The sequence below is a fragment of the Myxococcus eversor genome (assembly GCF_010894455.1).
Classification (GTDB): Bacteria; Myxococcota; Myxococcia; order Myxococcales; family Myxococcaceae; genus Myxococcus; species Myxococcus eversor.
On sequence record NZ_JAAIXY010000015.1, the window covers coordinates 1 to 230,686 of the forward strand.

Below are 230,686 nucleotides of genomic sequence, written 5' to 3' on the forward strand. Positions count from 1 at the left end.
GGCGACGATGAGCTCGACGGAGCGGTCGACGGCGATGGCGACGCGGGAGTCGGTGGTGGCGCCGAGGGAGCGCAGGTGCCAGGCGAGCTGATTGGAGCGCTCGTCGAGCTGGCGGTAGGTGAGGGAGTCGTCACCGAAGAGGATGGCGACGGAGTCAGGAGCGCGAGCGACGACGTCGGCGAAGACGGCGGGAAGGGTGGAGTCGGGCGAGACGAGCGCGGGAGCGATGGCCCAGTCCGTGAGGACGCTTTGCCGCTCCTCGGCGGACAGCATGGAGTGGGACGTGAGCGTGGCATCGGGCCGAGTGACGACGGCTTCGACGAGCAGCTCGAAGTGCCGCGCCATGCGCTCGATGGAGGCACGCTCGAACAGGTCCGTGTTGTACGTCAGCGCGCCGAAGAGTCCGTCCGCTCCCCCGTCCGCGAAGTTCAGCTCCAGCTCGAACTTGATGACGGTGCCTTCCACCTCCACCGGGCTGAGTGACAGCTCCTGCTTCTGGGGAGCCGAATCGGGTGCGGTCTGGAGGGCCGAGCCGGGGGTGTTCTGGAGCGCGAAGAGGACCTGGAACAGCGGGCTGCGGCTCATGTCCCGGCGAATCTGGAGGTCTTCAACCAACCGCTCGAACGGGACGTCCTGGTGCGCATAGGCGCCCAGGGCGTTCTCCTTCACCTGTCGCAGGAGCTGCAGGAACGTCGCGCCCGTGTCGATGCGCGCCCGGAAGACGAGCGTGTTGACGAAGAAGCCGATGAGCCCTTCCAGCTCCGCGCGCTGGCGGCCGGCGATGGGCGAGCCGACGGCGATGTCGTCCTGTCCGGTGTGGCGGGACAGGAGCAACTGCCACGCGGCGAGCAGCGCCATGAAGGGCGTGGTTCCCTCGCGCTGGCACAGCGTCTTGAGCCGCTTGGACACCTCCGGCCTCAAGTTGATGGGCACCTGGGCGCCAGCGAAGGTCTGCGTCGCGGGCCGAGGTTTGTCGAGCGGCAGGTCCAGCGTGGCGACTCCGGACAGTCGGCCGCGCCACCAGGCGAGCTGCTGCTCCAGCACGTCGCCCTTCAGCCAGTCGCGCTGCCAGACGGCGTAGTCGGCGTACTGGAGGGACAGGGGCGGAAGCGGCGACGGTGCCCCCATCGCGAAGGCCGCGTAGAGGGTGGCGACCTCCTGGGTGAGCACCCCCATGGACCAACCGTCGGAGACGATGTGGTGCATGTTGAGCGCGAGCACGTGCTCGGTGGGGGACGTCTCCACCAGAACGGCGCGAACGAGCGGGCCGGTGGAGAGGTTGAACGGGCGCATGTACTCCTCGCCCAGCAGTCGCTCCACCTCCGCGCGAGTCGCCTCCGGCGTCTGTCCCTGGACCTTCACCAGCGTCACCGGCACCTCCGCGTGCGGGGCGATGACCTGGAAGGGCTCGTCGTTCTGCTGGAGGAACGTGGTGCGCAGGGCCTCGTGGCGGCGCACCAGCTCGTCGAAGGCCCGCTGGAGCGCGGACAGGTGGAGCTCCCCGTCCAGCCGGACGAAGGAGGGCATGTTGTACGTCGCCCCGCCGGGCTGGAGCTGGTCGAGGAACCAGAGGCGCTGCTGCGCGAAGGACAGCGGCAGCGGTCCCGTGCGAGGCACCGGAACCAGCGCGGGCGGCTGCCGGTTCCGCGACGTCATCAACGTGGTGTCGATGCTCGCCGCCAGGGCCGCCACCGTGGGCGAAGCGAAGACGGTGCGCAGCGGCAGCTCCACGCCGAGCGCGGACCTCACGCGCGACACGACCTGGGTGGCGAGCAGCGAATGCCCCCCGAGCGCGAAGAAGTTGTCGGTGACGCTCACGCGCGGCACGTGCAGGACGTCGGCGAAGAGCGCGGCGAGCTTCTCCTCCAGCGGAGTGCGGGGCGCGGCGAAGGCGGCGGCGCCACGCAGGCTCTGTGCGTCAGGCGCGGGAAGGCGCTTGCGCGCGAGCTTGCCGCTGGGCGTGAGGGGCAGCGCGGGCAGCGCCACGAACGCGGACGGCACCATGTACTCGGGCAGGCGCTGGAGCACGAAGGCGCGCAGGGCCTCGGCGTCGAGCGTGGCGTCGGGTGAGAGGACGACGTAGCCCACCAGGCGTTTGTCGCCCGGCACATCCTCGCGAACGATGGCGGCGGCGTCACTCAGCCCCGGGGCGGAGCGGAGCACGGACTCGACTTCACCCAGCTCCACCCGGAAACCGCGCAGCTTCACCTGGGAGTCCATCCGTCCCAGGAAGTCGAGCGTGCCGTCCGCGCGCCACCGCGCCGCGTCCCCGGTGCGATAGAGCCGCGCGCCCGGCACCGTCGAGAACGGGTCCGGAACGAACGCCTTCGCGGTGACGTCCGGCTGCGACAGGTAGCCGTGCGCCAGGTGGGTGCCGCCGATGAACAGCTCTCCCGAGACGCCGATGGGCACGGGATGGCCGAGCGCATCCAGGACATAGAGCCGCGTGTGGCCCACCGGCCCGCCGATGGACGGCAGCCGGGGCCAGGATGCGGGAGCCCCCTGGAGTCGGTGGGCGGAGACGACGTGCGCCTCGGAAGGGCCGTACTGGTTCTCCAGGACGCTGCCCGAGAGCTTCTCGAAGAACGCGGCGACCGTGTCGCTCACCTGGAGCTGCTCACCCGCGGTGATGACCTCGCGCAGGGAGCCGGGCAGCGTGGCGCCGTGGGAGACGGCGTCGGCGATGGCCTGGAGCGCGACGAAGGGCAGGAAGAGCCGCGCGACGCGCTGCTGCTGCATGAAGTCGAGCAGCGCCGGAATGTCCTGGCGCAGTCCCCCGGTGGGGAGCACGAGCGTGCCTCCGGCCCACCAGGTGGAGAAGAGCTCCTGGACGGAGACGTCGAAGCTGAGCGATGCGAACTGCAGCGTGGTGGCACGCGGCTGGGGCGAGCGCTGGAGCTGCCAGGTGAGCAGCGCGCTCAGCGCGCGGTGGGGCATGACGATGCCCTTGGGCACCCCCGTGCTCCCGGACGTGTAGATGACGTAGGCGGGGCTCTCCGCCGACACTTCGAGACCTGGCGCGCGCGGGGACAGGCCGGCCACGTGGGCCGCGTCGACGTCCACCAGGAGGAAGCGCGCCCCGTGCTCGGAGGGCAGTGACGCCGCGAGCTGGGAGTGGGTGAGGACCACGGGCGCGCGCGTGTCCGCGAGCATGAACGCCAGGCGCTCCGTGGGGTAGCTGGGGTCGAGCGCGACGTAGCTGGCTCCCGCCTTGAGCGTGGCGAGGACGGCGACGGCCATGTCGAGCGACTTGTCCAGGCAGATGCCGACGATGCACCCCGGTGTCACCCCGCGCGCGAGCAAGTGGTGCGCGAGCTGATTGGCCCGCGCCTCCAGCGCCGCGTACGTGAGGGCGTGGGTGCCATCGGTGACAGCCACGGCGTCGGGCGTGCGGAGCGCCTGGGCCTCCACGGGCGCGTGAAGCGTGGTGGGACCGAAGGGCTCGCGGGACGTGTCGTTCCAGTCGACGAGGACCTGGCGACGCTCGGGCTCCTCCAGCATCGGCAGGCGCCAGACGGGCTGGCTCGGGTCGCTGACGGCGGACTGCAGCAGCCGCACGAACTGGTCCGCCATCCGTTGGACTGTCGCGGTGTCGAAGAGGTCGGTGTTGTACTCGAACACCGCGTTGAACGCGGTGCCGTCATCGGACGCCAGCAGCGTGAGGTCGAACTTGGCGGTGCCGCTGATGGCGTCCAGCGGGCGGACCTTGAGCGGCGCGTCGGGGTCTTCGGCCCCCACGGACTTCGGCGTGTTGAGCAGGGCCAGCATCACCTGGAACAGGGGCGTGCGACTCTGGTCTCGCTCGGGGCGCAGCTCGTCCACCAGCTTCTCGAAGGGGACGTCCTGGTGCGCATAGGCCCCCAGCGTCGTCTCGCGCACCTGGGACAGCAGCTCGCGGAACGTCATCCCCGGATGGAACCGGGCCCGCAGCGCCAGCGTGTTGGCGAAGAAGCCGATGAGCCCTTCCAGGTCCGACCGCATCCGGTTGGCGATGGGCGAGCCGACGATGATGTCGTCCTGCCCGGAGTAGCGCGCGAGCAGCGTCTGGTAGCCGGCCAGCAGCACCATGAAGGGCGTGACGCCCTCCTGGCGGCACAGCTCGTAGACGCGGGTGGCGAGCGAGGCGGGAAGCTCCACGCGCAGCATGTCCCCGCGCTGCGACTGGATGGGAGGCCGGGGCCTGTCGGTGGGCAGCTCCAGCGCATGCGGCGCGTCGGCGAGCTGGGTCCTCCAGTACGCGAGCTGTGACTCCAGCACGTCGCCCGTCAGCCAGCCGCGCTGCCAGACGGCGAAGTCCGCGTACTGCACGGGCAGCTCGGGGAGCGGCGAGGGCCGGCCCATCGCGAAGGACTGATAGAGGGCGGGGACCTCCTGCGTGATGACGCCGATGGACCAGCCGTCGGAGATGACGTGGTGGATGACGATGAGCAGCACGTGCTCGTGCTCGTCGAGCTTCAGGAGCCGCGCGCGCAAGAGCGGCCCCGTGGCCAGGTCGAACGGCGTGCGCGCCTCCGCGTCGGCGATTCGCTGCGCCTCCGCGTCGCGGGCCTCCGCGGGCACGGCGCGCAGGTCCTCGACGGGAATGGTGAAGGGCGCGGGCGGGGAGATGGCCTGGACGGGGCCGTCCTGCAGCGAGCGGAAGCGGGTGCGCAGCGTCTGGTGGCGCCGCGCCAGCTCCGTGAAGGCGCGCTCCAGGAGCGAGTGTTCCAGTGGGCCGGTGAAGCGCAGGCCGTAGAACATGTTGTACGCGGGACTGCCGGGCTGGAGCTGGTCCAGGAACCAGAGCCGCTGCTGTGCGTACGACAGCGGAGCACCGTCGCCATGCCCCGTGAGGATGGGGCCGGTGAGGGACTGCGCGGACTCGAAGAGTCGCGTCGCCAGCTCCTTCGCGTGCGGCTCGCGCAACAGCGAATACCCGTCTCCGGGCACGTCCTCGACCTGGGCGCCTGCTTCCGCGAGCACCGCCCAGCCCTTGTCCTTCTCCACGTCGGCGGCGTCGATGACCTCGGCGGCGCGGACGATGCGCGCGGTGCCGGGAAACGCCTCGGGGACGTAGCGACGCGCGGCGCGCACGTGCGCGGAGAAGACCTTGAAGCGCGCGCGCAGCACCTCCAGCGTCATGGACTCGGGCAGCAGGCCCTGGCGCGTGCCCTCCGCGTGCAGGTGCAGCAGGAGGGGCTCGGGGTCCTTGCCCGTGGTGAGCGCGGCGGGCAGCTCCAGCGGGGACAGGCCCGCCCGCAGCGCCAGCTCCTTCGCGAAGAGCGCGGCGTGCGCGGCCAGGGCCGTGGCGGAGACGCTCCGGTCGGGCGACGGGGGCGGCGGCTCGAGCAGCGTGAGCTTCGCGACATGGCCATCGCGCTGGAGCAGGCGCGCCATCTCCCACGCGATGACCGCGCCCAGTGCCCAGCCCGCCAGGTGATACGGCCCCTCGGAGCGCTCGGCGCGGAGGGCCTCGACGTAGAAGACGGCCATCGCCTCCAGCGACTCCATGGGCGCGCGCCCGTCGTCCACGCCGCGCGCCTGGATTCCGAACACGGGCTGGGACGCGGGCGTCTGGCGGAGCAGCTCCGCGTAGCAGTCCAGGCGGCCATCCACCGGATGGACCAGGTAGAGCGGGCTCGTCGTGTCGTTCCCCTTGCGCAGGGGCAAGAGCGGCGAGGCGGACAGGCTCGCCTCGGATGGGGTGACGGGGCCGACGGACGTCGGGGAGTCGTTGCGCGTGCTCACGAGGTACTCCAGTCAGTTCATTGCGCGGGGCCGGGGCGCTGCGTGCTCAGGACGGAGAGTTTCCCGTCGCCGAGAGCGGACTCTCGGACACGGCGCCTGCCGGTGGCGGTTCAGAGGAAAGAGGAATGGCGAGCGGATGGGAGGGAATCACGTCCGGATGTTCTTCCTGGACGCGCCGCGCGCGAGGAGACAGCAGAAGCAGGCCGACGGCGCACAGCACCGTGAGCCCCAGGACGACGAAAAGAAAGGCGATGCCACGCCCGGTGCCCGTGCCCAGCACGCGGCCCACGCTGCCGGCGAATGCGCCGCCTGGCGCCATCCACGGCTCGAAGACCCGGTCCGCCAGCGGACCCGCCATCAGCGTGACGAGCAGCACCGCGGACTGCCCCACCGTCTTGCGCAGCGCGGACACCCGGCCCTGGATTTCCAGCGGCACCTTGAGCTGCCACAAGACTTGCGAGTTGGCCGTGGTGAGCGGCATGGAGAACAGGAACAGCGCCGCCGCCGTGGCGAGCAACGGCACGCTGGGCGGCAGCGCGGCCAACAGCAGCATGAGCGAGGCCACGGCCGGGAAGCCCGCGATGCCGAGGATGCGGTGCTTGGGGCCGCCCCACACGCTGGTGAGGATGCCGCCGGCCAGCATGCCCATGCCGGAGATGGAGCCGATGAGGCCCAGGTTCTTCAAGTCCGTGAAGGCCAGCACCAGCGGCGTGAAGAGCAGGAGCACCAGCGCGAGGCTCGCGTTGGTGAACGTGGTGAAGGCCAGGATGTACGACAGGCCCCGCCGCTCCCGGAGGAAGCGCCACCCCTCCGCCAGCTCCCGGCTCATGGAGCGCGGCCCCGTGCTCCGCGCGGAAGCCCCCGGCGTCGGCGGGAAGCGCACGGCCACCAGCACGCCCGCGGCGAACAGGAAGCTGAGCACGTCCAGGAAGAGCACACCGTGCAGGCCAATGCTCCCCACCAGCACGCCAGCGAAGACGGGCGACGCAATCTGACTCAGCGCCGCGCCCAGCTCCGCCATGCCGCTGGCCCGCCCCAGGTGCCGCTTGGGGATGAGCAGCGGCGTCGTGGCCGTCCACGCGGGCCAGCGGAACGCCGTGCAACAGCCGCCCAACAGGACGATGGGGTACAGGTACCAGGCCTTGAACTCCAGCCGCCCCGTGTCGTCCGCCACCAGCAGCAGCCAGATGAGCGCGGTGGTGACGCCGGAGCCCACGTCGCTCCACAACATCGCCTTCCTGCGGTCCCACCGGTCCACCAGCACCCCGGCGAACGGGGACAGCACCGCCAACGGCAGCGTGGCGCAGAAGGAGATGAGCACGAAGCGCGTGGTGGAGCCGGTGAGCTGGTAGACGTGCGCGCCCAACGCGAACGACGTCAGCCCCGAACCGAACAGGGAGATGAACTGCCCCAGCCACACGAGGCCGAAGGTGAAAAGCGGGCGCGACGGCGAAGCAGGCGACGGGGCGGTCATTCGGCGTGACGATGCGAGCTGGGTTGGCTGGCGAGCTTCCCACTGGCCAGGGGCACGGCACAGGAACTGGGGCACTCCTGGATCAGCTTCACAGCCCTGACGCATTCTTGCAAACAGACTACCCGGACAGTCGCGCTGATACCTGCTGAAACACGGACGGAGGGTGTGGCCCAGGGGAGGTGGCGGGGGAGGGGGCCCTCGTTGCGAGCGGGCGGGCACGCCGCACCTTCTTGCTCAGCAACCCGTTCACCACTTCCAGGAGGCCTTCATGGCGCAAACCGACAAGGACGTCGACACGCTCAATTCCTTCCTCCGGGGCGAGATTTCCGCGGTGGAGACCTACCGGCAGGCGATGGGGCACATCGAGGACGACGTGCGACGTCGCACGCTGGAGGAGTGCCGGCTGGACCACGAGGGGCGCGTGGAGAAGCTGCGCGAGCGAATCGAAAAGCTCCACGGCAAACCGGCGGAGGGCTCCGGTGTCTGGGGCGCCTTCGCGAAGGTCGTCCAGGGAGGCGCGGACGTGCTGGGGGAGAGCGCCGCCATCTCCGCGCTGGAGGAAGGCGAGGACCACGGCCTGCGCGACTACGAGCGAGACGCGGAGAAGGTCAACGGCGACTTGCGACGCTTCGTGCGCATGGAGCTGTTGCCCGCGCAGAAGAGCACCCACAAGAAGCTCAGTCACCTGAAGCACACCCTCCACTGAGGTGACGTGACAGGTGGGAAACGCCGGGGCCCGGGCCGCGTTCAGCGCGGCTTCGGGCCGCCCCTGGTGGCACTCTCAACTTCCAGGAATGCGCTCGGGCCAGGTGAATCGTCGGGCGTTGACCGCGTCACAGCCGGCACGCCTTTCTTCCGAAGATATAGAACGCCAGGGAGGGGTCGGACGTCGGGGGTTTCACGGCGGACGGATGGGGCCTGGAGGTTGAAGGTGCGGCGTGCGATAACCAGGGGTCCGCCGACGAGGCTGGAGGAGATGCATGTGGCTGGACGACAGCTCTTCGGAACGCGACGAGGTCTCCGGTGAAGCGCGGCGCGGAGACGAGCGGATCGTGGTGCCAGAGCCAGGAGAATCGGAGCACGAGCAGATGCCCGTGGCGTCCCCCGCGCTGAAGGAGAACAGCCATGCGGGCGCGCTGAGCGCGAGCTGCGAGGCGCTCTTCCGCTGCACCGAGCAGGCCCTGCCCTGGGCGTGGAAGCTGCTCCAACTGGCCAAGGGGCCCGGGGCGCTGTCCGCCGAGGCGCGCGGTGCCGCGCTGGAGTTCCTGGACCGCATTCCTCCCCACGTGCGCCGGGGCGTGAGCGAACTGCTCGCGTTCAGCAACCTGTGGCAGGCCGTCTGCACCCGGCTGGGGCGGCCGGTGGCGCGCTCCACGGAGGAGCTGCTGCGCGAGCTGAATGGGGACTTGCAACTGCTGCTGCGCGGCGCGCAGGCCCGGCTGGGGACGACGGCCGCGCTGGAGCACGGGCTGCTCCTGCACCTGGGGCGGTTGCGGGAGTCGCGAGGCATGGAGCCTGGCGCCGCGCTGGAGCTGCGGGCCGCGCTGGATGCCTTCACGCACTCGGTGACGCAGGTGATGGCCGCGGCGAGCGCGTACCGCCGCGCCTGGGAGGCCGCGCAGGCGGAGCTGTCCGAGTCCGCCGAGTGGCTGGGCGCGGGAGACCCCGGCTTCTGCGCGTGGCTGGCCGAGCACCTCTCCGCGTCCGTGCCCGCTTGGCGCGAGGCGCATGCCTCCAGCCGGCTGCTCCAGGAGCTGGGCGCGCTGTCGGGTCCTCCGTAGGAGGGGAAGAGGTCCTCAGGCCTCCACGAGGATGCGGTGCCGGTACAGCTCCACCAGGATGTCCTCGGACAGGTCCGCCTGCTTGTTCTCGCGCAGGTGGTGGCGCACGGCCTCCACGGGCTGCCGGCCGGTGAACTCCACCAGCAGGCCGTAGGCTTCACCGGGCAGGGCAATCGCGTCGAAGTCGCTGTACGCGCCCAGGGCCACGCTGCCGTCGGGCAGCCACTGCACGGTGGCGTCCGGGTTGAAGCGCAGCGTGCGCGGCAGCTGGGGTGAGATGGACGTCGAGAAGAGCTTCTCCACCGCCTTCAGCTCGATGACGCCGTCCAGGCCCAGCAGCTTGTCGAGCCCCTCCGCCGTCAGCCCGCGCACCAACTGGTAGCAGGCGCGGAAGTACTCCGCCTCGCGGCCCACGTGCTCCTTCCAGAGCTCAGCGTAGGCCTTCGCGGGAGGCGGCGCGTCGTCCAGGTCCTCCACGCCCAGCGGGACGGGGTTCAGCTCGGGGCGGTCCTTGCCGGACAGGACGTAGTCGGGCAGCAGTTGAAGCGACGTCCAGCGCGACAGCTGGATTTCCGTCAGCGTCAGGTACGTCTTGAGGGACATCCAGAACTTGCGGCCGTCGGCGCCCGCGACGTACTTGCAGAAGAAGGTGGAGCAGACGGCCTCGCGGTACGGCCAGATGGTGCAGCCGCCGCTCTCTTCGCCGTAGTAGGGGCAGCGCAGCGACGCGGCCCGGCCGAAGAACTGGTGCCCGTTCTTGTAGAGGAAGTGGAACTTCGCCGGGGGCTTCACCCACTGCGGCGTCACGCCGATGCGGCCGGCGATGCGCGCCTCCATGCGACGGCGGCCCTCGGCCAGCTCCGGGCGGTCATCCGACAGGAGCGCTCCGACCAGGTAGTTGGGCAGGCGCGGGAAGTAGGTGCAGCACTTGGTGTCGGGGCGGAAGAAGCGGCTGACGCCGTCCACGGAGTCGACGGCGCCCTCCGCGTTCTCCTTGCACATGGCGCACTTGGAGCACGTGGCCTTGGTCTCCTCGGGGACGTCCTGGCGGAAGAAGTCCGGCAGGAGGTCGCGGTAGAGCTCGGGGAGGCTGTCGAGGAGGCGAGTCATGGGTTTGGGGCTCGGGGGCTCTCTGAGGTGGGGTTTTCAGCGCGCGGAGGGGTCGTACCACTCGATGCGATAGGTACAGGACTCCGCGTCGTGACGGGTGCGGGAAATGGTGAGGCCCCGGACACCGATGCGGTGCAGGCCCTCCTCCAGCACGCCCTCCACGAACCCTTCCGTGACTTCCGGCTCGTTGAACCACAGCTCCGCGGTGGTGGGGTTCACCACGTTGACGCGCGTCTGGGTGAAGTTGTTGCCGCTGCGGAAGTTGTGCGTCATCCGGCCCAGCGAGCGCATGGGGCCGAGCACGCGCGCCAGCGTGAGCACCGCCGAGCCCATGACCGTCTGTGCGTAGCCTTCAATCATCCGCCGGGCGAGCCGCCTGCGGGCCTCTTCCAGGGGCTTCTCCGGGTAGAGGGCACGGCCCACCTCGTCCAGGCACCTCACCCACACGGTATGGGGGTAGGCGGCCTGGAGCGGGGCATCCAGGTCCATGCCCAGCTCCCGGAGCTGGTTGCGCAGCTCGTAGGGCAAGTCCCTGTCGAGCGTCTTCAGGTAGAGGCTGTCCACCGTGTTGCCGAAGATGACGCGCTCCTGGCTCATGCGCTCGTGCCCCCGAGTGTCGCCAGCCTGCCAGGCCGGCGGGCGCGCATTCTCCCCGGAGCCGACCTCCGGAGGCCAGTCCTGTCGACAAGTCGTGGGCCGGGTCAGGGGATGATGATGCCGGACCCCAAGGCGCTGGAGATGACCTCCTGGGCGTTGTGGATGAGGGTGAGGCCTGGAGGTGGGACGTTGGGATTCAGGGCGCTCCCGGTCCGGAGCTTGTTGATCATCTTCCACTGCCAGGAGCCGACGGTGAGCTGCGGGTAGGTCCCCGTGCTCCAGGGGCCCGCGCATTGGCTCGAGCTCGGGGTGCTGTTCTCCGCGCCGCCGGTGAACAACAGGATGTTCTTGATGGCCAAGGTGCTCGGTCGATACGAGACGAGACCGTCCACGGCCGCGCAGACGGCATGGGCGAGAGGCGTGCCTCCTTGGCCCACCTGCAGGGACGACAACGTCGCGATCGTGCTCGCGGCGCTGGAGGTGAAGGCCTGGTGCTGGATGTAGCTCGTGCCCTCGAATGACCAGACAGCGTAGTGCTGTGGCAGTGGGCCTCCTATCTCCACACGGTTCTGGGCTTGAATGATGGCCCGCTGGAATCGCGTCAATCCATCGGCGCCGACCACCGCCATGGAGCCACTTCGCTCGATGAGGATGATGATGTGCCGCTCGGTGAACTGCGCCCGCGCGGATTCGGAGTGCAGCACCAACGACAACCCAAGCATCAACAGCAGGCGTTGAAGCATCGTGTTCCTCGTCATGTGAGGTTCTCGGGGCGGCCAGCAGCCGCGTCAGGAGGGGTGGTTGCGCGCTTTCATGTCACGTCCGGTTTGTTTTCTGAAGAGCCCGGGGTTTCCGGAGGCCGTGACTGGATTGTGGCGGAGCAGGAATGTTGCCCTGGCTTGTATGTGTTTCCCGCTATTCTTCGTCTCGTAGTCCTGTGGCATAAGAATCGCGGACGCTTTTGTGTCTGATGTTCTGGGTGTCCCGCCCGGAAGCCGTCGACCTGGCGACCGCCGTTCAAACGACGTTTCAATTCCGTGAGGATGGACTCGTGAAAACATACACCTCGATGGTGCGTCTAGCCTTGTCCCTGGGAGTCTGCTTGATGGCTGTGCCGCGGGTGGCCAGCGCTCAGCCGGCGCCCCCGTATACCGAGGAGCACGTCATCATCCTCATCGACCGCAGTGGGTCGATGGTGGCCCCGCGGCTCAATGGAGAGACTCGTTTTCAGGCGGCTCTCAAGAGGGCCCGGGATTATGTGGAGACGGTGAGCACGCTGCCGCGGCATATCGCGGTGTGGAGTTTCGAGGGGACTTCGTACATCCGGCATCAGGCGTTCTCGACGTCGGCCACGACGACGCTCAATACCTTGAACTCCCTGGGTGTTGGCCAAGGTGTGACGCCCCTGGCCTTCTCCGCGTGCGCCGCCGTGGATGAGCTCAAGTCCTACCGCACGACGGTTCTTGGACGAAAGAAGCTCCGTCTGAGCTCTGACGGATTGGAGAACAGCTCGCCGGTCGGGACGCAGTGCCAAGGGGGAGAGAGCGTGGGGGGCTACCCCAACCTCGACCCCGGCTCGTGGCAGTGGAAGGTCCTCAACAAGCTCCGGACGGGAGATGCCACGAATCCCAATCCCGTCCCTACGTTCATCCAGGTCATCGCCGACATCGACTTCTTCACCACCTACATCACTGACTTCAATGGCTCGCACTCAGGTGCCTATGAATGGTCGGAGAAGGGCGAGCCGACGTGGTCGCCTGTCGCATTGCCTGTCGAGGGGCCCGCGGTGAGGTACCTGGGAGGGCTGTCGTCGGCCACGGGTGGGCGATTCTCGCTCGCGCTGGACAACGCCCCGGCGCCTGTGTTCGGCGACACCAATCAGGATGGTTGCGTCAACATCACGGACTACGACCTGGTCATGGCGAACTTCGGTCTGACGGTGCCGCCGGGAAATCGCCTGGCGGACGTCAACGGTGACGGCCTGGTCGACTACAGCGACTACACGGTGGTCGTCGCCAACTGGGGCCTGGGTGGGCGGTGTGCCCTGCCGCAGCCGGTCCGCGAGTAACGGCCGCATCCGTCGTCCCGCTCCGGCCCAGCGAGAGCACCCGCTGGGCCGGAGCGTGGAGGCCTACTCCCGGACTTCGTGGACGGGCACGAAGGGCTGAGGCCCGGTGTTGCAGCCCCGCCCCAGATTCCCCAGGACGATGCTGTAGTCCGTGAAGTTCACCGCCCGGTCGCCGTTGAGGTCCGCGGCGGGGGCGGCGGGCGGGACGGACAGGCCATAGTTGGCCAGGACGAGGTAGTAGTCGGTGGAGTTGACGCAGCCGTCCTGGTTGGTGTCGCCCGGCACTGGAATGGGCCGCGTGTCCTCGATGGGGGTGAAGGTGCCCCCGGAGGCCTGGCTCAGTCCCTTGAGCAGCGCGTGGAAGGCCGGCTCGGGCGGCGCGGCGGCGGCGGGCGCCAGCGTGAGGTGGTTGAAGAAGACATCCGCGTCGAAGACGAGCTGGAAGGGATTGGGGCTGTCGCGCAGCGGGTCACCCGTCTTGAGCATGTTGCGAATCTTCCACTCCCACGAGCCCTCCGTCAGGTTGGGGTAGCGAGTGATGCTCGGAGGGCCGTAGCAGAGCGTGTCCTCCGGCGTGCTGTTCTCCTCGCCGTCGGAGATGAGGTGGACGACCTTGCGCGCGTCGATGCCGGGGGCGAACTGGAGCAGCTCGTCGGCGGCATCACAGACGGCGAGCGCCAGGGGCGTGGCTCCCACCCCCGAGGTCAGCCGGCCGAGGGTCGCCACCGTCTTCGCGCCATCCTCGAACCCCTGCTCCCGGCGGTAGCTGGCGCCCTCGAAGCTCCAGATGGCGTACAGGCGGGGGAGGGCATTGGGCATCTGGACGAAGTCGCGACCGCGCACGAGCGCGTCCGCGAAGCGCGTCTGTCCGGAGGCGCGCGTCGTCATCATGGAGCCGCTGCGGTCAATCAGGATGATGACGTGCTCCTCGGTGAAGGCTTGCGCGGCGGTGCCGGACAGCGAGGCGAGCGCGAGGGCCGCGCCCGCGACAGCACGCGAGGCCCAACGATTCAGGGTACGGGGGAACATGGGTGTCTCCTTGTCGAGTTGCTTCAGAACAGCTCCACCTTCACGGGAATCATGCTGTCGTCGCGCGTGCCGTCGCCGAGCTGGCCTTCCGCGTTGGCGCCCCAGGCCCACGTCGTGCCGTCCGAGCGCAGGGCCATGGAGTGGTGGTCTCCGGCGATGACGGCCACGACGTTCGTCATGCCCGCGACCATCACCGGCACATGGCGGTTCTCCAGGAAGCCATCCCCAATCTGTCCGTCGAAGTTGAAGCCCCACGCGCGCACCGTGCCGTCCGAGCGCAGCGCCAGTGAGTGGTAGTCCCCGGCGGTGATGGAGACGATGCCGCTCAGGTTCGACACGAGCACCGGCGCGTTCACGCTCAACGTGGAGTTGTTGCCCAACTGCCCCGAGCCGTTGTAGCCCCAGGACCACACCGAGCCGTCCGCGCGCAGCGCCATGGAGTGGTAGCCGCCGGCGGTGATGGCCGTCATCGCCGACAGCCCCACCACCTGCACCGGCAGGATGTGCCAGGAGTTCGTCCCGCTGCCAATCTGGCCATCGAAGTTGTAGCCCCACGCCCACACGGTGCCGTCCGAGCGCAGCGCCAGCGAGTGGCTGTGTCCCGCGGCAATCGCCGTCACGCCCGCCAGGCCCGTCACCTGGATGGGGTGGTTGCTGTCCACCGTCGTCCCGTCACCCAGTTGCCCGTAGCGGTTGAAGCCCCAGGCCCACACCGTGCCGTCGCGGTGCAGCGCGAGCGAGTGGTAGGCCCCCGCGGAGATGGAGGTGATGCCCGACAGGCCCGACACCGACACCGGCTGCGAGCGGTTGGTGTTGGAGCCATCGCCCACCTCGCCCCGCACGTTGACGCCCCAGGACCACACGGTGGTGTCCCCCTTGAGGACCACGGTGTGGCGGTGTCCGGCGGCCACGGCCACGCTGGACGTCAGGCCCATGCGCGCGGGCACGAGCCGGTCCGCGCCCAGGCCGTTGCCCAGCTGGCCGTCCTCGTTGTCGCCCCAGCTCCAGAGGTTGCCCGACGAGTCGAGGTAGACGGAGTGCAACTGGCCGGACGTCACCCCGGGATTGCCCAGCGTGGTGTTTCCCACGCGCACCGGCGACATGCGCGGTTGGAAGGTGCCGTCCCCCAACTGGCCGAAGGCGTTGTCACCCCAGGACCACACGGTGCCGTCCGCGCGCAGCGTCAGCGAATGCTTGAAGCCCGCCACCAGGGTGATTCCGCCGCTGAGCCCCGCTTGGATGGGCAGGTTGCTGCTCGTCAGCGTGCCGTTGCCCAACTGGCGGTAGCGGTTGTCACCCCAGGCCCACACCGCGCCGTCCGAGCGCACCGCCAGCGAGTGGTAGTTGCCGGCGACCGCGGCCAGCACGTCCGTCAGCACCGCCTGCACCGGGTACGGCCGGTTGATCTTCGTCCCGTCGCCGAGCTGGCCCGTGGAGTTGAGCCCCCATGTCCACGCGGTGCCATTCGAGCGCAGCGCCACGCAGTGGGACGCGCCCGCGGAGATGGTCACCACGCCGGTCAGCGACTGCACCTGCGCGGGCGTGCCGCGCGTCGTCGTCGTGCCATCGCCGAGCTGGCCGCTGCGGTTGTCACCCCAGGCCCACACGGTGCCGTCCGCGCGCAGCGCCAGCGAGCTGTTGCCGCCCGCCGCCACGGCGATGACGTTGCTCAGGCCGGGCACCTGCACGGGCAGGGTGCTGGTGGTCGCCGCCAGCGTGCCGAGCTGCTTGGAGCGGTTGTCGCCCCAGGCCCACACGGTGCCGTCCGAGCGCAGCGCCACCGAGTGCGAGAAGCCCGAGCCGACCGCCAGCACGCCGAACAGGTTCTGCACGCGCACCGGCTCGCTGCTGGCCAGCACGGTGCCGTTGCCCAGCTGCCCCGAGTAGTTGTCGCCCCAGGACCAGACGGTGCCGTCCGAGCGCAGCGCCATGGAGTGGTAGTCACCCGAGGACACCGCCACCGCGTCCTCCAGGTTCCTCACCTTCACCGGCGTGGGGCTGTCGGTGAAGAGGCCGTTGCCCAACTGGCCCTGCCGGTTGTAGCCCCAGGCCCACACGGTGCCGTCCGAGTGGACGCCCACCGAGTGGTACTGGCCCAGCGACAGCCGGGTGGCGGAGGCGCGGCCCGCGAGCGCCTGGCGCCGTGCCATGTCCTGGGCGGAGGGGCTCTCGCCGCCGCAGCCCGTCCAAAGCCAGAGGCCGACGAAGAGCGCCCACGTCCAGCCAATCCTCGACGACAGGTGCGACACATTCAGGCTCATGGACATCTCCTCGGTATGCGCCGTCAGCGACGGCACCAGGCCTTGCCTTCGGCATCCTTGCAGCCGTCCACCACCCACCGGGCGATGAGCCGCCGCAGCTCCACGGGCAGCTCCAGGCCCGCCATGGGCATGCCGGGCTTCGCGGCGACCAGGCCGTGCTCGGCCTCCAGCGCGCGCGTCTCCAGCCGGCGCCAGTACTCCTCGCCCGACTTCTTCTGGAGGTACTTCTTCAGGCCCTCCGCGTCCGCGGTGAAGGCGCTGGCCGCGCGCGGGCTCGTCGCATGGCAGTGCACGCAGGTGGCGTCCCGGAAGAAGGGGCCCCAGAGGTAGGCGAGCATCGCCGGAGGCACCGCGCCGGGCAGGGCGGCGTCCTTCAGCGCGAGCTTCGTCACGCGCGCGTCCAGCTCGCGCTCCTTCTCCACGCGCAGCTCGTCGAACAGGCGGTGCAGGAGCTTCGCCTCGTCCAGCGACAGCGGCACCTCCGGCATCCGCCGGTCCGCGCGCGCGTAGGGCATCTGCTCGCGGCAGTACTCATACGTCCACTCGGGCGTGTAGAGCGAAAGCGAGACGCCGTCCCGTCCCGAGAGGGGTCTTGCACCCGCGTGGCAACTGGCGCAGCGCGCCTTCCAGAGGCCGTCGGCGTCCTTGCGCTCGGCGACCGACAGCTTCGCGGTGGGAGCCTCCCGCGCGGGGAGCCGCACCGACAGGAGCGCCGCGACGTCCCTCACGTCGCCCGACTGGAGGCTGGGATAGGCCATCATCCGCGGCGCGCGGCTGCCCTCCTTCTGGGAGAGGTTGCTGGGGCGCTTGAGGAAGGCGGCCAGCCCTCGCGCGGAGATGCGGGGAGTCTTCTGGCCCGGATGCTCCAGCACCTCCGGGGCATTCATGTAGGCCAGCGGCGTCTTGGCCAGGTGCGCCAGCTTGTCCTCGCGCACGGGGATGGCGAAGTAGCGCGGGTCCGGCTCTCGCTTCTGGCGCTTCACGGCGACGTCGTTGATTTCGGCGTGGCAGCCATAGCACTGGTTGTCGGTCCACCGGCCCAGGCCGTTGGCGAAGCGCGTCTGGGGCTCGGTGCGCTTGGACGTGTGGCAGCCCGTGCACTCCTGGGCCACGACGCCCTTGGCGGAGGCGAACCCTCCCAGCACGAGCACGAGGACGGCGAGCCACCTCACGGCGCGCTCCCTCCAGGCTGGGTGAGTCTCACGCGCGAGGGGTCCTCCTCGGGCTCGGCGAGGCCCTGGAGCACGTCGCGGAAGTCGCCGGACGTCGCGTCCTCCTGCTTCGCCTGACAGGCCCGGTAGGCGCTCACCAGGGCATACCCGGACACCGACCACGAGGCCTCGGCGGAGCCGGCCGGAGGTGGCACCCGGGTGACGATGCACTCCTGGACCTGCTTCTTGCGCTGCTCCGGTGTCTGGCCTTGCTCGTCCGGGTCACTCCCCGAGCATGAACAGGCCGTCCATCCCACGAGTCCCGCCAGGACCCAGACCCTTGGTTTCATCGTGAAAAACTCCCGAGCCGGGAGCGTCATGGCCGTCGCCACGGGCGCCCCCGGCTGCTGGTGTGAGGGTTCGGCTTCGTGCGGGTCCGGCTCAGCCGAAGGTGATGACCAGCGGCGTGGGCGTGCAGATGGGGGCTGAGTTGCTGGCCGCGGCGGGGGACATCGTCGCGGTCTGCGCCGTCAGGTTCAGCGTGAAGGACTTGATGTACGTCTCCCAGCCGACCTGCGGGTCGGACGTGACGAACAGGGAGGGGCTCAACTGGGCGAGCTTGGCGGACTCGAAGAGCACGTTCCAGCTGTTGCCCTCGACGCCCAGGTTGGGCGACGTCTGGAGCACGCCGTCCGTCACCAGCCGCTGGTTGATGGCGGGGACGTTCAGCAGCGGGCTGTTCGTCGCGCACAGCGGCACCGAGACGCGCAGGGTGATGACGGCGTTGGCGGCGATATAGGCGCGCACCGCCGCCTCTTCCGCGGGGAAGACGTAGATGCTCAGGCCGCAGACGAACGGATAGTTGCCGCCGACGACGGTCGGCCGGTAGTTGGTCGGCATGGTCCGCAGCAGGTCCGCGATTCCGGCCGAGGGCTGGCACGAGCCGGCCGAGGGAATCGGGAGCAGCCGCGCGTCGGTGATGCCGTTGCGGGAGATGAAGCCGTTGTACAAGTCGTTCTGGTGGGCCGTGGGGTACAGGTTGACGAAGAACCGCCTCATGCCAGCCACGGAGGCGGCGGAGTCGGTCGGGACCTGCATGTACTGGGTATAGAAGACGGGACCGCGATTCATCCCCATGTAGGGAACGAAGACCATCTCAGACTCGCGGAGGGTGCGCGCATGGTCGAGAGGCGGCGTGTCCGTCTGGGCCTGGGCGGGAAGAGCGGCGAGACACGACACGACGGCAAGGCAGAGCGAAAGCAATCGCATGGAGAAAGGGCCTGGTTCGAGAAAGGAAAGGAAGGGCGGAAGCCACCCGGAAGATGGCCTCCGCCCTGAAATCAAAGCGACGCGGAATTACGGCTGGCCGAGCAGCGCCCTGCAGCCCGCGTCATTCATGTTCCAGTTGACGCGGCCGAGCTCGAAGCCGTCCATGAGGCACGTGACGTTCAGGTTGGTCTTGACCTGGAAGTCCGTGGGGCCCGGGTTGTACTGGATGTAGGTGACCTCGTTGCGCTCCAGGATGAGCTTCTCGTAGTTGGCGCGCATGGTGAAGATGGAGTTGGTCTGGTTGGAGACCTGGCCGTTCACCGGCGTCGTGTAGCGGCGGACCTCGTTGAACAGCTCGTCCTGGAGGCGGGCCTGGACGGCGTTCACGACGTTGATGAAGTTGGAGTCATTGGGCGCGGTGGGGCCCCAGACGCCGTTGGCGCCGAGGTACTCGATGCGGATGCCGCAGGCGTTCTCGGAGGAACAGGTGACCAGGCGCTCGAAGAAGGCGCGAACTTCGATGTCCACGCAGGAGCTCAGGTGGAAGGCCGCGAAGGCGCTGGCCTGCTCGAACAGCGAGCGCCAGTTCACCGTGAAGCGCGCCTGACGGGTGAGGTTGTGGGTCTTGATGTCCCAGTCCACCTGCGCCGTCATGATGCTGTCCCACTGGGCGCCCGTGGCCATCAGGGCGCGAAGCTGGTTGCTCCACGTCGGCAGGGTGGTGGCCTGGAACGCGATGTCCTGCGCCACGACGCTGCCACCCAGGGTGGGCATCGTGTTGAACTTGTACATCACGTTCGTGTCGAGGCTGTACGGCGAGGTCGGGTCCAGGTGCGTGAAGCAGTTGGGGACCTTCACCTCGCGGCCGTTGACGACGAGGATTTCAAACTCGCAGTCGATCTCCACGCGGCCGTTGGTCGGCGCGAAACCGGAGAGCAGGAACTGGGTGGTGGACCGGGCGGCGGGCGCCGGGGCGATCTGGAAGCCCTTCGCGGCGGCCTCGGTGGACAGCCGGTTGAGCGCGCCCAGGTCGCTGGTGGTGGAGAACGAGCCACCCAGGTTCGCCAGCTCCAGGCCCGCGAACCATCCGTAGATGGGGACGAAGCCGGAGATCTGGAAGCGGGGGATGGGCTGGGCCGACTGGGGCGACTGGACGGCGATGCCGCCGCGGCGCGGGACGTAATAGACGAGGTTGTTGTTGTCCGTGTCACCGAGGAGCGTGAAGGCGTCCTGCACGGTGGGGGAGAAGTGCTGCGCCATGGGCTTGGCGGACGGGGACATCGGCGCGGCGAGGGCCTGCGTCGCGGTGAGCGACAGCGCGGCCGCGGCAGTGGCAGACAGGAACTTCTTCATGAGTTGCATTCCTTTGCGTGGCGTGAGGACTACCGGGGGCGCACCCTTCCCGTGCCCGCGAGCCTTTGGCTCACGAACCACGTACTGGCGTCGCGGAGACCCACTGGCTGCGCGTGGGTACCGTGGCCGTTCCGAGTGCTGTGTTGCTGGACTCCCCCCCATGTGTCCAAGGGCGATGATTGGACTTGGACGGTTGCATCCTACCGATTGCGGGCCGGACTGCCAGTGCGGGTCATGGCAAATCGACCTAGTCTTGAAAGGTTATTCTGTCGGTGAAATCAGGTTTGATTTGGTCTGTGGTTTCCCGAGGGGTCCGGCGGAGCCACCCATCGCTTCGTGTCGCGCGCGTATCAATGAAAGGGCGCTCGACGCGAGAAAAGACAGTCGCGTCACGGCGAGGTCTCCCGTGCTCATTGTCACATCGGCGCCACGGATCGGCGTTGTGTGGCGCGCATGTGAAAGGACTGAAGCCTTGTCACAGGATGAGCTGCGTGGAAACCGCACGTCTGCCCGCGTCGCGAAGCGCGCGCGAGTGTGAGGCCATTGATAAGGGGTGCGGTCCGCGAAGGGGTGGGGCCGCGTGGCGCGCCATGCCTCGTCGGCTGCTGACCCGGCACGCTCCAGGAGGTAGGGCCGTTGGGAGTGGAAGTCTGCTGTCCGGCCATCCGAGCCGAGGTGTGGTCCTGGCGAGACTCTCGCTCCCCGTGCGAGAGCCCGCGACGCGGGTGCGGTGATTCGCGACGCACTCCGTCGGAGCAGGAGGTGTGGGCGTGGGCGTGAGTCGTTCACCACCCGTATGAGTGCGTGGGGCCCGCCCGACGGAGGACACAACAGCGTCACCGCGACGGGGAAGTGTCCGCTACACTGCACGGCCAATGTTGTGGGTCACCTCACCGGTGGGCTTGCGCGGGACACGTGCCATGGACGGCTCTGGTTCCTTACCTTCCTTCGCTGTGCGTCGCGGCGAGGACGCGCTCTCTCGCGTGCGGGAGTCGATGGCGCACAAGTTTCCTCACTTCCTGCCGGTGGCGCGCCAGTCGCTGGCCGCGCTGGTGGGCTTCTGCGATGGCTGGCAGCGGACCTTCCCGGCGAGCCGGGTCTCGGGCGTGGTGCGGGAGCTGACGACCTGGGAGCGCTTCCTCTCCACCGAGCCCCGCTCGCGCCGCATCATGCTGACGGTGCAGCCCCTGGGCGTGGACACCACGACGGGGGCCTGGGCGGCCATCCTGCTCGCCCAGGTGGCGCGGTGGCACCGGGACACGCGGGGCCGCCGCTACAACCAGCCCACGGACGTCTGGTTGGCGGGGCTGGGTCGCGAGGGGCTGGATGCCCGGCAGCGTGTCTCCGATGACAGCGTGCTCACGGTGGCCATCACCGATGAGGGAGGGGGCTTGCGAATCTCGCGGCTGCCCCTGGAGGACTCGCACCTGAATCCGGAGGCGGTGGCGAGGCTGCTGGCCGCGTCCGCGCCGTGCACGCCCTCCGAAGCGCGCAGGGCCGGGCTTCACCCCCAGGTGGTGGTGGACGTGGCGGGGCGGGGGCGCAGCGCGTGGCGTTCGCATCTGTTGACGACGAGCACCTGGCTGGGGGCGCGGGTGGACCCGGGGACGGGCTCGCTGGAGCTGGCGTTCGACCATCTGGTGATGGATGGCACCGCGATGATGGAGGTGTCGCGCGCCATCGCCGCCGCCATGCCCCGCAAGCACCGCGCGTCCTCGGACGAGTGGCTCACGGGGGCCGAGGAGCCCACTCCGCTGTTGCGCGTGGAGCTTCCCGAGCGGCTGGACTTCCGCAACCTCGCGTGTGCCTCGCTGCTGGCGCTGGAGCGCTCCGGCGCGGGCCTGTTGCGCGGCGACAACCCCACCATGCTGGTGCCCGTGTTGCCGGATGCGCCCGCGTCCGTGGCGCGGCCCTGGCGGCGCATCCGCATCGCGGTGATTCCCGCGCGCACGAGCCAGGGGCCGGTGACGCCCGAGCTGGTCTCCACGCTGCTGGAGCACACGCGCCGGGAGGGTGGGGTGTTGGAGGACATCTTCTCCACCTTGTATTCGCCGGCGCTGCCCTGGTGGATGCCGTCGCTCACCACCCACGGCTTCGCCTTCACGCCGGGGTTGAGACAGGTCGCCACCGCGTTGTGTGGCAATGCGCTCCTGTCGAAAATCACCATCGAAGTGGAGGACGAGGCCGCCCTGGAGCGGTACCTCCCCATCTACTTCAACACCATGAGGCCGCTGCCGGCGGTGGGGGGCGGCGTGGCCCTCTGCGTCACGGAAGTGCTGTGTGCGACGCGCAAGGGCGTGCGCAAGCGCTTCTTCGGAGCTATCGCTGGGAGCGGCCCCTTCACCGCCCGTGAGCGACTCACGGCTTTTCGGATGGAGCTCGAGCGCGAGGTGTCGCGCCGGGCCCCAGCCCCCGCTTCCTGATTTCCCCCTGACCCGCCGTCCCCTCCGGCGAAATCGAGTCCCCCCCACTCATGGTCAATCCCGCCGACCCCGGCCGAATCATCCCGCGACCCCACCTGAAGTTTCACTTCGACGCCACGTTCCCCCGGATGTGGAATCACAACGGGCTGGGTTCCACGCACCTGTGGAACGGGCTCAACATGCTCTTCCCCCAGGGTGAGCGTTTCTTCGTCCGCAGCGTCAATCACTACCTTCATGACCTGGATGACGCGCCGGTGTTGCGCGCGCAGGTGAAGGCGTTCTTCGCCCAGGAAGGCCAACACGCGCGGGAGCACCAGGACTACATCGAGCTGCTGGAGTCCCAGGGGTATGTCATCACCGGCTTCATGCGCGCCTATCAGCGCCTCGTCTGGGGTTTCATCGACAAGTACTTCCCGCCGCCCCTGAAGCTGGCCATCACCGCCGCGTTGGAGCACTACACGGCCCTCATGGGGGAGAACACGCTGACCCTCGGTGTGTTCGCGGACGGCCACCCGGCGATGCGCGCGCTCATCGAGTGGCATGCCGCCGAGGAGATTGAGCACAAGGCCGTGGCCTTCGATGTGCTGCGCGAGGTGGCGCCTGGCTACCCGCTGCGCGTGACGGGGATGTTCGCGGGCATCATCGCGCTGTATGGCCTGTGGTTCGCGGCCACCGTGACGCTGCTGCGCCAGGAGCCCGGGCTGGGCTGGAGGGGGATGTGGCGGGAGCTGCGCCGGGCCCACCAGAAGGACCCGGTGCTGGTGCGGGTGCTGTGGCGGGGCCTCAAGGAGTACCTGCGGCCCTCCTTCCACCCGCTCGACAATGACAACCTGCACCTCGCCCGCGCCCACCTGGCGACGCTCGAGGACTCTCCCCGGGCGGAGGCCGCCTGAGACGTGATGTCGTCGTGTTCGCCGCGAGGACTCCTCGATGCAACGGACGTCCTCGCGCGCGGAGGCCGCTCGTGGTGCTGAAGTCGCCGCGCCTGGCGCTCGCCGCCGCATTGATGTCCGTGGCGGCTCCGTCGGGCGCGAGCGCCTTCTGGGTGGATGACCACCGCGCGTTGACCCATGCCGCGCTCGAGCGGGCCCTGGCGGCGGGCGCATCCCCCTCCCTGGCCGCGCACCGGGACGCGGTGCTGCACGGCGCCACCGCGGAGGACCTCAACCTCCACGTGAAGTGGACGGGGTGGCACCACTTCTACCGGCCGGAGGGCGCGCTGGACTCCTCCCTGCGCGCGGGCTCCGACGCGCGGGTGAGGATGCTGTGGGAAGAGGCCCTCGATGCCGCGCGCGGAGGAGACCTGGGCCGGGCGTGGGACAGGGCCGGGCACCTGGCGCACCACATCCAGGACGTGGCCTCGCCGCCGCATGTCGTGCCCGTGAATCACAGCTTCGCGGATGGCTTCGAGCGCTGGGGCCTGCGCGACGTGTTGAAGCGGCTGCCCTCGCGGCAGGTGGAGCCGCTGCCGGGGACCGAGGCGCAGCATGCGCTCGCACGCGAGACGCTGGAGGCGGTGCGCTCCCAGTTCCTGCGCGCGGAGGATGGCGTCGAGCTTCCGTGGAGCACCTTCTGGACGGAGCCGGATGCGCGGCGTCCTGGCTCCTTCGGTGTCTACGGCAGCGTGGGCAATGCGTTCGGCCAGACCGAGCCTCGCTGGAAGGACGGTGCGCACCGCGTGTCGCCCGAGGCGTATGACGCCTTCATGGCGGACCGGGCCGCCGGCGCGGTGGCGTATTCCCAGGCGTTCCTGACGTGGGCGGGCCAGCGCTTCGAGGAGGTCGCCGCACCCGACGCGGCCCCATTCACGGCGCGAGGTTTCATCCCGTCCCCGGAGTTGTCGCTCCAGGGGTTGGGAGGAATGGCTCGGGACTCGCGAGGCGCGACGCCCATCGCCGGGCTGCGTGCGGGGCTTCCGTTGCCCCATGCGCTGCGCCTGTCGGTGGAGTGGACGCGGGGCCTGGGGCTGGGGACGCGGCCGCTGCCCGCGGGTGGGTGGAGCCTGGCCGTGCTGTCTCCGCCGCTGTGGGCGTGGCGGCCGGCCTACGCGGTGGGCGTGGACGTGCGGGCCTCGCTGGGCGTGGGGTTGTTCTCGCAGGAGGGTGGGGCTCGGTTCGGCGTGCCGGTGGGACTGCGCGTGAGTGCGCTGCTCGGGGGCCCCTTCGTCGCGAGCACGGAGCTGCGCTACCAGGGCGTGCGCCCGTTCACCGAGGAGTGGACCCATGGGTTCGCGTGGACACTCGGCTTCGGTGTCGCGCTGGGTGACCGCTGACGGTTGAGTTGTCTCGGGAATGAAACGCCAGACGCCGGGTTTTCGCGCGCGTCCCCCCGAGTGCACCACGGCCCCTGGAGCCGTTGTCATGAAGACTTCGCGAAGGAAGTTCCTGCGGTACTCCGCTACCGGTGCGTCGCTGCTGGCGCTCGGACCCGAGGCATTGGCCGCGCCGAAGAAGGGCGCGAAGAAGCGCATCCTCATCCTGGGCGGCACGGGGTTCCTGGGCCCCGCGGTGGTGGAGGCCGCGCGAGCGCGGGGCCATTCCCTGACGCTCTTCAACCGGGGCAAGACGCGCCCCGAGCTGTTCCCCGACGTGGAGAAGCTGCGCGGCGATAGAGACCCGGACAAGGACGAGGGCCTCAAGGCGCTGAAGGGCAAGAAGTGGGACGCCGTCGTCGACACGTCCGGTTACTACCCGCGCATGGTCCGCGCCTCGGCCGCGCTGCTGGCGCCGAACGTGAAACAGTATGTCTTCATCTCCAGCGTGTCCGCGTACGCCAGCGACAAGACGCCGCGCGAGGACGAGAGCGGCCCCACGGCGACGCTTTCAGACCCCAACGTGGAGACGATGGGCAAGGACTTCGAGTTCTACGGAGGCCTCAAGCGCGCATGTGAGGAGGCCGCCGAGGCCGCGCTGCCGGGACGCGTGGCCAACATCCGTCCGGGTTACATCGTCGGGCCGGATGACCGCTCGGACCGCTTCACGTACTGGCCGGTGCGCTTCGACAAGGGCGGGGAGATGCTCGCGCCCGGGACGGCGAAGGACCCGCTGCAGATCATCGACGTGAGGGATCTGGCCGAGTGGCTGGTGTTGCTCATCGAGGGCCAGGTGAACGGTGTCTTCAACGCGGTGGGCCCCGCGGAGCCGTGGTCGATGGGCGCGATGCTGGACACGTGCCGGAAGGTGACGGGGCGGGACACGAAGGTGACGTGGGTGCCGGCGGAGTTCCTGGAGAAGCACGGCGAGACGGGCGACGTCCGCCTCCCCATCTACATGCCGCCCACCGGCACCAGCCTGGGCACGCACCTGCGCAGCAACGCGAAGGCGGTGAAGGCCGGGCTCAAGTTCCGCCCCGTGGACATCACCGTCCGCGACACGCTGGCGTACTTCAAGGGCCTGCCCGAGGAGCGCCGGAACAAGCCGCGCGCGGGTCTGCCCGCCGAGCGCGAGGTGGAGTTGCTGGCGCTGTGGCAGAAGGCCCAGGCCGAGCCCAAGGCCCCGGAAGAAAAGCCGGCCACGTCCCCGGCTCCAGCCGCCTCGGGGCAGGGCGGGTAGCGCCGTTCTTCGATGGCCCAGGCCTGGTGCCTGACACCAAGGCCGCCGTGCCTGGGCCATGACTCCCGCACCCGCCGCGCTGCCCGCGAGCGGGCCCGAGCCGTGGGCCTCGACCTCTTCATGGTTGCAGCGTTTCCCCACCTGTCACGAGCACCGCGCAAGCGCTGACGTGTGAGGGACTCCCACCGTGGCCCCTGTTCGCCCGGACAGCGAGCGGGCCGGGGCGAACTCTGTCCTCGCCCACGCGACGCACGGTGATAAGGACGCCCCGGCTGTTACCCAGGGCCACACCCAATCCCCATGTCCAGCATGCACTTCCTGCGCGGCGCTCCCGTCCTCTCTGAATTCCGGCTCGCCAAGCTGCTCGCGCAGTGCCGCGAGCAGGTGCCCGCCGTGTCGTCCGTCTACGCGGAGCACGTGCACTTCCTCGACGCCCCGGATGCCCTCTCCGAGGACGAGCAGGCGATGCTTGGCCGCCTCCTGGAGTACGGCCCCAAGGTGCCCTCGGGAGAGCGGGCGGGCAGTCTGCTCCTCGTGGTGCCCCGTCCCGGCACCATCTCCCCGTGGTCCTCGAAGGCGACGGACATCGTCCGGAACTGCGGCCTGGGTGCGAAAATCAGGCGCCTGGAGCGCGGCCTCGCGTACTACGTGGCGGGCCCCGAGGGCCGCGCGCTGGAGCCCGCGCAGTTGGAGCGCCTGTCGCCGGTGCTGCATGACCGGATGACGCAGGCGGTGCTCAAGCGCATGGAGGACGCCGCCGTCCTCTTCTCCGAGCACACGCCTCGTCCCCTCACCACCGTGGACATCCTGGGTGGTGGGCGCGCGGCGCTGGTGACGGCGAATCGCATGCTGGGCCTGGCGCTGGCGGAGGACGAAATCGACTACCTGGTGGCGCGCTTCCAGGAGTTGAAGCGCAACCCCACCGACGTCGAGTTGATGATGTTCGCGCAGGCCAACAGCGAGCACTGCCGGCATAAAATCTTCAACGCGAGCTGGACGCTGGACGGCAAGCCGCAGGAGCGCTCGCTCTTCCAGGCCATCAAGAACACCTACGCCCGGCACAAGGAGGGCGTGCTCTCCGCCTACAAGGACAACGCGGCGGTCATCGCGGGCTTCGAGGTGGACCGCTTCTTCCCGGACGCTGACACGGGCGAGTGGGGGACGGTGCGCGAGCCGTCTCACATCATGGTGAAGGTGGAGACGCACAATCACCCGACGGCGATTTCGCCGTACCCCGGCGCGGCCACCGGCGCGGGTGGAGAGATTCGCGACGAGGGCGCCACCGGACGTGGCGCGAAGCCCAAGGCGGGCCTGACGGGGTTCACCGTCAGCCACCTGCGCATCCCCGGCTACGAGCAGCCCTGGGAGCAGCCCTACGGCAAGCCGGACCGCATCGTCTCCGCGCTGGACATCATGATTGACGGTCCGCTGGGCGGAGCCGCGTTCAACAACGAGTTCGGCCGTCCCAACCTGTGCGGCTACTTCCGCAGCTACGAGTCGCAGGTCGCCACGCCCGAGGGCGTGGAGGTGCGCGGCTACCACAAGCCCATCATGATCGCCGGCGGGCTGGGCAACATCCGCGCGCCGCACGTGCAGAAGGGCAGGCTGCAACCGGGTGACAAGCTCATCGTCCTGGGCGGCCCGTCCATGCTCATCGGCCTGGGCGGCGGCGCGGCGTCCTCGATGACGCAGGGCGCGAGCGCGGCGGACCTCGACTTCGCCTCCGTGCAGCGCGACAACGCGGAGATGGAGCGGCGCTGCCAGCAGGTCATCGACCAGTGCTGCGCGCTGGGCGACAAGAACCCCATCCGCTCCATCCACGATGTGGGCGCGGGCGGCCTGTCCAACGCGCTGCCGGAGCTGGCGCACGACAACGAGCTGGGCGGCCGACTGGAGCTGCGCGCGGTGCCCAACGCGGAGCCGGGCATGTCCCCGCTGGAGATCTGGTGCAACGAGGCCCAGGAACGCTACGTGCTGGGCGTGGCCCCCGAGGACCTGGCGCGCTTCACCGCCTTCTGCGAGCGCGAGCGCGCGCCCTTCTCCGTGCTGGGCGAGGCGACCGAAGCGCAGGTGCTCAAGCTGTCTGATTCAACCCTGGGCACGCCGCCCATCGACCTGCCGATGGACGTGCTGTTCGGCAAGGCGCCGCGCATGCACCGCGACGCGACGACGCGCTCGCTGGTCCACGCGCCGCTGGTGCTGCCCGGTGACGTCAAGGCGCTGGCCGAGCGCGTGCTGAGCCACCCCACGGTGGCGGACAAGTCCTTCCTCATCACCATCGGCGACCGCTCGGTGTCGGGCCAGGTGGCCAGGGACCAGATGGTGGGCCCGTGGCAGGTGGCGGTGGCCGACTGCGCCGTGACGCTGTCCACGGTGACGAGCACCACGGGCGAGGCCATGTCCATGGGCGAGCGCACGCCGCTGGCGGTGGTGGACGCCGCGGCCTCCGCGCGGATGGCGGTGGGCGAGGCGCTCACCAACATCGCCTCGGCGCGCATCGACAAGCTCTCCGACGTGAAGCTGTCGGCGAACTGGATGGCGGCGGCCGGCAGCCCTGGCGAGGACGCGCAGCTCTACGCCGCCGTGCACGCGGTGGGCATGGAGCTTTGCCCGGCGCTGGGCCTCACCATTCCCGTGGGCAAGGACTCCATGTCCATGCGCACCGTCTGGGAGGAGGGTGGCGCGCGCAAGGCCGTGGCGTCGCCGGTGTCACTCATCATCTCCGCGTTCGCCCCGGTGCTGGACGTGCGCCAGTCGCTCACGCCGCAGCTCGTGGAGCTCACGCAGGACACGCGCCTGCTCTTCATCGACCTGGCGAAGGGCCAGCAGCGGCTGGGCGGCTCCATCGTCGCGCAGACGCACTCGCAGGTGGGCCCCGAGGTCCCCGACGTGGAGGACGCCGCGCTCTTGGGCGGCTTCTTCGCGGCGGTGCAGGCGCTCAACGCAGAGGGTCGGTTCCTGGCCTACCACGACCGCTCCGACGGCGGCCTGTGGGCCACGCTGTGCGAGATGGCTTTCGCGGGCCACTGCGGCGTGGACGTGGACGTGGCGGCCCTGGGCGGAGACCCGACGGCGGCCCTCTTCAACGAGGAGCTGGGCGCGGTGGTGCAGGTGCGCTCGGCGGACGTGGCCCGGGTGCGCGAGGTGCTGGAGAAGCATGGCCTGACGGCGTCCTGTCACGAGCTGGGCCGGCCGACGACCGCGCTGGACGTCCGCGTGCGCCACGGCGCCCAGGTGCTGCTGGCCGAGGGCACCATGGACCTGCGGCGCGTCTGGTCCCGCGTGAGCCACGAGCTGCAGAAGCGCCGCGACAACCCCGTGTGCGCGGAGCAGGAGTACGCGGCCAAGTGCGACGCGACGGACCCGGGCCTCTCGCCCAAGCTCACGTTCGACGTGGGGCTGGACGTCGCCGCGCCGTTCGTGGCCAAGGGCGCGCGTCCCCGCGTGGCGGTGCTGCGTGAGCAGGGCGTCAACAGCCAGCAGGAGATGGCGGCGGCCTTCACCCGCGCGGGCTTCCTGGCGGTGGACGTGCACATGAGCGACATCCTCGCCGGGCGCGTGTCGCTGAAGGACTTCCACGGCGTGCTGGCCTGCGGTGGGTTCTCCTACGGAGACGTGCTGGGCGCGGGCGGAGGCTGGGCGAAGTCCATCCTCTTCAACCCCCGCGCACGCGACGAGTTCGCGGGCTTCTTCGCGCGCTCCGACAGCTTCGGCCTGGGCATCTGCAACGGCTGCCAGATGATGTCCGGCTTGAAGGACATCATCCCGGGCGCGGAGCACTTCCCGCGCTTCGTGCGCAACGCGTCCGAGCAGTACGAGGCGCGCCTGGGGACGGTGGAGATTGCCCGCACGCCCTCGCTCTTCTACCAGGGCATGGAGGGCAGCCGGATGCTCATCGCCGTGGCGCACGGCGAGGGCCGCGCGGAGTTCTCCGACGCCGCCGAGGCCGCGCGCGTCAACGCGCAGGGCTTCATCACCACGCGCTGGGTGGACAACCGGGGTCAGGTGGCGGCGACGTACCCCGCCAACCCCAACGGCTCGCCCCACGGCATCGCCGGCGTGACGACTCGGGACGGTCGCTTCACCGTGACGATGCCGCATCCCGAGCGCGTCCACCGCACCGTGCAGCATTCGTGGCGGCCCCGCGAGTGGACCGGCGACGACGGCCCGTGGATGCGGATGTTCCGCAACGCCCGCGCCTGGCTGGGCTGAGCGACGCGGGAAGGGCCCCGACCTCGAAGCCGAGGCCGGGGCAACGACACGTGCCGTCTACGCGCGGACCAGCTCCAGCGGCTGGCCCTCTTCCACGTGCTTCATCGCGACGGAGTTCATGCAGTAGCGCTGCCCGGTGGGCGGCGGTCCATCCGGGAAGACGTGTCCCAGGTGTCCGTCACAGCGGGCGCAGCGCACCTCGGTGCGCACCATGCCGTACGAGCGGTCGCTGATCTCCGTCACCGAGTCCTCGCCGTGCAGCGGCTGGGTGAAGGAGGGCCAGCCCGTGCCGGACTCGAACTTCGTCCCCGCCTTGAAGAGGGGATTGCCACAGCCGGCGCACACGTAGGTGCCCGGCGTCTTGGTTCCCAGGAAACACCCCGTGCCCGCGCGCTCCGTGCCGTGCTTGCGCAGGACCTCGTACTCCTCCGGAGTCAGGCGCTCGCGCCACTGGGTATCGCTGAGGGTGAGCTTGTCGACCATGCCGTCACGCTCCTTTGCCCGGGTCCACGCCCGGGGTTTCTCTTGGATGCACATCCTGCCCAATCGTCGCGCCTGCTGGCCAACCTGGAATGACACCCCCTGTCCGCTCGCCCCCTCTTCCTCCGGGCCAGGGCCCCGGCGGGCACGAAGACGCCCCTGACGCCACGTTAGGGCGTAGCCCAGCAGACATCCCCCCATCAGCGGAGGCGCCATGAAGATTTTCGAGCTGATGACGAAGAATGTGGAGACCATCGAGGCCGACGAGTCGCTGCGCGTCGCGGCCCTGCGGATGCGCACGTGCAACATCGGCTCGCTTCCCGTCACCGAGAACGGGCAGCTCGTGGGCATGTTGACGGACCGGGACATCACCGTCCGCTCCACGGCCATGGGACAGGACCCCAATGAGACGCGGGTGCGCGAGGCCATGACGACCGCGCTCATCACCTGCGAGCCGGACGCGACGCTGAGCGCGGCCGAGCAGCTCATGGAGGACAAGATGGTGCGGCGGCTCGTCATCGTGGACGAGGCCCGAAGGCCCCTGGGCATCCTCAGCCTGGATGACCTGGCCACCGTGCCCGCGGAGGTGGTGCGTGCCGGCGCGGTGCTGGAGCACCTGATGCACGCGTAGACACTCCCGAGAGGCGGGATGCCGGGAAGTCCGGCCCCGCCCCTCGGGCTTTCATCAGGCGTCCGCCACCGGCCCGCACGCGGCCACCAGCTCCGCGAGCCCCGCGTCCCACGACACGTCCCGCTGCGCTCCGCCCCGCTGGCGCAGACTGACGGCGTTCGCCCGCACCTCACGCCCACCCACGACGACGAGCCACGGGACGCCCGCCTGGTGCGAGTCCAGCACCTTGCGCGACAGCGACTCGCCGCGCGAGTCCACCCGTGCCCGGCAGCCCGCGCGTCGCAGGCTGGCGGCGAAGCGCTCCGCGTACTCCACGGCCGCCTCGCCCACGGGCGCCACCACCACCTGCTCCGGCGCGAGCCACGCGGGCAGCGCGCCCCCGTGGTGCTCCAGCAACACCCCGATGAAGCGCTCCAGGCTGCCCAGCAGCGCGCGGTGAAGCATCACCGGGCGGACCCGCGCACCCGAGGCATCCTGGTAGCGCAGGTCGAAGCGCTCGGGCAGGACGAGGTCGAGCTGAATCGTCCCGCACTGCCACTCGCGCCCCAGCCTGTCCTTCAACACGAACTCCAGCTTGGGCCCGTAGAAGGCGCCCTGGCCCGGTTGGAGTTTGCAGTCGAGGCCCGCCTGTTTCGCGGCGGCGGCCAGCCAGGACTCGGCCTGGTCCCATACCTCGTCGCTTCCAGCCCGGGACGCGGGCCGGCCGGAGAAGGCCACCTGGACCTCGTCGAAGCCGAAGCTCGCGTAGAACTCCTTCAAGGAGCGCGCGAAGGCCACGACTTCGTCCACCACCTGCTCCGGGGCACAGAAGATGTGCCCGTCGTCCTGCGTGAACTGACGCAGCCGGAACAGGCCATGCAACGCGCCCCCCGGCTCACTGCGGTGCACCAGCCCGAACTCGCACAGCCGCAGGGGCAAGTCCCTGTAGCTGGGGGCCATGCGTTGCACGAGCTCGATGTGGCCCGGGCAGCTCACCGGCTTCACGGCGAGGTGGCGGTCGCCGTCCTCGAGCAGGAACATGTTCTCGCGGAAGTTCTCCCAGTGGCCGCTGCGCTCCCAGAGGGGCTGCGCGTAGATTTGCGGCGTACGGACCTCGAGGTAGCCCTCGCGTTTCATCCGCTGGCGGACGCGCTCCTCCAGCAGTTGGTACAGCTTCCAGCCGCGCGGGTGCCAGAAGACCATTCCCGGTGCCTCTTCCTGCAAATGGAAGAGGTCCAGGCGATGGCCCAGGGAGCGGTGGTCTTGTTCGTCGAGCATTGCAGTGACTCCAGAGACGGAAGGGTTGAATGCCTTGCCGGACGGAGCACTGAGTGAGTGCACGGCTGCCCCGGCCGAGAAGGCGGGGCGGAAAGCCGTGCGGTCGTCAGCCTACTTCGCGACGCGCACCGCTCCACACCCGCCGTAGCGAGTCGTGGTGCCGGTGGTCGTGGAGAAGATGACGAAGCTCACGGAAGATAAAATGCAGGCGGGTCCGATAAATGTCAACCGGACCCGCCGGACAGTCCCTGGCTTGGTGCCAGGGTGGCTCAGCAGGTCAGCCGGCCGTCGCGGCACAGGCAGGACGACACGACCGAGCCCCGACAGCAGGGCTCGTGCTGGGTGCAGCGCCAACCTTGGAGCGAGAAGCAGGCACGGTAGTCCCCGGGGCACACCGCCAAGGGACTGTCGAGCTCCTGGGACACGTCCTGGACCGCGTCGGACGACACCGCTTCATCGGTCGACGCAGCGAGGTCTTCCGCTCCGCCACAGCCCAGCAACGAGACACCGAGGACCGCGACCATCACCACGAATGCGCGCTTCATGGGAACCCCTGGAGTGCCCTGCGTGGACCGCCCACGAGCAGGGATTGCGCACCGGTTGTCCCATGAAGGCGGGGATACGTGTCGAGTCCTCCCACGCCCTTCTGTCCGCGAATGTCTACTCACGCCAGCAGGCTGGCCAATCCAATCAAGCCGGCGATGAGGAAGAAGAGGGACTCGCCCGCGATGAGGCCACCGCCCACCAGGGACATGGTGCTCATGTCCTCGGGGAGCGCCTCACCCTGTCCGGGACTGCCCGCGGCGGCGGGGGCGCGCTTCTGCGTCAGGGTGTTGAACACCGAGGCCACCACGCCACCCGCGCCGAACCACAGCGAGACGGGGAAGGACACGAAGCCGCCGAACGACGACGCGTAGGGACTGGCCAGCACCAGCGAGTCCATGGTCCAGCCCACCGCGAAGCCCGCGCGCGAGCTCTTGATGTAGCGCTGGTAGCCCTGGTGGCGCAGGAGCAGCTTGCGCAGCACCTGGATGCCGAAGCCGAGCGCCAGGCCGAAGTACATCGCCCGCACCTTCGCGTCCGACAGCGAGCCCAAATCCCGGATGGCGCCCACCAGCTTGTATGTCATGGCGGAGCCCCACTGGCCCACCGGGACATTGGGATTGTCGAGCTGGTTGACGGTCAGCGCCGGGTAGGCCGTCATGAAGACCTTCGCCAATCCCACACACAAGAGCGCGCCCATGATGACGCCCATCACCTGATAGCGGAACTGGATGATGCGATTGGTGCCCAGGCGCCAGCCGGTGGAGCGGTCCTGCTGCATGTCGCAGCCCACGGACGTGGAGATGAGCAGGATGGTCGCCGCCATCAACCCCACCAGCGGGTTCTTCAGGCCCATCAGCGACATCAACATGATGGAGATGACGAACGCGCTGGAGATGGGGTTCTGGTCGGTGATGCCGTAGGAGATGCCGTTGATGAGCACGAACAGGAGCGCCAGCGCGAGGCCGAACGCGAGCCACGTCAGGGGCTGCCCCAGCACGAGCGTACCCACCAACAGCGTCGCCGCGCCCCAGCCCACCACCCACGCCAGCAGCCGGGGCATGTTGACCTTCTTCCACGCCGGCTCCTCGCCCTGCTCGACGTCGGCCCGGGCGCGGATGCGCGCGGCGGCCTGGATTGCGAGCAGCGAGAGGTCCACCGCCGCCGCGCCGCAAATCATGGCCAGACCGATGAGGAAGCCCACCTTGCGGAACGGGTCCGCCGCGCCCAGCCAGCCGATTTCACGCAGGTAGGGCAGTTGCCACGCGCCGATGACGGCCATCAGCACCGCGGGCACGGTGATGCGACTGCCGACAATCATGCCCGCGCCCAGCGTGGCGGCGCTCGTTCCGATTGCGCCGACAATGGCTATCTTCTCCGTCATCCACGCGGCGATGGCGCCCAGCAGCGTGCCGCCACCCAGCTTGGAGATGGACGCCTTGAGCAGACGCTTGTCCGTCAGCGCGCGCAGGATGTTGGCCACCGCGAAGCCGGACGGGTAGTCGAGCTGGAGCCGGTCCACGAGCAGCGGCGTGTAGAGCATCCCCACGCCCACCGCGAACATGCCCACGCAGCCCACGAAGAGCATCAGGTGCCAGGCGGGAGGCAGCTCCATGCCCAACCACACCATGGCCTGGATGAGCACGGACATGGCGCACAGCGAGGCCACCGACGCGGCCATCGTCTGCATGTAGTTGGCGCCGTGCTTGCCCTCCGCGCCGTAGCCGTACGTGACGGCGCTGCCGAGGATGCCCGCCAGCACCTGCCCGCCGACGAAGAAACCCACGCTGAAGTTCATGTACGACGCGGCGATGCCACCCAGGGGCCCGAGGATGAAGAGGGCCACGGCGCTCAAGAGCAGGTGGTACTTCCACGTCCCCACCGGCGGCAGCCAGCCGAAGCGCTGCTGGACCTGCTCGGGGGCGTCGGACATCGAGGACGGGGTGGGCTCCGGAGAGGGGAGCGGCGGGGCGGAGGGGACCATGTGCCGCGAAGGGTACCGGCGTTCTCCACCGCTGTCACAACCCGCGACGTCGCCTCACGGGTCCTGGTAGCGCCGCGCTCGCACGGCGTCTCGGAGGCGGCTGCGTCCCCGGTAGAGATGCAGGCCGTGGAACACCGCCAGTGCCACCAGGCAGACCACGCCCAGCATCACATAGCGGCGGATGAGGTCGCCCTCCTGCCAGCCATGCTCCTCCACCAGGCGGCTCGGGTCGCTCAGGCCCACGCCCTCCATGCGGCCGAAGGGAATCTCCTCCGTGTTCGTCCTCGCGGCCCACCAGGTGGAGAAGCAGTCCCAGAAGGACAGCGCCCCAATGGGCACCAGGCCCCAGCGCAGTCCCCGCACGTGGAGGTAGCTGCCGGGCCTCACGTAGAAGCACCCCATCAGCACCGTGCCCAGCACCAGCATCCCCGCGTCGCCGCCGAAGATGATGAGCGCCGTCGTGCTCGCCATGGGCAGGAGCAGCGTGCAGAAGAGCTGCGCGGTGAGCAGCACCACGCCCCACGTCACCCACGCCGGGCGATGCAGCTTCCAGCCCACCCACGTGAGCGCCCCCAGTCCGCCCGCGAGCACCAGCGCCAGCGAATACCAGCGCTCCGAGCCCATGGAGGTCACCCAGAGCGACGGCACGGCGGGGATGCCGCACAGCCACGCGGTGATGGCGTGCCCCGCCTCGTGCACGAGCATGGTGAACAGCCGGACGATGAAGCGCAGCGAGCCGGTGGCCCCCAGGTAGCCCAGGAACAGCGCCACGGGGACGACGGTGAGGCGCAGCCGCAGCTCGTGCACGGCCTGCTCGTCGGCGGCGTCGAACGCGGCGGTCTCCAGCGGGTGCGCGTCCGAGCGCAGGTCCGGCGGCGGCACGAGCCAGGCGGGGTCCACCTCGAAGGGCGCGGGTTCCGGGGGCGCCGCCGCGGCCGCGCGTTCCTGCTCGGCCTTGCGCGCCGCACGGGCCTCCGCGCGGGCGTAGATGACGCCGCAGCGGGGACACTCCAGCCCCTCCACGCGGGGCGCCTGACAGCCGGGGCAGGTGAGGGCGGACGCGGGGCGCACGAGGGGAGCCTACCGGCCCGCGCGGGCTGGGGGAAACCGGGGGGAGGCTTGACGCGCGCGGCGGGCCTCGACGAAGTGGGAGCCATGTCCACGCTGGATGCGAAGACCCGGGGACGCACCGCGCCAGGGAGGCTGCGCGCGCTCGATGCCTGGCTGTGCCGCTTCGAGCGCGAGCTGCTGACGCGCGTGGACGGTGCCTGGGCCCGCGCCGTCTTCGTGGACGTGGGCTTCGGCGAGCACCCGTGGACGACGCTGGAGAGCGCGGAGGCGTTTCGAGCGCTCCAGCCGGAGCTCACCGTCATCGGCGTGGAGCTGGAGGAGGCGCGCGCCCTGGCGGCCCAGGCCCATGCGGGGCCCCGCACGCACTTCCGGCAGGGGGGCTTCGAGCTGCCCCTCTCGGAGGACGAGCCCGTCCGCCTCGTGCGGGCCATGAACCTGCTGCGTCAGGGACCCGTCGAACGCGTCTCCGAGGTGCACCGCGCCCTGGGTCGCTTCCTGCTCCCGTCGGGGCTGCTCGTGGAGGGGAGCTCGGACCCGGAGGGTTCGGTGCTCACCGCGCACCTGCTGCGTCGGACTTCAGCGGACCCGGAGGCTCCGCCCGCGCGCGAGGCGCTCCTGTTCCACACCGACTTTCGCAACGGCTTCGCGCCCCTGCTGTTTCGCGACTGGCTGCCCCGGGACTTGCGCCGACGCGTCCGTCCCGGCGAGGCCATGCACCACTTCTTCCAGGAGTGGACAGATGCCTGGAGACAATCGCGCGAGGCGGGACACACCTCGCCCGCCGACGCATTTCGCGAGTCCGTCACGCGCCTGGGGGCGCGCGTTGGCGGCGTGTCCAACGAGCCGTGGCTGCTCGACTCGGGCTACCTCGTGTGGCGGCCGGAGGGTGGCGTGAGCCCCTGACGCGCGGGGCCAGCTGCTCGTGCCATGGCCCGAGGAGGCTTCCCGGCCCCATGGGTCGCCGCGAGCCAACGGGTCGTCGCATCCGACCCGGACCGGGTTCCATGGCCCTCCAACCACATGAGGCGAAGTGGACAGGGGCAAATGGTGGGGGGGGCGGCTATGTTGAGTCCCCAAGGCATGAAACGACACATCCTCTCACTCCTCACCGCCGGGCTCGCCGCGGGTCTCTCGATTCCCGCTCCGACGCAGGCTTCAGGTGTCGGCGCGCAAGCCCAGGCAACAGCCCGCAGGACGCCCCCGCGTCCTCGCAGGCTGGAGGACGTGGAGAGACTGGAGACGGCTCAGGTGGAGGCAGAAGACGTAAAGGTGGAGCAGGCGGCGCGCCCGCGAGTGGAGGGGCGACCGTCCGCGTTGCTGTTCTCCGCGAGCTTCTACGGCACGCTCGCCGCCGCGCGCTGCTTCGGGCGCAATGGCATTGACGTCACGGTGGCGGACCCCGGCCGCCTGGGGCCCGCGAGCTGGTCCCGCTTCGTCGGGCGGCGCGTGCAGTGTCCCCCCGAGTCCCAGCCCGAGGCGTTCATGGAGTGGCTGCTGGACTTCGGCCGGAGGGAGCCGGGCCGGCACGTGCTGTACCCGACGAGCGACGAGCTGGCGTGGCTGGTGTCGGTCCACGCCAGCGAGCTGTCGAAGTACTTCCACCTCTATGACCCGGGCGTGGAGTCCGTGTACGGGCTGCTCAACAAGCGCAAGCTCTTCGAGGCGGGCCAGGCGGTGGGGCTGACGCTGCCGCGGACGTGGTTCCCCGAGTCCGAGGCGGACCTGGAGGCCATCTCCCGCGAGGCGCGCTTCCCGGTCCTCATCAAGCCGACGACGCAGATTCTCTACTCCACCCACGTCAAGGGCCTGCCGGTGGCGGAGCCGTCGCAGCTGGTGGCGGAGTACCGGGCCTTCGCGCGCGACGGGTACGCGGACATGCTGGTGAAGTTCGACCCGGCGGTGGCGCGGCCCATGGTGCAGGAGTTCCATCCGGAGGCGGCGGAGGGCATCTACAGCCTGTCGGGCTTCGTGGACGAGTCCGGCGAGCTGTTCGAGGTGCGGGGCGCCATGAAGGTGCTCCAGCGTCCGCGCCGGCTGGGCGTGGGCGTGTGCTTCGAGTCCGCGCCGGTGCGCCAGGACCTGGCGGACGGCCTCAAGCGGCTGTGCCAGCGGCTGGGCTACCACGGCGTCTTCGAGGTGGAGTTCATCCAGACGAAGGACGAGTTCCTGCTCATCGACTTCAACCCGCGCTACTACGGGCAGATGGGCTTCGACATCGCCCGGGGCCTGCCGCTGCCGCTGATGGCCTACCACGCGGCGCTGGGCGACACGCCCGCGCTGGAGCGCGTGGTTCAGGCGGCGCGCGAGTGGACGGGCAAGGGCGAGGTGTTCTGCAACCGGATTGCGTTGGAGATGTTGCTCAACCTCCAGCGCCTGTCGGGCGCGCTCCCCGTCGACGAGGCCCGTCAGTGGCGACGCTGGCTGGGCGAGCACCGGGACGTGGCGGTGGACCCGCTCATCGACTCGGATGACATGATGCCCACGGCGGTGGAGGTCGCCCAGATTCTCTACGGCTCCGCGCGCCACCCCCGCGCCTTCCTCCGGATGATGGTGCTCAACCGGTAGGCGCGGGAGGGGAGCGGGCTCAGGCGGCTTCGGGCTTGCCCGGAGTCGCCGTCACGGTGTCGAGGGCCAACTGGTCCTCGAACGTCTCCGCCCGGCGCAGGAGCCGCTCCTGCCCGTTGTCCAACGCGATGATGGCGGGCTGGGGATACGAGAAGGACGTGGCGAACGGCACGAAGTAGGCGCCCGCGTCCATGATGGCCAGTGTGTCGCCCGCGGCCAGCTCCGGCAGTCGCTTCGCGTGGTACAGCGTGTCGCCCGGCGTGCAGATGGGCCCCACCACCGTGTACACGCGCGACGCGGGCGCGTCCGGCCGGTCCACGTGGAAGAGCTGGTGGTACTCGTTGCGCACGCACTCGGCATGGTTCACGCCCGCGTCCAGCACCGCCCACGTCCGGTCATCGCCTTCCTTGAGCGTGTGCACGCGGCCCAGCAAAAGCTGCGTGTCGCCCGTCATGGCGCGGCCCGGCTCCAGGAAGATGCGCGGACGCTTGCGGCCCCGGCGCGTGTAGTGCGACTCCACCAGCTCCACCGCGAGCGCCACGTAGCGGGAGATGCCCAGCGCGCTTTCCGGGTCCGGCGCGGGCACGTCGCGGAAGAACGTGAGGTTGAGCCGCCAGTCGCGCTCGGCGATGTGCTCCACCGACGGGGTGCAGAGGCTGCCGCCCAAATCCAGCACCTCCAGGTCCAACCCCAGCTCCTGGTGCAGCGTGTCCGTGAAGGCGAGCACCGCCTCCACGAAGCCGGTGAACTCGCCCTCGGTGCGGATGGTGGCGCCCCGGTGCGCGTGCAGGCCCACCACGTCCAGATGGGACGACGCGCGCGCCTGCGCATACGCCCGCAGCGCCGCGCCCCCGGCGATGGGCGTGCCGAACTGCGCCGCCCAGCCACTGTCCGTCGTCACCCGCACCGCCACACGCGGGCGCTTGCCGACCTCCGCGGCGATGCGCGCGAAGGTGCCCAGCTCCTCCGCGTGATTCGCGGCCAGCAGTTGGATGCCCCGGGAGATGGCCTCGCGCACCGAGGCGTCCGACTTCACCGGGCCGTTGTAGACGATGCGCTCGGGCGCGACGCCCAGCTTCAGCGCGAGCCACAGCTCATAGGCGGAGATGATTTCGGCGCCCACGCCCAGCCCGTGCAGCACCTCCAGCACGCCGGGAATCGGGTTCGTCTTGTACGAGTAGAACACCTCGCAGCCGCCCGCCCGTCCCTGCGGCACGGCCAGGAAGCGCTCCACGTTGCGCCGCAGCGCCGCCAGGTGCACCACATGCAACGGCGAGCCCCATCGCTTCACCAGCTCCTTGAGCGGCACGCCCTCCAGACACAGGCCCTGGCTGGCGCGATGCTCCAGCCCCCAATACGACGCGGGAATCTCCGTGCGCGCGGGCGCCATGGCCCGCTGCAACACCGGCCGCAGCGTCTGCTTCACCTGGCGCTTGGCTGTCCCGACGAGGCGACTCTTCAGGCTCATGAGACCCGGCCCTGCTTCGGCAACCGCAGCGGCAGCCGCTTGGCGACATCAAAGGGCAGCGCCCGCATCAACAGCTGCAGCGCGCGGTACTCCAGCACGCCGTTCGTCTGGCGATACTTGCCGTGAATCATCTCGTTGGACTGCATCACCAGCGTGCCGTCCTTGCCCAGGTTGTGCATCAGCGAGGGCCGGCCGGTGCGGTAGTGCAGGATGGGCCGGTTGACGTAGACGTGGCCGAAGGCGCGGATGCCGCGCAGGTAGAAGTCCACGTCCTCGTAGACGGGAATGGACGCGTCGAAGCCGCCCAGCGCGGCGAAGTGCTCCCGGCGCACCATGCAGGCGGAGTTCACGTACAGCGTGCCGCGGAAGAGGATGTGCGCCACCGTCCACGCGCTGTTGGGCGTGGAGGCGCCCACCTTGGCGGCCCACTCGAAGTACTCGCTCTTGTCCTTGAGCCAGTCCGCGTCGTCGCCGAAGGGCACCACCCAGCCCACCGCCACGCCCGCGTCGGGGCGCGCGTCCAGCGCGCTCACCATGGCGTGCAGCGCGCCGTCCGCCAGCATGTCGTCGTCGTCCAGGAAGTGCAGGTAGCGACCGCGCGCCAGCGTCACGCCGTGGTTGCGCACCACCGCCGGACGGCCCTTGGAGGGCGGGTCGTTCACCACGTAGCGCACGCGCTCATCGCCCAACCCCTCCACCGTCGCCCGAGCCGTGCCCTCCGGCGTGTCATCCAACACGATGACCTCGACGTGGACCCCCTCCTGGCGGAGCACCGAACGGATGGCCTCCACCACTTCCTTCTCTCGTCGGTGGGTGGGCATCACCACCGAGACATCGATTGCGGACATGTCAGACTTATACGCGCTGGCGCCGGGGGCCGGGAAGACGCCTTGGCGTTCCATCCATCGCGCGCGGCTTGCGCGGCCGCCTGCCCGCCGCGCAAGGTGTGCGCGGGGAACGTGTTCTCAAAATGGATGAGGTTGAGAAGCTGTGTCTCCGGATGACGCCGCGTCGTCGGGACCTGACGCGTCCTTCAATAGCTCGCCACACCGGACTCGAAGTCGTCCGGCTCCCACCGGGGGTCCTCGACGACCTGCCAGGAAGGTCGTGAGGGCAGGACACGTCTGTCCGGGTTCGAGCGAAGCGCTTCCAGCATCCGGGCTCCCAGCCGCTGCTCGTCCCACGTCTCTCCCTCGAAGGAGGCGGGGCGCTCGAGTGCCTCGGCCTCCCATCGGGCATGGGCGAGCCGGTCCATCCAGGGATGCAGGCAGTCTCGGGCCATGTGCTTCCGCCTTTTGCGTGGGAGTCGGGGAAAAATGGTTGCAGTCGCCATGCCATGCCCTCGCGTCTGGAGACGCGTCAGGGGCTCGACATGAGACACTGAAGGAGCGTGGCTCCCTGGCCGCGGGGCATGCTGACACCCGCGGCCGACTTGACGCCGGGCGGGCCTCCGGAGAGGAACGTGGACGGACATGGCTCTCCTCCTGGCACATGAAGTCGAAGCCCCTCGCCAGTGCAGCTATCTGCCGGAGCGGCAGGCGTCACTGGAAAACCTGGTGATGCAGGAAGTGTCACCGGAGGAGTACGAACATCTGCTGGTGCGCGGGTGGCGCCGGTTCGGACCGCTGTATTTCCGGCCCGCGTGCGCCTCGTGTGGCGAGTGTGTCTCGCTGCGGCTGCCGGTGGAGTCCTTCCGCCCCAACCGCAGCCAGCGCCGCGCTCGGGCGGCCTGCGCGCACCTGCGCGTGGAGGTGGGCGTGCCCCGCGTGGACGACGAGCGGCTGGCGCTCTACCGGGCGTGGCACGCGGAGCGCGAGTCCTCGCGGGAGTGGGACCCCTCGCCGCTCACCCCGCGCGAGTACTCGCTCCAGTTCTCGTTCCCGCATCCGTCCGCGCGCGAAGTCGCGTACTACGACGACGGCGCGGAGGGGGGCCCCCGGCTGGTGGCGCTGGGCATCTGCGACGAGACGCCGCGAGCGTGGAGCGCGGTGTATTTCTTCTACGACCCGGCCTGTGCGGCCCTGTCCCCGGGCACGGCGAACGTGGTGTTCCAGGTGGAGCTGGCGCGGGCGCGGGGAATCCCCCACGTGTACCTGGGCTACCGCGTCCAGGCCTGCGCGTCGCTGCGCTACAAGGGCGGCTTCCGTCCGCACGAGCTGCTCGTGGGGCGGCCCGCGCTGAACGCGCTGCCCGCGTGGGAGCCTCCGGCGGCGCCCGAGACCGCCGAGCCGTCGGGAACCCCGTAGCTCCCGCGTGTCAGCCCGCGCTCAGGAGTGCCCGGTCGAAGTGCTCGCGCAGCCGGCGCGCGTACTCCTCGGGCGCGACGCGCGCGTACTCGCCATGGCCCGCGCCTTCCACGACCCACAGGGCCTTGGGCTCGCAGGCGGCGCGGAAGAGGCTGGCCTGGAGCTTGGCGGGCGCGTCCGGGTCCACGTCTCCGTTGACGAGCAGCAGGGGCCGGCCCTGGAGCTGGCACATGCCGTCGATGGGGCGCACCGCGTTCACGTCCACGCCCGCGTGCCGCAGCGTCCACAGCACCGGCTCCGCGCTGAGGGCCCCCCACCGGCCGTAGCCCGAGTACACGTCCGCCTCCAGCGCGGGGTACGCGCCCGCCGCGGCCACCGCCTTCACGCGGGCGTCCGTCTCCGCCACCAGCAGCGCGGTGGTGCCGCCCATGGAGAAGCCGAAGAGGCCCAGCCGCGCGGGGTCCACGTCGCGCCGCATGGAGACGAAGTCCAGCGCGGCCGTCACGTCGCGCCGCTCGCTGTCTCCCCACGTCACGCGGTCTCCACCGCTCTCGCCATGCGCGCGCAAATCGAACAGCAACACGCCGAAGCCGGCCCGGGCCAGGGCGCGCGCCTCGAAGAGCAACTGCGCGCGGTTGTCCGCGAAGCCATGCACCAGCACCACGGCCGCCCGGTTGCGCGACGGCACATACCAGCCGCGCAGCGTCAGCCCGTCCGCGCTGGAGAACGTCACGTCCTCCAGGCCCGTGAACTCCAGAGAGGCCTCCGGCCGCTCCACCGGCACATGTGGGGGGTGCAGCAGCCCCAGTCCGATGCGGTGGCCGCGCACCGCCAGCGCGCCGGCGACGGCGACGAGGACGAGCAGGGACAGCGGGAGGAGGACACGGCTCGGGCGGAGTGGGATTTTCACGGGGGGGTAGGAAGGCGTGGGCCGGAGCCAGTCTAGTCGAGCTCCCTGTCGGCCCGCGTCAGGCTGGTGGCTCGGCTCTCTAGAGAACAGGCCCGGCGTGCCTTCTGTTGGCGGGTATGGCTGCTTGGACTACGGTGCACCCGCCTTCTGGGAGTGGGGGCTGATGCTGCAACCGGTGCCACGAGACGCCTCGAAAGACCCCATCCGGAAGCGAGTGCTCTTCACGCTCGTGTTCCTGGGCGGGGGCGGTATCGAGCGCTCCGTGTGCAACATCCTGGAGGGGTTGGACCCGCGCCGCTTCGCCACCCGGCTGTTCTTCCACCACCGGCCCCCACCAGGGCGCGAGGACCGGCTGCCCAAGAACACCGAGGTCGTCTGGGCCACGGACTCCTACGACTACCATCGGCAGAGCCTGCCGGTGTACCTCTGGCACCTGCTGCGCCACGCGCGCGAGGCCGACGTCATCGTCGCGGGGCAGGAGGGCCGCGCCGCGCTGCTGGCCTGCCTGGCGGGCAAGCTGCTCGACAAGCCCGTGGTGGGGATGATCCACTTCGACTGGGGCGCGTTCCACCACGAGCAGCCGCGCCGGCAGCTCTGGGGGCTGCGCCTCTTGTACCCGCGGATGAATCGCATCGTCGCCTGCGGCCATGACACCGCGCGCTCCTTCCGGTCGCTGGTTCCCGTGCCGGAGGACCGGCTCCAGGTCATCCCCAACTTCGTGGACGGCGACACCGTGCGCGCCGCCGCGGAAGGGCCGCTGCCGGACTGGGCTCCGGCCGTCTTCGCGAAGCCCGTGGTCATCGCCGTGGGCCGGCTGGAGCCCCAGAAGGGCTTCGACGTGCTCATCCGGAGCCATGCCCTGGCGCGTCAGCGGGGCGTGGACCAGCACCTGCTCATCCTCGGGGTGGGCTCGCTGGAGGCCGAATTGAAGGCCCTGGCGCGCTCGCTGGGCGTGGAGTCCACCGTCTTCATGCCGGGGTTCGCCTCCAATCCGCACGCGCTGATGAAGCGGGCCACCGTGTTCGCCCTGTCCTCGCGCTTCGAGGGCCTGCCCATGGTGCTCCTGGAGGCGCTCGCCCTGGGGTGCCCGGTGGTCAGCACCGACTGCCCCTCCGGGCCGGGGGAGGTCCTCGAGCATGGCCGCCACGGCGTCCTGGTGCCCGTGGAGGACGCCCAGGCGCTGTCGGAGGCGCTGGAGCGCGTCGTCACCGACGAGGTGCACCGCAAGGATTTGTCCCGCAAGGCGCGGGCCCGGGCCGACGAGCTGTCCGCGTCCAGGGCCCTGGGGGCCTGGGAAGCGCTGCTGGCGTCCCTCTAGAGGGGCCTTCGGAGGCTCCCGGCCGCCCGTTGCTTCGGGGGCGGAAGGAGTCCCACGGCCCGGATGTTCTGGTTCGAGGCCCGCTGGGAACGGCGAGGGTGCAAGGAATCGCTTGCCGGCCCCGGGCGGCTTCACGAGGATTCGCCCCCATCATGACGACGACGAACGAAACGCAGGGCCTGAACTTCCTCCAGGAGATCATCGAGGAAGACCGGCGGGCGGGAAAGCACGCGGGTCGCGTGCACACCCGCTTCCCGCCCGAGCCCAATGGTTACCTCCACATCGGCCACGCCAAGTCCATCTGCCTGAACTTCGGGCTGGCGAAGCAATACGGCGGCGTGTGCAACCTGCGCTTCGACGACACCAACCCCGTCACCGAGGACACCGACTATGTCGAGTCCATCCAGCGTGACGTGAAGTGGCTGGGCTTCGACTGGGACGACCGCAAGTTCTTCGCGTCCGACTACTTCCCGAAGCTCTACGACTTCGCCGTGCAGCTCATCAAACAGGGCAAGGCGTATGTGTGCAGCCTGTCCGCGGACGAGATTCGCGAGTACCGCGGCGACTTCACCACGCCGGGCCGGGACAGCCCGTACCGCACCCGCTCCGTGGAGGAGAACCTGGACCTCTTCGAGCGCATGCGCGGCGGAGAGTTCCCCGACGGCAAGCACACGCTGCGCGCGAAAATCGACATGGCGTCCCCCAACCCCGTGTTGAGAGACCCGCCCATCTACCGCATCCGCCACGCGCACCATCACCGCACCGGCGAGGCGTGGCCCATCTACCCGCTCTACGACTTCGCGCACTGCCTGTCGGATGCGATTGAGGGCATCACCCACTCCGTCTGCACGCTGGAGTTCGAGAACCGCCGCGTGCTGTACGACTGGATTGTCGACAGCCTCATCCAGGGGGACCGGCCGTATCAGTACGAGTTCAACCGGCTGAACCTCAACTACACGGTGATGAGCAAGCGCAAGCTGCTCAAGCTGGTGATGGAGAAGTACGTCTCCGGCTGGGATGACCCCCGGATGATGACCCTCAGCGGCCTGCGCCGCCGGGGCTTCACGCCGGCCTCCATCCGCGACTTCGCCACGCGCGCGGGCATCAGCAAGACGCAGCAGCTCATCGACATGGGCGTGTTGGAGCTGTGCATCCGCGAGGACCTGAACGAGACGGCCCCTCGTGCCATGGCGGTGCTGCGCCCGCTGAAGGTGGTGGTGGAGAACTACCCCGAGGGGCAGGAGGAGCTCCTGGAGGTGCAGAACCACCCGCAGAAGCCGGAGATGGGCACGCGCAAGGTGCCGTTCATGCGCGAGCTGTTCATCGAGGCGGAGGACTTCATGGAGGTCCCCGCGAAGGGCTTCTTCCGACTGGCGCCGGGCAAGGAGGTGCGCCTGCGCTCTGCGTACTTCATCACCTGCAAGGAGGTCATCAAGGACGCGGCCGGCAACATCACGGAGCTGCGCTGTACCTATGACCCGGCCACGCGCGGCGGTGACTCGCCGGATGGCCGCAAGGTGAAGGGCACGCTGCACTGGGTGCCGGGCAACGCGCCCACCGCCGAGGTGCGGCTGTACGACAGGCTCTTCTCCGTGGAGAGCCCGGACTCGGATGACGCGAAGGACTTCACCACCTTCCTCAATCCGGCGAGCCTGGAGGTCCTCAGGAACGCGCGCATCGAGCCAGGGCTGGCCCAGGCGACGCCGGAGTCCCGCTTCCAGTTCGAGCGGCTGGGGTACTTCTTCGCGGACCCCAAGGACTCGCAGCCGGGCAAGCCCGTCTTCAACCGCACCGTCACCCTGAAGGACTCGTGGGTGAAGGAGCAGGGCAAGGGGAAGTAGTCCCCGCGTCGCTCAGGGTGTCGCCTTGCCTTTGGCGGGCGGCACCCTGCACGCGGCATGGCCCAGGATGACGTCTCCGTCGACGGTGCCGGTGGGCGTGGGCGTCCAGCCCGCGGCGAGCCGGGTGTCGAGCAGGTCATCAGCACTGGGGCGACGGTCCCACACGGAGACCGCGTTGACTCCGCCGAGTCAGGTGGTGTCGAAGACGAGGTAGCCGCCGTCCTTCCAGGGCAGCACCACGTCGTGGGTGAACTCGTCCTGCACCACCACCTCCGTCACGTCGCGCGGAGGCGTGCTGGCGAAGCCCCAGCGCACCACGTCCTGGAGCATCGTGAGGGGCGCGAGCTCCCGCTCCAGCGCCTCTCGCTGCTCGGGAGGCAGGGCGGCTCGGGTTCGGTCGGTCAACGGCACCATGCCCGGCAGTCTAGCAGGGTGTGTGCCTCACGGACGACCGTCAGCCCTCCGGCGCTGTCAGCGGCAACTCGGCGGTGAAGGTGGCGCCGCCGCCCTCCGTGGGCGTCAGGTGGATGCCTCCCTCGTGGCCCTCGGCGATGTGGAGCGCCATCCACAGGCCCAGTCCGAAGCCTCCGTGATTGCGCGTGGAGACGGCGCGCTCGAAGCGGCCGAAGATTCGCTCGCCGTCTTCGGAGGCGACGCCGGGGCCATGGTCCACCACGGCGATGCGGACGCTGTCCCCGGAGGCGGCCACGCTGACCTCGATGGGCCTGCCCGCGCCGAACTTGATGGCGTTGTCGACCAGGCTCTCCACGAGCTGACGAAGCCGCTCCGGGTCGAACCGGCCCACCACGGCGGGTGGGGTGGTCCACGTGAGGGAGGACTCCGCGCGCGCGGCCTTCTCCCGTGCCCCTTCGATGACGTCCTTCACGACGGCCGTCACATCCACGTCCTGGCGCACCAGCGCCAGGCGGCCGGTGACGAACTCGGACACGTCCAGCAGGTGCTCCACCAGCCGCGTCAGTCGCTGGAGCTGCTTCTGCGTCGTCTGCGCCCGGCTCCGCACCAGCTCCTCTGGAGAGAGCCGGGTGTCCTCGCGGTCCAGGTTGCGCAACAGGTTCTGGATGTTGAGCGTCAGCACGCTCACCGGGGTGCGCAGCTCGTGGCTGACCAGGCTGAGGAACTCGTCACGCAGGTGCACGGAGTCCAGCAGCGCCTCCTTCTCCAGCTCCTTGCGCGTCACCGCCCGCCGCACGCTGACCATCTCCAGCTGCGTGCGCACCCGGGCCATCAGCTCCCGCGCGGAGAAGGGCTTGACCAGGTAGTCGTCGGCTCCGCTCGACAGGCCCTCCACCGTGGACTCGTCGCCCGCGCGCGCGGAGAGCAGGATGATGGGGATGGCCCGCGTGCGCGGGTCCGCGCGCAGCTCGCGCACGAGGCCGAAGCCGTCCAGCACCGGCATCATCACGTCGGAGAGGATGAGGTCGGGCGGCTGGCGGCGCGCCCGCTCCAGGGCCTCACGGCCGTTCATCGCCGTCTCGACGTGGGTGAAGCGGCGGCCCAGCAACCCCGAGACGTAGCTGCGCAGGTCGGCGTTGTCGTCGACGAGGAGGATGCGCGAGGACGTCAGCGACTCGGGAATGTCCAACTGCGCGTCGTCCGCGCGCTCCACCGCCACGGGCTGGAGCAGGGGCGCGTCCGAAGCCGACCACCGCTGCGCCTCCTGGACGAAGGGCGCGGCCCAGGCCGCCGACGAGCGCGAGCGGGGCTTGTGGTCGATTCGCTCCTCGGGCAGGTGGGCCGAGCCGCCCGGCAACCGCACCGTGAAGGTGGTGCCCTCGCCCAGCCGGCTCGTCACGGAGACGGTGCCCCCGTGCAGCTTGACGAGCTCCTCCACCATGGCGAGGCCAATGCCCGTCCCTTCGTGACTCCGGCCCTGGGTGGCGCGCACGCGGTAGAACCGCTCGAAGACGCGCGGGAGGTCCTCCTCGGGAATCCCCACGCCGGTGTCCCGCACCGTGAGGACCGCGCCCCCGTCCCTCCAGTGCTGGCCCACATGAATCTCGCCCTGGTAGGTGTACTTCACCGCGTTGGAGAGCAGGTTGAGGACAACCTTCTCCCACATCTCCGGGTCCACGTAGACGGCCTCGGGTAGCGGGGGGCAGTCCACCCGCAGCCGCAGCCCGGCGCTGCCCACCGCGGACTCGAAGGTGCTCGCCAGGTTGCGCGTGAAGGTCGCCAGGTCCGTGGGGACGTAGGTGGCCTGCGTCCGTCCGGCCTCCATGCGCGAGAAGTCGAGCAGCGTGTTGACCATCTTGTAGAGCCGCTGCGCGCTGCGGCGCACCAGGTCCAACTGCTCTCCCTCCAGGACCCTGGGCTCCCGGTTCATGGCGTCTTCGATGGGCCCGAGAATCAGCGTGAGCGGCGTGCGGAACTCGTGGCTCACGTTGCTGAAGAAGGCCGTCTTGGCCTGGTCGAGCTGGGCGAGCTGCTCGGCGCGCTGCCGCTCCTGCTCGTAGGCGCGGGCGCTGGCGAAGCTGGCGGCGAGCTGCCGCGCGAGCAACTGCAGGAAGCTCCGGTACTCGTCATCCAGCGCGCGCAGCGGACTGATGCCGGCGACGAACACGCCCATCAGCTCCGCGTCCGCGCCCATGGGCACCGGAAGCAGCAGCGCGCGAGTCGTGGGCTCGGGCCAGGGGCCACCGGGGAGGGGACCGAACCTCGTCGCGAGGTCGTCGACCAGCACCTCCTGTCCCTCGTGGACGACGCTGGCGAGCGGCCACGCGCTCGTCTCATCCAGGTGCAGCTCGGTGGGCGCCGAGGCCGAGCCTCGGGGCAGGTTGGCGCAGGTGACGAGTTGCGCCTGTTCGCCCCGGACGACGTAGAGCAGGCCGAAGGGCAAATCGTGTCCGGCGGGTGTGAGGACCTCTTCCAATGCGACGAAGAGCGCCTCGACCTTGGCGCTGAGCGCCGCCCGGATGGACAGCTCCCGGAGGATGGCCAGGCGCCTGTCTCCGACGACCTGCCGCGTCGTCTCGCTCGCGATGGCGAAGAGGCCGGCGATCTCCCCCGACTCGCCAATGGTGGGGTTGTAGGACCAGGTGAAGTAGGCCTCTTCCCGAAGGCCCCCGGGCCGCCGCGCGAAGTTGACGTTGCCGTTCTCGATGAAGAGCGGCTCTCCCGTCGCGTGCACGCGCTGCATCAAGGGGCCCAGCAGCTTCCACTCCTCCGCCAGCGCCTCGGAGCCGCGCGCGCCCAGCGTCAGCGGATGCTTGGTCCCGAGGATGGGCCGGAAGGGGTCGTTGTAGAGCATGTTCAGCTCCGGACCCCAGAACAGGATGATGGGGTACGGAGAGCGCAGCATCGTGCTGACCGAGGTCCGTAGCGATTGGGGCCAGCGCTCCATCGGCCCCAGCGCAGTGGTCCGCCAGTCGAAGGCGCGCATCAGGGCGCCCATCTCGCCACCGCTCTGGATGAAGTGCTCTTGTGAGGCGTCGCGCGCGAGCACCGGGCGCGGAACCACCGAGCGCTCTCCGGAGGGAGGCTCGGTGGGGAGCCAGAAGGAGAACGTGCTGCCGGTGTCGGAGGTGGCCTCCAGGAGGAGCTGCCCGCCGTGGCTCTCCACGATGCCCTTGGTGATGGAGAGCCCCAGTCCATGGCTGTCGCGCCGCTTCTGGGCCGCGTGCCAGTGGCGGTCGAAGAGGTGCCGCTGCGCCTCGGGCGAAAGGCCCGGGCCGCTGTCTGTCACGCTGAAGCGGATGCCAGGCGTCCCAGGCGTGTGTCCGGCCCTCAGGTGGATGCGGCCTCCCGGCCCGGGCGGAGTGAACTTGATGGCATTGGAGACGAGGTTGCCGAACGCCTGGAGGAAGCGCTCCCTGTCACATCGCAGGACGAGCCCGGGCGTCACGTCGCTGTCGAGCGTCAGGCCCTTCTCCGCCGCCTGGGGCTCGAACTGCTCCTGGGCCTCGCGCACCAGGTCTTCCACGCGTTGCGGCCGCGCGTCGACGGAGAGCGTCCCGGTGTCGATGCTCGCCAGGTCGAGCAGGTCGTCGATGAGCCGGTTCATCCGGGTGGCGGCGCGGTGAATCGACTCCGCCTGCTTGTGCACGCGCGTGCCCGTGTCGCCCTCCCGGGGGAGTCGCTGCAGCAGCTCGGCGGCGGTGCGGATGGTGGTGAGGGGCGAGCGCAAGTCATGGCTGACCACCGCGAGCGTCTCTTCTCGCGAGCGGGTGGCGCGCTGGGCCTCCTCGAGCAGGCGTCGGGCCTCCTCCGCGTGGATGCGCTCGGCGAGGAGCGCCTCCTGCCGGAGCTGGGACACGGTGAGCAGGGCGTTGACGCGGGCCCGGAGCTCGTTGGCGGAGAAGGGCTTGACCAGGTACTCGTCCGCGCCGCTGCGCAGCCCCTCGATGGTGGCCTCTTCTCCGGCCCGCGCGGACAGCAGCAGGATGGGGATGAAGCGGGTGCGCTCGTCGGCGCGCAGGGCCCGCACCAGCTCCAGGCCGCCCACGCCCGGCATCATCACGTCGGAGAGGATGAGGTCGGGAGGGTTCTCCCGCGCGGAGGCGAGCGCCTGGGCGCCATGGCTCGCCATCTCCACGCGCCAGTGGGGTGACAGCAGGCGCAGCAGGTAGCCGCGCATGTCGACGTTGTCGTCCGCCACGAGGATGCGCGCCTCGGAGTGGGAGAGGGGAGGACCCGCGCTGGGGAGCCCCGGCTCGTTCCACTGGGAGACCTCGGCGAGGAACTCGCGGGCGCCAATCCCGGTGGAGGCCAGCGTCCGGGCCGCTCCGACCTTCTCCGGGTCCAGGTGCGCGAAGCCCGTGGGGAGGCGCACCGTGAAGGTGGTGCCCCGCTGGACGGCGCTCGTCACCGTCACGGTGCCACCGTGCAGTTTGACGAGCTCCCGCACCAGCGACAGCCCGATGCCCGTGCCTTCGTGGCTGCGCCCCCGCGCGCCTTCGACGCGGTGGAAGCGGTCGAAGATGCGCGGCAGCTCCTCCTCCGGCATGCCGATGCCCGTGTCCTTCACCGTCAGCTCCACGCTGTCGTCCAGCCATGTCAGCGCGATGTGGACATGGCCCTCGAAGGTGAACTTCAGGGCGTTGGAGAGCAGGTTGAGGACAACCTTCTCCCACATCTCCGGGTCCACATAGACGGAGTCGGGCAGCGGCGGGCAGGCGACGACCAGCTCCAGCCCCGCGGTGGTCATCGCCGAATCGAAGCTGCTGACCAGATCTCGAGTGAGGGCGGAGAGGTCCGTGGGGATGAACGAAGCCTGGACACGGCCCGCCTCCAGCCGGGCGAAGTCGAGCAGGGTGTTGACCAGCTTCTGCAGCCGCAACCCGTTGCGGCGCACCATCTCCTGGCGCTCCCGTTGCGGCGGAGGGAGGGGATGCTCGACATCCGTCAGGGAGTCCTCGACGGGGCCGAGCATCAAGGTGAGGGGCGTGCGGAACTCGTGGCTGACGTTGCTGAAGAAGGCGGTCTTCGAGCGGTCGAGCTCCGCGAGGGCCTCCGCCCGCCGCTTCTCCTCTTCGTAGGCGCGAGCGCTGCTGACGGCCGTGGCGAGGTGGTCCGCCACCAGCGCCAGGAACCCCCGGTAGTCCTCATCCAGGGCGCGCCGCGCGCTCACTCCCGCGACGAGGAAGCCATGAGGGCGCCTGGCCCCAGGGCGGGTGATGGGCAGCACCAGGACGGAGTGGGGAGAATCGGGCCAGGGGCCGCCCGGGAGCTCGCCGAAGCGGGTGTGCGCGTCGGAGATGAGGTGTCCTCCCCGGGCCTCCCACGCTTCGGAGAAGGACCAGGTGGCGCTGGCGGGAAGGTCGCCGAACCGCGAGGCGGCCTGGGCCTTTGTCTCCCAGCCCGTCGCCTCCATCAGGTCGGAGGACAGCTCGCCGCTGGGACCCAGGCGATGGAGCAGGGCGAAGGGAAGGTCGTAGGCATTGCCCGCCAGGGCTCGCGCGGCCTCACGCCAGGCGTCCTCCTCTCGCTTGACGGTCCCCGCGCGCGCCGCGAGGTCCCGGAGGGTTCGCAGCCGTCGTTCGCCGAGCACCCGGCCCGTGGTCTCCGTCAGGGTGACGAGGATTCCTCCGACGCCCCCGCTCTCGTCCCGGATGGGGCTGTAGGAGTACGTGAAGTAGCACTCCTCGAGGTAGCCGTTCCGGTCCAGCGGCAGCATCCAATCCACCGAGCCGACCGCCGCGCCCCGCCACACCCCGTCGAACAGCGGGCCGATGATGTGCCAGCTCTCGGCGAACGTCGTCTGGGCGCTGGTGCCCATGGCCGAGGGGTGCTTCGTGGAGCCGAGCACGGGCCTGTATCCGTCATTGTAGAACTGGACGAGCTGTCGTCCCCACGCGATGTACATGGGGAAGTGGGATTCGAGCACGATGCTGACCGCCGTGCGCAGCGACTGCGGCCAGGTCTCCGGCGGGCCCACGGGCGTCTTCGACCAGTCGGTGGCGCGCATGAGCGCGCCCATCTCGCCGCCGCCGGCGAGCACCGCCGCGGCCACGGGATGAAGGTCGGAACGAGATGTCCCAGGACGTTGGGTCGAGTGGCTCATCGAATTCGGTCATCGCCCCACACTTCGTTGCTTGCAGGACGTAGCAGGGAGGATGGGTGAGGCCTCAACGCCCAGGATGAAGGCCTGTATCGGCGACAATATTCTGGCGCAACCTTGGAAATGCACGGGGTTGGAGTGCAGCCGCGACACATCGAGACAGGAGACATGTGTCGCCTGCGGCACGGTGTGCACGCTCGCCCGGGTAGGCAAGAGGCGCTGCCTGGAAGGCTGGGAGGCGGGCTCGGGAACGAGCAACGGAGGACGCGTCCACCAGGGGCGACAGGGTCCACTCGTGCGAGGTGGCGGCGAGGGGCTGTTCCCGGGGCCCACGCTCCGCGCGCCCACCCGAGTGGAAGGGGGGCGCACGTGCGGCCTCACGGGGGCAGCGGGGACTGCGACGGCCCACCCGTCGAGGCGTCATGCCTCGGGTCGGGTGGGCCGCCTCACATCTTCACAGGTCAGCGATAGGTGACGACGAGCGACGCGTTCTGATAGCCGCCCTTCGCGCCGTAGAGCCACACGTAGTACTTGCCGCCCTCGACGTACTTGAGGTCGCAGCGCTCCACGTTGGTCTCCTTCATGCCGCGGCAGTCGTAGTCGCTGTGGGTGGGGAAGGCGCCGCGACGGACGTAGAGGTCCGCGTTGCCCGTTCCACCCTCGACCTTCACGGTGACGTTGCGGTAGCCGCCCTCCGGGGCCTCCGGAATCTGGACGAAGAAGCCGCTGGTGCCGTTCGTGGCGCCGGACAGGCCCCCCACCGGCACGTTGGGCTCGAGCGGGAAGAAGCCGCCCTGGAACGTAATCACCAGCGAAGCGTTGGCGTAGTCGGTGAAGCCATTGAGCATCACCCACCAGGTGCCGGGCGTGGGAGTGGCGAAGGCGCACGCCTCGTTGTTGCCGGAGGTGTAGGGGCGGCAGTCATAGAGGGAGGTCGTGGGGGGGGTGCCGAAGCGGACATACAGGTCCGCGTCGCCCGTTCCACCCGACAGGGCGAAGCGCAGGTTCGTCGCGCCCTCGGGCACCTCACCGCGGAAATACTTCTTCGCGCCACGGGTGCCGGAGGTGACCACGGGGGCGTTGCGCTCCAGGGGGGGGGCGTCCGGGGGAAGGATGACGACACCCACCTGTACGGCCTTCCAAGCGGCGGTGACGGAGGCGACGGTCGCCGCGTCATAGCCGAGCTGGATGGCGGCCTGCTCCGTGGCGACCTTCGCCGCCTCGAAGCTGGAGGAAGCAGTCAGGAGGTCCGCGTTCGCCTTGTAGACGATACGGGCGGCCTTCTCGATGCCGATGCCCGTCACCGCGGGACGCGTTGGGAAGCGTGGATGCGTTCCGCCCTGCGAGAGCAGATAGAAGGCGAGGTTGGCGATGCCCGAGCTGTAGTGGACGTCGACGCCCGAGCTGTAGTCGGCGTAGTCATCCAGCGAGCTGCCATCCAGTCGGGGGTTGTACAGGTAGCGAAGCGCGTCCCCGGGGATGTGTGGCGTCCAGACGTCCTCGCCCATCATGAACGTCCCCTCGTTGATGACCTTGCCCTCCGAGTGCCACTCGCACACGGCGCCGAAGATGTCGGAGATGGCTTCGTTCAGGCCGCCGGACTCACCGGAGTAGATGAGGTTCGACTCGTACTCCGTCACCGCGTGCGTCAGCTCGTGGGCCGTGATGTCGATGGCGTAGGGCAGGATGGAGGCGGTGGTTCCATCGCCGTCGCCGAACACCATCTGCGTGCCATCCCAGAACGCATTCACGTAGTTCACCCGGTGGTGAACGGTGGTGATGAGCGCGGCGCCCGCGTTGTCGTAGGAGTCGCGGTTGAACAGCTCCTTGTAGCAACGCCAGACGGCCCCCGTGTTGTCATAGGCCGCGTTGACGACGGGGTCGAGGACCGGAGGGTCTCCCTCCATGCGACTCATGGTGCCCGGAAGGCCAGGGCCCTGGTTGCCATCGTAGACCCGGCGGTTCAGCGCGTTGTGGATATGGGTGAAGCGCTCGAAGACGTCACCCGAGCGCGCGTTGACGAGCACGGTGTCGTCCACGGGCTCGCCCTTCTGGGACTCGCCCTTCATGCGGAGGCTGTAGGCGAGCAGGAGCTGTCCACCGTCGCGCCAGTAGACGAGCTCCGGCTTGCCCACGAGGGTGGCGTCGGCCGGCGAGGCCTTGTCCTTCAGGGCCTGCTCCACCGCGAGTTCCGAGGAGACGGTGGTGCCCTCGAGCGCGGGCAGGTCACCGCGCGCATCGCCGTTGGCCGCGAAGACCTGGCCATCACGCGCATGCAGCCGCAGCTCCGCGCCCATGACCTCCACGCCGTTGATTCGCACGCCGTAGCGGAAGTGCGCATCCCCGTCGAAGCCGACGTAGGCCTTCTTCAGGAAGAGCTGCTCGGGCTTCACCTTGAACAGCGGGGCCACCCGCGCCAGGACGGGTGCCAGCGTCGCCGGCTGGAGCCCTCGGAGGGCGGCCTCGGTGGTCGGCGCGGCGCCGAAGGGCCCGTTGACGAAGGTGGGCACGGAGTCCTTGTCGGCCGCGAGGACCTGGTGCGCACCCGTGAGTGCCTCCGAGGTCTTCGCGTTCACCGCTTCCTTGCTGTCTTTCGGAGGGCTCGCCTCGGTGCAGGCCCCCATGGTCAGGCATAGCAGCGTGGCACCGACGACTCCGCGTCCTCGTTTCAAGAGCATGCACTTCCCCCGGATGAATGATGAGGTCGCCATGGTGGAGCCAAACGCAGTTCAATGACAAGTCACCAGCCACGACTTCATTGCGTTTCATTCATCGGACAGGTCTGGAATCACCCGTGGGAAGTTCCCGGTGTTGTAAGTCTTTCGTTCTCGAGGGGCGGCGGCGCGGTGCGTGAGACATTCCAGGTCACGCAATGTCAGGAGTTGAGACAGGCGGCCAGGCCTCGCCGGAAATGCGACGGCCCACCCGCCGAGGCGTCATGCCTCGGGTCGGGTGGGCCGCTTCACATCTTCACAGGTCAGCGATAGGTGACGACGAGCGACGCGTTCTGGTAGCCGCCCTTCGCGCCGTAGAGCCACACGTAGTACTTGCCGCCCTCGACGTACTTGAGGTCGCAGCGCTCCGCGTTGGTCTCCTTCATGCCGCGGCAGTCGTAATCACTGTGGGTGGGGATGGCGCCGCGACGGACGTAGAGGTCCGCGTTGCCCGTTCCGCCTTCCACCTTCACGGTGACGTTGCGGTAGCCGCCCTCCGGGGCCTCCGGAATCTGGACGAAGAAGCCGCTCGAGTCGTTCGTGGCGCCAGACAGGCCCCCCACCGGCACGTTGGGCTCGAGCGGGAAGAAGCCGCCCTGGTACGTCATCACCAGCGACGCATTGGCGTAGTCGGTGAAGCCATTGACCATGAAGTACCACTTGCCGGGCGCCGGAGTGGCGAAGGTGCACGTCTCGTTGTTGCTGGAGGTGTAGGGGCGGCAGTCGTAGGAGGCGGTCGTCGGGTAGTTGCCGAAGCGGACATGCAGGTCCGCGTCGCCCGTTCCGCCCGACTGGGTGAAGCGCAGGTTCGTCGCGCCTTCGGGCACCTCACCGAAGCCATACTCCTTGGAGGCCCGGGCGCCGGAGAGGACGATGGGGACGTTGCGCTGCAGGGTGTGCGGGTTCGGGGGCTCGAAGACGACGCCCACCTGGACGGCCTTCCATGCGGCGGTGACGGAGGCGACGGTCGCCGCGTTGTAGCCCAACTGCACGGCGGCCTGCTCCGTCAGGGCCTTGGCCGCGTCGAAGCTGGTGCCGGGGAGGAAGTAGTCCCGGTTCGCCTTGTAGAAGATGCGGCCGGCCGTCTCGATGCCGATGCCCGTCACCGCGGGGCGCGCGGGGAACCGCGGATGCGCGCCACCCTGCGCGAGCAGATAGAAGGCGAGGTTGGCGATGCCCGAGCTGTAGTGGACGTCGACGCCCGAGGTGTAGTCGCCGTAGTCGTCCAGCGAGTCCCCATCCTGCGTGGGGTTGGGCATGTAGCGGAGGGCATCTCCCTCGATGCCAGGCGTCCAGATGTCCTCGCCCACCAGGTACGTCCCGGCGTTGAGGGTCTTGTTCTCCGCGTGCCATTCACACACGGCGCCGAAGATGTCGGACAGCGCCTCGTTCAGGCCGCCCGACTCGCCGGAGTAGATGAGGCCCGAGTCGATCTCCGTCACGGCGTGCGTCAGCTCGTGCGCCGTCACGTCCAGGCCGAGGGCCAGGTTGATGGAATTGACGCCGTCGCCGTCGCCGAACACCATCTGCTCGCCGTCCCAAAACGCGTTCACATAGTTCACCCGGTGGTGAACGGTGGCGATGAGCGGGGCGCCCGCGCCGTCGATGGAGTCGCGGCCGAAGAGCTCGTTGTAGCAATTGTAGACGGAGCCCAGGTTGTCATAGGAGGCGTTGACGATGGGGTCCGCGACGGGCGCGTCGCCTTCCTGGCGGCGCAGGGGGCCCGGCAGGGTGGTGCCGTTCAGTCCGTCATGGACCCGGCGGACCAGCGCCGAGTGGATGTTGGTGTAGCGCTCGAACAAATCTCCGTTGCGCGCGTTGACGAGCACGGTGTCGTCCACCGCGGTGCCGTCCGCCTGCACACCCGTCACCCGCATCCGGTAGGCCAGCAGGTACTGGTCGCTGTCGCGCCAGTAGACCAGCTCCGGCTTGCCGGCGATGACGGACTTGGGCGGGGTGGCGCGGTCCTTGTGGACAGACTCCATCGCCAGCTCGGCGGAGACGGCGGCGCCCACCGGCGCGGGCAGGTCGGTGCGTGCCATGGCGTTGGCGAGGCGGACCTGGCCATCGCGGCCGTGCAGCCGCAGCTCCGCGCCCATGACTTCCACGCCGTTGAGGCGCACGCCGTAGCGGAAGTGGGCCTCCCCGTCGGAGCTGACGTAGGCCTTCTTCAGGAAGAGCTGCTCGGGCTTCACCTTGAACAGCGGGGCCACTCGCTCGATGACGGGCGCCAGCGTCGCCGGCTGGAGCCCTCGGAGGGCGGCGGCGCTGGTGGGCGCGGCGCCAAACTGCCCGCTGACGAAGAGGGGAACCGAATCCTTGCCGTCCTTGGGTGTACTTGCCTCGGCGCTGGCCCCCAATGTCAGGCATAGCACCGTGGCGCCTACGACTCCGCGACCTCGCTTCAAGAGCATGCGCTTCCCCCAGACCAATGATGAGGTCGCCATGGTGAAGTCAAACGCAGCTCAGGAACAAGTCGACAGGAGCAACTTCATTGCATTTCCCGCAATGCGTGAGGGGTGTGACATTTTCTGTCACAGTGTTCCAGGTGGTGAGAGTTTCTTGGGTGTGGTCATCCTGGGACTACCCAGGGGCGCGGGGCGATGAAGACCCCTGTGTTAATGTGCGAGACATGACGACGGGTGGCAACAGGCTTCTTGCCCCGGCGAGCACCTGGCGGTGAGTTCCGCTCGGGAGATTCGCGCCGACTTCGACCGGGCGTCCCTGGTGGTGTACCAGGCCTACCCGGACGCCATCGCGGACGTGGCGGTGAGGCAGCAGAAGTTCGGTCCGCCGTTCTCCGTGGGGCGGATGACGTGGATCAAACCCAGCTTCCTGTGGCTCATGCATCGCTCCAACTGGGGCCGCAAGAGCGGGCAGGAGCGGACGCTGGCGGTGTGCATCCGGCGCAGCGGCTGGGAGGCGGCGCTCGGCGAGGCGGTGCTCACGGGCTACGAGCCCAGGGCCCACGGCTCCCCAGAGGTCTGGCGGCAGGCCTTCGAGCACGCATCCGTCCATGTCCAGTGGGACCCGGAGCGCACGGTGCGGGGTGCGGGCCTGCCCCATGACAGCATCCAGGTGGGCCTGGGACGAGGCATCATCCAGCGCTTCGTGGACGACTGGGTGGTCTCCATCACCGACCTGACGCCCCTGGTGCGGAAGCTGCGCAAGCACCTGGACGACGGTCGCGCGGACCAGGCCACGCGCCTGCTGCCCACGGAGGCTGTCTATCCGGTGCCGGCGGAGCTGGTGCGCCGGCTGGGCATGTGACGAAAGGGGCACGCCGCCGGAATCACTGGCGGCCCGCCCTCTTCGTCTCGATGGCCGCTCAAGCTCCCCCGCACCCAGACCGGTGCTCCGCGCCCGAAGCGGCGATACGCTGGTTCCCATCCCAGCGCGGGGCACTGGGACTGGCATCTCAACAGAAGCAGGGGGCTGATATGGGAATCACGATGTCGCCGCAGGAATACGCCACGGCTTTTCGTCTGCTGGCCGCCACCGCGCGCCACCCCGAGAACATCGCGCGCGTCGTCGAGGAGCGGATGCTCCCAGGGCTTCCGCTCCAGCGCGCGCTGCTGGACGTGGGCGCCGGGTCCGGCAAGGTGGCCGAGCGACTCGCGCGGCACTTCGGCTCACTCACGTTGCTCGAACCCAACCGTGAACAGATTTCAGGACTCAAGCTCGACAATGCCAAGGTCCTCGTCGAGCCCCTGGAGCGCTTCGACTCCGCCGAGCAGTACGAGCTCGTCCTGTGCTCACACGTCCTGTACCACGTGCCCCTCGCCGACTGGGGCGCCTTCATGGACAGACTGCTCTCGTTCGTCCGTCCCGGAGGCTACTGTCTGCTCATCATGGCCGCCGCGCGAGGGCCCACCTACGAGCTGTGCCGTGACTTCGCGGAGACGCTGAACTTCGGCGAACTCATGCTGGACACCGTGCGCGGCAAACATCTGCCGCACGAGGTGCTCCCGACGATGAGCGGCTTCGTCGCGCAGACCTTCGAGGAGATGTACACGCTCTGCCGCTTCTTCGTGCTCGAGGGCTGCTTCACCGCGGAGCAGCTCGCGGCCATGAGCCCTGAGCAGGCCCGCGAACTCGACCGGAAGCTGCGCCTTCATACCGAGCGCTGCCGGGGCGTGGATGGGGTGTATCGCCTGGAGCAGGACGAGGACGTGGTCCTCATCCCCAAGCTCTGACGCCCACCGCGGCGCGGGCGCACCCCACCAGCGGCAGCAGGCGTGGAGACCGCGAAGAACGTACCGACGAAGCTCTCGATGAAGGGCCGCACGCACGGGGCGAGGGTGGGCGTGTGGCGGGGCATCTTCATCTTCGACATCTGAGCGGAGGCGTCAGGGTTTCTTGGGGGCGTCGGGCGTGGAGGTCGCCTCGCGCGTCATCTCCACCATGGTGGGGCGCCACCCGAGGCGCGCGAACATCCGCTGGGCGGGCTCGTTCTTGGCGGCGGTGTGGAGGACGACGCGCGGCACGCCCAGGGCCGTCAGCCGGCGCATCAGCTCCTCTGCGAGCAGGGGGCCCACGCCCGCGCGGCGCGCCTTCGCGTCCACCCAGAGGTCGTGGAAGCCTCCGGAGCGGTCCAGCAGGGCGTTCCAGTCCACGTCCTCCACGCGGCCGTAGGCATAGCCGACGACTTCACCGTCCAACTCGGCGACGAGGACGACGGCGTCGGCCTTGCGGGCCTCGCGTCCCAGCCACCAGCGGTAGCCGGACTCCACGTCGTCCGGGAGCATGAATCGCTGAGGGTCGAACTCGTGGTGGAGCCGGGCGAGCGCCGCGCCCATGCGGCCCAGGGCGGGCTCGTCCGAGGGCTGGGCGGGGCGGAGGGTGACGGACATTCGGGGTCTCCTTCGAGAGGCAAGGAGCCTCACACAGGGGACTCGAGGCCGCACGGTGTTCCGCTCCGAGGTATGTGGAGTGCAGGACGTGGGTGGGCGGCGTCCAGGGTCGTCTCCCGTTCTCTGTGTCGTTGGCGAGCAGGGGCGAGAGGGGATGTGGCGGCTATTCGACAGGCCCCCGCGACCTACTCCGCGTCGAGAGCCCAGGTCCCTTCCTCCCAGCGTTTCAGCGCCTGCGCTGCCTTGAAGGGGACGAAGCCCTCCTCCTTGGTGGCTTCCGTCAAGACGGCTGTTGCTTCCTGAGTTCGATAACGCAGCAGGTATGCGGCGGCCATGACACGGACATCCATGCGCGGGTGCTTGAAGAGCGTCGTCAGTGCCTCGCGCCCTGTATCTCCATGCTCGCGAAGTGTGTCGACTGCGGAGATATACTTTCTCGCGTGCTTGTTGCCGGTCCTGGCATCGCCTCGCCAGATTGCGTCCGTTTGGGCGGCCACGTTGTCCGCGAACTGCTCTACAAGCTCGTCCACGCTCATCGCCAGATGCCCTTTCGAATGGTCTCAATCGCCAGCAGGCCGAAGTCGCGCCGGGCTTGAAAGGAGGGCGGCAGCCACCGCAGCCGCATCCAGCACCCCAGGTCCCAAGTTCCCGCCGCATCCTATTCACTCTCGTGCACGCGTGGCTCTGCTGCGAGCGAGCACCGGGCTGATTCGCGTGCCTCGCGGACGCGGGCGCGTGCGGTCCGGACGCGCTGGCGAGGCACCGGGCCGTGGAGGTCCTTGTCTTTACTGAGAGTTCCTCCCGGGTACACGGCTTGCTCTGAGGGGGCCCACCTGACTGGGAGACTTCATGCTGTGCAGCTTCTGCAAGCGCGAGGACATGGAAGTCCGCCTCGAGTGTGACAAGTGCGGCAAGAAGTTCTTCATCTGCTTGAGGTGCTGGAATGGCTGGCGCGGCAAGGTCACCCACTGCGGGAAGGCACTCGACGTCAAGCGCTACATCCAGAGCTCGGATGCGCATCCGCCGCTCGACGAGTTGCTCGGACGTGCCGCCGCCGACGGGAAGAAGTTCCAGTCGCGGCTCTCGCTCTCCACCATCGAGATGTTCGTGGGCGAGCCCTTCGCCACCTATGCGAGCTCCACGACGAGCGACCTCGAGGAGGTCGTCGAGAAGTTCGACCTGAAGGTCTCCGTGGCCTCCCTGCGTGCCATGACGCTCGCCCAATACGTGGAGTTCACCGCCAAGAACGGCCTGGAGTCGGGCTCCTGTGGCGCCACGTCCTCCTGGATGGATGACGTCACCACGACGGGGGGAAACGCGCCGGCCGTGACGGACATCGGCACCCTCGCGCTGCTGGCCCTGCTCACGAACACGCCCAGCCCCTACTACTGTCGCATCTCGCGCAAGCCTCACTCATTCATGGTCGAGCGTCTGGGTGACGAGGTGCGCGTGTATCAGAGCTACGCGGGCAAGTATTCGCTCGGCCATTGTCTGGAGGCGATGCGGTCCATGTCTCATGCGCAGTTCTGCGCGGACATCACCCTCTCGCTGAATGAAAACGGCACGCCCGACAATGTCCGCCAGGCCAAGAAGCGGCTGTTCCTCCTCGAGGCACACTGGAGCGAGACCCGCATCCAGCACCGGATGAACCCCAACCCCGCCCGGGGCTCCGTCGTGTTCCAGAACCTCAAGACGCGCATCCAGTCCCACCGGGACGAGTGGGCGGTCAGCCTGACCAAGACGATAGAAGAGCTGGCCCCCGACCCGGTGCCGCAGGTGTTCGCGACGGCTCCCTTGGGACCCCTGGAGTTGATCGACACTCGCGACAAGCTCCTCATCTTCTTCGACGAAGCCACGTTCCCAAATCCGCTCCAGCTTGGCCAGAACGTGGACGGTGACCTGGGCGGGTACACCGTCGTCGCCCAGAATGGCCCGGTCTTCACCTTGCGACGGCGCTGAAGGCTACCGCGCGAGCCGCTGTCCCTTGAGGCGGCGCTTCTCGCGCACGTCCGCGCGCGCCATGTCCACCATGCCCGCGCCCGCGATTCCGGCGACGGCGAGGCCTCCCAGCATCACCACGTAGCTGGACGTCCCCGCGCCGCCGCACTCCACGCACGCCACCGCCGGGTCGTCCGGCTCGTAGTGCACGGGCAGCTTCGTGCCGGAGGCATACCGGTGCGTCAGGCGCTGGGCATCCGGCAGCGCGCCCGTGTCATTGCCCCCGAAGGAAATGGTGTCCGCCGAGTAGGTGTGGCCGCCCACCGCGTACTCGTAGCGCACCTCCGGATGGAAGCGGGTGCTGCGCCGGTTGCGCACCGTCTCCACGCCCGATGCCACCACGGTGCCCTCCGTGGTGGGCCAGCGCTCGCTCGCATGGGCCCGGTACAGCATGCGTCCGCCCCCGAAGGCGAGCATCGCTCCAAACAGCATGATCAACCCCGCCAGCAGCGCTTTCATCATCTCGGCCTGTCCTCACGGTGTCTCGGGGGCCTGGGCGCGGGCCCGCTCCCCGAGCGCTCACGGTTCGCTTCGTGCAGTGCAGAAGCCGCGCCACCAACTTCCCTCGCGAGCACACCGAATCCCGTGGGGCAATTCGCCCCGCGTGGGGCGGTTCGCCCCAGGCTTGCCCGACGTTCGACTTCCCACCCAGGCCCCATTCGAGGGCAGACTGTCCGCCCATGCCATCACTCGACACCGAGCTCGACACCGCCCGCCGCGTCGCCCGTGAAGCGGGCGCCCTCTTGCTGGAGGTCTACGCCACCGCCTTCTCCGTCGAGGACAAGGCGGGCGGCCAGGGGCCCGTCACGGAGGCGGATACCCGGGCCAACGCCCTCATCGTGGACGCGCTGCGCCGGGCCTTCCCCGGTGACGGCGTGGTGGCCGAGGAGTCCGACAACAGCGCCGTCGCCGGCCGCTTCGAGCGCTGCTGGTTCGTGGACCCGCTCGACGGCACGCAGGAGTTCGTCAACCGCAACGGCGAGTTCGCCATCCACATCGGCCTGGCCATCGGCACCGAGGCCGTGCTGGGCGTGGTGTACCGGCCGGTGGGCGACACGCTCTACTCGGGCGTGGTGGGGCAGGGAGGCTTCGTGGAATCCGCGGGCACGCGCCGTGCCCTGCGCGTGTCGGACGAGGCGGAGCCCGCGTCGCTGCGGCTGGTGGTGTCGCGCTCGCATCGCTCCAAGCTGACGAACCAGGTGGTGGCGCGGCTGGGCATCACCCGGGAGCAGGAGTCCGGCTCGGTGGGCGTCAAGTGCGGCCTGCTCGCGGAGTCCAAGGCGGACCTCTATCTGCACGTCAGCGACAAGAGCTACCGCTGGGACAACTGCGCGCCGGAGGCGGTGCTGCGCTCGGCCGGGGGCATCCTCACGGACCTGGGCGGCACGCCTTACCGCTATGACGGCTCCGAGCTCCAGAACCTGCGCGGCCTGCTGGCCTGCAACGCCGCCGCGTTCCCCAAGGTGCAGCCCGTCGTCACCCGCTTCGCGCGCGAGGCGAAGCTCATCGTTTGACGTGGACGGGCATCAGCCCTCGTCGGAGGCCTTGCGCAGCTCCGCGTAGAGGCGGGCCAGGTCCTGGAGCTGGTAGTGGGCATTGAGTCCGCTGGGATTGGGCAGCACCCACACTCGCGTGGTGCCCATCGTCTCCGGTTGGAGCCCGAGCTGCGCCTTGGGCCTCGCGAAGGCGGTGCGCCAGGCGCCCATGCCCAGCACCGCGAGGAAGCGGGGGCGGTGGCGGCGCACCTTGGCCTCCAGCGAGACGGCGCCCGTGAGCAGCTCCGACTTGTCGAGCTGGTCCGCGGTCGCCGTGGCGCGGTCGACGACGTTGGTGATGCCCAGGCCGTGCTCGCGCAGCTCGGCCTGCTCCGAGGGACGCAGTTGCCGGGGCGTGAAGCCCGACAGGTGCAGCGTGGGCCAGAAGCGATTGCCGGGGCGCGCGAAGTGGTGGCCCATCACCACGGAGTAGAGGCTGGGGTTGATGCCGCAGAAGAGCACGCGCAGGTCGCGCGAGAGGATGTCCGGCATGGTGCGGCCGATGGCCGCGTCGAGCGCTTCCCGCGTGGGGCCTCGTGGCGAGGGCATGGGGCGCATCTCGCCTCAGCCGCGCGGGGATGGCAACGCCCGCGCTGGCGAGGACGTTCCGGGTGGGGCACTCTTCGCGCTTCCCGTTCCGAGAGGGACGTCCACTCCCCACCGCTGGAGACCTGGCACATGGCGCACATCGTGACGCTGACGCTCAACCCCGCCATCGACGTCGCGACGTCGGTGCCGGAGGTCACCCCGGAGCACAAGCTTCGCTGTGGCACGGTGCGCAGGGACCCGGGTGGCGGCGGCATCAACGTGGCGCGCGTGGTGCGGGAGCTGGGCGGTGAGTCCATCGCCGTCTATACGCGGGGCGGTGTCACCGGACTGCTGCTGGAGGAGCTGCTGGAGGCGAAGGGGCTTTTGCGTCGCTCCATCCCCGTGGAGGGCGCCACCCGAGAGAGCTTCACCGTGGCCGAGGGCACCAGCGCCCGCGAGTACCGCTTCATCCTCCCCGGGCCCGTGCTCTCCGAGCGCGAGTGGCAGCGCTGCCTGAGCGCGGTGGGCGAGGTGGCCACGGGCGCCGCGTTCATCGTGGCCAGCGGCAGCCTGCCCCAGGGCGTTCCCGAGGACTTCTATGCGCGCGTCGCGCGACTGGGAAAGGGGCTGGGCGTGCGCGTGGTGGTGGACACCAGCGGGACGCCGCTCTCCGTGGCGCTGGAGGAGGGCGTGTTCCTGGCCAAGCCCAATCGCCGCGAGCTGCGCGAGCTGACGGGCATGAAGGCGGAGGACCTGGACAGCCAGGCCTCGGCGGCGCGGGAGCTGGTGGCGCGGGGGCGGGCGGAGGTCCTCGCCGTGTCCATGGGCGCGGACGGCGCGCTCCTGACGACGCGGGACACGCAGCTTCGCGCCTCGCCGCCACCTGTCGAGACGCACAGCTCGGTGGGCGCGGGTGACAGCTTCGTGGCGGGGCTGACGCTGTCGCTCTCCCGGGGCCAGTCGTACTCGGACGCCCTGCGCTGGGGCATCGCCTCCGGCACGGCGGCCCTGCTCTCCCAGGGCACGGACCTGTGCCTTCGGGCGGACGTCGAGCGGCTCTTCACGCGGGTGGTGGCGGTGCCGCTGGCCCGCGGCTCGTGACGCCGACCCGGGTAGACTTCGCCTCCTCGGGTGGTGGCCGGGCAGGGGAGGGGGCGCCGTGTCTCTCTTTCCCCGCGACAAGAGCAGCCGGGATTGGACAGAGTGCGCTTGCGTGTCCGCCTCCACACCCCCTCTTCCCGCAACTTCCGCTTCCACCCGTCTCGGGCCCTGGCACTGGGTCGCGTTCCTCGTCGGCGTGACGCCGCTCGTGGTGTACGCGTTCTCGCCTCGCATCGGCGACCTGGACCTCTACTTCAAGACGGCGCGGGCCTTCCTCGGCGGCGCCACGCCCAACCAGGACTTCCGCTTCGAGTATCCGCCCTACGCGCTCCTGTGGTTCATCCCCGCGGCGTGGGTGCGCTCGACACAGTGGGAGTTCATCCCGCTCTTCGGGCTCCAGCTCGCGGTGATGGATGGGTTCATCAAGTGGGTGCTGTTGACCGAGGGCGCGCGCAAGTGGGGCCGGACGTGGCGCTCGGTGGTGCCGTGTCTGGCGTACTCGGTGACGTCGTGGATGGCGGCGCTCTACTACCTCAAGCGCTATGACCTCATCCCCGCGGCGCTGACGATGGCGGCCCTCTTCGCGCTGGCGCGTCGTCGCGAGACGGTGGCGGGGCTGGCGCTCTCGGTGGGCGTGGTGACGAAGCTCTACCCGGTGGTGCTGGTGCCGCTGGCCCTGGCCGTCGCCTGGAAGCGCGGCACGCTGGGCAAGCTGGTGGTGGGCCTGACGCTGGGCGTGGCGCCGCTGCTGCCGCTGAGCGCCGTGTGGCCCTGGTGGGGCTTCGCGTCGTTCCACGTGGACCGGGGGCTCCAGGTGGAGTCGTTCGGGGCCTCGCTGCTGTGGGCCTCGCATCACCTGGGGCTGGTCCAGGGCGTGCGGTGGATTCACGCGCCCGCGGCGTTCGAGCTGCACGGCGCCGCCGCCGAGGGCGTGAGGGCGGTGAGCCGGTGGTTGTGGGTGGTGGGCTCGCTGGGCATGGCCGCCGTGGGCGTGTGGTCCGTGCGTCGTCGCGCCCCCGAGCGGATGGAGGACCTGGCGCGCCTGGCGTTGGGGCCGCTGGTGGCCTTCATCATCCTCAACCCGGTGCTCAGCCCGCAGTTCCTGACGTGGGTGATGGGCGCGGCGGCGCTGGCGCTCTTGTCCGGTTCGCGCACGGTGCCCGTGCTCATCCTCGTCGCCGCCGTCCTGTCGCGAGGCGTCTTCGTGGGCCCCTCGTACAAGTACGGACTGGACATTCCCCAGACGCTGCTGCTGCTGGCGCGCAACGGGATGCTGTTCGTCGCGGGCTTTCTCCTGCTGCGGGATGCGTGGCGGCGGGCGGCCTCGGATGACGTGGCGCCCACGGCGTCATCGGAGCGGGACTTCCTGCCCGCTGCGGTGGAGGCGGCCTGCGCGGAGCCCGCGGGAATCGGCCTGGCGAGTCAGCGGCGGTAGGGCGTTCCGTTCTTCATCACCCAGCGGACCTTGCGCACGGCGGAGATGTCCCGCGTGGGGTCTCCGTCCACGGCGACGAGGTCCGCGAAGAGCCCCGCCTTCACCCGCCCGAGCCGGTCCTCGTGGTGCAGCATCCTCGCGTTGCCGGACGTGGCCGCCTGGAGCACCTGCACGGGCGTCATGCCGTACTCCACCATCAGCTCCAGCTCGCGTCCGTTCTCCCCGTGGGTGAAGACGCCCGAGTCTCCGCCCACGCACATGGGCACGCCCGCCGCGAGCGCCGCGCGGAAGCTGGCGCGCTTCTCCTGAATGGAGGCGGGCTCCGGGTCCACGCCCTTCTTCCAGCCGCGGTAGCGGAGCATCGCGTCACCCGCCGCCAGGGTGGGGCAGAGGAAGACTCCCCGCTGCGCCATCAGGCGGAAGACCTCGGGTGTTCCTCCGTCGCCGTGTTCGATGCTCTCGGCCCCGGCGAGCACCGCGCGGCGCATGCCCTCGGGCGTGCTGGCGTGGACGGAGACGGGGCGGCCCCCGTCGCTCGCCGTCTCGACGATTCGCTTCATCTCCTCGAGTGAGTAGGTGGGGCGCGCCTCTCCCGAAGGGCCCCAGCGATAGTCGCCGTAGACCTTCACCCAGTCGGCGCCCCGGCCCATCTGTCCGCGCACCGCGCGCACCAGGTCATCCACGCCGTCTGCTTCCTCGGCGCCCTGGGGGACGTGCCACTCGGGGGCGAAGCCCTTGGGGCCGTAGGTGCCGCTGGCCACCAGCGCCCGCGTCGCCACGAGCAGTCGGGGCCCGGGGATGATGCCCTGTTGTATCGCTTGCTTGAGTCCGACGTCGGCGTCGCCCGCGCCCTCGGTGCCCAAGTCGCGCGCGGTGGTGAAGCCCGCGAGGAGCGTCTCGCGTGCATGTTGCGTGGCCCGGGCCACGCGCAGGGACAGGGCCTCCTTCAGCACCTGGTCGTTCCAGGTCGCCTCGTTGTAGGGGTGGAGGAACAGGTGCGAGTGGCCCTCGATGAGGCCGGGGAGCAGCGTGGTGCCGGCGAGGTCGATGACCTCCGCGCCCTCGGGTGGCTTCACCTGGGCTTCGGGGCCGGCGGCGATGATGCGCTCTCCGGTGACGAGGACGACCCAGCCCGCATGGGGCTTGGGGGTGACGCCGTCGAAGACGCTCGTGGGGCGCAGCAGGTACGACCTGGGGGCAGGAGTCGCGGGCTGCTGGGCCGATGCCGTGGTGACGACGAGGGCGAGGAGGAGGGCGCGCATGGCGGTGCCTGGGCGTGGGTGTGGGGGAGGGGATGATGGAGCAGGGGCGGGATGGCGGCCACCGCGTCGCTCACTGCCCTGGAGGGCAAGCCGGACTGAGAGGGAGCTTCAGATGGGCTCATCCCACTCGCTGCGAGCGCTGGTGGGTGGTGGTTAAACCCAAGAGCATGGCTCGAGAACAGAGCGTCAACGCGTTGTTGCCGGTGGAAGCCGAGTTCCAGAAGGAGAAGGCCTCCGCGCTCAAGCGCACCGGCGAGAAGGTGGAGAAGGCCCTGGAGGCGCTGGCGGGCGCGGAGCGGGAGCTGTTGATGGCCCGAGGCTCTGTGCGGGCGGTGCGGCTGGAGCGCTACCGGGTGCTGCGCAAGGAGGCGGAGCTTCAGCGCTGGTACCTGATGGTGCAGCGCGAGGCCTGCGGCATCCGCAACAACCGGGATTTGGACCTGATGTACCCGATGCCTCCGCTGGTTCGGGAGTGACACCGGGACTTCGCCTAGGGCGTGGCGCGCCAGGCGGCGATGGCGAAGAGGGCCCAGCCGGCGAGGAAGCCCAGTCCGCCCAGGGGCGTCACGGCGCCGAGGACGCGGATGCCGGAGAGCGCGAGCGCGTAGAGGCTGCCGGAGAACAGGACAATGCCCACGAGCATGGCCCAGCCCGCGCCGTTCAGGAGCGAGGAGGGGCGCAGCAGGGCCAGCAGGCCCACCGCCAGCAGTCCGAGCGCGTGGTACATGTGGTAGCGCGCGCCGGTCTCGAAGATGACGAGGAGGTCCGGGGGGAGTCGGGCCTTGAGCGCATGAGCGCCGAAGGCACCCGCGGCCACGGACAGGAAAGCGTTCACCGCACCGAGCACCAGCCACCACCGCATCATCGAACGCCTTTCATCGAGAGTCCGTCTGGTGCACGCTACACCGCCGTTGATGGAGCGTCCTGGCCGACGTGAACTCCGGGCCACTCATACCCGCATGACATCCCTTACTTTCACTCCTTCTACCAAGCCCATCCCCTTCGAGCTGCGTCCGTCGTCCATCCAGGGCACGGGCGCCTTCGCCACCCGCCGCATCCGCAAGGGCGAGCGCATCATCGAGTACGTCGGTGAGCGCATCACCCAGGCGGACGCGGACCGTCGCTACGACGACGAGGGCATGGGTCGGCACCACACCTTCCTGTTCAACCTGGACCCCAAGACGGTGCTCGACGCGGGCACCCTCCACAACGAGGCGCGCTACATCAACCACTCGTGCGCGCCCAACTGCGAGGCGCTCATCGAGAAGAAGCGCATCTACATCTTCGCCCTGCGCGCGCTCGAGGTGGGGGAGGAGCTGGTCTACGACTACGCCTACGAGCGCACCGAGGACATGGGCGCGGACTCCGAGTCCCTCTATGTGTGCCGCTGTGGCGCGCCCGAGTGCCGGGGCACCATCCTGGCGCCGGAGAAGAAGGCCCCTGCCCGGAAGAAGCCCGTGAAGAAGAAGTCCGCGTCCAAGTCCCGCTCCGCGAAGAAGCCCGTGAAGGGCAAGAAGACCGCGACGAAGCCCGCCAAGAGCAAGAAGTCCACGGGCGGGCGCAAGCGTCTGGCGGGGTGAGGTGACGCGAAGGCCCGTGGAGAGGTTCCCGCGGGCCTAGTTGCTTTGCAGCCTGTCTGGAATGACTTCAGCGGCCCTCTCGGTATGTGATTCCCTCCAGTTCGCTGGAGGGGCCCTGGCGGTGTCAGAAAGCGCGAGGGGTGTGGATGGTCTGGTTGTGATGTGATTTCTCCGCCAGTCATTCCGTCGCAGGGGGCCCTCTGGTATCGAGCATGACAAGTCCTGGCAACGCCGAGGCGGCGTGGGCGTGACGGTGAAGGATCATTGAGTGTGAGGTTGGGGTGGAGTCGCGCGGTGAGCTGCAAGTGCCCCCTTCACTGGGGCGAAGTACAGTCACGGTGTGAACGACATTCTCTCCTTCCTGCTCACCGAGCCCCCCGAGCCCGCCACCCTCGACTCTGTCGAGACGTGGTGGCGCCGTCACGTGGAGATCGCGTCGCGCTTTCCGGATCCTGCGGACCTCGCGCTCGCGGGAGGCTTTCGCGCGGACCGACTCGGCTTCGCTTTTGCCTCCGGGTACCACGCCGCACATCGCTTCCTGTTCCCCATGCTCCCCGCCGACAAGCCCGTCGCGCTCTGCGCCACGGAGGCCATGGGTGGGCATCCGGCCGCCATCCAGACACGTCTTGCCCCGTCGGCCACGGGCTGGACGCTCACGGGGGAGAAGTCCTTCGTCACGCTGGGCTCGCGCGCGGAGGTTCTGCTCATCGTCGCCTCCGAGGGACAGGACGAGCAGGGCCGCAACCGGCTCCGGCTGGTGACCGTGGACGCCAGACGCGCGGGCATCAACGTCACCGAACTGCCCGAGCTTCCCTTCGTGCCGGAGGTCCCCCACGCGGAGCTCCGGCTCGAGGACGTGGCTGTGTCCTCGGATGAAGTCCTCCCGGGCGATGGCTACACGCGCTACCTCAAGCCCTTCCGTACCGTGGAGGACTGTCACGTCCAGCTCGCGCTCCTGGGTTGGCTTCTCCAGCTCGCTCGACGGAGTGGCTGGCCCGACTCCACCCGCGAGGAGCTGCTCTCGCTCGCCGTCATGATGCGCGGACTGGCCCAGGCGGACCCCGCTTCCGCCGCGACGCATGTGGCCCTCGGCGGCGCGCTGGCCCAGGTGAAGCGCGCGGTCGCCGAGAGCGAGCCGCTATGGGCCCAGGTCGATGCGCCCACCCGTGAGCGCTGGGAACGTGACCGCAAGCTGCTCGGTGTCGCGGGAAAGGTTCGGGCCAAGCGACTGGAGGCTGCGCGCGCGAAGCTCTCGGGCGCGGCGGCTGAACAAGGCGACTGAGCTCCGAAGTCACTCGTGCCGGAACATGGGGCGTCGCACCCTCGAAGCTCGCCCCTGAAAGACGAAGGGCCGTGCCCCTGTGCGGGACACGGCCCTGACACGCCTCACGGCGTGAACCCCGGTCTGCTCAGTACCGCCCGCCGCCCACGGCGGAGACGATGGCGGACAGGATGCGGTTCTCCACGCCCCACACGGCCTTGTTCATGCCCTTGAGGCCCGCGCCGCGCAGGTAGTCCGTGAAGTCGTGCAGCGCGGTGGAGCGCTGCATGCCCTGGCCCTCCGCCGCGTACAACAGCGGGGTGCCCGGCGCGCCCGTCAGGCCCAGGTCGGGACAGGCCTCGGACAGCTTCTTCGGATCAATCCCCGTCGCCGCCGACAGCATCGCCACCGTGAACTTGTGCACCGGCAGCTCGCGCGCGTTCGGCACCTTCTTCAGGACCTTCTCCCGGTCCTTCGGATCCGTCGCGAGCTGATCCAACGTCACCTTCGACATCGCGATGATCTGCTCGTTCGACACCTTCTTGCCGTCCAGGATGGCGCGGCCCAGCAGCGACGCCGGCGTGTCACCCTTGATGGAGACATCCGCCCCCGGCATCGTCTTCATCCGCTCCCAGATGGCCTGCACCGCCTTGCCCACCTCGGTGTCCGGCCCGCCACGCCACGCACCAGGCAGCGGCTGCGTCGCCGCGGCCGGCGCCGCGAGCTTCGCCTCGAAGGTGCTCAACTGCGCATGGCCCACCGCGTTGGTCCTCGCCGGGGCCACCGTCTGCTGCGCTTCCTTCTGCGGCTGGAGCGACGTGGAGGGGTTCGACGTGACGACGCGGGGGCGGTTGCGGATGGGATCCATGCTTGGGGGACTCTCCGAAATTCGACGAATCAGGAGGTTATCGCAGGATCTCGGTAAAGGTTGCCGCCCAGCGGAACTCCATCCGCACTCGGGGTGTGACGCGGCATGTCATGGGCTGATCCACAGGGCCTCGTCCCTCCGCCGCCGCGCCGCGCATTCCGCAGGACAACCGGCCCGTGAAGCCGTATTCGGGGCGCCATGAAGCGTTTCCCCGCCGAGTTCGCCGACCTCCTCACCGCCAAGGGCCGCCGCATCCTGGACGGGCGGGACACGTCGGTGTCGGGCGCGCTGCTGGACCCCGCGCGCCGCTTCGTCTCCCTCCAGGGCGTGGTGGACGCGACTCGCGCCGCCGCCTGTCGCGATGCGCTCGACACCGCGCTCAACGACACCCTGGTGCGCATGGAGGACCCCATCCCCTTCGACTCCATCTCCGGGATGACGATGAACTACATGGAGCTGCTGCCCAAGACGGTCCGCGTGCGCACCGCGCTCCTGGAGAACCGGCGCTCCCGCTCCTGGCGCGCGGCGGAAGCGGTGGGCCTCACCACCATGCTCCGCTCGGACACGTTCGCCGCCTTCGCCGCGTCCGTCAGCGGCCGGGTGCTGCGCCGCAAGTGGGGCATCCAGGTGCTGTGCTACGGGCCTGGCGACTACTCCGGTCCGCACAACGACCACCACCCCGAGGAAGTCGAAGCCCGCGACGGCTACGTGGACATGCACGTGAGCCTCACCATGCCCGGCGTGGACCACCAGTACCTCGTCTACGAGAAGGACGGGCACCTGTCGGAGATGACGCGCGTGAGCACCGTGGGCGGTATCACCGTGTACCGGCTGCCCTTCTGGCACTACACGACGCCGCTGCTGGCCCGGCGCGGCAAGGAGGACCAGTCCCGCCGGTGGGTGCTGCTGGGGACCTTCCTCGACGCCGCCCCCCAGGCCCGGCCGTCCTCCACCGTCCCTCCGCCGGGGACAGGGGCCCGGCCGCCCGCTCGGGGTACGTGATTCGGACGTGGCGGGACGCCCGCCAGCGGTTAGCTTCGGGCCCACATGAGCCCCACCGACACCGATGCCCTGGCCGATGACCTGCTCGCGTACATCGATGCCTCGCCCACGCCGTACCACGCGGTGCGCGAGACGGCCCGCCGCCTGGAGCAGGCCGGCTACCGCGCCCTGGACGAGCGCGAGTCCTGGACGCTGAAGCCCGGTGAGCGCGTCTACGTCACCCGGGGCGACACCAGCATCGCCGCCTTCCACCTCGGCACCGCGCCGGTGGACCGGGCGGGCTTCCGGCTGGTCGGCTCCCACACCGACTCGCCCAACCTGCGGCTCAAGCCCAACGCCCAAGTCACGAAGAACGGCTACCAGCAGCTCGGCGTCGAAATCTACGGTGGGGTGCTGCTCCACACCTGGACGGACCGGGACTTGTCCCTCGCCGGCCGCGTGGTGCTGCTCGAGGGCGGCAAGCCCCGGGGCCACCTGGTGGACTTCCGCAAGCCGCTGCTGCGCGTGCCCAACCTGGCCATCCACCTCAACCGGGGGGTGAACACGGACGGCCTCAAGCTCAACCCGCAGGAGCAGATGGTGCCCGTGCTGGGCCTGGAGAGCGCGGGCGCCTTTGACTTGCGCGCCCTGCTGGTGAAGGAGCTGGCGAAGGGCGGCGTGAAGGCGGAGGCCGCGGACATCCTCGGCTACGACTTGTGCCTCTACGACTTGCAGCCGTCCACGCGCTCGGGCGTGCACGAGGAGTTCCTCCATGCGCCGCGCCTGGACAACCTCGCGAGCTGTCATTCGAGCCTGACGGCGCTGCTCACCGGCCCCGCCTCGCGCGAGGCCACCAGCGGCGTCATCCTGTTCGACCACGAGGAGGTGGGCAGCCGCAGCGCGCAGGGCGCCGCGTCCCCCTTCCTGCGCACGCTCCTGGAGCGCCTCACGCTCAGCCTCTCCGACGGAAAGCCGGACGCGTTCCACCGCGCCATGGCCCAGTCGTTCCTGGTCAGCGCGGACATGGCGCACGCGGTGCACCCCAACTACGCGTCGCTGCACGAGCCCAAGCACCAGCCGCAGATGGGCGCCGGGCCCGTCATCAAGTCGAACGTGAATCAGTCCTATGCCACTGACGGCGAGTCCTGGGCGTACTTCGCCGCGCTGTGTCGCGAGGCGGGGGTGACGCCGCAGCACTTCGTCACGCGCACGGACCTGGGATGCGGCAGCACCATCGGCCCGATTACGGCGGGACAGCTCGGCATCCGCACCGTGGACGTGGGCAACCCCATGCTGTCCATGCACTCCATCCGGGAGATGGCGTGCGCGTCCGACGTGGCGGCGATGGTGGCCGTGCTACGTCGTCTCTTCGCGTGAGCGGGCCTGTCAAAAGCCGGCCGGGGAAATGATAGACCTTTGCGTGTGACTTGGCCGCGCGCGGGAGGTCCCTGGTGGTGTGAGGCGCCCTGGAAGCGGGTTCTCCCCCGCCAGGGCGCACCGCTCGGCCTCTCGCTTCCCGGGGGCCGGGTGGAGCGCTCCCGGCGCTACCTCGCGCGGGTCTTCCGCTGGCTCTCGCAGCCGCGCACCGTGCTGCACGTGGGACTCGCCGGCTCGCACCGCTGCATCGTCAGCGAGGATGGCGAGGGCCGGCGCTATCTTCAGTTCGGCTGGGACAGCGCCTACCAGAGCGTGATGGGGCAGGGCTTCCCGCTGCGCCTGGAGCTCGAATACACGCAGGGCATGATTGGCGGCGTGGCCTTCGTGGCCAATCCCCAGCGCATCCTGATGATTGGCGTGGGCGGGGGCTCGCTGCCCATGTTCCTTCGCGCCGCGCTGCCCCAGGCGCGCATCGACGCGGTGGACTCCGACGCGGAGGTGCTCGAGGTCGCCCGGCGCTACTTCGGCTTCCGCGAGGACGGGTTGCTGCAGGCGCACGTGGCCGACGGGCGCCGCTTCATCGAGACACCCGGGCCCGCCTATGACGTCATCCTCCTGGATGCCTATGGCCCCCGGGGCATGCCCAAGTCGCTGGCGACGTGGGAGTTCCTCCAGGCTGCGAGGGCGCGACTCGCTCCGGAGGGCGTGGTGGTGAGCAACGTGCACCGCTCTCCCAATCCGCTGTACCCGGCGATGCTCCAGACGTGGCGGGCGAGCTTCGTGCAGCTCTACGCGTTCGACTCGCAGACGACGGCCAACCGCGTCTTCGTGGGGCTCACCTCCACGCAGCGGGTGTCGCGCGGCGCGCTCAAGGCCCGCGCTGCTCGGCTGGCCCGGGCCGCGCGCTTCAACCTGCGCGCGCTGATGTCCCGCCGGTTCGAGGACCGCGAGGTCCGCCGGGCTTCCCTCGAAGGACAAGCGCTCCCCACGTTGGACCTCGTGCTGCACGACGAGGACTGACTACTCCGCCGCCTGAAGTCAGGACAGCGCGCGCGTCAGTCGCTGCTCACGGGCCTCGCTCAGCGTGCCGACATCCAGAAGGGCCGCCACCTTCTCCTGGGCGGAGAGCGGCTCCGCGCTACCTCCCAGCAGCTTGCGTCGCGCGCCCTCCAGGGCCGCGGGCGTGGAGGTGCTCTCGGCGAGCCCCGGCTGTGACTCCAGCAGCGCCAGGTGCAGTGCGTGCGTCTTGGCGTCGGTGAGCACCCGCTCCACCGCGTCCGACACGGGCTCCACCGCGTGCTCCTCGGTGATGGACTGCGCGCGCTCCAGCACCTCGGGCGGCTCCGTCTCCTCAGGGAGGAGGAACAGCCCCCGGCGCGCGGCCCACTGCCCCAGCGAGGAGCGCGCCGTCAGCACCGTCAGGGGCACCGAGAGCAGCAGGCCCGCGACCACCGGAATCAGCCACGCCACCATCGCCGCATTCACGAGGGCCGCCGCCGCGACGAGCCCCACGCCCGCCGCCATGTGCGCCGCGTGGCGCCGCGCCCCTTCCGCCCAGGGCAGGTCCGCGTCCTCGCGCTGCTGGCTGGACCAGTTCACCCGGTAGCCCAGAATCGTCCCGAAGACGAAGTGCGACTGGAACAGCATCATCACCGGCGCCAGCAGCGAGGCCAGCACGCTCTCCAGGAGCACGCTGAGCGTCAGCCGCACGCGGCCGCCCATCTTCGCCGCCTCGCCCGGGCGCACCAGCGCGAGCGTCAGGCCCAGCAGCTTGGGCGTCAGCAGCATCCCCATGGACACCGCGAACAGGCGCAGCGAACCCGGCGCATCGAACGCGAGGCTCGCCGTGTCCAGCGAGTGCACGTCCAGGAAGAACCGGTCATGCAGCGCCGCCACCAGGCCCGACAACAGGAACAAGAGCCACAGCGGCGAGGCGACATAGGACATCACGCCCATCAGGAAGTGGCCCCGGCTGAACGGATGCAGGCCTCCCGCCATGACGAGGCTCAGGTGCTGCAAGTTGCCCTGGCACCAGCGCCTGTCCCGCTGCGCATACGCGAGCAGGTTCGGCGGAGGCTGCTCGTAGCTGCCTCCCAGCTCCGGCACCAGCCACACCGTGTAGCCCGCGCGCCGCATCAGCGCCGCCTCGACGAAGTCGTGGCTGAGGATGTGTCCGCCGAAGGGCTGCTTGCCCGGCAGCACCGGCAGGCCACAGTGGTTGATGAACGCCTCCGTGCGGATGATGGCGTTGTGGCCCCAGTAGTTGGACTCGCCCAACTGCCATGCCGCCGCGCCCGCGGCGACAATGGGCCCGTACACCCGGCCCGCGAACTGCTGCAGCCGCGCGAAGAGCGTGGTGCGGCCCACGTTCAGCGGCGGCGCCTGGAGGATGCCCGCGCGCGGGTTGAGCTCCATCAGCCGCGCCATCGTCACCAGCGTGCGGCCGTCCATCAGGCTGTCGGCGTCCAGCACCACCGTGAAGTCGTAGCGGCGTCCCCACCGCTCGCAGAAGTCGCCGAGGTTGCCCGCCTTCTTCCCCGTGTTGTCCGTGCGCCGCCGGTAGAAGATGCGTCCCTGGCCGCCCACCCGGCGACACAAGTCGGACCACGCCAGCTCCTCCGCCACCCACGCCTCCGCGCGCGTGGAGTCGCTCAGCACGTAGAAGTCGAAGGCGTCCAGGTGTCCGGTGGCCGCGACGGACTCGTACGTCGCCTGCACGTTGGCGAAGACGGAGGCCGGGTCCTCGTTGTGGATGGGCATCACCACCGACGTGCGCGACGCCAGCGGTACGGCCTCCTCGTCCACCGAGGGGTAGCGCAGCCCGGGGAGCCTGGGGCCGAGGGCGAGCTGGAGGAAGCCCGCGATGGCCGTCCAGAAGGACAGCGCAATCCACCCGAAGCACAGCGCGAAGAGGAACACCAACACCACTTCCGGAGCCGACGTGCCTTGCGCGCTCAGCAGGCGGTGCATCTCCAGCGTCCCCACGACGGTGGTGACGGCCGCCAGGCCCAGGACTCCAGCGCGCCGGAAGCCGGCGCTCTCGGGCGAAAACGAGTGGGCTTCCATCGCGAGGCTCCGGAGCACCCCCGCTCAGCGGGAGATGGAGACGTCCGGCGACGCCCCGCGCCACCAGCGGCGCAGCAGCTCACCGAACGGCCACAGCACGAGCTGCTGCTCGGGCATCACCGCGCTGACCTGCGCGGGCGCCGGCACCGGCACCGCCGCACGCACCGCGCGCACGAAGTCCTCCGGCGCCGCGGGCCGCGTGAGCAGCCGCGCACCCCGGCTCGCGCCGTCGCACAGCACGAAGGCCGCGCGGCCTCGCGCCAGCAGGCCCGGACCCGCGTGCTCCAGGCCCAGCACGCTCGAAAGCCACGTCTCCATGCGCGCGCGGGCCAGCGCCACCGCCGCCTGCGGCTGGCCCCCATGGGCGCTGTAGCCGTCCAGCACCCACGCCGCCAGCGCGGACAAGTCAGTCTCGTCGCTGAAGCCGAAGCCGCGGAAGAAGGTGTCGAGCGCCGCGCGAGAACGCGGGACTGCCCACACGGTGGACGGGACGGAGGGGCAGGCAGTCAGCGTCGTCACGGAATCCACAGGTAGCTCCAGGTCTCGGTGAGGGTCTCCGAGCCGCGCTTCAGGAACGCGCGCAACTCGGTAGGGACTGCAGGGGAGGCGGGGTGCAGCTCGAAGGTGGCGCGCCAGCCGCCCGAGGGCGTGTGGCGGGCGGCGATGGGGCGCAGGACCTTGCCCGAGGCGGCGCTGACGACGAGCTCCACGGGCGTGTCGCTCTCCTTCATGTCCGGCACGGGCGAGAAGTCGATGACGAAGCGGCGCATGGGGCGCGCGTCCTTCAGCCGGGCGCCCTTCCAGGAATCTCCCGCGTCCAGGCGGGTGCTGACGACGGTGGCGCCCGTCACGGGCCACGGCGAGCGCGAGCCCCAGTGCAGCTTGTAGGCGACGCGAATCGAGTCCCCCGCCGCCAGCGGCTTCTGGGGCACCCAGAAGGCGACGATGTTGTCGTTCGTCTCGTCCGGCGTCGGCAGCTCCACCAGCCGCACCACGCCCGGACCCCACTCGCCCACCGGCTCCACCCACGCGCTGGGGCGGCGCTCGTAGTGTGCCTCCAGGTCCTCGTAGTGGTTGAAGGCCGTGTCGCGCTGCAGGACGCCGAAGGCGCGCGGGCTGTCCATCTGGAAGCTGGAGACGTTGATGCGCTCGGGGTTCTGCAGGGGCCTCCAGAGCTGCTCGCCCGTGCGCGTCCAGACGAAGAGGCCGTCCGAGTCGTGCACCTCCGGCCGGAAGTCGTCGTAGTCGCCCCTGTCATTCTCCCCGAAGAGGTACATGCTCGTCAGCGGCGCCACGCCCAACTGCTCCACGGCCTTGCGCGCGAAGACGGTGGCCTCCACCTCCATCACCGTGTTCGCCCCGGGGATGACGGTGAAGCGATACGCGCCGGTGACGCTGGGGCTGTCCATCAGCGCGTGCACGACGACGCGGTCCGCGCCGGGCGCCGGCTTCTCCAGCCACAGCTCACGGAAGGCGGGGAACTCCTCGGCGCGCGACGTCGCCGTGTCGATGGCGAGCCCGCGCGCGGACAGGCCATACAGGTTGCCCTGGCCCAGCGCCCGGAAGTAGCTGGCGCCCAGGAACACCACCAGCTCGTCGAAGATGTCCGCGCGGTTCAGCGGATGCGACAGCCGCATGCCCGCGTAGCCGTCCGCCTTCTTCAGCGGGCCGGGCTTCACCAGCGGGCCGTAGGTGAACAGCTCCGGCGAGAAGCGCAGCGGCGAGGACTTGCCGCCGGACACCTCATTCATCGCCACCGGGAACTGGAAGAAGAAGCCGGGGTGGAAGAACTGCGCCTGGAAGGGCAGCCCCGCCTCGCGCCACTGCGCCTTCTCCGGACGGAAGCGGATGTCCCGGTACGCGTCGTAGTCCAGCGCCCGGTAGGACTCCGGCAGCGTCGACACCGGCTCCACATACGCCCGCGCCGCCTTCGCCCGCGCCCGCTCCACCACCGTGGCCGCCGTGAAGGCCTCGACGCCGCGCGACTGTGACGTGGACGACGAAGCGGAGGGCGCAGCCGCGCACGCGGTACCGGCCGTGGCCACCAGCGCCACGCCCAGCCCCAGCACGCACCCCGCGAGCGTCCCACCGAGCTTGTTCCTGTCCGCCGTCACGCCAGATGTCTCCCAGTCAGCTGATGTGCCGAGCGGACCCGAAGACCTCCGGACCTCGCTCGACTCCGCCACCCCGCAAAGGCCTTCCACGGTGCGGCGCGTCAGCCCTGAGCAACACGCGTACCAGCCCATGACGCGGTCGTTCGTCCCTGGAATTTCTTCAGGAATCGCGAGCGCTTACTCGGAGAATTTAGTTTGAGGTCAATGAAGCTGCGGGCTTGCGTGCCTGGCGTGTGACGCGGCCTGGGAAAGGCCGTGGACCCGCTGGGGAATTGAAGGACAGCCGGCGCGTGAGCCTGTCCGATTCTTCCCCAGGTGGACCATGACCCGGATCAGGCCCGGGCCAGTCGTTCCTGCACCAACGACAGCAGCTCCCGGCCCGCGAAGGGCTTTTCGAGGTGGGGGCTGGTGACGGTTTCGAGGAAGGCGCGGGCCTGGGGGGTCACCGCACCGCCGGTGAGGAAGACGACGCGGCGGGCCTGGTCCGGGTAGCGCTTCATCAGCGTGGAGTAGAAGTCCATGCCGCTCATGCCCGGCATCATCAAGTCGCAGAAGACGACGTCGTAGTGCTCGCCGGCTTCGATTCGCTCCAGGGCGTCCTGCGCGCGCGTGGCGAGCGTGACGTCGTGGTGGGGGCGCAGCGTGCGGCCCAGGGCGGTGCAGACCAGGGGCTCGTCGTCCACCACGAGCAGCCGGCCGCGCTTCTCCGCGGAGGGCACGTCGAGCGGCCGGGGCAGGGGGACTTCGCGCGGGCGCTCGGCGGCGGGCAGCAGCACCTGGAAGGTGGAGCCCCGGTTGGGGGAGCTGCGGACGCGAATCTCACCGCCGAGCGCCGTCACCAGGTTGTGGCAGATGGACAGTCCCAGGCCCGTGCCCACGCCGGGGGCCTTGGTGGTGAAGAAGGGGTCGAACAAGCGGGGCAGGTGCTCCGCGGCGATGCCCACGCCCGTGTCGGAGACCTCGACCATGACGCGGCCACCGTCGCCCATGCGCGTGGAGACGCGAATCTCGTGGCGGTCCGGCGAGCCCTCGGGGATGGCCTGCGCGGCGTTGACGAGCAGGTTGAGGAACACCTGGCCCAGCCGCGACTCGTTGGCGCGCACGGGCGTGACGTCCTCGAAGAACTTCACCAGCCGGGCGCGGTGGCGGATTTCGGTGGTGGCCAGGTTCAGCGTGGAGTCGAGCACCCGGCGCACGTCGACGACGGCGTCCTCGAGCGAGTCCACCCGGCTGAAGGTCTTCAAGTCGCGGACGATGGTGCGCACGCGCTCGGCGCCCTGCTGGGCCTCGGCGAGCGCGGACTGCGCATCCGCCAGGGCCTCCGCCAGCGTCGGGTCCACGCCGGAGACGGGCAGGTTGGTCAGCTCCTCCCGGGCGAAGGCGAGGTTGGCGGTGAGGTAGGCCAGGGGGTTGTTGATTTCATGCGCCACGCCCGCGGCGAGCGTGCCCACGGAGGCCATGCGCTCGGCGAGCATCAGCCGCGCCTGCATCTGGTGTCGCTCCGTCAAATCATGCGCGACGGAGACGATGGAGTCCTCGCCGTCGAAGTGCAGCGGGAAGGTGGTGGACTCCACGTGGAGGATGCCGCCGTCGCGCCGCACCATGCGCCGTTCTTGAAGCGCGTTGCGGCCGGTGCGCAGGGCCTCGTGCATGCGCGCGTCCGCCGAGGCCAGGTCCTCGGGGGGAATCATGTCGGAGATGTGCTTGCCGATGAGCTCGCGCACGTCCGAGTAGCCCAGCGCGCGGGCGACCTTCAGGTTGGCGTAGCGCACGCGCGCATCGCGGTCGAAGACGGCCACCAGGTCCGGCAGGCTCTCGATGAGGGTGCGGAAGCTCACCTCGGAGCGGCGCACCTCCTCCTCCGCCTGCTTCAGCGGGGTGATGTCCGGGAAGAAGGAGATGACGTGCGGCTCGCCCGCATAGGGCACCAGCCCCATGAACAAGAGCGTGTGACGCTGCTCGCCCTCGCGGGTGTGGTACTGCGCGTCCACGCCCCGCACGGAGCCGTGCTGGCGCAACCGCTCCATCACCTGCGAGCGTTCGAACGGTCGCTCCCACAGCCGCAGCTCGAGGGTGGTCTTCCCCAGCATCTCCTCGCGCGAGTAGCCGAACGCCCGGAAGTAGGCGTCATTGGCCGCGACGACGCGGCCCTCTCCCAGCGTGGTGATGGACGTGGGCACGGGGCTGACGGCCAGCATGGTGTCCCGCAGCTCGTCGCCGGACGGCACGGCTGTACGGGACTCGCGGCGCAGATAGCGGCGCTCGGCCATGTCCAGCCGCAGCCGCAGCTCCTCCTGCTCCATGGGCCAGGCGAGGACTTCGTCCGCTCCGTCCTCCAGCGCGGGTCCCAGCAGGTGCAGCCCGTCGCGTCGTCCCACCAGCAACACCACCGCCGAGGGGCCACCCGGCAGGCTGCGCAGGGCCCGCACGAGGGGCATGCGAGAGCTCGGCTCGCGCGCATCCAGCACCACGAGGGGACAGGGCTCGGCGCGCCAGGCCGCCGGAACGTCCACGTCGCGCGCGACATGGACCACCGTGTTCCCCCTGGCTTCCAGCAGGGTTTCCAGTGGCGACAGGTCCGCCCCTCCCTGAGCGACTATCAGGACCCGCATGGGACTCCTTGCATGCAAACGACCATCGTTGCACGAGCCCTCGTGTTGTAAAAGTGTGCTGAGGCGCTAGTTTCCCGGGGCAAGCAAAGCCGCGTGGAACGCGGGCTGTTAGTGTGGTTCCGGGCCGGTGCGGACCGGCGGATTCGGAGGGGGGAACGCCATGGAGCGTCGGGGCTCGAAGGACGCGGAGGTGGGGCTTCGCAAGGCGCCCTACGTGCCAGTGCAGGTGCCTCGGCGCAATTTCGAGGGGCTGTTCGTCCATGCGCTGAAACCCTCCGGCGCGTTCGCCCAGTCGCTGCGGGACATCGGCTACGACACCGAGGCGTCACAGGAGTCCTACCCCCTCAACGTGTGGCGCGCGGCGCTGGGTGTGGCGCGGCGCTTCGCGTGCGCGGGACAACCCGCTGAGGAGGCCAACCGGGCGCTGGGACACCACTACGTGGAGGGCTTTGCGCAGACGCTGGTGGGGCGCATCTTCGCGACCGCGGCGCCACTGTTGGGTACCGAGCGTTGTCTGACGCGGCTGCCCACGTACCTCAAGGCGGGACGCGACGACATGCAGATGGTCCTGGAGCCGGTGCAGGAGCGCGAGTGGTGCGTGCGGGTGATGGACGGAGACCCGCTGCCGGACTTCGTGGCGGGCGTGGTGGAGGGCGTGCTGCGGCGCACCCGGGTGGAGCCTCGGGTGGAGGTGCTGGAGCGGCAGCCGTCCGGCTACGCGCTGCGCGTGCGCTGGGACGAGGCGTGAGCCGAAGCGTCGGTTTCAGTTGAGGTAGCGCTTGGGCAGCGCGGCCGAGGGCCGGGCGATGCGGGAGGCCTCCGGACGGATTTGCAGCCAGCGGCCGATGACGTCCAGGAGCCCGTCGAACGTATCGCGCAGGGCCCAGGCCCGGTCGTCGGAGTCGGGCAGGTCCACGCAGCGGGTGAGGCCGTCACGCAGCGCGCGCTGGGCGCCGGGGAATGCGTGGCACGTGTCGATGAGGCGCTCGGCGGTGCGGGCGTAGAGGCGGTAGCAGCCGTCCACGTCGCCCCGGTTGTAGGCGGGAGCGCCCGCGTTGATGGCGTGGCCGAGCGTGGTGGCGATGGACTCCAGCGTCTCCGTCGTCGCGCCCTCCAGCAGGCTCAGCGGATGCTGCGGCACCTGACGCACGCGGCCCGCCCTGCGACGCGGCGCCTCCAGCGCGGACAGCGGCGAGGCGGCCGAGCCCCGCAGCAGCGGCGCGATGTAGCGCGTGGGGATGACGAGCCCCAGCGAGCGGCCGTTGGCCAGCGCCGCGGTGGCCACGCCCACCACCGCGCCGCTCGTGTCCAGCACGGGGCCACCGGAGGATTCCTCCGGAAGCGTGCGCGTCAATTCCAGCAGGGTGAGCCAGTCGCCGAGCACTTGCACCGCCCGCACCTGCTGGGAGCGGACCTCCGGTGCGGGGCCGGCGCCGGCTCGGAGGACGTAGACGGTGTCTCCCTCGGCGGGCAGGGGTGCGGGCGTGAGCCCCAGGGGTGGAGCCAGGTCCGTCACCGGCAACCGGAGGATGGCCAGGTCACGGCGGTCATCCATGGCGGCCACCTGGGCCACCTCCGCTCGCGTTCCATCCGCCATCACCGCGTGGATGAGCCGCGCGCCGGCGACGGCATGCAGGCTGGTGACGAGGTGTCCTTGTCCGGTGGCGACGAAGGCGGAGGCGGTGTGGCCGTCGATTTCCAGGAGCACCAGCGAGGGCGAGGCGTGGACCAGCGCGTCACGGGGGGGAGACCTGTCGATTCCCTCGGCCATGGGCAGCTCCTGCATCGCGGGGCATCTGGGCACCTGGGCCGGGCGCCGCCCCCGCGCGCTCATTGTACCCCAGTTGTAGCAAGCCGCTCGCCCTTCACCCAACCAGGGGGGGCATTCCAGGGCCCGTTGGTTCACTTGTCTGTGGCGTTGAAGTGTCAGGTCGTTAAACCTCCGACCCGAAATGCACAAGACCCACCTCGTAGGCGCGCGCACGCACAACCTGAAGGACCTCTCCGTGGACCTGGCGGAAGGGGAGCTGGTCTGCATCACCGGTGTGTCCGGGGCGGGCAAGTCCAGCCTGGCGCTCGACACGCTGTACGCCGAGGGGCAGCGGCGCTTCGTGGAGAGCTTCAGCCCGTATGCCCGGCAGTTTCTTGAGCGGCTGGAGCGGCCGCCCATGGACGCGCTGGAGCCGGTGGCCGCGGGCGTGGCGGTGGACCGGCGCGCGCCGGTGAAGAGCTCGCGCTCCACGGTGGCGACGCTGGCGGACGTGGAGCCGTACCTGTCCGCGCTCTTCACGCGCGAGGCGATGCCGGTGTGCCCCACGTGTGGCGTGGAGGCGGTGCGCACGGATGCGCGCGTCGCGGCGGCGGCGCTCCTGCGTGAATCGCCGGATGCCCAGGCCCTCATCGCCTTTCCGCTGCGCATCGCCGACACGGCCGCGTTCCTGGACGTGCGCGCGCGGCTGTTGAAGGACGGCCACCACCGGCTGGTGGTGCAGGGCGAGGTGCGGGAGCTGGAGTCACTCAAGCCGTCGGAGGCGACGGACTCGGCGGGCGTGGCGCGGGTGCTGGTGGACCGGGTGAAGCTGTCGGCGTCGCAGTTGTCGCGCGTGACGCAGGCGATGGAGGACGCGTGGGCGCGCTCGGAGGGCGAGGCGGTGGTGCTGGTGGCCGGCGCCGAGCCGAAGCGGGTGCGCCGGGGGCTGGTGTGTCCGAAGTGCGCGCGGGAGTTCGAGGCCGCGCGACCGGGCCTGTTCAGCTACCAGTCGCCGGTGGGCGCGTGCGCGGCGTGTCGGGGTTTCGGGCGCACCATCGGCATCGACTGGGACAAGGTGATTCCCAACCCGGCGCTGAGTCTGTCGGAGGGGGCCATCCGCCCCTGGTCCGGCGCGTCGACGGAGTGGGAGCGGGGCATGCTCCAGCGCTGGTGTCGCGCGAAGGGCATTCCCATGGACGCGCCCTGGGGAACGCTGACGCCAGCGCAGCAGGAGTCCGTGCTGCAGGGCGCGGGGGACTACGACGAGGGCCGGGCGTACCCGGGCGTGCGCGCGTGGTTCCGGTGGATGGAGGGCCGCACGTACAAGATGCACGTGCGCGTGCTCCTGGCGCGCTACCGCGCGTATTCGCTGTGCGCGAGCTGTGGCGGCGCGCGGCTCAACGAGCAGGCGCGTGCGTACCGCGTGGGCGGGTTGGACCTGCCGGGCTGGCACGGGCTGGAGCTGACGGAGGCGGTGACCCGACTGGAGGCGCTGCGCACGACGACGGGGCAGGGGGAGCTGGCGCGGCGCGAGCTGTCCGGACGCCTGAGCTACTTGAAGCGCGTGGGGCTGGGCTACCTGACGTTGGACCGGCAGGCGCGCACGTTGTCCGGAGGCGAGGCGCAGCGCGTGTCGCTGACGGCGGCGCTCGGGACTTCGCTCACCGGCTCGCTGTTCGTCCTGGACGAGCCCACCGTGGGCCTGCATCCCGGGGACGTGCCGCCCTTGACGGAGGCCATCGCGGAGCTGGCGGAGCGGGGCAACATCGCGCTCGTGATTGAACATGACCCGCTGGTCATCCGCTCCGCGCACCGTGTGTTGGAGCTGGGCCCTGGCGCGGGCCGCGAGGGTGGACGGCTGTGTTTCGATGGCACGCCGGAGGCGCTCGCGAAGCGCAAGGATTTGCCCACCGGACGACTGCTCGCGGGGACTGGCGAGTCGTCGAGGACGCCGCGCGCGAAGACGGGCTCCATCGAGGTGCGAGGCGCGCGGGAGCACAACCTGAAGGCGCTGTCGGTGAGCGTACCCTTGGGCGTGTTGTGCGCGGTGACGGGCCCGAGCGGCTCCGGCAAGAGCACGCTGGTGGACGAGGTGCTCTACCGGCACCTGGCGCGGCGGCTGGGCGTGAAGGACGTGGAGGCTCCGGGCGCGGTGGACGCGCTGGAGGGCGCCGAGGCTGTGAAGTCCATCACCTTCGTGGACCAGTCTCCGTTGGGGCGCACGTCGCGCGGCAACGCGGCCACGTACACCAAGGCGTGGGACAGGCTGCGCGAGCGCTTCGCCGCGGAGCCCGACGCGCAGGTGCGAGGACTGACGCCGGCCCACTTCTCCTTCAACGTGGACAAGGGGCGCTGCGAGGCGTGCTCGGGCGAGGGCTACGAGACGGTGGAGATGCAGTTCCTCGCGGACGTGGCCCTGCTGTGCGCGGTGTGCCGGGGCCGGCGCTTCAAGGAAGAGGTGCTCGCCGTCCGCCACCAGGGCTTCAGCGTGGCACAGGTGCTGGAGATGACGGTGTCGGAGGTGCTCCAGCACTTCGGAAGCGACACGGCCCTCCATCGCGCGCTGGGGCCGGTGGCGCGGCTGGGCCTGGGCTATCTGCCCCTGGGACAGCCGTTGTCCACGCTGTCGGGCGGCGAGGCGCAGCGGCTGAAGCTGGCGCGCGCGCTGGCCTCCGAGTCGAAGGGCTCGCTGTTCCTCATCGACGAGCCGAGCGCGGGCCTCCACGCGGAGGACGTCCGTCACGTCATCGACGCGCTGCACGCGCTGGTGGACCGAGGAGCCAGCGTCATCGTCGTGGACCACGACGTGTCGGTGATGAAGGCGTCGGACTGGGTCATCGACCTGGGGCCGGTGGGCGGCAAGGACGGTGGCCGGCTGGTGGCGGAGGGCACACCCGCGGACGTGGCGCGGGGCAAGGGCGCGACGGCGGAGGCGCTGCGAGGCGAGCGCAAGCCGCTGGGCCGCGCGGTGAAGCTGCGCAAGCCGGGCAAGGAGGCCGCTCCGGCAATCGAAGTGGAGCACGCGCGCGAGCACAACCTCCAGGACGTGTCGTGCAAGATTCCGCTCGGGAAGATGACCGTCGTCACCGGGCCGAGTGGCTCGGGCAAGAGCTCGCTGGCCTTCGACGTGGTGTTCGCGGAGGGACAGCGGCGCTTCCTGGAGACGCTCAGTCCGTATGCGCGGCAGTTCCTTCCCACCATGCCCCGGCCGGACGTGGAGCGCGTCAGCTCCATTCCGCCCACGGTGGCGCTGGAGCAGCGCACCTCGCGCGCGGGTGGCACCAGCACGGTGGCCACCGTCACCGAGGTGGCCCACTACCTGCGCCTGCTGTTCGCCAAGCTGGGCGAGCCGCACTGCCCCAAGGACGACACGCCCATCACCTCCCTCTCCCCGGAGCTGCTCTTCGCGCAGCTCACCGCGATGAAGGGGGACGGGACGGTGCTGGCGCCCGCGGTGCGCTCGCGCAAGGGCACGTACCTGGATGTCTTCACGGCCGCCGCGCGCGGGGGCATCACCACGGCCATCGTCGACGGGGAGCTTGCGTCCACGGATGACCCGCCGCGCCTGGCGAAGACGCGCGAGCACGACATCGACCTCGTCATGTACGAGGGCAAGCTCTCCAAGCTGCCGCGCGACGTGTTCGACAAGGCGCTGGGCTGGGGGCAGGGCGCGCTGAAGCTGCGCGCGTCGAAGGGCGAGACGCTGCTGTCCACCGAGCGCACCTGCCCGAAGTGCGGCACCGCCGTGCCGGAGTTGGACCCTCGCTGGTTCTCCTTCAACACGAAGCAGGGCCGCTGCGACTCGTGCGAGGGCACGGGCGTGCAGGGCGGGCCGGCGGCGCAGGCCGAGGGCGAGACGGCGCCGTGCCGCGCGTGCGGTGGCAGCCGGTTGGACCCGGTGCCTCGCGGCGTGCGGCTGGAAGGGGCGCGCTACCACGAGGTGGTGAAGCAGTCCGTGGCGTCCGCGCTGGAACGCGTGAAGGGCTGGAAGTTCAAGGGCGACCGCGCGCTGTTGGGCGAGCCGTCCCGGCAAGAGCTCTTGCGGCGCATGGAGTTCCTGGAGCGCGTGGGCCTGGGCTACCTGTCCCTGGACCGCAACGCGGCCACGCTGTCGGGCGGAGAGATGCAGCGCCTGCGGTTGTCGGCGCAGCTCGGCGCGGGCCTGACCGGGGCGATGTACGTGCTGGATGAGCCCACCATCGGCCTGCATCCGCGCGACACCCACCGCCTGCTCGACAACCTGCGCGCGCTGGTGAACACGGGTTCCACGGTGCTGGTGGTGGAGCACGACTCGGACACCATCCGCGCCGCGGACCACCTGCTCGACCTGGGGCCCACCGGTGGACGGGGTGGCGGACGCATCCTCGCGGAGGGACCTCCGGACGTGGTGCTGCAGAGCGACTCCCCCACGGCGCGGGCGCTGCGTGAGGCGCAGGTGCGGCCTCCCTCCGGACGTGGAGAACCGAAGCATTGGTTGGAGCTGAAGGGCGCGCGCGCCAACAACCTGAAGCGCGTGGACCTGCGGCTGCCCCTGGGCCGGCTCAACGTCGTCAGCGGCGTGTCGGGCTCCGGCAAGAGCACGCTGATTCGCCAGGTCCTGTACCCGGCGCTGCGCGAGGCGCTGGAGCTGGTGTCCTCGAAGCCGGGGCCCTTCGAGTCGCTGAAGGGCGTGGACCCGGTGAAGCGGGTGATGTCGGTGGACCAGTCGCCCATCGGTCGCACGCCGCGCTCGGTGCCGGCGACGTTCCTGGGCATCTGGGACGAGCTGCGGCGGGCCTTCGCCGCGACGCCCGAGGCCAAGATTCGGGGCTTCTCCGCCGCGCGCTTCTCCTTCAACACCGCCGCGGGTGGCCGGTGCACCGCGTGCGAGGGACAGGGCTCCATCTCCCACGAGATGTCCTTCCTCCCGGACGTGGTGACGCCGTGCGAGGCCTGCGGCGGCGCGCGCTTCGACGCGGCCACGCTGGAGATTCGCTACCACGGCCTGTCCGTCGGCGACGTGCTGCGGCTGTCCGCCGACGAGGCGAAGGATGTGTTCCGCTCCATCCCCAAGGTGGCCGCGCCGCTGCAATGCCTGTCGGACCTGGGCGTGGGCTACCTCCAGTTGGGGCAGGGCTCCAACACCTTGTCGGGCGGTGAGGCGCAGCGACTGAAGCTGGCCTCCGAGCTGACGGCCTCCGCGCGGCACGAGCCCACGCTGTATGTGCTCGACGAGCCGACGACGGGCCTGCACCTGGGCGACGTGGAGAAGCTCATCACCTTCCTGGGCCGGCTGGTGGACCGGGGCGACACGCTGGTGGTCATCGAGCACCACCCATCCGTCATCGGCGCGGCGGACCACGTCGTGGAGCTGGGGCCGGAGGGTGGTGACGAGGGTGGACTCATCGTCGCGGAGGGCACGCCTCGCGAGGTGGCGAAGCAGAAGACGGCCACCGGGCGGGTGCTCAAGTCACTCTTCTCGGGCGAGGCGCCTCACGCGTCGCGTCGTGGTGCGGCGGGGAGTCGGTGAGGGTGGGATGTCGAAGACAGGACAGAAGGTCGTGAAACGGGGGCGGGGCTTCGGCATCCTTGCGGCCACATGAGAACCCTCCATGTAGTGACTGTCGCCACGGCGCTCCTCGTCACCCCGGCACTCGCCGGGGACACGGCGACGAAGCCCTCCACTCCCGCGAAGTCCCAGCCCCTGAGCGAGAAGAAGCCCATGTCCCTGCATGACCTGTCCGCGAACCGTCTCGATGGCAAGGCAGAGAAGCTCTCCGACTTCCAAGGCAAGGTCCTTGTGGTCGTGAACACCGCGTCGGAGTGTGGCTACACGCCGCAGTACGCGGGCCTGGAGAAGCTGTACCAGGACTACAAGGACAAGGGCGTCGTCGTGCTGGGCTTCCCGTCCAACGACTTCGGCGGGCAGGAGCCGGGCAGCTCGGAGGACATCAAGAAGTTTTGCGAGCTGCGCTTCAAGGTCACCTTCCCCATGTTCGAGAAGGTGGAGACGAAGGGCGCCGGCCAGTCCCCTGTCTACGCCTTCCTCGCGAAGAACCACGACGCGCCCAAGTGGAACTTCCACAAGTACGTCGTGGGCAAGGATGGCCAGGTGAAGGCGGGCTTCCCCAGCAAGGTGACGCCGGAGAGCGACGAGCTGCGCAAGGCCGTCGACGCCGCGCTCGCCCAGCCGTAGCCCTCGGCTGACTTCTCGCCGGCCCGGAGCAGGCATCCGCCCGGGCCGGTGCCGTGTCGTCTGCAGGGGGTTGGCATGCGGGCCTCCAGGGGGCCACCGTCGTGGTGGACGTGGCCCTTGAGGAGGGAGCTGCATGGCCATCGCGTCGATACCTGGATTGAGCTCGCGGGAGGAGGCGTGGCCCGCGCTTCCCTTCGCGGAGTGGAAGGACACCTATGCCACGTTGCACCGGTACACCCAGGTGCTCGGCAAGGTGCGGCTGGCGCTGACGCCACCGGAGAACCACTGGTGGAACGTGTCGTTCCGTGTGACGGCCAGGGGCCTGACGACGACGCTCATCCCCTACGGCAACGGGGGCTTCGAGGTGGACTTCGACTTCCTCGCCAGCGAGCTGCGCTTCCTGACGAGTCGGGGCGACGTGCGAGTCATGGAGCTGACGTCTCGCCCGGTGGCGGAGTTCTACCGGGACGTCATGGCCACGCTGCGCTCGCTGGGAATCGAAGTGAGCATCTGGGAGCAGCCGGTGGAGATACCGGACGACACCACGCCGTTCAGTCAGGACAGGCAGCACGACACCTATGTGGCCGAGCATGCCCAGCGCTGGTGGAGGGCCCTGCTCCAAGCGGACCTGGTGCTGAAGGAGTTCCGGTCGCGCTTCACCGGCAAGTGCAGTCCGGTGCAGTTCTTCTGGGGGAGCTTCGACCTGGCGGTGACGCGCTTCGGCGGTCGGCCCGCGCCGGTGAGGGAAGGCGCGGACGCGGTGACGGCCGAGGCGTACTGCGAGGAGGTCTGCAGCGCGGGCTTCTGGCCCGGCACCGAGGCACTGGGAGGCGCGGCCTTCTATTGCTACGCCGCGCCAGAGCCGACGGGCTTCTCCGCCGCGCGTGTGGAGCCGCCGGAGGGGGGGTATGACCCGGGGCTCAAGGAGTTCCTGTTGCCCTACGAGTCAGTGCGCCGTTCGAAGGACCCCCGGGCGTATCTGCTCGAGTTCCTCCAGACGTCCTATGCCGCGTGCGCGGACCTGGGGAAGTGGGACCGGGCTCGGCTGGAAAGGCCGCTCATCATCCCCGAGAGCCTGAAGGCGGCCCGGGGCGTCGGCGGGGGCACGGAGGCCGAGCAGCCCACCATTGATACGCACGTGTGAGCGGCGGAGGTGGAGCGGACCGCCGCGTGTTCACGAGTGCCCTGCTCGGAGCCTCCCAGACAGGAGGCCTGGGCATGCGTGTCGGGGACGAGGCGCTCAGTAGGGCGGCAGCAAGCGGCGAAGGCCGTGCGCCAGCACGATGGCGAGGACCCCCAGGTTGCGGGGAAGCAGCCCAGGCCAGAAGAGGGCGAGCGGGCCAGTCCTCTCGACAGGAGGCTCGCCGGCTGGAAACTGCCGCGCCAGGCGCTCGGCGAGCGTGCGCATCCACTGCGTGGAGCGGGGCCACTCGGCGACTCCGTCCAACCATGCGGGAGGAATGGCGCCCGCGCCAACGGTGGCTCCGAGCATGCCTCCCACGATGGCGCCCACCGTGTCCGTGTCTCCGCCGAGCAGGATGACCTCCTCCACCGCGCGAGGGAGGTTGTCCGGATGGAGCAGCCACGCATAGAGCGCCACGGGCACCGTGTGCATGACATAGCCCGTGACACCACGCTCCAACCCGAGTGACTGGGCGAGCTCCACGAGTGACGCACCTCGTGACAGGTGAGCGCTCAGTGTGTCGAGCACCGCATGGAACTCGGCGGTGGTGGTGGCCTCGCGCAGCATCCGCAGCGCGGCCGCCGAGTCCTTCACGCCTTCGGGCCCATGCAGCGCGCCATACGCGGCGGCCCGTGCGACGAGTCGCGCTCCATCCTCGGCCCGAGGGTCTCGATGTGTCAGCCGTGTGGAGGCGCGCACGAAGGCATCGAGCCGCTCCGGTTGCGTGGCGAGACAGGCTCCCAGCAGAGGAGCGCGCATCGCGGGGCCATTGCCCGCGGAGACGACGCCACTGCTCTCGGGAGAGAAGCCGAGCCAGAGCTTCGCGATGGCGCGCACCGTCGCCCAGCCGATGCCCGCTGGCAGCGCGAGGAACCACCCGCGCAGTCGCCACCCCAGGTCGCGAGCGAAGAGCGATGCGTCCTCGGGCTGCGCGAGGAGCGCCTGGCCCGTCATGCACGCGTGCTCCGTGTCATCACTCGCGAAGCCTCGGCCGAGCACGAGCCTGTGTCGTAGCGGCGCGCCGCCGAACATGCGGAGCGCCCGTCGCGGGCCGAGCCCTTCTCGGGGCAGTCCCAGGGCATCTCCCACGAGGGTTCCCAGCAAGGCACCGGTGACGAGGTCCTGACGCGAGCGCGGGTCCATGGCTGGGACGAATGCAATCACGAAGCCCGCCCTGCACAGAGGAGATTCCCAACCTCGGCGCGAGGTCCGCCTGACAGATTGGCAAGGCTCGTCGACCGGTGGCGTCAGGATGTCGAGGCTGCGTGCTGAATGCGCTGCCACCGCGCTCCGCTCAGCCCATGCGTCCACGCCATGCACGCGTGAGCAGGAAGGCGACGGCGATGGCTCCCACCACGCCTAGCAACGTCAGCCCCAGCAGCCACAGGAAGACGCGGTCCACCAGCGTGGCCGCGCGTTGGAAGGCGTGGTCCACCAGCCCGTAGCCCATGCGCTCGCCCTGCTGCATCGTCTCCACGCGCTCGGTGTGGAGCGCGGAGAGGATGGCCTGCCGCTCTCCCCTCACGTCCACCATGAGCGCCTGTCGCTCCGATTCGATGAAGTGCTGGAGCGCCTCCCTGCCCGCATCGAGCGCGTTCAGCACGGCGGTCCGCTCCCGGGCCACCAGCGCGGGAGTCCCCGCCGCCAGCCCTCCGAACTGGTCCAGCGTGTCCACCACGCGCTCCAGGTCCTTCATCGCTTCCTGAGCGGGGAGCATCTGCAGGGCCTCCTGCGCCATCGACTCCACCTGCCAGCGGGCCTGGCGGGGGAGGGATGCGGCGTAGAGGTCCACGCGCGCGGTGATGTCCCGCACGTCCTCCACCAGCGCCCCCGCGGTCGCCCTCGCGCTGAGCCCGGACTGGGACGTCACGTCCGAGAGCAGCCCCACGGTGGACACCCGCGCGACGAGCGAGCCCACGAGCGGGTTCTTCGCGGCCCACTCATGGACGAGTTTGTGCGCGGGGGACACGTCCTCCCTGCCGGACACGTCCTTCCACAGCGCCTCCACCTCGGCCTCCTGCTCGCGCAACATCCGCTCGGCCTTGGCTGTCACTTCCGGCGTCGCACCGGCGCTCACGGCCCACTCAGGGAGCGCGAGCTCGAGCTGCGCGAGCAGGGCCCACGCATCCACCAGCGCCGCCACGGGGTCGGGCTGGAGCAGCGCGGCCTGCATGGCCGGCACGGAGTTGATCTTGAACGTGGTCATCGCCGCGCGCACGGACTCGGAGCCCGAGCGCGCCGCGATTTCATCCGCGGAGACCTCCAGCAGCCCGGAGAAGCGCCGCGCCATGTCCCTCACCCGGGTGCGCAGGGCCTCCACCGACAAGTCCGAGCGGCCCACGCGCCGCACCAGCTCCGAGCGCGGCGCCGAGACGGCGCAACCGTCAAGGCAGGCGAGCAGCAAGAGGCAGCCGGCGATTCGGCGGAGACGGGACATGGAGCCCGCGCAAGCTGCTCACGTCCGCCCGCTCCGACGACTCTGCTCCGGGGACAAGCCCGTGTCCGGCGCCTGACGCTCCCATACGTCGGTGGCGCCGGACACGGACCCCGCACGTCACTTCTTGCCCGGCTTCGGCGGGAAGCGCTCCAGAATCTCCGTCACGGACTTGGTGATCTTCGCCTGCTGCTTCTCCGCCTGGGCGCTTTCGTTGACCTCCGACTGCGCCTGCCCGCGCCAGACGAGCTTCTTGGACTTCGCGTCGACGATGTCGAGCAGGAGGGTGCCCTGCTCGTACTCCCGCACATACGTCTCGGGCGCGCCCATGACGACGGGCCCACCGCCGTAGAACGGATCCCACAGCGGGTCGTAGGGATAGCCGTAGTAGGCGTTGACGGTGTCCGCTTCAATCTTGTTGTCGATGGCCCCATGCCAGCCGATGAGGAAGTCGGGGTTCGCCCCCGCCTCCACCTTCTGGTAGCCGTGAGACTGCAGGTAGTCGTCGGCCGCGCGCTGCACCTCGGCACCGACGATGGGGTTGTAGACCCGCTTGTCGCTCCCCTCCGGTTGCGGGAGCCACGCATAGGTCTTGTAGCCGTCGAGCTGCTGGACGGCGCCTGGGTCGTAGTTGCTGCTCACGTCGATGCTCGCGCAGGCCGTGAGGGCCAGGCCCATCAACAGGGGCGCGAGTCGGGGCAGTAGACGCATGGAAGCCTCCTCGGTGGCGGCGCTCCACGCGCCGTCGGCTCCCTGACGGTAGGCACGGGGCCCATGTCGCCCATGGGGCGGCTGCCCGTCCGTCCCCGACTCCAGTCTCATCCCCCGGGGTGGGGCGTCAGTCGTCGCCCCGCGCATCCCCCGAGGGCTCGTGCCTCCAGAAGCTCTTGGACTTGAGTCCACCGCGCGCGAGGGCGAGCGCCAGCTTCGCCCGCTTCTCCGGAGGAAGCTCCTTGGCCAGCGCCTGATACATCTCCCGGTCCAACACGGCGATGCGCTCACGTGCCTCGAACGCACGCTGCGCGGCGGCGTCCACCTGCGTCAGCGCCGCGCTGTCGCCTCGCGCCGCCTGATGCAGCGTGCGAGCCGCGTCGCGCACCTGCTCCCGCAAGGGGCGCCGCTTCTCGTCGAAGCCGCGCAGCGTCTCCTCCATCTTCAGCGCCTGCGCGTTGTCCAGCTCCAGCGCCTCCGACAGCGTCAGCACCTGCCGCAGCCGCAGCCGCTTCTCCAGGCGCTCCATCCGCTCGGCATCGCGAGGCCGTGGCTCCGCGCCCTGCTTGTCGCCGGGCCGGGCCAGCGCGAGGAAGGGCACGAGCACCACCGTCAACGCCACCCACGACGTGCGAGTCATTGTCTTCACAGCATCTCTCCCAGCGGATCTTCCTCGTCCCAGCCCGCGACGTCGTCGAGGGCCTCCTCGTCTTCCAACTCGCCGCCGGACTCCAGCGGCTCCAGCCCGGCCCATGCCTCGAAGTCGGCCAGCGTGCTCGCTTCCACGGCGAGCTCCTCCGCCATCGGCGCGGCCTTGGGCTCCAGCGGGGTGCTCGGCGCCCACGGCCGGGGGATTCCTGGCACCAGGACCATCACCGCCACCGCGGCGGCGGCGGCCACCAGCGAGCCCACCGTGCGCCGTCGCAGGGCCTGGCTCGTGCGCTCGCGCTTCCATGTGCCCAGCGCGCGCTCGGGCACGGCCTCCTGGGCGACCTTCTCCGCCGTCGTCGGCGCGGGCAGCGTCATCAGCGACAGGATTTCCACCGACGCGGCGAAGGCCTCGCGGCACCCCTCGCACGACTCCAGATGTCGGAGCAGGGGAACCGTCTCCGGCGCGTCCAGCGCCCCCGCGGCGTGCAGATCCAGCCGCGCTTCCTGGTCAGGGCATGCAGCCATCAGCTCATCTCCTCGGGCGCGCCCACCCGCGCCTTCAGGCGCTTCACCGCATGGTGGAACTGCACCTTCGCATTGTTCTCGGTGATGCCGAGCGTCTCCGCGATGTCCTTGAACGCCAACCCGGCGTCCACGCGCAGCGTCAGCACCTCTCTCTGGCGCCGGGGCAGCGTCAGCACCTCTTCGCGCACCCGCCGCGCCCGCTCCGCCCGCTCCAGGCCTTCCTGCGCGGACTCGCCAGGGGCCTCCGCCACCTCGTCATTCGCCGCTTCCACCAGCACCGGCCGCCACCGCTGGCCGTGCCGCGCGTGGTTCTTCGCCAGGTTGAGGGCGATTCGCACCAGCCACGCGCGGAAGGGCGCCGGGCCCGCTGGCGTGAAGCGCGCGAATACCCGCCGCGAGGCCTCCAGCGCGCGCAGGAAGGCCGCCTGCGTCAGGTCCGCCGCGTCCTCGGGCCGCATCGTGTAGCGGCGCACCAGCGAGAAGACGAGCCCCCGGTGCCGCCTCACCAGCACCTCGAAGGCCGCCTCCTCGCCGTCCAGGAAGGCATGGCAGAGCACCTCGTCCGGCGCCCGCTCCAGGGCCAGCCGACGAGACGGCATCGCCACCACCCGGCCGCCTGTCTCCCTGATGCTCACGAAGCCTTCAACCCCCGAGCCGCCCCCAGGTTATTTTCCTCCGCGTCGCCAGCGTCGCATGAATTCAAGAATCTCAGGAAATGACAGCAAATTGGGCGACAGTTGGTTGGGGCGCCAATTTGCCCTGTTCGCCGAGCCGCTGTCACAATGGCCGCGGTTGGTGCAACCCACGGACTTCTCATGGTTCTGGAAGGCTCGGGCTCTCGCATCAAGGGGGGCGTGCTCATATCCCGGCTCAACATGCTGCGCCGACACGGCGGGCAGGTTCGCGTCGACGAAGTCCTCGGGCGACTGCCTCCGTCGGACCAGGCGTTGCTTCGCAAGTCGATATTGCCGGTGGCCTGGTATCCGCTGGAGTTGAACCTGCGGTTGGACACGGCCATCGCGGAGGTGCTGTCGCCGGAGGACGAGGGCCGGGCCTTCATCGACATGGGGCGTGCGTCCGCGGACGAGTCGCTGCACGGCCCCCAGCATGCCTTCGTGAGGGCGGGGGAGCCGCACTTCCTCTTGAGTCAGGCGGCGCGCATCTACCGGTTCTATTACGCGGTGGGCTCGCGCACGTACGACTGGATGGGGCCCCGGTCCGCGGTGCTGCGCACCTTCAGCGCGGAGAACGTCACGGAGGCGGACTGCCTCACCATCATCGGATGGCACGAGCGCGCCATCGAGCTGTCGGGGGGCCTGATGCCGCGAATCACGCACCCGATGTGCCGCGCCCGGGGCGCGTCTCATTGCGAGTACCACTGCTCCTGGGATTGACGCCCGGGCCTCAGGCGGCCGTGTCGTAGGCGACGGGGAGTGGGGTGGACTCGAGGTAGCGCAGGACGTCGTCCAGGTGGCGGTACACGCGCACCTCGTGGCGGATGATGTCCTCGATGCGGCCGTCGGGGCCGATGATGAAGGTGACGCGGCGGTCCACGCGGAGCACGGGCCACAGCACGTCATACGCCCGGCTGATGACCCGGTCCGGGTCTCCGAGCAGGGAGAAGTGGATGTCTTCCTTCTCCGCGAAGGCGCACTGGGTGCGCTGGGTGTCCACCGACACGCCCACCAATTCAGCGCCCAGGGCCTGGAGGCGGTGGTGGTTGTCCCTGAACGCCCGGTTCTCGATGGTGCAGCCGAGCGTGAAGGCCTTGGGGAAGAAGAAGAGGATGACCCGGCGGCCCCGGAGCGCGGACAGGCTCAGGGGAGCGCCATGGCAGTCCGTGGCGGCGAAGTCTGGCGCGAGGTCTCCGATGGCGAGCATTCCGACAGCTCCCTTTCTGGTGGCCGCGACGGTCCACCGGTACCATGTTTTTCGCGCGAGTCCGGAAACGGTTTCCTCGCGGGACGCCACCCGTTGTCCCCTCGACGTCGGGACTGTGTGCTTCCCAAGTCCCCGAGGGGGGCGCGTCCTCCATCGCATGGTTGGAGTCCATGGGGTGTTAAGTAGTGTTGAGCGTCCCCCGCCTCACTCCGGCTGGCCGATGGGCGAGTCGTCGTAGGTCCGCCCCGCCTGGTTGCCGAACCAGTACCCGCGGTACACGACGCCGTCGCGGGAGCCGCTCGAGTCGAGGAACACGTCGACTCGCTTGCCCTCGGTGTCATGGGCCTCGACCTCGGCGTAGTCGTTCTCCAGCCCGAGGCCGGCCTTCACCTTCTGGGCCTTCGCGCCGCTGACCTTCACCTCCAGCTTGCCGTCCACCTCGTTGACGGCGGGCCCGTTCGGGTCGAACACCAGGTGCAGCCGGCCGTTGAAGCCCTTGGGCACGGTGAAGTGCACGACCTTGGCGGTGCGCGCCTCCCACCAGGAGGCGGTCAGGTCGTCGAACACCACCGCGAAGAGCCCCACCGCGCCGACCACGAGCAACACGAGCCCCACGCCAATGGCCACGGGCGTCGTGAACTTGAAGAGCTTCTTGAGGAGCAGGGTGAGGCCGACGCCGATGCCGCCGCCCATCGCGAGCAGTATCAACATGCCCAGCAACACCGCGATCGCCATTCCACTGTCCGGACCGTTCACTTCGTTCGACTCCTCGCCGCGCGGGCATGAATGCGGCGTGAGTCCGAGTCCCCCCGAGGTCGTGGAACGGGACGCGAGTGCTCGGGCCGCTTCGCACGGAGCATAGGACGGAGCGCGCCGCTCCCACGAGGGGCGAGGCAGGGGCTCCTCAGAGGGTGTCTCCGATGACGTCGGCTCCGGGGACATGGGTGTGTCCGCGAAGCTCGGGAGGTGACGCGCGCTTGCGTGGCTCCGGCCCGCCCGTGTGAACTCAGGCGGCGCTGTCCTGTCCAGGGCGGGCCTCGCCCATGGGGCGAAGAGGGGTGTTCATGAAGGAGTCCAAGCTGTCCATGGGGTGGAGACGCACCTGTGTCGCGATGCTGGTGGTGGGAGGCGTCTTCTCGTCGACCGCGTGGGCCCAGAAGCCCGCGCCTTCGGAGCAACGCTTCGCGAAGCGCTTCCTCGTCATCCTCGCCGCGGAGCCGGAGCTGGGTCCCCAGGATGAGCTCCAGGCGCGGATATCGAAGCAGGCGGACATGAAGACAGACTTCGCTCGTCTGTCCTCCACGGACTTCGCGGGCCTCAAGCCCTGTCTCCAGATTCTCGTCGCCAACAGCTTCGCGTCGAAGGCGGAGGCGCAGGCCTACGGAGGCAAGCTCAAGGCCCTGGGCGTCACCGCCTCCGTGCGGCCGGCGGGGGAGTATGTCGGTGGGGATGCCGCCCGGAAGAAGCAGTGCGCGCCCGCGGAGGTCTGGCAGGCCGGGTTCCGGTTCAAGCCCGACGCCCACGAAGACGATGGCTCGCCCTGGTCATTCACGGCGAGCGCCGTGCTGAAGCACGCGGACGGCAGCGAGGAGGTCCGCGCGCTGAAGGGGAGGTTCTCCAATGGAGAGGTGCCCCAGGACATGACGCGGGCCTTCAGCGTCTGGTGGGCCGGTGGGGGCTCGGACGTGAAGCTGGTGCGCAAGGGCCAGGCGCTGGTGGTCCTCCAGCGCTTCAAGGACGAGGGCATCGACCCTCGCAAGGAGCGGGACGTCGAGGTCGCCCGCTTCGTGCTTCCTCCCCAGGTTCGCGTGAGCGGGTTGGAGCCGTAGCGGCGAGGGCAGGGGCTCTTGTCATTCCGAGCACTTGCCGGCGGCTTCCAGATGAAATCGTCGCCATGTCGATCTCCTGGAAGGTCGTTCGTCGTGATGGCAGAGGCAGGGATGCCGAGGAGGAGTACGCCATGGGAACGGAAACGACGTTGAATGGGAATGTCACTGGAGCTGGGCAGGACACGAAGTCGCTGGCTCGCCACCTGCCGACGGTTGCTCGGGTCCTGACGGGGTTGCTCTTCTTCGTCTTCGGGCTGAATGGCTTCCTGAATTTCATCCCCCCGCCCTCGGAGCCCATTCCCGAAGGTGCGATGGCGTTCAGCGCCGCGCTCATGAAGACGGGCTACATGATGTCGCTCATCAAGGGCACCGAGGTGCTCGTGGGCCTGCTGCTGTTGACGAACCGCTTCGTGCCGCTGGCGCTGGTCCTCCTCGCGCCCGTCACCGTCAACATCGTCGCCTTCCACGCCTTCCTCGCCCCGAGTGGGATGGTGATGACCTTCATCGTCCTGGCCCTCCACCTGTATCTGGCCTGGGCGTACCGGGCGGCGTACCGCTCCGTGCTCGTCGCGCGCGCGGTGCCAGGCGCGAAGTGAGCTTCACCGGTCCGCCCCAGGTTCGCGGGAGTGGGTTGGAGAGCGTAGCCACGAGGCCCCGCACTAAAGCAGGCTCAAGCGCCTCCTCAGCTCCTGCTCACGGTTGAAGTCCACCCACGCCGCATCCGGGGCATCCAGGTTGCCAGACTCAGTGACGAGCTTTTGCCAGACCTTCTGTCCCTCACGGATGTGTTCCACCCAGTGGGGCAGGGTCATGTGATGGACGCTCAGCGGGCTGTAGAGGACCGCTGGCGTGTGGCCCGCATCGACCAGCAGCCGGTTCAACACCAGTCGGTTGGTGCGGGTGTTGTAGTCCACGTAGGCATGGAGGTTCTCCAGCGCCTTGTGCGTCCGGGCCACGGCGAGCAACGCCTCATCCAGGTCGAAGACGAAGCGCGTGGCCAGGTAATGCTCCCGGAGGAGCCTGTCGACCTCCTCCAAGGGGTTGTCGACCGCCGCCAGGACGATGCGGCACACCTTGGGCGTGGTGACATCGATTCGCGCGATGAAGGGGTCATGCTCGCCCAGCAGCGTCTGGGCGCTGTCATGGAGCTGTTCGAACGTGAGCGTGAGCTCTCCGACACGAGGCTGGGCTCCAAAGTCGTACTGGTCCCTGGAGACGAGTCCATGGAGCCTGACGTAGGCATCCCTGTTGAAGTTGCCGAAATTGAAGGTCGAGCTGACGAAGCGGTCCGCCTTCATCATCCGGGCGTTGTACTCGGGGTCGGCGACGTCCTGCGGCCGGGCGTGGGGGTCCTGGTGAAGTCGGTGGTGCCCCCTGATGTAGACATTCTCCCCCCAGTGTTGATGGCGGCCGTCGATGTGCTCGCGCCATTTCTGGGCGGGCCCCAGCAGGTCATACCGCTCCTGTTTCGACAGGGAGATCAGCTTGAAGTCGAAGGCCATCTCCGCCGCGAGCTCCCGCTCTTCCCGCTCGCGTCGCAGCCGAGGCATGCCCCGCTCGCGCTGCGCGGTGGCGCGTCGCTCGTAGGCTTCCAGGGCCCTTCGGCGCTTCTCCTCTTGCAGTTTCGGATCTGGCATGGGGTTCCTCGGCCAAGCCCGGGCAGCTCGTTGCCTGGACGTGCGGAGGAGTGAGAAAGCAAGCAGCGTACCGAGTGAGCGTCCAGGGGCCACACGGTGCGAGTCACCGGGTCCGCGTCCTCCGGGAACGCGGCTGCGTCCCAGTCCGCCTGGGCTCGCCCTTCATCAGGCGGAGAGAGGGCGGTCGAAGGACTGTCTATCCCGCGGAGACGTTGGTGTAGCCGCCATCCACGGTGAGCACGCTCCCCGTCATGTAGCGAGAGGCCTCTGACGCGAGCAGCAGCAGGGGCCCATCCAGCTCCTCGAAGTGGCCGGTGCGCCGCTGGGGGATGCGCTCCACCATGGCCCGGCCCTCGGCGGTGGCGAGGAACTCCCGGTTGAGGTCGGTCTCGAAGTAGCCGGGCGCCAGGGCGTTGACGCGGATGCCATGGGGCGCCAGGTCGACGGCGAGTGCTCGGGTGAGGTGATTGACGCCCGCCTTCGAGGCGCAATAGGCGGGCAGTCCTTTCTCCACCACGCCGCCGAGGATGGAGGAGATGTTGATGAGGGTGCCTCCCCGGCGGTGACGGATGAGGTGGCGTGCGGTCTCCTGTGCCATCAACCAGACGCCCTTGAGGTTGGTGTCCATCACCCGGTCCCACTCGGCCTCGTCCTGCTCGTTCCAGGGGAGCGAATCCACCGTGCCCGCGTTGTTGACCAGGATGGACAAGGGGCCCAGCCCGGCCTCCACCTCCTCGAGCGCGGCGCGCACCCGGCGCGAGTCCGTCACGTCGAGCGGTACCACCAGGGCCTTGCCTCCCTCGGCCTGGATGGTCCGCGCCACGCCCGACAGGGCCTCGGTGTCACGCGCCGCCAGCGCGGTGGCCACTCCCTGACGCGCCAGCATGAAGGCGAAGTGTCTCCCCAGTCCACGTGAGGCGCCGGTGATGAGCGCCACCTTCCCCGCGACGTCGAAGTGTCCCTGCGCCATTCACTCCTCCTGTCAGGATTCTGCCTGAACACTACCAAGGGCAGACACTCCTCGGCGAACAGGCAGGGCATTCGTGACTCGACCTTGAGCGGAAGGTGGGCGTGCTGAACCGTGAATGACGCCCAGGTGGCTTCGCGTCCACCTGGGCGTCTGTCTTCGCCGGGTCAGGGCGCCCCGTCGAAGTGGGCCTCCAGCTTCACGTCCGAGTAGGGCGTTCGGGCCATGAGCATGAGGTAGTAATAGCCACCCGTCATGGGGGTGGGGATCTCCACTGTCTCGTCGTTGCCCGGAAGGAAGGGCCGATAGTCATACGTGGTCGTCGTGGGCCACGTGCCGGCGCGGATGTACAGGTCCGCGTTGCCGGTGCCGCCGCTGGCCTTGAAGCGCAGGTTGCGCGCGCCGGGGGGCATATAGAGATAGAAGTAGAGCGCGCTGCCAGTGGAGGCGAGCGGGCCCCGGTAGCAGCCGTTGTCGAGCCTCTGGCCATTGGCCGCCGTGCAGGGCGGAGTCGTGCCCGGTGGAGGCCCGGAGTCGGGTGGCACGCAGGCGCTCGGGTCCGTGGTCGCCGCGACACAGAGAATCCACGAGTGGAACTCCGCGTCGTTCGCCGTCCCCAACGCATCCAGGGACTGTCGATAGGCGCTGTAGTTGCCCGCGCGGAACTGCGCCAGGAACGTGCCCACCTGGTCCGGGTGCCGCTCGAACATGAAGCGCGTGGCCAGATAGCCCCACGAGTACACGCGGTCCGCGCCGCTGTTGTAGTCGTTGCGCAGGATTTGACTCAGCTGAAAGACCCTGCCCGTGCCCGACGTCACCGCGCTGTCGTTGTCGTCCTGTCTCGAGATGTACTCGGCCAGGCCTTCAATCCACCAGATGGTGGGTTGGCTGCTGCTGGCGGTGAAGTCACCCTTCATGTTGAAGCGGCCATCCAGGTAGTGGATGTACTCGTGGCGCAGGTTCCAGATTTCGAAGGTGGGCCGCAGCCACTCCGCCTCGTAGGCGATGAAGCGGGCCTGGTTGCCGGAGGCCGCGGGGTCTCCTTCCAGGTACATGCCGCCACTGTGGGTGGTGACGCCGAACAGCACGCCCGCGTACGTCTGGTAGTCGAACCTGCTGTCGAAGACGACCACCTCCAGGGACGTGTTGTTGTCGCTGGCCACCGGCACGCGGTTCGTCTTCAACTTGTCGTGGAAGTACGACTCCTGCGCGGCGAGTTGCTCACAGCTCTGCGTGAGCTGCGAGGCCGTCATGTCCTGCACGCGCAGGCGCAGCGTGGCGCCGCAGGTATGCGTGGTGCCGAGCACCGTCTGCTCCACCGTCCGCCGGAAGTCGCAGATGCCGTACCAGGCGCAGTTCGCTCTGTCGTAGTACTCGGCCATCTCCGCCGTGCCCACCCAGAGACCCGCCGTGGGGCCCGTCATCGAGTGGTTGTCGAAGACTCCCTTCACCTTGAGGCGCGTCAGCGTCTGAAGGGTTCCAGAGTGTTGGAGGAAGCGGGCCAGCTCGCGCGCCGCGTTGACGGTGAGGTACTGGTTGGAGGTGGCCAGCAGGTGTCGGGTGCGGGTGATGAAGGAGTCGAGCGAGTCGAGGATGGACGTGTCCGCTCGCACAGCCGTCACGAAGTCGGTGTTGTAGTGGCCCCGATAGAGGCCGTTGAAGACGCTGTTGGTGGCGCCTCGCATGGACGACGAGGCCACGGTGGTGTCATTGAACCGGTCCAAGAGGCCCTTGAAGGTGCCCAGATGCCAGGCGGTCTCCCCCGCGCTGTCGATGAGGGTGACGAACTCCTGGAGCACCGTGCCGTGCGCGTCGTTGACGTCCCTGAAGTGGCAGTTGGCGATGAAGGCCGCGAGCGCCGGGCGGATGGCGCTGCGCAGCGCTGTGCCGTAGCTGCCCACCGCGCCTGACTGGTAGAACTGCACGTAGTAGCCAGCGCGCAGGAACAGGATGAGCTGGAGCGTCTGCGCGGTGTTGTCGCCCACGTACAGCTGGGCGTTGGGGGTGAGCGCGGTGGCAATGGTGACCATCTTGCTCTCCATGAAGACCTGCCCGGCCTGGGTGCCCGTCACACCGAACAGCGTGTTGATGCACTCCTCCGTGGAGCCCTTCACCAATGTCACGAGCGAGGGGCCACTGGCGGCCGCGAAGGCCGCCGTGTCACAGGCGAGCAGGGCCCGCGATGCCGTGGCGAGGGCTGGCTCCTCACGCAACAGCTCGGGGGCGACATCCGGCTCGCGCTCGGCGGGCTGGATGCGGCGATGGGTGTGCTCCAGCCCGTGGGCCTTCCACGTGGACTGCGCGGGTGGAGGCTTCCCAGGACGGGCGAGCGCCCCCGTCGCGAAGAGGGTGAGACCGACAGCGAGGACAAGGGAATGGCGATACCCATCCGTGATGGGACGGCGCATGGACTCAGGCTCCTCGGTGGCTGGCACTGCAGCGCGGTGTCAGTCGTTCCGGGTGACGCTGAGATGAGCCTCGAGGGGCATTTCTACATCCGGGTACAAGTGCAACTCCCGGGCGACGCCCCGTCCTGAGGTCCGTGTCAGTGGCAATCCCGGTCGACTCGACGTGTCTCGATGAATTCGAGGTACCACGGGAATAGCAGTCGGGTCTGACAGTGGACCCCGGTGTCAGCTTCCCTCTCCGGGGCCGTGAAGCTCGCGCCCGCCTCGCGGAGCCCTACCGGATGCGCGCCCTCGAAAGAGGGCCCGGGTTCCCGGTTGGCAAATACAACCGGGTCTCCGTTATTGTCCGACGCATTGGGTAAGAGCCTCGAGGACATCACCGCGATTCGCGACCGGCTGGACGACGATGCGCCCCGGCTCGCGCTGGCCAGCACCCTCACCGCGCGGGGAGACCCGAGAGGTGAGTTCATCGAGATGCAGTGCGCGCTCGCCCGCTATCCGGATGACACGCTCACGCGGGACACCCTCCTTGCCCGCTCCGAGGCACTGCTGGCGAAGCACCAGGAGGAGTGGCTGGCGCCCCTGGGACTGCGACGCCGCGAGGTGAAGTGGGCCCGCGGCTTCGTCGATGAGGTGACGCTGACACCGGCGCGGCTCGAGGAGGTGGGCCCCCGGCTCCTGCGCGGCGAGCCGGTCCGGACGCTGAAGTTGGGGGGACTCGACAGTCGCGCCGAGAAGCTGGAGCAGGCCCTGGGTTCTTCCCTGCTCGATGCCATCGAGGTGCTCGACCTGACGCACTGCCGGCTGGGGCCGGACGCGGGCGAGGTGTTCGCGAGGGCCCAGGGCCTCACCCGACTTCGTGGGTTGCAATTGAAGGGCAACAGGCTGGGCTTCGAGGGTGCACGGGCGCTCGCCTCCGCGCCGGGGCTGCGCGAGTTGACGCATCTGGACCTGCACGGCAACGGCGTGGGCCCCGGCGGAGCTCGGGCCCTCGTCAAGTCGTCGTACCTGACCAACCTGCGGGAGCTGGGATTGGGGTCCTGGCAGGACCGGGAGGATGAGGAGTCCGACGGACTGCTCGGCGATGCGGGGGCGCATGTGCTGGCCCGGGCCACCCAGATGCCACGCCTGAGGGCGCTCGGAATCGAGTGGAGCGGGCTCACCCAGAAGGGCGCCCGGCTGCTCTCGGAGGCGCCCCACCTGGCGGACCTGCGCAAGCTGTCGATGGCGGGAAACGACGTGCGCAGCCATGGGGCGCGCGCGCTGTTCGAGCGGATGACGCGGCTGGAGTACCTGGACATCCGAATCAATGGGCTCGGACTCGCGGGGATGCGCGTGGTGACGTCGTCGTTGAGCCGGCTCACGTCGCTCGACCTGGGCGACAACGGGCCCGGAGTCGCCCAGGCCCTCGCTGAAGCGCCCCGCCTGACGGGCCTGCGCGAGCTGTGGCTGTTCTCCTCCGAGGTGGGAGATGAGGGGGCACGGACGCTCGCGAGCCTCCCCCACCTGTCTCAGCTCAAGACCCTGATGCTCTCCCACAATGGCGTCGGTCCCGAGGGTGCGAGGGCGCTCGCCCACTCACCATCGATGTCGGGATTGAGGTCCCTCGACCTCGGCGGCAATCCCATCGGCTCGGAAGGGGCGTGCGCGCTCGGCGGCGCATCCTCCTTGAGTCAGTTGTCGACGCTGAACCTGTCGTTGACCTTCATCGATGAGGCGGGATGCCGGGCGCTGGCCGCCGGTGAGCACTTCCAGCACCTGACCGCGCTGGATCTCAGCATCAGTCAAATCAGGGACGGAGGTGTCCAGGCGCTGGCCCAGGCGCGTCACCTCTCCCGACTCCGGACGCTGAATCTCCTCCAGAGCGAGATTGGAGAAGCGGGCATGAGCGCCCTCGCGGCGGCCCCACACCTTTCGGGGCTGAAGTCACTCAACCTCTCCGGGAACCTTCACACGGAGGCGGTCCTGCGCGGATTCACCAAGGCGCCCTGGGCGGCGTCCGTCGAGGAACTGGGGCTCACCCGCTGGTGGTTCGAGGGACTGCCGGATGCGGGCGCGGCCCTGCTCGCGGAGCTCTCCCGTGCGATGCCCCACGTGAACTTCGGCCGGTATGTCCGCGAGTGAGAGCCGCTCACGGAAGCGGACGCGCACCCTCCATCGGAGGCGACGGGCCCGGAGACGACACGGGCCCGTCTGTCCTTCCCGCGCCCTAGAAACAATCCCCACAGGCGTAGTCGCCCGTCGGGCCCGCGTCGTAGAACTGCGTGCTCGACTGACAGTGCAGATGCAGGACGTTGTAGTGCCCGGGCCCGGCGTAGTTGCAGGGCGGCTGGTGGGCCGCCAGTCGATTGCAGCCCCAGAGATACACTTCCGTGAAACCCGCGGGGCAGCTTGGCGCGAGCGACTGCTCCTGCTCGGCGTCAGCCGGTTCTGACACCTCCGCTTCCACACCACCACAGCCCATCACCAGACCCGCCACCAGGAACGAGACACCCAACAAAGGCATTCTTCGCATGTGACCTCCCGGAAAAGCACTCATCGTCGCGCAGCGCTGACATGATAGCGCATTCCTGGAAGAGCAGCAGGCGAAGCGGGTTGCCGATTCGTGTGGATATTTCCGTCAGTGATAGACGAGTGGTTGAGGGGATGGAGGTTGATTAGTCTTTGCGCGCCACTCACGGCGAAGCCCCCACCTCACGAGGAGCCCCATGCGCCCGACAGAGATGCTGATGTCGCAGAAGACCCCGAAGGCCCGTTTCTCTTCCCGCGCTGGATGGCTGTCAGTGGGCGCCGCGCTCTGGCTGGGTGTGGGGTGTGGAGGTCCGGAGCCGCGGGAAGGAGAAGCGCTGGCGGTGGACGAGGCCGCGCTCACCGTGGGGACACTGGGATGCTATGTCGACACGGATGCGCTGGACGTGCCGACTCCGGTCCGGTGTATCGGTTACCATGACGGGCCGACCTACCTCTTCTATGAGATGATTGGCGCGAGCCCTGGATACACCTACGAGTGGAGCGACTCCCGCTGCGGGACGACCGGACCCGTTTGTGTCATCCCCGCCCGGGCCACCACGCGGCTGACGATGACGGTCACCATCCGGAACAGCTCGGGCGTGGTGGTGAGCACCCAGTCCGCGCGCGCCACGCTCTTTCCCATCACCGTCCCTTGAGTCTGACGTGAGCATCGGCTGGAGGCGCTCGTGGTCTCCAGCTCCCACGCCGGGCGAAGGGGCCGCTTCGCCCGGCGGTGAGTCAGCCGGCTAGCAGTTCTGGACGCACGCCGAAACGGATGAACTCGGGCGGACCGTCGCGCTGCTCCCGCAGACGTACTGCTCGGAGCCGCACTCCTGGCGGTACTTCTGGGTGCCCGCCTGGTACTGCTTGCAGGCCCAGAACTTCCATCGATACGTGCCGCCGGTGCAGGCGGAGTCCACGTAGCCACCGCCGCCCCAATCACGACAATTGTTCGTGAACGAGCCCACCGAACAGACCCGTTGCTCCACGTCACCCACGACGACCTCGGCTTCCGGCGTCTCGGTCTCCGCGCCGCCGCAAGCGCTCATGCAAGCCACCACCGCCCCCAGGAACAACGAACGCACGAAGTGCTTCGACATGGTTCGACTCCATCGGTTGTGTGTCAGCTCGTCGGCCACCCGGTGTCTGCCTTGGACAGGCCAGGCGCGTCCGGCGAGTGGCGGCCTTATCCCAGACGTTTCCCTCTGCCAGGGATTAAGCGGAATTAAGTCCGATTAAGGCGGGGGGATGGGGGCGCCGCGGGTGTCGCGTGCCACCCCGAGGGAGAGGGCTTCGCGCGTCGCTGCTGACCTTGCCCGGCCGAGGTGCTATCCGCCGGGGGTGTCCTTCGAGCGAATGACGTCGTCCCGGCTGGCCCGGGCCATGGGGGTGACGCGGGTGGCTCGCGTCACCGGGTTGGACCGCACCGGTGTGGAGGTGGCGTGCGCGGTGCGCCCGGGCGGGCACGTGCTCCAGGTGTGCAACGGCAAGGGGCTCACCCCGGACGAGGCCGCGTGGGGCGCGCTGTTCGAGACCGCGGAGCTCTGGGCAGCGGAGACGGTGGTGCCGGGGCGGCTCGCCTGGGGGGCTCGCGCGGAGCTGGAGGGACGGCTGGGGCCGCTGTGGGGCGCGGACTCGCTGGGCTCCGCGGGGGCGCTCGTGGAGCCTCGGCTGTGGGGCGATGCGGTGCGGTGTGCCTGGCGCGAGGCGAGAGAGCTGGGCTCGGGCCAGGCGGTCTGGGTCGCCGCGCAAGGTGTGCACGTGACTCCGCCGGGAGGTCCGTCGCTGGGGCCGGTGGCGGCGGCGTGGACGAGCAACGGCTCGGGCGCGCATCCAGAGGCGGCGAAGGCGCTCTTGCATGCGCTCCTGGAGGCCGTTGAAAGAGATCAGCTCGCTCGGGTGTTTCCGGAGGGGTGGACGGAGGAGGCCGTGCGGGGGCGGCTCTTGCGGACGGCGGAGCTGGCGAGGGCCGCGCCTCGGACGGCGGCGCTGGCCGAGCAACTGCGGGAGCGGGGCTTCGCGGTGTACCTGTTCGATGCCACGCCGTCCGCGCGCACGCCGGGCGCGGTGGGCCTGCCCGTGGGCGCGGCGGTGCTGGTGGACCTGGAGGAAGGGCCCGTGCCGCTCACGGCGGGGTATGCCTGCGCGCTGGAGCGCGACACCGCGCTCTTGAAGGCGTTGCTGGAGGCCGCGCAGTCACGGCTGACGGACATCCACGGCGCGCGCGAGGACGTGGCGTCGGTGGACCGGCAGGCGGCTCGGGACTTCGCGGAGGCGTGCGCGGGCGTGCGCGCGAGGCGGCGGGCCGGGGAGCTGCCGGACCTGGGCGCGGTGGCGCGAGGGCCCGCCGAGGTCGCCGTGCGACGGGTGCTGACGCGGTTGAAGCGCGCGGGGTTTGCTCGCGTGGCCTCGGTGGAAATGGACGCGCCCGTGCCCGGCTTGCACGTGCGGCGGGTGGTGGTGCCGGGCATGCTCATCTCGGAGCTCCTATGAAGCGGCGCGCGGAGGAACTGGTGGTCTTCCTGGGGCCCTCGCTCCGTGCGGAGGAGGCTCGGAAGCTGGCCCCCTGCGTGGTGGTGCCCCCGGCCCGGCAGGGAGATGTGTGGCGCGCGCTCGGCGCCCGGCCGCGTGCGATTGCCCTGGTGGACGGCGTCTTCGAGGCCCAGCCGTCGGTGTGGCACCACGAACTGCTGGCCGCGCTGGAGGCGGGCGTGGCCGTCTTCGGTGGCTCCAGCATGGGAGCGCTGCGCGCGGTGGAGCTGGCGCCTCATGGCATGGTGGGCGTCGGACGGATTTTCGAGTGGTACCGCGACGGCGTCATCTCGGACGACGCGGAGGTGGCGCTGCTGCACGCGGATGCGGAGCACGGCTGGCGCCCGCTCACGGTGCCGCTCGTCAACGTCCGGCATGTGGCGGAGCGGGCTCGGGAAGCGGGCGTGTTGAATGCGCGGCTGGCCCGGGGACTGGTGGACGCGGCGAGCGCGCTCTTCTACCAGGAGCGCACGTGGCCCCGGCTGATGGAGCGCGCGAGGGAAGGGTGGTCGGAGGCCACCCGGGATGCCTGGGAGCGCTGGTTCCCCCAGGGCATGGAGGACTTGAAGCAGCGGGACGCGCGGGCCTGCATCCAGGCCGCCGCGGAGTGGGTGGCCTCGCGAGTGCCCCCGGTGCCTGGGATTCGGCGGTCTCCTTCGTCCCTGGTGCGGCGGCGACGGCTGGTGGAGGACGTGACGCGGCTTCCTGGCGCCGTCGTGCCCTCGGGGCAGGTGCTGGAGGTGCTGCGCCAGGCCCCCGATGCGCGCGCACTCGCGGAGGCGGGGCTGCGACGGGCGTTGCTGGCGGGGTGGGCCCGGACGATGGGGTTGTCCCCCACTGCGGACGAGGTGGAGGAGGCCCAGGCCGCGTGGTGGCGCGAGCGCGCGGTGCCCGTGCGCAGGCGCGACGCGTGGCTGGTCGCGAATGGACTGGATGCCAAGGGGCTGCGCGCGCTGTGTGAGGAACTGGCGCTGGAGCGGCTCGTGCTGACGCAGTCGACGCGGCTGCTCCCGGATGGCCCGTCCTGGGAGGAGGCGCTGGCCTCCGAGTCCCGACTGCGCGGGCGCTGGGCCGAGGCCGCGCTCGCGGTGTCCGAGAGCGACGAGGTGGACGTGCTCGAGCACGACGCGGACTGAGCAGGGAGGATGGCCGGGAGCCAACGGAGGGAGTTGGGTCCCCTTCGCCACGGCCAACCCACCTGCCGGGTGGGAAAAATCGTGACAGTCCCTGAAGAAAGGCTAGGGTCAACCCTGGAGGTTACCCTTGCTCAACCCCGTTCACTGGGTGGTCACCGAGCCCCTCGCTCCGCAGGGGGCCGCGCGCATCGAGGCGTGGGCGTCCGCGGGCCCTGGCGTACGTGGGCTGGGGAGTTTCGAGGAAAGCGGACCTTCGCGGGAGGAGTCGTCGCCGTGAGGTCCGCGCCGTTCCATCCTGACCAGCTCGCGCCAGGAAGCGCGGTGGGGCCCTGGAATGTGGTGGCCTCTCTGGGCGCGGGAGGCTTCGGCCGCGTGTTCAAGGTCGAGCGGGGCGGGCACTTCTACACGATGAAGATGGCGCTGCGTCCCGCCGGGCCCCAGGTGTCCGAGGAGGAGGACGTCAACGGTCGGCTGTCGCACGAGGTGGCCACGTTGCTGGCCTGCGCGCCCCATCCGAACCTGCCCCGCGTCCACGCGGTGGACCGCTGGCCCGAGCCGCCCGAGGGGTACCTGTTCTTCGTCACGGACTTCATCGACGGAGAGACGTTCCACGAGTGGCGCTGGAGGGTGAAGCCGTCGGCGGCGCACCTGTTGTCCGTGTTCACCGAGGTGGTGCGCGCGGTGTCGGACCTGCACCGGCGTGGCCTGCACCACCGCGACGTGAAGGGCGACAACCTGCTCATCCGTCGCGAGGACGAGCGCCCGTTCCTCATCGACCTGGGCACGGTGCGGATGCCGGGCGCGACGACGCTGACGGTGGGCGTGGCGCCGGCCTCGCCGCACCTCCTGCCGCCCGAGTGCGTGGCCTTCCTGCGCGAGGGGCAGTGGGAGCAGGGCGCGCGGTTCGACGCGGGCATTCCGGGCGACCTCTATGCGCTGGGCGCGCTCTTGTATGAGTCGCTGACGGATGGCTATGCGTTCGACCCGAGGCTCCCGTATGACCGGCTGCTGCCGGCCATCGAGACGGTGACGCCTCGTGCTCCGCACGTCGTCAATCCCAAGGTGCCTCCCGCGCTGGGAGACATCGCGCTGAGGCTGTTGGCCAAGCGTCCTGAAGATCGCTACGCGGGCACCGAGGCGCTGTTGCAGGCGCTCTGGGAGGTCGCGAAGGAGAAGCGGCAGCCGGCGTGGAAGGTGTCGCTCGACCGACCTCCGGACCCCGAGTCTCCGCGCGATGTGGACGCGGACACGCCTCGGGTGCGCATGGTGCCCGAGGTCGTGTGGTCCGCTCCCTCCGAGTCGCTCTCTGCTTCGCCGGAGTTCGAGGAGCCACCGCCGCCTCGTGAGGCCGTCGCCGAAGCGGCCCTGGTCTCGCCTCGCGTCGAGGACTCGCTGGCAGTGGCTTCAGGGATTGTCACGCCCGTGGAGCCACCGCGGGCCGAGCGGGCCCCGACGCGAAGGTCGCGAGGCTGGCCGCTCGGGGTCGGAGTCGTCGCGCTCCTCGTCGTCTGCTTCGCGGCGTTGGGTCTCGCCCGCCGCGAGCCGTCCCCGAGTTCCATGCAGGCGGTCGTCCCCCTCACACCTCCTGCTGAGAAAGGAAGTCCCGTCGTGACGAGTCGTTCCCCGCACCCCTCTGATACAGCTGCTTCTTCGTCGATGCCTCGCGTTGTCGAGGCGTCTCCCGAGGTCCCGCCGCAGGCGCCCGTCTTGACGGCCGAGCGCGCCATGGAGGCCCCCAACGAGGTGGCGGTCGCCACGAGGAAGCGGTCATCGGTGAGCAGCACCCTGGGGAAGACAGCGGCGGTCGCATGCCTCGCCGGGGCTTGTGCCGGAGGGGCTCCTCAGGTCCGGACGACGTCTCCGGAGAAGGAGTGTCCGCAGTCGGCTATCGAGGCCATGACGAAGCTGGGCATCAAGCCACCTCGAAAGGTGGTGGGTGGGGTGGCAGGCGGGGCTATCTGGCTCATTCCCAATTCCAGTTTCAACTCCATGGACCAAAGAGAGACGACGGCTCCGCCGGAAGGGCCCTTGATTGGTTACGCCGCCTCGGAGGACATCAGAAACAGGGATGGCGTTGTGATCTTCCCCTTGGACACCCGCTTCTACGGCACCAGTTTTCCTGGCACGGAGCGCTTCTTCGGTTGGTTCACCGAGGCCGAGCTCCCCAATGGCAAGCGCATCCCCGTATGCTTCCAGCTCACCTGGTTTGGTAAAGAGAATATCGGAATTCCCTACCTGGAGAATTACCCGGGCGAGAAGAAGATTGAGGTATTCCTAGACGTTTCCGCTACGACTCATCTAGGAAGGCCGTGATTTGTCTGCCGTGCCTGCGGTCTTCGTTCTTGCGTGGGGAATGATGGTGGCCCTGGGGGGGGAACTGGCCCCCGTGCGTCGAATCGAAGTGGGGGCGGAAATGCGTGTGTCCGCTTCAGAGATTCGTATTGCTCCCGGGCGATCCACGACGTTCTTCTTTGATGCGCGCATCCTGCCGGACGAAATCTCCTTGGAGGGGCGTGAGCGGTTCCAGCGCTTGGGGCTCTCCGAGGACCACCTCGTGCTTGTTCCGTCGAGTGCATTCCGGGAGGGTGAGCGGCTGCGCCTGGGATTGCGCTTCCGAGATGGCGCGGCGCCGGAGCGGGTGACGTTCGTGCTGGTGGTGGATTCGTCGCTGAGCGAATCCCAGGTTGAGGTCTACCGCCGTGCCCGTTCTGTGGAGTCCTACCGGCAGGAGGTGGATGAGCTGAGGGGGCGTCTGTTGCAGGTCCAGTTCGAACTGGACAGGCTTCAGTTGGAAGGGCGGTCGTCGGGAGAGCTCGAGACGTTCTTTGCCACGCTTGAAGGCACCGAGAGCATTTGGATAGGGCAGTTGCCTCGCTCGAAGGTGGTGGTGCCTCCCGATGTGTTCGTCTCGCACATAGACCTTGTGGCGTATCGGCCTCGTTGGCGTGCGATTCGTCTGAGGTTGCGAGCACGGGCTGGGGGAGCAGGTTGGGTGGCGACGGGAGCCTCGCTGACTGCTAGCAATGGGCGAAACCTCAAGGGCGTGTCGCATTGGCAGTCCGCTCCCTTGCGTGACGACGTGGCGCAGACCCTGGTGGTCCTCGTGGAGTCCTCCACCGAGGTGGAGTCGGGTCGATTCATTCTCAAGCTGTGGGACGCGAAGGGGCGCACGGTGATGGTAGAAGGGGTTTCGTTGAAGTGACTGTCTCGCCGCATCCTCAGTCGAGGAAACGGCGCTCCCATCGAAGTTGCTCCTTGGGTGGGAAGTCTGGGTCGTAGAGCGTGTCCGAGTCGCGGTGGTAGAGCCACGGCTCCAGGATGCGGGCGAGTTCGCGATAGGCCGGTAGTGTCGCACCTTGTGTCGAGTCGCCCGCCTCGGGCCACGTTCCCAGGGTGATGACGGCGCGCTGGGCATCCAGTTCCAGCACTTCGATTCCTGGCGTCGAGAGCCGTGCGCGGAGCTTGCTCGCACCGCCGAGCGCGCTCAGCAGGGATTGTCCCAAGAACGTCAGCCAGTGTGCCCCGCGCACCCGCGAGCCGATGTCCAGGCTGACGGAGTCGTCGATGATCTCCATACCGGGATAGCTGAAAGCCAGCTCACGCACGCGTTGGCGAACACCCATGAGGTCCATCAGGGCGTTGAAGCAGGGGCTCGCGTAGCCGGAGGTGAACGGCAGCGACGCGGCGATTTCCAACGCCAGCTCACGGACACTCTCGGGGCCCTGCTGTTCGAGATACTCCGTTGGCAGGCTGAAGGTAGCGACGCAGGACCGATCGATGGAATCACCTCTCGTGGTGACGTCCATCGGGACTCCTGAGTAACTGAAGGAGAACTCGGGAACGCCCCTGGAGTCACTGATGAGGGTGACCTGGGGCCATTCGTCCTGAAGCAGGCTGCGCTGGATGTTCTCCCAGTCCGAGGGCTTCAGGGTCATCCAATATCCTTCCGAGTCGGGCTGGAGGGTCAGCGTCTGTGGGGGCAGTGCTCGCTGGAAGCGCTCCAGCGCTTGAAGGATGGCGGGCCCGAGCCCTTCATGAGCGCGGTGGAAATAGAAGCAGAAGGTGAGCCCGTCACGAACGACGACGTATCCCTGTTCGTCCGACTCGATGCGAATGCGAGGGAAGTGCTCACTCATGGGAACAGACCTCTGGGCGTCACCAGGACGGGAGTCGTGCCGAAGGTCAATCTGTACGCATCGCCCTGGTGCCGTGCCCTGAGTGGATTGCCTGGCGGCGACTGCCTCCACCTGGGGGGATTGGTGTCGGGGCAGGGGAACTTGAAATCGTAGACACGCTGGACCTGAACCGGGTTGCCCGTATGGAGGACGAGGTCAGGCACCACCGTTCCTTCCAGTGCCGTGCTGGCCCCCGCACGCAGGAGGTCCAGCTCTTCTTGGTGGGTGACCAACTCCGGCTCTTGGTTACGAGTACCTTTGCGGTAGCCTTACCCGCCGCGGATACCTGCGCGGCCCGTACGGCGAGCGGAACGATGCGCTCCTGCCCCGCCGTTGCGGCGCAGTAGGCCGGGTTTTGCTTGCAGGCGGCATTCCCCGAGTCGAGGGCCTGGGCATACGTTCCGGGTCTCCCTTGCTTGGCTGTCACGGTACCTTCTCATCCCAGCATGAGGAGCAGCCATGGAACCGCCGTACCTGGACGCCGCATTCGAAGAGCCCTCCCGCAACGGTTTCGCATGCTACCTGGAGCCGATGCCCCCACGTCGGGCCTTGAGCCTCGCGGCCCTCCGTGTAGGGTGCCGCTCCGGACGATGACTTCCCCGCTCCCTTCCGACGCCCTCCGCTGCATCCGCGCCGACTCTCGCGAGCCCGAGGGCTACCGCGCCGCCCTCGGCGAGCGCCGCGCCTCGCTCCTGCTCACCGACCCGCCCTATTGCCTGCTCACCCGGCGGCGCAAGGGCGGCGACCTGAGAGACCCTCGCGCCCACAAGAAGATCGACCAGAACCCCATCGTCCGCTTCGAGACCGTGCGCGACTACCGCGTCTTCTCCGAGGCCTGGCTCTCCCGCGCCCTGGCCCACCTCACGCCGGACGCCCCGCTCGTCATCTGGACCAACCTGCTCGGCAAGGAGCCCATCCTCACCGCCGCCAGGGCCCTGGGCTATCCCCACCTGCGCGGCGAGTTCACCTGGGGCAAGCGCACCACCGACAAGAACGCCAACGAGCAGACCCTGCGCGTCTACGAAGTGGCCCTCGTCATCGCCCGCACCCCCGAGCCCGTCCTCGCCCCCGGCGACCTGCCCACCGTCTGGGCCGTCGTCGGCGGCTATGACGATGACGGTGACGCCGCGCGCTGGGGCAGCCACCCCCACCACAAGCCCTTCTCCGTCGTCGAGCCGCTTGTGCGCACGTACAGCCGCCCCGGCGACACCGTGCTGGACCCCTTCGCCGGCAGTGGCTCGATGCCCGCCGCCGCCCTGCGCCTGGGCCGCCAGCCCGCGTGCCTCGAAATCGAGCCCGAGTGGGCCGAGCGCGTCACCCACCGCCTGCGCGAGACGGCCGCCGCGTTCCCTCAGCTCCCCAGCGCCCGGTAGAGCCGCGTCTCCGACCAGCAGGGCACGTCCGTGGGCCGGTGCCCCCACCAGTTCATCACCAGCGTGCGCCGCAACCGTGAGCGCCCCGGCAGCTTCCCGTCCGGAATCTGGTTCTCCGCGTCCAGCACCCCGTGCGTCAGCGTGCCGTCGAACAACACCAGCCGGTTGGGACGCGGCGTCACCAGGTCCGCGGTGTCCATGCGCGAGGGCGCGAGCGACGGGTTGTCCTCATCCGGCTTCTCCCGAGTCACCACCAGCGCCCCGCCACGCACCCGGTTGAGGAACAACACGCTGCTGATGCGCGGATGCACCAGCTTCCCCGTGCGCAGCGCGAGCTTCTCGTCCCGGTCCTGGTGGAAGTCCACCCGCACGTCCGTCGGGTACATCCGCGACAGCCACCACTCCACCCCGGCGATTCTCCGCCGCCCGGCGACCTGGGGCCTCAGGCTGGAGATGACGTCCTCCACCACGTTCGTCGGTGGCCCGAAGTCGTACCAGAACGTCGTCTGATACGTGTCCTTCAGCCGCTCGCGGCCGAGCACGCCCAGCCGCCGCAGCAGGCGCCGGAAGAGGGGAGGGGGCACGGCGCCTTCAGTGAGCTGGACGAGGGTTTCCACGGGAGACCGCAGCTTTGTCCCATGCGAAGGGTGGGCGCCACCTTCCTTTGCCGGTAGGCTGCCCGCCCCATTGCCCGCCTCACCGGAGGCACGCGGAGTCCGCTCGATGAAGGCTCACCACAAGATGCTCATCGGCATCGTCACCGGCACGGTGGCGGGACTCGCCGCCAATGCCCTCGCGGGCGGTGCCCCCTGGCTGGATTGGACCGTCACCAACGTGGCCTCGCCGGTGGGCCAGATTTTCATCCGCCTGCTGCTCATGCTCGTGGTGCCGCTGCTCTTCGCCGCGCTCGTCATGGGCGTGGCGGAGCTGGACTTGAAGCAGGTGGGCCGCCTGGGCATCCGCACGCTGGGCTACACCATCGTCTTCTCCACCATCTCCGTCCTCATCGGCCTTCTGCTCGTCAACCTCATCCAGCCCGGCGTGGGCCTCAGTGACGAGGCCCGCGCGCTCGCGCGGAACGGCATGCAAATCAAGGCGGCGCCGCCCCCGTCCGATACGTCCTTCGGCGCGGTGCTGATGTCCATGGTGCCCACCAACCCCCTGAAGGCCGCGGCCGATGGAGACATGATTGGCCTCATCGTCTTCTCGCTCATCTTCGGACTGGGCGTGGCGCTCACCCCCGGTGAGCCCGTGCGGCACCTGCGCGACACGATTCAAGGCCTCTACGACGTGATGATGAAGCTCATCGACGGCGTGCTGAAGCTGGCGCCCTTCGGCGTGGCCGCGCTCTTGTTCTCCATGACGGCGAAGCTGGGCCTGGGCATCCTCGGTCAGCTCGCGGCGTACGTGGGCACGGTGCTGCTCGCGCTCTCCATCCACATGTTCATCGTCTACTCGCTGTCGGTGCGCTTCCTCGGCGGGCGCAATCCCATCGAGTTCTTCCGCGACAGCCGCCTGGCCATCGTCACCGCCTTCTCCACGTCCTCCTCCAGCGCCACCCTGCCCACCGCGCTCAAGGTCGCCGAGGAGAACCTCAAGCTGCCGCCCAACGTGTCGCGCTTCGTGCTCACCGCCGGCTCGGCGATGAACCAGAACGGCACCGCGCTCTTCGAGGGCGTCACCGTGCTCTTCCTCGCGCAGGTGTATGGCGTGCACCTGGACCTGTCTCAGCAGGCGCTCATCATGTTCATCTGCATCCTGGCCGGTATCGGCACCGCCGGAGTGCCCGCGGGCTCCATCCCCGTCATCGCGATGATTCTCGGCATGTTCAAGATTCCGGTGGAGGGCCTGGGCCTCGTGCTCGGCGTGGACCGCTTCCTGGACATGTGCCGCACCACCCTCAACGTCACCGGTGACCTGGCCGCCGCCGTGTACGTGGCGCGCGGAGAACCGCCCGCTCGCACGGACGTCGAGCGAGCGACAGGCCCCACCACCTCCTGACGCCGGGCATAAGCCGTCCCATCCTTCCCACCTGAAGCCGTCTCACCGCCTCACCCGACAGAGGAGCCCGCATGAGGGTCACCAAGGATTCGATTGTCTCGCTGGAGTACCGGCTGCACCTCGGTGACGGACAGGTCATCGACCAGAGCGCGCCGGATCAACCGCTCGCCTACCTGCATGGGCACCGCCAAATCGTCCCCGGGCTCGAGGGCGCGCTGGAGGGCCTGGGCCAGGGCGACAGCAAGCAGGTGGTGGTGCAGCCCGGCCAGGGCTACGGCGAGCATGACCCGGAGGGCGTGCGCGTCGTCCCGCGCGCCATGCTGCCCCCCGGCTTCAACCCGCAGCCCGGCCAGACGCTGATGGCCCAGACGGAGCAGGGCGACATCCCCCTGCGCATCCAGGAAGTGCGGGGCGACGACGTCGTCATCGACCTGAACCACCCGCTCGCCGGCAAGACGCTCCACTTCGACGTCACGGTGAGGGACATCCGCCCGGCGTCCTCGGAGGAGCTGTCCCACGGCCACGTCCATGGGGCCGGTGGGCACGACCATGGCGCCGGTGGGCACGACGAGCACGCCTGACGCCAGGGCGTGACGCCGTGCGGCGACACCGAGGGGCGGGGCTGGAATGCCTCGCCCCTTTTGCTTGCCTGCCGGAGTGAGTTCTTCGTCGGGGAGGGGGCCTGCACTATCTTTGCCGCCCCAATGAGCCAGTCCCCCTCTCAACCGACTCCGAGCCCCAGTGGGCTTCGCCTCCAGCCCACAGACTCGCATGCAGGCGAGCCGGGTGCTTCCGCGACGCAGGACCCGGAGCTGTACTGGCTCAAGAATGTCTACCAGGGCGGCTCGCGCCAGCTCACCGTGCGCGCCGTCATCGCGGGCATGTTGATTGGCGCGGTGATGTGCCTGTCCAACCTGTACGTCATCCTCAAGACGGGCTGGAGCCTGGGCGTCACGATTACGGCGTGCATCCTGGCCTTCGCGGTGTTCGGCACGCTGCGCTCGCTCAAGCTGTTGAAGAACGACTTCACCGCGCTGGAGAACAACGCCATGGGCTCGGTGGCGTCGGCCGCCGGCTACATGACGGGCGGTGGCAACATGGCCGCCGTCCCCGCGCTGCTGATGCTCACCGGCGCGCTGCCGTCCTCGGGTTGGCTGGTGGCGTGGTTCGCCGTCATCTCCGCGCTGGGTGTCTTCGCGGCCATCCCCATCAAGCGCCAGCTCATCAACATCGAGGCGCTGCCGTTCCCCACCGGCACCGCCACCGCGGAGACCATCCGCGCGCTGCATGGACACGGTGAGGTGGCCCGGCGCAAGTCCAAGCTCCTGGCGGGCGCGGGCCTCATCGGAGCCTTGCTGGTGATGGTGCGCGACGCGCGCTTCACGTGGCTGACCAACATCCCGGAGAAGGTGAGCATGCCGTTCACCCTGCTGGGCAAGAAGGCCTCCGCGTGGACGCTGTCGTTCGACTTCAGCCTCCTGTTGGTGGGCGCGGGCGCGCTGGTGAGCTTCCGCACGGGCTGGTCCATGTTGCTGGGCGCGGTGCTGACGTACGGCTTCCTCGCGCCGGCCATGGTCACCCAGGGCGCCATCCCCGAGGTGACGTACCGGGCCATCAACACGTGGATGGTGTGGACGGGCTCGGCGGTGCTGGTGTCCTCGGGCCTCCTGGCCTTCGCCTTCCAGTGGCGCAGCGTGGCGCGCTCGTTCAAGGCGCTGTCGGGCCTGTTCGGCAAGGGTGGGGCTCAGGAGGCGGAGGATCCGCTGGCGGGCATCGAGTGTCCTCCGTCCTGGTTCCCCCTGGGCTTCGCGGTGCTGGGCCCCATCGCCATCTTCCTGATGGCGTACCTCTTCCAGATTCCGTGGTGGGCGGGCGTGCTGGCCATGCCGCTGGCCGTCGTCATGGGCGTCATCGCCAGCCGCGTCACCGGTGAGACGGACACCACGCCCACCAAGGCGCTGGGCCCCGTCACGCAGCTCATCTTCGGAGGCCTGGCGCCGGGCAACATCCCCGCCAACGTCATGAGCGCCAACGCCACGGGCGGCGTGGGACTGCACGCGGCGGACCTGCTGACGGACCTCAAGTCCGGCTGGCTCCTGGGCGCCAACCCGCGCCAGCAGTTCGTCGCGCAGTTGTTCGGCGTGGTGGCCGGCGCGGCGGTGGTGGTGCCGGTGTTCAACATCCTCATCCCGACGCCGGACGTGCTCGGCTCGGCCGAGTTCCCCGCGCCCGCCACCATGGTGTGGGCCGGCGTGTCGAAGCTGCTCGCCACGGGCGTGTCGGCGATGCCCGTCACCGCGCGCTGGGGTGCCGCGTGCGGCGGGACGCTCGGCATCCTCCTCGTGCTGCTGGAGCGGTGGGCGCCGGCGAAGCTGAAGGCCTACGTGCCGTCACCCGCGGGCTTCGGGCTGGCCATCGTCATCCCCGGCTCCAGCTCCATCGCCTTCTTCCTGGGCTCCGCCATCGCCGAGGTGATGCGTCGCAAGGCGCCGAAGCTCGCGGAGGAGACCGTGCTGCCCGTGTCCTCGGGCTTCATCGCGGGAGAGAGCCTTTTGGGCATCGGCATCGCGATGGCGAAGGCCTTCGGGGTGATGCCCAAGTAGTTGAAGCGCGCGGCGCCTCGCATCGAATCCCCGGGAGGGGGAGAGCGAGGCGCCAGTCCTGCTTCTGTCAGTCCACGCGGCCGGTGGCGAACGAGGCCCCGGCGAGGAAGCGGAAGGTGGGCGTGTCCAGGCCCGCGCCGACGCCCGGGCCGCCCATGACGAAGAGGTCCAGCCAGGACGTGGTGTGCCGGCGGATGGCCACCATCAGCTCCGCGCCCAGCCGGCCTCCCTGGAGCGGCACGCCGACGAGCATGCTCACCTCGCTGCGCGTCAGCTCTCCGGCCCGCGACGTCACCGTGCCGGCCAGCCGCAGCTCGTTGCCGATGACGTCCGCCGTCTCGTTGGACAGCGAGCCCAGGTCCTGCTTCTTGCGCAGGAGGACGCCCACCTCGGCGCCCAGCTGCCACGTCTCCGCGAGGAAGCCGAGCTGGAGGCTGGGGTGCACCGCGTAGTCGTCGCGCGCCAGCAGCTCCTTCTTGCCCACCGGCAGGGCGGCGGAGAGGTCCACCGCGACCTGGAGGCCGAAGTCCGGCCGCACCAGCGCGGCGCGAGCCCCCAGCCATGGTGAGCCCAGGCCCTGACCTTCCGGTGCATTCACATTCATGAAGGCCGTGCCGCCCTGGGAGACGATGAAGGGCACCTCCGCGTCCACCTGGAGCCAGTCCAGCACGCCGATGGCGGCCGTCACATCCATGGTGAACTTGTTCTCCACCAGGCCCGAGCCGCCGCCTGGCTCCCAGCGCGTCTGGAAGTGGAAGGGGAGCTGCTCGTAGTGGCCTTGGACGGCGACGCGCACCATGCCCGCGGGGAGCGTGCGACCGGTGCTGACGAGCAGCGAGCCGAGGCCCGCCGGGTCCATCTCCAACCGCTGCAGGTTGAAGCCGGGCAGCGAGGCCGACTGTGCGGCGGCAGTGGAGGGGAAGGCCAGGGCGACAGAGAACAGCGCCGACAGCAACGCGACCGCGGGCCGTAACGACAAGACGACTCCTTCACTCATTGGACAAGCGCGCAGGAGTCGCACGGCGACGAGGTCAACGCAAGCGCACCTCCAGGTCACCCTTTCCAAGCAAGTATCGGGAACTCGCCCCGCCGAACGGCTTGACGAGAGACGCATCCAGATTCTCCCTGGCTTGCGGTGAAGTCATTGCCCCGTCCCATGGATGGGAAAGCAGGCGGCCCGTGAAATGGCTGACAGGAGAGGCGCGTAGGGCTCGTATCCCCCACCAGGAGTTGCCGTGGCCATCCTCCTCGAGGATCTCCGCTACGCCGTCCGGCTGTTGCTCAAGAGCCGGGGTTTCACCGCTGTCTCCATCCTGACGCTCGCCCTGGCCATCGGGGCGAACACCGCCATCTTCAGCGTGGTGCACGGGGTGTTGCTCCGGCCGCTGCCGTACCCGGAGTCGGAGCAGTTGGTGCAGGTGTTTCGTCAGGATGAGGACGGGCGGGCGACCTCGCAGGCCATCGCGCAATACGTCTGGCTGTCGACGGAGGGCTCGCCCTTCTCCCAGGTCGCCGCGTCCGAGTTGCTGCCCACGGGCTTCAACGTCGTCGGGGATGGGCTCCCGGAGCGCCTGTCTGGCATGCGGGTGACGGGGAACTTCTTCGAGACCTTTGGCGTGCGGCCCGCGATGGGGCGCGGCTTCCTGCCGGAAGAGGACGTGGTGGGCGGGCCTCGGGTGGTGGTGCTCAGCCATGGGTTGTGGCAGCGGCGATTCGGAGGCGCTCCCGACGTCATCGGCCGCTCGTTCACGCTCAATGACCAGCCCTATACGGTGGTGGGCGTGGCGGCGGAGTCCTTCCATCATCCTCGGGAGGCGCAGCTGTGGACGCCGCTCCAGTTGGACCGGACCAATACCGATGACTCCAACTTCCTCCACGTGGTCGGCAGGGTGCGAGCGGGGGTGTCTTCGGAGGGCGTCAGCGCGGCCCTGAAGACGCTGTCCGAGCGGCTGCGCGCGGACAAGCCACACCTGCTGCGCGCGAGGGAGGGGTTCGTCGCGGAGGACCTCCGGACGTTCCTGGCGGGGGACCTGCGGCTGGCGCTCTGGGTGTTGCTGGGCGCGGTGGGGCTGGTGTTGCTCATCGCGTGCGTCAACCTGGCCAACCTCCAACTGGCGAGGGCGGCGGCGCGACAGCGGGAGCTGGTGGTGCGCGCGGCGCTGGGGGCTCCGCCTCGGAGGTTGGTGAGGCAGCTCATGACAGAGAGCCTGCTGTTGTCCGTGGTCGGCGGAGGATTGGGTGTCGTGCTCGCCTCGGCGGTGCTGCCCGCGCTGTTGTCCCTGGCGCCCGCGGAGCTGGCCGTGCCCGGCGCGGAGGTGGGCCTGAATGGCGCGGTGCTGGCGTTCTCCGTGGGCGTGTCGTTGCTGACGGGCGTGCTCTTCGGGCTGTTGCCCGCGTGGCAGGCGTCGCGGCCGGACCTCCAGGATGCGCTGCGGCAAGGGGCGCAACGGGCGACGTCGGGACCCGGAGGAGGCAGGACGCGCAAGCTGCTGGTGGTGGGGCAGGTGGCGCTGGCGGTGGTGCTGCTCGTGGGGGCCGCGCTGCTCATCCGGGGCTTTGGCGCGCTCCAGGTCGTCAGTCCCGGATTCGACGCGAGCGACGTGCACGTGCTTCGCCTGTCGCTTCCGGAGGGGCGCTATGGCGAGGTGGCCGCCCTGGAGCGCTTCCACCGTCAGGTGGAGGAGCGGATGCGAGCGCTGCCGGGGGTGACGGCGGTCGGCTTCACGCCCGCCCTGCCGATGGAGCTGGGGCCCAGCATGGGCTTCGCCATCGAGGGCAGGTACGAGGGCCGCGAGGATGGCCCCGGCGTGGGGTTTGGCCAGTACCGGTCGGTGTCGCCGGGGTACTTCGGGGCCCTGGGGCTGGGGCTGGTGCGAGGCAGGTTGCTGGCGGACGCGGACGCTGCGGGGGCTCCCCTGGTCGTGGTCATCAACGAGACGGCCGCGCGCAAGTACTGGCCGGGTGAGGACGCCATCGGCAAGAGCCTGCGAGTGGCCCACACGGTGCCGTCGCTGCGGGACACCGCGCCGCGCCTCATCGTGGGCGTGGTTCGGGACGTGCGCGAGAACGGGTTGGACCGGGAATCGCCCGCGGTGCTGTACGTGCCCTCGGGGCAGGTGTCACCGGTGCTCAACGGGATGCTGGTGCGCATGCTGCCGCAGAACCTCCTGGTGCGAGCCTCCGGGGGCCACGCGGCGCTCGTGTCGTCCGTGCAACGCGAGCTGTGGGCGGTGGACTCGCGGCAGCCGGTGACGGAGTCGCTGATGCTGGGAGACCATGTGGCGCGCACGCTGGGCTCCGAGCGCTTCAACATGGTGCTGCTGGGAATGATGGCGGCGCTGGCGCTCGGGCTGGCCGCGGTGGGCATCTACGGGGTGCTGTCCTATCTGGTGAGCCAGCGCACGCGGGAGATGGGCGTGCGGCTGGCGCTGGGCGCCACGCGCGGTGAGGTGGTGCGGCTGGTGTTCCTCCAGGGCCTGGGTTCGGTGGGCGCGGGCGTGGCGCTGGGCTTCGTGGGAGCGCTCGGGCTGACGCGGGTGGTCTCCAGCATGGTGCGTGGCGTGAGCGCGTTGGACCCGTGGGCCTTCGTCATCGCGCCGCTGGTGCTGCTCGTCGTCGGACTCGTCGCCACGTGGCTGCCGGCGCTTCGCGCGTCGCGCGTGGACCCCATCATCGCGCTCAAGTACGACTGAGCGGCGCGACGGGGCCCACGCGCGAGCCGGGCGTGGGCCCCGCGTATGTCAGCGGATGGCGAAGCCCCAGGTGTAGGGCGTGCTCCGGTAGCGGCAGGTGATGCCGTCGCTCCAGGCCCAGGTGTTGTCGAGCCTTCCTCCCGCGCAGTACTCGCCCGCGTAGTCAGCCAAGTGTCCTCGGGCCCGGCCCTCGTGGTCATTGTCGCAGGCAATCTCGGGGTAGACGCCGCCTCGCCAGCTGAAGCCCACGCAGCCCATCATGATTTCCGAGCTGGCCGGGCCGTAGGTGCCCTGCTTGAAGGCGATGCCGGCCGTGCCGATGGCCATGTTGACGGCGGTGTGGGTCCACGTCTGCGCCGGGTAGGTCTGGACGAAGCTCTCGTTGAAGGTGCGGTTGAAGACGCGAATCTCGGTGAAGGGAAGGCAGGCGAGGCCGCGAGACCAGTCCTCGCTCCCCACCGTGCCGCGCGAAGTGAGTCCCAGGCTCGTCTTGGCGGAGGCCGCCTGCCAGCCCGCGACGGTCCACCCGCCACCCGACGTGCTCATGTCGCAGTAGTTCTGCGTGGCGCCGGTGCCGCAGGGATTCAGCGCGTACACGCCGCTGGGCAGGGCGGGGCAGTACTGGTGCAGCAGCCGGCACGAGGCGGGCGCGGCGGTGGGGGACTCGGGGCAGGGCTTGTCGGGGATGCTGGGGCCCGACGGGTCCGTGCCCGTCACGGGGTTGCTGGTGACGGAGACGATGAGGTCGGAGAAGTTGTTGTTGGCCTGCTCGTGCGCGCGGTCGAAGTCCTCGAAGGCCAGCACGCGCCGCTGCGCGCCCGGGTGGTAGAGCGAGACGAGGTGCCGGCGCTGCGAGGCGAGGGGCTCCGGGTTCAGCGCGTCCAGTGAGTAGTAGGTCGTCCGGCTGTAGTCGACCTGGCCCCAATCCCAGCCGTTGGAGACCAGGAAGAAGCCAATCCGGGTGCCCGCCGGGAAGCGGCCCAGGCGCATGCGGTCACCCGGTGACAGCGCGCCTCCGGAGGCCCAGGCCGATGCGTTGCCGAAGACGAGGTGCTTCTGCAGTCCCACCGTCGTGGTGGGAGGGCTGCCCTCCGGATAGGTGAAGTAGCCGAAGGCGTTGAGGAACGTCGCGGCCTCCGACACGAAGGTCACCCAGACATCCGCCTCCGCGACGACGCGCACGTTGGGGTCGAAGCTGGACGACAGGTACTCCGGATGGCGCACCAGGACGGACTGTCCCTCGGGCAGCGCCAGTTGGATATCCTGGAGGAAGTCCGCGGGGAGGCTCTCCGGCGGGGCCTCCTCCACGGCGGCTCGCGAGGTGGCGAGGGAGGGCGGCGCGGATTCCAGGCCCGCCTCCTCCGAATGACAGCCCCACGCCATCAGCAGACACAACGGTGACAACACCCGGCGCACCGGGCGGCACGAAATGAAAGACATGTCAGGGGACTCCCTGGAGGGAAGGGATGGCTCCGCGAGAGCCCCTGGATTGAATGGCAAACTTCGCGTGCCAGCAACTCCAGCCGCGAATGGAGACGATGCTAGGTCAGGCCGGCCGCGAGGTCCTGGAGGACCTGCCAGCGCGCGTAGAGGCGGTCGATGTCGGCGATGGCCGCGTCCAGCTCCTTCTGCACCTCCGCCACCTTGCCGCTCTTGCTGTAGATGGTCGGGTCGGCGAGCTGGGCCTCCAGGTCCGCCTTGCGCGTCTCGGCCACTTCGATGGTGGCCTCCATGCCGTCCAGCTCTCGCTGGTCCTTGTAGGAGAGCTTGACTGCCTTGCGCGCCTCCGGCTTCGCCGCGGGAGGAGGGGCGACGACGGGGGCGGGCTCGTCCTTCTTCGGCGCGCCCTTCGCGGCCATGGCATCCGACTGCTCCTTCAGCCGCCGGTACATCGCGTAGTTGCCCTCGTAGCGCGTGACGCGGCCGTTGCCGTCGAACGTCACGATGCTGGTGGCCACCTTGTCGAGGAAGTACCGGTCGTGCGTGACGAGCAGCGTGCTGCCACCGAAGTCCAAGAGCAGCCGCTCCAGCACGTTGAGCGTGACGATGTCCAAATCGTTCGTGGGCTCGTCCAGCACCAGCACGTTGGCGCCCTCCAGGAACAGGCGCGCCAGGAGCAGCCGGTTGCGCTCGCCGCCCGACAGCGCCTTCACCTTCATCCGCTGCATGGGCACGGGGAAGAGCAGGTCGTCCAGGTAGTCGCGCAGGGCGACTTTCTGGTCGCCCAGGTCCACCCAGTCCTCGCCCTGCGAGGCCGCGTCGTACACCGTCATCTCCGGGTCCAACTGCGCCCGGTTCTGGTCGTAGTACGCGACCTTGGTGTTCTTCCCGATGACGAGCTTGCCGCCGTCCGGAGGCAGCTCCCCCAGGATGACGCGCAGGAAGGTCGTCTTGCCCACGCCGTTGGGGCCGACGAGGCCCACGCGCTCACCGCGCTGGAGCCGGAAGTCCACGCCCTGCAGCACCTTGCGCTCGCCGAAGGACTTCTGGAGTCCCTCCGACTCGATGACGGTGTGGCCCAGCCGGGGCGCGGCAATCACACGCAGGTCGGCGACCTTGGGGCGCTGGAAGCCCTTCTCCGCCATCAGCTTCTGCGCCCGGTCGATGCGCGACTTGCTCTTGGTGCGCCGCGCCTCGGGGCCCCGGCGCAGCCAGGCGACCTCCTGGGCAATCCACCGCTCGCGCTTGTGCTGCGAGACTTCGGCGTTCTCCTGCGCCACCAGCTTCTGCTCCAGGTACGCCTGGTAGTTGCCCGGATAGGACGTGACCCCGCCGCCCGGCTGGATTTCGACGATGCGGTCCACCAGCCCGTCCAGGAAGTACCGGTCGTGCGTGACGAGCAGGAGCGAGCCGGGCAGCTTGTCCAGCTCCTCCTCCAGCCAGTCCACCGTGTCCGCGTCCAGATGGTTGGTGGGCTCGTCCAACAGCAGCATGTCGGGCCGCGTGAGGAGCGCCCGGGCAATGGCCACGCGCTTGCGCAGGCCGCCGGACAGCTGCGCCACCGGCCGGTCCCAATCCTTCACGCCCAGCCTGTCGAGCAGCGTCTTGGCGTGGTGCTCGGTGTCCCAGCCGCCCAGCTGTTCGATTCGGTCCGACACCACGGCCAACTGCTCCATCAGCTTCTCGTGGGCCTCCGGGGGGGAGGCCTCCAGCTTCCGCGCGAGCTCCGCCTGGGCGGCCATCGCCTCGCGCAGCGGGCCCTGGGCCACGGACAGCTCGGAGGCCACCGTGGCGCCCTCGGCGAACTCCGGCTCCTGGGGCAGGTAGGTGACGCGGGCGCCCCGGCGCAGCTGCAACTCGCCCGTGTCGGGCTTGGCGGCCCCGGCGAGAATCTTCATCAGGGACGTCTTGCCCGAGCCATTCACGCCCACCAGGCCCACGCGCTCACCCTCTTCGATGGTGACGGTGAGGCCCTGGAAGACGGTGCGACTGCCGAAGCTGAGCTGGACGTTGGCGGCGCGAAGCAGCGTCACGGTGTTCTGACTCCTGAAAAGGCGAAAGGCGCCCCTCACTGATGAGGAGCGCCTTCCTTACAACCTCGACGTCGCGGTGGCGCGGACTACTTGCGCGCCGCCTGCTCGGCCGCGAGCTTCTCCTTGTACTGCGCCATCAGGGCCTCGGCCTCGTTGCGCGGCACCGGCGTGTACTTGGCGAACTCCATGGTGAACTCGCCCTTGCCCTGCGTCGCGGAGCGAAGGTCCGTGGAGTAGCCGAACATCGCGTTCAGCGGAACCTCGGCCACCGCGGTCACCTGGCCCTCGGCCGTCTCCGTGGAGAGGATGGTGCCACGGCGCTGGTTGAGCTGACCGACGACGGAGCCCTGGAAGTCCTCGGGCGCGGTGACCTCCACCTTCATCATCGGCTCGAGGATGATGGCCTTGGCGGCGGCGTAGCCCTCGCGGAAGCCCATGATGGCGGCCGTCTTGAACGCCATTTCGGACGAGTCGACCGCGTGGAACGCGCCGTCGTTGATGACCACGCGCAACCCGACGACGGGGAAGCCGATGAGGCTGCCCTTCTTGATGGCCTCGTTGAAGCCCTTCTCGCACGCGGGGATGAACTCGCGGGGAATCGAGCCACCGACGATGTCATCCACGAACTCGTACTGCTGCACCGCGTCCGCGGGCAGCGGCTCGATGTAGCCGCACACGCGCGCGAACTGACCGGAGCCGCCGGTCTGCTTCTTGTGCGTGTAGAAGAACTCGCCCTTCTGGCTGATGGTCTCGCGGTAGGCCACCTGCGGCTTGCCGGCCTGGACCTCGCACTGGTACTCGCGCTTCATGCGCTCGATGTAGATCTCCAGGTGCAGCTCACCCATGCCGCGGATGATGGTCTGCCCGGACTCTTCATCGCGGTGCACGCGGAAGGTGGGGTCTTCCTTCGTGAAGCGGTTGAGCGCCTTGGAGAAGTTGGCCAGGGTGGAGCGGTCCTTGGGCGACACGGCGAGCGAAATCACCGCGTCCGGGACGTGCATGGACGTCATCGTGTAGTTCACCGTTCCATCGGTGAACGTGTCGCCGGAGGCGCACTCGACGCCGAACAGCGCGACGATGTCGCCGGCCGTCGCGTCGTTGATGTCGTCCATCTTGTTGGAGTTCATCCGGACGATGCGCGGGACCTTGACCTTCTTCTGGTTCACCTGGTTGAAGATGAAGTCGCCCTTGGTGACGCGGCCCTGGTAGATGCGCATGTACGTCAGCTGCCCGTAGCGGCCGTCTTCCAGCTTGAACGCCAGACCGACGAAAGGCTTCTCCGGGTCGGACTCGAGGATGACCTTCGCCTCGTTGTTCTTCTGGTCCAGCGCCTCGTTGGTCGCCTCCTTGGGGTTCGGGAGGAAACCGCAGACCGCGTTCAGGAGCAGCTGCACGCCCTTGTTCTTGTAGGCGGAGCCGCACATGACCGGCGTCATCTTCAGGGCGATGGTGGCCCGGCGGACGGCGGCGGTGATCATCTCGTTCGGGATGGCGGCGTCGGACAGGAACAGCTCACCGAGCTGGTCGTCGACCTCGGCCACGCCTTCGATCATCTGCTGACGACGGACCTTGGCCTCGTCCAGCATCTCGGCGGGGATCTCCTCCTCGCGGACGACTTCGCCGTTCTCACCGTCGAAGTAGAACGCCTTCATCTGGATGAGGTCGATGAGGCCCTTGAAGCGGTCCTCGGCGCCGATGGGGTACTGGAGCTTCACCGGATGGTGGTTCAGCTTCTCCTTCAGCTGAGCGGCCACGCGGTCATAGTTCGCGCCGGCGCGGTCCATCTTGTTGACGAACGCGATGCGCGGAACGCGGTAGCGCTTCATCTGCCGGTCCACGGTGATGGACTGGGACTGGACGCCCGACACGGAACAGAGGACGAGGATGGCGCCGTCCAGAACGCGCAGGGAGCGCTCCACCTCGATGGTGAAGTCCACGTGTCCCGGCGTGTCGATGAGGTTGATGTTGAACTCACCCCACATCGCGTACGTCGCGGCGGACTGGATGGTGATGCCCTTCTCACGCTCCAGATCCATCGAGTCCATGACCGCGCCCACGCCGTCCTTGCCGCGGACCTCGTGGATCTCATGGATCTTGCCCGTATAGAACAGGATGCGCTCGGAGAGCGTCGTCTTGCCCGAGTCGATATGGGCAGAGATACCAATGTTACGAATCTTGTCGATGGGTGCGTTGGCGGCCACGATCCGGTCCTTCTTTTCTTGAAAGTGCCTGAGGGAACAGAGCAGGCGGGGCCCTTACTTCCCACGGGACTTGGTTTCCAGCCAAATCCGCATGAGGGTGAGGTCTGTTACTCTCACCTTTGCCTACAAATCGGGCTCCACCTTATATACAGGGCAGCGCGGGCGCGCGCAGGTTCGCGGGCTCGGCTGAATTCTTTCGAGGGTTTCCAACCATGACTGCGAGCGAAAACTTCTCCGTGGCCAGAGCCTGGCTGCACGCCTTCAACGCCCATGACGTGGAGGCGCTGGTGGCGCTGTACGCCGAGGATTGTACCCACACCTCGCCCAAGATTCGGGTGCTGCATCCGGAGACGGGGGGGCTCTTGGTGGGCCGGCCGGCCCTGGCGAAGTGGTGGAGGGAGGCCATCGCCCGGCTGCCTGGCCTGCGCTACGAGGAGACGGCGCTGACGGCGGACGGAGAGCGCGTCTTCATGGAGTACCTGCGCCATGCGCCGGGTGAGGCGCCCATGCCGGTGGCGGAGGTGCTGGAGGTGCGCGGGGGCCGGATTGTCGCCTCGCGCGTGTACCACGGTTGAAACGGCCGCTGGCCCCGGGGAATGGGTTAGGGTGGCGCGGCCCAGGAGGATGGACGTGGCGACGAACCCCAGCGCATTCGACAAGGACTTCGGCTACCTGCTCCCCTTCCTGGACAAGGTGGCCGCCGCCGCGGCCGGGCTGCCGGAGGGCTCCGCCCGCGAGGAGCTGACGCGGCTGATGGCGGAGGAGAAGGTCCGCTGGCAGCGCGTCCAGGAGCTCCTGCGCGGTGCCTCCGGGAAGGCCGTGGAGTCTGGCGCCGCGACGCGCGCGCTGGCCCGGGCCTCCGCGGACGAGGTCCACGAGACGGCGCCGAGCCCCTCGGGGCTCACCGTGGGCAGCCTGAAGAGCGTGGGGAGCGTGGGGAATGTGAATCCCCCGCGCCGCCGCTGAAGCGGCTTCAGCCGGTGCCGCGCTTGAGGTGGTCCAACGCGTCGAACGTGGCCGCTTTGTAGGCCTCCGACAGCGTCGGGTAGTTGAAGCAGGTCTCGACGAAGAGGCGCGCGGTGGAGCCGGTGAGCATCGCCACCAGGCCCACGTGGATCAGCTCCGAGGCCTGCTCTCCGATGACATGCACGCCCAGCAGCTTCAGGCTCTCGCGGTGGAAGAGCAGCTTCAGGAGGCCGTACATCTCGCCGATGATCTGCCCGCGCGGGTTGGTGGCGAAGGCGGCGCGGCCGGCCACGTACGGCACCTTCTTCGCGCGCAGGCCCTCTTCCGTCTCCCCGGCCATGGAGACCTCGGGGATGGTGTAGATGCCGTAGGGCAGCACCGTGGCCAGGGCCTGCGGGCCCTCCAGGGTGAAGGCGTGCTCCACCGCGATTCGCGCCTGGTCCATGGAGGTGGAGGCCAGGGCGGGAAAGCCGATGACGTCGCCCACCGCGTAGATGTGGGGCAGCGCCGTCTGGAAGGTGGGGCCCACCTCCACCTGGCCGCGAGCGCCCAGCTTCACGCCGATGTCCTGCAACCCCAGGCCCGTGGTGTTCGCCGAGCGGCCGGAGGCCACCAGCACCTGGTCCGCGTCCACCTCCTCGCCCGAGGAGAGCGTCAGGCGGATGGGCGCCTCGCCCCCGGCGGGCACGTCCACCTTCTCCACCGTCTGGCCGAAGCGCAGGTGGATGCCGAGCGCCTCCATGCGCTGGGCGAGCAGCGCGGAGATTTCGTCGTCGAGGAAGGAGAGGAGCTCGGGCTTCACCTCCACCAGCGTCACGGGGATGCCCAGCGCGGCGAACATGCACGCGTACTCGCAGCCGATGACGCCGCCGCCCACGACGACGAGTGAGCTGGGCAGCCGGCCAATCTCCAGCACCTCGTCCGAGTCATGCACGCGCACGTCGCCGAAGGGGTACAGCGGCGGCCTGTACGGCGACGAGCCGGTGGCGATGAGGATGACGGAGCCGGTGAGGCGCAGGTCTTCCGCGCCCGGGCGGCTCACCCGCACGGTGTGCGAGTCCACGAACGAGCCGACCCCCTGAATCACCTGGACGCCATGCGACTGGAGGTTGTGGCCGATGCGCTCGCGCTCCATGCCCTTCACGCGGCGCTCGCGATAGAGGAAGTCGGAGACGGTGGCCGCGTGGCGCAGCGTCGTCTCCACGCTGTAGAGGCCCCGGGCCTTGAGGCCGGAGAGGTGCAGCGCCGTCTCCCGCAGCGTCTTCGAGGGCAGGGTGCCCGTGTTCGCCGCCGTGCCTCCCAGCACGGGCTCGCGCTCCACCACCGCGACACGCTTGCCCGCCATCGCCGCCTGCACCGCGCCCCACTCGCCGGCCGGCCCGGAGCCAATCACCACCAGGTCAAAGTCCACCATGGGGCGAAGGTACGCGAGGCCACGCGCCCTTTGAAGTCGAACCCGTCTGTCAGGGGCGAGGGCCATAGGCGGGCAGGGGGGCGCCGACTTCGTGGGCCCCCAGGTCCGGTGCCGCGCCGCTGAAGCCGTCGTTGATGTTGGGCAGGGGGGCTCCCGCGTTCTCCACCGCCGAGCCCGCGCGCGGGCGCAGGTCCGGCGCCGCGTACAGCGTCATGGGCGCGGCGGGGTAGGCGACGGACGCGGCGAAGGCGCCGAGGTCCACCTGCACGGCGTTCTTCTCGGTGGTGCTGGCGCGCAGGGCACTCAGGCCGGTGAGGGCGCTGCCCGCCCAGGTGGCGGTGAAGTTGCCGGACGTGGTGCCGAAGCCGTCGTGGTCCAGGTTGGCGCTCGCCGTCACCAGGTCGGGGATGTAGAGCACGCGCCCGTTGGCGTTGCCGCTGCTGTAGCCGTTGAAGGAGCCGCCCGGTCCGCCGAGGAACAGGTTGTTGCGGGTGTAGAGGTTCGCCACGGGCCTGCCGGCGGAGATGTCGAGCCCATCCCCGTGCTTCACCACGGTGTTGTGCAGCAGCACGTCGCCGGAGCTGCCCCGGTACAGTTTGAAGGCGACGTGCACCGCGTTGTAGATGGCGTTGCGGACGAAGTACGTGGGGCCGCCCAGGCTCGGCTGGGACGACAGGGCGATGAAGTTGTTGGTGAGGCGGTTGCCGACAATCCGGCAGTTGTGGAAGCAGAAGTCCGCCTCCACGCCGTCGTCCGCGTTGCCGATGAGGTCGTTGTTCAGGATGTCGATGCTGTACTGGTCCACTGCGGCGTCGTCCTCCATCAGCGAGATGCCGTCGCGGAACCCGGTGACGCGGTTGTTGAGGATGACGTGCCCCGGGCCCGTGACGCAGATGCCCTCGCCCTGGTTGTCGCCGCTGACGCCGAGCGAGGACTCCGCCCACTGCGTGACACCTGTCACCACGTTGTCGGCGATATAGGCGTTCTCCGCGCGCAGGAAGGTGACGACGGCGTCGCCATTGTTCGCGGTGGTGGCGTTGACGGTGGAGCGGGTGAGGACGAAGTGCTTCGAGCCGTTGAAGCGGACGCGGCCGTTGATGGTGAGCCGGTCGAAGTGGACGTAGCTCTGGTTGAACAGGTTGATGGGGCCGGTGAGGACGGTGCCGGTGGTGCCTCGCAGGACGATGGGCTTGCCCTCGGTGCCGCTGCGAGACCAGTCGAAGGCGCTGTAGGTCCCCGCGGCCAGCTCCAGGATGTCGCCCGGCTGCGCGCTGGAGGCGACGGTGGTGAAGGTGGCGGGTGTCACGGCCTTGATGGGCGCGCCCGCCATGGGAGCGGGCACCCCGCGCGTGGTCGCCGTGGCGGTCCGCGTGGTGGTGCCTCCCTCCGGGTCCGTGAGGGTGAGCTCCAACTCGTAACCCGTGCCGGGCTGGAGGCCGAACACGCTGCCGGAGTGACGCAGGCCCCAGCTGAAGCCCTCGTTGGTGCCCGCCGGGATTCGACGCAGGGGGAGCGCCTGCCTCCAGGGGCTCGTGCCGGTGGGACGGAAGCGGACGGAGACGACGCCGTTGGCGTTGGCGTCACCGGTGAAGGCCCACTCCACCGTCAGGTGGTGCAGCGTCGGGAAGGGGAGGGTGATGGCCCCGGGGACGGTGGCGTCGGCGCTGTTCGTCCCGCCATCGGGGGCGATGGTTCCGCTGTCGGGGTGCGCATTCGAGCCCCCATCCGGCTCGGACACGGTGCCGCCGTCCTCGCGGGTGCCACTGTCGACGGGGCCTCCGGAGCCGTCGGGCGTGCCGGGCCCCGCGTCGTCCTGGGTGTCGTCGTCACTTCCGCCACATGCGATGCACAGCAGCAGCAGGACAGCCCAGGACCTTGGCCGGAGGAGAGCGTTCATGCGCCGGGATTCTGCCCGGAGCGTGGACTCACCGCGAGCAATGCCGGTGGCGCGGCAGGTGCGTCAGCCGTCGCCGTGGCACGACGATGTCACTCGCTCGGTGGGGGCCGTCCCGAGTAGCGCAGGCCCTCTTGGATTTCCTTGTCGTCGAGGAGGCGGAAGGTTCCCTCGGGGATGTCGGTCAGGTCGATGCCGCCCACGGCCTCGCGGTGGAGGGCGCGCACGGGGAGGCCCACGGCGCCGAGCATCCGCTTCACCTGGTGGTGGCGGCCCTCGGTGAGGGTGACCTCCACGGTGTGCTCGTCGCGGATGCGCACGATGGCGGGGCGGGCGGGGCCGTCGTCGAGCGTCATCCCCTGTCGGAGGGGCTCCACGCGTTCTTCGTCGGGGGTGCTGAAGACGGTGGCCACGTAGCGCTTGGGCAGTTGCGTGTCCGGGGAGGTGGCGTGGGCGACGAACTTGTCGTCATTGCTGAAGAGCAGCAGGCCGGTGGAGTCCACGTCGAGGCGGCCCACGGCGTGCCACGTGTATCCGGCCAGGTCGGGGGGGAGCTGGCGCAGGAGCACCTCGAAGACGGTGCCGGTGCGGTGCTGGGACACGGTGGAGGACAGCACGCCCGCGGGCTTGTGGAAGGCGAGCACGCGGGTGGCGGGGGCCGACAGCGGGATGACCTTGCCGTCCACGCGCACGACGGAGCCGGGGGGCACGGGCGCGAGGGGCATGAGCGCGACGCGGGCATTGATGGTGACGCGGCCGGCGCGGATGGCGTCGTCGGCCTCCTTCTGCGGGAACACGCCTGCTCGGGCGAGCGCGCGCGACAGCCAGTCCGGCTTCTCCTTGCCCTCCCAGCGCTGGTGTTGCTGTGGGGGCTTGGGCTTGTCGTACTTGCGAGGCATGGGCTTCCAGGGGGCAGGTGACGCGGGGGCGGGTCTCGAGCACCGGGTGTCGTGGACCCGCCGCGAGGGCGGCGTCATATCATCACCCGTTGCCCGCCGTGGCGCATCTCGCCGCCGCCGTCCGGGGGCGGTCGTCGTAGAGTCGCGGGCATGACCTCGCGTGTCGGAACACCGCCTGTCCGGGATGAAATCCGGATGCATCCACTGGATGGCTTCGTTGCCTCGCTGGCGAGTCACTCGCTGTTCTGTGACGGCTGGGGGGACGAGCAGGCATTCACGGGGCCGGGGCTGTCGGACCGGCTCTGTGCCCTGCCTGGCCCGCTCGCGATGAGCTGGGAGGCGGAGCAGACGCGAGGGCGGCGGTGCTTCCGGGATGGCGCGTTCGATTCGCCCTGGGCGGCGCTGCCTCCGGAGGTCCGTCGCGGAAGGGTGCGGTGGTACTCCTCCAGGCGAGGCCGTGGGCGCGATGCGTGCGTGGTGCTGGCTTCGTCGCGAGACGAGGGGTTCCGGCTGAGGACGTGGCTCTTCGCGGCGCTGGTCGACGAGGGAGTGGACCTCTACTTCCTGGAGAATCCCTTCTACGGGACGCGCCGGGCGACGGGGCAGAAGGGGCCGCACATCCGCACGGTGAGCGAGCAGTTGAACATGAACATCGCGAGCATCGAGGAGGCGCGGGCGCTCGTGGCGCATGCGAGGCGGGAAGGGTACGAGCGCGTCGGGGTGGCGGGGTACAGCATGGGGGGCTACATGGCGGCGCTCGCGGCGGCGACGATGCCGGAGCCCGTGGGGGTCGCGGCGCTCGCGGCGGGAGCCTCGCCCGCGCCCGTGTTCACGAAGGGCGTGCATGGGCGCTCCATCGACTTCAAGAAGCTGGGAGGCTCGCCGGATGAAGCGGCGGCGCGGCTCCGGCTGGCGACGATTCTGGACGCGGCGAATGCGTGTCTCTTGCCGCCGCCCGCGAAGCCGAGCGCCGCCGTCATCGTGGCGTGCGCGAGGGATGCGTTCGTCCCGATGTCCGAGGCGCGGGCGCTTCATGCCCACTGGGCCGGAAGCGAACTGCGCATCCTGGACGCGGGGCATATCTCAGCGCTCTTCACGTCAGGAGCGGCGCTGCGCGGAGCGATACGTGACGCGGTTCATCGCTCAGGGGAGTGACGATAGCCAGAGGGGCTCAGGTGTCGCGCGCTTACTCCGGGTCGAGCGCCCAGGTGCCTTCTTCCCATTGCTGCAGCACCTGCTGGGCTTCAAAGGGCACCAGTCCCTTGCCCTTGGCGGCTTCGTCAAGAACCGCCTTCGCTTCAGCCGTCCGGTAACGAAGCAGATGCGCGGCGGCCGTGACACGTACATCCATGCGCTCATGGGTGAGCAGGACAAGGAGGGCATCACGTCCCGCGTTTCCATGGGCCAGGAGCTTGTCGACGGCGGCACCGTACTTCCTGGCGTGCTTGTTCCCAGTCTTGGCATCACCCTGGAAGATGGCATCGGTCTGCGCCGCTACGTTCAGCGCGAACTGCTCGACCAGTCTTTCCAACTTCATTGCCAGCGCCCCTCCGCCACATTCTCAATAGCCCGCAGCCCGAACTTGCGTTGGGCCTCGTATGACTGTGTGCTCAGCCATTGTCGCACGGTCAAAGTGCTGGAGCCCGTGATGATACGCCGGATCGATGAGTAGAAAGCGCTGACGTCGGTGTGCAGTGCCTTGTCCAGCGGGATGACGTTCTCGGTGTTGTGAATGCTTTGGGGGCCGAACTGCTTCACGTTGCCCGGGGTCTGTTCGACGATGTGATGCCACTGCTTCCCTGGGCCCGCTGGTCCCATGGCCTTCTTGAAGCCACTGAACGTTTCCCAGGCCCTGAAGCCAGTGGGTTGAGCCTTGGCCGTGGTACTGCCACCTGTGCTTCTGGCAGTCATTGCCACTGCGCCGGGTACGAGGGCGATGGTGACGGACTCCGCACTCATTGCCACCGTTCCTACGCCCGCGACCGCCGCGAGACGGATGCCCATTTGTGCTTCGGCCTGCACCGCCGCCTGCGCGGCGCCGGGGAGCATAGGCACCTTCGACCCAAGCCCCGCCGCAGTGTTCCCAATGGCGACCGTGGCCAACATGGCGAACGCGCGTGCCGCGTTGCGGCCCATGACCTTGCCGTAGCGCCCCCCTGCATCGCGCAGTTCGTCAAACGTGGTGGCTTGCTCCGCCTCCTCCACCAGTCGCTTGAAGCCCACGATGAGGCTCCAGAATGTATCGACCCCCACATAGGCAATGAGGGAGGCGGTCATCACGGCGGCCGCGCCCTTCGAGAAAGGCTCGGGCACGGCGAGCAAGATCATGTACGTGGTCCACGTCCAGAGAACCGCGGACATCATGGCCTGGGGGTTGGCCATGTCCTTGAACGCGTCCATCATCTCGTCCATCACCGCGCCCTGGGCCAGGGCCATCGCCAGGGCGTAGCGGCCATCCCCTGTAATGGAGGGGTTCTCCTCCAGGAGTCGCAGGCAATCGCCGGGTTTGTTCGCGTGCTCGCACCAACGCAGGTAGGCGCGCGTCAACTCAACCTCTGTCGCGGGAAGCTCGCCATCCAGGTGTTCGCCCGTGCCCAGAGGGATGACGCGGTGAGTGCGTGCCTCGTAAAGGTATGAACCGCTGCGCGAATCCATCTCGAACAGCCGCCGGGCCGCTTCCTGGGGTCGACTGGGAGGCCGCGCACTCCGGGCTTGCGCTTCTACGGCCTCAACGAAGTCGTCGTCGTCCAGGTCCACCGGCGCGGCATTGTTGCTGCGTGGGGTGAGGACGATGGGCTCGCCGTGGCCCATATGCAGGCGCACGGACTTCATGGTGCCGCTGCATCCAGCCAACAGCGCGAGCAATACGGGAATCGACCAGCGTGACAGCATATGGCGCCTTCATGGCACTGGACCCCTTCCTTGGGGTCCGTCGTCGATGGAAGACCGAGCACTACTAGATAGCGCTGAAATATGCTCCGAACTGGCGCGGTCCACTTTGGGGCGAAGGGCTCGAGGACCTCTCCGCGTCATACGGTGAGGTGGGCACGCATGGCCGCAGCGCAACCGGGTTGGTGGACAGGAGACGCGGGTCAATCGCCTCCGCCCTCACTGACCGGAATTGCGGCTAGGGTGGCGCCGGGTCCTGTTTCCTCCGGGCCCCATTCACACGCAAAGGACGCCCCTATGACGAACCGTCGATTCTCGTGGCACCTGAGCATCCCCGCCCTCGCCGCGCTCTTCCTCCTCGCGGCCACGCCCGCGGCGGCCCAGAAGTCGATTCCTCCGGAGAAGGCTCCCGTCAGTCCCCTCGCCATGACGGCGAAGAAGTTGGACGACAACACCTACGTGAAGGTGACGTACAACTCGCCCCGCATCCAGGACCCCAAGACGGGCGAGAAGCGCCAGGTCTTCGGCAAGCTTGTCCCCTATGGCGAGGTGTGGCGCCTGGGCGCGAACCAGGCCACGGAGCTGACCACCACGGGTGACATCGAACTCGCCGGCAAGAAGCTCGCGGCCGGCACCTACGCGCTCTTCGCCATTCCCCAGGCCGACAAGTGGACCCTCATCGTCAACAAGGATGTCGGCCAGTGGGGCGCGTACAAGTATGACAAGTCGAAGGATGTGCTGCGCGTGGACGTGCCCGCGAAGAAATCCCCGGACACCTACGAGGCCCTCACCATCACCCTCGATGAGAAGGCCCCCGCGCTCAACTTCGCCTGGGAGAACACCCAGGTCTCCGTCCCCGTGAGCGTGGCGAAGAAGAAGTAGTCGCTACAGCCGCGGAGCCGGGTGCGGAGCCGCGCCCGGCCCGCGGTCACGAAGTAGGGGCATCACGAAGTCGCACGGGTCCTGAACGCCTTTCGAACCCGCTACTCGCGCCGAATCGTGTCCGGGTCCTCGCCCTCTGACACGCCCGGAGTCTTGCCCGGTTCATCCTGTGGCATCCGGCGCTCTTCCTCCTGCGCTTCGCCCTCCGCCTTCTTCGGCGTTCGGCCCGGAGCCTCCTCCTCGCGCTCATCCTTCCTGGGCGGCTGGATACCACCGCGCCCCGGTTCGTCGTCGCCCACCACCATCGACTCGTAAGGCATGTGATCCATGCGTCCCCCTCTCGTGGGTTCAGGACTCCTCCCGAAAGGTAGGGCCGTCCCCCGGGCGTGCCGCGTCGGGCCTTGCGGTCGCCCGCCCGCTCGCCCACCCTGCGCGTCCTCGCCCGCAGGAGCCGCCATGTCCCGACTCGCCGTCTGCCTCGTCCTCCTCTCACTCACCGCCGTGGCCGCCGAGCCTCCCTCCACCCCGCGCCGTCCCGTCCACACGTACTCCATCGTCGCCAGGGACCCCGTGACGGGAGACCTGGGCGTCGCCGTCCAGTCCCACTGGTTCTCCGTGGGCTCCGCCGTGCCCTGGGCCGAGGCCGGCGTCGGCGCCGTGGCCACCCAGTCCTTCGTCGACCCGTCCTATGGCCGCCTGGGCCTCGAACTCATGCGCGCGGGACGCAGCGCGCCCGATGCCCTCAACGGCCTGCTCGCCGCCGACGCCGCCAACAGCGTGCGCCAGGTCGCCATGGTGGACGCGCAGGGCCGCGTCTCCGCGCACACCGGCAAGAGCTGCATCGCCGCGGCCGGCCACGTCGTCGGCGAGGGCTTCTCCGTCCAGGCCAACATGATGGACAAGGCCACTGTCTGGCCCGCCATGTCCCAGGCCTACCGCGAAGCCAAGGGCGACCTCGCCGAGCGCATGCTCACCGCGCTCGAAGCCGCCGAAGCCCAGGGCGGCGACATCCGGGGCAAGCAGTCCGCCGCCCTCATCGTCGTCTCCGCGAAGTCCACCGGCCGCCCCTGGATGGACCGCCGCTTCGACCTGCGCGTCGAGGACCACCCGGAGCCCCTCAAGGAACTCCGCCGCCTCGTCACCCTCCAGCGCGCCTACAACTTCATGAACGAGGGAGACCTCGCCCTGGAGCGCAAGGACACCGACGGCGCCCTCGCCGCGTACGCCTCGGCGGAGAAGCTCGCTCCCGGAAACGCGGAGATGATCTTCTGGCACGCCATCTCCCTCGTCGGCGTGGGCCGCGTGGACGCCGCCCTCCCGCTGCTCCAGCGCACGTACGCCGCGGACCCTCGCTGGCGGGAACTCGTCCTCCGGCTGCCCGCGGCCGGGCTCCTTCCGGAGGACCCGAAGCTCCTCTCACGGCTGACCGGCCCCAAGCCCACGAAGTGAGCCGCTCAGGGAGCGAGCACCCGAGCGTTGGGGATTCTTCTCGGGGGGACAGCGGGCGCGAGCGCTTGTGGCCACCGAGCTCGATGGAGAGGTTCTCCTGACGAGGACACTCATGCGCTTCCCCCTGACCCCATTGCTCGCGTTGGTCGTCCCGTTCATGGCGCTGGCACAGGTGCCTCAGGACATGTCCCTGTCCCCCGCGGAATCCAGCGGCCCCAGCTACTGGTACTGGGTGGCCCTGCTCGTCATCGCCGCGGCCGTCTTCGCGTGGGTCGCGGTGCGCCTGTCGCGCAAGCACCGAGGCCCGCCCCCGTCGTCGTCGGCACGCCCCCGTCGCTCCGCCCGCACCCTCTAGGGGCCGCGCTTGCGCAGCGTGTGCAGCGCGGCCAGCCACAGCCGCGCCTCCTTGCGCGTGAGCCGTGAGCGGCGCAGGGGCGCGAACAAGTCCCTCAAGGCCGTGCGTCCCGGCTGCTCGTCGATGAGGAACCCACCCGAGCTGAGCACGCTCCCCAGCGTCGACTCCACCTGCGCCAGCTCCGTGTCCGTGGCCGCCACGGGCAGCGGACCCGGCGGCGGCGCATGCTCCGAGAGCGTGGCCACGCGGACCTCATAGGCATACAGCAGCACGGCCTGCGCCAGGTTGATGGACGGCTGCTCCGGCGCGGTGGGCACGGCGGACAAGTCATGGCACCGCTCCACCTCCGCGTTGGTGAGCCCGCTGCGCTCATCACCGAAGACGAGCGCCACCGTGCCCTGCGTCGCGCGCGCCACCAACTCCTCGCCCACCGCGCGTGGCGGCAGCCGTCGCTTGCCCTCCACCTTGCGCGAACTCGTCCCCACCACCCAGACGCAGTCGGCGATGGCTTCCTCCAGCGTGTCGGCGCGGCGGGCTCCATCAAGAACGTCCTCGGCATGGACCGCCAGCCGGCGCGCGGGCGTCAAATCCTCCACTTCGGGCGTCACCCACACCCAATCCGAGAGGCCACAATTCTTCAGCGCCCGAGCCGCGGCACCCAGGTTCTCCGCGTTGCGCGGACGCATCAGGACGAAACGGACAGGCGGCACCATGCGCGGGCCACCTTAGCGTCTTCCAGGGCGAGGGCCTGGGGCGTTGACCTGGGCACGGGCCCCTCCTATAGCGTGGCGGCATCGACCGCCAGGTGAGGACGCGGAGGCCACCGGGAGTGTGGCTCCGGGTACACCATGTGGGCTCGGGGACGCGTGGGGGTCGCGTTCCAGCCGTGGGCATTCGACCGCACCCCCCCTCGATTCCAGGCGTGCATGACGTCGGCACGTCACGTGAAGAACAGCTGGTACCTCCGGAGGAACCATGGGTTCGCAGTCCGCAGTCCTGACCACGCCGCATCGCGCGACACGCGCGGGCTGGCTCTTCGCCGTGCTGCTGGTGGGCACCTCGCTCGCGGGCTGTCAGAAGGAGAAGGAGCCCGCCACCCCACCTCCCCCCGTCACCACCCAGGCCCCGAGCACGCCGGCGTCCCTCGGCGGCAGCGCGTCCGCCACGCCGCCGGTGCCCGTCAAGCCGGAGGCCGTGACGCCCATCATCAGCGCGCCGGGCTCGGACACCGTGCTGCCCCAGGGCGTCGTCATCGAGCTGGCCCGCTCGCTGCGCCCGCCCGACCATGAAGTGAAGGCGGGCACCGTCGTCACCCTCTCGCCCCGAGTCTCCGGCAACCTGCAGTGGAGCGGACCGTCCACGCTCACGTTCAACGCCGCCGGCGCCGGCTTCTCCTTCGAGACCGAGTACACCGTGACGGTGGAGTCGGTGGAGACCGAGGCCGGCGTGGTGAAGCCGCCCTCCGAGGGTGCGTGGACCCACCGCTTCACGACGCCGTCGTTCCACTTCCTCCGCGTGGAGCCCAAGCAGGCCGACCTGCTCAAGAACCGCATCGAGGTGGACATCGCGTTCTCCGGCCCGGTGGACACGGGCGCCCTCCGCTCGCGCGGCGCCTTCGATGTGGGCGGACAGTCCATCAGCGACGTGAAGTGGCGCAACGTGCCCGGCAAGCGTGACGTCGTCACCGCGCAGCTCGGCCACCCGGGGCTCAAGGGCGGGGCCACCGTGCGCTTCGTCCTCAAGGCGGGGCTCGTCTCGGCGTCGGACGCGAAGGCGCGCGCCCCCGCGGCGGAGTCCTCCTTCGTCCTGCGCGGCGGCAAGCGCATGGACATCACCGGCATCACCCGCCAGAGCGGAGCCTCCGGGCACTACCTGGAGGTCAGCTGCCGCGACGTGGACATGGCCGCGCCGCCCAGCCCCCGTCAGAACCAGGACTACGACGAGTACTACTGGGACTCGAACAACCGCGGCTGCATCCTGGACGACGCCACGGCAGAGGCCTCCATCCACCTGGCGCCGCCGGTGAAGGTGTCCGTCGCGCCCTCGCGGCGAGGCTTCCGCATCTTCGGCGACTTCAAGCGCGGCACGTACTCGCTGCGCATCGCCGCGGGGACGACGTCGACGGGCAATGGCACGCTGCTGTCCGACTTCGAGGAAGGCGTCTCCATCCCCGCCCGCCAGCCGCAGCTCTCGTTCTCCTCGGCGGGGCGCTACCTGCCGCGCGGCGCCTGGCGCAACCTGCCGCTGCAGCACCTCAACCTCGACAGCGTCGAGCTGACCATCCGCAACGTGCCGCCGGAGAACCTCGTCTTCTGGATGAGCGACGACCAGCGCGAAGTGGCCGACGAGCGCACGTCCAACGTGGTGGTGAAGAAGACGCTGTCCCTCCAGTCGCCGCAGGACACCCTGGCCACCACCTACGTGGACGTGGCCACCCTGGTGCCGTCGACGACGCGCGGCCTCGTGGAGGTCTCCGTGAAGCGCAATGAACTGGAGGCCGCCTCGCGAATCCTCCTCACGGACCTGAGCCTCGTGGCCAAGAGAGGCGGCCCCGCGCCCGGCACCACGGACCGGGGCGAGGTGTGGGTCTGGGCGCTCGGAATCGAGAGCACCGACCCGGTGTCCGGCGTCGAAGTCTCCCTCGTGAAGAAGAGCGGCCAGGCCGTGGACCGCTGCGTCACCAAGGGCGCGGAGGGGTGCATGCTCAAGGTGCCCGCGGCGGGCGCGGACGACAGCGAGCCCTTCGCGCTCATCGCCCGTCAAGGCGAGGAGCTGACGTACCTCAAGTACAGCGAGCTCAAGATGGAGATCGCCAACTCGGACGTGCAGGGTGAGCCGTACCGCTCCGAGAAGGCCTACCGCGCCTCCATCTGGTCCGACCGGGGCGTGTACCGGCCGGGAGACACGGCGCACGTCGCCGCGGTGCTGCGCGGCCAGGATGACCTGGCTCCGCCCGCGGGCATGCCCGTCGAGCTGGTGGTGGTGGACCCGCGCGAGCGCGAGCTGAAGAAGGTGCCGCTGAAGGCCAACGAGGCGGGGCTCGTCGCGCTCGACCTTCCGTTCGAGGCGTTCCAGGACACGGGCCGCTACCGCGTGACGCTGAAGGTCGCGGACCGCGAGGTGGCCTCCTACGCCTTCAGCGTGGAGGAGTTCGTCCCCGAGCGCATGAAGGTGACGGCGACCACCGAGGCCCCCGGCTACGTGCAGGGCGTGGAGCTGCCCGTCGCGGTGGAGGCCGCCTATCTCTTCGGTGGCTCGGCGGAGGGAAGCCCGGTGGAGCTCAACTGCCGGCTCTTGCCGTCGGACTTCAAGCCGAAGGAGAACGGCCAGTTCACCTACGGCCTGTGGCGTCAGGACGGCAAGGAGCCGCGCCCCGTCACGCTGGGACAGGCCAAGGGCGCGCTGGACGCGAAGGGCCAGACGGTCCTCAACTGCCCGGCGCAGGCGGCCATGGGCGGACTGCGCGGCGCCGCGAAGCTGAGCGCGCTGGTCAGCGTCTTCGAGTCCGGCAGCGGTCGCTCCACGGTGAACGAGGCCAGCGTGCCCGTGCACCCGGAGCGCTACTACGTGGGTATGCAGGCCAGCGTGGGGAAGGTGAAGGCCGGCAAGCCCTTCACGGTGAACGGCGTGGTGGTGGACTGGGACGGCAAGGTCCTCGCGTCCGGCTCCGTGGCCCCCAAGTCGGTGGAGGTGGAGTACGTCCGCCTGGAGGAGGAGTACGGGTACTACTACGACGAGTCGGAAGGGTATGACCGCTACCAGCGCTACCTGCGTCCGATTCGAGAGGGCAGCGCCACGGCGAAGGTGTCGGGGGGCCGCTTCTCCCTCAACGTGACGCCGGGCGGAGACGCCGCGGGCTACCTGGTGCGCGTGCGCTCCGGCAATGCTCAGACGGACCTGGAGCTGGAAGGTGAGGGTCGCTACTACTGGTGGGGCGAGGGCTCGCGCGTGGACCAGACGCCGCGTCCGCTCAAGCCCACCTCGCTGGACGTCGCGGTGCCGGCGCTGGCTCGCGTGGGCCAGCCCATCACCGTGAAGGTGAAGGCCCCGTACAAGGGCCGGATGCTGTTCACCGCGGAGACGGACCGCGTGCTCGCCACCGAGTGGAAGGCCGTGGAGCCGGGCGAGGTGGCGTGGACCTTCACGCCCAAGCAGTTCGCGCCCAACGTCTACGTGAGCACCTTCCTCGTGAAGGACCCGCATCTGGAGTCGCGCGAGGCGTTCATGCCGGACCGCGCCTTCGGCGTGGCCAACATCACGCTGGAGCCCGTGGACTTCACCCAGTCGGTGACGCTGAACGTGCCCAAGGAGGTCCGCTCCAACGACACGCTCAACGTGGAGATGGATTTGGGCGCGCTGGAGGGGCCGACCTTCGCCACGGTGGCGGTGGTGGACGAGGGCATCCTCTCCCTCACGCGCTTCCAGAGTCCGGATCCGCTCAAGCAGATCTTCACCAAGCGCGCCCTCGGCGTGGGCACCTACGAGACCATCGGCTGGACGCTGCTGGTGCCGCCTGGCGGCAACTCGCGCTCCACCGGCGGTGACGCGGAAGGGGACGCGAGTGGCCGGGTGCAGCCCGTCAAGCCCGTGGCCCTGTGGAGCGGCGTGGTGCTGGTGCCGGCCAATGGCAAGCTGCGCCTGCCCTTCCAGATTCCGCAGTACCGGGGCGCGGTGCGGGTGATGGTGGTGACGGCGGGGCCCAAGCGCCTGGGCCGCGCGAGCGCGCAGGTGCTGGTGAGAGACCCGCTGGTGCTCCAGACGACGCTGCCTCGCTTCCTCACGCAGAACGACGAAATCCAGGTGCCCGTCTTCGTCACCAACCTGTCCGGCAAGCCGCAGGACGTGAAGGTGACGCTGGGCGCGGAGTCGCTGCCGGTGCCCGGGCTGACGATGCCCGCGACGGCGACCTCTCCGCTCCAGCTCCTGGGCAAGAGCGAGGGCCGGGCCCGGCTGGAGGATGGCAAGTCGACGACGTTCGTCTTCCAGGCTCGAGCGGTGCAGGCCGTGGGCGCCGCGCGGCTGAGCGTGGTGGTGGAGGGCGGAGGCTACACGTCGAAGGAGACGTTGGATGTGCCGCTGTCCCCGGCGGGTCCCCGCGAGCGGCGGGTGCAGCGCATCGAGCTGGCGCAGGGCGTGACGGACCTCTCCCAGTACCTCCAGGGCTGGGTGCCGACGACGGAGCGCTCCACGCTGTGGGTGACGGCCAATCCCTATGCGCAGTCGCTCCAGCACCTCTCGTACCTGGTGCAGTACCCCTATGGCTGCATCGAGCAGACGACGTCCTCCACGCGCCCGCTGCTCTTCGTGTCGGAGCTGGTGGACAACGTGGACCCGTCGCTGACCCGTGAGGGCTCGGTGGGGGACATGGTGCTCGCGGGCATCAACCGCGTGCTGTCCATGCAGACGTCCTCGGGCGGCTTCGGCTACTGGCCCGGCTCCACGGAGCCGGTGGACTGGGGCACCGCCTACGCGACGCACATGCTGCTGGATGCCCAGAAGCTGAAGTACCCCGTGTCGCAGGAGCGGCTGAACGACGCGATTACGTGGATGGGCAACCGCATGAGCGCCTACGAGGGCCAGTCGGCCGTGCGCCTGAACGGGCAGGTCGACAGCGAGGAAGCCTACATGCACTACGTGCTGTCGCTGTCCGGCAAGGGCCGCAAGGCGCGCATGCTGAAGCTGGTGGAGGCGCTGGCGGAGAAGTCGAAGAAGGGCGCGCTGGGTGGCCAGGAGCGTGAGGTCGACTACATGCTCAAGGCCGGGCTGTGGCTCGCCGGAGACCGCCGCTACGAGAAGGAGCTGCGCACCCCGGACCTGTCGCCCGTCACCGACGAGCGCCACAACAACTGGTCCTTCTATTCGGACCGGCGGCGCCGGGGCTTCATGCTGAGCACCTACCAGGACCTCTTCGGCAACAACGCCGACGGCGAGCCCCTGGCGGCCATGGTGGCCCAGTCGCTCCAGGCGCACTCGAGCAACTGGTACACGACGCAGGAACTCGTGTGGGGAATCACGGGCCTGGGCAAGCGGCTGCAGGGCGCGGCCTCCCAGTTCACCGCGCCGGTGCTGACGGTGGAGGGCAAGGAGGTGGCGGCCCCGAAGGCGAAGGACGCGCGCGGCTCCGACCGCACGTGGTCCCTGGCGCGGGCCAGCGAGCGCAAGCAGCTCCAGCTCGATGTGAAGTCCAAGGACTCGGGGAAGCTGTACCTGGTGCTGAGCAGCGAGGGCGTGCGTGCGGACGGGCAGCCGCGCACGGGTGGGGAGGGTCTCAAGCTGACCCGCACCTATCGCAAGCAGGACGGCTCGGAGCTGGACCTGAAGTCGTCGCCGCTGGCGCTGGCGGAGCTGGTGTACGTGGAGCTGGAGCTGAAGAACGCCACGGGTGAGCGGGTGCAGAACATCGCCCTGGTGGACCGCCTGCCGGCGGGCTGGGAAATCGAGAACGCGCGGCTGGGTCGCGGGGGCTCGGTGGACTGGGTGGCGGCCGACGCGCTGTGGACGCCGGACTACGTCAACATCCGCGATGACCGGATGGAGGTCTTCGGCGCGCTCGGCGCGGGTGAGGCGAAGAAGATTGTCTACGCGGTGCGCGCGGTGACGGCGGGAGCCTTCACCCTGCCCACGGCGGAGGCCGAGGCGATGTACGACCCGCGCATCTGGGCGCGCGAGGCGGGCGGCACGGTGCAGGTGTCCGGCCCGTGGAAGGACAGCCTGCTCTGACATGCGCCGCGCTCGTCACCTCCTGAAGAAGCTCGGATGGTTCGCCGTGGGGCTCGTCGGCCTCGCGGCGCTGGGGGTGGCGGCGGCGTGGTGGCTGCCGCTGCCGTCGCGGCTCTCCTCACCGCCCTCGGTGGTGCTGGAGTACCGCGACGGCACTCCGGCGCACGTCTTCCTCGCGCCGGACCAGCGGTGGCGCATCGCCGCCCCGGCGGAGCGCATCGACCCGGCCTACGTCCGGGCCCTGCTCGCGCTGGAGGACAAGCGCTTCTATTCCCACCCGGGCGTGGACCCGCTCGCGGTGGCGCGCGCCGCCGTGCTCAACCTGACACGGGGGCGCCGGGTGTCGGGCGCGTCCACGCTGACGATGCAGTTGGTGCGCATGCTGGAGCCGCGCCCTCGCACCTTCACCTCGAAGCTGGTGGAGTCCTTCCGCGCGGTGCAGTTGGAGCTGCGGCTGACGAAGCAGGAGGTCATGGGCGCGTATCTCCAGTTCGTTCCGTACGGGCGCAACGTGGAGGGCGTGGAGGCCGCGGCGCTCGCGTACTTCGGCCACACGGCGGCCCACCTGAGCCCGGCTGAAATCGCCACGCTGCTGGCGGTGCCGCAGAACCCCAACCGTCGCTTCCCCACGCCGGAGAACCGCGCCCGCCTGCGCGCGGCCCGGGACGACGTGGCCCGAAGGCTGCTGGAGGCCCATGCCCTCCCACGCGGCCCCGAGGGCGCGACGGTGACGGATGCGCAGGTGCTGGCGGAGGTGCACGCCTCCGCCGCGCCGCTGGAGCTGAAGCCCTTTCCCCGCGAGGCCCCTCACGCGGCGGTGTGGCTGCGGGCACAGCGCCCGGGGCTGACGCGGCTGCGCACCACGCTGGACGCGGGCACGCAGCGGTTGGTGGAGCGGGTGATGCGGGACGGGTCGAAGGACCTGTCGTCGCGAGGCGTGCACAACGGCGCGGCCGTGGTGGTGGAGCGCGAGCGAGGCGAGGTGCTCGCGCTGGTGGGCAACTTCGACTTCTTCGACGAGAAGCACGGCGGACAGATTGTCGGCTTCGCCACGCCGCGCTCCCCGGGCTCGGCGCTCAAGCCGCTCCTGTACGCCATGGGCATCGACCTGGGCCTGGCGGGGCCGGAGCAGCTCGTGGCCGACATCCCCATGTCGTATGGCGGCTATTCGCCGCGAAATTTCGACGGCCGCTTCCTGGGCCTCGTGCGGCTGGAGTACGCGCTGTCCCAGTCGCTCAACATGCCCTTCGTGCGGCTGCTGGAGCGCGTGGGCGTGGAGCGCTTCCTGGGCGCGCTGCGGACGTCGGGGGTGACGAGCCTCATCTCCGAGCCGGGCCACTACGGCCTGTCCGCCGCGGTGGGCGGCATCGAGCTGACGCCCCTGGAGCTGGCGGGCGTGTACGTGGCGCTGGCGGGAGATGGCCGCACGCGTCCGTTGCGCCTGTTGGAAGAAGGGCAGCCGGTGGCGTCGCCCGTGGAGGTCATGTCTCCGGGGGCCGCGTGGCTCACGCGCAAGGCGCTGTCGCTGAAGGACCGGCCGGACTTTCCGGAGCGGCGCCGGCTGACGGGCCTGCCCGCGCGCGTGCACTGGAAGACGGGGACGAGCTTCGGTCACCGGGATGCGTGGGCGGCGGGCTCGGGGCCCCGGCACACGGCGGTGGTGTGGCTGGGCAACTTCGACCACACGCCGAGCGTGCACCTGGTGGGCGCGGACGCGGCGGGCCCGCTGCTGTTCGACATCCTGGAGGGCGTGGGTCCCCGAGGGCGCTCGCTGCCGGAGGATGAAGTGACGCCGCCGGAGGACCTGATGCGCGTGGAGGTCTGCGCGTACTCGGGCCACCTGCCGACGGACGCGTGCGTGCAGCGCAAGGAGGTCTACGCGCGGCGCTCGGCGGTGCCCACCGCGCACTGCCCCTACCACCAGCACATCGAGGTCGACGTGGCCTCCGGGCTCGCGGTGGGGCCCACGTGCCGCGCGGGGCGGAAGACGGAGTCACGGGTGTTCGTCACCTGGCCCGCCACCATCCGCCGTTGGCTGGAGGAGCAGCACCGTCGTCTGCCGGAGCCCCCGTCGTTGGCGCCCGGCTGCGAGCTCGGTGGTGAGCGCGCCGCCCCCACCATCGTCTCGCCCGCGCAGGGCCACATCGCGCTGCTGATTCCCGGAGTGCCTCCGGAGCAGCAGGAGATGCCGCTGGAGGCTGAGGCCTCGCACGAGCGCGCGCTCACCTGGTTCGTGGACGGCGCGCTTTTGGGCACCGCGCGCGCCGATGAGCGCATGTGGTGGAAGCCCTCGGTGGGCTCCCACGAAATCCTCGTCACGGATGACCGGGGACTCAGCGCCAAGCGCACGCTCCTCGTCCGCGAGCGGCGCTGACCGAATCGCCCTGAGCGCGCGTCCCTCGTCGACGCGCGCGCTCCGCTCAGCGGACCTCCCAGCCCTTGTCGCCGCGCTCGTACTGCTGCCCCGCGCGCAGCGCGCCGTAGAAGAGGAAGTCCTTCACGCCCACGACGGACTTGCCGTCGAACAGGCCCAGCTCTCCCTTCGGCGGCAGCCGGATGCCCAGCTCGGAGGCCTTCAGGCGCACCTTCCCGCCCGGGGCCACCGTCACGTTCGGCAGCACCGCGCCCACGGGCGTCGTCACCTGGGTGGGCACGTGCTCACTCCGCGCCAGGCTCACCCTCAGGTTCGTGGTCAGCACCATGCCCTGGAGCGACAGCGCCACGGCGCCCCGGTTTCCCACGTCCACCCAGCCCTCCACCGGGTCGAACGCCTCGAACACCAGCGTGGGGCGCTGCGCCTGCATCCGCGTCCAGTCCTTCTCCACGAAGGCCCGGCGCTCCTTCACGTAGCGCTTCATGTAGTCGCGACCCGCCTTGAACTGCGCGTAGTCGGTGTACGGAGCCCCATTCATGTGCGGGTCGATGAGCGCGTGCATCGCGTCGATGTACGGGTTCATCACCTCGGGCTTGAACAGCTCGTCCAGCGCCTTGTCGAGCCGCGCGCCCAGCCGCTCACGCAGCTCGGGGTTCGCCAGCACGCGCGTGCCCAGGTTGGAGAAGACGGGCAGATAGCCGGGATAGGACTGCGTCTCCGTCTTGCGCTGCAGGTACATCTTCTCCGTCCACGCGTCCGTCAGCGTGAAGTTGAACAGCGGGTGGCGCATGTTGGCGGAGCTGGTGCTCATGCCCTCCGCGGGGTTGAGGTACCACCAGCGCGCGTCCACGTTGTTGAGGTCCCAGGGCACGTAGGACCACTTCGCCACGGCCCGGTCGTAGATGAAGTAGCTCTCCGAGTCCTCCACGAAGTTGTTGGACATCAGCGCGTCCAGCACCATGGAGCGCAGGTAGTGCTCCAACTGGAGGTGCTTCTCCAGCGCGGCGGCGAACTCGGGCTCCGGCGTGTAGTTGATGACGTCCAGCATGGCGAAGAGCCCATCGTCCGGCTGCTGCTCGTTGGTCTTCTTCGTCCAGTCACCCTGGTAGGGCACCTTCCACGTCTTCAGCTCGCAGTCCTTCCAACCGCACCGGTAGATGGTGGCGTCGTCGTCCGCGAAGGCATGGGCCTTGAGGAAGGCCTTGTTCACCTGCTCGATATCCAGGAACACGCCCTCGTACTGGCCATTGAGCTTGAGGCGCACGAAGGTCGCCTTGGACGCGGGCACGCGCATCGCGGCCATCAGGTCGAACGCCATCTTCTCCGCCAGCAGCGTCGCATCCGCGAACTCGGCCACGAGGTTGAGCGACGTGCGCCCCTCGAAGCGCACGTCCTTGTCGAAGCTCACGTTCCAGCTCTTCTTGACGAAGAAGCGCGCGGAGGCCCCGCGCAGGCGCACCTTCACCTGGTACGTCTTCCCGCCCGCCTTGAAGATGGCGTCCTGCTCCGGCGTCCACACGTCCGCCTCGAACTTCTTCATCGCCTCCTCGGGGATGATGAGCTCGTACTCGGGCACGCTCGCCTGCAAGGTCGGCATGACGAAGGGCCGCTGGGCCTCCGGCGTCACCGGCGGAGGCGGGTCGACGGGAGGCGGATCCACCGGAGGAGGATCGACAGGCGGCGGGTCCACCGGAGGAGGGTCGACGGGAGGCGGATCCACCGTGCCGGGCGGTGAAGGTTGCTCGATGGGAGGTGGCTGGGTGATGGGCGAGGGGGGGGCTCCAGAACCGCAAGCCCACAGCCACATCACCGGAAGGCAGAGCAAGAGTCGTGAGCGCGTCATCTCCAGGTGTTGAGCAAGGCTCATGCCTCACGAAGGCAGACGTGCGACGCCTGAAAGTGAACGATGCCAGTGCCCCAAGACGCCGTGGGGCGGGTAGTTGATGAAAGGGATTTCCCTTCCTGGGCCGGTCATTTGCTTCACCCTGGAGGGCAGGGGACCCGTCGACCCCCGTGCCGGCGTGGAGCTTCGCGAGGGGCCACCACGTCGTACGCGAGCCTCCCTGGTGGGGCAGGCGGGCAGGCAAGGAAGCCGTCTTCCCTTCTTCCCTCCGCTGTTCCCGACACGGAGCGTCGGGCCTAGCTTCTAGAGGAAGAGGGGAGCGCCGCGACAGGGAGACGCCCGCGATGGAGACCTGGAACCAGTCGTCTGATTCCGCCCGCAGTCACACGCCGTTGATGGTGAACCGTCGTATCGACGAGCATGTGGAGGCATGCGTGCGGCACATGGCGACCCATGCGGACCGCCCGGAGATGAGCCGCTACCTCCAACGCCTGGAGCGCGAGTGGGACCTCAACCGCGCCGTCATGGTGGGCACGGCCGCGCTGGGCGCGCTGGGCCTGCTGCTGGGCAAAAAGGATGGCGGCCGGTGGCGGGCGCTGAGCGCCGTGGCCGCGGGAGTCCTCCTCCAGCACGGCGTCTTCGGCTTCGGGCCCTTGTCCGCTCCCTTGCGCGCGCTGGGCATCCGCTCGCGCCGGGAAATCGACCTGGAGAAGTTCGCCATCAAGGCGCTGCGCGGTGACTTCGAGCGCATCCCCAATGACGGCGGGCCCATGGCCAAGGCCAACGCGGCGCTCGTGGCCGCGCAGTCCTGACGCCGCGCCTCGCTGCCTCGCCAGCCCCCGCTCACCCGATGAAGGGAGCGGGGGCGGCTCGTCGCCTCAGTGCCGGGGCGAGGTGTAGCCACCGCCCTGCGCCGGCATCAGCGCCGGAGAGGACGGCTGGACGGCGCCGTTCGTCGCGCCGGTGTCCGCCTGGTCGAAGAAGCCGTTGAGGCCGGCGATGCCCAGCGAGAAGTTCGTCACCCAGCCGGAGTCCGGCTTGCCTGCCTTGGCGCCGATGTCGAACGGCTTGGCGAAGTGCAGCCGCAGCAGCAGGGGCCCCAGCGCCAGGTTCACACCGACGACGGCGTTGAGCACCCGGTGGTTCCACAAGTCGTCGCCGCCGTTGCCCACGCCACCCACGTCCATCGCCGCGATGGCCTCCAAGTCACTCAAGAAGGCCACGCGGATGATGTCGTTGAGGGGCAGCTGCAGCTCCAGCGTGGAGTAGACGAAGTTGCGGCCGAGCAGCCACCGCTCGTCGCCGAAATTCACCCCGCGCAGGGTGTCGAACGACGACAGGAAGTAGGAGCGCGCGTAGCGTCCGCCGAGCGTCGTGCCCGCGCCGCCGCGCAGGAAGATGTTGGTGCGGCCGTAGATGGGGAAGTAGCGCTCGGCATCCAGGCGCAGGTTGCCGTAGGCCTCGCTGTCGAACGGTTGCACGCCCAGCGTCATCTCCAGCAGCGCGGAGCTGCCCGACAGCGGGCCGGTGGCGTAGTGGTACTTGAGGCTGTCGTAGCCCACCTGGCCGCTGACCTCGGTCTGGAAGCGGATGGCGCCGTTCTTCGCGTTCCACTCCGACAGCAGCTCCCGGTTGGCCTCGTTGCGGTCCGGGAAGAACAGGCGGAACTCGGTCTGGTCGTCGAGGAAGTACTTGGTTCCGCCCATGCTCAAATCGCCCTGGACGAAGAAGAACGTACTGAGCGGATAGCGCAGGCTGCCGAGCGCGCCGAAGAACCGCTCCGCCGACGTGAAGAAGACAGGCGAGTTCTCGAACGTCTGGTCCACGCGGAAGCGCAGCGACTGGAACAGACCGCCGCCCCACGTCGTCCGGCCCGCGTCGTTGATGTACAGCATGTAGCCGTCCGTCAAATCGAAGCTGCCGTACACCGCCAGGGTGAGGATGAACTGGTGGTCCCTCATCCGGTCACTCGCCGCCGCGAAGAGCTGACCGACGAAGCCGCCGCCGCCCGCGCCCGCGAAGCCGAAGATGGGGCCGAACTCCAGGTTCTTTCGCGCGAAGGGCTCGTACGCCTGCGCATCCGTGAGGGGGCGCACCGCCAGCGGGTTGGGCGGCTCGGGCGGAGGCTCCGCCGGCACGTCCAACGCGAGCATGCGCGGCGGCCTGAGCACCGCGGGCTTCCGCTCACCCGACACGTGGAAGAGCATCCACAGGCCACCCTCGGGGCCCGCACCCGGCTCGAAGACGCCGGTGGTCAGGTCCGTGCGGCGGACGATGCGGCCGTCCGCCATCAGCTCGTGCAAATCCGAGCTGCTGTTGTTGAAGGCGGTGAAGAACACGCGGCCGTCGGCCAGGGCCAGCGGGTCCGCGTGGTCCCTCTCCTCGCTCGTCAGCCGCTCCACCTGGCGGGGCGCGTCCAGCTTCACGCGGAAGAGGTTGAACTTGCGGTGCGACGTGGCGTCCGACGTGAAGACGATGCCCGCGGGGCCCCACGTCACCTGGCGCTCGGAGAACACGTCGTCGGTGAGCTGCAGGGGCTTGGCGTCCGGGTTCGCGTTCAGGTCGATGACGTAGATGTCGCGCAGGCCCTCGTCCTTGATGCCGATGAAGGCCACGTAGCGCCCATCCGGCGAGAGGGCCGGCGAGTACGCCGCCAGGATGCCGTGCTTGTCGATGCGGTACGCCTTGCGGTCGCCCACGTCCAACTGCACTGTCGTGCCCACCTCCCGGTCGATGCCGGTGCGGATGGGGTTGCGCCGCACCAGCACGTCGTTGGCGCGCTTCTCCACGGTGTGTTTGTAGTCCTGCACGTAGATGACGTCGCGGCCGGTGATTTCGGCGATGAAGGCCAGCTTGTCCTTGGACAGCGCGAAGCTGCGGCCGGAGATGGGGTGCAGCGACTCCACGCCGGGCACGCCGTCACCGGCGACCTTCTCCGACTTGTCAGGCGCGCGCGGGTCCATCAGATACAGCCGGCTCTCACCCGTCTCGGGGACGATGGTGCGCATCGCCAGGACTGTGCCGTCCGGCGAGCTGGCCATGGCGGTGATGTAGCCGGGCGCCTTGTCGAGCAGGTCCAACGCGGGCGCGGACTGCTCCGAGCCGAGGTACGTCTTGTACGCCCGGCGCTTCAGCCAGTTCTCGAACCGCGCGGACACACGCTTCGGATCATCTCCCGTCAGACGCTCCAGCAGCTCCTCGAACTTGATGGACGGTGAGTCCTTGGAGCCGCCCACCAGCCGGGGCGCGTCCTCCAGCACGCGCTGGATGAAGCCCTTGCCGTACTCCTCCTCCAGGAAGGCCACGCGCACCTGGCCGACCTTGTAGATCCACAGGTAGCCGTAGGGCCCGGGGGAGAAGAAGTCGAGGAAGGCGTAGCCCTTGTAGAGGTCCGGGTTGACGAGCAGGTCGCGGACGAGCATCTCCGCCTCGGGGTCCATGCCCCGCTTGGCGTAGAACTCGGCGATACCTTCGATGAACCACAGGGGAATCGCCTGGAGGGGGTCGCCGAACACCTTGGCCTGCTCGGCCACGGTGCGGACCTTCTGGATGGTGAACTGGTGCGCCAGCTCGTGGGTGGAGATCTCCTCGAAGAGGCGGTGGTCACCCAGGTACGGCAGGGTGAGCTTCAGGTCCTCCGTGCTGGTGACGCCCAGGGTGCCCTCGGACAGCGGGAAGAGGTTCGTCTGCAGGAACTCCTGGTAGCTGCTGTAGAGGATGTACGGGAAGGTCTCCGTGGGGACGTACTGGAAGGTGTCCACCAGGTACCGGTACGCCTCTTCGATGAGCGGCGCGGCGCGCTCGGCGACCACGCGCTCCCGCTCGTAGAAGTAGAAGCGCACGCCGCCGGCCTTGGCGCCGAGCGTCTTCGCATAGGTGTAGCTGAACCCACCATCGGGACTGCCGCCCAGGGCCGGGCCGCTGCCCAGCGCGGGGCCGCTGCCTGTCCCGCCATCGCCCAGGAAGCTGCTCAGGGGCGTGCCGCCGTCATCGCCGACCGCCGCCGTCGCGCCTGACGGGGGCGAGCCTCCGTCATCGTTGCCCGCGAGGGCGCCCGGAGGGGTGCCCCCGTCCTGCTGCTCCGCGAGCAGGGGCGGAGGGCTGGTGGACGGCTCGGAGCCGCTGGGGGGACCCGCGGGGACAGACTTGGTGTCGCCGGTATCCGGATGGGTGGTGGGCGCGTCCGGGTTGGCGCCGCCCTGGGCACCGGGCGGCTGCTCATGCGCCGTCCTCTCCGGAGGCTTGGCGACTCCGGTGGCGGCGGGGCCCACGAGGATGTCGACGTGCCGCCACTCGAACTCGAAGCTGTTCACCGGCGTCTTGCCCGGGCGACGAGGCACGACGAAGACCTGGGCCAACGCCAGCCCCGGGAGGAGCAGGGTCAGCGCGGCGGCAGCGAGGAGACGGGGGTTCACGAAGGTCACCTCAGGGGTGGGGTACTGGCGAGACAGGTGCTTCCTAGGAGGCTCGCTCTCAAGAACGAGCCTATACAAGCGCCTCGATAATTTCTTTCCGTTTACTTGCCAGGCGGTGGACGTCGCCGCTCCCTTGGGGAGAAAGAGGGAGGGGCTTTCGTTGGGTTCCAACGCCCGGTATGCATACGGGCCATGAGACGCTTCTTCTTACTGAGCAGCACGCTGGTCCTCGCCCTGGGTTGCGGCAAGGACGACAACTCCAAGAACAAGGCGGAGTGTCATCTTGCCGCCATCAACCTGTCGTCCTGTCAGCGTTCAACCCTCGCTTCAGTGCAGGCCAGCGGGGTGTGGAACGTCAATGTCGAACTGAACGACGGGACGGGCTCCGCGGGTGCGCTCAAGTTGTCGGGCGGTTCCGGCGCGCAGATTCTGGGCCTTCCGGTGACGGAGCAGCAGCTCACGGAAGACACCTTCTACATGGCCGCCGACGTGGTGGACACGTTTGGCCGCACGGTGCGCTACTCGTTCACCGGGTGCTCCGCGACCGCGCCGACGAAGCTGGGCGGCACGTTCCGTCGGTGTGTGGACGGAGAGCTGGACCTGCAGGGCACCTTCTCGGGCGCGCGCATCGAGCGCAACACCGGCGAGGCCGAGTCCTCGGGCCTGGAGCTGGTGAAGGCGCTGACGCTGCCGCGCGGCCTCCCGAAGGACCTGGTGGTGTCCGGGGGCTATGCCTACGTGCCCGCGGGTGTCGAGGGCCTCTTCGTCTACGACGTGCGCAACCCGGCGGAGGCGCAGCAGGTGGGCGCGGCCAAGCGCAGCACCGACGTCTACAACGACGTGTTGGTGAAGGACACCACGCTCTTCGTGGCGACGCAGGGCAGCGGCCTCTCCCTCTACAGCCTGGAGAATCCGGCGGCGCCTGTGTTCCTGCGCGCGTTGGCGGACCCCGCGGTGGATGTGTCGTCGTTGGCGTTGGAGGGAAATCTCTTGTTCGCCGCGTCGCCTTCGCCCAACGGCGAGGTGCTCATCTTCGACGTGACGACGGCCGCGCAGCCGAAGCTGGTGGACCGCTATTTCGTCGAGGGCGCGGAGCCGCTCAGCGGCGAAGTGCCGATGGACGTGGCGGCGGTGGGCAACCGGCTGTACGTGAGCAACTGGACCTTCGGCTTGTCGGTGTCGGACATCACCACGCCGTCGACTCCGAAGCTGCTGGGACGTTTCGCGGGCGGTCCCGCGCGCACGGCGGCGGTGGGCACGGTGGGGGACCGCATCCTGGCCTTCACGGGTGGCGAGGACTGGGGCGCGCACCTGAGTGTGCTGGACGTGGCCTCTCCGGCGAACGTGCTCCAGGTGGGAGAGTTCAGGATCCGTCCGGAGGTTTCCATCCGCGCGATGACGCTGTCGGGAACGAAGCTCTACGTGGCGCACTACCAGGATGGCCTGCGCGTGCTGGACGTGAGCAACCCGAGCGTTCCCCGGCAGGTGGCGTACTACAACACCTGGCGCGAGACGGACACGGGCCGTGGTGTCTCGTTCTTCGATGGGCTCAACAGCGTGAGCGTCCCCGGAGATGGGTACGTGTACGCGACCGAGTCGTCACGCGGGTTGCTCATCTTCCGCGAGACTCCGGCTCCGTGAAGGGCTGTCACGCCGTCGTCGGTTGAAGGAAGGGGGGCGCCTGCTGGGTGAGGCGCCCCTCCCGCATCGCGTCATGGAGAGAGCAGGGAGTTGCCCGTGCCGGACCTGCCGAGGCTGGCGCCGCGAGCGAGGCTGAGCTCGACACCCGCATCCTGGAGCGCGAGGCGCGCGGAGTAGGTGTCGCTTCGTCCCGCTGCGTCGCGTGCGAGGTTGAGCAGGGCGCGAGCGCGTTCGGCGTGGACGATGACGGTGCCCTGGCCGAACTCGGCGGCGCTGTCGCGAAGGTCGGCGAAGGCGCTGTCGGCGATGTCGAGTGCGTTGCCCACGTCGTCTTCACCCTGTTGGAGCGCCGCGTCCGCAGCGAGCATCCATTCGCCCGCGCTCTGGAGTGCGGAGAGGCGTTGCTGGCGGGAGCGCTCGGTGTCGACGGCGCGCTCGCCGAACGTGTCGACCTGCTGCTGGGTGGCCTGGGCGCTCTGTTCAATCTGGGTGTCGCGGGCCTTGAGCTCCTCTTCGACTTGCTGGAGGCGGGCCTTGAGTTGCGCCACCTCCTCGTCCGTGGCGGTGGGCTTGGCGTCCTGGGCTTGAGCGTTACCGGTCTGCTGCCCGCTCACGGAGGACTGCTGCTGAGGCTGAACGGGAGTGGTCGTCGACGAGCCAGAGCCGCCCTGACCATTGGTCTGCTCGCTTTCGGTGGGCCCGAAGCCACCGGCGGAGTCCTGACTCCCGGGCTGCGCAGTGGTGCCTGAGCCCGAGCCGCCAATCGCGTTCGAATTGTCGGGAGTCGGGGAGATGACCGAGCCACCAATCCCGTTCGGATTGTCGGGAGTCGGGGAGATGACCGAGCCACCAATCCCATTCGGATTGTCGGGAGTCGGGGCGGTGCTGGTGCCCGACCCGCCCGTCGCATCCTGATTGTCAGGTGTCGTCGTGGTGCTGGTGCCCGCTCCGCCCGTCACGTTCGGATCATCAGGCGTCGTCGTGGTGCTGGTGCCTGCTCCGCCCGTCGTGTCTTGGGTGGGCGTGCTCGTGCCCGTCACATCCGAGGGCGCCGTCGTCTCGGTCCCCATCGTGCCCGAGCCACCCGTCGCATCCTGGGTGCTGGGCTGTGTCGACAAGCCCGACCCCGTCCCCTGGGTAGGGGTCGTCGTTCCGGAGCCACCAGTCGAACCCTGAATGTCGGGCTGCGCAGTCGTGCCCATCCCCGACGAATCCGTGGGAGCCGTGGTCCCCGTCGAGTCAGAGCCACCAGTCGAGTCCTGACTCTCCGGCTGTGTCGCGGTGCTCGTTCCCGAGCCACCGGTGCCCGACTGAGTCATGTCCCCCGTGCCAGAAACACCCGTCGAGTCCCGCGACGTGGTGCCCACCGCATCCGGCCCGTCGATTCCGCCAGGCTGCGAGGCCGGAGACGGAGCCACGGCCTCGGTGTTCGAGCCTCCGGGCTGTGAGACTCGCGCATCGCCCGAGTTGTCCGAACCCGTCGACGTCTGTCCCGTCGTCACGCTCCCAGAACCACCGACGCCCGTGCTCGTTCCGTCATCGCCCGTCGTCCCGTCGGAGTCCTCCGTCCCGCTGCCACCGGTGCCTTCCTGCACCTGCGCGGGGATGGGCTCGTAGCGTTGATACGTCTCATCGACGGCCACCTGCCCGGACGTCGACGGCGCCTCACCATCCGGGAGGACCGGAGTGATGTTGTAGCCGTAGCCATAGCCGCCATACGGAAGCGTCCCATCCGCCATCGGAGGTTGGATGACGTAGTTCGGGGGCAGCCATGCGCCATCCGCTTCCTCGGCGGCCTGCTCGTTCGCGTCTCGCAGCGCCGAGGCTGCCGGGTCTCTGACGGAGGGGTCCGTGGGAGAAGGGTAGGGCGGCTCGCTCTGGCCCTGCGCGAGGCTCAATCCGGCGGCGATGGCGATCCACAGGTTCATGCCGGCAGGATGTTCACTGCATGAATTCTCCGGCACCTCGTCGGCCCGAGCGCCCCTCGACGGCCCGTCAGGGCGGCGACCTGCCCCGAAACGAGAAGGACCGCGCCCCCCGGGAATAGGAGGCGCGGTCCCTGAATCACCCAGCGAGCGACGTCCGCTTCAGATGCTGATGCGCAGGCCCGCACCCAGCTCGAACGTGGGCGCCGCCAGCTTGAAGCCCTGAACAGGCTGCCCGTTGATGACGGTGTCCGGCACCGAGAAGCCGAGCCGGAACTCACCACCCTTGTGGCCGTAGTGCACCGCGCCGTACCCCTCGACCGTCAGGTAGCTGAGGGCGCGGTGGGTGACGTTGATGCGACTGATGTACGACTTGTCCGAGAGGTTGCTGAGCGTGAAGAAGTTGAACGACGTGCGCTCGAGTGAGCCGGGCCGGTCCAGGAACAGGTACGCGGCGCCGTAGTGGCGCCCCAGATACAGCGGCTGGAAGGCTTCCTGCGCAATCAGGTACGGATAGCCGAAGGAGCTGGTGTAGCCCGTCGAGTTGTAGAAGTACTCGATGCCCAGCACGGCGATGTCGCTGTCGCCATACGCGAAGCTGTAGTTGGCGCCGCTCGTCACCTGGGGCGTGAGGCCCGTGGGGACATAGGCCTCCACCAGCGACGTGTCCTGGAGGATCTCCTCGAACGTCGTGCCCTCGGGAATGCGGTACAGCGGGCGCTCGGTGCCCTTCTTGATGCCCAGCTCTCCGTAGATATCGACGGGCCCCAGCGCAGAAGAGAAGTCGAGCCCGAAGCGCGGCTTGCGGCCCCGCTGTGCCACGGCGCTCGCGCCAAGCTCCGCGGGCCCCAGGACGACCTCGGCGCGCAGCGCACCACCGATGCGGCTGAGGCGGTTGACCGGGTCGGACGCTCCGGAGCGAGGCACTCCGCCCGTGTTGTCGAGCAGCGCGCCCGCGTCGGTGCCCAGGTCATCCATCACCGCGATGCCATAGAAGTTCCAGCCCGTCGCTTCCCAGGGGACATGGACCTTCAACATGGACACGCCGGTGCGCAGGTCCACGAAGGCCAGCGGATTGCGCCGCTGCGGTGACAGGAAGTCGGTGGGGTTCCAGATCTGCCCCGTGCCCCACTTCACATGCTGCTTGCCGACGGTGAGGAACACCGTCCGCTCGATGTCGAACCGGAGCCAGGCCTGGTCCAGCAGCACGCGCGGATTGGACGGCGCGTTGTTCGGGGTGGCGCCCGTCTGCGTGGCCACGGTGGGGTCGTAGCTCAACCGCCCCACCACGAAGCCGCGCAGCCGGTCCATCGGTCGCGCGTCGAAGTACCCGTCCACCAGCGTGGGCGCGGAGAACGACGTGTCACCGAACGACGTCCCCTCCGTCGCCGCCGCGAAGCCGCGCAGATAGAACTGCCCGCCAATCTTCAGCGGGTCATCCACCGCCTCCTCGGAGTCGAAGGCGCTGCGCGTCCCCGGCCCCGACAGCGCCTGCGAGTCCCGGTCTCCCGGCTCGGGCGGCGCCGGCGTCAACGGAGGCTGCCGCTCGGTCGCGTCGCCCGTGTTGCTCGCGTCGGCCGCCGCGGACGGCGCGGGTTCCTCGCCGAACACCTCGTCGTCACTGGGGCGCTCCGTCGTAGGAGGCTCCCCGGGCGTGTCCGCCTGAGCCGCGGGCTTGTCGTCCTCGCCCCCGAAGAGGGCATTCTCGTCCCGCTGCGCGGCCTGCGCGAGCGCGGTGGTGCCGGCGAGGGCCACGGACAGGGCCGTGGCCAGGGTGAGGGTGCGCGGGCTCATCGACTCTTGCTCTCGAGCCAGGCCTTGGTGAAGAGGTTGGCCTCCAGCGCGCGCAGGTCCACGGACTTGATGAGGACGATGGTGGAGTTGGCCTTCTCCACCTCGTCGTAGAAGCGGATCTCCTCGGGGTACCAGACGTCGGCGTTCTTGGACTCGCTGAAGACCTTCTTCCAGCGCGGGTAGAGCGCGGTGCGCATCAGCCGGCCGGAGAGGGCGTAGTCCTCGCGCTTGAGGATGTTGTTCGAGTCCTTGTCCACCCACAGCTTGACCACGGGGTAGGCCACGTCCACGTTGGGCTTCACCTTCAAGAGCAGCTTGTGGGCGGAGTACTTGCCCAGCTTCGCCTCGCCCTCGTAGGTCGGGTCGAACTCCTCGGCCAGTCGGGACTCGTCGAAGTCGGCGCGCCGGCTGTCGGTGCCGGCGATGCGCTCGCGCTCGGTGCGCCGCTCCCACTTGCCCACGTTGGGGTCGTAGTTCCAGAGGTTCTTGTCCATCCGGAGGTAGCCCTTGCCGGCCTCCGTCTTGGGCTTGCTGAAGAGGATCATCAGCTTGTCGTCCGCGTCGCGCCGGTAGATGAACGCCTCGCGCACGTTGTCCGTCTTGTCCTTCTCCTTCTGCTCCAGATAGATGAGCGCTTTGTAGTCGCCCCCGTTGCGCTGGCGGTCATCGATGGTCGCCAGCATCTGCGTCATGGCGGCCGGCTCCAGGGCCAGCGCCACGGGCGCGGACAACATGGCCACGGACAGCGCCGCGGCGGAAAACAGGTTCTTGAGGCTCATGGATTTCATCCGATGTGGTGCATCGCCGTCACCGGCTTGAGGCGCGCGGCGAGGAAGGAGGGAATCAGCGAGATGAGCGTGGTGCAGGCGGTGATGAACACCATGGCGCCGACGACGGAGCCCGCGTTCACCACCAGGTGCAGCCGGTCCGACATGATGAACATCGCCACGGCTTCCGGGACGCCCACGTGGGCGGAGTCCACGCCCAGGCAGACGGCCAGTCCGACGAGCGCGCCCGCCAGGGTGCCCAGCGCCCCGAGCGTCATCGCCTCGAACAGGAACATCACCACCACCCGGGTGCGCTGCATGCCGATGGCGCGCAGCGTGCCAATCTCCCGGGTGCGCTCCCGGATGGCGATCCACAGCGTGTTCATGATGCCCACGCCGATGATGACCAGCAGCACGAAGATGAGGATGCCCGTCAGCCCGTTGAGCGCGGTGAGCGTCCAGGTGATGAACGACAGCTCATCCTCCCAGTTGGTGATGTCCAGCTTCTGCCCCGTCCACGCCTCGCGGTTGACGACCTCGAACTTCATCCAGAAGGCGCGAGGGTCATTGTCCATCAGCTGGTGGCCCGCGTCCGCCAGCACCGTGCGCAGCCGCGCCTGGACCTGAGGCACCTGGCTCACGTCCTTGAGGTACAGGTAGAGCGCGCCCGTGGTGTCGTCGCGCAGCTGGTACAGCGAGCGCAGCGTGTTGGACGGGACGAAGATGTTGAAGTCGCTCATCAGGCCCACGTCGGTGGCGATGGCCGCCACGCGGACGTCCACCGTGTTGTTGGTGCCGCGCATGGTGGGGGCGGAGATGGTGATGGTGTCGCCCACCTTCACCTGGAGCTTCTTGGCCTGCTTCTCGAACAGGAGCACGGTGTTCTGCTCGTCGAGCCCGTCCAGGGTGCCCTCGTGGATCTGCAGGACCTGGCGGAAGCCCGGCTCGTCCTTCACGTCGATGCCGCCCACGCCCACTTGGAGCGAGCTGGACTCGCTGACGATCTTGGCCCAGCCGCGCCCGCGCTGGACGGCGTAGTCCAGCTCCGGCACCTCCTTGCGGACCAGCTCGAGAATCTTCGGGAAGGCCGTCACCACGGGCGCGGCCTGGCCGGCGGTGACCTTGTAGAAGCCACCCACGTTGACGTGGCCGGTGGCGAGCGTGGTGGCGGAGCGCAGCATCGTCTCCTTCATGCCCGTGGACAGGCCCATGAGGATGACGAGCAGCGCGGTGACGCCGGCGATGGCGCCGCCCAGGAGCAGCGTGCGCCGCCGGTGGGTGCCGAGGTTTCGGAATGCGATGAGGAAGAGTTGGAACATGGCCTTACTCGTCCGTCTGCATCGCCTGGAGGGGCGACACCCGCGTCGCGAGGAACGCGGGATAGAGGGTGGAAATGGCGGACACCAGGAGGACAATCACGAAGGCCGCGATGAGGTTGCCGGCGCTCAGCGAGGGATAGAGGCGGGGACCGGAGAAGAAGAAGTAAAGCGCCTCGTTGCCGGCGGGGATGCCGGCGCTGCCCAGCGCGCTCATGATGCCGCTGCCGAGCAACGCGCCGCCCGCGCCGAAGACGAAGCCGAGCAGCACCGTCTCCACCAGCACCATGCTCAGGATGAAGGAGCGCTGCGCGCCGATGGCCCGCATCGTCCCCACCTCTCGCACGCGCTGGAGGGTGGCCATCATCATCGCGTTGTTGATGATGACCAGCGCGACGATGAAGATGATGAAGACGGCGAAGTAGAGCACCAGCTTCGCCATCAGCACGAACTGGCCGATGAGGCCCGCGGCCTGCTGCCACGACACCACGCGCAGCTTCAGCCCCGCGGCCGTCGCGGACTGCTTCAGCTCCTCCATCGTCTGCTGGAGCTGCTCGGGGTCCTTGAGGATGATGGCCGCGCTGAGCGCCACGCCCTGTTCAATCTCCTGCTGGGAGTAGACGCGCGCGGCCAGGTCGTCCCGGCGCAACGCGCCCAGGGCACCCTCGAACGCCTTCGCGTCCTCGATGAGCCCCGGCGTGGCCTCCGCCACCAGCGAGTTGCCGCTCTCCTCGCCGAAGAGCGCATCCTCGGCGTTGGCGCGGTCCACCGCCTTCAGGCCGCTGTTCTTCTGCAGCTCGGCGATCTCCGCCTTCCGGTCCGGACTGAGGTAGCCGTACAGCTCCCGGAAGGACATCAGGTCCATCAGGTTGATGACGCCGGCCATGGCGGACTTCTCCAGCCCCTTGAACTGATAGGTGCCGTAGATCTTCACGTTGACGCTCTGAACGTAGCCGGTGCGCGTGAAGGCGGTGATGGTGAGGTTGTCCCCCATGCGCATGCGGTACAGGTCCAGCAGGGGCGCCAGCTCCGCGTAGAACTGCTGGTAGCGCGTGTCGAAGTTGTCGTCGGTGGTGGTGAGGAACTCCGAGAGGAGCTTCTCCAGGGAGGGCTCCTGGTTGCCGAGCACCTTCTGCAGCCGCTCCACCGCCTGCCGCGTCTTGATGGGGTCCAGCTGGAAGAGGATCTCCCGCGTCTGCGTCTGGTTCTCCTTCACCCAGCGCTGCAGCTGCGGGTCGGCGTCGATGCGCTTCTGGTTGAGGTCCTTCTCCTGCTTGATGTTGTCCAGCCGCAGCGCCGTCTTCAGCTTGAGGAAGTTCTCGTAATAGAACTTGGACAGCAGCATGCCGCGCTTGCCCTGGGGCACCGGCTGGCCGTCGACGATCTCCATGCGGTCGAAGGTGCGCTGGAAGGAATCCAGGTCCGTGCCCACGTAGCGCATGTCCAACAGGTCTCCGTCCGGGAGCTGCGGGGCGATGCGGTTCTCCAGGAACTCCAGGGCGGCGAACGGGTCGTTCTCGAAGGTGTCCCAGAACGCGTCGGTGCGGGCGCGCGCCAGGGCCTCCGCCTCCTGTGGGTCCACGGCGGCGGAGCTGAGCAGCTCCCGGCTCTTGTTGCGCTGCTCCTCCATGAGCGACACCATCTGCCGCACGTGCGACTTGACGCTGTCGATGTTCGCGCGAAGGGCAGGGGACTCGCCCTCCTCCGCGCGCTTCTTGTAGAGGTCTCTCAGCCGCGCGAGCGTCAGGTCCACCGTGTTGCCGGAGGAGATGAGCGCGCCGCTGGTGCCCATGGGCACCACCGTCTTCACGTTGGGGTGCTTCTCCAGGAAGGGCTTGATGCGGCTGAAGTCGTCGAGCACCGCCAGGTCCGGCTCGCCGCCCATGCCGCCGTACAGGCTCAGCTCTTCCTTGGAGTCGTCCGAGTAGACCTGGAGGTGGCCGGCGACGCTGCCGATGATGCTGCGGCTCATCGCGCTGTCCATGCTGTCGAGCAGCGCGCCACCCACCACCACCAGCAGGGTGCCGAAGAAGATGATGCCGCCGATGAGGATGTTGATCTTGCTGGTGAACAGGTTGCGGAAGGCCACCTGCATCAGCAACCGGAGCTGACCCATGTCAGTGACCCTCCGCGCCTGCCGCCATGGCCCGCTTCGCCTCGGAGGGGGTCAGCCGGTCCAGGAACTTGCCGTCGGCCAGCCGCACCACGGCGTTCGCGTGGCTCATCACCTTGGCGTCGTGCGTGGAGAAGATGAAGGTGGTGCCTTCCTTCTGGTTCAGCTCCTTCATCAGGTCGATGATGTTCTGGCCCGTCACCGAATCGAGGTTGGCGGTGGGCTCGTCCGCCAGCACCAACTGGGGCCGGGTGACGAGCGCGCGCGCCACGGCCACGCGCTGGCGCTGGCCGCCGGACAGCTCGTTGGGGCGGTGCTTGGCGTGGTCGGCCAGGCCCACCTGCTCCAGCAACTGGTTCACCCGCTCCTTGCGCTGGTTCTTGTCCAGCTTGCGCTGCAGGAGCAGCGGGAACTCCACGTTCTGGAAGACGCTGAGCACCGACACCAGGTTGAAGCTCTGGAAGATGAAGCCGATGGTGTGCAGGCGCAGGTGGGTGAGCTGGCGCTCCGTGAGCTGCTTGGTGTCCTGGCCCGCCACGCTGACCACGCCCGAGGTGGCCGTGTCCACGCAGCCGATGAGGTTGAGCAGCGTCGTCTTCCCGCTGCCGGACGGGCCGGCGATGGAGATGAACTCCCCGGGGTGCACCTGGAGATCCACGCCTCGCAACGCCGGGACGACCACCTTGCCCAGGGTGTAGTCCTTGGTCACGTTGGTGATGGAGACGATGGGTGATTGCGCGACTGCGGCGTTCATGCGGTGCGTCCTTTCGATGCCTTGGGGGTGCGGGGCGAGGGGCGGGCCGCGCGTGAGGCGCGCCACCGCTCGGCGATGCCGGCCATTTCGGCCAGGTAGAACTCACAGAAGTCCGCCGCCTCGCGCAGGTGCTGCTTGTGCGCGAGCTGCGGCGCGGAGAGGGCCTCCTGGCACACGCGGACGAACGCCTTGACGCTGTCCTCCGCGGTGCGAAGCCGGCTCTCCCAGCCGTCGTGGTTCACGACGTAGTAGTGCTGCCGGTCTCCGGGAATGCTGGCCGGCTCCACCAGGCCCATCGCCATGCTGGCGCGGATGTTGGTGGACACGGAGGCCGCGCTCACCTTGAGCACGCGGGCAATCTGCTGGAGCGAGAGCGGCTGGTCCGTCAGCATCAGGAGCGCGTGGATGCGCCCACCGATGCGCGTGCTGCCCTGCCGCTCGAAGTACAGCCCCATCGACTCGATGAAGCGCTGCTCCGCGGCATTCGGCTCCTTCATTCACGGCCTCCGTCCCACCCCGAGGAGGCCGCGCGCGACAGACGTCCGCCGGGGCCCGAGTGGCGCCCGGCATCTAGTTCGTTCAGGTCATTCAGTCAATACTGAATGAAGTGAATGCACGAAGGGCCCGAGACCTGTGGAGGCCGCGGGCCCTTCGCATCCCCGTCCGGGGAGCCGGTGTCTCACGGGTGCGAGTCCGTGGGCCCAGGCTCAGTACTGGGTGTCGGGGCTGGTGCTCTTGTCCCCAGTGCCCACGTCCTTGTTCTTGTCCGTCCCCATGCTGGAGCCGCCGGTGCCCATGTCATCCTGGGTGCCCTGGGTGCCGGTGTCCATGGTGCCCTCGTTGATGGACGGGTCCGGCGCCATGACGTCCGTGCCCGCGCCGCCGGTGCCCGACAGCGAGATGCTCTTGGCCATGTTCTTCGTTTCCTTCACCTCGAAGCTGGCCCGGATCTCCTGGCCCTCCTTGAGGTCCTTGGCCTTCTTGAGCGTCGGGTCGGTGAAGGTGGTGCTCTTGTCGATGTCGAGCGTCACCACCGCGCCCTGCGCGTCCTGCACGAAGAGCTTGGTGCTCTCGGCCTTCACCACCTTGCCGCTCAGCTCCTTCTGGCCCATGGCATTGGTGCCCATGGAGGGGCTGGAGCCCATGGTGGAGCCGGAGCCGCCCATGGAGCTGTCCTTCTGCATGGACGGGTCCTGCGTGCTCCCCGTCGTACCTGACGTGCCCGAACCGCCCTGCGCCGCGGTGTCCTGCTGCGGCTTGGTCTTGTCGTCGTTCGCGAAGGCCGCGCCGGACCCCAGCAGTGCCATTGCCGCGAAAACCCCAACCAGCTTCTTCATGGGAGAGCCTCCTGTGTGAGTGCGACGGAGGGGCAAGCGTGGTGCGTCGTTTCCCTCCGCTGTTCCAAAAGCTAGGTGCGACGGTGGAAGCGGACAGGGCTGGGGGGGCAAGGTCGGCGCGTGCCCGGTCCCTCCCCTGCCGGTGGGGCCAGGGCAGGGTGGACCCGAGGGCAGGCCTCTGGCGGCTTGTGGCCGGGCGGGCTTTTCCCCTAGCGTCACGCCGGCAAGCGTCCACCGGCCTTCCAGCCGCTGGCCCGACAGGAGACCCCCTCCGCGATGCCCCCGTCCGCCAAGCCGTCCGCTCCCCCCTCGGCCCAGGAGCTTCCCGTGCCCTCGTACCCCGCAATCGAGTCGCTCCTCGAGGCGACCCCCGCGGAGGACGTCCGGGCGCTGTTCGATCCGCTGAAGGACAGCCTGGCTGCCCTCAAGGGCCCCAAGGTGGAGGTGGGCAGGAAGGCCCAGGCCGCGCTCACCCACGCGGAGGCCCTGCTGGAATTGCTGGTGGATACCCGCGAGCGGCTGATCGCCGAATCGAAGGGCTCCAAGGGCCGGAAATGACGGGGTTTTCCTGACCAGTCGCGGTTTTTCGCCACGGGCAGGCAACTGGCGGAGGGCTGGGCCGATAATCAGGGAAAGAGCACTGGATCATCCGGGAGCTCTGTCTTTTTCTCGCAGCGCCTGCTGGAGGATGAAATGGCGAAGATCGACAACATGATGGGTCCTGGCGTCCGGCTCTCGACCAACGTCACGACGGCTCGGCAGACCCCGAACACGGGCTTTGGCGCGCGGCTTCAGAACGGCCTGAACAGCGCGGCGGGCGCGGTGGGCACGGGCGTCGGCGCGGTGGCCGGCATGATTCCGGGCGGCCAGATTGTGTCCGCGGCGGTCTCCTCGGTTCACACCCTGTCCAACAACTCGGGCTCCGGCAGCGCGCCCTACGCGGGCGTGATGAGCACCGCGGTGGGCATGGGCGGCGGCACGGTGGCTCCGTCCATGGGCGGCGCCTCGGCCGGCATCGGCGGCGTGGCCGGTGGCATCGGTGGTGGCGTGGCGGGTCCCGGCACGGGCGCGCTCGGCACCAGCACGTCGGAGACCGTGGGCGGCAATTTCTCGCTGAACCAGATGGCGGCGGAGAACTCCAAGCTGCTGAACCTGCAGGCGGCCATCCAGCAGGAGTCGCAGACCTTCACGGCTATTTCCAACGTGATGAAGTCGCGGCACGATTGCATCAAGAACTCCATCAGCAACGTCCGCTAAGCCCTCGGGGCGTGGCGGGCGAAAGCCCGGAGGGGAGGGGAGCGGCGCCGCTTCCCTCCAGGCCGGGCCAGGAAAGGAAGAGCGAAGTCCATGGCGGAGAGCGTCTCGGAGATCTCGAACAGCCTGGTCCCCTTGGGGCGCCAGCAGGCCATGGTGTTGCTGGAGGCCGGCTACCTGTGGCTGGACATGGGGCAGTTCGACAAGGCGAAGGAGATCTTCTCCGGCGCCGCGGCGCTGATGCCCAAGAGCGAGGTTCCGCAGCTGGGCCTGGGCGCCGTGGAGTTCGCGCAGGGCCGTCACGACAAGGCGCTGCAGGCCTACCGCTCCGCGCAGCGACTGGCGCCCCAGGCGTCACTGCCGCGCGCGCACGTGGGCGAGGCGCTCCTGTTCCTGGGCAAGGTGCCGGAGGCGCTCAAGGAGCTCAAGGCCGCCATCGACCTGGAGCCCGAAGGTGACGGGGCCCGTCTGGCGCAGGCGCTCCTCCAGGCGAAGGAAGCGGGAGTCCTGCCTCCCGCGAAGAAGTAGAGGCAGGAGGGGAGCTTCGCCCATGGCTGTCGGTGGCGTTGGACGCGGTGGTGGCAAGGGGCGCGCCGGTGGCGCGAAGGGGGCGTCGTCCGCGGCGCCCACGGGTGGCACGGCTTTTGGCGCCAAGGTGGACAAGGCGGAGTCTCTTGTTGGCGTTTCGGGTCTGGTAGGCTCCAGCAACGTCCAGGGCCCCCAGGCCGCGGATCCGGTCGCCGCGCAGGCGATGGCCATCGCCCGCGGATTGAAGAACGGGGGCTTCAAGAGCAAGGAAGAGGCGACCCGGGCGTTGGTCGCCGAAGTCCTGAAGGAGAAGCTGCGCATGAAGTCCTCCTCCCTCACCACGAAGATCGCGGACGCACTGCAGGATGACCCGAGGCTGAACCAGGTACTCGAGCGGCTGTGGTCCAAGGCCGAGTGAGCAGCGCTTGCCACTGGGCGAAGACAGGAAGGCCATTCTCACCAAGTACGGCCCCTACGTTCGGTCGCTCGCGGCGACCGTGCGCAAGCAGTTCAACGCCCAGCTCGAGCTGGATGAGCTGGTGGCGTACGGACAGATAGGACTGCTGGAGGCCGCTGAACGATTCGACCCGAAGGTGGGAGCCAATTTCCTCACCTTTGCCCACTACCGCATCAAGGGCGCCATCTTCGACGGCTTGAGGAAGATGGGGGTGTTGAGGGGTTCCGACGCCCGCAACGCGTACGTGGGCGAGCGGGCGGCGGCATACCTGGGCAATTTGTCGGACCGGGAGTCGGGCTCAAGCAACCGGGGCAGCTCATTCGACGATGATGTCAGTGACATCTCGGATGCTGTCCAAGGCCTGGCGATGGTGTTCGCCTCCAGTCTGGAGGGGGCCGACAACGGCGGGTACACCGACGAGTCGCTGCCGGTGGATGTCCGGATCGAGCAGGAGCAGCTGAAGACGCGGGTGCGGGCGGCGATAGAGAAGCTCCCGGAGAAGGAGCGAAAGCTTCTTCAGGGGTACTACTTCCAGGGCAGGACGCTGGAAGAGGCGGGGTCGGAAATCGGGCAGTCGAAGAGCTGGGCGTCGCGGCTTCATGCGCGGGCCATCGACCGCCTCAAGGAACTCTTGAACGAGGAGGAGGAACTTCCCCCTACCTCGACGGATGCAAGGAGGCTGTCACATGGCGGGTCCGATGGCGGGCATCTCCGCGGCGCAGGTGGCGCAGCAAAAGCTGCAGGATCAGGGCGTCCAGCAGACGAACAAGGCGGGGGCGTCGAAGTTCGACGGAGTTCTCGCTGACAAGTCGCAGGGCGCCGGTCAGGTGGACGCGGCCCAGGGCGTGAACAAGGCCCAGGCGGCGCAGGCGACCCAGAAGACGGACGCCGTCCGCCAGGTGGAGACCGTCAACAAGACGGAGAAGGCGGCCCTGAACAAGGTCAACGCCACCGCCACCCAGCCTGTCTCCGCGAAGGCCGCGGAGCCTGTCGCCGCGAAGACGGAGACGGGGAAGACGGGCAAGGCCTCCGACATGATGACGCAGGTGATTGGCGACCTGGAGAAGGGCCAGGGCAACCTGGAGAAGATCATCTCCCAGGCCTCCAGCGGCAAGCAGTTCTCCAACGCCGAGCTGCTCTCGCTCCAGGCGTCCATGTACCAGTACACCCAGCAGTTGGACCTGACGAGCAAGGTGGTCGAGAAGGCCACCACCGGCCTCAAGGACGTCGTCAAGACGCAGGTCTGATTTCAATCCACCGTCCTCGGTGGCGCTTGGTTGAAGGGCGGCCTCTCCAGAGTTGGAGGGGGCGCCCTTCCGCGTTTTCCGAGGCCCAGGTAAGCTCACGCCCGCCCATGATTCGCCGACCGCATGCGTTCGCCGCCCCGCTCCTCGCCCTCGTGCTCGTGACGGGTTGTCACATCGAGCTGCAGCATGAGCTGAGTGAAGCGGACGCCAACGAAATCTACGTCCTGCTCAGCAAGAACGGCATCAACGCGAAGAAGGAGAAGGAGGAAGGCGGCAACGAGGTCCGGTTCATGATCACCGTGCCCAAGACGGACGCCGCCGAGGCCGCGGAGTTGCTCAAGCTCAACTCGCTGCCCAGGCCCGTGGAGAAGGGGCTGTCGCACTTCGCCAAGGGAAGCATGGTGCCCACCGCCACGGAGGAGCGCGCCATGCTCCTCAAGGCCATGGCGGGCGAGGTCTCCAACGCGCTCAATCAGATCGATGGCGTGCTGGAGGCGCGCGCCATCGTCAGCGTGCCGGAGAACAACGACCTGACGCAGCCGGAGAACAAGCCGATGCCGTCCGCGTCGGTGTTCATCAAGTACCGCATCGTCGAGGGCGGCAAGTCGCCCATCGAGGTCGCCGCGGTGAAGGCCTTCGTGGCCACGGCCGTGCCGGAGATGCGACCGGAGGCGGTGACGGTGCTGATGACCGCGGCGCAGGGCCCCAAGGCGGAGAAGACGGACGAGAACCGGCAGCAGGACGTGCTGGGACTGCGGATGACGGCGTCCAGCGCCAGCCAGTTCAAGATGATGCTGGCGGTGGCCTGCGTGCTCATCCTGGGGATGATGGGACTGACGGGCTGGTCGTTCATGCGCGCTCCCGGTGGCGCTCCCGCCGCGCGCGGCTCCCGTCCCCGCGTCCGTCCGCCCGAGGCCTGACGCCTTCGCGCCCCCGCCAGTGGGGCGCCTCCTTCCTCCCAGCGGGCGTCGGTGGGGCCCGCGAGGTGACGTTTGGACTCGTTCTTCACCTCGCTCAACAAGCGTCAGAGCATGTTGCTCCTGACCGCCGTCACCTTCGGCGGCCAGGAGAGCTTGGGGGCGATGGAGCACCTCCCGACGGAGGAAGGTGAGCTCTTGCGCCACCGCGCGCAGGAGATCCTGCAGATCCCCCGCGACAAGCGCATCCCCGCGCTGGTGCAGGAGATCAAGCGGCTGGTGAAGGACCGGCGCGGTCAGTTGTGGACCGCGGAGCCGGAGCGGCTGGCCGCGCTGCTGCAACGCGAGCGCGGGGCCCTGATGGAGATTGTCCTGCGCGCGCTGCCCTCCGCGATGGCGGAGGCGGTGCGGGTCCACCTGCCGCCGTCTCGCGTGAAGCTGACCCGCGAGGTCCGACCTCAAGTCCTGGACATCGTCCGGTGGCAGTTGGAGGAGGCGCTGGCGCGGGAGTCGAGCGCCTCGCAGTCCGCGGGCTTCAAGTTCTCCGACGTGCTCATGCTCCAGCAGCGGGAGCTGCTCACGGTGAGCGACAGGCTGGGCGCGCGCGTGCTGGGTCCGGCCCTGGCGGGTCTTCCCGACGCGGAGCGGGAGACGCTGCTGGAGGCCCTGCCTCCGGACCTGAAGCTCCTGGCCAGCAAGTCCGTGGCGGCCAATGCGCCGCGCAAGCTCCCGGAGGAGGACGCCCGCGCCCAACTGGAGATGCACGACGGCTTGAAGAACCCGGCGGGCTCCATCCGCAGCGCGGGAGTCCAACGGCTGGCGCGCGCGTGCGTGGCCCAGTCGCCGGAGTTCGCCGCGCGCATGCTGGAGAAGTACCGGGGCGAGTTCGGCAGCCTGGTGGCGAAGTGGGTGCGCGAGGAGCGCATCCGTCCCACCGCGCGCGGCGACGGTGGCCGCACCGACATCGTCATGGACCTGGAGCGGCTGGCCACCCGAGGCCTCATCGAGCGCCCCGTCCGCCTGGCGACGCCGCCCCCGCCGCGTCAGTCCGCCGTGCTGCCGCCCCCGCCGGGCGCGCGCAAGGCCGCTGCCGCCTCCGCCGCCGCGCGTGAGGCTCCTCCCCGTGAAGCGCCGGCGGGTGCCTCCCGCGAGCCCGCGCCGTCCCGCGAGCCCGCGCCGGTGGCACGTGAGGCGGGTGGTTCCTCCGTGCATCGGGAGCCCGTGAGCGCTCCTCGAGAGGGCACGGGCGTGGCTCGCGAGCCGGGCAAGGCGGGCACCGCCACGCGCCGGCCTCCTGGCGCCGATCCCTCGGTGAAGCGCGACTTCATGGCCGAGCGCGCCGCGAGGAGCGCGGGCGCCATGTCCAGCCGGGAGCGGGAGCCTTCTCGTGTCGCGCGTCCCAAGGAGGGCGCGGCGGATGGCTCCGCGGTCCATCGCGTCCCCCCGCGCCGCGACCCCCATTCCCCGGCGCCAGCCCCGGGTGCCCCGCGTCGTGAGGGCACCTCGGCGGGAGCCCGTCGCGAGCCAGGAGGCCCCGAGCCCCGGCCGAGTCGTCCGTCGAGGCCGGACCCGGAGGGGGCTCGCATCGGCCCTCCGCCCTCGCGGCTGGGCCTGGGGGGACCCCGACCTCGCCCGTCGACACCAGGCAGCGAGGCCGAGGCACCTCCCATGCGGGAGCGCTCGCGGGTGGGCTCCGCCGAGGATGGCTCGCGGGTGGGCCCCGCGTCGGACGGTTCTCGTGTGGGGCGCGCGGCGGACGGCTCGCGGGTGGGCCCTTCGTCAGACGGTTCTCGCGTGGGCCCCCCCTCGGACGGTTCTCGCGTGGGCCGCGCGGCGGACGGCTCGCGGGTGGGCCCTGCCTCGGATGGTTCTCGTGTGGGTCGTGCGGCGGACGCCTCGCGGGTGGGGCCCTCTGGGGATGCCTCGCGGGTGGGTCCCGCGGGGGAGTCCTCGCGCGTGCAGCGCCCTCCCGAGGAGCTGTCCCGTTCGTCCCGGGTGCGGCCTCGCGCCGATGTCGCGCCGTCCCGAGAGGACCCGGAGGGTTCTCGGGTGTTCCGCTCGCGCTCGTCGGTGAGCGTCAAGGCGCTGCGTCCGGACCCGGCTCGCGAGGGCGGAGGCCAGCAGGAGCGGCCCCCTCGGGTGCTCGCCGGGCGAGCAGGCCCTCCCGCGGGGGCGCCGTCGTCGGGGGGACAGAAGGAGGGCACGGCGGTGCAGCGGCGACCTCGCTCGACGTCCGATACGGACAAGCCGGTGCCTCCGGGCTCCGGCGGGCGTGGACCGCGCGGCGGAACGCGCTAGCATCCGGCCCGCAAGGAGCGGCGCATGGCGATCGGCAAGGTGATCAAGGGTGACGGGACGGCGGAGCCGTCTCTCGTGTCGGAGCGGCCCGTGCTGCGGCCTCCTCGCGCGGGAGTGATGAACGCCGAGGTCTTCGAGGCGCGCCAGGGAGCCCAGGGCATCCTCGAGGAGGCGCACCGTGAGAAGGAGCGCATCCTGGCGGAGGCCCAGCGCGAGCGCGAAGAGCTGCTGGTGAAGACGCGGGAGCAGGGGCGCCAGGAAGGGCTGGCCCAGGCCACGGAGATCATCCTCCGCGCGAAGATGCAGGCCGGGGAGCTGTTGGGCACGTACGAGCAGGACATCATCGCCCTGGGGTTGCGCGTGGGCGAGAAGATCATCGGCCGGAGCCTGGAGAAGGACCCGGACCTGATGTTGGAGCTGTGCGCGTCCGCCATCGACAACCTGCGCAGCGCCCGCGCCATGACGCTGCGCGTGCACCCGAAGACGGCCGCCGTGCTGCGCGCCAAGAAGCCCGTGCTGATGGAGCTCATCGGCCGCGCGGTGGACCTGGCCATCAAGGAGGACCCGGAGGTCGCTCCCGTGGGCTGCATCGTCCAGACGGAGTTCGGCACCGTGGATGCGCAGCTGCCCACGCAGCTGGAGATGCTCCAGAACGTGCTGCTGCCAGACCAGAACGGCCCGAAGGAAGGCCCGGCCTAGCCGGGACGGAACCGCGTCCATGGCCATCGACCTTTCGCGCTATTTCGACCTCATCCAGGAAGCCCAGACGGTGCGCGTCCGGGGTCGCGTCACCGAACTCACCGGCCTCATCATCAAGGCGAGCGTCCCCAACGTCCGCGTGGGCGAGCTGGTGCTCATCAAGAGCCGGGGCCGCGGCCCGGTGAAGGCGGAGGTGGTGGGCTTCCAGGGCGATGAGGTGATGCTCATGCCCCTGGGCGAGCTGTACGGCATCGGCCCGGACAGCGAGGTCATCCCCACCGGAAAGCCCCTGAGCATCAAGTGCGGAGAGGCGCTGCTGGGGCGCGTGCTCAACGGCATCGGCGAGCCCATGGACGGCAGCGACCTGCCGGAAGAGGGCCTCATCGACTGGTCCGTGGACCGCAACTGCCCGGACCCGTTCACCCGTCAGCGCATCGAGCGGCCCCTGCCCCTGGGCGTGCGCTGCATCGACGGACTGCTCACCGTGGGCGAGGGTCAGCGCGTGGGCCTCTTCGCCGGCTCCGGCGTCGGCAAGTCCACGCTGATGGGACAGATAGCGCGCAACACCCAGGCCGACCTGTGCGTCGTCGCCCTCATCGGCGAGCGCGGTCGCGAAGTCCGCGAGTTCATCGAGGACGCCATGGGCGAGGAGGGCATGAAGCGCTCCGTGCTGGTGTGCGCCACCTCGGACCAGCCCAGCCTCGTGCGTCTGCGCGCCGCCTACGTCGCCACCGCCATCGCCGAGTACTTCCGGGAGCGCGGCGGCAACGTGCTCTTCATGCTCGACACGGTGACGCGTCTGGCGCGTGCCCAGCGTGAGATTGGCCTCGCGGTGGGCGAGCCCCCGGCCCGTCAGGGCTACCCGCCGAGCGTGTTCTCCATGCTGCCGCGCATCCTGGAGCGCACGGGCAACTCGGAGAAGGGCAAGTGCACCGCCATCTACACCTGCCTCGTGGCCGGCGGTGACATGGAGGAGCCCATCGCGGACGAGGTCCGCGGTATTCTCGACGGCCACTTCATCCTCAACCGCGCGCTGGGCGAGCGAAACCAGTGGCCCGCGATGGACGTCCTCGCGAGCCTCAGCCGTGTGATGAGCGGCATCGTCTCCAAGGAGCACAAGAAGGCGGCGGGCAAGCTGCGCGAGACGCTGGCCACATACGAGAAGCAGCGCGACCTCATCCTGCTGGGCGCCTACCAGTACGGGACGGACCCCCGCACGGACTACGCCATCGACAAGTACGACGCCATCATCGACTTCCTCAAGCAGGACACCCACTCCAACTCGGGCTTCGACGAGACGGTGGAACAGTTGATCGCCCTCTTCGAGGAGTGAGCCGGGCCCCCTGGGGCGTCGGGGGTACGACTCCTGGCCCACTGGACAGGGGTGCACCCTGGGAAATCCGGGGTAGGATGGGGGGACCATGCCCCCGTACCGGTTGCAAACCCTGCTGGACATGCGGACCCGGGCCAAGGAGGAGGCCGAGCAGGCCTTCTCCGACGCCATCAAGGCCCTCGAGAAGGAGAAGGTGGAGCTCCAGCGGCTGATTGACGAGCTGGAGCGCCGCAAGCGCGAGCGCAAGGAGAAGGTGGCCGCCTACCTCAAGGAGGTGATGGCCAAGGGCTCCGGCATCAACGGCATGAACATGATGGGCCGCTTCGAGGAGCGCCTGAAGGACGAAGAGGCACAGGTGGCGCTGGAGGTCGAGCGTCAGCGGGAAGCGGTGAAGGTGGCCGAGCGACTCGTCGAGCAGCGGCGGCGGGAGATGGCCGAGGCGGCCAAGGAGCTCAAGGCCATCGAGAAGCACAAGGAGACCTGGCAGAAGCAGGTGAAGCACGAGCGCCAGCAGCGCGAGGAGTTGAGCCAGGAGGAGATTGGCAACGCCTTGTTCCTGGCTCGGCAGCGCAAGTAACCTGCCGCCACCCCTTCCCTCGGGAACGATGTCATGAGCCGAGTCGACGACGACCGTGAAACAGCGCGCCTGGCCGAGCGCATCATGCTGGAGAAGAAGCTCGCCGAGGGCCAGGCGAAGAAGCGGACGGAGGGGGCCAGCACCTTCCAGAAGCTGATGCAGCCCCAGGCCCAGCCTCAGGCGACGGCCCCCGCGCCCACGCCGCAGACGCCGGGCGCGTTCGCCAAGCAGATCCTGGCCAAGGCCACGCAGCAGGGGAAGACCTTCGGGGAGCAGGCCCAGCAGCCTCAACTGGGTGGCAACCCGGCGGGTCTGGCGCAGACGCAGCGCCGGCCGGACAGCGGGGCCACCGAGGCTCGCTCCGGCTCTCGCGCCGCGGACTCCAAGGAGGACAAGCGCACCTCCGAGGGGCGCGACAAGGACATGAGCAAGGCCGAGTCCGCGCTGGGGCAGGTCAGCTCGGAGAAGGGCGCGCTCATCCGGGCGGAGGCCGACGCGGGCGGCGGCAAGGGCAGCGGCGGCGGGGGCAAGGACAAGAAGGAAGGCGGCGGCGGCACGGAGATGGGGCCGGGGTTCCGGTTCAACCCCGCGCTGATGGCGCCGGTGCCGGTGGCCAAGCCCAAGGACACCGCGGGCTCCGAGCGGCTGCGCGCCATGGCCAGCGAGATTGCCCAGAAGATTGTCGACCGCGTGCGCGTGGGCACCAACGCCGCGGGCCTCGCCGAGTTCCAGATTGATTTGCGCGGCGACGTGCTCAGCGGCCTGTCCATCAAGGTCAGCGCGAAGAACGGGAAGATCTCCGCCACCTTCAGCGGCACCAACCGTGACGTGCTGAAGATGCTCGAGGAGCAGAGCGAGGGGCTGCGCACCGCGCTGGGTGGCCGTGGCCTGAAGCTCGAGACGGTACGCTTCGAGGCGAAGACATGAGCCTGGAGCCGGAGGACGAAGGCCCCGGCGTGCATGAGCGGACGATGCTGGTGGACCTCCGCCAGCTCAAGCCGGTGCGTCCGCCGCCGGAGAAGACCGAGCGTCCGGAGAAGGTGGAGCGCGCCGAGAAGGTCGAGCGTCCCGAGCGAAACGAGCGTCCGGAGCGGGTCGACCGGAGCGCCTGGCGGCCCTTCACCTTCAAGGGGCTGGAGAAGGTGTCCCGGGCGCAGGGGCTGCTGGCGGAGCGGCTGCGCTGGCTGACGCCGAACGCGGGGACGCTTGGTGCGGTGTCGGCGCGGCTCAAGGGCCTGTTCGACGCGGAGGTGCGCCTGTCCCTGGAGTCCGTGCAGGTGCGGCCCATGGCGGAGCTGCGCCGGTTCCTGGGGGACCCGACGTTCCTCGCGGTGCTGGCGCCGGGCGCGCTGCAGGGCAGGGCGGTGCTGGAGGTGGAGCTGTCGCTGGCCCACACCGCGGTGGACCTGCTGCTGGGCGGCGCGGGTGAGACGGTGGGCCTGCGCCCGCTGACGGATATCGAGGAAGGGGTGATGGGCTACGTCATCCTGGAAGTGCTGCGGGTGCTGGTGCCCGCGATGCAGGCCGGGGTGCCTCGCCCGAGGCTGGACGGAGTCGCCCGCGGCGTGGACGAGGTGTCCGCGCGCCTGGGAGATGACGGGCCCATGCTGACCGTCCACCTGAACGCCACGCTGGGGCCGCATGGCGGCATGGTGCGGCTGGTGGTGCCCTCGGCGGTATTGGAGGCGGCGGAGCCCGCGGTGGCGAGCGCCCAGCGGCGCGCCCTCGCGAAGGCGGACCTGGCGGCGCATGCGAGCCGGCTTTCGGCGGTGCGCGGCTGGCTGCGGGCGGAGATTGGCACCGCGGAACTGACGACCAGCGACCTGGCGAGCCTGCGCGTCAAGGACGTCGTCCTGGTGGACGTGCTGTCGGCGCGGCCGGACCGGGGCGAATCCGGCACGGCGCAGCTGCGCGTGGGCGCGGGCCGTGCGGGACACGCGGAGGCCGAGGTCTTCGTCGACGACGGGCGCTACAAGGCCCGAATCACAGGAATCATCCCCGGGGAGTCGGGGAACCCGCGCTCGGCCACCGAGGAGGGTGGGGGGCGGGAGCAGGAAGAGGACTTCACCAATCCGGAGCTGGACGTTCCTCCGGAGCTTGAAGGGGCGCCCTTGGACGACGTGAACAAGCCGGACGGAAGCGACCTGCTCGGAGACGTACCGCTGCAGATCGCCGTGGAGCTGGCGCGCATCCCGGTCACCGCGGAGCAGGTGGTGGGCATGCGGGCCGGGCAGGTCATCGAGCTGAGCCGTGGGCCTGGCGAGCCGGTGGAGCTGTCCATCAACGGCAAGGTGGTGGCCCGGGGTGAGCTGGTGGAGATGGAAGGCCAGCTCGGCGTGCGTGTCACCACCCTGGCGAGCTGAGGTCTTCATCCGAGACGGAAGCAAGCGGGCGGGAGCGGGCTGCCGGACGGGGGCCCGTGGCGGTCCTCCGGCCTTTGAACTAGCCTCGCCCCCATCCATGGCAGTCCTCCGCACCCCCCTCATGCGCCGCGCTCTGGGCGCCGCGCTGCTGCTCGCGTCCTGCACCGTGCTGGCCCAGTCGCCCGCCACGCCCGTGCCGAGCGCCACGGCCGCGCCTGTCCCTCCCGCCTCGGCGAACGGGGCACAGAAGTCGGCCCCCACCACTCCCGCCGCGACGGACCGGGCCGAGAAGTCGGCTCCGAGCGCCACCGCTCCCCTCGCGAAGGACCCGGCCGAGAAGTCGGCGCCAGGCGCCGCGGCTCCCAGGACGGACCGGGCCGAGAAGTCGGCGCCCGCCGTCGTTCCCGCTTCGGCGGATGGGGCCCAGAAGTCGGCTCCGGGCGCCTCGGCGGACGGCGCCGGGAAGGCCGCGCCCCCCGTCACTCCGAGCGCCACGGTCCTCCCCACCCCGGCTGACGGTGCCTCGAAGGCTTCAGAGTCGGTCGTTCCGGAACCCACCCTCGCGCCGGAGACCCCCACCGCGACGCGTCAGAAGGCTCCGGAAGAGGAGCCGCGCTGGGAGGACCCCTCCATTGATGCCGCCGCGACGGCGACCGAGGCGGAGGCCGAGCCGGAGAGCATGGGATGGATGCTCATCCGCACGCTGCTCGTGCTGGGCGCGGTGGTGGCGTCCATCTACCTCACGCTGAACGTGGGCTTGCGCCGGCTGATGGGCCTGCAGGGGACCGCGCCCGGCAAGCAGACCGTCGTCTCCGTGGTGGAGCGTCTGACGCTGGACCCCAAGCGCGTGCTCTTCGTGGTGAAGGCCGCGGACGAGTACCTGCTCCTGGGCGGAGGCGAGGCGGGCCTGCAGCTGCTGTCGAAGCTGGATTTGGAGGCGGTGGAGCGCATCCGCGCGCAGCGCCCGCAGACGAACGTGGTTCCCCTGAGCCCTTTCCTTCAGAAGCTCCTTTCCCGCCGCTCCGGGGGCTCGTCGTCCCAGCCCCCCGGCGCTTGATGGCACCTGTCCCGTGAACGTCCAGACTCCTGCCCGCTCCCTGCTCCCGCGCGTCACGCCCTGGCTCTTCGCGGCCGCGGTGTCGCTGCATCCCTTCATCGCCCTCGCGCAGAAGAAGCGCCCCGGCAACATCCCCGACTCCGTCGCCAACGAGGCGGTGAGCGCCGACACCTTCACGTCGCGGCCGCTCATCCTCATCCTCGCGCTCGCGGCCATGGGCCTGGTGCCCTTCGCGCTGATGATGGTGACGAGCTTCGTGAAGATTTCGGTGGTGCTCTCCATCGTCCGCTCGGCGCTCGGCACCCAGCAGATTCCTCCCACCCAGGTGATTACCGGGCTGGCCGTCATCCTCACCGTCTACATCATGACCCCCGTGGGCATGACGATGTACCGGGCCTCGGAGCTCAACGTCTGGGACTCCTCGGGGGCCGGCGCGTTCTCCTCGGCGAAGGTGGGCTCACTCCTCGAAGGAGCGGACCGCGCCAAGGAGCCGCTGCGCGAGTGGCTGATGAAGAAGGTGACGCTGAAGGACCGCTCGCTCTTCTACAACCTGGCCAAGAAGATGCGCCAGGGCGAGGACCGGGACTCGGTGGACAGCAAGGACTTCATGGTCATCATCCCGGCCTTCGTGGTGTCGGAGCTGAAGGAGGCCTTCCAGATTGGCTTCCTGCTCTTCGTCCCCTTCATCGTCATCGACATGGTGGTGGCCAACATCCTGCTCGCGCTGGGCATGCACATGCTGTCGCCCACCACCATCTCCATGCCCTTCAAGCTGCTCCTGTTCGTCCTCGTGGATGGCTGGTACCTCATCGCCAAGGGCCTGGTCGTCGGCTACCTGTAGGAAGAAGGCACCCCATGAACCAGCTCACGGTCATCACCCAGGAGGCGCTGTTCCTGGTGCTCGTGGTGTCGGCCCCACCGGTGTTGATGAGCCTCATCGTCGGCTTCATCATCTCCCTGTTCCAGGCCACCACGCAGATCCAGGAGCAGACGCTCACCTTCGCGCCCAAGGTCATCATCGTCTTCGGCGTGCTGGCCATGACGGGGCCGTGGATTGGAAGCCAGCTCTTGCGCTTCACCTTCCACGTCTTCGACCGGTTCCCCGCCCTCATCAAATGAACGCCGCGGACCTCGTGTCCGAGCTGGCCGCTCGGACCAACTTCTCCGCCGCCATCTTCACGGTCGCCCTGCTCATGTGCCGGGTGATGCCGGTGCTCATCTTCAGCCCGTTCCTCGGCGGTGAAGTGGTGCCCACGGAGATGAAGATGGGCATCGGGCTGACGCTGGCCATCGTGCTCTATCCCTCCATCGCGCACACCGTGACGACCATCCCCCTGACGGCGCTGCCCTACATCGCGCTGATGGCGAAGGAGGTCTTCATCGGGTTCTGCATGGCGTTCATCATCAACAGCGCCTTCGAGGCGGCGCGCATCGCCGGCACCGTCACGGACACCATGGCGGGCAGCAACAACGCCCAGCTCTACGTCCCGCAGCTCGGGCAGCAGGTCTCCCTCTTCTCCAACCTCAAGGTGCAGCTCTCGGTGGTGCTGTTCCTCACCCTGGACGGGCACCACGTGGTCATCCGCGCCCTGGCGGACAGCCTGGCCACGGTGCCGCTGGATGGCTTCCCGCGCTTCAGCCATGGCTCGTGGACCTTCTTCGACGTGCTGGTGCGCGTCTTCGCCGACATGATGAAGGTGGGCCTGGCCCTGGCCGCGCCCGCGCTGTGCGCCACCTTCCTCACGGACGTGGCGCTGGGCGCCATCAACCGCGTGGCGCCGCAAATCCAGGTGTTCTTCATCTCCATGGCCATCAAGCCGCTCGTCGGCGTGCTCATCACCTTCCTGGTGCTGGGGGCGCTGCTGTCGCGCATGCAGGTCGAGCTGGCCCACATGCTGCGGGTGCTCACCGACGCCCTGCGGCTGCTGGCCTGAGCCTCCTCCCGGGAACGCGCGCCCATGTCCGACGAGAGTGGAGACAAGACAGAAGAGCCGTCGCAGAAGAAGCTCGACGACTCTCGCAAGAAGGGGCAGATCTGGAAGAGCAAGGACATGAGCGGCGTGGCCGTGCTCGTCGTGGGGCTCGCCGCCGTGAAGGCGACCTGGGACAACCTGGAGAAGGAGATCTCCAGCCTCTTCATGTTCAGCTTCGACCATCTGGCCCGGGGTGATGACCTGGGGGATGCCACCTCGCAGCTGATCTACCTGGGGATTCGCACGCTGCTCCTGGTGACGCTGCCGGTGCTCGCGGGCGGCGCGCTGATTGGCGGGCTGATGGAGTTCCTGCAGGTGGGCTCCCTGTTCACGCTGGATCCGCTGATGCCCAAGCTGGACAAGCTCAACCCGCTGGCCGGCTTGAAGAACATGTTCAGCAAGAAGTCGCTGGTGGAGCTGCTCAAGAACCTCATCAAGATCTCCATCACCGCCAACGTCGTCTACGGCGTGGTGCGCGACGCGATGCCCATGGTGATGGAGACCATCCGCCAGGACACGCGCGTCATCATGACCATCATGGGAGAGCTGGTGACGCGCGTGGCCACCCGCGTCGCGCTGCTCTTCGTGCTCTTCGCCATCTTCGACATCTGGTGGCAGCGCAAGTCCTTCATGAAGGACATGATGATGTCCAAGGACGAGGTGAAGAAGGAGTACAAGGAGAGCGAAGGCGACCCGCACCACAAGGCCAAGCGCAAGGAGTTCCACCAGGAGATCATGGAGGGACAGCAGATGGAGGCCGTGCGGGACGCGGACGTCATCGTCACCAACCCGGACCACGTCGCCGTCGCGCTCAAGTACGACCGGGAGAAGGACGGCGCGCCCCGGGTGCTGGCCAAGGGCCTGGACCACAAGGCCGAGCGCATCAAGGGCATCGCCCGGGAAGAGGACGTCCCCACGCTGCGCAACGTGCCCCTGGCCCACGCGCTCCTGCGGGTGGAGGTGGGCCACGAGGTGCCCGAGGAGCTCTACGACGCCGTCGCGGAGGTCCTCAACTTCGTCTACGACCTGAAGAACGGCGGCCCCACCCCGGCGGCCCGCGCATGAGCGCCCCGGGAGCGGTTATCATCGGCACGAGTTCGCGGAGCGTCCCATGAGTGACGAAGCCGAAATCGCCATCGCGCTGAAGTACGACAAGGAGAAGGACACCGCGCCGCGCGTGGTGGCCAAGGGGCTGCGGCTGAAGGCGGAGAAGATTCGCGCCATCGCCAAGGAGCACAACATCCCCATCATGCGCAACGTGCCCCTGGCCAACGCCCTGTACCGGGTGGAGGTGGGGCAGGAAGTGCCGGAGGAGCTCTACGACGCCGTCGCCGAGGTCCTCAACTTCATCTACGAAATCCAGCGCGAACACGCGGCCGCCGGAGGGCGGTAGGGGAGGGGGGCTGGACGGCCCCCCCCTTCCTGGAGTGAGCTTCGGAGTTCACGATGGCCAGAATCAACAATCAGCCTCCCAAGGCACCCCTGTGGCCCTGGGGGGGACCCCGCAGCGTCCGTGAGCGGCTGGTCGACCCGTCCCAGGTCGACCGCAAGAAGCTGCGCAAGACGGGCAACCCCAAGAACCCCGCGCTCGCCTCCACGGCGCTGCTGGACTTCATCGGTCCCGCGCACTCGTCGGAGGAGCTGCGCCTGCCCCTGCCGCCCCATCCCGGCGGGCATGACGCGGACCTGGAGGGCTTCAGCGACCGGCCCCACCTGGCCAGCGTGGCGGGGCGGGGGAGCGACGAGTCCCGCCACCTGATGGACCGGGGACTGTCGCGCATCAACGCGTCCCCGGACCGCCTGGAGCGCCTCAAGGCGCTGCTCCAGCGGGAGTCCTCCATGCTCACCCTGGTGGACCAGGTGAACGAGGAGACCAAGGAGATCATCCGGCGCATGTGGGCCGAGCAGAAGGACGAAGGTTACTAGCGCATGCCGGAGGATCCTCAGGACGAGGCCCAGCTCGCGGCCCGGCTCCAGCGTTGGGCGGATGGCAAGGCCACGCTGCGCGAGGTGCGCGGCTATTCCAACGACGAGCTCTACGCCATCGCCAAGACGGCGTACTTCTTCTTCTACCAGGGCCGCATCAACGAGGCCCGCACGCTCTTCCAGGGCCTGTACGCCGTGAACCCCACGGACGGCTACTTCGCCAAGGCGCTGGGCGTGGTGGAGATGGCCGCGGGCAACGGCACCGGCGCCCTGGCCGCCTTCGACGTCGCCGCCAAGCTGTCCCCCCAGGATGCCTCCGTCTATGTCGGCCGCGCCGAGGTGAAGCTCGCCCTGGGCCAGAAGCAGCAGGCCCTGGATGACCTCCGACGCGCTGCGGCAATGGCGCCGCAGGATGATCCGGTGGTGCGCAAGGCGGGCGCCATGCTCACCGCGCTCCAGCGGCGTTGATCCAGGCCCGTCCCAGCGTCCGGTTCTGGCCGGACGCCGGGTAGGTGAGCCCGGAACAGTCTGTTAGGCTCGTCTCAATAAACCCCAACCCCTCTTTGTGGAGAGGTGGAGTCAGTCAATGAGCACGCAGAAGGCGAAGATGGGCGCGCTGCCTCCGGAGCCCTCGGAGCTGGTGGAGAAGCGCGACAAGTTGCTGGCGGAGCTGGAGTCGCAGTCCAAGACGGCCCAGGGCACCTTCCTCCAGGTGGTTCGGACGATGAAGATGCTGGTGGCCTCCACGACCCCGGGCACCCCGTTCGACGAGAGGCTCTATGGCGACGTGTCCGGCGCCCTCCAGCGCTTCATGGCCGACCCCATCCTCCCCGTGCCCCCCACGCTGGGCATGGTGGTTTCGTACCTGTCGGAGCGCCTGAGCACCTACGGGATGACCATCCAGAACGCCGTCAAGGAGGCGAACCCGGAGATGCACGCGAAGCTCGCGTTCACTCCTCCGAGCGCGCAGGCTCCCGCGGCCCCGGCCCCCGCGGCCCCGGCCCGCACCTCGGGGGCCCCCGCCGCCAAGGACGGCTTCGAGAGCGCTTCCAACAAGCGCTCCCTGTCCCTGGACCCGGAGGCCAGCCCGCCGCCGCCCGCGGATCCCAAGAAGGAGCAGCAGCAGCTCGAGTCCTTCAAGGCCTGGATGAAGAACCCGAGCCTTGGAAAATTGAAGGGTTAGGCCCGTTTCCCGGAGGGACCCGGGCCTCGCGAAAATGCCGGAAATGATCCCGGATAATTCGCAGGAAACTTCCGAGCCCCTCCCCCGATAATCTTTTTGTAGCCGCCGCTGCACTTCGCCACGCAGCACCCACGAATTAATCTCAGGAGAACGAACATGACTGTCTCTGCCAACTTCAACGCCGCTGCGAGCAGCATCCTGGCTGGTTCCAAGGCCTCCAACGACATGATCGCGGCGGCCCCGGCGGATCAGCAGCCCTTCCTCCGCGCGCAGGAGCAGATGCAGCGCGAGGCGAAGCTGGTCGAGCTCATCTCCACCTCGATGAAGGCCATCGAGAAGATGCAGAGCTCCATCATCGGCAACATGCGCTAATCGTTTCAGCGCGGTTCGCAGCACCCTGGCCTCGCAACAGCTCTTGGAGCTGCTGCGGGGCCGGTTCATTTCCGGACGCCGGTGGACACGCCGTGTGCGTCTGTCCGAAACTTTCCGCGCCCCCCCGCGAGAATTCCTTCAACCCCACCCTTTTGGAGAAATCCATGGTCGCTCCCGTCAATGGCGGTCCCCGCTACACCTCCTCGACGCAGAAGACCGCGTCGGAGTCTTCCACCCAGGCGCCTTCGGATCCGGCCGCGGAGCGGGCCAGGCAGGCGGCCACCATGGACGGCATCCGCAAGAAGGACGAGAGCAAGCTGACCGGGACGGACCGCGACAACTACGCGAGCGCCCTGGGCACGGACAAGATCCTGGAGAACAAGCCGTTCCTCGGCTTCTTCGACGACTCCGTGTCGGAGACCATCGCCAAGAAGATGGATGGGGAGATCGCCAGCTACCTGAAGCAGAACCCCAACGCGTCCCTGAAGGACATCGACAAGCACGTCGACGACAGCTTCAAGAAGCAGATGTTCAGCGCGGTGGTGGCCCAGAAGGGCGTGGACATGGCCATCGCCAGCCTGAAGAAGCAGTTGCAGAAGACGCGTGACGGCTTCGACGAGTAGTGGCTTCTCGGTGTCCCCTGACTGGTGGGCTCGCTGGAGGCGGGCTAGACTCCAGGCCGCCTCCATATTCGCCCCGGGAATGAGTCCAGATGACGACGACCCAAGCCAAGGCGCCGGTCTCCAACAATGATGGGAAGCCGCTGTCCGGCCCGGAGCTGCTCGAGCGGGCCACTCAGGGCTTCGACCTGTTTCAAGACGGCCGGTTCCAGGAGTCCCTGGCCGTCTTCGAGCAACTCGCCGCCATGGATGGCTCCGAGGCCTACTTCCAGACCGCGCTCGGCGCCTGCCACCTGGCGCTGGAGAACCTGGACCAGGCGGAGGCCCACTTCAACCGGGCCATCGAGCTGGACGCCACGGACCTGACGCCGTTCGTCAACCGGGGCGAGGTCCACCTGCGCCAGGGCAAGGTGATGGAAGCCGCCCACGACTTCAACCATGCGGTGTCCCTGGACCCCGAGGGCAAGGACCCGCTGAGCGCGCGGGCGCGCATGCTGGCGGCCGCGGCCCTGGAGAGCGTGGAGGAGGCCCAGGGGGCTTCCGAGCGCGACTCCGGTCCGGACGGGCGTTAAGCGCTCCCTTCGTCTCTTCCGACGGACACCCCGCCCGGCTCGTGAGGCCCCCCTTGGGCCCGGGGCCGGGCGCGGACTAGGATGGCTCCCCGCTGATGTCCGCCTCCAATCCGAACAGCTTCCTCTCCAAGTACTCCGACATCGTCCTCGCGGTCGTCGTGGTGTGCATCGTCGGGATGATGATCGTCCCGCTGCCCACGCTGCTGCTGGACGTGCTGCTGACGCTGAACATCAGCATCTCGGTGGTGCTGCTCCTGGTGTCCCTCTACGTGCCAGCGGCGCTGCATCTGTCGGTGTTCCCGACACTGCTGCTCATCACCACGATGTTCCGGCTGTCACTGACCATCTCCACCACCCGCCTCATCCTCCTCACCGGTGACCCGGGAGAAGTGGTGGTGGCGTTCGGCAACTTCGTGGTGCAGGGCAACTTCGTCGTCGGCGCCATCCTCTTCCTCATCCTCGTCATCGTGAACTTCATCGTCATCTCCAAGGGCTCGGAGCGCGTCGCCGAAGTGGCCGCGCGCTTCACCCTGGACGCGATGCCGGGCAAGCAGATGTCCATCGACGCGGACCTGCGCGCGGGCTCCATCGACCAGGACCAGGGCAAGAAGAAGCGCCGGGATTTGGAGCGGGAGAGCCAGCTCTTCGGCGCCATGGACGGCGCCATGAAGTTCGTGAAGGGCGACGCCATCGCCAGCATCATCATCACCGTCGTCAACATCGTCGGTGGCCTCATCATCGGCGTGACGCAGAAGGGGATGTCGGCCGCGGACGCCGCGCAGAAGTACACGCTGCTCACCATCGGTGACGGCCTCGTCGGCATGATTCCCGCCATCCTCGTCTCCACCTGCGCCGGCATCATCGTGACGCGCGTGGGCGGCGAGGAGGAGGGGGCCCACCTGGGCAAGGACATCGGCACGCAGCTCACCGCGTACCCGAAGGCCATCGCCATCGCCGCGGGCATGCTCATCGTCCTCGGCCTCGTCCCGGGTCTGCCGAAGATTCCCTTCTTCCTCCTGGGCGGCGGCGCGGGCTTCGGCGCGTGGACGATGCTCAAGAAGAAGAAGGAATCGGAGATGGTGGAGGAGGCCGGTCCGGCCATGGAGTCGGACCTGGGCACGCCGATGTCGTCGGAGCCCGCGCCCAAGGAGCCGATGAATCCGGACTCCGAGCTCTTCATCCCCGTCGTCACGCCCATCGTCCTGGAGGTCTCCGACGCGCTGGTGCCGTACGTGGACTCGCGCCAGGACAGCGGGAAGTTCCTCTTCGAGCTCATCCCGTTCATGCGCGACGGCCTCTTCATCGAGCTCGGTGTGCGCTTCCCGGGCGTGCGCGCGCGCGGCAACTCGTCGCTGCCACCGGGCGCCTACCAGGTGCAGATCAACGAGGTGCCCGTCGTCACGGGCCAGGCCACGCTGGGCCACGTGCTCGTCAACGACACGGTGGACCGCCTGCGCCTGATGAACATCCAGGGCTTCGAGGCCATCAACCCCGCCACCCGCCAGCCGGCCGCGTGGGTGCCCGAGCAGCACCGGGAGACCTTGGAGGCCGCGGGCCTGACGACGTGGGACGTGCCCGGCTACATCATCCTGCACGTGGCCGCGGTGCTGCGGCGCAACGCGCGGGAGTTCGTCGGCGTGCAGGAGACGCAGACGATGCTGGAGCAGTTGGAGAAGGCCTTCCCCGCCATCGTCAAGGAGGTCATCCCCAAGGTCGTCAACGTGCTGAAGTTGACCGACATCCTCCAGCGCCTCGTGGAGGAGGAGATCTCCATCCGTGACTTGCGCGGCATCCTCCAGGCCCTGGCGGAGTACGGGCAGGTGGAGGCGGACAACGTCATGCTCACCGAGCACGTCCGCGCCTCGCAGCGCCGCTACATCTCCCACAAGTACGCGCGCGGCAGCGGCACCCTCGTCGTGTACCTGTTGGATCCGAACATCGAGGAGGCCATCCGAGGCTCCATCAAGCGGACCTCCGCGGGCGCGCACCTGGCGCTGGAGCCGGAATTGGCGCAGGAAATCGTCCAGGCCGTCCGCTCCGAGTGCGGCCACCTGCCGCCCAGCGCCCAGCGCCCCGTCATCCTCACCGCCATGGATATCCGGCGCTACGTCCGCAAGCTGCTGGAGTACGAGTTCAACCCCTCGTTCTCCGTCCTCAGCTACCAGGAGCTGTCGCCCGAGCTGAACATCCAGCCCGTGGCGCGCATCTCCACCCGGTAGTCACGATGACCCAGGGTCGGTCACCACCGACCCGTCGCCGTCCTGATCGGAAACCTCGCGTTTCAACGCAACTTCCGACTCAGGCCGTCGAGAATGAAAGCACGGCGGGAATGTGCGCTTTCAAGCGTGGGATTCCCCGAGATTCGGGAGGAAGTCATGACGAGTGTCAACCAGGCTGGCAACGCTCCCCGTACCACCAGCACCGGCAGCACGAAGGTCGGGCTGAGCGATACGGAGCTGACGAAGAACCTCGGCCTCATCGAGAAGACGGTGGAGAGCGCCTTCGCGGACATCGAGTCCGCTGTGAAGGCGCTGAACCAGCTCAACGAGAACTCGTTCGCGGCCGGGGCCCCCCGTCCTGGCGACACGGCCTCCAGCGCGGGCACCGGTGGCGCGTTCCCGACGGAGAAGCCGGTCATCACCGCCGACACGTTCCGCCCGCCGGACAAGCTGAAGGTGGACGACAAGGGCACCATCACCACCCCGGGCGGCTACAAGATTGAGCAGCTGGGCCAGTTCGAGTGGAAGATCTCCGGCCCGGACGGCAAGAGCACCCGCATCTGGGGTGACCCGCACGTCGACGAGAGCGACGGCGGCAAGTTCGACTTCAAGCGCAACACCACGTTCCAGTTGCCGGACGGCACGGAGATCGGCTGCACCACCGTGCCCTGGGGCAACGCGGGCATGACGGTGACGGGCAAGCTGAACATCACCAACGGCGCCGACCACATCGAAGTCACTGACATCGACAAGGGCAAGGGCAAGGTCAGCGAGCTGAAGAAGGACGGCTACGAGACGCAGGTCGCCTTCCAGTGGGACGACACGTTCAAGAACAACAGCCGGGACTTGCTCGTCATGGGCAAGAACTCCGACGACTGGGCCAACCAGAACAAGGAAGTCGTGGGCGACGACGGTGGCGGCGCCACCTTCAAGCACGGCAAGGACCTGGAGTTCGAGTACAAGGAGACCCCGTCGCTGCTGACGCTCCTGCCCGAGCCCGCCGCGGACAAGAAGGACGCGTCCAAGTCGGATGTGTCCGCCGAGCGCGACCAGCTGATGAAGAAGATCAACGACCAGGTCAACCGCGCCATCGCGGAGCTGGGCAAGCCCAAGCAGTCCGAGGAGGAGCAGCCCCTGGACGACCGCTTCACGTCGGTCACCAAGCTCTTCAAGGCCCTGGATGAGATCAACTCGCTGAATGATATGGTCAAGCCTCGGAACATCTTCTTCTGACCTTGACCCGTAGGTAGAGGGGCCCTCCCGGGGCCCCTCGCGAGGTGGCCGTGAGCGGTAGACCGGAGAGTGGCGACCCGTCGAACGTGCGGATTCCAAAGGCCCTGACGGAGAAGCTCATCAAGGGTGAGCTCCAGTTGGGTCAGTTCCTCGGGATGACGCGCGAGCGGCTCTTCGGCTACGCGGCCGCAGGCCACAAGATGCTGCAGGCCGGCCGCACCCGCCTGGCCCTGGATATCTTCCAGGGCCTGGTGGCCGCCTCACCCAAGGAGCCCGCCTTCCTCACGCAGCTGGGCGCCACGTATCTGACGCTGGAGCGCACCGACGAGGCGTTTGACGCCTACCAACGAGCGCTCGCGGTGGATGCCTCCAACGGGGACGCGCTGGTGGGCCGTGGTGAGCTGCTCTTGCGCCGGGGCAACATCCCCGAGGGGCTCAAGGACCTGAGCCGCGCGATTGAGTTGGATCCGTCGCTCAAGAAGCGCTCCACCCAGCGCGCACGGACCACGCTGCTCGCCCTCAAGACACAGGCGGAGCAGATCAAGGGCAAGGGACGCCCGGCGTCCTCGCCCAAGAAGTAACGGCTCACCGAGGGGCTGGGGCAGCGAGGGGCGCCTTCACCCGGGCGCTCCCTGCCCACGCCTCTCAGGCGCCCGCCACCACGGCGATGAGCAGCACCAGGAACACCAGCCCCACCACGCCCATGACGACGAGCGGGACGAGCTTCTGCTTGTCCTTGAGCGCGGCCATGACTCCGCCCCGCGCCTCGTCGGGGAGGGCCGTCTCGGCGGAGGGCTGGATGGGCTCCTCCGGCTCGGGCGGCAGGGGCTCGGGTTCCGGCTCGGGCTCGGGCTCGGGAGGAGCGGGCTCCGGTTCGGGAGGCGCGGGCTCGGGTTCCGGCTCCGGAGCAGGCTTCGCTTCCTTGCGCGCGGGGCGCTGGGGCGAGGGGGGCGGGGCCTTCTTGATGTCCGTGGCGAGCTGGACCTGCTCCTCGGCGGGCTCGCTCGGGTCCACGTAGAGGAAGCGGGTGCCGCCGACCTCCAACTCGTCGTTGTCCTTGAGCGCCTTGCGATTGACGCGCTTCTTGTTGACCTTGATGCCGTTGCGGCTGCCCAGGTCCTCGACGTGGGTGCCGGACCAGTCGCGGCGAATCTTGGCGTGCTTGCGAGAGGTGAGGTCGTCCTTGAGGACGATGTCCGCCTCCTTCTCGTCACGACCGATGACGAGCTCCTTCGCGTCGGCGACCTCGATGCGCTCGCCCTCGCGCGGGCCGTTCATGATGCGCAGGTAGCGCTCCTCGGCGCTGGACAGCCCCCGCATCACGTCCTTCAGGTTGCCTCGGGCAATGAAGGACGTCTTCTCCGAGTTGACGTCGCCGTTGAGCTCCGTCATCCGCTCGTACTTCACGTCGTACTGGGCGATGGCGATGACGTCGCCGTTGCGCAACAGGCGCTTCTCGCCCTTGGGCAGCGGCTTGCCGTTGATCTGCGTGCCGTACGCGCTGCCCAGGTCCTCGAGGAAGAAGAGGTTGCCCTCCTGGACGATGCGGGCGTGGTTGCGCGACACCGCCTGCTGGGCGAGCACCACCTGGCAGGACTTCTCCCGCCCCAGGGTGATGACCGAATCGTCGAGGACGAGCTCGGTGCCCTTGGCTCCGGCCTCGCTGCGCTGCGTGACGGTGAGACGGACGCTCATCGAGGGGGTGGTACCTGCGGGAACCGGCGGGGCATCAGAACGTCGCGTTGCTCAGGTACTTCTCGCACGACTGATACTCGGTGGGGAACTCTTCCGACGTCGCGTACTTCAGGAAGTTCTTGCAGGCGATTTCGGCGTGCTCGTGCTTGTTGGCGTCCTGGAAGAGCTCGAAGAGTCCGTAGTGGCAGGGGGCGAACTTCGCCTCCAGCTTCACGCACTTCTTGTAGGTGGTCTCCTCCTCGGCCAACAGGCCCTTCTCGCGGAACTGGCGGGCCAGCATGAAGAGCGCCGGAGCCGAGTTCTCCGCCTGCTGCGTGTCCTTGACCTCCTTGAAGGCCGCGTCCGTCAGGGCCGCCTTGCGCTGCGCCAGGGCGAGGTTGTTGATGCAGTTGGTCGCCTTGGGGTTGAGCTGGGTGCAGTTGGAGAAGGCCTCGCGCGCGTCCGCGTAGCGGCTCAGCTCCATCAGCGTGTTGCCGTAGTCATGCCACGCGTCGGGGTTGTTCGGGTCCAACGCCACCGACTGCCCCATGGCCTCCGCCGCCTCCTCGAACTGGTCCTCCGCGAAGGCGATGATGCCCAGCGTGTGGTGCGCCGCCGCGAGGTTCGGGTTGACGGCCAGCAGGGTGCGCAGCTCCTTCTTGGCCTCCGTGAACTTGCGCATCTTCATCAGCGTGTACGCCAGGTTGTATCGTGTTTCCAGGTTATCCGGATTTACCTTGAGGGCGCGGCGGAAGTTGTCGTGCGCCTTTCCGTAGGCGCCTTCCAGGTTATAGAGGGCGCCGAGGTTCTGGTAGGACTGGAGGTGTTCCTGGTTGTAGCGGAGCGCCTTGATGAAGTGCTTCTTGGCCTCGTCGTTGTTGCCGTTGGCCATGGAGATGAGGCCCTTGTTGGCCCAGAGGTCCGCGTACTGGGGGGAGAACTCCAGGCCCAGGTCGCAATAGACGTCCGCGCGGACCATGTCACCGTTGTTGATTTCCTGGGCGCACAGCTCGTTGTTGATGAGCGCGCGCTCATGCGGCGGCGGCGTGGTGAGGCAGCCAGCGAGCGGGAGCGTGAAGACCAGGGATAGCGCGGAGGCAAGGCGGGCAAGACGCATGGCCGGGCGAGTGTAGGAGAGCGCCCCCCTCCCGTGCAACGGCCGGGCGGGCCTGAATCCGGGCTGATTTCCGAGGGTTGCACCGGTTAGAGTGGACGCCCATGCGTACCTTGCTCTGCACTCTCACCTTCACCCTGGCCCTGCTTGGGGCCGCCCCGGCTCACGCCCAGTTCTCCAATCGCAGCCTTGGGCTGTCGCTGGGTTACATGGACTTCAACCGCACCAAGGGGTTGGACGACGCGTTCTTCGTGGGCATCGACGCCAGCCTCTACATCGAGAACGGCTTCGAGGTGGTGTCCCTGTCGAAGATCGCCTTCCCGAAAGCCAACGACAAGCGAGTGGTGGCCCTGGCCCCGTCGCTGGGCCTGCGCTACCTGCTGCTGGAGGAGAGCATCCGCCCCTACGTCGGCTCCGACATCAGCTACCTCGTGGTCTTCAAGGACAGCACGAGCAATTTCGTGGGCATTGGTCCCAACGTGGGCGTGGACTTCTTCACGTCGGACTCGGTGAGCCTGGGGGTTCGGGCGCAGTACAACTTCTACATCGCGTTGAACGAGAAGACGCAGACGTCGCTGACGCTGTCGGCGGGTGTGGCGGCGTACTTCTAGAGGCTCGTGCCCAGGGCCCGGGCGCGCGGTGGTTGAGCGCCGCGCGCGGCCTTGGGGGGTATCAGGGCGGCGGCCACCAGCAACGTCCACTTCTCGTCGGAGAGGTGGTCCGGCTTCTCCATGGCCAGCGCGTCCTGCAGCCGGGCGCCCAGCGCGGCGAACAGCCGCAGCCGGGCCTCCATCCGGAGCTCCTCGCGGCGCAGGGCGGCGGTGAGCACCAGCTCCCGCTCCTCCGTGGACAGCTTCTTCACGCGCGAGACGAAGAGCGGGTCGGCCAGGAGGCCCTCCTCGCCGGAGGCGTTGATGGCGGAAGGCACCTTCAGCCGCCGCTCGCGCACGACGATGGTGCCGGCCAGCATGTCCCCCAGCCGCTGCTGTGAGCCGGAGACGAGCGCCGCCACCCCACCCACCAGGTAGAAGAAGGGGAGCCGGTCCACCGGACGGGCCAGGTTGCGCAGGGCCGCGTGGTAGAAGCCGATGCGCACTCCGCTCTCCTGGATGACCCGCAGGGAGAGGGCGCGCTTGCCCACCGTCTGCCCGCTCCATGCCGTCTCCAGGGTGATGCCGTAGCCCCAGTCGACCAGGAAATAGACGACGATGCCCAGCGCGCTGGCCAGGCCTGGAAATGCGGCCATGACGACGCCCAGCCCCATCATCACCGCCAGGCTGATGGTGAGGACGATGATGGAGTCGAGCAGCCACGCCAGGAAGCGCGAGTACAGCCCCGCGAGGGTGAAGCGGAACTCCACGTACTCCGGGGTGAGCACCGTGTGGGTGCCGTCCAGCAGCGTGTCGGTGGCCATCGTCACCGGCGCACTGTAGCCGCGTCCCCGGGCCCGTGGGGGACGTCGAGGTCGCTCCAGGTATGTCCCGCTGATACCTTGGAGCTCGGCACCCGGTGGATCCCGGGAGCCAGCCACGCCGTGGAGCCCGGTACCCCTTTGAGCCCGGAATACCTGTCGCAAGGCGCCCGCCCGAGCACCAGGCAAGGGGCTCCCATGGGGGGCGCGGGCAGACGGGCGACTGTGTTAATCATGGTTGTCGGGGTGGTGGGGTAGCCTCCCCGCCCCTCGCGAATCCGTGCCCCCCTCCGACACTTCATCTTGGAACCGTCGCCTGTGGCCGGCGGCTGCCTTCCAGTTCGCGCTCATCGCCGGGGTGACGCAGCTGAAGACGGCGGCCAACGCGCTGGTGCTGTCGCGCTTCGAGTCGCAGGCGTTGCCCTACCTGTACCTCCTGGGGGCCCTCATCACCGCCGCCCTGACGGTGCTGCCGCGCTTCAAGCCGAACTCGCCGTTGGACTCGCCGGGCGTGCTGACGGGGCTGGGTGGGGTGGTGGCGCTGGGGCTGGCGGCGGCGCTGTCCGCGGGGCAGCGCACCCCGGCGCTGGCGCTGTACCTGTTCGCCGACACCTTCTCCACCTTCGTGTCCTTCCGGTTCTGGGCGCGCATGGCGTCGGCCTTCGACGCGCGCGAGGCCCGGCGGGCCTTCACGGCGCTCAATGGCTTCGCCATGGGCGGCGGCATCGTCGGCGGCCTGCTGGTGCAGGGACTGGCCGAGCGGCTGGGCACTCCCGCCATCGTCGTGAGTGGCGCGCTGGGCCTCCTGGCCGCGGGCGCCATCTTCCACCACCTGTATCGCGGCGTGCCTCCGCCGCCTCCGCGCGGCCGGCCGGCCCCCACGTCGTTCATGGCGTTCAGCTACCTGGCGGAGAGCCCGTACGCGCAGGTGCTCGCGGCGCTGGGCATCTCCTTCGCGGTGCTGTCGTCCTTCGTGGACTACCTGTTCCGACTGCGCCTGGAGGGCACGCTGAGCGAGGACGCGCTGACGGCGCTCTTCGGCTCCCTCCAGCTGTGGATCGGCATGTTCTGCGTCGCCTTCCAGCTGCTCCTGACGCAGCCGTTGCTGCGGCGGCTGGGGCTCTTGCGCTACGTGGCGCTGGTGCCGCTGGTGCTCGCGCCGCTCGCCGGGGCCACGCTCGTCACGCCGAGCCTGGCGCCCGTGCACCTGCTGCGGCTGGTGGAGACGGCGGTGAGCTACTCCATCCTCCCGGTGGGCATCCAGTTGCTGTACGCGGCGGTGCCGGATGACCAACGCGAGGGCCTGCGCGTCGCGGTGGACGGGCTGTTGCGAAAGAGCGGCGTGGTGGTGGCCGGCCTGCTGCTCATCGGCGCGGGGCGCGCGGCCACGGGCGCGACCATGGCGTTGGCGGTGATGGGCATGTGCCTGGGGCTCGTGCTGCTGCTGGTGCGACTCAGGCCCGCGTATGTGGCGGCCCTGGGCGAACAGGTGGGCGCGGCCGAGGACGAGGAAGTCGCCCTGGATGGCGAGGAGGAGCAGCGCCTCTTGGCGGAGGCCCTGTCCGCGCCCACGCCGGACCGGGTGCTGCGCGCGGTGGACCTGATGGAGCAGGCCGAGGTGCCGCTGCGTCAGCACCTGCCCGCGCTCTTGCGCCACCCGCACGAGCGGGTGCTGGAGCGGGGCGTGGCCCTGGCGCTGGAGCTGGACGCGCGGGAGCTGGCGCCGGTGCTGGAGCGACTGGTGGAGGAGGGACCCCGCCGCCCGAGAGACCAGGCCGTCTGGGCCCTGGCGCGGCTGTCTCCGGAGCGGGCCGAGCGGCTCTTGCCGGCGCTGCTCAACCATCCGGACGTGGGGCTGCGGTGCGCGGCGATTGGCGCGCTGGTGAAGACGACGGGGAGCGCGGTCGCGCTGGCGTCGCTGCAGGAGTTGATCGCTCGCGGCGAGGGCGCGCCCGTGGTGGAGCGACGCGAGGTGGCGAAGCTCCTGGGCAGGCTCCAGGACCAGCGCTTCACGGACGCGCTGGCGCGCTACCTCGATGACGGCGACAGCACGGTGCGCCGCGTGACGCTGGCCGCGGTGGGGGAGGGTGGCTATGTGGACCTGGCCCCCCGGCTGTTGCCGTTCCTGACCTGGCGCGAGGAGCGCAAGACGGCCCGCGAGGCGCTGGTGGCGCTGGGCGACGTGGTGACTCCGCTGATGGAGGAGCACCTCAACAACAAGAAGGCGCCCCTGGCGATGCGCCTTCAACTGCCTCGCGTGCTGCGCGGCATTGGCACGCCGGCGGCGCTGGACGCGCTGTTGTTCTCCAACGTGCGGGACGATGCGTCGCTGCACTTCCGCATCGGCGCGCAGCTGTCGCGGCTCCGGGACGAGCACCCCGAACACCCCGTGGACGTGGACCGCGTGCGCGAGGCCCTGGTCCGGCGACGCGACGTGTACCGCGCGCTGGTGGGCGCCTACCGCGACGTGCGCGCGGCGCTCGGGGATGGCTCCCTGCTGACTCGCGCGGTGGGGGACCGGCTGGACCAGGCGCTCGAGCTGTCGTTCTTCCTGCTGGGGCTCCTGGACTCGTCGCAGCGCATGCGCGGCATCCACTACAACCTGGTGGGGCAGGATGCGCGGCGGCGCGCGCTGGCGCTGGAGCTGCTGGAGAACCTGCTCTCGGAAGAGGACCGCGAGCTGGTGATGGAGCAGGTGGAGGCGCACCACCGCGAGTTGCCGCTCGGAGCCTCGGGGCGGCTGTGGCGCAGGCTGGCGGCGCTGGTGCAGAGCGAGGACGTGGTGCTGCGCGCGTGCGCTCGCCACGTCGCGCGGGTGAATGGGCTGGATGTGCTGCCGCAGGAGGGTGAGTTGAGCGACCGGATTGTCCAACGGATGTTCGCCCTGGAGGGCGTGAGCGTCTTCTCGCAGAGCGACGTGGACGACATCGCCGCCATCGCCGCGGTGGCTCGCGAGGGCTCCTTCCGCGCGGGTGAGCGCATCTACGCGCAGGGCGACCCGGGTGACGCGCTCTACGTCATCGTCGAGGGCGCCATCGACGCGTTCCACGACGGCGAGCACGTGCTGCGCTTCCAGGGCAAGCAGGCCTTCGGTGAGGTGAGCCTGCTGGACGGTGCGCCGCGCCCCACGGACATGGTGGCCGCGGTGGACACCCGCGTGCTCATCATCGACCGGCGCGACTTCTTGGATTTGCTCGCGGACCGGCCCGAGCTGCTCACCGGCTTCTTCCGCGCGGTGAGCCTCCAGCTCCAGGCGCTCATCGCGCTGCCCGACTCGCGCGAGACAGGAGAGCGCCTGGAGATGACGGCGCCCCTACCTCCGACGGCTCCGCCGCTGCCCACGGGCCCCGCGCCAGACTCCCCCGAGCCGACCGAGAAGCGCACGCGCGGCAAGGACGCCTGAGCGTCACGCGCGGATGGATTCCTCGAGCGGTCCGGGGACCCGGGGGCTCGAACCGGAGTGCGTGCCCTGTCCCTCACGGACGCGTCTGGCGTGCTCCTCTCGGAGGATGTGCGCGGACGCCACGGGGATGAGCGGGCGCACGAAGAACTTCAACGGCGCGAACGAGCCCACGAAGCGCACCAGCGCCAGCCCCGCGTAGGCCCAGGGATGCCGCTCCACCGTGGACACCGGCACGAAGACCTCCGTTGTGCGCCTGCTCCACATCTCGCCATAGCGTTGCAACACCCTCCACCGCAGGCCGGGCATTCGGGTGGTCATCCAGGTCCACGCGCGCAGGAACCAGGGAGGCCGCTGGCCGGCCAGCGGCTCCCACGCCTGGGCGCTCTTGGCCGCGGTGAACACCATCAGCCACCACCCGCCCCACAACGAGGTGATGACGGTCAACACGGGACTGCTGAGTCCCAGACAGAAGAGGGGCGAGACGAGGAAGGCCGCCGCGGGCACGCCCACCGCGAAGAGGATCATCGCCCGGATGCGACGGTGCACCTTCTTGCGCATCCACGACACATTGAGGCGGATGTACGGCGTCATGGCGTCGTCTTCCGGCTCCACGCGCGTCAGCAGGCTCGCCTCACGCGAGATGACGTCGTGGTAGTCGCGCGACAAGGCGATGACGACCCATTGGGCAAGCTGCATCGCCGCGAACAGCGCCACCCAGAACGAGATGCCGAACACGGAGTAGCCATTGATCTTCAGGCGCGAGAGCCACCCGCCTTCACGAGGCGCCTGGGGTGTCGACTTCGAGGGCGCGGACTCGGGCTTGTCCGCCTCCAGGGGTGCGGACTCTGGCTTGTCCGCCTCCGAGGGAGCGTTGTCGGCCCGCGTGCCCCTGATCTTCTTGGGCTTCACGCTGGACGCGTCCGAGGAAGCGCTGGAGATGGCCTCGACCACGAGGGCCAGCACCGCGTCCGAGACCTCGGTGCCCGAGTCCGGGTTGTTCGCGGCGGCCTCGATGTCGCGAACCCGTTGCTCCAGGTTCAGCGCGATGCGGCCCTCCGCGTCCGTCGCGACCTCCGACGGTGCCCGTGGATCCTTGGTTTCGTCGGACGCTCCGGCGGCCGAGGGGGCCACATCCGCCTTCTTCTCCTGGGCGGCCGGTTCGTGTTCCTCGACCGGCCTGGCCAGCGCGCCGGTGTCGGCCTCCGGGTCTTCGTTCGGGGCCGCATGCGCGTCGGCGGCCTGCTCGGAGGGCTTCGCGTCGGCCTCCGCGTCCTGGGGCGGGGGACTGTCTTCGTCCGTTTCCTCCGGCGGCTCGGCTTGGGCCTGGGAATCTTCGTTGGTGCTGGGGGCCACGGGAGCCGCGGGGGCCTCCCGGTTCTGGCGGCGTTGCTTGCGAAGCTCGCGGGCCACCTCCCGGTCCGCCTTCCTCACCTTCTGCTCCGCCACCGCTGTCGCGACCTTCTCGAGGGCCTTCGACAGCTCAGCGGAGGCGGCTTTGTCCTGGGAGTCCTCCACCACATCGGCGGCCTGCTTCGCCGAGCCCATGCAGGTCAGCGCCAGCGCCAGCGCGACCACGGTCTGCATCAGCCCCACGCGCAGGTACTGCCGGCGCGCCACCGGGTCTCCCAGCAGGGCCCGGGCAATATGAAACGGAAGGCTCAGTCCATGGATGAACTGTCTCACCCGCCCCCGAGGAACCACCTCCGAACCCTGCTCCTGGTAGTGGGTGGCGCCCTTTTGCAGCTCTTCCCAGAAATGCTGGGCAAGTACGCGGCCGGTCTGGTGCTTTCCGCTCGCGGCGTCCTGCTGCTGCTCCCCTCGTGGTGAGGGTGGGCCCTTGGGGTCCTGTTCATCCGACACGCCAGTCACCGTATCACGTCCCGAGTTGTGCTAAACGGCGCGCTGTGAGCTCGAACCCCTGCTACCGCCCCCGTCCCTCCCGCCAGTCGCGCCTTTCCGGCGTGCTGGTTCTCGCGCTCGGCGCCCTGGCCGGCTGCGAGAAGAGCAGTCCTCCCCCTACCGCCCCCGTCGCCGAGCAGCCCGACGCCGCGCCGGCGAAGCCCGTGGTGCCCAGCGAGGTGACGTTGCTCGTCACTGGTGGCACCTTCGGTCAGCTTCAGCCCGTCGAAGGCAAGGGTGGCGCCGCCGAGTTGCTTGGTCACTGGGTGAATGACGAGAAGCACTGTCCCGGCCCCGTGAAGGATGGCCAGGCGACCTGCGCCGACTCCGGCACCCTGGCGCTCGCCACGGGTGACCACTGGAACGGGCCGGCCCTGTCGTCCTTCTTCCTGGGCGCGCCCACGGCCGAGGTCATGGGCCGCATGGGTTACGCCGCCTCCGCCATGGGCAACCATGAGCTGGCGTTCGGCAAGGAGGCCTTTCTCAAGAACCGCGCCTCCGGCGGCTTCCCGTTCCTCGCCGCCAACCTTCGCGTGAAGGACCCGGCGCTCGCGGGTGACATGTCGCTGCCCGCGTTCCAGGTGTTCGACCGTCGGGGCCTGAAGATCGGCGTCGTGGGTCTCGCCTCGGAGAAGACGGTGCGCACGGCGATGGCCGGCCGCGCCGAGGGCCTGGAGGTGACGGGCTATGAGGAGGCGCTCAACAGCGCCATCCCCGAGGCCCGCAAGGCCGGCGCCGACACCATCGTCGTCGTGGCCGACACGTGCGTCACGGAGCTGCAGCCCGTCGTCGCCAAGCACCCCGAGTGGAAGCTGGCCGTCGTCGCCGGTGGCCGTTGCCCGGAGCAGGTCTACTCGAAGGAGAACGGCGTCATCTTCGCGTCGTTGGACCGTGGCTTCGCCAAGTACCTGCGCGCCCAGATTCAGTTCGACCCGGCGAAGCCCGCTGGCGAGAAGGTCACCAACATCGAGGGCAAGCTCGTCGACGTGGCCGGTGGAACGCCGGACGCCGAGACGGCGCAGCTGGTCGCCAAGTGGAAGGCGCAGCTCGACGAGGTGCTGGGCCAGCAGATCGGCTTCACCAAGACGGGCATCACCCAGGCCTCCCCGCAGATGGCGAAGTGGATTGGCGGCGCGGTGCGCGAGTCGCTTGGCACGGACGCGGCCATCCTCAACAAGGGCGGCATCCGCGGCGATTTGCCGGCCGGCCCGGTGACGCGCGGCAGCATCTACTCGGTGATGCCGTTCGAGAACTCGCTGCTCGTCGTGAAGCTCAAGGGCGAGGACCTAGCCAAGCAGCTCGCCAACCCCAACGCGCTCGTCTCCGGCTTCACCGCCGCGGGCAAGAACAAGTTCAAGGACGCGAAGGGCAAGCCGCTGGACCCCAAGAAGGAGTACTCCGTCGCCACGGTGGAGTACCTGTACTTCGGCGGTGACGGCTTCGAGTTCGAGAAGCTCGCCCCGGAGCCCACCGAGACGGGCATGGCCTGGCAGACGCCGGTGGTGGATTGGACCAAGCAGCTCGACTCCAACGAGAAGAAGCCGCTGGAGAAGCAGCTGAAGTAACCCACGGCGGTCCGCGTGGTCTCCGAGGCGCCGGTCGGGCCCCCTTCCAGGGCTCACCGGCGCTTCGTCGTTCCGGCCGCTACTCGCCGCCCGCGGGCGACGACGCGGCGGCGGGGGAGGAGCCGCACACCGCCTCGTAGCGGGCCAGGGTGTCGTGCACCGTCTGGCGCAGCCGCTCCGGTGTGCCCTCGTAGAGCACCTCCACCGCGAGCTGCTGCGTGGCGAGCGCCTCCTGGCAGCGGCCCAACTGGAAGAGGATGGTGGAGTAGGTGTCGAGCACGCTGGCGTTGCCCGGCGCCAGGGCCACGGCACGCTGCGCCGCCGCCAGTCCCTTCTCAGGCTGCGCGGTGCGTGCGTAGAAGCGAGCCAGCCCGTTCTGCGTGCCCACGCTGTCGGGCACCAGCTCCGCGGCGCGCAGGCGGGCCGCCTCCTGCTCCTCGGTGGCGTAGCCCGCGGCGTCCAGCGCCTGGGCGAGCGCGTCCCACGCGAGGCCACTCTCGGGCCTGTTGCTCACCAGCTCCCGCGCGAAGCCGAGCTGCTGGTCCGGGTCCCCCATGGAGCGGATGCGCAGCAGCGCCACGGTGAGATTGCCCGGGTCCTCCTTCAGCGCCTGCGCCATCTCCCACTCCGCCTTCTCCAGGCGGACTTCGGCGGGCGCGGCGCCGGGCGTCATCAGGATGAGGCGCGCGCGCACGGCGTGCACCTCCGCGGGCTCCAGCGGGCGGATGCGGATGTCGCTGGAGACGGGCACCAGTGGCGCGGTGATGCGCGGGTAGTGCACGTGACGTCCACCATGGGCATAGGCGTGGACCTGGCCGGCGATATCCTTCACGCCCCGGAAGGATGCCTCCCAGGCGCTCCTCGGCTCCTCGCCGCGCATGAGGCGCTTCTGGAAACGCTCGAAGCGCTCGGAGTGCTGGCTGATGAAGAAGTGCACCCAGAGCCACGCGGAGGCGTAGTACTGCCGCGACTCCGCGCCGCTCATCAGGCCGCGCCGGTCCCACTCCCACAGCTCGTCGAGCGTGCGCCAGCCGCTGCGTTTGACGTGGGCCAGGAACGGGTCATGGAGCGTGCCGAGGACGACCTCCTTCCGCTCCGGTCGCAGGGTGATGGTCTCCAGATAGGTGGCCAGCCCTTCGGACAACCAGCGCGGCTGTCGCACCAGGGCGAACTGCGAGAGGTAGTGCGTCAGCTCGTGCGCCTGGGTGGAGATGTCCGCCGCGTCCTCGCTGAGCGCGTAGCTGTTGCCCGCCATGACGAGCAGGGGGCCCTCGGAGGTGGTGGCGGAGAAGCCCTCGATGCCGACGTTGGTGAACTCAGACAGCTCCCGGCGGTTGCGCAGGACGATGACCTCCACCGTGCCCGGTGGGTCGAAGCTGCCGCCCCACGCCTGGAGCAATCCCTGTCGCAGCATCTCCAGCTCGCGCGCCGCGCCCTCGGCCGTCTCGGTGTCCAAGTCGGTGCGGATGCTGAAGTGGGGGCTGCGCACTTCCACCCAGGGGCGGCCGCCCTCCAGGGGACACAGCGCTCGCATGGAGCTGCATCCCGATAAACAGGCCAAGAGCCACCCCAGGAACGCCAGCCGACACGTCATACCCCTGTTTTCCCACAACCGGCGCCCGTAGGGCAGGGTGGGCGTACCGCCCTCCTGGGCTAGACTGACGTCATGGAGATGGCGGAGTTCATCGAGTCTCGGCGGCCTCGCTGGGAGAAGCTCGAGAAGCTGTTGGACCAGTCCGAGGTGCGCGGCCTGCGAGGGCTGAGCCTGGATGACGCTCGGACGCTCGGTAAGCTCTACCGCGCCGTGTCGAGCGATTTGCTTTGGGTGCGGGCCCGCAGCGGCTCGGCCGATGTCAGCGCGTATCTGAATGACCTGGTGGGGCGTGCCTATGCGCTCACCTATCCGGGGCGCCGTCCGAGGCTGGCGGATGTCTGGGGTTTCGTGGCGAGAGGCTTTCCCGCGCTCCTTCGCCGCGAGTGGAAGATGTACGTGGCCGCGGTGCTGCTCCTCCTGGCCGGCGCGGGCTTCGGCTACCTGGGGATGATGGTGGACCCGGATGCGGCGCACTACCTGGTGCCCGCCGAACACCTGGAACTGGACCCGGTGCAGCGCGCCGCCAACGAGGCGGCCGGGGACGGCATGTCGGTGGGCCAGCAGGCGCACTTCACCTCGTTCCTCTTCACCCACAACATCCAGGTGGCCTTCCTGTGCTTCGCGCTCGGCGTGACGCTGGGGCTGGGCACCGCGGTGATGCTCTTCGTCAACGGCCTGTTCCTGGGTGCGCTCGCGCACGTGTACGCGGCGAAGGGAATGGCCGGCTGGTTCTGGGCCTGGATTCTCCCGCACGGCATCCCGGAGATTACGGCCATCTGCATCGCGGGCGCGGCGGGCCTCGTCATCGCGCGCGGCCTGGTGGCGCCCAAGGGACTGCCGCGAGGGCAGGCGCTGCGCATGGAGGCGGTGACGGCGGTGAAGCTCCTCTTCGGGACGCTGGTGCTCTTCGTCCTCGCGGGCTTCATCGAGGGCACGGTGTCCCAGATTCATCCGCCCAAGCTGTCGGTGGCCTTCAAAATCACGTTCGCTCTCGTGGTGGGCAGCGGCGTCTACTCGTACCTGATGTCGGATTGGCTGCGCGGCGCGCGCTCGGGCTCGGGCTCGTCGGGCTCGGAGGACGAGCGGCTGGAGGCTCCCCGGCCGGGCTGACGGACGCCCTCGGGCTTGGGGCGTGCTACACGGGAGGCGTGTCCGAGCCGCTGCTCCTGCCCCTGCTTCCGCGCGAACCCGAAGTCATCATCGAGTGCCCGCGCTTCTCGTTCGTGAAGCGACGCGCGGACGGCACGGTGGACTTCGTGGCGCCCCTGCCGTGCCCGTACAACTACGGCAGCATCCCTGGGCTGATGTCCGATGATGGAGACCCGCTCGACGCGGTGGTGCTCGGGGCGCGGCTGCCTCGGGGCCAGCGCGTGCGCGTGCCCGTTGTCGGAGTGCTGGGCTTCATCGACTCGGGGCGGGGCGACCCGAAGGTGATTTGCAGCGTGGGCGAGCTGAGCGAGGCGGAGCGTCTGGGCCTGGAGTCGTTCTTCCGCGTCTACGCCTTCTTCAAACGCGGCCTGCACCTGGTGCGAGGCAACGTGACGGACACGCGCTTCACGGGCTGGCTGCCGGTGACGTCAGCGTCCTTCGCATCCTGAGCACGCGGTAGCTCAGCTCGCCGTACTGGAGTGGGCCCACCCACTCCTCTTCCTCGAAGCCCATGCGGCGCCAGAAGCGCAGCGCCGACGTGTTCGGCTCGGAGACTCCGACGCGCAGCACGTGCATGCCCTCGGAGCGCAGCCAGTCCTCGTAGCCGTGGAGCAGCGCCGCGCCGAGCCCCAGGCCGCGCACGTGGGGCGCGAGCAACATCAGTCCCAGGTAGGCCTCTCCGGGCTTTCTATGGCCCTGGATGCCTTCGAGGACTCCGACCCACTGGCCCGACGCGTCGCGCACCGCGATGAGGTGGCCCGCCTCGGGGGGCAGGCCGGGAGGACGCTCCAGGGGAAGCTGGCGTCCCTCGTCCGGACGCGCGGGGCGGCCGTAGCACAACTGGAAGAAGTCCTCGCAGCGCTCCAGGAGCGGCTGGAACCGCTCGGCTTCGGCGTCGTCGATTCGCTCGGCGGTGACGGAGACCTGGGCCTGGAAGAGGGGGCGCATGGTGCCGCCCGCTACAGCACGCCCCGGGCCTTGATGTCGAGGTAGCGGTTGACGGCCGCGAGGCTCAAGTCATCCGGTTGAACATCCAGCATCTGCACGCCGCCCTGGCTCACCCGCGCCTTGAGCACCTCGCGGTCCGAGAGCAGCTCCGAGGCGACGGCGTGCTGGAAGGCCTCCTCCGGCCCGGGCGGCGGCGTGCGCAGGAGCTTCTGCAACGCGGTGTCCTTCACCGACAGGCAGAGGGGCACGTGGCGCCGCGCGAGCCGGTGCAGCGGGGCCACCATGGTGGAGGCCTGCTCCTCGTCGAGGAAGTCCGTGAAGACACACAGCAGGCTGCGCCGGGTGAGGCGGACGTTCAGCTCCTTGAAGAGCGCCAGGTAGTCCACGTACGTCAGGCTCGGTGTCGTGGAGTAGAGCGCGTCCACCATCTTCCGGTACTGCCCTCGTCCCGCCGCTGGAGGCAGGTATGTCTTCACGCCGTCCGCGAAGACGGCCAGGCCCACGCGGTCTCCGTTGCGCACGGCGACGAAGGCCAGGAAGAGCGCGGCGTTCACCGCGTGGTCCAGCTTGGTGAGGCCGTCCACCTGCGCGGCCATGGAGCGACCCGCGTCCACGCAGATGAGGATGGACTGCGAGCGCTCCGACTCCAGCACGCGCGTCACCGGCTTGCCTCGCCGGGCCGTGGCCTTCCAGTCCACGTCACGCGCGCTGTCGCCCTGGGCATAGTCGCGCAGGCGCGCGAATTCGCTGCCCCGGCCGTCGCGGCGGAGCTGGCGCAGGCCCAGGTTCACCAGGTCCAACGCGGCGCCGGACAACAGCAGCCGGTTGGCCCCGCGCAGGTCCGGGTACACGGAGATGGACTGCGCTGCGGGGAACACGCGCTCGTGAGCCACGAGGCCCAGCGGCCCCTGGACTCGCACGTACACGTCCCCGAAGTCGAAGCGCCCGCGCTTCGCCGGCGTCACCCGGTACACCCAGCGCGTCTCGCTGTCCGCCGGAAGCTCCAGCGGGGCTTCCTCGGGCGTGGCGGTGAAGGACTCCGGCACGCCGTCCTTGAGGCGCACGCGCACCTTCCGGCCACCCCGGTGCACCACGCGCAGCTCGACCTTGTTGGGCACTCCGACGTTGAGCCGCTGCGGCAGCACGCGCCGCGCTTCCAGCTTCGCCGAGCGGGCGCTGAAGAAGTCCAGCAGCGCCAGCGCCAGGGCCAGCGCATCCAGGGCGATGACGGCGCCGCCCAGGCCGGGGAAGAAACCCGCGGCCATCATGGGCACGGCCAGCAGCGCGAGCAGCCCCCAGAGGCGCCCGGTGGGAATCACCGAGGGACCTCCACGGCCTGCACCACCTCGCGCAGCACGTCCGACGGCGTGGCGCCATCCAGCTCCGCGTCCGGCGACAAGAGCAGGCGGTGCTTCAACACGGGGCCGGCGAGGAAGCGCACGTCGTCCGGCGTGACGAAGTTGCGTCCACGCAGCGCCGCCAGGGCCTTGGCCGCCAAGAGCAGGTGCACGCCCGCGCGAGGGCCCGCGCCCAGTCGGATGCGGCTGGAGGCGCGCGTCGCGGACACCAGCTTGCGGATGTAGCTGAGCACCGGCGGCTCCACGTTGACTTCGCTGAGCGCGGCGCGGGCGGCCAGCAGGCCGTCCTTCGTCACCGCGGCGCTCACTCCGGCGCGCGCCAGGTCTCCCGCGTCGAAGCCCCGGTGCACCGACGCCAGAATCGCGTCCTCTTCCTCCGGCGCGGGGTAGCCGACGTCAATCTTCAGGAGGAAGCGGTCCAACTGCGCCTCGGGCAGCGGGTACGTGCCCTCCGACTCCACCGGGTTCTGCGTGGCGAACACCGTGAAGAGGGGCGACAGCGTCAGGTTGCGGCCCTCCAGCGACACGCCGCGCTCCTGCATGGCCTCCAGCAGCGCGGACTGTGTCTTCGCCGGGGCGCGGTTGATTTCGTCCGCCAGCAGCAGGTCCGTGAAGATGGGGCCGCGCACCAGCACGAAGCCCTGCGTCTTCAAGTCGAACACGCTGGTGCCCAGGATGTCCGCTGGCATCAGGTCCGGGGTGAACTGGATGCGCTTGAAGTCGGAGCTGATGCTGCGCGCCAGCGCCTTGGCCATCAGCGTCTTGGCCACGCCGGGCACGCCCTCCAGCAGCACGTGGCCGCCGGCGATGAGGCCGCAGAGCATCAGCTCCAGCACCTCGTCCTGGCCCACGACGGCCTTGCGCACCTCGCGCAGCACGCCCTCGCGGATGGCGTGGGCTGCCTGCACGGCGGAGCCAGCGGGCACGAGGGGGGAGGCGGAGTCATTCGCGTTCATGGGGTTCCGGGAGTGCCGCGCCGGGCGGTGCCGGCGGAATGGAGTCGTTGGCGCAGCCCCGCCGCGCGAGCGGTGAGCTGCTGAAGGTCGGAGTCGTTCACCGCGCTCTCCGCGCGGGCGGCCACGTCACTCAGGCCGCGCGCCAGGTCCGCGCGTCCGCGCTCCTTCAGCGCGTCGGAGACGGCGGCGGGCGTCGCGTGCGCGGGCAGCCCCGAGTGCAGGGCGAACTCCTGGGTGAGTCCGCGCGAGACGAGCTTCGCGGCGAAGGCGTGGTGCCGTCCCTCGCGGTACAGCCGCGCCATGGCGAACAAGGCATCCGTGGCGCCCACGCGCGCGGACTCGGGAGGAGGGCGGGGCGGGCCGAAGCGCTTGAGCGCCACGGACCACAGCGCCACGCCCACGAGCAGTTGGAGCACCGCGAACTGCAGCCCGTAGCGCCGCGCGAAGTCCACCACCGAGCGCTCGTTGGTGAAGCCGTGGTGGAACTCGTCGAACTCGTAGGGGCCCGGCCCCAGCGCACGCAAGCACGAGAGCCAGAACTGCGCGTTGTCCGCGCGCGCCAGCGCCCCGTTCATCGCCAGCTCCGGCGCGCCCACCACCAGCACCCGGCCCTGGCCGTGAGGCACCACCGCCGCCACCATGCGCCCCAGCCGCTCGTCCTCGAGCAGCGGCACCGCGTTGTCCGGCAGCTCCAGGTAGGCCTGCACCTTCACCTCCACCCGCTCCACGCCCAGCGTGTACGGGGAAGGGAAGGGCGGCACCAGCGTGCGCATGGGCAGCGTGGTGTCCGCCTTGGTGAGCTTCACGCCCAACGCGTCGAGCAGCGGGTTCTCCCGCGAGCCCCAGGGCACATAGACGGCCGTGCCGCCCGCCACCACGCGCTCCAGGAGCTCCGTCACCTCGCGGTCGTCCAGGTGGCTGGCGCGAAAGGCATTGAAGCCGACGCGAGGCGCGTGCTCGTCGCCCAGGCCCGCATCGGGCTCGGCGGCGAGCTGCGTCTGCTCCAGGTCATCCTCGCGCGAGTCCTCCACCTCCACCGCCAGCAGCACCGGTGTCGAGGTGCCGTCTCCGATGATGCGCATGTCCGCCATGCGGCGTGTCACTGGCAGGCCGCTCTCCTCGGCCAGCAGGAACAGGGCGCGGGCGCCGTCTTCTTGCGCGCGGTAGGTGGACAGGGTGTCGGCGAACTCGCCGCGCCTGGCGCCCTTCACGAGCAGCGAGCCCAGCACCACGGTGAGCACCAGTCCGCCCACCACCAGCAACGGGAAGCGGTCACGCACCGGCGGCCTCCGGGGTGGTGGGTCCTGCCAGCATGGGCGCGGTGAGCGTGCGGAACTCCTGATAGCCCGACTGGCCCACCGGCGTGTTGCCGTACCAGGCGAAGTCGAAGCGCAGCGTCAGCTCGCGGAAGCGGGGCTTCCACTCCGAGCGGCCCTTGAACTGGCGCAGGTAGTCCCAGTTGGACAGCGTCACGTCGTAGAGGATGGCGCCGTCGCGGTGGAGCCGGGACAGCAGCGCCAGATACAGGCTGCGCACCGCCTCGCGGTATTCCCCACGCGCCGCGAGCTCGTCCGCGAGCTGGGCCCAGCCCTCCGGCGGACGTGACAGCGCGTGCGCCGGGTCTCCGGCGAGGGTGGCGGCATCCAGGGTGGACACCTCCAGCCCGTCGGCGCGCGCTTTCGGCTGGGACTTGCGCAGCGCGCGCACCAGCACGATGGCCAGCACCACCACCGTCAGCCCCACCAGCACCACCACCAGGGCGTTGGCCACCGCGCCGCCGCTGATGACCGGGGGCACGGTGGAGATGGGCTCCGGTGCCTCGTCGCGCTTGAAGAACTCCTTGAGCCACTCCGACACTTTGTCGATGAATCGCCGCCACCAGCCTGGAGGCTCCGGGGGCGGACTCTCCTCGGGGGTCTCCGCCGCCTCCTTGGGGGGCGCCACCGCGAACTCCGGCCGCGCCAGGATGTCGCGGGCCCGCGCCGAGGCGACGCGCGCGTCCGCCTGCGCTTGAGCCTCCACCGTCCCCGTCGCCTGCGCCAGCCCCCGCTCCAGCGTGGCCAGGGCCGAGGCGCAGTCCTCGTCGTCGTACGCCTGGCGCTCCACCGCGCGCACCAGGCGGTCCAGCTTGCCGCGCTCACCGGCGCTCAGGGAGCCCAGGCGCTCGAAGCGCGGGTCCTCGGAGGGCTCACCGCCCTCGCAGGACTCCGACACCTGTCCCAGCCGTTTCGCCGCGTCGCGCCCGGAGGTGACGGGGGGCCTGGGCTCCGTGTCCTCCTGTGCCCGGGCGGGAGTCCCGACGAGCAACCCGAGCGCCAGTGCCACCACGAGCACGGCCGCGCTGCGAGGGCCCAGCGGCCTGCCGGAGTCGCGCGTCGGAAGCTGCTGCACGGACGCCATCAGGTCGAGCCCCTCCTGCCGCACCCGGCCGTCCACCAGCAGCAGCGTGGCGGTGGCGGCGCGCACGGGCTCGAAGAGGGCGAACGTCGCCGCCGCGAGGAACAGGAGCCAGGGCACGTTGTCCAGCGAGGCGAAGCGCTCCGCGAAGGTCAGGTCGACGCCCACGAGCTTGCGGGCCATCATCAGCAGGAAGTTGAACGCGATGTGCAGGTTGAAGAACACCAGGACCTGCGCGCCCATGAGCAGGCGGACCATCGTCGCGGTGCCGCGCGCCGGGCCCAACAGCCGCGAGGACTGCCCGTACAGCCGCAGCACGCTCCCCTGGCCCTGCATCACCGCGGCGTAGCCCACGGCCTGCGCGGAGAACATGAGGAAGCCGATGCCCAGGGTCAGCGTCAGGACCAGCCCGTTGAAGCAGAAGAGGTAGCCCACCGCGACGAGGAGCGAGGGCAGACGCCCCAGCGCGGCCTTCAGCGAATCCCACGTGGAGGGCTCGCCCTGGCCCTCCAGGAGCCGCGCCTGGACGTGGTGACACGCGGCGCCCTGGCACACGCCCCGGACGAACCAGGCCAGGGTGAGCGCCAGCGTCGGCAGGGCCAGCGAGCGCCCCATGCGCATCGCCTCGGCCAGGTACAGCATGGCGGCGATGACGGCCGCGCCGCCGGGCAGCGTGAGGGCCCAGACGCCCGTGCTCCGGGCGCACAGGCGCAGCGCCGCGTCCATCAGCGCGACGGCGTTGCGGGGGCGCAGCTCGAGCGCGGAGACGGCCATGGGCTAGCTCGCCACCAGCGAAGCGACCAGATAGAAGCCGCCCCAGACGAGGAACAGGCCCACCACCGCCAGCAGCCCGTTGGCCACCGTCCACTCGCGCCGCTCACCCGGGCCCTCCAGCGCCTTGAGGCGCTGGCCCAGACAACTCGCGCAGCGGTTGATGCCCTCGAACTGCGTGGTGCATTCCCGGCAGATGACCCGCCGGCACTCCACGCAGATGCCGAGACCGGCGCGCTCCGGGTGGTAGTGGCAGCGGCCCGAGCCCTGAATCATGCCGCCACCTTACGCAAACCCGGGCCCGCTGTACCACCCCCGCGCGCTGTCTCGGAGCTCGCCTTAGAGCTCGTCCAGGAACTCGTCGTTGTAGGTGTAGCGGGAGAGCCGCTTGACGAGCGCTTCCATGGCCTCCACGGGCTTCACCGCGTGGAGCATCTGCCGCAGCTTCTTCACCTTCTCGTACTCGCGCAGGGTGAAGAGCTTCTCCTCCTTGCGGGTGCCGGACTGGGCGATGTTCACCGCCGGGAAGACGCGCTTCTCCGCGAGCAGGCGGTCAAGCGTGACTTCGGAGTTACCGGTGCCCTTGAACTCCTCGAAGATGACCTCGTCCATGCGGCTGCCGGTGTCGATGAGCGCCGTGCCGATGATGGTCAGCGAGCCCGCCTCTTCCGTGGCGCGCGCGGCGCCGAAGATGCGCTTGGGGCGCTCCAGCGCACGGCTGTCCACGCCTCCGGACATGGTGCGGCCGGAGTTGTCGATCTCCTTGTTGTAGGCGCGCGCCAGACGCGTAATCGAGTCCAGGAGGATGACCACGTCCTTCCCGTTCTCCACCAGCCGACGGGCGCGCTCCAGCGCCAGCTCCGCCACCTTGAGGTGGTCCGCGGTGGGCCGGTCCGAACTGGAGGCGACGACCTCCGCCTTGATGCTGCGGCGCATGTCCGTCACTTCCTCGGGCCGCTCGTCGATGAGCAGCACCATGACGTGCGCCTCCGGGTGATTGGAGATGACGGCCTGGGCGATGCGCTGGAGCATGATCGTCTTGCCCGTCTTCGGCGGGGCGACGATGAGCGCGCGCTGGCCCTTGCCGATGGGCGACACCAGGTCCAACACCCGCGTCACCATCTCCTTGTGGCCGCACTCCAGCTTGAGCCGCTCGGTGGGGTCCACCGACGTCAGGTCCGCGAAGTGCGGCAGCCGGGGAGCGCCTTCCAGCGGGCGGCCATCCACCGTGTCGACCTTCTGGATGATGCCCTTGTGGCCGCGCATCTGCGCGAAGGCCGTCAGGTACTGGCCCTGTCGCAGCCGCAGCTTCTGCACCAGGTTCTTGGGCAGCTCCGGGTCGTCCGGCGCCGCCAGGAGGTTTCGCTTCACCTGCCGCAGGAACGCGTTGGGGCCCTTGGCCTCCGTGTCCAGCACGCCCTCCACGGGCGACAGGTTGGACTGCTGCGCCGCCTGGGCCTGCTGACCGCCGTGGCGCGGCTCGCGCGGGTGCTGCTGGCCGCCACCGTGGCCCCCTTGCTGCGGTCCCTGCTGGGGCTGCTGCGGTCCCGGCTGCTGTTGCTGCTGGGCCTGGCGCTGCTTGTGCTGCTCCAGCTCCTGCGGCGTCAGGAAGACCTGGACCTGCTGCCCGTCCGGGCCCGGCTGCATCCGGTACGCCTGACCCTCCGGCGTGAAGAGCACCTGCGCGCCACGACGACGACGGCGCCGACGACGGCGGCGTCCACCGGGCTGACCGGGTTGTCCGCCGGGACCACCGCTGGCCGAGGCGCCACCGCCTCCGCCATCACCCTCGTCTCCACCCTCGTCGTCGCCGTCATCGCCGCCATCATCGTCCGCTTCAGGAGGAGGGACGGGGCGGGCAACCGCTGGCGGCGGCGGGGTATCACGTGGGTCGCGGTTATCGGAGTTTTCGCTCATGAGGTTTCCAGACCGTGTGCGCCCCACACGGGCCATCCCGAGGGGAGGGCGGGGGGACGCAGGGTGACTCAGGCTGTGGGACAGGGAGCCGGGCGCGGGGCCCTGAGACACGGAAGGCCGAACCGCCGGTCCCTGGAGCACCCTGGCGGCCCGAAGGCCGACCAGCGTGCATGAGGAACACTAACAGAGGACGCCCGGCGCGCTCCCGTTTTTTCGTGGGGTGTTGGCGGGCGGACCTCCTTCCCGCCAACACGTCCTCAGCGAATGGTGAGGGTGAAGGGAATCATCGCCTTCATCCCCGGGCGCAAGAGCTCCAGGTTCACCCCCGCCTCGCGCGCGAACTGGCTCAGCGCGGCCGGGAAGGGCTCGGCGGGCGCCGGGAGCAGGGCGAGCGCCGCTCGCACGCCCGGCTCCCCGCCCAGGCCGGAGAAGAAGCCGCGCGCCTCGCCCATCAGCACCAGGTCCAGCTCCTCGGAAGGCGCCACGCCCGCGCGTTTGCGAGCGGACTCCACCGCGTCATGCAGGCCCCCCAGCCGGTCCACCAGACCCCGGGCGAGCGCGTCCGTGCCGCTCCACACGCGGCCCCGGGCAATCGCGTCGATGTCCGCCTTGTCCTTCTTGCGAGCCTTGGCCACCTCGGTGATGAACATGTCGTAGGACGCGTCCACCCACTGTTGCACCGCGGTCTGCTGCTCCGGCGTCCAGGGCTCCCACATGCCGAAGACGTCCGCCATGGGCGAGCGGCTCAGCGTCTCCTGGCTCATGCCCAGCTTGTCGCCCAAGAGGCCCTTCAGCGCGGGCTTGATGTAGAAGACGCCGATGCTGCCGGTAATCGTCGTGGGCAGCGCCAGCACCTCCGTGGCGCCCATCGCTGCGTAGTAACCGCCGGACGCCGCCACGTCGCCCATGGAGGCGATGACGGGCTTCTCCTTCGCCGCGTCCAGCACCGCCTGGTACATGAGGTACGAGGCCAGCACCTCGCCACCACCCGAGTCCACGCGCAGGACGATGGCGACGACGGACGGGTCCGACTTCGCCGACTCCAGCGCGCGCATCACCGTCTCCGCGCCGGCGATTTGACTGAAGCCCAGCGGGTCCTCGCGGCTGGTGCCTCCGGCGATGGTGCCCAGCACCGGCACCACGGCGATGCGGCGACGCGTGCCCCAGCGGCCCTCGCGCTCGTCGCGGGGAGAGTACGCCGCGCTGAAGCGGCCCCGGGGCACCAGCTCCCGCACCTTCCCGTCCAGCTCCGAGGGGTGGATGAGGCCGTCCAGGAAGCCCAGCTCCAGGGCCCGCTTCGGCGTGGGAAGGCCCGCGGCCCACAGCTCGCGCAGCTTCTCCACCGGCACCTTGCGCGACTCCGTCACCGCGCGCTCGTACCAGCTCACCTCGTTGTCCAGGTACGCGCCCACCGACTCGCGCGAGGCGTCGCTCGGCTCGCTGAGGGTGAGCTGCTCGGGCGCCGTCTTGTACTTGCCCACGCGCGCCACGTCCCACTTCACCCCGAGCTTGTCCATCGTCCCGCCGAATGTCTGCAGGTGCGCCGCCAGGCCGTTGATGTGCAGGAACGACTCCGGCACCGCGTAGATGCGCTCCGCCGCCGTCGCCACGAAGTAGCCCATGTCGTCCACCGACATCAGCACCGCCATCACCCGCTTGCCGGACGCGCGCAGCCGCAGCACCGCCTGCCGCAGCTCCTCCGCCTTGCCCCAGTCGACCCCGGGCAGGCCCTCCATCTTCAGCACCACGCCCGACAGCCGCTCGTCCTTCGTGGCCAGGTCCAGCCAGCGCGACAGCCGCAGGAACGGGTCCGCCTCGCTCACGCCGAGCACCGCCAAGAGCGGGCTGCCGCCGCCGGACAACACGTCGTTCAGGTCCAGCATCGTCACCACGCCCCCGGGCGGGCGCAGCGAGCGATAGTTCTCCGACGACAGGCGCAGTCCGACGACGTGGTCCGTGCCGTCGTCGCCGCCGCCCGCCGCGTAGGTGACGCCGATGTGGCCGGTGTCCACCGTCGCCGCCAACTGGAGCGCCACCGGCACGCCGCTGACGAAGCCGTGCGACACGCCGCCGCCCAGCCGCAGGCCCGGAATCACCTCCGCCAGGAGGGTGTACGTGGCCTGGCCCTGGCGGAACGCCCCCTCGGAGAACAGCCAGTCCACGCCCAGCGTGAAGCGCTCACCGAACGGGCGCAGGCCCAGGCCGAAGTCGTAGCCGCGCTTGATTTCGAGGGCGCCTTCCGTGGGCGCGTTGATGTCCTTCACCACCGCCGCCAGCGACAGGGCGCGCAGGGGGCGGGCGGTGAGGCCCACGTCGAAGGTATCCAGCGCGTCGATGTCGTCGTCCCTGGAGCTGAAGCCGTGCCACGAGGCCCCGAGCCGCAGCGTGGGCGAGCCCAGCGACAGGCCCAGCGAGGTGCGGCGGTAGTGCGGCTCGTGGCGTCCGCGAATCCACTCCATCGCGCCGCCCAGGCCCAGGCCTCCCAGGTTCGCGCCCAGGAAGACGCCGTCCGCGATGCTGTCGCGCTCCAGGTTGCGCTCGTGCAGGTAGAAGAGCTGCGCGGCGTTGACGAAGCCCAGGCCCGCCGGGTTGAGCGAGAGGGCGGTGGCCTCGTCCACCAGCGCCGCGCCGGTGGGCGGCAGCGTCATCCCCCGCGTGGGGACGGGGGCCTGGACGATGGTGCTCGTTTGGGCGAGCGCGAGCGACGAGAGCAGCGGCAGGAGGGCGAGCAGGCGCATACGCGCCAGGACTCTAGGCCGCGCCCGCCCCGGGACAAGCGCCGCGTGTCACCAGTCCTCGGTTCCGGACACCCCGTCGAGCGGGTCATCCACTTTCTTCTTCTTCTTCTCCTCGGTCCGGGTGCGTCCGCCCCGGTCCTCGGCGCCCCAGTCCTCGGTGCCGCCCCGGTTGTCGAGCGGGTCCGAGCTGCGCACCACCTTCTCCGCGCCACCGTCGCTGGTGTTCACCATCTGATTCACCATGCGCTCCATCTCCGCCTTGAGCTGACCGAACTCGTCGCCCTGGAGCACCACGCGGCGGCCTCCCAGCTTCTTGCCGTTGCGCAAGTCGTAGTAGCCGAGGATGAGCTCGTTGCCCTCGCCCGAGGCCTTCACCGTGCCCACCATGGCGCGCTCCAGGCCCAGGGACTTGCCCAGCCCCGCCACGCCGTTGGCCTGGGCGATGCCCCGCGACACCTCGCTGGCCACGCGGTCCAACTGCGCGTCGTAGGCCTTGTACGAGGCCGTGGGCACCAGCTCCGTGCTCACCTCCACGTCATCCGGCGTCACCTCCATGAGCTGGCCGTACTGACGGAAGCCCGGACGTTCGATGCGCAACAGATGCTTGCCCACCGCCAGCGTGGGAATCGTCACCGGCGTGTAGCCGGCCATCTCGCCATCCACGTAGACGCGCGCGCCGGAGGGCCGCGACTTCACCGTGGCGCTGCCGCGAAGCAGGGACGTGCGGCCGGTGGCCACCTGCACGCGCAGGGAGATGAACTCCCGGCTGAAGCGCTTGGGGTTCAGCTCGAAGGTGGGCGAGACGGCGACGAGGTCGATGAGGACCAGCTTCGCCTCCTCCACGTCACCGCGCAGGTGCAGCAGCGCGGCGTACAGCGCCAGCGACTCGCACAGGGGCGAGCAGCCGCGCATGGACGATGGCGCGCCGTTGAGCTCCTTGAGGGTGGCGCGCACCTTCGCCTCCGCCTCGTCGTACTCCTTCTTGTCGAAGGCGGCGGCGCTCTCCGAGTAGCCCTTGCGGGCGCGCTCCAGCGCGGACTGGGCGGCGGGGTCTCCCGGCAGCCCGAAGAGCTCCTCGGGCTTGCGCACGGTGAAGCCCGCGAAGTTCCCCAGGGCCTCGTTCATGTAGCCCTCCATCTGGACGGCGTTGGCCTCGGAGGCCGGGTCCATGGGGACGAGGAGGCTGGTGACGCGCCGAGCCGGTGCGGGGGCCGCGGCCAGGGCGAGCGAGGGAAGCAGGGCGAGGACGAGGGCTCTCATGGGTAACCTCAGAAACGAGCGACGCGAGCGGGCGATCTGTCATTCAACCCGTGGCTCAGAAGCCTGTTCCTCCGGTGATGGGATTGAAGGGCCGGCCCTTGTCCTGGGTCGCCACGAAGACGGCGCCCGCCGTCACCGCCGCAGCGCCTCCGACGACGGCCCAGAACCACGGCCGCTTCAGCAGGGACGTGCCGGTGCCCGTCTCCTCCGCGAAGCGCGGCGACATGGCGCCGTTGATGAAGTCGCGGACCTGCTGGGCCGCCGCCTCGGGGCCCTTCTTGCGGTCCTTGCCGGACAGGTCGATCTCCACGCCGCGCAGCCGCGCCTGGGTGCGCACGTCCCAGACCTGGAGCTCCGCCTGGAGGCGGCCCTTCTTGTCCTGGGACACCGCGGCCAGCACCAGGTAGCGAGCGTCCAGGCGCTCGGCGATGGCGCCCGTCTCGGGAGGAAGCGTCTCGCTCTCGAAGGCCTCCTTCGAGCCGGCGCGCGCGGAGGCCTCGCGGATGGCGGACAGGCCCGGCCCGGGCGCCAGCGTCGCCTTCACCTCGGCGCTCCCGGTGGCCTTCACCTCCGTGTACTGGGCGAAGGACGTGTAGCCCGGCGACGACACCACCACCGCGTGGTGGCCGGCGGGGACGGAGATGCCCTTGAGCGGCGTCACGCCGACGTCCTGGCCGCGCACCCGCACCTGGGCGCCCGCGGGCTGGGAGTCCACGACGAGGGTGCCGCTGGGACGCGCGTTCGCCTCGGTGCGGGCCTCCTCGAAGGCCTTCTGCACGTCCTGGCCGAAGAGGGCCTTGTCCGGGCGGGTGGAGGGCTCGGCGACGACGGAGCGCAGGAAGGCCTCCTTCGCGCCGGCCGTGTCGCCGTTGAGCATCCGGGACGCGCCGAGGAACAGGAACGTCTCGCCCAGCCGCTCCGGCCGCAGCTCGCCGGGGGACTTCTCATACGCCTCGGCCGCGGAGCGGAACTTCGCCTCGGCGACCTCCGGGTCCAGGTTGTCGTAGGCGGCCCGGCCCTCCTCGAACAGACCGTCGGCCTTGGTCAGCGGCGTCGGCTCCGGGGGAGGGAAGGCCGTGCCCAGGTCCACGAACTGCACGTCACCCCCGCGCTGCAGGTGGCGCGTCAGCTCCGTCTCCAGCTTGAGCGCCGCCGCGGAGGCGGCTGACGCGCGGGCGATGGAGAACAGCGCCACGGGGCCCGTGGACGCGGCGGGCGTGGACGCCAGCGACGGCCTCGTGGAGGGCTTCGTCGGATCTCCGGCGCTCGGAGGCGGCGGCGCGACGGGCTTGGCCACCGTGGGCGCGGGCTTCGCGGGGGGCGCCGCGGGCTTGTCGGAGTCGGGCGGCGCGGCGTCGGGATCTCCGAAGACCATGGGCTCCGGGGAGGCCACATCGCCCGTGTCCGCGGTGTCCGTGTCCTCGACGACGGGCGGCTTCTTCACGTCGCGGACTGGCTTCTTCTTCTTCACCGACTTGGTGGACACGGCCTTCTTGCGCGCGGACTTCTTGCGCGTCGTCTGGGCGTGGGCGGGAAGGAAGGCCAGCAGCAGGGTGAGGAGCAGGGCGATTCGGCGGAACGTATTCACGCCGGGGAATCTAGCCGAGCAAAGGGAGCCCCGTCACGGTCCCCCGCCTCCGCCCCGGGGGCAGTCCGGGGCGGGGGGGACCCTCGGCAGGATGACCGATGGCTAGACGTCCAGCGCTTCGACCTCGCCCGCTCGCTCCATGATGAACTTGAAGCGGGCGCTCACGTCCTTGCCCATCAAGTCATTGATGACGCGGTCCGTCTCGATGGGGTTGTCGATGGTGACTCGCAGGCTCATCCGGTTTTTCTGGTCCAACGTCGTCTCCTTGAGCTCATCGGCGGTCATCTCACCGAGGCCCTTGAAGCGCATGATGTTGGGCTTGGCGTTGCCCTTGACCTTCTCGCGGATGATTCTGTCCCGGTCCGCCTCGTCCAGCGCCCAGTACGTCTCCTTGCCGATGTCCACGCGGAACAGCGGGGGCTGGGCGATGTGGATGGCGCCGCTCTCGATGAGCGGGCGCAGGTGCCGGTAGAAGAAGGTGAGCAGCAGCGTGGCGATGTGGTGGCCGTCGCTGTCGGCGTCCATCAGCAGGAAGACGCGGCCGTAGCGCAGCTTGGTGATGTCGAAGTCCGCGCCGATGCCGCAGCCCAGGGCGCTGACGATGTCCTGGAGCTCCTTGTTGCCCGCCACCTTGTCGGTGGACGCCTGCTCCGCGTTGAGCACCTTGCCCCGCAAGGGGAGGATGGCCTGGGTGCGCCTGTCACGGCCCTGCTTGGCGGAGCCACCTGCCGAGTCACCTTCCACGAGGAACAGCTCGCTCAGGTTGGGGTCCGTGGACGAGCAGTCCGCCAGCTTCCCCGGCAGGTTGAGCCGGTGGCTGACGGCCGTCTTGCGGCTGACGGCCTGGGACGCGGCGCGGCTGGCCTCGCGAGCGCGCGCCGCCAGGATGATGCGGGCGATGACGGCCTCGGCGATGCTCTTGTTGTCGTTGAGCCACTTCTCCAGCGCCGGGCGCAGCACGCCGTCCACCTGCGCCGCCACCTCGGGGTTGTTGAGGCGCGACTTCGTCTGGCCCTGGAACTGGGGCTCCACCACGTAGACGGAGAGAATCGACGTGATTCCCTCGCGGATGTCCTCCGCGGTGAGCGTCACGCCCTTGGGCGTCAGGTCGTGCGTCTCGATGTAGTTGCGCACCGCCTTGACGACGGCGCCCTTGAGGCCCGCCTCGTGCGTGCCGCCCATGGGCGTGGGGACGCCGTTGACGTAGGAGCGGATGTGCTCGTCGGTGGCCTCCGTCCAGCCCAGCGCCACCTCCAGCCGCACCCCGTTGTCGCGCGAGTGGTAGAACGTGCTGCTGCCCACCGGTACCAGCGGCTTCTGCCGCTCCGTCACCACCTTGGTGAGGTACTCGGCGATGCCACCGTCGTGCTTGTACGTCACCGACGTGGAGGGGCTGGAAGTCTCGTCCTTCCAGACGACCGTCATCCCCTTGTGCAGGTAGCTCTTGGCCTCCAGCCGCTCGCGCACCAGCTCCGCGTCGAACTTCAGCTTCTCGCCGAAGATTTCGGGGTCCGGCTCGAAGGTTATCGACGTGCCGGTGCCGCGCGCGCCGCCTTCCGCCTTCAGGGGGCTGGTGGGCTTGCCGCGCGCGTACGTCTGGACGTGGCGTTTGCCGTCGCGCTTGATCTCCACCGTCAGCTTGCGGGAGAGCGCGTTCACCACGGAGCTGCCCACGCCGTGCAGACCGCCCGAGTGGGTGTAGTTGCCCTGCTCGAACTTGCCGCCCGAGTGCAGCGTCGTGAGGATGACCTCCAAGGCGGACTTCTTGAGCTTGGGCATGATGTCCACGGGGATGCCTCGCCCGTTGTCCACCACGGTGATGCTGCGGCCATCCTTGTGGAGCGTCACCTCGACGGTGGTGGCGTGGCTGTTGATGACCTCGTCCACCGAGTTGTCGAGGATCTCCCACAACAGGTGGTGATACCCCGTGCCGTCCGTCCCGCCGATGTACATGGCCGGGCGCTTGCGCACCGGCTCCAGGCCCTCGAGGACCTGGATGTCGGCGCCTGTGTAGCTTTCCTTCTTCGTCGCCATGGCGTCCTCTGGCTAGTCCTTCTTCTCGGGCAACGGGATGAAGACGGGGAGCTTGGCCACGTCCTCCACCGCGTCGCGCTTGGACATCTCGTGGCCCTTGCCGCCGCGGCCCGTCACCCCGTACTTCGCGGGGGCGAGCTGCAGCTTGCGGCCCTTCTGCGTGTCGAAATCCAGCTTCGCGTCCTTGTTGTTGGGCGCGGTGACGAGGAAGTCCACCACCTGGTCATCCGCATCCACCTTGATGACGGTGACGCCCTTGCCGGGGCCGGCCAGCTCGTTGATCTCCGCCGCCTTGCACACCAGGGCGTTGGTCTTCTTGGTGAGCACCGCGAGCAGGTCCTTTTCGCCCACCGCCTGCACGCCGATGATCTCATCGCCCTCGCCCGTCTTGGCGTAGCGACGTCCGGCGCGCGTGGAGACCTCCAGGTGCGGCTCCAGGAGGAAGCGCATGCCCATGCCGTGCCGCGTCACGCCCAGGAGCTTCTGCGGGCTCGTCAGCCGCGTGTCGAGTGAGAGGGCGGCGACCACGCGCTCGCCGTCGTCGAACTTGAACAGCTTCTGGATGGGGTCGCCGTAGCCGGTGGAGGCGGGGATGTCGTTGAAGCGGGTGACGTAGGCGGTGCCGAAGTTGCTGAACAGCACGAGGTTCGCCTTCAGGCTGCCGGCGAGCACGGCCATGACGGCGTCGCCCTCGCGCAGACGGGTGGAGGACGGGTCCTTCACCTCGCGCACGCGCTTGACCCAGCCGTCGCGGGTGAGGACCACGTGGGCGTCCTCGTCCGCGATGAACGCGTCGGCGTCGAACTCCACTTCCTCGGAGCCCGCGCCACCAATCTTGGTGCGGCGCTTGTCGTTGTAGAGCCCCTTGATTTCGCCGAGCTCGTCCTTGACGGTGCTCCAGACCTTCTTCTTGTCCTTGAGCACGCCCTCGATGCGCTTGATCTCCGCGCGCTTCTCCTTGAGCTCCTTCTGGACGACCAGGATCTCGAGGCGGGCGAGCTTGTAGAGCTTCATCTCCAGGATGGCGTCCACCTGGAGCTCATCCAGTTTGAAGCGCACCATCAACTTCTGGGCGGCGTCCTGCTTGCCCTCGGACTGGCGGATGATGCGGATGATCTCATCCAGCGCGTCGTAGGCCTTCTCGAAGCCCTCGAGCAGGTGGACGCGCTTCTGCAGCTCCCCCAGCTCGTGCTGGTAGCGCCGGGTGACGATGCCGAAGCGGAAGTCGAGGAAGAACTGGAGGATGCTCTTGAGGTCCAGCCGGCGCGGCGTGCCGACCTCGGGGTTGTCGTCGCTGGGGACGAGGCACGTCAGGTTGACGCCGAACGTCGTCTGCAGGGGCGTGTGCTTGTAGAGGTACGCCATCACCAGGTCGGGGTTGGCGTCCTTCTTCAGCTCCAGGACGATGCGCACGTCCTTGGTGGACTCGTCGCGCACGTCGACGATGAGCGGCAGCTTCCGCTCGCGCACCAGGTCGCCAATCTTCGCGACGAGGGTGGACTTGTTCACCGTGTAGGGGATGGACGTGACGATGATCTGCGTGCCGCCGCGCTTGAGCTCCTCGGTGTCCCACTCACCGCGGATGCGGACGCTGCCCTGGCCCGTCTCGTAGATGTCGCGCAGTTCCTTCTTGTCGTTGAGGATCTGCCCGCCGGTGGGGAAGTCCGGGCCCTTGATCCACTTGAGCAGGTCCTTGGTGAGCAGCGCCGGGTTCTCGATGAGGGCCACCAGCGCGTCCACCAGCTCGCCCAGGTGGTGGGGCGGGATGTTGGTGGCCATGCCCACGGCGATGCCCGTGGTGCCGTTCATCAGGAGCTGCGGCACCCGCGACGGGATGACGATGGGCTCGTTGCGCGTGCCGTCGTAGGTGGGCCGGAAGTCGACCGTCTTGCGCTCCAGCTCACCGAGCATCTCGGTGGCGAGCTTCTCCAGACGGCACTCGGTGTAGCGGTAGGCGGCGGCGGAGTCGCCGTCGAGCGAGCCGAAGTTGCCGTGGCCGTCCACCAGCGGGTAGCGCAGGGAGAAGTCCTGCGCCATGCGCACGAGCGCGTCGTAGATGGAGGCGTCGCCGTGCGGGTGGTAGCGACCCATGATGGCGCCGACCACCTGTGCGCACTTCTGGTACTTCGTGTCGAACGACAGGTTCAGGTCGTTCCACATGCCGTACAGGATGCGGCGCTGCACGGGCTTGAGGCCGTCGCGCACGTCCGGCAGGGCGCGCGAGGTGATGACCGACAGGGCGTAGTTGATGTACCGGCGACGCGCCTCGTCAGCGAGCGAGGCGGGGACATATCCATCGCCACCCCCCGCCGAGCCCGAGGCTCCACCCCCGCCACCCGCGCCCCCCTGCTTCTTCGGCGTCTTCTTTTCGGCTTCTGCGCGCATGCTCTTCAAACCCAGGTGAGAACGTCTCGTACCCGAACGCGGTGCGTGACTTGCGCACTCCGCGCCATCGAATCTGGAAGCTGTAACAAAGCGGCGGGACTACCATGGCCCCCTGACAATTGGAACGAATTCGGGGGGTTGCGTACCCTCGGAGGCATCCTACCTGAATGTCCGTCCAGTTCCGCGTCTGAGTGAAACACCCCTGTAACCCCCCGGAATTCCGAGGAGCAGGGCCTCTTGGACTCACCTGGGGGCGGGACGGTGGGTGCGGGTAGGACACGACGCCCGGTTGGCTCCCGGAAGGCTCCGACCAGGTGGGGCGGGGTGGGCTTGCTCCCTTGCCTGGGCTTCGACGCGGCGCGCAGCGGGCCTGGCGCGACGGCTCAGCGCCGCCGCTGTTCTTCCAGCCCGTCGCGCGCGTTCAGGGCGTCGCCTTGGGCGCCTTGCCCCAGTTGCCGTCCTTGAAGATGCGCACGCCCTTGCCGCCGCCGCCTCCAATCATGCCGGGGATGGTGGCCTGGATGGGCTTGCCACCGGGAGGCTGGTAGACGACCCGTGCCTTGCGCGCGGACGGAATCGAGGCGTGGGTGGTGTCGATCAGCAGGTAGACCGCCTTGCCGTCGGACTGGATGCGGTCGGTGTCGTGCTTGTGGCTCAGCTCGGCCAGGAGCTCACCGTCATCGATGGTGCTCGCCTCGTTTCCGAGCAGCCGTACCTTCACGCGCAGCCACGTCTGGGCACTGCCACCTTCGGACGCGTAGTCGCGCATGCCCTGGATGATGACGGCCAGGTCCGCGCCGTTGCCAGGAGCGCCCTGCGCCAGCCGCAGTCCGGTCTGCTTGCTGTTGTCCGTGTCGATCAGCAGCGTGGCGTTGGCGCAGCGGCTCTTGCACTCCTCGCCCCACGGCTCCTTGTCGAAGCGCAGGCGCATGGCGAAGTCGCTGCCCTGGGGGGCGATGACGGCGTCGACGACGACGGGCCGCTCACCGTCCACGGGAGCCGTGTATTTGAAGGTGGACCGTTCCTTGGCGACGACGCTCGAGCCGGCGAGGAGGGTGCAGACGAGCAACGGCAATGAGCGCTTCACGGGGTGTGGACCTCCGAGGAAAAGACGTCCATTCAAGAGGGAAGAAGCCGTGGCAGCAAGTCTCAAGCGTTAGAGTCTTCCTGGGAGGTGTGAGAGATGCGGATTCCCTACGTGCGCCAGCTCAAGCTGGGGCCCATGGACAACTTCGTCTACCTGGTGGGCGCGGCGGACTCGCCCGACGTCGTGGTGGTGGACCCGGCGTGGGACGTCGATGCGATTGAGCGCGCGGTGGCGGAGGATGGCAAGCGGCTCGCGGGAGCGTTCGTCTCGCACTGCCACTTCGACCACATCAACGGACTGCCAGATTTGCTGTCGCGGCACGACGTGCCCGTCTATGCGCAGCGCGCGGAGGTGGAGTTCTCCGCGGAGCTGCGCGAGCTGAAGGACGCGCTGCGCCCGCTGGGGCCTGGCGACGCGGTTCCCGTGGGCTCCGAGGTGTTCCAGGCGCTGCACACGCCGGGGCACACGCCGGGCTCGCACTGCCTGTTGGCCGGTGATGCGCTCGTGTCCGGGGACACGCTGTTCATCAACGGCTGCGGCCGGTGCGACATGAGCGGTGGAGACCCGGAGGCGATGTACCGCTCGCTGTCGCAGGTGTTGCTCAAGGTCCCGGACTCGACGCGGCTGTGCCCGGGGCACGACTACGCGGACGTGCCGGTGGCGTCCCTGGGCGACGTGCGTCAGACGAACCCGTACTTCGCCTTCCCCGACGTGGCCTCGTTCGTCGCGTTCCGGATGCGCCCCAGGAAGTGAGCACGTAGTGAAGAAGACGAGTGAGCTGACGGACGCGGAGTTCCTGCGCGACGCCTACATCCAGGAGGGCGTGAGCCCTGTCCCAGGGGTGGTCATCGCCGCCTGCACGGTGGGGGACGACTACGACAATCCCGGCAATCGCATCGGCGTGCGCAGGGATGGCGCGTGGCTGGAGTTCGAGGTGTCCGGTGAGGCGGTCCTCTCCGTGGATGCCACCGAGGCGGGACTGGCCTACGTCCTCGGAGAGAACGGGACGGTGATTCGCTTCGATTGGAAGACGCCGCGGACCAGGGATGAGCTGAAGGCCTCCCGCAAGGTGTTCAAGAACAAGGCCGTCGAGGACCTCGGGCCGCTGCGCCGGCTCCGCGTCTTGGGGAACGACGTCGTCTGTGTGGGCTCGGTGGGTCAGGCCTACGTGCTGGGCAAGGCGCGCTTCAGCACGCTGCCCCAGCTCACCGTCGACGGAGAGGACGTCACCCTCGAAAACCTCACGGGCCACGGTCGCGACGACTTCATGGCCGTCACCTCCGAGGGGCATCTGGCGCATTTCGATGGAAAGCGCTGGCGCCGCATCCCGCTTCCCCTGGAGACGGGCTTCAATGGTGTGTGCACGCTGAAAGACGGCTATGCCCTCTGCGGAAATGAGGGAGCCGTCCTGATGGGAAGCGGCGACGACTGGCGCGTCATCCGGCCCCCGGACACCGAGCGCGAGTACTACGGCATCGCGACGTACCAGGACCACGTCTACGCGGCGCACCTGGGCGGTATCGACCGCGTGGTCGGCGACAAGCTGAAGCGCATGGTCATCGCGAAGGCGGACTCGCTGCGCTTCACCGGGCTGCGCGGCGCCCAGGACGGCGTGTGGGCGCTCGCGGACCGGACCATCGGTTGGATTCACGATGACCGGTGGCACACCGTGGCGGCCGAAGCCCCCTCCGAGTGAGCAGGGGGCCGATGGAGCCCGGTTACGGGCGCTGCTGGGCGAACATCCAATCCCAGAAGGCGATGTTCTCGTACGTGGGCGTGGCGAAGTCGGTGCCCTGTGGGTGCACGGTGAATCGCAGGGGAGACGTCCCCGCGGCATAGGCCCCTGCCTGGGTGGACCAGGTGTCGTTGGTGGCGTTGAACACGTACGTGAGCGTCGCGGCGGGCGCGGCGAAGGTCAGGTACTGGTCCCATCCGTACGCCTTCGTCAGTCCGCGCAGCCAGGAGTGCTGGGCCGTCCACGCGTCGGCCGTCTGCCAGGAGTCCACCATCCACACGGGGACGTTGAGCAACTGGGTAATCGCGGGGCCGGGGGCGCCCAGGTTGGCGCCCACCGGTGCGAGCGCCGCGATGCGGTTGCCATGGCTGTTGCCATAGTTCCACGCACCGGAGCCGCCCAGCACGCGGCCCGTGACGTAGATGCGCGACGGGTCCACGCGGTAGTTGGCGACGATGAAGTCGACCAGCGCGTTGAGCTGCGTGACGTTCCAGTTCGAGGAGGTGCGCGGCGCGAAGACCATGGCCTGCTGGGTTCCGAAGTACGTCTTCCAGGTGGGGTTGTCGCGGATGAGCTTGAGCGGGCCGTAGCGCGACACCACTTCCACGAGCTGGGCCTCGGTGCTCGTGGTGCCCGCCTCACCGGAGTCGTGGAGCTGGAGCACCAGCGGATAGGTCGTCGTCGGCGACGTCAGGTAGCCCGGGGGCAGGTACTCCGCATAGGCGTAGGAGGTGCCGGTGGCGCTTGTCAGTCGGCCGATGATCTGGTTCTCGGTGGTGATGGGCAGGCCCGGCGTGGACACGCGGTAGGTGGCGGTGACGGTGGTGGCCGCCGCGGGCATGGTCAGCGTCGTCGTCGCGGACGTGGTGCTGGCCACCGTGGCGCCGGTCCACTGGTCGAACACGTAGCCGGACGCGGGCGCATCCGCGGTGATGGTGACTTGCGTTCCGCTGGCGTACTGGCCGTCGCCCGAGCCGCTGTTGACGGTGAGCGTGTACTGCGTGGGCGAGGACACGCGATAGGTGGCGGTGACGGTGGTGGCCGCCGCGGGCATGGTCAGCGTCGTAGTCGCGGACGTGGTGCTGGCCACGGTGGCGCCGGTCCACTGGTCGAACACGTAGCCGGATGCCGGAGCGTCGGCGGTGATGGTGACCTGCGTGCCGCTGGTGTACTGGCCGTCACCCGAGCCGCTGTTGACGGTGAGCGTGTACTGCGTGGGCGGCGTCCCGCCGCGCTGCTGCGCCAGCATCCAGTCCCAGAACGACTGCGTGCTGTAGGACTCCGACCAGCCGGTGTGCGCCGAGCCGGGAATCACGATGAGCCGAGCCGCGGCCGACCCCGTGCTCACCGCGCCCGCCTGTGACGTCCACAGCTTCGTCGTCTTGTCGAACAGGTACGTCAGCGTCTGCGTGCTGTTGGTGACGCTGACCATCTGGGTCACGTTGTAGTTCTTGGTGTAGCCGATCAGCCAGGACTGCTGCGCGGCGACCTCGCCGTAGCTGCTCGACGCCCAGACGGGAACATCATTGAGAGCGGTGATGGTGGGTCCCGGCGCGCCGATGTTGGTGGCGAACGGGGCGATGGCCGCCAGCTCGGTGCCGTAGAGATTCGCGTACCGCCACGTCCCCCAGCCGCCCATGCTCAGGCCCGTCAGGTACACGCGAGTGGGGTCCACCCGGTAGTTGGCGACGATGAACTGCACGAACGGACGCAGCTCCGTGGGCGAGTAGTTGTCCAGGCTCTGCGGCGTGAAGACCATCACCTGCTTCGTGCCGAAGTACGTCTTCCACGTGGCGCTCGTGCGGATGTTGGCGAGCGCGCCGTGCCGCGTGGTGATGTCGTACAGCTGCGCCTCCGTCGTCGCCTGACCCAGCTCCCCCATGCCGTTGAGATGGATGATGGCCGGGTAGGTCTGGGTCGAAGTCAGATATCCCGGAGGCAGGTACTCGGAATACCCGAGAGTGGCTCCCGAGGCGCTCGGCAGGCGGGTGACAATCTGGTTCTCCACGGTGATGCTGACCGCGGAGCGCTGCGCGTCGAACTCCTGGGAGGACGTCTCTTCGGGGGCGGGACCACACGCCGCCAGGACCGCCACGGCGACGCTGAGTACGACGCTTCTCATGGAACACCTCTCGAGCGGGGAGTACGACCTCACTCACTCTAGTAGGCGTTTTGTAATTGTCCCGGGATTGCGTTTGTTTCGCAATGACCACGCATGGCCAGTTGACTCAGGCCCGTCGTGTGCGGGTGCCCACGGGGGGCATCTGGAGGCCCTTGGGCCTGGCGTGCATGGACCACCAGGCCGCGACGGCCAAGAGCCCCACGGCCATCAGCGTCCACAGGGCGGCCCACACCACGGAGGGCACGTAGGTGACGTCGGCGAGCAGGGCCGCGTCGCTCTGCGCGCGCACCGTGCTGTTCCAGAGGTCGGAGCGCAGGTCGAACAGCACGTACAGCGCGGTGAAGGCGGCGATGAAGAGGTTCACCAGGTCCACCGCGCCATCCGGCAGCCACTTCGCGCACGCGCCGAGGACGACGGCGGTGCCCACGCAGAAGGCCAGGGTGAAGAGGTCGCCTCCATACAGGAGGCCCATGATGACGAGCCACGCGGAGGCGGCCACCAGCACGCCCCGGCGGAGCTGGAACCGGAAGGTGGCGATGAGCAGCCCTGCGCCAGCCACCGCGCTTCCCAGGTAGCCCGCCGAGTACAGGACGACCTGGCGCAGCATGCCCGGTGGGAGGCGGGACATACACAAGCCCCCCTCGTCGGCCATGAGGTGGATGCGGTCCACGGACCCACCCAGGAGCAGGGTGGCGAGCGCGTGCCCGCTCTCGTGCATCATCACCACCAGCACCTTGAGAGGCCACAGGACGGGCGAGTCCCAGAAGAACCAGCCGACCCCCAGCATGACGAGCAGGAGGGCCAGGCGGCCGAAGTCGAGCTTTGCTCCGCTGGCGGTCCTCATCGTTTTCCGGGCCTCCCCTCCATCAGACACCCCAACACTTAAGCTCGGTCCCTCTTCCCAGGAAACTCCTGGCATGCCGCGAAGCGTCGGACACACCGTGGGAGTCGCGTGCGGGCGCCGGACGGGGTAGGGAGGACTCCATGAAGAAAGCCCTCCTTCTGCTCTCGCTCGTGGCTGCCCCGGCTCTGGCCGGGGAAGGAAAGTGGACCCCCCAGCAGGTGCTGGACCTGGACCCGGCGTGGTTGCGCGCCCAGGGACTCCAGGTCTCACCCAAGAAGCTCTGGGACCCCAAGCGCGGCACCGGCCTGCTCGCGGGCGCGGTGAACGTGGGGGGCTGCACTGGCGCCTTCATCTCCTCCACCGGCCTGGTCATCACCAACCACCACTGTGCCTTCGGCGTCATCCAGGAGCACAGCACGCCCCAACGCGACCTCATCACCCAGGGCTTCCTGGCCTCGGAGCGCAAGGACGAGCTGCCCGGCAAGGGCGCGCGGGTGCAGGTGCCTCGCAGCTTCACGGACGTGACGGCGCAGGTGCTGGCCGCGGTGCCGCAGGGCGCGGACGACTTGGTCCGCTACAAGGCCATCGAGCGCAAGCAGAAGGAGCTGGTGGCCGAGTGCGAGAAGCGCCCCGCCACGCGCTGCCAGGTGTCCACGTTCGACAGCGGCGTCAACTACACGCTGGTGGACGCGGTGGAGCTGGTGGACGTGCGGCTCGTGTACGCGCCGCCGCGCGCGGTGGGCGAGTACGGTGGCGAGGAGGACAACTGGATGTGGCCGCGCCACACCGGTGACTTCGCCATCCTCCGCGCGTACAGCGCGCCGGACGGTTCCTCCGCGCCGTACAGCGAGAAGAACGTGCCCTTCAAGGCGGAGTTCTTCTTCCCGCTGGCCACCGAGGGCGTGAAGCCGGGCGACTTCGTGATGGTGCTCGGCTACCCGGGCCGCACCTACCGCGCGCTGCTCGCGGAGGAGTTCGCGGAGCGCCAGTCGCGGCTGTACCCGCGCATGCGCGACGTGTTCGGCGAGGCCATCCGCATCCTGGAGGAGGAAGGGGAGAAGGACCCGGCCGGCAAGATCGCCGTCGCGTCCACCGTCAAGGGACTGCACAACGTGTACAAGAACGCGGGCGGGCAGCTCGCGGGGCTCAAGCGCGGCAAGCTGGTGGAGAAGCAGCACCAGGCCGAAGCGGACGTCGCTGCCTGGGCCGGGAAGAACGGCGCGAAGTGGGCGAGCGCCCTGACGGCCCGCGACGCGCTGCTGGCCGAGCAGAAGGCGAACACGAAGGTGTTCGAGCGCGAGTTCCTGCTCGGGGCGACGCCTCGGCTGGCCCGGGGCCCGGCGCTGGCGGTGACGCTGTCGCGGCTGGCGGCGGAGCGCGCGAAGCCGGACCTGGAGCGCCGTCCGGAGTACATGGACCGCGAGCAGGCGCGCATCAAGGACCGCCTGGAGCGCGAGCAGAAGAACGTGTTCGTCCCGGCCGAGAAGAAGCTGCTCATCGCCTACGTGAAGCGCGCGCAGGCGCTGGGGGCGGACGAGCGCATCGCCGCCGTGGACAAGCACTTCGGCAAGGTGTTCGTGGAGAAGGACGTCGCGGCGAAGGTGGACTCGCTCTACGCCGTCACCCAGGTGCTGACGCTGGCCGAGCGCATGAAGATGGCGACGGAGACGGTGGCGCAGCTGGAGGCGCGCAAGGACCCGATGCTGGCGTTCGGCCTGGACCTGGCGCGGGAGCTGGAGGCGCTGGATGACGTGGGAGACCGCCGCCAGGGTATGTCGCTGCGCCTGCGTCCGGACTGGCGCAAGGCGGTGCTGGCGCATGCGGGCAAGCCGGTGGCGCCGGATGCGAACGGGACGCTGCGGGTGACGTTCGCCAAGGTGCAGGGCTACTCGCCGCGCGACGGGGCCGTGTACACGCCGCAGACGACGCTCTCGGGCATGCTGGAGAAGCACACGGGCGAGGAGCCCTTCGACGTGCCCGAGCGCGTGTCGAAGGTCGCCGAGTCCAAGCGGTATGGCGCGTGGGCGGACAAGAAGCTGAAGGACGTGCCGGTGAACTTCCTGGCGGACGCGGACACGACGGGCGGCAACTCCGGCAGTCCCACGGTGAACGGCAAGGGGCAGCTGGTGGGCGTCAACTTCGACCGCGTCTGGGAGAATGTGGCCAACGACTTCGGGTACAACCCGGACGTG

General features: G+C 69.3%; 183 protein-coding genes (1 of these 183 cut by a window edge). 90 read left to right on the plus strand and 93 right to left on the minus strand.

Annotated elements, in window-relative coordinates; translation table 11 throughout:
- Together G4D83_RS27595 and G4D83_RS27600 are read right to left on the minus strand one after the other, a co-directional pair.
- Positions 1–5,727, minus strand: a 5,727-nt coding sequence (locus G4D83_RS27595) for a non-ribosomal peptide synthetase (RefSeq protein ID WP_163867840.1), incomplete at its 3' end; no start/stop codon positions are given.
- Positions 5,728–5,773: 46 nt separating this feature from the next.
- The gene (locus tag G4D83_RS27600; RefSeq protein ID WP_163867841.1) at positions 5,774–7,201 is read right to left on the minus strand and encodes an MFS transporter; all 1,428 of its coding nucleotides are present in this window, start codon (positions 7,199–7,201) and stop codon (positions 5,774–5,776) included.
- A 268-nt stretch (positions 7,202–7,469) separates the two neighbouring features.
- Between G4D83_RS27600 and G4D83_RS27605 the strand changes: the two genes are divergently transcribed.
- Positions 7,470–7,907, plus strand: a complete 438-nt coding sequence (locus G4D83_RS27605; protein WP_163867842.1) for a DUF2383 domain-containing protein — start codon at positions 7,470–7,472, stop codon at positions 7,905–7,907.
- Positions 7,908–8,181: 274 nt separating this feature from the next.
- Positions 8,182–8,982: a hypothetical protein gene (locus G4D83_RS27610; RefSeq protein ID WP_163867843.1), complete on the plus strand. Its 801-nt coding sequence runs from the start codon at positions 8,182–8,184 to the stop codon at positions 8,980–8,982.
- A 15-nt stretch (positions 8,983–8,997) separates the two neighbouring features.
- On the opposite strand, the gene G4D83_RS27615 is transcribed toward G4D83_RS27610, so the two are convergent.
- From G4D83_RS27615 to G4D83_RS27625, 3 genes are all read right to left on the minus strand, one after another.
- Entirely contained in the window at positions 8,998–10,092 is a 1,095-nt protein-coding gene (locus tag G4D83_RS27615; RefSeq protein ID WP_163867844.1) for a hypothetical protein, read from the minus strand.
- A 36-nt stretch (positions 10,093–10,128) separates the two neighbouring features.
- On the minus strand, positions 10,129–10,689 hold the full coding sequence (locus tag G4D83_RS27620) for a DUF2378 family protein (RefSeq protein ID WP_163867845.1): 561 nt from the start codon (positions 10,687–10,689) through the stop codon (positions 10,129–10,131).
- 104 nt (positions 10,690–10,793) lie between these two features.
- The gene (locus G4D83_RS27625) at positions 10,794–11,447 is read right to left on the minus strand and encodes a vWA domain-containing protein (RefSeq protein WP_163867846.1); all 654 of its coding nucleotides are present in this window, start codon (positions 11,445–11,447) and stop codon (positions 10,794–10,796) included.
- Positions 11,448–11,794: 347 nt separating this feature from the next.
- Between G4D83_RS27625 and G4D83_RS27630 the strand changes: the two genes are divergently transcribed.
- Positions 11,795–12,757: a dockerin type I domain-containing protein gene (locus G4D83_RS27630; RefSeq protein WP_240356653.1), complete on the plus strand. Its 963-nt coding sequence runs from the start codon at positions 11,795–11,797 to the stop codon at positions 12,755–12,757.
- Positions 12,758–12,820: 63 nt separating this feature from the next.
- Here the strand turns inward: G4D83_RS27630 and G4D83_RS27635 are convergent, their stop codons facing one another.
- The 6 genes from G4D83_RS27635 to G4D83_RS27660 form a co-directional block, all read right to left on the minus strand.
- The gene (locus G4D83_RS27635; protein ID WP_163867847.1) at positions 12,821–13,786 is read right to left on the minus strand and encodes a dockerin type I domain-containing protein; all 966 of its coding nucleotides are present in this window, start codon (positions 13,784–13,786) and stop codon (positions 12,821–12,823) included.
- Between the two features lie 23 nt (positions 13,787–13,809).
- Positions 13,810–16,047 (minus strand): RCC1 domain-containing protein, encoded by a 2,238-nt coding sequence (locus tag G4D83_RS27640; RefSeq protein WP_163867848.1) that lies wholly within the window; start codon positions 16,045–16,047, stop codon positions 13,810–13,812.
- Positions 16,048–16,070: 23 nt separating this feature from the next.
- Positions 16,071–17,219 (minus strand): hypothetical protein, encoded by a 1,149-nt coding sequence (locus G4D83_RS27645; RefSeq protein ID WP_163867849.1) that lies wholly within the window; start codon positions 17,217–17,219, stop codon positions 16,071–16,073.
- Positions 17,216–17,548 (minus strand): hypothetical protein, encoded by a 333-nt coding sequence (locus G4D83_RS27650; RefSeq protein WP_163867850.1) that lies wholly within the window; start codon positions 17,546–17,548, stop codon positions 17,216–17,218. Before G4D83_RS27650 ends, G4D83_RS27645 begins: the two co-directional genes overlap by 4 nt.
- Positions 17,549–17,639: 91 nt before the next feature.
- The gene (locus tag G4D83_RS27655; RefSeq protein ID WP_163867851.1) at positions 17,640–18,467 is read right to left on the minus strand and encodes a hypothetical protein; all 828 of its coding nucleotides are present in this window, start codon (positions 18,465–18,467) and stop codon (positions 17,640–17,642) included.
- An 87-nt stretch (positions 18,468–18,554) separates the two neighbouring features.
- Positions 18,555–19,820 (minus strand): hypothetical protein, encoded by a 1,266-nt coding sequence (locus G4D83_RS27660; RefSeq protein WP_163867852.1) that lies wholly within the window; start codon positions 19,818–19,820, stop codon positions 18,555–18,557.
- 995 nt (positions 19,821–20,815) lie between these two features.
- On the opposite strand from G4D83_RS27660, the gene G4D83_RS27665 reads away from it, so the two are divergent.
- The 5 genes from G4D83_RS27665 (at position 20,816) to purL (ending at position 30,006) form a co-directional block, all read left to right on the plus strand.
- Complete coding sequence (locus G4D83_RS27665) at positions 20,816–22,243, plus strand: hypothetical protein (RefSeq protein ID WP_240356654.1); 1,428 nt, start codon at positions 20,816–20,818, stop codon at positions 22,241–22,243.
- A 50-nt stretch (positions 22,244–22,293) separates the two neighbouring features.
- Positions 22,294–23,136, plus strand: coding sequence for a metal-dependent hydrolase (locus G4D83_RS27670; RefSeq protein WP_163867854.1), 843 nt, complete (start codon positions 22,294–22,296; stop codon positions 23,134–23,136).
- Positions 23,137–23,207: 71 nt separating this feature from the next.
- A complete protein-coding gene (locus tag G4D83_RS27675; protein ID WP_240356656.1) occupies positions 23,208–24,515 on the plus strand; it encodes a phospholipase C/P1 nuclease family protein in 1,308 nt (435 codons plus the stop codon).
- A gap of 88 nt (positions 24,516–24,603) precedes the next feature.
- The gene (locus G4D83_RS27680) at positions 24,604–25,794 is read left to right on the plus strand and encodes an NAD-dependent epimerase/dehydratase family protein (protein ID WP_163867855.1); all 1,191 of its coding nucleotides are present in this window, start codon (positions 24,604–24,606) and stop codon (positions 25,792–25,794) included.
- 300 nt (positions 25,795–26,094) lie between these two features.
- On the plus strand, positions 26,095–30,006 hold the full coding sequence (purL, locus tag G4D83_RS27685) for a phosphoribosylformylglycinamidine synthase (protein WP_163867856.1): 3,912 nt from the start codon (positions 26,095–26,097) through the stop codon (positions 30,004–30,006).
- 57 nt (positions 30,007–30,063) lie between these two features.
- On the opposite strand, the gene msrB is transcribed toward purL, so the two are convergent.
- Complete coding sequence (msrB, locus tag G4D83_RS27690) at positions 30,064–30,489, minus strand: peptide-methionine (R)-S-oxide reductase MsrB (RefSeq protein ID WP_163867857.1); 426 nt, start codon at positions 30,487–30,489, stop codon at positions 30,064–30,066.
- Positions 30,490–30,700: 211 nt separating this feature from the next.
- Here msrB and G4D83_RS27695 point away from each other — a divergent pair, with 211 nt between their 5' ends.
- Complete coding sequence (locus tag G4D83_RS27695; RefSeq protein ID WP_163867858.1) at positions 30,701–31,117, plus strand: CBS domain-containing protein; 417 nt, start codon at positions 30,701–30,703, stop codon at positions 31,115–31,117.
- Between the two features lie 54 nt (positions 31,118–31,171).
- Here G4D83_RS27695 and thrS read toward each other — a convergent pair whose 3' ends face one another.
- The 4 genes from thrS to G4D83_RS27715 form a co-directional block, all read right to left on the minus strand.
- On the minus strand, positions 31,172–32,374 hold the full coding sequence (gene thrS / locus G4D83_RS27700; RefSeq protein WP_163867859.1) for a threonine--tRNA ligase: 1,203 nt from the start codon (positions 32,372–32,374) through the stop codon (positions 31,172–31,174).
- A gap of 269 nt (positions 32,375–32,643) precedes the next feature.
- Entirely contained in the window at positions 32,644–32,919 is a 276-nt protein-coding gene (locus tag G4D83_RS27705) for a hypothetical protein (protein WP_163867860.1), read from the minus strand.
- Between the two features lie 119 nt (positions 32,920–33,038).
- A complete protein-coding gene (locus G4D83_RS27710; RefSeq protein WP_240356658.1) occupies positions 33,039–34,850 on the minus strand; it encodes an OPT/YSL family transporter in 1,812 nt (603 codons plus the stop codon).
- Positions 34,851–34,955: 105 nt separating this feature from the next.
- Entirely contained in the window at positions 34,956–35,972 is a 1,017-nt protein-coding gene (locus tag G4D83_RS27715; protein WP_163867862.1) for a hypothetical protein, read from the minus strand.
- Between the two features lie 84 nt (positions 35,973–36,056).
- On the opposite strand from G4D83_RS27715, the gene G4D83_RS27720 reads away from it, so the two are divergent.
- A complete protein-coding gene (locus tag G4D83_RS27720) occupies positions 36,057–36,875 on the plus strand; it encodes a methylase (RefSeq protein WP_163867863.1) in 819 nt (272 codons plus the stop codon).
- A 177-nt stretch (positions 36,876–37,052) separates the two neighbouring features.
- On the plus strand, positions 37,053–38,537 hold the full coding sequence (locus tag G4D83_RS27725) for a carboxylate--amine ligase (protein ID WP_240356660.1): 1,485 nt from the start codon (positions 37,053–37,055) through the stop codon (positions 38,535–38,537).
- Between the two features lie 19 nt (positions 38,538–38,556).
- On the opposite strand, the gene G4D83_RS27730 is transcribed toward G4D83_RS27725, so the two are convergent.
- The 3 genes from G4D83_RS27730 to G4D83_RS27740 form a co-directional block, all read right to left on the minus strand.
- Positions 38,557–40,005 carry a type III PLP-dependent enzyme domain-containing protein gene (locus G4D83_RS27730; RefSeq protein WP_163867864.1) on the minus strand — a complete coding sequence of 483 codons (1,449 nt, stop codon included), beginning with the start codon at positions 40,003–40,005 and terminating at the stop codon, positions 38,557–38,559.
- Positions 40,002–40,853 carry a glycosyltransferase family 2 protein gene (locus tag G4D83_RS27735; protein ID WP_176435685.1) on the minus strand — a complete coding sequence of 284 codons (852 nt, stop codon included), beginning with the start codon at positions 40,851–40,853 and terminating at the stop codon, positions 40,002–40,004. The genes G4D83_RS27730 and G4D83_RS27735 overlap by 4 nt, the downstream gene beginning before the upstream one ends.
- Positions 40,854–41,038: 185 nt before the next feature.
- Entirely contained in the window at positions 41,039–41,287 is a 249-nt protein-coding gene (locus tag G4D83_RS27740; RefSeq protein WP_163867866.1) for a hypothetical protein, read from the minus strand.
- A 190-nt stretch (positions 41,288–41,477) separates the two neighbouring features.
- On the opposite strand from G4D83_RS27740, the gene G4D83_RS27745 reads away from it, so the two are divergent.
- Positions 41,478–42,251 carry an arginyltransferase gene (locus G4D83_RS27745; RefSeq protein ID WP_163867867.1) on the plus strand — a complete coding sequence of 258 codons (774 nt, stop codon included), beginning with the start codon at positions 41,478–41,480 and terminating at the stop codon, positions 42,249–42,251.
- Between the two features lie 10 nt (positions 42,252–42,261).
- Here the strand turns inward: G4D83_RS27745 and G4D83_RS27750 are convergent, their stop codons facing one another.
- Positions 42,262–43,161 carry an alpha/beta hydrolase gene (locus G4D83_RS27750; RefSeq protein ID WP_240356662.1) on the minus strand — a complete coding sequence of 300 codons (900 nt, stop codon included), beginning with the start codon at positions 43,159–43,161 and terminating at the stop codon, positions 42,262–42,264.
- Positions 43,162–43,258: 97 nt separating this feature from the next.
- Between G4D83_RS27750 and G4D83_RS27755 the strand changes: the two genes are divergently transcribed.
- Positions 43,259–44,479, plus strand: a complete 1,221-nt coding sequence (locus G4D83_RS27755; protein WP_240356664.1) for a glycosyltransferase — start codon at positions 43,259–43,261, stop codon at positions 44,477–44,479.
- A gap of 152 nt (positions 44,480–44,631) precedes the next feature.
- Entirely contained in the window at positions 44,632–46,320 is a 1,689-nt protein-coding gene (locus tag G4D83_RS27760) for a glutamine--tRNA ligase/YqeY domain fusion protein (RefSeq protein WP_163867869.1), read from the plus strand.
- Between the two features lie 12 nt (positions 46,321–46,332).
- Here G4D83_RS27760 and G4D83_RS27765 read toward each other — a convergent pair whose 3' ends face one another.
- The 5 genes from G4D83_RS27765 to G4D83_RS27785 form a co-directional block, all read right to left on the minus strand.
- Positions 46,333–46,485, minus strand: coding sequence for a hypothetical protein (locus tag G4D83_RS27765; protein ID WP_163867870.1), 153 nt, complete (start codon positions 46,483–46,485; stop codon positions 46,333–46,335).
- Positions 46,486–46,509: 24 nt separating this feature from the next.
- Positions 46,510–46,734: a hypothetical protein gene (locus G4D83_RS27770; RefSeq protein ID WP_163867871.1), complete on the minus strand. Its 225-nt coding sequence runs from the start codon at positions 46,732–46,734 to the stop codon at positions 46,510–46,512.
- Positions 46,735–46,774: 40 nt separating this feature from the next.
- Entirely contained in the window at positions 46,775–52,840 is a 6,066-nt protein-coding gene (locus G4D83_RS27775; RefSeq protein WP_240356672.1) for an ATP-binding protein, read from the minus strand.
- 458 nt (positions 52,841–53,298) lie between these two features.
- Positions 53,299–55,515, minus strand: coding sequence for a M4 family metallopeptidase (locus G4D83_RS27780; RefSeq protein ID WP_163867872.1), 2,217 nt, complete (start codon positions 55,513–55,515; stop codon positions 53,299–53,301).
- Between the two features lie 299 nt (positions 55,516–55,814).
- On the minus strand, positions 55,815–57,965 hold the full coding sequence (locus G4D83_RS27785) for a M4 family metallopeptidase (protein ID WP_163867873.1): 2,151 nt from the start codon (positions 57,963–57,965) through the stop codon (positions 55,815–55,817).
- Positions 57,966–58,230: 265 nt separating this feature from the next.
- Between G4D83_RS27785 and G4D83_RS27790 the strand changes: the two genes are divergently transcribed.
- Positions 58,231–58,821 (plus strand): DUF4291 domain-containing protein, encoded by a 591-nt coding sequence (locus G4D83_RS27790; protein WP_163867874.1) that lies wholly within the window; start codon positions 58,231–58,233, stop codon positions 58,819–58,821.
- A gap of 182 nt (positions 58,822–59,003) precedes the next feature.
- A complete protein-coding gene (locus G4D83_RS27795) occupies positions 59,004–59,747 on the plus strand; it encodes a class I SAM-dependent methyltransferase (RefSeq protein WP_240356674.1) in 744 nt (247 codons plus the stop codon).
- A 153-nt stretch (positions 59,748–59,900) separates the two neighbouring features.
- On the opposite strand, the gene G4D83_RS27800 is transcribed toward G4D83_RS27795, so the two are convergent.
- Both G4D83_RS27800 and G4D83_RS27805 read right to left on the minus strand, forming a co-directional pair.
- Positions 59,901–60,404: a GNAT family N-acetyltransferase gene (locus tag G4D83_RS27800; protein ID WP_163867876.1), complete on the minus strand. Its 504-nt coding sequence runs from the start codon at positions 60,402–60,404 to the stop codon at positions 59,901–59,903.
- A 185-nt stretch (positions 60,405–60,589) separates the two neighbouring features.
- Positions 60,590–60,940 (minus strand): DUF2019 domain-containing protein, encoded by a 351-nt coding sequence (locus tag G4D83_RS27805; protein ID WP_163867877.1) that lies wholly within the window; start codon positions 60,938–60,940, stop codon positions 60,590–60,592.
- A gap of 313 nt (positions 60,941–61,253) precedes the next feature.
- Here G4D83_RS27805 and G4D83_RS27810 point away from each other — a divergent pair, with 313 nt between their 5' ends.
- A complete protein-coding gene (locus G4D83_RS27810; RefSeq protein ID WP_163867878.1) occupies positions 61,254–62,363 on the plus strand; it encodes a hypothetical protein in 1,110 nt (369 codons plus the stop codon).
- Positions 62,364–62,366: 3 nt separating this feature from the next.
- Here the strand turns inward: G4D83_RS27810 and G4D83_RS27815 are convergent, their stop codons facing one another.
- Positions 62,367–62,864, minus strand: coding sequence for a DUF3592 domain-containing protein (locus G4D83_RS27815; protein ID WP_163867879.1), 498 nt, complete (start codon positions 62,862–62,864; stop codon positions 62,367–62,369).
- A gap of 218 nt (positions 62,865–63,082) precedes the next feature.
- Between G4D83_RS27815 and G4D83_RS27820 the strand changes: the two genes are divergently transcribed.
- Positions 63,083–63,916, plus strand: coding sequence for a 3'(2'),5'-bisphosphate nucleotidase CysQ family protein (locus G4D83_RS27820; protein WP_163867880.1), 834 nt, complete (start codon positions 63,083–63,085; stop codon positions 63,914–63,916).
- A 12-nt stretch (positions 63,917–63,928) separates the two neighbouring features.
- On the opposite strand, the gene mug is transcribed toward G4D83_RS27820, so the two are convergent.
- Positions 63,929–64,486 (minus strand): G/U mismatch-specific DNA glycosylase, encoded by a 558-nt coding sequence (gene mug / locus G4D83_RS27825; protein WP_240356676.1) that lies wholly within the window; start codon positions 64,484–64,486, stop codon positions 63,929–63,931.
- Between the two features lie 129 nt (positions 64,487–64,615).
- Here mug and G4D83_RS27830 point away from each other — a divergent pair, with 129 nt between their 5' ends.
- Together G4D83_RS27830 and G4D83_RS27835 are read left to right on the plus strand one after the other, a co-directional pair.
- The gene (locus G4D83_RS27830) at positions 64,616–65,566 is read left to right on the plus strand and encodes a 1-phosphofructokinase family hexose kinase (protein ID WP_163867881.1); all 951 of its coding nucleotides are present in this window, start codon (positions 64,616–64,618) and stop codon (positions 65,564–65,566) included.
- Positions 65,567–65,762: 196 nt separating this feature from the next.
- Positions 65,763–67,001 carry a glycosyltransferase family 87 protein gene (locus G4D83_RS27835; protein WP_240356678.1) on the plus strand — a complete coding sequence of 413 codons (1,239 nt, stop codon included), beginning with the start codon at positions 65,763–65,765 and terminating at the stop codon, positions 66,999–67,001.
- Here the strand turns inward: G4D83_RS27835 and G4D83_RS27840 are convergent.
- Positions 66,989–68,263: a metal-dependent hydrolase family protein gene (locus G4D83_RS27840; RefSeq protein WP_163867883.1), complete on the minus strand. Its 1,275-nt coding sequence runs from the start codon at positions 68,261–68,263 to the stop codon at positions 66,989–66,991. The two genes, G4D83_RS27835 and G4D83_RS27840, sit on opposite strands and share 13 nt — an antisense overlap.
- Positions 68,264–68,430: 167 nt before the next feature.
- Between G4D83_RS27840 and G4D83_RS27845 the strand changes: the two genes are divergently transcribed.
- A complete protein-coding gene (locus G4D83_RS27845; RefSeq protein ID WP_163867884.1) occupies positions 68,431–68,739 on the plus strand; it encodes a hypothetical protein in 309 nt (102 codons plus the stop codon).
- A gap of 14 nt (positions 68,740–68,753) precedes the next feature.
- Here the strand turns inward: G4D83_RS27845 and G4D83_RS27850 are convergent, their stop codons facing one another.
- Positions 68,754–69,128, minus strand: coding sequence for a DUF423 domain-containing protein (locus G4D83_RS27850; RefSeq protein ID WP_163867885.1), 375 nt, complete (start codon positions 69,126–69,128; stop codon positions 68,754–68,756).
- A gap of 94 nt (positions 69,129–69,222) precedes the next feature.
- On the opposite strand from G4D83_RS27850, the gene G4D83_RS27855 reads away from it, so the two are divergent.
- Positions 69,223–69,843, plus strand: coding sequence for an SET domain-containing protein (locus G4D83_RS27855; RefSeq protein ID WP_163867886.1), 621 nt, complete (start codon positions 69,223–69,225; stop codon positions 69,841–69,843).
- Positions 69,844–70,183: 340 nt separating this feature from the next.
- On the plus strand, positions 70,184–71,125 hold the full coding sequence (locus G4D83_RS27860; RefSeq protein WP_163867887.1) for an acyl-CoA dehydrogenase family protein: 942 nt from the start codon (positions 70,184–70,186) through the stop codon (positions 71,123–71,125).
- 127 nt (positions 71,126–71,252) lie between these two features.
- Here G4D83_RS27860 and G4D83_RS27865 read toward each other — a convergent pair whose 3' ends face one another.
- A complete protein-coding gene (locus G4D83_RS27865; protein ID WP_163867888.1) occupies positions 71,253–71,972 on the minus strand; it encodes a hypothetical protein in 720 nt (239 codons plus the stop codon).
- Between the two features lie 198 nt (positions 71,973–72,170).
- Between G4D83_RS27865 and G4D83_RS27870 the strand changes: the two genes are divergently transcribed.
- From G4D83_RS27870 to G4D83_RS27880, 3 genes are all read left to right on the plus strand, one after another.
- Positions 72,171–72,974 carry a hypothetical protein gene (locus G4D83_RS27870; RefSeq protein ID WP_163867889.1) on the plus strand — a complete coding sequence of 268 codons (804 nt, stop codon included), beginning with the start codon at positions 72,171–72,173 and terminating at the stop codon, positions 72,972–72,974.
- Positions 72,975–73,019: 45 nt separating this feature from the next.
- Entirely contained in the window at positions 73,020–74,330 is a 1,311-nt protein-coding gene (locus tag G4D83_RS27875; protein WP_163867890.1) for a M18 family aminopeptidase, read from the plus strand.
- A gap of 150 nt (positions 74,331–74,480) precedes the next feature.
- Entirely contained in the window at positions 74,481–75,350 is an 870-nt protein-coding gene (locus tag G4D83_RS27880; protein WP_240356680.1) for a spermidine synthase, read from the plus strand.
- 18 nt (positions 75,351–75,368) lie between these two features.
- On the opposite strand, the gene mdoH is transcribed toward G4D83_RS27880, so the two are convergent.
- The 4 genes from mdoH to G4D83_RS27900 form a co-directional block, all read right to left on the minus strand.
- Entirely contained in the window at positions 75,369–77,396 is a 2,028-nt protein-coding gene (gene mdoH / locus G4D83_RS27885; RefSeq protein WP_163867891.1) for a glucans biosynthesis glucosyltransferase MdoH, read from the minus strand.
- Positions 77,397–77,420: 24 nt separating this feature from the next.
- Positions 77,421–77,915: a hypothetical protein gene (locus tag G4D83_RS27890; protein WP_240356682.1), complete on the minus strand. Its 495-nt coding sequence runs from the start codon at positions 77,913–77,915 to the stop codon at positions 77,421–77,423.
- On the minus strand, positions 77,912–79,510 hold the full coding sequence (locus tag G4D83_RS27895; RefSeq protein WP_240356684.1) for an OpgD/OpgG family glucan biosynthesis protein: 1,599 nt from the start codon (positions 79,508–79,510) through the stop codon (positions 77,912–77,914). The genes G4D83_RS27890 and G4D83_RS27895 overlap by 4 nt, the downstream gene beginning before the upstream one ends.
- A 332-nt stretch (positions 79,511–79,842) precedes the next feature.
- Entirely contained in the window at positions 79,843–82,122 is a 2,280-nt protein-coding gene (locus G4D83_RS27900; RefSeq protein WP_163867894.1) for a PAS domain S-box protein, read from the minus strand.
- Positions 82,123–82,282: 160 nt separating this feature from the next.
- Here G4D83_RS27900 and G4D83_RS27905 point away from each other — a divergent pair, with 160 nt between their 5' ends.
- Positions 82,283–82,870, plus strand: coding sequence for a DUF2378 family protein (locus G4D83_RS27905; RefSeq protein ID WP_163867895.1), 588 nt, complete (start codon positions 82,283–82,285; stop codon positions 82,868–82,870).
- Between the two features lie 15 nt (positions 82,871–82,885).
- On the opposite strand, the gene G4D83_RS27910 is transcribed toward G4D83_RS27905, so the two are convergent.
- The gene (locus G4D83_RS27910) at positions 82,886–83,893 is read right to left on the minus strand and encodes a S1 family peptidase (RefSeq protein WP_163867896.1); all 1,008 of its coding nucleotides are present in this window, start codon (positions 83,891–83,893) and stop codon (positions 82,886–82,888) included.
- A 181-nt stretch (positions 83,894–84,074) separates the two neighbouring features.
- Between G4D83_RS27910 and uvrA the strand changes: the two genes are divergently transcribed.
- The 3 genes from uvrA to G4D83_RS27925 all read left to right on the plus strand — a co-directional run bounded on the left by uvrA (position 84,075) and on the right by G4D83_RS27925 (position 91,191).
- Positions 84,075–89,381 carry an excinuclease ABC subunit UvrA gene (uvrA, locus tag G4D83_RS27915; RefSeq protein WP_163867897.1) on the plus strand — a complete coding sequence of 1,769 codons (5,307 nt, stop codon included), beginning with the start codon at positions 84,075–84,077 and terminating at the stop codon, positions 89,379–89,381.
- Positions 89,382–89,450: 69 nt separating this feature from the next.
- On the plus strand, positions 89,451–90,047 hold the full coding sequence (locus tag G4D83_RS27920) for a glutathione peroxidase (protein ID WP_163867898.1): 597 nt from the start codon (positions 89,451–89,453) through the stop codon (positions 90,045–90,047).
- A 133-nt stretch (positions 90,048–90,180) separates the two neighbouring features.
- Positions 90,181–91,191 (plus strand): DUF5996 family protein, encoded by a 1,011-nt coding sequence (locus G4D83_RS27925; RefSeq protein WP_163867899.1) that lies wholly within the window; start codon positions 90,181–90,183, stop codon positions 91,189–91,191.
- A 96-nt stretch (positions 91,192–91,287) separates the two neighbouring features.
- On the opposite strand, the gene G4D83_RS27930 is transcribed toward G4D83_RS27925, so the two are convergent.
- The 6 genes from G4D83_RS27930 to G4D83_RS27955 all read right to left on the minus strand — a co-directional run bounded on the left by G4D83_RS27930 (position 91,288) and on the right by G4D83_RS27955 (position 96,186).
- Positions 91,288–92,394 carry an ADP-ribosylglycohydrolase family protein gene (locus G4D83_RS27930; RefSeq protein WP_240356685.1) on the minus strand — a complete coding sequence of 369 codons (1,107 nt, stop codon included), beginning with the start codon at positions 92,392–92,394 and terminating at the stop codon, positions 91,288–91,290.
- 130 nt (positions 92,395–92,524) lie between these two features.
- On the minus strand, positions 92,525–93,667 hold the full coding sequence (locus G4D83_RS27935) for a chemotaxis protein (RefSeq protein ID WP_163867900.1): 1,143 nt from the start codon (positions 93,665–93,667) through the stop codon (positions 92,525–92,527).
- A 117-nt stretch (positions 93,668–93,784) separates the two neighbouring features.
- Complete coding sequence (locus tag G4D83_RS27940) at positions 93,785–94,375, minus strand: DUF4136 domain-containing protein (RefSeq protein WP_163867901.1); 591 nt, start codon at positions 94,373–94,375, stop codon at positions 93,785–93,787.
- A 127-nt stretch (positions 94,376–94,502) separates the two neighbouring features.
- Complete coding sequence (locus G4D83_RS27945; RefSeq protein ID WP_163868055.1) at positions 94,503–95,015, minus strand: hypothetical protein; 513 nt, start codon at positions 95,013–95,015, stop codon at positions 94,503–94,505.
- Between the two features lie 5 nt (positions 95,016–95,020).
- Positions 95,021–95,551, minus strand: a complete 531-nt coding sequence (locus tag G4D83_RS27950; protein ID WP_163867902.1) for a zf-HC2 domain-containing protein — start codon at positions 95,549–95,551, stop codon at positions 95,021–95,023.
- The gene (locus G4D83_RS27955) at positions 95,551–96,186 is read right to left on the minus strand and encodes an RNA polymerase sigma factor (RefSeq protein ID WP_163867903.1); all 636 of its coding nucleotides are present in this window, start codon (positions 96,184–96,186) and stop codon (positions 95,551–95,553) included. The genes G4D83_RS27950 and G4D83_RS27955 overlap by 1 nt, the downstream gene beginning before the upstream one ends.
- Before the next feature lie 180 nt (positions 96,187–96,366).
- Between G4D83_RS27955 and G4D83_RS27960 the strand changes: the two genes are divergently transcribed.
- Entirely contained in the window at positions 96,367–96,945 is a 579-nt protein-coding gene (locus G4D83_RS27960; protein WP_163867904.1) for a TIGR02265 family protein, read from the plus strand.
- 10 nt (positions 96,946–96,955) lie between these two features.
- On the opposite strand, the gene G4D83_RS27965 is transcribed toward G4D83_RS27960, so the two are convergent.
- Positions 96,956–97,432 (minus strand): peroxiredoxin, encoded by a 477-nt coding sequence (locus G4D83_RS27965; RefSeq protein WP_163867905.1) that lies wholly within the window; start codon positions 97,430–97,432, stop codon positions 96,956–96,958.
- Positions 97,433–97,636: 204 nt separating this feature from the next.
- Positions 97,637–98,167 carry a hypothetical protein gene (locus G4D83_RS27970; RefSeq protein ID WP_163867906.1) on the minus strand — a complete coding sequence of 177 codons (531 nt, stop codon included), beginning with the start codon at positions 98,165–98,167 and terminating at the stop codon, positions 97,637–97,639.
- Positions 98,168–98,496: 329 nt separating this feature from the next.
- Here G4D83_RS27970 and G4D83_RS27975 point away from each other — a divergent pair, with 329 nt between their 5' ends.
- Together G4D83_RS27975 and G4D83_RS27980 are read left to right on the plus strand one after the other, a co-directional pair.
- Complete coding sequence (locus tag G4D83_RS27975; RefSeq protein WP_163867907.1) at positions 98,497–99,261, plus strand: hypothetical protein; 765 nt, start codon at positions 98,497–98,499, stop codon at positions 99,259–99,261.
- 131 nt (positions 99,262–99,392) lie between these two features.
- Positions 99,393–99,857, plus strand: coding sequence for a DoxX family membrane protein (locus tag G4D83_RS27980; protein WP_163867908.1), 465 nt, complete (start codon positions 99,393–99,395; stop codon positions 99,855–99,857).
- A 63-nt stretch (positions 99,858–99,920) separates the two neighbouring features.
- On the opposite strand, the gene G4D83_RS27985 is transcribed toward G4D83_RS27980, so the two are convergent.
- From G4D83_RS27985 to G4D83_RS27995, 3 genes are all read right to left on the minus strand, one after another.
- Positions 99,921–100,898 (minus strand): Fic family protein, encoded by a 978-nt coding sequence (locus tag G4D83_RS27985; protein WP_163867909.1) that lies wholly within the window; start codon positions 100,896–100,898, stop codon positions 99,921–99,923.
- A gap of 196 nt (positions 100,899–101,094) precedes the next feature.
- On the minus strand, positions 101,095–101,868 hold the full coding sequence (locus G4D83_RS27990) for an SDR family NAD(P)-dependent oxidoreductase (RefSeq protein WP_163867910.1): 774 nt from the start codon (positions 101,866–101,868) through the stop codon (positions 101,095–101,097).
- Positions 101,869–102,032: 164 nt separating this feature from the next.
- Positions 102,033–104,273: a M9 family metallopeptidase gene (locus G4D83_RS27995; protein ID WP_163867911.1), complete on the minus strand. Its 2,241-nt coding sequence runs from the start codon at positions 104,271–104,273 to the stop codon at positions 102,033–102,035.
- A gap of 354 nt (positions 104,274–104,627) precedes the next feature.
- Here G4D83_RS27995 and G4D83_RS28000 point away from each other — a divergent pair, with 354 nt between their 5' ends.
- Positions 104,628–106,397 carry a hypothetical protein gene (locus G4D83_RS28000; RefSeq protein ID WP_163867912.1) on the plus strand — a complete coding sequence of 590 codons (1,770 nt, stop codon included), beginning with the start codon at positions 104,628–104,630 and terminating at the stop codon, positions 106,395–106,397.
- 85 nt (positions 106,398–106,482) lie between these two features.
- Here the strand turns inward: G4D83_RS28000 and G4D83_RS28005 are convergent, their stop codons facing one another.
- Positions 106,483–106,788, minus strand: a complete 306-nt coding sequence (locus tag G4D83_RS28005) for a hypothetical protein (protein ID WP_163867913.1) — start codon at positions 106,786–106,788, stop codon at positions 106,483–106,485.
- 193 nt (positions 106,789–106,981) lie between these two features.
- Between G4D83_RS28005 and G4D83_RS28010 the strand changes: the two genes are divergently transcribed.
- Positions 106,982–107,440, plus strand: coding sequence for a hypothetical protein (locus tag G4D83_RS28010; protein ID WP_163867914.1), 459 nt, complete (start codon positions 106,982–106,984; stop codon positions 107,438–107,440).
- A 90-nt stretch (positions 107,441–107,530) separates the two neighbouring features.
- Here the strand turns inward: G4D83_RS28010 and G4D83_RS28015 are convergent, their stop codons facing one another.
- A complete protein-coding gene (locus tag G4D83_RS28015; RefSeq protein ID WP_163867915.1) occupies positions 107,531–107,884 on the minus strand; it encodes a hypothetical protein in 354 nt (117 codons plus the stop codon).
- Positions 107,885–108,140: 256 nt separating this feature from the next.
- Between G4D83_RS28015 and G4D83_RS28020 the strand changes: the two genes are divergently transcribed.
- The 4 genes from G4D83_RS28020 (at position 108,141) to G4D83_RS28035 (ending at position 113,654) form a co-directional block, all read left to right on the plus strand.
- A complete protein-coding gene (locus G4D83_RS28020) occupies positions 108,141–109,277 on the plus strand; it encodes a YcaO-like family protein (protein WP_240356687.1) in 1,137 nt (378 codons plus the stop codon).
- Positions 109,274–110,452 (plus strand): TfuA-like protein, encoded by a 1,179-nt coding sequence (locus tag G4D83_RS28025; protein ID WP_163867916.1) that lies wholly within the window; start codon positions 109,274–109,276, stop codon positions 110,450–110,452. The genes G4D83_RS28020 and G4D83_RS28025 overlap by 4 nt, the downstream gene beginning before the upstream one ends.
- Before the next feature lie 273 nt (positions 110,453–110,725).
- Complete coding sequence (locus tag G4D83_RS28030) at positions 110,726–112,765, plus strand: serine/threonine protein kinase (protein WP_240356689.1); 2,040 nt, start codon at positions 110,726–110,728, stop codon at positions 112,763–112,765.
- Positions 112,766–112,838: 73 nt separating this feature from the next.
- A complete protein-coding gene (locus G4D83_RS28035; RefSeq protein ID WP_163867918.1) occupies positions 112,839–113,654 on the plus strand; it encodes a DUF2381 family protein in 816 nt (271 codons plus the stop codon).
- Positions 113,655–113,670: 16 nt separating this feature from the next.
- Here the strand turns inward: G4D83_RS28035 and G4D83_RS28040 are convergent, their stop codons facing one another.
- Positions 113,671–114,588: a type VI immunity family protein gene (locus tag G4D83_RS28040; protein ID WP_163867919.1), complete on the minus strand. Its 918-nt coding sequence runs from the start codon at positions 114,586–114,588 to the stop codon at positions 113,671–113,673.
- Positions 114,589–115,217: 629 nt separating this feature from the next.
- Here G4D83_RS28040 and G4D83_RS28045 point away from each other — a divergent pair.
- Entirely contained in the window at positions 115,218–116,000 is a 783-nt protein-coding gene (locus G4D83_RS28045; protein WP_163867920.1) for a DNA-methyltransferase, read from the plus strand.
- Here the strand turns inward: G4D83_RS28045 and G4D83_RS28050 are convergent.
- Positions 115,979–116,617 carry a 2OG-Fe(II) oxygenase gene (locus G4D83_RS28050; RefSeq protein ID WP_163867921.1) on the minus strand — a complete coding sequence of 213 codons (639 nt, stop codon included), beginning with the start codon at positions 116,615–116,617 and terminating at the stop codon, positions 115,979–115,981. The genes G4D83_RS28045 and G4D83_RS28050 overlap by 22 nt on opposite strands.
- Positions 116,618–116,723: 106 nt before the next feature.
- Between G4D83_RS28050 and G4D83_RS28055 the strand changes: the two genes are divergently transcribed.
- The 3 genes from G4D83_RS28055 (at position 116,724) to G4D83_RS28065 (ending at position 120,604) form a co-directional block, all read left to right on the plus strand.
- Positions 116,724–118,001 carry a dicarboxylate/amino acid:cation symporter gene (locus tag G4D83_RS28055; protein ID WP_163867922.1) on the plus strand — a complete coding sequence of 426 codons (1,278 nt, stop codon included), beginning with the start codon at positions 116,724–116,726 and terminating at the stop codon, positions 117,999–118,001.
- A 71-nt stretch (positions 118,002–118,072) separates the two neighbouring features.
- The gene (locus G4D83_RS28060; RefSeq protein WP_163867923.1) at positions 118,073–118,582 is read left to right on the plus strand and encodes an FKBP-type peptidyl-prolyl cis-trans isomerase; all 510 of its coding nucleotides are present in this window, start codon (positions 118,073–118,075) and stop codon (positions 118,580–118,582) included.
- A gap of 123 nt (positions 118,583–118,705) precedes the next feature.
- Positions 118,706–120,604 carry an OPT family oligopeptide transporter gene (locus tag G4D83_RS28065; protein ID WP_163867924.1) on the plus strand — a complete coding sequence of 633 codons (1,899 nt, stop codon included), beginning with the start codon at positions 118,706–118,708 and terminating at the stop codon, positions 120,602–120,604.
- Between the two features lie 67 nt (positions 120,605–120,671).
- Here the strand turns inward: G4D83_RS28065 and G4D83_RS28070 are convergent, their stop codons facing one another.
- Positions 120,672–121,583, minus strand: a complete 912-nt coding sequence (locus tag G4D83_RS28070; protein WP_163867925.1) for a flagellar motor protein MotB — start codon at positions 121,581–121,583, stop codon at positions 120,672–120,674.
- A 256-nt stretch (positions 121,584–121,839) separates the two neighbouring features.
- Here G4D83_RS28070 and G4D83_RS28075 point away from each other — a divergent pair, with 256 nt between their 5' ends.
- On the plus strand, positions 121,840–124,296 hold the full coding sequence (locus G4D83_RS28075; protein WP_163867926.1) for an ABC transporter permease: 2,457 nt from the start codon (positions 121,840–121,842) through the stop codon (positions 124,294–124,296).
- 48 nt (positions 124,297–124,344) lie between these two features.
- On the opposite strand, the gene G4D83_RS28080 is transcribed toward G4D83_RS28075, so the two are convergent.
- The 3 genes from G4D83_RS28080 to fusA all read right to left on the minus strand — a co-directional run bounded on the left by G4D83_RS28080 (position 124,345) and on the right by fusA (position 129,970).
- Complete coding sequence (locus G4D83_RS28080; RefSeq protein ID WP_163867927.1) at positions 124,345–125,736, minus strand: fibrinogen-like YCDxxxxGGGW domain-containing protein; 1,392 nt, start codon at positions 125,734–125,736, stop codon at positions 124,345–124,347.
- 101 nt (positions 125,737–125,837) lie between these two features.
- Positions 125,838–127,769 (minus strand): ABC-F family ATP-binding cassette domain-containing protein, encoded by a 1,932-nt coding sequence (locus G4D83_RS28085; RefSeq protein WP_163867928.1) that lies wholly within the window; start codon positions 127,767–127,769, stop codon positions 125,838–125,840.
- 86 nt (positions 127,770–127,855) lie between these two features.
- On the minus strand, positions 127,856–129,970 hold the full coding sequence (fusA, locus tag G4D83_RS28090) for an elongation factor G (protein ID WP_163867929.1): 2,115 nt from the start codon (positions 129,968–129,970) through the stop codon (positions 127,856–127,858).
- A gap of 212 nt (positions 129,971–130,182) precedes the next feature.
- Here fusA and G4D83_RS28095 point away from each other — a divergent pair, with 212 nt between their 5' ends.
- A complete protein-coding gene (locus G4D83_RS28095) occupies positions 130,183–130,545 on the plus strand; it encodes a nuclear transport factor 2 family protein (RefSeq protein WP_163867930.1) in 363 nt (120 codons plus the stop codon).
- A gap of 49 nt (positions 130,546–130,594) precedes the next feature.
- Positions 130,595–130,936 carry a hypothetical protein gene (locus G4D83_RS28100; protein WP_163867931.1) on the plus strand — a complete coding sequence of 114 codons (342 nt, stop codon included), beginning with the start codon at positions 130,595–130,597 and terminating at the stop codon, positions 130,934–130,936.
- A gap of 7 nt (positions 130,937–130,943) precedes the next feature.
- Here G4D83_RS28100 and sthA read toward each other — a convergent pair whose 3' ends face one another.
- From sthA to G4D83_RS28115, 3 genes are all read right to left on the minus strand, one after another.
- On the minus strand, positions 130,944–132,350 hold the full coding sequence (sthA, locus tag G4D83_RS28105) for a Si-specific NAD(P)(+) transhydrogenase (protein ID WP_163867932.1): 1,407 nt from the start codon (positions 132,348–132,350) through the stop codon (positions 130,944–130,946).
- 49 nt (positions 132,351–132,399) lie between these two features.
- Positions 132,400–134,247, minus strand: coding sequence for a right-handed parallel beta-helix repeat-containing protein (locus tag G4D83_RS28110; protein ID WP_240356691.1), 1,848 nt, complete (start codon positions 134,245–134,247; stop codon positions 132,400–132,402).
- 89 nt (positions 134,248–134,336) lie between these two features.
- Positions 134,337–135,143 (minus strand): pseudouridine synthase, encoded by an 807-nt coding sequence (locus tag G4D83_RS28115; protein WP_163867933.1) that lies wholly within the window; start codon positions 135,141–135,143, stop codon positions 134,337–134,339.
- A gap of 150 nt (positions 135,144–135,293) precedes the next feature.
- Between G4D83_RS28115 and G4D83_RS28120 the strand changes: the two genes are divergently transcribed.
- Positions 135,294–136,298, plus strand: a complete 1,005-nt coding sequence (locus G4D83_RS28120) for an alpha/beta hydrolase family protein (RefSeq protein WP_163867934.1) — start codon at positions 135,294–135,296, stop codon at positions 136,296–136,298.
- Positions 136,299–136,329: 31 nt separating this feature from the next.
- Here G4D83_RS28120 and G4D83_RS28125 read toward each other — a convergent pair whose 3' ends face one another.
- Together G4D83_RS28125 and sitA5 are read right to left on the minus strand one after the other, a co-directional pair.
- Positions 136,330–136,680 (minus strand): DUF2019 domain-containing protein, encoded by a 351-nt coding sequence (locus tag G4D83_RS28125; protein ID WP_163867935.1) that lies wholly within the window; start codon positions 136,678–136,680, stop codon positions 136,330–136,332.
- Positions 136,677–138,035, minus strand: coding sequence for a SitA5 family polymorphic toxin (gene sitA5 / locus G4D83_RS28130; RefSeq protein ID WP_163867936.1), 1,359 nt, complete (start codon positions 138,033–138,035; stop codon positions 136,677–136,679). Before sitA5 ends, G4D83_RS28125 begins: the two co-directional genes overlap by 4 nt.
- A 294-nt stretch (positions 138,036–138,329) precedes the next feature.
- On the opposite strand from sitA5, the gene G4D83_RS28135 reads away from it, so the two are divergent.
- Positions 138,330–138,914, plus strand: coding sequence for a DUF2911 domain-containing protein (locus G4D83_RS28135; RefSeq protein ID WP_205522727.1), 585 nt, complete (start codon positions 138,330–138,332; stop codon positions 138,912–138,914).
- A 101-nt stretch (positions 138,915–139,015) separates the two neighbouring features.
- Here G4D83_RS28135 and G4D83_RS28140 read toward each other — a convergent pair whose 3' ends face one another.
- Positions 139,016–139,243 carry a hypothetical protein gene (locus G4D83_RS28140; protein ID WP_240356693.1) on the minus strand — a complete coding sequence of 76 codons (228 nt, stop codon included), beginning with the start codon at positions 139,241–139,243 and terminating at the stop codon, positions 139,016–139,018.
- 127 nt (positions 139,244–139,370) lie between these two features.
- Between G4D83_RS28140 and G4D83_RS28145 the strand changes: the two genes are divergently transcribed.
- Together G4D83_RS28145 and G4D83_RS28150 are read left to right on the plus strand one after the other, a co-directional pair.
- Positions 139,371–140,363 (plus strand): DUF1028 domain-containing protein, encoded by a 993-nt coding sequence (locus G4D83_RS28145; protein WP_163867937.1) that lies wholly within the window; start codon positions 139,371–139,373, stop codon positions 140,361–140,363.
- Between the two features lie 112 nt (positions 140,364–140,475).
- Complete coding sequence (locus G4D83_RS28150) at positions 140,476–140,718, plus strand: hypothetical protein (protein WP_163867938.1); 243 nt, start codon at positions 140,476–140,478, stop codon at positions 140,716–140,718.
- Here G4D83_RS28150 and G4D83_RS28155 read toward each other — a convergent pair.
- Positions 140,715–141,431, minus strand: coding sequence for an RNA methyltransferase (locus tag G4D83_RS28155; RefSeq protein ID WP_163867939.1), 717 nt, complete (start codon positions 141,429–141,431; stop codon positions 140,715–140,717). The two genes, G4D83_RS28150 and G4D83_RS28155, sit on opposite strands and share 4 nt — an antisense overlap.
- Positions 141,432–141,693: 262 nt before the next feature.
- On the opposite strand from G4D83_RS28155, the gene G4D83_RS28160 reads away from it, so the two are divergent.
- Positions 141,694–147,438 (plus strand): alpha-2-macroglobulin family protein, encoded by a 5,745-nt coding sequence (locus G4D83_RS28160; RefSeq protein WP_163867940.1) that lies wholly within the window; start codon positions 141,694–141,696, stop codon positions 147,436–147,438.
- Position 147,439: 1 nt separating this feature from the next.
- Positions 147,440–149,812: a penicillin-binding protein 1C gene (gene pbpC, locus G4D83_RS28165; protein WP_163867941.1), complete on the plus strand. Its 2,373-nt coding sequence runs from the start codon at positions 147,440–147,442 to the stop codon at positions 149,810–149,812.
- Positions 149,813–149,858: 46 nt separating this feature from the next.
- Here the strand turns inward: pbpC and G4D83_RS28170 are convergent, their stop codons facing one another.
- Positions 149,859–151,679, minus strand: coding sequence for a CotH kinase family protein (locus G4D83_RS28170; protein WP_240356695.1), 1,821 nt, complete (start codon positions 151,677–151,679; stop codon positions 149,859–149,861).
- 320 nt (positions 151,680–151,999) lie between these two features.
- On the opposite strand from G4D83_RS28170, the gene G4D83_RS28175 reads away from it, so the two are divergent.
- On the plus strand, positions 152,000–152,467 hold the full coding sequence (locus tag G4D83_RS28175) for a hypothetical protein (protein WP_163867942.1): 468 nt from the start codon (positions 152,000–152,002) through the stop codon (positions 152,465–152,467).
- Between the two features lie 66 nt (positions 152,468–152,533).
- Here G4D83_RS28175 and G4D83_RS28180 read toward each other — a convergent pair whose 3' ends face one another.
- Positions 152,534–156,070 carry a PD40 domain-containing protein gene (locus tag G4D83_RS28180; RefSeq protein ID WP_205522728.1) on the minus strand — a complete coding sequence of 1,179 codons (3,537 nt, stop codon included), beginning with the start codon at positions 156,068–156,070 and terminating at the stop codon, positions 152,534–152,536.
- Between the two features lie 192 nt (positions 156,071–156,262).
- On the opposite strand from G4D83_RS28180, the gene G4D83_RS28185 reads away from it, so the two are divergent.
- A complete protein-coding gene (locus tag G4D83_RS28185; RefSeq protein WP_163867944.1) occupies positions 156,263–157,711 on the plus strand; it encodes an LVIVD repeat-containing protein in 1,449 nt (482 codons plus the stop codon).
- A 71-nt stretch (positions 157,712–157,782) separates the two neighbouring features.
- Here the strand turns inward: G4D83_RS28185 and G4D83_RS28190 are convergent, their stop codons facing one another.
- From G4D83_RS28190 to G4D83_RS28225, 8 genes are all read right to left on the minus strand, one after another.
- On the minus strand, positions 157,783–159,639 hold the full coding sequence (locus tag G4D83_RS28190) for a hypothetical protein (RefSeq protein WP_163867945.1): 1,857 nt from the start codon (positions 159,637–159,639) through the stop codon (positions 157,783–157,785).
- Between the two features lie 159 nt (positions 159,640–159,798).
- Positions 159,799–161,430 (minus strand): hypothetical protein, encoded by a 1,632-nt coding sequence (locus tag G4D83_RS28195; protein WP_205522729.1) that lies wholly within the window; start codon positions 161,428–161,430, stop codon positions 159,799–159,801.
- Entirely contained in the window at positions 161,427–162,209 is a 783-nt protein-coding gene (locus tag G4D83_RS28200; RefSeq protein WP_163867946.1) for an outer membrane lipoprotein-sorting protein, read from the minus strand. Before G4D83_RS28200 ends, G4D83_RS28195 begins: the two co-directional genes overlap by 4 nt.
- 5 nt (positions 162,210–162,214) lie before the next feature.
- A complete protein-coding gene (locus G4D83_RS28205) occupies positions 162,215–163,516 on the minus strand; it encodes an ABC transporter permease (RefSeq protein WP_163867947.1) in 1,302 nt (433 codons plus the stop codon).
- A 4-nt stretch (positions 163,517–163,520) separates the two neighbouring features.
- Positions 163,521–165,629 carry an ABC transporter permease gene (locus G4D83_RS28210; RefSeq protein ID WP_163867948.1) on the minus strand — a complete coding sequence of 703 codons (2,109 nt, stop codon included), beginning with the start codon at positions 165,627–165,629 and terminating at the stop codon, positions 163,521–163,523.
- A 1-nt stretch (position 165,630) separates the two neighbouring features.
- A complete protein-coding gene (locus G4D83_RS28215; RefSeq protein WP_163867949.1) occupies positions 165,631–166,380 on the minus strand; it encodes an ABC transporter ATP-binding protein in 750 nt (249 codons plus the stop codon).
- Positions 166,377–166,877 (minus strand): GbsR/MarR family transcriptional regulator, encoded by a 501-nt coding sequence (locus G4D83_RS28220; protein ID WP_163867950.1) that lies wholly within the window; start codon positions 166,875–166,877, stop codon positions 166,377–166,379. Before G4D83_RS28220 ends, G4D83_RS28215 begins: the two co-directional genes overlap by 4 nt.
- Before the next feature lie 210 nt (positions 166,878–167,087).
- On the minus strand, positions 167,088–167,717 hold the full coding sequence (locus G4D83_RS28225) for a hypothetical protein (RefSeq protein ID WP_163867951.1): 630 nt from the start codon (positions 167,715–167,717) through the stop codon (positions 167,088–167,090).
- A gap of 276 nt (positions 167,718–167,993) precedes the next feature.
- Between G4D83_RS28225 and G4D83_RS28230 the strand changes: the two genes are divergently transcribed.
- The 28 genes from G4D83_RS28230 (at position 167,994) to G4D83_RS28365 (ending at position 191,126) form a co-directional block, all read left to right on the plus strand.
- The gene (locus tag G4D83_RS28230) at positions 167,994–168,275 is read left to right on the plus strand and encodes a hypothetical protein (protein ID WP_205522730.1); all 282 of its coding nucleotides are present in this window, start codon (positions 167,994–167,996) and stop codon (positions 168,273–168,275) included.
- Positions 168,276–168,410: 135 nt separating this feature from the next.
- The gene (locus G4D83_RS28235) at positions 168,411–168,974 is read left to right on the plus strand and encodes a hypothetical protein (protein WP_163867952.1); all 564 of its coding nucleotides are present in this window, start codon (positions 168,411–168,413) and stop codon (positions 168,972–168,974) included.
- Positions 168,975–169,064: 90 nt separating this feature from the next.
- Positions 169,065–169,499 carry a tetratricopeptide repeat protein gene (locus tag G4D83_RS28240; protein ID WP_163867953.1) on the plus strand — a complete coding sequence of 145 codons (435 nt, stop codon included), beginning with the start codon at positions 169,065–169,067 and terminating at the stop codon, positions 169,497–169,499.
- A 22-nt stretch (positions 169,500–169,521) separates the two neighbouring features.
- Positions 169,522–169,917, plus strand: coding sequence for a hypothetical protein (locus G4D83_RS28245; protein WP_163867954.1), 396 nt, complete (start codon positions 169,522–169,524; stop codon positions 169,915–169,917).
- A gap of 7 nt (positions 169,918–169,924) precedes the next feature.
- Positions 169,925–170,761 carry a sigma-70 family RNA polymerase sigma factor gene (locus G4D83_RS28250; protein ID WP_163867955.1) on the plus strand — a complete coding sequence of 279 codons (837 nt, stop codon included), beginning with the start codon at positions 169,925–169,927 and terminating at the stop codon, positions 170,759–170,761.
- The gene (locus G4D83_RS28255; protein ID WP_240356697.1) at positions 170,643–171,203 is read left to right on the plus strand and encodes an ATP-dependent helicase HrpB; all 561 of its coding nucleotides are present in this window, start codon (positions 170,643–170,645) and stop codon (positions 171,201–171,203) included. Before G4D83_RS28250 ends, G4D83_RS28255 begins: the two co-directional genes overlap by 119 nt.
- Before the next feature lie 107 nt (positions 171,204–171,310).
- Positions 171,311–172,123 carry a type III secretion protein gene (locus tag G4D83_RS28260; RefSeq protein WP_163867956.1) on the plus strand — a complete coding sequence of 271 codons (813 nt, stop codon included), beginning with the start codon at positions 171,311–171,313 and terminating at the stop codon, positions 172,121–172,123.
- A gap of 72 nt (positions 172,124–172,195) precedes the next feature.
- Positions 172,196–174,418: a hypothetical protein gene (locus G4D83_RS28265; protein WP_163867957.1), complete on the plus strand. Its 2,223-nt coding sequence runs from the start codon at positions 172,196–172,198 to the stop codon at positions 174,416–174,418.
- Between the two features lie 24 nt (positions 174,419–174,442).
- A complete protein-coding gene (locus tag G4D83_RS28270) occupies positions 174,443–175,117 on the plus strand; it encodes a FliH/SctL family protein (protein WP_163867958.1) in 675 nt (224 codons plus the stop codon).
- Positions 175,118–175,136: 19 nt separating this feature from the next.
- The gene (gene sctN / locus G4D83_RS28275; protein ID WP_163867959.1) at positions 175,137–176,450 is read left to right on the plus strand and encodes a type III secretion system ATPase SctN; all 1,314 of its coding nucleotides are present in this window, start codon (positions 175,137–175,139) and stop codon (positions 176,448–176,450) included.
- Between the two features lie 88 nt (positions 176,451–176,538).
- Positions 176,539–177,027, plus strand: coding sequence for a flagellar assembly protein FliH (locus G4D83_RS28280; RefSeq protein ID WP_163867960.1), 489 nt, complete (start codon positions 176,539–176,541; stop codon positions 177,025–177,027).
- A gap of 33 nt (positions 177,028–177,060) precedes the next feature.
- Complete coding sequence (locus tag G4D83_RS28285) at positions 177,061–177,954, plus strand: flagellar hook-length control protein FliK (RefSeq protein ID WP_163867961.1); 894 nt, start codon at positions 177,061–177,063, stop codon at positions 177,952–177,954.
- Complete coding sequence (gene sctQ / locus G4D83_RS28290; protein ID WP_163867962.1) at positions 177,951–179,390, plus strand: type III secretion system cytoplasmic ring protein SctQ; 1,440 nt, start codon at positions 177,951–177,953, stop codon at positions 179,388–179,390. The genes G4D83_RS28285 and sctQ overlap by 4 nt, the downstream gene beginning before the upstream one ends.
- 121 nt (positions 179,391–179,511) lie before the next feature.
- Positions 179,512–180,447 carry a flagellar biosynthetic protein FliO gene (locus G4D83_RS46430; protein ID WP_240356698.1) on the plus strand — a complete coding sequence of 312 codons (936 nt, stop codon included), beginning with the start codon at positions 179,512–179,514 and terminating at the stop codon, positions 180,445–180,447.
- Between the two features lie 13 nt (positions 180,448–180,460).
- A complete protein-coding gene (sctR, locus tag G4D83_RS28300) occupies positions 180,461–181,288 on the plus strand; it encodes a type III secretion system export apparatus subunit SctR (RefSeq protein ID WP_163867963.1) in 828 nt (275 codons plus the stop codon).
- Between the two features lie 14 nt (positions 181,289–181,302).
- Complete coding sequence (fliQ, locus tag G4D83_RS28305) at positions 181,303–181,566, plus strand: flagellar biosynthesis protein FliQ (protein WP_163867964.1); 264 nt, start codon at positions 181,303–181,305, stop codon at positions 181,564–181,566.
- On the plus strand, positions 181,563–182,381 hold the full coding sequence (locus G4D83_RS28310) for a flagellar biosynthetic protein FliR (RefSeq protein ID WP_163867965.1): 819 nt from the start codon (positions 181,563–181,565) through the stop codon (positions 182,379–182,381). The genes fliQ and G4D83_RS28310 overlap by 4 nt, the downstream gene beginning before the upstream one ends.
- 24 nt (positions 182,382–182,405) lie before the next feature.
- The gene (gene sctU, locus G4D83_RS28315; protein WP_163867966.1) at positions 182,406–183,485 is read left to right on the plus strand and encodes a type III secretion system export apparatus subunit SctU; all 1,080 of its coding nucleotides are present in this window, start codon (positions 182,406–182,408) and stop codon (positions 183,483–183,485) included.
- A gap of 46 nt (positions 183,486–183,531) precedes the next feature.
- Positions 183,532–183,813, plus strand: a complete 282-nt coding sequence (locus G4D83_RS28320) for an EscU/YscU/HrcU family type III secretion system export apparatus switch protein (RefSeq protein ID WP_163867967.1) — start codon at positions 183,532–183,534, stop codon at positions 183,811–183,813.
- A 53-nt stretch (positions 183,814–183,866) separates the two neighbouring features.
- Positions 183,867–184,346, plus strand: coding sequence for a hypothetical protein (locus tag G4D83_RS28325; RefSeq protein WP_163867968.1), 480 nt, complete (start codon positions 183,867–183,869; stop codon positions 184,344–184,346).
- Positions 184,347–184,349: 3 nt separating this feature from the next.
- On the plus strand, positions 184,350–184,814 hold the full coding sequence (locus G4D83_RS28330; protein ID WP_163867969.1) for a SycD/LcrH family type III secretion system chaperone: 465 nt from the start codon (positions 184,350–184,352) through the stop codon (positions 184,812–184,814).
- Between the two features lie 118 nt (positions 184,815–184,932).
- Positions 184,933–185,529, plus strand: coding sequence for a hypothetical protein (locus G4D83_RS28335; RefSeq protein WP_163867970.1), 597 nt, complete (start codon positions 184,933–184,935; stop codon positions 185,527–185,529).
- A gap of 156 nt (positions 185,530–185,685) precedes the next feature.
- Positions 185,686–185,901 carry a hypothetical protein gene (locus G4D83_RS28340; protein ID WP_163867971.1) on the plus strand — a complete coding sequence of 72 codons (216 nt, stop codon included), beginning with the start codon at positions 185,686–185,688 and terminating at the stop codon, positions 185,899–185,901.
- 164 nt (positions 185,902–186,065) lie between these two features.
- Positions 186,066–186,524: a hypothetical protein gene (locus G4D83_RS28345; RefSeq protein WP_163867972.1), complete on the plus strand. Its 459-nt coding sequence runs from the start codon at positions 186,066–186,068 to the stop codon at positions 186,522–186,524.
- Positions 186,525–186,613: 89 nt separating this feature from the next.
- A complete protein-coding gene (locus G4D83_RS28350; protein WP_163867973.1) occupies positions 186,614–187,093 on the plus strand; it encodes a tetratricopeptide repeat protein in 480 nt (159 codons plus the stop codon).
- 95 nt (positions 187,094–187,188) lie between these two features.
- Positions 187,189–189,312, plus strand: coding sequence for a type III secretion system export apparatus subunit SctV (gene sctV / locus G4D83_RS28355; protein WP_163867974.1), 2,124 nt, complete (start codon positions 187,189–187,191; stop codon positions 189,310–189,312).
- 156 nt (positions 189,313–189,468) lie between these two features.
- Complete coding sequence (locus G4D83_RS28360) at positions 189,469–190,545, plus strand: DUF1521 domain-containing protein (RefSeq protein WP_163867975.1); 1,077 nt, start codon at positions 189,469–189,471, stop codon at positions 190,543–190,545.
- 50 nt (positions 190,546–190,595) lie between these two features.
- Positions 190,596–191,126, plus strand: coding sequence for a tetratricopeptide repeat protein (locus tag G4D83_RS28365; RefSeq protein ID WP_240356700.1), 531 nt, complete (start codon positions 190,596–190,598; stop codon positions 191,124–191,126).
- Positions 191,127–191,190: 64 nt separating this feature from the next.
- Here G4D83_RS28365 and G4D83_RS28370 read toward each other — a convergent pair whose 3' ends face one another.
- Positions 191,191–192,240 (minus strand): FHA domain-containing protein, encoded by a 1,050-nt coding sequence (locus tag G4D83_RS28370; RefSeq protein ID WP_163867976.1) that lies wholly within the window; start codon positions 192,238–192,240, stop codon positions 191,191–191,193.
- A 34-nt stretch (positions 192,241–192,274) separates the two neighbouring features.
- The gene (locus G4D83_RS28375) at positions 192,275–193,336 is read right to left on the minus strand and encodes a tetratricopeptide repeat protein (RefSeq protein ID WP_176438082.1); all 1,062 of its coding nucleotides are present in this window, start codon (positions 193,334–193,336) and stop codon (positions 192,275–192,277) included.
- A 101-nt stretch (positions 193,337–193,437) separates the two neighbouring features.
- On the opposite strand from G4D83_RS28375, the gene G4D83_RS28380 reads away from it, so the two are divergent.
- A complete protein-coding gene (locus G4D83_RS28380) occupies positions 193,438–193,944 on the plus strand; it encodes an outer membrane beta-barrel protein (RefSeq protein ID WP_163867977.1) in 507 nt (168 codons plus the stop codon).
- On the opposite strand, the gene G4D83_RS28385 is transcribed toward G4D83_RS28380, so the two are convergent.
- On the minus strand, positions 193,941–194,747 hold the full coding sequence (locus G4D83_RS28385) for an RDD family protein (protein WP_163867978.1): 807 nt from the start codon (positions 194,745–194,747) through the stop codon (positions 193,941–193,943). The genes G4D83_RS28380 and G4D83_RS28385 overlap by 4 nt on opposite strands.
- Before the next feature lie 277 nt (positions 194,748–195,024).
- Between G4D83_RS28385 and G4D83_RS28390 the strand changes: the two genes are divergently transcribed.
- Positions 195,025–198,147, plus strand: a complete 3,123-nt coding sequence (locus G4D83_RS28390; protein WP_163867979.1) for a cyclic nucleotide-binding domain-containing protein — start codon at positions 195,025–195,027, stop codon at positions 198,145–198,147.
- A gap of 3 nt (positions 198,148–198,150) precedes the next feature.
- On the opposite strand, the gene G4D83_RS28395 is transcribed toward G4D83_RS28390, so the two are convergent.
- Positions 198,151–200,007 carry a hypothetical protein gene (locus G4D83_RS28395; RefSeq protein ID WP_163867980.1) on the minus strand — a complete coding sequence of 619 codons (1,857 nt, stop codon included), beginning with the start codon at positions 200,005–200,007 and terminating at the stop codon, positions 198,151–198,153.
- 44 nt (positions 200,008–200,051) lie between these two features.
- Between G4D83_RS28395 and G4D83_RS28400 the strand changes: the two genes are divergently transcribed.
- Positions 200,052–201,611, plus strand: coding sequence for a bifunctional metallophosphatase/5'-nucleotidase (locus G4D83_RS28400; protein ID WP_163867981.1), 1,560 nt, complete (start codon positions 200,052–200,054; stop codon positions 201,609–201,611).
- A 79-nt stretch (positions 201,612–201,690) separates the two neighbouring features.
- Here the strand turns inward: G4D83_RS28400 and G4D83_RS28405 are convergent, their stop codons facing one another.
- On the minus strand, positions 201,691–203,145 hold the full coding sequence (locus G4D83_RS28405) for a DUF1570 domain-containing protein (protein WP_240356701.1): 1,455 nt from the start codon (positions 203,143–203,145) through the stop codon (positions 201,691–201,693).
- A 132-nt stretch (positions 203,146–203,277) separates the two neighbouring features.
- On the opposite strand from G4D83_RS28405, the gene G4D83_RS28410 reads away from it, so the two are divergent.
- Both G4D83_RS28410 and G4D83_RS28415 read left to right on the plus strand, forming a co-directional pair.
- A complete protein-coding gene (locus G4D83_RS28410; protein ID WP_163867982.1) occupies positions 203,278–204,315 on the plus strand; it encodes a stage II sporulation protein M in 1,038 nt (345 codons plus the stop codon).
- Between the two features lie 38 nt (positions 204,316–204,353).
- Positions 204,354–204,803 (plus strand): inorganic diphosphatase, encoded by a 450-nt coding sequence (locus G4D83_RS28415; protein ID WP_163867983.1) that lies wholly within the window; start codon positions 204,354–204,356, stop codon positions 204,801–204,803.
- Here G4D83_RS28415 and G4D83_RS28420 read toward each other — a convergent pair.
- From G4D83_RS28420 to G4D83_RS28480, 13 genes are all read right to left on the minus strand, one after another.
- Entirely contained in the window at positions 204,760–205,302 is a 543-nt protein-coding gene (locus tag G4D83_RS28420) for a GNAT family N-acetyltransferase (protein WP_163867984.1), read from the minus strand. The genes G4D83_RS28415 and G4D83_RS28420 overlap by 44 nt on opposite strands.
- 11 nt (positions 205,303–205,313) lie before the next feature.
- Positions 205,314–206,621 carry a DUF58 domain-containing protein gene (locus G4D83_RS28425; RefSeq protein ID WP_163867985.1) on the minus strand — a complete coding sequence of 436 codons (1,308 nt, stop codon included), beginning with the start codon at positions 206,619–206,621 and terminating at the stop codon, positions 205,314–205,316.
- A complete protein-coding gene (locus tag G4D83_RS28430) occupies positions 206,618–207,616 on the minus strand; it encodes an AAA family ATPase (RefSeq protein WP_163867986.1) in 999 nt (332 codons plus the stop codon). Before G4D83_RS28430 ends, G4D83_RS28425 begins: the two co-directional genes overlap by 4 nt.
- Positions 207,613–208,896: a DUF4350 domain-containing protein gene (locus G4D83_RS28435; protein WP_163867987.1), complete on the minus strand. Its 1,284-nt coding sequence runs from the start codon at positions 208,894–208,896 to the stop codon at positions 207,613–207,615. Before G4D83_RS28435 ends, G4D83_RS28430 begins: the two co-directional genes overlap by 4 nt.
- The gene (locus tag G4D83_RS28440; protein ID WP_163867988.1) at positions 208,889–210,787 is read right to left on the minus strand and encodes a DUF4129 domain-containing protein; all 1,899 of its coding nucleotides are present in this window, start codon (positions 210,785–210,787) and stop codon (positions 208,889–208,891) included. The genes G4D83_RS28435 and G4D83_RS28440 overlap by 8 nt, the downstream gene beginning before the upstream one ends.
- 3 nt (positions 210,788–210,790) lie before the next feature.
- Entirely contained in the window at positions 210,791–211,060 is a 270-nt protein-coding gene (locus G4D83_RS28445) for a hypothetical protein (RefSeq protein ID WP_163867989.1), read from the minus strand.
- A gap of 63 nt (positions 211,061–211,123) precedes the next feature.
- Positions 211,124–212,701: a transcription termination factor Rho gene (gene rho, locus G4D83_RS28450; protein WP_163867990.1), complete on the minus strand. Its 1,578-nt coding sequence runs from the start codon at positions 212,699–212,701 to the stop codon at positions 211,124–211,126.
- A gap of 257 nt (positions 212,702–212,958) precedes the next feature.
- Positions 212,959–215,439 carry a signal peptide peptidase SppA gene (sppA, locus tag G4D83_RS28455; protein ID WP_163867991.1) on the minus strand — a complete coding sequence of 827 codons (2,481 nt, stop codon included), beginning with the start codon at positions 215,437–215,439 and terminating at the stop codon, positions 212,959–212,961.
- 48 nt (positions 215,440–215,487) lie between these two features.
- Positions 215,488–216,699 carry a PEGA domain-containing protein gene (locus G4D83_RS28460; RefSeq protein ID WP_176436069.1) on the minus strand — a complete coding sequence of 404 codons (1,212 nt, stop codon included), beginning with the start codon at positions 216,697–216,699 and terminating at the stop codon, positions 215,488–215,490.
- Between the two features lie 55 nt (positions 216,700–216,754).
- Entirely contained in the window at positions 216,755–218,287 is a 1,533-nt protein-coding gene (locus G4D83_RS28465) for a PEGA domain-containing protein (RefSeq protein ID WP_163867992.1), read from the minus strand.
- Positions 218,288–218,389: 102 nt separating this feature from the next.
- Complete coding sequence (locus tag G4D83_RS28470) at positions 218,390–220,321, minus strand: DNA gyrase/topoisomerase IV subunit B (protein ID WP_163867993.1); 1,932 nt, start codon at positions 220,319–220,321, stop codon at positions 218,390–218,392.
- 12 nt (positions 220,322–220,333) lie between these two features.
- Positions 220,334–222,706 (minus strand): DNA gyrase/topoisomerase IV subunit A, encoded by a 2,373-nt coding sequence (locus G4D83_RS28475; protein WP_163867994.1) that lies wholly within the window; start codon positions 222,704–222,706, stop codon positions 220,334–220,336.
- 421 nt (positions 222,707–223,127) lie between these two features.
- Positions 223,128–223,793, minus strand: a complete 666-nt coding sequence (locus G4D83_RS28480) for a hypothetical protein (RefSeq protein WP_163867995.1) — start codon at positions 223,791–223,793, stop codon at positions 223,128–223,130.
- A 96-nt stretch (positions 223,794–223,889) separates the two neighbouring features.
- Here G4D83_RS28480 and G4D83_RS28485 point away from each other — a divergent pair, with 96 nt between their 5' ends.
- Together G4D83_RS28485 and G4D83_RS28490 are read left to right on the plus strand one after the other, a co-directional pair.
- A complete protein-coding gene (locus G4D83_RS28485) occupies positions 223,890–224,546 on the plus strand; it encodes an MBL fold metallo-hydrolase (protein ID WP_163867996.1) in 657 nt (218 codons plus the stop codon).
- Positions 224,547–224,553: 7 nt separating this feature from the next.
- Positions 224,554–225,489 (plus strand): hypothetical protein, encoded by a 936-nt coding sequence (locus G4D83_RS28490; RefSeq protein ID WP_163867997.1) that lies wholly within the window; start codon positions 224,554–224,556, stop codon positions 225,487–225,489.
- A 22-nt stretch (positions 225,490–225,511) separates the two neighbouring features.
- Here G4D83_RS28490 and G4D83_RS28495 read toward each other — a convergent pair whose 3' ends face one another.
- Positions 225,512–227,650 carry an InlB B-repeat-containing protein gene (locus tag G4D83_RS28495; RefSeq protein ID WP_163867998.1) on the minus strand — a complete coding sequence of 713 codons (2,139 nt, stop codon included), beginning with the start codon at positions 227,648–227,650 and terminating at the stop codon, positions 225,512–225,514.
- A gap of 106 nt (positions 227,651–227,756) precedes the next feature.
- Positions 227,757–228,494 (minus strand): M50 family metallopeptidase, encoded by a 738-nt coding sequence (locus tag G4D83_RS28500; RefSeq protein WP_163867999.1) that lies wholly within the window; start codon positions 228,492–228,494, stop codon positions 227,757–227,759.
- A 140-nt stretch (positions 228,495–228,634) separates the two neighbouring features.
- On the opposite strand from G4D83_RS28500, the gene G4D83_RS28505 reads away from it, so the two are divergent.
- Positions 228,635–230,686 carry the 5' portion of a S46 family peptidase gene (locus G4D83_RS28505; RefSeq protein WP_163868000.1) on the plus strand. 126 nt of this gene lie beyond the right edge of the window, so the window shows 2,052 of its 2,178 coding nt (coding positions 1–2,052); its start codon is at positions 228,635–228,637; the stop codon falls past the right edge of the window.

Excerpts from the sequence above, each read along its gene's own strand:
- G4D83_RS27600 (WP_163867841.1), bottom strand. The coding sequence starts at position 7,201 with ATGACCGCCCCGTCGCCTGCTTCGCCGTCGCGCCCGCTTTTCACCTTC.
- G4D83_RS27605 (WP_163867842.1), top strand. The coding sequence starts at position 7,470 with ATGGCGCAAACCGACAAGGACGTCGACACGCTCAATTCCTTCCTCCGG.
- G4D83_RS27610 (WP_163867843.1), top strand. The coding sequence starts at position 8,182 with ATGTGGCTGGACGACAGCTCTTCGGAACGCGACGAGGTCTCCGGTGAA.
- G4D83_RS27615 (WP_163867844.1), bottom strand. The coding sequence starts at position 10,092 with ATGACTCGCCTCCTCGACAGCCTCCCCGAGCTCTACCGCGACCTCCTG.
- G4D83_RS27620 (WP_163867845.1), bottom strand. The coding sequence starts at position 10,689 with ATGAGCCAGGAGCGCGTCATCTTCGGCAACACGGTGGACAGCCTCTAC.
- G4D83_RS27625 (WP_163867846.1), bottom strand. The coding sequence starts at position 11,447 with ATGACGAGGAACACGATGCTTCAACGCCTGCTGTTGATGCTTGGGTTG.
- G4D83_RS27630 (WP_240356653.1), top strand. The coding sequence starts at position 11,795 with ATGGCTGTGCCGCGGGTGGCCAGCGCTCAGCCGGCGCCCCCGTATACC.
- G4D83_RS27635 (WP_163867847.1), bottom strand. The coding sequence starts at position 13,786 with ATGTTCCCCCGTACCCTGAATCGTTGGGCCTCGCGTGCTGTCGCGGGC.
- G4D83_RS27640 (WP_163867848.1), bottom strand. The coding sequence starts at position 16,047 with ATGAGCCTGAATGTGTCGCACCTGTCGTCGAGGATTGGCTGGACGTGG.
- G4D83_RS27650 (WP_163867850.1), bottom strand. The coding sequence starts at position 17,548 with ATGAAACCAAGGGTCTGGGTCCTGGCGGGACTCGTGGGATGGACGGCC.
- G4D83_RS27655 (WP_163867851.1), bottom strand. The coding sequence starts at position 18,467 with ATGCGATTGCTTTCGCTCTGCCTTGCCGTCGTGTCGTGTCTCGCCGCT.
- G4D83_RS27660 (WP_163867852.1), bottom strand. The coding sequence starts at position 19,820 with ATGAAGAAGTTCCTGTCTGCCACTGCCGCGGCCGCGCTGTCGCTCACC.
- G4D83_RS27665 (WP_240356654.1), top strand. The coding sequence starts at position 20,816 with ATGGCGCACAAGTTTCCTCACTTCCTGCCGGTGGCGCGCCAGTCGCTG.
- G4D83_RS27670 (WP_163867854.1), top strand. The coding sequence starts at position 22,294 with ATGGTCAATCCCGCCGACCCCGGCCGAATCATCCCGCGACCCCACCTG.
- G4D83_RS27680 (WP_163867855.1), top strand. The coding sequence starts at position 24,604 with ATGAAGACTTCGCGAAGGAAGTTCCTGCGGTACTCCGCTACCGGTGCG.
- purL (WP_163867856.1), top strand. The coding sequence starts at position 26,095 with ATGTCCAGCATGCACTTCCTGCGCGGCGCTCCCGTCCTCTCTGAATTC.
- msrB (WP_163867857.1), bottom strand. The coding sequence starts at position 30,489 with ATGGTCGACAAGCTCACCCTCAGCGATACCCAGTGGCGCGAGCGCCTG.
- G4D83_RS27695 (WP_163867858.1), top strand. The coding sequence starts at position 30,701 with ATGAAGATTTTCGAGCTGATGACGAAGAATGTGGAGACCATCGAGGCC.
- thrS (WP_163867859.1), bottom strand. The coding sequence starts at position 32,374 with ATGCTCGACGAACAAGACCACCGCTCCCTGGGCCATCGCCTGGACCTC.
- G4D83_RS27705 (WP_163867860.1), bottom strand. The coding sequence starts at position 32,919 with ATGAAGCGCGCATTCGTGGTGATGGTCGCGGTCCTCGGTGTCTCGTTG.
- G4D83_RS27710 (WP_240356658.1), bottom strand. The coding sequence starts at position 34,850 with ATGTCCGACGCCCCCGAGCAGGTCCAGCAGCGCTTCGGCTGGCTGCCG.
- G4D83_RS27720 (WP_163867863.1), top strand. The coding sequence starts at position 36,057 with ATGTCCACGCTGGATGCGAAGACCCGGGGACGCACCGCGCCAGGGAGG.
- G4D83_RS27725 (WP_240356660.1), top strand. The coding sequence starts at position 37,053 with ATGAAACGACACATCCTCTCACTCCTCACCGCCGGGCTCGCCGCGGGT.
- G4D83_RS27730 (WP_163867864.1), bottom strand. The coding sequence starts at position 40,005 with ATGAGCCTGAAGAGTCGCCTCGTCGGGACAGCCAAGCGCCAGGTGAAG.
- G4D83_RS27735 (WP_176435685.1), bottom strand. The coding sequence starts at position 40,853 with ATGTCCGCAATCGATGTCTCGGTGGTGATGCCCACCCACCGACGAGAG.
- G4D83_RS27740 (WP_163867866.1), bottom strand. The coding sequence starts at position 41,287 with ATGGCCCGAGACTGCCTGCATCCCTGGATGGACCGGCTCGCCCATGCC.
- G4D83_RS27745 (WP_163867867.1), top strand. The coding sequence starts at position 41,478 with ATGGCTCTCCTCCTGGCACATGAAGTCGAAGCCCCTCGCCAGTGCAGC.
- G4D83_RS27760 (WP_163867869.1), top strand. The coding sequence starts at position 44,632 with ATGACGACGACGAACGAAACGCAGGGCCTGAACTTCCTCCAGGAGATC.
- G4D83_RS27770 (WP_163867871.1), bottom strand. The coding sequence starts at position 46,734 with ATGGTGCCGTTGACCGACCGAACCCGAGCCGCCCTGCCTCCCGAGCAG.
- G4D83_RS27775 (WP_240356672.1), bottom strand. The coding sequence starts at position 52,840 with ATGAGCCACTCGACCCAACGTCCTGGGACATCTCGTTCCGACCTTCAT.
- G4D83_RS27780 (WP_163867872.1), bottom strand. The coding sequence starts at position 55,515 with ATGCTCTTGAAACGAGGACGCGGAGTCGTCGGTGCCACGCTGCTATGC.
- G4D83_RS27785 (WP_163867873.1), bottom strand. The coding sequence starts at position 57,965 with ATGCTCTTGAAGCGAGGTCGCGGAGTCGTAGGCGCCACGGTGCTATGC.
- G4D83_RS27795 (WP_240356674.1), top strand. The coding sequence starts at position 59,004 with ATGTCGCCGCAGGAATACGCCACGGCTTTTCGTCTGCTGGCCGCCACC.
- G4D83_RS27800 (WP_163867876.1), bottom strand. The coding sequence starts at position 60,404 with ATGTCCGTCACCCTCCGCCCCGCCCAGCCCTCGGACGAGCCCGCCCTG.
- G4D83_RS27805 (WP_163867877.1), bottom strand. The coding sequence starts at position 60,940 with ATGAGCGTGGACGAGCTTGTAGAGCAGTTCGCGGACAACGTGGCCGCC.
- G4D83_RS27810 (WP_163867878.1), top strand. The coding sequence starts at position 61,254 with ATGCTGTGCAGCTTCTGCAAGCGCGAGGACATGGAAGTCCGCCTCGAG.
- G4D83_RS27815 (WP_163867879.1), bottom strand. The coding sequence starts at position 62,864 with ATGATGAAAGCGCTGCTGGCGGGGTTGATCATGCTGTTTGGAGCGATG.
- G4D83_RS27820 (WP_163867880.1), top strand. The coding sequence starts at position 63,083 with ATGCCATCACTCGACACCGAGCTCGACACCGCCCGCCGCGTCGCCCGT.
- mug (WP_240356676.1), bottom strand. The coding sequence starts at position 64,486 with ATGCCCTCGCCACGAGGCCCCACGCGGGAAGCGCTCGACGCGGCCATC.
- G4D83_RS27830 (WP_163867881.1), top strand. The coding sequence starts at position 64,616 with ATGGCGCACATCGTGACGCTGACGCTCAACCCCGCCATCGACGTCGCG.
- G4D83_RS27840 (WP_163867883.1), bottom strand. The coding sequence starts at position 68,263 with ATGCGCGCCCTCCTCCTCGCCCTCGTCGTCACCACGGCATCGGCCCAG.
- G4D83_RS27845 (WP_163867884.1), top strand. The coding sequence starts at position 68,431 with ATGGCTCGAGAACAGAGCGTCAACGCGTTGTTGCCGGTGGAAGCCGAG.
- G4D83_RS27850 (WP_163867885.1), bottom strand. The coding sequence starts at position 69,128 with ATGATGCGGTGGTGGCTGGTGCTCGGTGCGGTGAACGCTTTCCTGTCC.
- G4D83_RS27855 (WP_163867886.1), top strand. The coding sequence starts at position 69,223 with ATGACATCCCTTACTTTCACTCCTTCTACCAAGCCCATCCCCTTCGAG.
- G4D83_RS27865 (WP_163867888.1), bottom strand. The coding sequence starts at position 71,972 with ATGGATCCCATCCGCAACCGCCCCCGCGTCGTCACGTCGAACCCCTCC.
- G4D83_RS27870 (WP_163867889.1), top strand. The coding sequence starts at position 72,171 with ATGAAGCGTTTCCCCGCCGAGTTCGCCGACCTCCTCACCGCCAAGGGC.
- G4D83_RS27875 (WP_163867890.1), top strand. The coding sequence starts at position 73,020 with ATGAGCCCCACCGACACCGATGCCCTGGCCGATGACCTGCTCGCGTAC.
- mdoH (WP_163867891.1), bottom strand. The coding sequence starts at position 77,396 with ATGGAAGCCCACTCGTTTTCGCCCGAGAGCGCCGGCTTCCGGCGCGCT.
- G4D83_RS27900 (WP_163867894.1), bottom strand. The coding sequence starts at position 82,122 with ATGCGGGTCCTGATAGTCGCTCAGGGAGGGGCGGACCTGTCGCCACTG.
- G4D83_RS27905 (WP_163867895.1), top strand. The coding sequence starts at position 82,283 with ATGGAGCGTCGGGGCTCGAAGGACGCGGAGGTGGGGCTTCGCAAGGCG.
- G4D83_RS27910 (WP_163867896.1), bottom strand. The coding sequence starts at position 83,893 with ATGGCCGAGGGAATCGACAGGTCTCCCCCCCGTGACGCGCTGGTCCAC.
- uvrA (WP_163867897.1), top strand. The coding sequence starts at position 84,075 with ATGCACAAGACCCACCTCGTAGGCGCGCGCACGCACAACCTGAAGGAC.
- G4D83_RS27920 (WP_163867898.1), top strand. The coding sequence starts at position 89,451 with ATGAGAACCCTCCATGTAGTGACTGTCGCCACGGCGCTCCTCGTCACC.
- G4D83_RS27925 (WP_163867899.1), top strand. The coding sequence starts at position 90,181 with ATGGCCATCGCGTCGATACCTGGATTGAGCTCGCGGGAGGAGGCGTGG.
- G4D83_RS27935 (WP_163867900.1), bottom strand. The coding sequence starts at position 93,667 with ATGTCCCGTCTCCGCCGAATCGCCGGCTGCCTCTTGCTGCTCGCCTGC.
- G4D83_RS27940 (WP_163867901.1), bottom strand. The coding sequence starts at position 94,375 with ATGCGTCTACTGCCCCGACTCGCGCCCCTGTTGATGGGCCTGGCCCTC.
- G4D83_RS27945 (WP_163868055.1), bottom strand. The coding sequence starts at position 95,015 with ATGACTCGCACGTCGTGGGTGGCGTTGACGGTGGTGCTCGTGCCCTTC.
- G4D83_RS27950 (WP_163867902.1), bottom strand. The coding sequence starts at position 95,551 with ATGGCTGCATGCCCTGACCAGGAAGCGCGGCTGGATCTGCACGCCGCG.
- G4D83_RS27960 (WP_163867904.1), top strand. The coding sequence starts at position 96,367 with ATGGTTCTGGAAGGCTCGGGCTCTCGCATCAAGGGGGGCGTGCTCATA.
- G4D83_RS27965 (WP_163867905.1), bottom strand. The coding sequence starts at position 97,432 with ATGCTCGCCATCGGAGACCTCGCGCCAGACTTCGCCGCCACGGACTGC.
- G4D83_RS27970 (WP_163867906.1), bottom strand. The coding sequence starts at position 98,167 with ATGGCGATCGCGGTGTTGCTGGGCATGTTGATACTGCTCGCGATGGGC.
- G4D83_RS27975 (WP_163867907.1), top strand. The coding sequence starts at position 98,497 with ATGAAGGAGTCCAAGCTGTCCATGGGGTGGAGACGCACCTGTGTCGCG.
- G4D83_RS27980 (WP_163867908.1), top strand. The coding sequence starts at position 99,393 with ATGGGAACGGAAACGACGTTGAATGGGAATGTCACTGGAGCTGGGCAG.
- G4D83_RS27985 (WP_163867909.1), bottom strand. The coding sequence starts at position 100,898 with ATGCCAGATCCGAAACTGCAAGAGGAGAAGCGCCGAAGGGCCCTGGAA.
- G4D83_RS27990 (WP_163867910.1), bottom strand. The coding sequence starts at position 101,868 with ATGGCGCAGGGACACTTCGACGTCGCGGGGAAGGTGGCGCTCATCACC.
- G4D83_RS27995 (WP_163867911.1), bottom strand. The coding sequence starts at position 104,273 with ATGCGCCGTCCCATCACGGATGGGTATCGCCATTCCCTTGTCCTCGCT.
- G4D83_RS28005 (WP_163867913.1), bottom strand. The coding sequence starts at position 106,788 with ATGCGAAGAATGCCTTTGTTGGGTGTCTCGTTCCTGGTGGCGGGTCTG.
- G4D83_RS28010 (WP_163867914.1), top strand. The coding sequence starts at position 106,982 with ATGCGCCCGACAGAGATGCTGATGTCGCAGAAGACCCCGAAGGCCCGT.
- G4D83_RS28015 (WP_163867915.1), bottom strand. The coding sequence starts at position 107,884 with ATGTCGAAGCACTTCGTGCGTTCGTTGTTCCTGGGGGCGGTGGTGGCT.
- G4D83_RS28020 (WP_240356687.1), top strand. The coding sequence starts at position 108,141 with ATGACGTCGTCCCGGCTGGCCCGGGCCATGGGGGTGACGCGGGTGGCT.
- G4D83_RS28025 (WP_163867916.1), top strand. The coding sequence starts at position 109,274 with ATGAAGCGGCGCGCGGAGGAACTGGTGGTCTTCCTGGGGCCCTCGCTC.
- G4D83_RS28040 (WP_163867919.1), bottom strand. The coding sequence starts at position 114,588 with ATGAGTGAGCACTTCCCTCGCATTCGCATCGAGTCGGACGAACAGGGA.
- G4D83_RS28045 (WP_163867920.1), top strand. The coding sequence starts at position 115,218 with ATGACTTCCCCGCTCCCTTCCGACGCCCTCCGCTGCATCCGCGCCGAC.
- G4D83_RS28055 (WP_163867922.1), top strand. The coding sequence starts at position 116,724 with ATGAAGGCTCACCACAAGATGCTCATCGGCATCGTCACCGGCACGGTG.
- G4D83_RS28060 (WP_163867923.1), top strand. The coding sequence starts at position 118,073 with ATGAGGGTCACCAAGGATTCGATTGTCTCGCTGGAGTACCGGCTGCAC.
- G4D83_RS28065 (WP_163867924.1), top strand. The coding sequence starts at position 118,706 with ATGAGCCAGTCCCCCTCTCAACCGACTCCGAGCCCCAGTGGGCTTCGC.
- G4D83_RS28080 (WP_163867927.1), bottom strand. The coding sequence starts at position 125,736 with ATGTCTTTCATTTCGTGCCGCCCGGTGCGCCGGGTGTTGTCACCGTTG.
- G4D83_RS28095 (WP_163867930.1), top strand. The coding sequence starts at position 130,183 with ATGACTGCGAGCGAAAACTTCTCCGTGGCCAGAGCCTGGCTGCACGCC.
- G4D83_RS28100 (WP_163867931.1), top strand. The coding sequence starts at position 130,595 with ATGGACGTGGCGACGAACCCCAGCGCATTCGACAAGGACTTCGGCTAC.
- sthA (WP_163867932.1), bottom strand. The coding sequence starts at position 132,350 with ATGGTGGACTTTGACCTGGTGGTGATTGGCTCCGGGCCGGCCGGCGAG.
- G4D83_RS28110 (WP_240356691.1), bottom strand. The coding sequence starts at position 134,247 with ATGAACGCTCTCCTCCGGCCAAGGTCCTGGGCTGTCCTGCTGCTGCTG.
- G4D83_RS28115 (WP_163867933.1), bottom strand. The coding sequence starts at position 135,143 with ATGCCTCGCAAGTACGACAAGCCCAAGCCCCCACAGCAACACCAGCGC.
- G4D83_RS28120 (WP_163867934.1), top strand. The coding sequence starts at position 135,294 with ATGACCTCGCGTGTCGGAACACCGCCTGTCCGGGATGAAATCCGGATG.
- G4D83_RS28125 (WP_163867935.1), bottom strand. The coding sequence starts at position 136,680 with ATGAAGTTGGAAAGACTGGTCGAGCAGTTCGCGCTGAACGTAGCGGCG.
- sitA5 (WP_163867936.1), bottom strand. The coding sequence starts at position 138,035 with ATGCTGTCACGCTGGTCGATTCCCGTATTGCTCGCGCTGTTGGCTGGA.
- G4D83_RS28135 (WP_205522727.1), top strand. The coding sequence starts at position 138,330 with ATGACGAACCGTCGATTCTCGTGGCACCTGAGCATCCCCGCCCTCGCC.
- G4D83_RS28140 (WP_240356693.1), bottom strand. The coding sequence starts at position 139,243 with ATGGATCACATGCCTTACGAGTCGATGGTGGTGGGCGACGACGAACCG.
- G4D83_RS28145 (WP_163867937.1), top strand. The coding sequence starts at position 139,371 with ATGTCCCGACTCGCCGTCTGCCTCGTCCTCCTCTCACTCACCGCCGTG.
- G4D83_RS28150 (WP_163867938.1), top strand. The coding sequence starts at position 140,476 with ATGCGCTTCCCCCTGACCCCATTGCTCGCGTTGGTCGTCCCGTTCATG.
- G4D83_RS28155 (WP_163867939.1), bottom strand. The coding sequence starts at position 141,431 with ATGGTGCCGCCTGTCCGTTTCGTCCTGATGCGTCCGCGCAACGCGGAG.
- G4D83_RS28160 (WP_163867940.1), top strand. The coding sequence starts at position 141,694 with ATGGGTTCGCAGTCCGCAGTCCTGACCACGCCGCATCGCGCGACACGC.
- pbpC (WP_163867941.1), top strand. The coding sequence starts at position 147,440 with ATGCGCCGCGCTCGTCACCTCCTGAAGAAGCTCGGATGGTTCGCCGTG.
- G4D83_RS28170 (WP_240356695.1), bottom strand. The coding sequence starts at position 151,679 with ATGAGCCTTGCTCAACACCTGGAGATGACGCGCTCACGACTCTTGCTC.
- G4D83_RS28175 (WP_163867942.1), top strand. The coding sequence starts at position 152,000 with ATGGAGACCTGGAACCAGTCGTCTGATTCCGCCCGCAGTCACACGCCG.
- G4D83_RS28185 (WP_163867944.1), top strand. The coding sequence starts at position 156,263 with ATGAGACGCTTCTTCTTACTGAGCAGCACGCTGGTCCTCGCCCTGGGT.
- G4D83_RS28190 (WP_163867945.1), bottom strand. The coding sequence starts at position 159,639 with ATGAACCTGTGGATCGCCATCGCCGCCGGATTGAGCCTCGCGCAGGGC.
- G4D83_RS28195 (WP_205522729.1), bottom strand. The coding sequence starts at position 161,430 with ATGAGCCCGCGCACCCTCACCCTGGCCACGGCCCTGTCCGTGGCCCTC.
- G4D83_RS28200 (WP_163867946.1), bottom strand. The coding sequence starts at position 162,209 with ATGAGCCTCAAGAACCTGTTTTCCGCCGCGGCGCTGTCCGTGGCCATG.
- G4D83_RS28205 (WP_163867947.1), bottom strand. The coding sequence starts at position 163,516 with ATGTTCCAACTCTTCCTCATCGCATTCCGAAACCTCGGCACCCACCGG.
- G4D83_RS28210 (WP_163867948.1), bottom strand. The coding sequence starts at position 165,629 with ATGGGTCAGCTCCGGTTGCTGATGCAGGTGGCCTTCCGCAACCTGTTC.
- G4D83_RS28215 (WP_163867949.1), bottom strand. The coding sequence starts at position 166,380 with ATGAACGCCGCAGTCGCGCAATCACCCATCGTCTCCATCACCAACGTG.
- G4D83_RS28220 (WP_163867950.1), bottom strand. The coding sequence starts at position 166,877 with ATGAAGGAGCCGAATGCCGCGGAGCAGCGCTTCATCGAGTCGATGGGG.
- G4D83_RS28225 (WP_163867951.1), bottom strand. The coding sequence starts at position 167,717 with ATGAAGAAGCTGGTTGGGGTTTTCGCGGCAATGGCACTGCTGGGGTCC.
- G4D83_RS28230 (WP_205522730.1), top strand. The coding sequence starts at position 167,994 with ATGCCCCCGTCCGCCAAGCCGTCCGCTCCCCCCTCGGCCCAGGAGCTT.
- G4D83_RS28235 (WP_163867952.1), top strand. The coding sequence starts at position 168,411 with ATGGCGAAGATCGACAACATGATGGGTCCTGGCGTCCGGCTCTCGACC.
- G4D83_RS28240 (WP_163867953.1), top strand. The coding sequence starts at position 169,065 with ATGGCGGAGAGCGTCTCGGAGATCTCGAACAGCCTGGTCCCCTTGGGG.
- G4D83_RS28245 (WP_163867954.1), top strand. The coding sequence starts at position 169,522 with ATGGCTGTCGGTGGCGTTGGACGCGGTGGTGGCAAGGGGCGCGCCGGT.
- G4D83_RS28255 (WP_240356697.1), top strand. The coding sequence starts at position 170,643 with ATGGCGGGTCCGATGGCGGGCATCTCCGCGGCGCAGGTGGCGCAGCAA.
- G4D83_RS28260 (WP_163867956.1), top strand. The coding sequence starts at position 171,311 with ATGATTCGCCGACCGCATGCGTTCGCCGCCCCGCTCCTCGCCCTCGTG.
- G4D83_RS28270 (WP_163867958.1), top strand. The coding sequence starts at position 174,443 with ATGGCGATCGGCAAGGTGATCAAGGGTGACGGGACGGCGGAGCCGTCT.
- sctN (WP_163867959.1), top strand. The coding sequence starts at position 175,137 with ATGGCCATCGACCTTTCGCGCTATTTCGACCTCATCCAGGAAGCCCAG.
- G4D83_RS28280 (WP_163867960.1), top strand. The coding sequence starts at position 176,539 with ATGCCCCCGTACCGGTTGCAAACCCTGCTGGACATGCGGACCCGGGCC.
- G4D83_RS28285 (WP_163867961.1), top strand. The coding sequence starts at position 177,061 with ATGAGCCGAGTCGACGACGACCGTGAAACAGCGCGCCTGGCCGAGCGC.
- sctQ (WP_163867962.1), top strand. The coding sequence starts at position 177,951 with ATGAGCCTGGAGCCGGAGGACGAAGGCCCCGGCGTGCATGAGCGGACG.
- G4D83_RS46430 (WP_240356698.1), top strand. The coding sequence starts at position 179,512 with ATGCGCCGCGCTCTGGGCGCCGCGCTGCTGCTCGCGTCCTGCACCGTG.
- fliQ (WP_163867964.1), top strand. The coding sequence starts at position 181,303 with ATGAACCAGCTCACGGTCATCACCCAGGAGGCGCTGTTCCTGGTGCTC.
- G4D83_RS28310 (WP_163867965.1), top strand. The coding sequence starts at position 181,563 with ATGAACGCCGCGGACCTCGTGTCCGAGCTGGCCGCTCGGACCAACTTC.
- sctU (WP_163867966.1), top strand. The coding sequence starts at position 182,406 with ATGTCCGACGAGAGTGGAGACAAGACAGAAGAGCCGTCGCAGAAGAAG.
- G4D83_RS28320 (WP_163867967.1), top strand. The coding sequence starts at position 183,532 with ATGAGTGACGAAGCCGAAATCGCCATCGCGCTGAAGTACGACAAGGAG.
- G4D83_RS28325 (WP_163867968.1), top strand. The coding sequence starts at position 183,867 with ATGGCCAGAATCAACAATCAGCCTCCCAAGGCACCCCTGTGGCCCTGG.
- G4D83_RS28330 (WP_163867969.1), top strand. The coding sequence starts at position 184,350 with ATGCCGGAGGATCCTCAGGACGAGGCCCAGCTCGCGGCCCGGCTCCAG.
- G4D83_RS28335 (WP_163867970.1), top strand. The coding sequence starts at position 184,933 with ATGAGCACGCAGAAGGCGAAGATGGGCGCGCTGCCTCCGGAGCCCTCG.
- G4D83_RS28340 (WP_163867971.1), top strand. The coding sequence starts at position 185,686 with ATGACTGTCTCTGCCAACTTCAACGCCGCTGCGAGCAGCATCCTGGCT.
- G4D83_RS28345 (WP_163867972.1), top strand. The coding sequence starts at position 186,066 with ATGGTCGCTCCCGTCAATGGCGGTCCCCGCTACACCTCCTCGACGCAG.
- G4D83_RS28350 (WP_163867973.1), top strand. The coding sequence starts at position 186,614 with ATGACGACGACCCAAGCCAAGGCGCCGGTCTCCAACAATGATGGGAAG.
- sctV (WP_163867974.1), top strand. The coding sequence starts at position 187,189 with ATGTCCGCCTCCAATCCGAACAGCTTCCTCTCCAAGTACTCCGACATC.
- G4D83_RS28360 (WP_163867975.1), top strand. The coding sequence starts at position 189,469 with ATGACGAGTGTCAACCAGGCTGGCAACGCTCCCCGTACCACCAGCACC.
- G4D83_RS28370 (WP_163867976.1), bottom strand. The coding sequence starts at position 192,240 with ATGAGCGTCCGTCTCACCGTCACGCAGCGCAGCGAGGCCGGAGCCAAG.
- G4D83_RS28375 (WP_176438082.1), bottom strand. The coding sequence starts at position 193,336 with ATGCGTCTTGCCCGCCTTGCCTCCGCGCTATCCCTGGTCTTCACGCTC.
- G4D83_RS28380 (WP_163867977.1), top strand. The coding sequence starts at position 193,438 with ATGCGTACCTTGCTCTGCACTCTCACCTTCACCCTGGCCCTGCTTGGG.
- G4D83_RS28385 (WP_163867978.1), bottom strand. The coding sequence starts at position 194,747 with ATGGCCACCGACACGCTGCTGGACGGCACCCACACGGTGCTCACCCCG.
- G4D83_RS28405 (WP_240356701.1), bottom strand. The coding sequence starts at position 203,145 with ATGCGAGCGCTGTGTCCCCTGGAGGGCGGCCGCCCCTGGGTGGAAGTG.
- G4D83_RS28410 (WP_163867982.1), top strand. The coding sequence starts at position 203,278 with ATGGAGATGGCGGAGTTCATCGAGTCTCGGCGGCCTCGCTGGGAGAAG.
- G4D83_RS28420 (WP_163867984.1), bottom strand. The coding sequence starts at position 205,302 with ATGCGCCCCCTCTTCCAGGCCCAGGTCTCCGTCACCGCCGAGCGAATC.
- G4D83_RS28430 (WP_163867986.1), bottom strand. The coding sequence starts at position 207,616 with ATGAACGCGAATGACTCCGCCTCCCCCCTCGTGCCCGCTGGCTCCGCC.
- G4D83_RS28440 (WP_163867988.1), bottom strand. The coding sequence starts at position 210,787 with ATGGCCGTCTCCGCGCTCGAGCTGCGCCCCCGCAACGCCGTCGCGCTG.
- G4D83_RS28445 (WP_163867989.1), bottom strand. The coding sequence starts at position 211,060 with ATGATTCAGGGCTCGGGCCGCTGCCACTACCACCCGGAGCGCGCCGGT.
- rho (WP_163867990.1), bottom strand. The coding sequence starts at position 212,701 with ATGAGCGAAAACTCCGATAACCGCGACCCACGTGATACCCCGCCGCCG.
- sppA (WP_163867991.1), bottom strand. The coding sequence starts at position 215,439 with ATGCGCCTGCTCGCCCTCCTGCCGCTGCTCTCGTCGCTCGCGCTCGCC.
- G4D83_RS28460 (WP_176436069.1), bottom strand. The coding sequence starts at position 216,699 with ATGAGAGCCCTCGTCCTCGCCCTGCTTCCCTCGCTCGCCCTGGCCGCG.
- G4D83_RS28470 (WP_163867993.1), bottom strand. The coding sequence starts at position 220,321 with ATGGCGACGAAGAAGGAAAGCTACACAGGCGCCGACATCCAGGTCCTC.
- G4D83_RS28475 (WP_163867994.1), bottom strand. The coding sequence starts at position 222,706 with ATGCGCGCAGAAGCCGAAAAGAAGACGCCGAAGAAGCAGGGGGGCGCG.
- G4D83_RS28485 (WP_163867996.1), top strand. The coding sequence starts at position 223,890 with ATGCGGATTCCCTACGTGCGCCAGCTCAAGCTGGGGCCCATGGACAAC.
- G4D83_RS28495 (WP_163867998.1), bottom strand. The coding sequence starts at position 227,650 with ATGAGAAGCGTCGTACTCAGCGTCGCCGTGGCGGTCCTGGCGGCGTGT.
- G4D83_RS28500 (WP_163867999.1), bottom strand. The coding sequence starts at position 228,494 with ATGAGGACCGCCAGCGGAGCAAAGCTCGACTTCGGCCGCCTGGCCCTC.